Source organism: Paucibacter sp. JuS9, assembly GCF_044043925.2.
Taxonomy (GTDB): Bacteria; Pseudomonadota; Gammaproteobacteria; order Burkholderiales; family Burkholderiaceae_C; genus JAUASW01.
Map to the genome: position 1 here is coordinate 225,182 of NZ_CP194172.1, position 230,686 is coordinate 455,867.

At 64.4% G+C, this 230,686-nt stretch carries 196 protein-coding genes, 4 tRNA genes, 1 other RNA gene, 1 pseudogene and 1 riboswitch (2 of these 203 cut by a window edge); of the genes and pseudogenes, 101 read left to right on the forward strand and 101 right to left on the reverse strand.

What is annotated here, in order from left to right; all coding sequences use genetic code 11:
• From ABT392_RS00950 to ABT392_RS01010, 13 genes are all read right to left on the reverse strand, one after another.
• On the reverse strand, positions 1-1,805 hold the 5' portion of the coding sequence (locus tag ABT392_RS00950) for a DUF6701 domain-containing protein (protein WP_395384351.1). The gene continues 1,765 nt to the left of window position 1, outside the view; only the first 1,805 of its 3,570 coding nucleotides appear in the window; the start codon lies at positions 1,803-1,805; the stop codon falls past the left edge of the window.
• Positions 1,806-1,898: 93 nt separating this feature from the next.
• Positions 1,899-5,354: a DUF6701 domain-containing protein gene (locus tag ABT392_RS00955; protein WP_395384350.1), complete on the reverse strand. Its 3,456-nt coding sequence runs from the start codon at positions 5,352-5,354 to the stop codon at positions 1,899-1,901.
• Between the two features lie 50 nt (positions 5,355-5,404).
• On the reverse strand, positions 5,405-5,809 hold the full coding sequence (locus ABT392_RS00960; protein ID WP_334279157.1) for a type II secretion system protein: 405 nt from the start codon (positions 5,807-5,809) through the stop codon (positions 5,405-5,407).
• 378 nt (positions 5,810-6,187) lie between these two features.
• The gene (locus ABT392_RS00965; RefSeq protein WP_395384348.1) at positions 6,188-7,423 is read right to left on the reverse strand and encodes a type II secretion system F family protein; all 1,236 of its coding nucleotides are present in this window, start codon (positions 7,421-7,423) and stop codon (positions 6,188-6,190) included.
• A gap of 22 nt (positions 7,424-7,445) precedes the next feature.
• The gene (locus ABT392_RS00970) at positions 7,446-9,155 is read right to left on the reverse strand and encodes a GspE/PulE family protein (protein ID WP_395384347.1); all 1,710 of its coding nucleotides are present in this window, start codon (positions 9,153-9,155) and stop codon (positions 7,446-7,448) included.
• A gap of 2 nt (positions 9,156-9,157) precedes the next feature.
• Positions 9,158-10,738, reverse strand: a complete 1,581-nt coding sequence (gene mshL / locus ABT392_RS00975; protein WP_395384346.1) for a pilus (MSHA type) biogenesis protein MshL — start codon at positions 10,736-10,738, stop codon at positions 9,158-9,160.
• Positions 10,735-11,121 carry an MSHA biogenesis protein MshK gene (locus ABT392_RS00980; RefSeq protein ID WP_464970877.1) on the reverse strand — a complete coding sequence of 129 codons (387 nt, stop codon included), beginning with the start codon at positions 11,119-11,121 and terminating at the stop codon, positions 10,735-10,737. Before ABT392_RS00980 ends, mshL begins: the two co-directional genes overlap by 4 nt.
• A complete protein-coding gene (locus ABT392_RS00985; protein ID WP_395384344.1) occupies positions 11,106-11,744 on the reverse strand; it encodes a hypothetical protein in 639 nt (212 codons plus the stop codon). The genes ABT392_RS00980 and ABT392_RS00985 overlap by 16 nt, the downstream gene beginning before the upstream one ends.
• Positions 11,741-12,352, reverse strand: coding sequence for a hypothetical protein (locus ABT392_RS00990; protein ID WP_395384343.1), 612 nt, complete (start codon positions 12,350-12,352; stop codon positions 11,741-11,743). Before ABT392_RS00990 ends, ABT392_RS00985 begins: the two co-directional genes overlap by 4 nt.
• On the reverse strand, positions 12,349-13,284 hold the full coding sequence (locus tag ABT392_RS00995; protein ID WP_395384342.1) for a hypothetical protein: 936 nt from the start codon (positions 13,282-13,284) through the stop codon (positions 12,349-12,351). The genes ABT392_RS00990 and ABT392_RS00995 overlap by 4 nt, the downstream gene beginning before the upstream one ends.
• A 140-nt stretch (positions 13,285-13,424) precedes the next feature.
• Positions 13,425-15,662 (reverse strand): GGDEF/EAL domain-containing response regulator, encoded by a 2,238-nt coding sequence (locus tag ABT392_RS01000; protein WP_334279148.1) that lies wholly within the window; start codon positions 15,660-15,662, stop codon positions 13,425-13,427.
• 226 nt (positions 15,663-15,888) lie between these two features.
• The gene (locus tag ABT392_RS01005; protein WP_334279147.1) at positions 15,889-18,231 is read right to left on the reverse strand and encodes a YgiQ family radical SAM protein; all 2,343 of its coding nucleotides are present in this window, start codon (positions 18,229-18,231) and stop codon (positions 15,889-15,891) included.
• Positions 18,232-18,320: 89 nt separating this feature from the next.
• Positions 18,321-19,031: a TetR family transcriptional regulator gene (locus tag ABT392_RS01010; RefSeq protein WP_334279146.1), complete on the reverse strand. Its 711-nt coding sequence runs from the start codon at positions 19,029-19,031 to the stop codon at positions 18,321-18,323.
• A gap of 161 nt (positions 19,032-19,192) precedes the next feature.
• Between ABT392_RS01010 and ABT392_RS01015 the strand changes: the two genes are divergently transcribed.
• From ABT392_RS01015 to ABT392_RS01025, 3 genes are read left to right on the forward strand one after another with little or no spacing between them, the layout of a single operon-like run.
• Entirely contained in the window at positions 19,193-20,425 is a 1,233-nt protein-coding gene (locus ABT392_RS01015) for an efflux RND transporter periplasmic adaptor subunit (RefSeq protein ID WP_395384341.1), read from the forward strand.
• A gap of 21 nt (positions 20,426-20,446) precedes the next feature.
• Positions 20,447-23,596 carry an efflux RND transporter permease subunit gene (locus tag ABT392_RS01020; RefSeq protein ID WP_395384340.1) on the forward strand — a complete coding sequence of 1,050 codons (3,150 nt, stop codon included), beginning with the start codon at positions 20,447-20,449 and terminating at the stop codon, positions 23,594-23,596.
• A 1-nt stretch (position 23,597) separates the two neighbouring features.
• The gene (locus ABT392_RS01025) at positions 23,598-24,965 is read left to right on the forward strand and encodes an efflux transporter outer membrane subunit (protein ID WP_334279143.1); all 1,368 of its coding nucleotides are present in this window, start codon (positions 23,598-23,600) and stop codon (positions 24,963-24,965) included.
• A 79-nt stretch (positions 24,966-25,044) separates the two neighbouring features.
• Here ABT392_RS01025 and ABT392_RS01030 read toward each other — a convergent pair whose 3' ends face one another.
• The 9 genes from ABT392_RS01030 to ABT392_RS01070 all read right to left on the reverse strand — a co-directional run bounded on the left by ABT392_RS01030 (position 25,045) and on the right by ABT392_RS01070 (position 33,536).
• Positions 25,045-25,260 (reverse strand): hypothetical protein, encoded by a 216-nt coding sequence (locus ABT392_RS01030; RefSeq protein ID WP_464970878.1) that lies wholly within the window; start codon positions 25,258-25,260, stop codon positions 25,045-25,047.
• Between the two features lie 198 nt (positions 25,261-25,458).
• Entirely contained in the window at positions 25,459-25,665 is a 207-nt protein-coding gene (locus tag ABT392_RS01035) for a cold-shock protein (RefSeq protein ID WP_334279340.1), read from the reverse strand.
• A gap of 209 nt (positions 25,666-25,874) precedes the next feature.
• Entirely contained in the window at positions 25,875-28,079 is a 2,205-nt protein-coding gene (locus ABT392_RS01040; RefSeq protein WP_395384339.1) for a molybdopterin-dependent oxidoreductase, read from the reverse strand.
• Between the two features lie 94 nt (positions 28,080-28,173).
• Positions 28,174-28,629: a hypothetical protein gene (locus tag ABT392_RS01045; protein ID WP_395384338.1), complete on the reverse strand. Its 456-nt coding sequence runs from the start codon at positions 28,627-28,629 to the stop codon at positions 28,174-28,176.
• A gap of 204 nt (positions 28,630-28,833) precedes the next feature.
• On the reverse strand, positions 28,834-29,358 hold the full coding sequence (locus ABT392_RS01050; RefSeq protein WP_395384337.1) for a protein tyrosine phosphatase family protein: 525 nt from the start codon (positions 29,356-29,358) through the stop codon (positions 28,834-28,836).
• Positions 29,359-29,371: 13 nt separating this feature from the next.
• Complete coding sequence (locus ABT392_RS01055; RefSeq protein ID WP_395384336.1) at positions 29,372-30,142, reverse strand: LytR/AlgR family response regulator transcription factor; 771 nt, start codon at positions 30,140-30,142, stop codon at positions 29,372-29,374.
• A 14-nt stretch (positions 30,143-30,156) separates the two neighbouring features.
• Positions 30,157-31,233, reverse strand: a complete 1,077-nt coding sequence (locus ABT392_RS01060; protein WP_464970879.1) for a histidine kinase — start codon at positions 31,231-31,233, stop codon at positions 30,157-30,159.
• The gene (locus ABT392_RS01065) at positions 31,230-32,363 is read right to left on the reverse strand and encodes a sensor histidine kinase (protein ID WP_334279136.1); all 1,134 of its coding nucleotides are present in this window, start codon (positions 32,361-32,363) and stop codon (positions 31,230-31,232) included. The genes ABT392_RS01060 and ABT392_RS01065 overlap by 4 nt, the downstream gene beginning before the upstream one ends.
• Positions 32,364-32,495: 132 nt before the next feature.
• Entirely contained in the window at positions 32,496-33,536 is a 1,041-nt protein-coding gene (locus ABT392_RS01070; RefSeq protein WP_395386792.1) for an MBL fold metallo-hydrolase, read from the reverse strand.
• A gap of 141 nt (positions 33,537-33,677) precedes the next feature.
• Here ABT392_RS01070 and ABT392_RS01075 point away from each other — a divergent pair, with 141 nt between their 5' ends.
• Both ABT392_RS01075 and ABT392_RS01080 read left to right on the forward strand, forming a co-directional pair.
• Positions 33,678-34,316 carry a TetR/AcrR family transcriptional regulator gene (locus tag ABT392_RS01075; RefSeq protein ID WP_334279134.1) on the forward strand — a complete coding sequence of 213 codons (639 nt, stop codon included), beginning with the start codon at positions 33,678-33,680 and terminating at the stop codon, positions 34,314-34,316.
• Positions 34,313-34,912: a DUF1134 domain-containing protein gene (locus tag ABT392_RS01080; RefSeq protein ID WP_334279133.1), complete on the forward strand. Its 600-nt coding sequence runs from the start codon at positions 34,313-34,315 to the stop codon at positions 34,910-34,912. Before ABT392_RS01075 ends, ABT392_RS01080 begins: the two co-directional genes overlap by 4 nt.
• On the opposite strand, the gene ABT392_RS01085 is transcribed toward ABT392_RS01080, so the two are convergent.
• Together ABT392_RS01085 and ABT392_RS01090 are read right to left on the reverse strand one after the other, a co-directional pair.
• A complete protein-coding gene (locus tag ABT392_RS01085; RefSeq protein WP_395384333.1) occupies positions 34,909-36,465 on the reverse strand; it encodes a diguanylate cyclase domain-containing protein in 1,557 nt (518 codons plus the stop codon). The two genes, ABT392_RS01080 and ABT392_RS01085, sit on opposite strands and share 4 nt — an antisense overlap.
• 140 nt (positions 36,466-36,605) lie before the next feature.
• On the reverse strand, positions 36,606-37,298 hold the full coding sequence (locus tag ABT392_RS01090; protein ID WP_334279131.1) for a GGDEF domain-containing protein: 693 nt from the start codon (positions 37,296-37,298) through the stop codon (positions 36,606-36,608).
• 95 nt (positions 37,299-37,393) lie between these two features.
• Here ABT392_RS01090 and ABT392_RS01095 point away from each other — a divergent pair, with 95 nt between their 5' ends.
• From ABT392_RS01095 to ABT392_RS01125, 7 genes are all read left to right on the forward strand, one after another.
• Complete coding sequence (locus tag ABT392_RS01095) at positions 37,394-39,976, forward strand: sensor domain-containing diguanylate cyclase (RefSeq protein ID WP_334279130.1); 2,583 nt, start codon at positions 37,394-37,396, stop codon at positions 39,974-39,976.
• Positions 39,977-40,167: 191 nt separating this feature from the next.
• Entirely contained in the window at positions 40,168-43,920 is a 3,753-nt protein-coding gene (locus tag ABT392_RS01100; protein WP_464970880.1) for a GAF domain-containing protein, read from the forward strand.
• Entirely contained in the window at positions 43,910-51,187 is a 7,278-nt protein-coding gene (locus ABT392_RS01105; RefSeq protein WP_464970881.1) for a GAF domain-containing protein, read from the forward strand. The genes ABT392_RS01100 and ABT392_RS01105 overlap by 11 nt, the downstream gene beginning before the upstream one ends.
• A 183-nt stretch (positions 51,188-51,370) precedes the next feature.
• Positions 51,371-51,712, forward strand: a complete 342-nt coding sequence (locus tag ABT392_RS01110) for an Hpt domain-containing protein (RefSeq protein WP_334279127.1) — start codon at positions 51,371-51,373, stop codon at positions 51,710-51,712.
• Entirely contained in the window at positions 51,705-52,742 is a 1,038-nt protein-coding gene (locus tag ABT392_RS01115) for an adenylate/guanylate cyclase domain-containing protein (protein ID WP_395384331.1), read from the forward strand. Before ABT392_RS01110 ends, ABT392_RS01115 begins: the two co-directional genes overlap by 8 nt.
• An 81-nt stretch (positions 52,743-52,823) precedes the next feature.
• Positions 52,824-53,486 (forward strand): Crp/Fnr family transcriptional regulator, encoded by a 663-nt coding sequence (locus ABT392_RS01120; RefSeq protein WP_334279125.1) that lies wholly within the window; start codon positions 52,824-52,826, stop codon positions 53,484-53,486.
• Positions 53,483-54,550 carry a WD40/YVTN/BNR-like repeat-containing protein gene (locus ABT392_RS01125; protein WP_395384330.1) on the forward strand — a complete coding sequence of 356 codons (1,068 nt, stop codon included), beginning with the start codon at positions 53,483-53,485 and terminating at the stop codon, positions 54,548-54,550. Before ABT392_RS01120 ends, ABT392_RS01125 begins: the two co-directional genes overlap by 4 nt.
• 12 nt (positions 54,551-54,562) lie before the next feature.
• On the opposite strand, the gene ABT392_RS01130 is transcribed toward ABT392_RS01125, so the two are convergent.
• Positions 54,563-56,293 (reverse strand): hypothetical protein, encoded by a 1,731-nt coding sequence (locus ABT392_RS01130; RefSeq protein ID WP_395384329.1) that lies wholly within the window; start codon positions 56,291-56,293, stop codon positions 54,563-54,565.
• Between the two features lie 24 nt (positions 56,294-56,317).
• Positions 56,318-58,039 carry a tetratricopeptide repeat protein gene (locus ABT392_RS01135; RefSeq protein ID WP_395384328.1) on the reverse strand — a complete coding sequence of 574 codons (1,722 nt, stop codon included), beginning with the start codon at positions 58,037-58,039 and terminating at the stop codon, positions 56,318-56,320.
• 151 nt (positions 58,040-58,190) lie between these two features.
• Between ABT392_RS01135 and ABT392_RS01140 the strand changes: the two genes are divergently transcribed.
• The 4 genes from ABT392_RS01140 to ABT392_RS01155 all read left to right on the forward strand — a co-directional run bounded on the left by ABT392_RS01140 (position 58,191) and on the right by ABT392_RS01155 (position 62,151).
• Positions 58,191-59,462 carry an MFS transporter gene (locus ABT392_RS01140; protein WP_334279121.1) on the forward strand — a complete coding sequence of 424 codons (1,272 nt, stop codon included), beginning with the start codon at positions 58,191-58,193 and terminating at the stop codon, positions 59,460-59,462.
• A gap of 79 nt (positions 59,463-59,541) precedes the next feature.
• Positions 59,542-60,300: an ABC transporter ATP-binding protein gene (locus ABT392_RS01145; RefSeq protein ID WP_334279120.1), complete on the forward strand. Its 759-nt coding sequence runs from the start codon at positions 59,542-59,544 to the stop codon at positions 60,298-60,300.
• Entirely contained in the window at positions 60,297-61,841 is a 1,545-nt protein-coding gene (locus ABT392_RS01150; RefSeq protein WP_395384327.1) for a hypothetical protein, read from the forward strand. The genes ABT392_RS01145 and ABT392_RS01150 overlap by 4 nt, the downstream gene beginning before the upstream one ends.
• 10 nt (positions 61,842-61,851) lie before the next feature.
• On the forward strand, positions 61,852-62,151 hold the full coding sequence (locus ABT392_RS01155; RefSeq protein ID WP_334279118.1) for a hypothetical protein: 300 nt from the start codon (positions 61,852-61,854) through the stop codon (positions 62,149-62,151).
• Between the two features lie 537 nt (positions 62,152-62,688).
• Here ABT392_RS01155 and ABT392_RS01160 read toward each other — a convergent pair.
• Positions 62,689-63,243 (reverse strand): DUF1415 domain-containing protein, encoded by a 555-nt coding sequence (locus tag ABT392_RS01160; protein ID WP_395384326.1) that lies wholly within the window; start codon positions 63,241-63,243, stop codon positions 62,689-62,691.
• Between the two features lie 140 nt (positions 63,244-63,383).
• Positions 63,384-64,568 (reverse strand): M20 aminoacylase family protein, encoded by a 1,185-nt coding sequence (locus ABT392_RS01165; RefSeq protein ID WP_334279116.1) that lies wholly within the window; start codon positions 64,566-64,568, stop codon positions 63,384-63,386.
• Between the two features lie 195 nt (positions 64,569-64,763).
• On the opposite strand from ABT392_RS01165, the gene ABT392_RS01170 reads away from it, so the two are divergent.
• Genes ABT392_RS01170 through ABT392_RS01180 form a run of 3 tightly spaced genes read left to right on the forward strand, consistent with a single transcriptional unit; the run spans position 64,764 to position 68,182 of the window.
• Positions 64,764-66,800, forward strand: coding sequence for a molybdopterin-containing oxidoreductase family protein (locus tag ABT392_RS01170; RefSeq protein WP_395384325.1), 2,037 nt, complete (start codon positions 64,764-64,766; stop codon positions 66,798-66,800).
• A complete protein-coding gene (locus ABT392_RS01175) occupies positions 66,797-67,837 on the forward strand; it encodes an aminopeptidase (protein ID WP_395384324.1) in 1,041 nt (346 codons plus the stop codon). Before ABT392_RS01170 ends, ABT392_RS01175 begins: the two co-directional genes overlap by 4 nt.
• Positions 67,838-67,858: 21 nt before the next feature.
• Positions 67,859-68,182, forward strand: a complete 324-nt coding sequence (locus ABT392_RS01180; RefSeq protein WP_334279113.1) for a polyhydroxyalkanoic acid system family protein — start codon at positions 67,859-67,861, stop codon at positions 68,180-68,182.
• Positions 68,183-68,212: 30 nt separating this feature from the next.
• Here the strand turns inward: ABT392_RS01180 and ABT392_RS01185 are convergent, their stop codons facing one another.
• Entirely contained in the window at positions 68,213-68,464 is a 252-nt protein-coding gene (locus ABT392_RS01185; protein WP_334279112.1) for an acyl-CoA-binding protein, read from the reverse strand.
• 142 nt (positions 68,465-68,606) lie between these two features.
• Here ABT392_RS01185 and ABT392_RS01190 point away from each other — a divergent pair, with 142 nt between their 5' ends.
• Positions 68,607-70,013, forward strand: a complete 1,407-nt coding sequence (locus tag ABT392_RS01190) for a wax ester/triacylglycerol synthase family O-acyltransferase (RefSeq protein ID WP_334279111.1) — start codon at positions 68,607-68,609, stop codon at positions 70,011-70,013.
• A gap of 84 nt (positions 70,014-70,097) precedes the next feature.
• On the opposite strand, the gene ABT392_RS01195 is transcribed toward ABT392_RS01190, so the two are convergent.
• The 3 genes from ABT392_RS01195 to ABT392_RS01205 all read right to left on the reverse strand — a co-directional run bounded on the left by ABT392_RS01195 (position 70,098) and on the right by ABT392_RS01205 (position 72,064).
• Entirely contained in the window at positions 70,098-70,442 is a 345-nt protein-coding gene (locus ABT392_RS01195) for a hypothetical protein (RefSeq protein ID WP_395384323.1), read from the reverse strand.
• A 172-nt stretch (positions 70,443-70,614) separates the two neighbouring features.
• Entirely contained in the window at positions 70,615-71,388 is a 774-nt protein-coding gene (locus tag ABT392_RS01200; protein ID WP_395384322.1) for a tetratricopeptide repeat protein, read from the reverse strand.
• Positions 71,389-71,407: 19 nt separating this feature from the next.
• Positions 71,408-72,064 carry a TetR/AcrR family transcriptional regulator gene (locus ABT392_RS01205; RefSeq protein ID WP_334279108.1) on the reverse strand — a complete coding sequence of 219 codons (657 nt, stop codon included), beginning with the start codon at positions 72,062-72,064 and terminating at the stop codon, positions 71,408-71,410.
• A gap of 103 nt (positions 72,065-72,167) precedes the next feature.
• Here ABT392_RS01205 and ABT392_RS01210 point away from each other — a divergent pair, with 103 nt between their 5' ends.
• From ABT392_RS01210 to hisD, 5 genes are read left to right on the forward strand one after another with little or no spacing between them, the layout of a single operon-like run.
• Positions 72,168-73,073: an ABC transporter ATP-binding protein gene (locus ABT392_RS01210; RefSeq protein WP_395384321.1), complete on the forward strand. Its 906-nt coding sequence runs from the start codon at positions 72,168-72,170 to the stop codon at positions 73,071-73,073.
• Positions 73,070-73,840: an ABC transporter permease gene (locus tag ABT392_RS01215; protein WP_395384320.1), complete on the forward strand. Its 771-nt coding sequence runs from the start codon at positions 73,070-73,072 to the stop codon at positions 73,838-73,840. The genes ABT392_RS01210 and ABT392_RS01215 overlap by 4 nt, the downstream gene beginning before the upstream one ends.
• A 39-nt stretch (positions 73,841-73,879) precedes the next feature.
• On the forward strand, positions 73,880-74,137 hold the full coding sequence (locus ABT392_RS01220; protein WP_395384319.1) for a BolA family protein: 258 nt from the start codon (positions 73,880-73,882) through the stop codon (positions 74,135-74,137).
• Positions 74,134-74,775, forward strand: coding sequence for an ATP phosphoribosyltransferase (gene hisG, locus ABT392_RS01225; RefSeq protein WP_334279104.1), 642 nt, complete (start codon positions 74,134-74,136; stop codon positions 74,773-74,775). Before ABT392_RS01220 ends, hisG begins: the two co-directional genes overlap by 4 nt.
• Positions 74,772-76,088, forward strand: coding sequence for a histidinol dehydrogenase (gene hisD / locus ABT392_RS01230; RefSeq protein ID WP_395384318.1), 1,317 nt, complete (start codon positions 74,772-74,774; stop codon positions 76,086-76,088). Before hisG ends, hisD begins: the two co-directional genes overlap by 4 nt.
• Positions 76,089-76,146: 58 nt before the next feature.
• Here the strand turns inward: hisD and ABT392_RS01235 are convergent, their stop codons facing one another.
• Positions 76,147-77,703, reverse strand: coding sequence for a methyl-accepting chemotaxis protein (locus ABT392_RS01235; RefSeq protein WP_334279102.1), 1,557 nt, complete (start codon positions 77,701-77,703; stop codon positions 76,147-76,149).
• A gap of 171 nt (positions 77,704-77,874) precedes the next feature.
• On the opposite strand from ABT392_RS01235, the gene ABT392_RS01240 reads away from it, so the two are divergent.
• From ABT392_RS01240 to ABT392_RS01285, 10 genes are all read left to right on the forward strand, one after another.
• Positions 77,875-78,096 carry a CopG family transcriptional regulator gene (locus ABT392_RS01240; protein WP_334279101.1) on the forward strand — a complete coding sequence of 74 codons (222 nt, stop codon included), beginning with the start codon at positions 77,875-77,877 and terminating at the stop codon, positions 78,094-78,096.
• Entirely contained in the window at positions 78,093-78,539 is a 447-nt protein-coding gene (locus ABT392_RS01245; RefSeq protein ID WP_334279100.1) for a PIN domain-containing protein, read from the forward strand. The genes ABT392_RS01240 and ABT392_RS01245 overlap by 4 nt, the downstream gene beginning before the upstream one ends.
• A gap of 1 nt (position 78,540) precedes the next feature.
• The gene (hisC, locus tag ABT392_RS01250; RefSeq protein ID WP_334279099.1) at positions 78,541-79,620 is read left to right on the forward strand and encodes a histidinol-phosphate transaminase; all 1,080 of its coding nucleotides are present in this window, start codon (positions 78,541-78,543) and stop codon (positions 79,618-79,620) included.
• Positions 79,617-80,213, forward strand: coding sequence for an imidazoleglycerol-phosphate dehydratase HisB (gene hisB / locus ABT392_RS01255; RefSeq protein ID WP_395384317.1), 597 nt, complete (start codon positions 79,617-79,619; stop codon positions 80,211-80,213). The genes hisC and hisB overlap by 4 nt, the downstream gene beginning before the upstream one ends.
• Before the next feature lie 110 nt (positions 80,214-80,323).
• Positions 80,324-80,953: an imidazole glycerol phosphate synthase subunit HisH gene (gene hisH, locus ABT392_RS01260; protein WP_334279097.1), complete on the forward strand. Its 630-nt coding sequence runs from the start codon at positions 80,324-80,326 to the stop codon at positions 80,951-80,953.
• Positions 80,954-81,037: 84 nt separating this feature from the next.
• Positions 81,038-81,784, forward strand: coding sequence for a 1-(5-phosphoribosyl)-5-[(5-phosphoribosylamino)methylideneamino]imidazole-4-carboxamide isomerase (gene hisA / locus ABT392_RS01265; RefSeq protein ID WP_334279096.1), 747 nt, complete (start codon positions 81,038-81,040; stop codon positions 81,782-81,784).
• Positions 81,784-82,557, forward strand: a complete 774-nt coding sequence (hisF, locus tag ABT392_RS01270) for an imidazole glycerol phosphate synthase subunit HisF (RefSeq protein ID WP_395384316.1) — start codon at positions 81,784-81,786, stop codon at positions 82,555-82,557. Before hisA ends, hisF begins: the two co-directional genes overlap by 1 nt.
• Positions 82,554-83,159, forward strand: a complete 606-nt coding sequence (gene rsmD, locus ABT392_RS01275) for a 16S rRNA (guanine(966)-N(2))-methyltransferase RsmD (protein WP_334279094.1) — start codon at positions 82,554-82,556, stop codon at positions 83,157-83,159. Before hisF ends, rsmD begins: the two co-directional genes overlap by 4 nt.
• 8 nt (positions 83,160-83,167) lie before the next feature.
• Positions 83,168-83,674 (forward strand): pantetheine-phosphate adenylyltransferase, encoded by a 507-nt coding sequence (coaD, locus tag ABT392_RS01280; RefSeq protein WP_334279093.1) that lies wholly within the window; start codon positions 83,168-83,170, stop codon positions 83,672-83,674.
• Between the two features lie 3 nt (positions 83,675-83,677).
• The gene (locus tag ABT392_RS01285; RefSeq protein WP_334279092.1) at positions 83,678-83,929 is read left to right on the forward strand and encodes a YfhL family 4Fe-4S dicluster ferredoxin; all 252 of its coding nucleotides are present in this window, start codon (positions 83,678-83,680) and stop codon (positions 83,927-83,929) included.
• Here ABT392_RS01285 and ABT392_RS01290 read toward each other — a convergent pair whose 3' ends face one another.
• From ABT392_RS01290 to ABT392_RS01355, 14 genes are all read right to left on the reverse strand, one after another.
• Complete coding sequence (locus ABT392_RS01290; protein WP_334279091.1) at positions 83,930-85,489, reverse strand: DUF3369 domain-containing protein; 1,560 nt, start codon at positions 85,487-85,489, stop codon at positions 83,930-83,932.
• Positions 85,490-85,555: 66 nt separating this feature from the next.
• Positions 85,556-87,013 carry a cobyric acid synthase gene (locus tag ABT392_RS01295; RefSeq protein ID WP_334279090.1) on the reverse strand — a complete coding sequence of 486 codons (1,458 nt, stop codon included), beginning with the start codon at positions 87,011-87,013 and terminating at the stop codon, positions 85,556-85,558.
• A gap of 114 nt (positions 87,014-87,127) precedes the next feature.
• Positions 87,128-87,931 (reverse strand): ABC transporter ATP-binding protein, encoded by an 804-nt coding sequence (locus ABT392_RS01300; protein WP_395384315.1) that lies wholly within the window; start codon positions 87,929-87,931, stop codon positions 87,128-87,130.
• Complete coding sequence (locus ABT392_RS01305; RefSeq protein ID WP_395384314.1) at positions 87,928-88,920, reverse strand: FecCD family ABC transporter permease; 993 nt, start codon at positions 88,918-88,920, stop codon at positions 87,928-87,930. The genes ABT392_RS01300 and ABT392_RS01305 overlap by 4 nt, the downstream gene beginning before the upstream one ends.
• 4 nt (positions 88,921-88,924) lie before the next feature.
• A complete protein-coding gene (locus ABT392_RS01310) occupies positions 88,925-89,818 on the reverse strand; it encodes an ABC transporter substrate-binding protein (RefSeq protein ID WP_395384313.1) in 894 nt (297 codons plus the stop codon).
• A 36-nt stretch (positions 89,819-89,854) separates the two neighbouring features.
• Entirely contained in the window at positions 89,855-91,774 is a 1,920-nt protein-coding gene (locus ABT392_RS01315) for a TonB-dependent receptor domain-containing protein (protein ID WP_395384312.1), read from the reverse strand.
• A gap of 87 nt (positions 91,775-91,861) precedes the next feature.
• Positions 91,862-92,100, reverse strand: a riboswitch (cobalamin riboswitch).
• Positions 92,096-92,557 (reverse strand): hypothetical protein, encoded by a 462-nt coding sequence (locus tag ABT392_RS01320; protein ID WP_395384311.1) that lies wholly within the window; start codon positions 92,555-92,557, stop codon positions 92,096-92,098. Its footprint overlaps the riboswitch before it by 5 nt.
• Entirely contained in the window at positions 92,554-93,204 is a 651-nt protein-coding gene (gene pth / locus ABT392_RS01325) for an aminoacyl-tRNA hydrolase (protein WP_334279084.1), read from the reverse strand. The genes ABT392_RS01320 and pth overlap by 4 nt, the downstream gene beginning before the upstream one ends.
• Positions 93,205-93,290: 86 nt before the next feature.
• Positions 93,291-93,917, reverse strand: a complete 627-nt coding sequence (locus tag ABT392_RS01330) for a 50S ribosomal protein L25/general stress protein Ctc (protein WP_334279083.1) — start codon at positions 93,915-93,917, stop codon at positions 93,291-93,293.
• 109 nt (positions 93,918-94,026) lie between these two features.
• A complete protein-coding gene (locus ABT392_RS01335) occupies positions 94,027-94,989 on the reverse strand; it encodes a ribose-phosphate pyrophosphokinase (protein ID WP_334279082.1) in 963 nt (320 codons plus the stop codon).
• Positions 94,990-95,060: 71 nt separating this feature from the next.
• Positions 95,061-95,137: transfer RNA gene (locus ABT392_RS01340), tRNA-Gln, on the reverse strand.
• Positions 95,138-95,178: 41 nt separating this feature from the next.
• Positions 95,179-96,081 (reverse strand): 4-(cytidine 5'-diphospho)-2-C-methyl-D-erythritol kinase, encoded by a 903-nt coding sequence (ispE, locus tag ABT392_RS01345; protein WP_395384310.1) that lies wholly within the window; start codon positions 96,079-96,081, stop codon positions 95,179-95,181.
• A gap of 4 nt (positions 96,082-96,085) precedes the next feature.
• Entirely contained in the window at positions 96,086-96,631 is a 546-nt protein-coding gene (locus tag ABT392_RS01350; RefSeq protein ID WP_334279080.1) for an outer membrane lipoprotein LolB, read from the reverse strand.
• Positions 96,631-98,361 carry a tetratricopeptide repeat protein gene (locus ABT392_RS01355; protein WP_395384309.1) on the reverse strand — a complete coding sequence of 577 codons (1,731 nt, stop codon included), beginning with the start codon at positions 98,359-98,361 and terminating at the stop codon, positions 96,631-96,633. Before ABT392_RS01355 ends, ABT392_RS01350 begins: the two co-directional genes overlap by 1 nt.
• Before the next feature lie 80 nt (positions 98,362-98,441).
• On the opposite strand from ABT392_RS01355, the gene mutM reads away from it, so the two are divergent.
• Genes mutM through ABT392_RS01370 form a run of 3 tightly spaced genes read left to right on the forward strand, consistent with a single transcriptional unit; the run spans position 98,442 to position 100,618 of the window.
• Complete coding sequence (mutM, locus tag ABT392_RS01360) at positions 98,442-99,257, forward strand: bifunctional DNA-formamidopyrimidine glycosylase/DNA-(apurinic or apyrimidinic site) lyase (protein WP_395384308.1); 816 nt, start codon at positions 98,442-98,444, stop codon at positions 99,255-99,257.
• Positions 99,242-100,294: an A/G-specific adenine glycosylase gene (gene mutY / locus ABT392_RS01365; protein WP_464970882.1), complete on the forward strand. Its 1,053-nt coding sequence runs from the start codon at positions 99,242-99,244 to the stop codon at positions 100,292-100,294. The genes mutM and mutY overlap by 16 nt, the downstream gene beginning before the upstream one ends.
• A 15-nt stretch (positions 100,295-100,309) precedes the next feature.
• Complete coding sequence (locus ABT392_RS01370; RefSeq protein WP_334279076.1) at positions 100,310-100,618, forward strand: hypothetical protein; 309 nt, start codon at positions 100,310-100,312, stop codon at positions 100,616-100,618.
• A 4-nt stretch (positions 100,619-100,622) separates the two neighbouring features.
• Here ABT392_RS01370 and rapZ read toward each other — a convergent pair whose 3' ends face one another.
• Genes rapZ through ABT392_RS01385 form a run of 3 tightly spaced genes read right to left on the reverse strand, consistent with a single transcriptional unit; the run spans position 100,623 to position 104,094 of the window.
• Positions 100,623-101,543: an RNase adapter RapZ gene (gene rapZ / locus ABT392_RS01375; protein ID WP_334279075.1), complete on the reverse strand. Its 921-nt coding sequence runs from the start codon at positions 101,541-101,543 to the stop codon at positions 100,623-100,625.
• Entirely contained in the window at positions 101,540-103,219 is a 1,680-nt protein-coding gene (gene recN, locus ABT392_RS01380) for a DNA repair protein RecN (protein ID WP_395384307.1), read from the reverse strand. The genes rapZ and recN overlap by 4 nt, the downstream gene beginning before the upstream one ends.
• Positions 103,219-104,094, reverse strand: coding sequence for an NAD kinase (locus tag ABT392_RS01385; protein WP_334279339.1), 876 nt, complete (start codon positions 104,092-104,094; stop codon positions 103,219-103,221). The genes recN and ABT392_RS01385 overlap by 1 nt, the downstream gene beginning before the upstream one ends.
• 68 nt (positions 104,095-104,162) lie before the next feature.
• Here ABT392_RS01385 and hrcA point away from each other — a divergent pair, with 68 nt between their 5' ends.
• The 4 genes from hrcA (at position 104,163) to ABT392_RS01405 (ending at position 107,291) form a co-directional block, all read left to right on the forward strand.
• The gene (hrcA, locus tag ABT392_RS01390; protein WP_334279338.1) at positions 104,163-105,182 is read left to right on the forward strand and encodes a heat-inducible transcriptional repressor HrcA; all 1,020 of its coding nucleotides are present in this window, start codon (positions 104,163-104,165) and stop codon (positions 105,180-105,182) included.
• Between the two features lie 37 nt (positions 105,183-105,219).
• A tRNA-Ile gene (locus tag ABT392_RS01395) sits at positions 105,220-105,296 on the forward strand.
• A 376-nt stretch (positions 105,297-105,672) separates the two neighbouring features.
• Positions 105,673-105,954 (forward strand): helix-turn-helix domain-containing protein, encoded by a 282-nt coding sequence (locus tag ABT392_RS01400; protein ID WP_395384306.1) that lies wholly within the window; start codon positions 105,673-105,675, stop codon positions 105,952-105,954.
• A 2-nt stretch (positions 105,955-105,956) separates the two neighbouring features.
• Positions 105,957-107,291 carry a type II toxin-antitoxin system HipA family toxin gene (locus tag ABT392_RS01405; RefSeq protein ID WP_395384305.1) on the forward strand — a complete coding sequence of 445 codons (1,335 nt, stop codon included), beginning with the start codon at positions 105,957-105,959 and terminating at the stop codon, positions 107,289-107,291.
• 375 nt (positions 107,292-107,666) lie between these two features.
• Here ABT392_RS01405 and ABT392_RS01410 read toward each other — a convergent pair whose 3' ends face one another.
• The 4 genes from ABT392_RS01410 to ABT392_RS01425 form a co-directional block, all read right to left on the reverse strand.
• A complete protein-coding gene (locus ABT392_RS01410; RefSeq protein ID WP_395384304.1) occupies positions 107,667-107,822 on the reverse strand; it encodes a hypothetical protein in 156 nt (51 codons plus the stop codon).
• Between the two features lie 227 nt (positions 107,823-108,049).
• On the reverse strand, positions 108,050-109,282 hold the full coding sequence (locus ABT392_RS01415) for a 6-phosphofructokinase (RefSeq protein WP_395384303.1): 1,233 nt from the start codon (positions 109,280-109,282) through the stop codon (positions 108,050-108,052).
• 71 nt (positions 109,283-109,353) lie between these two features.
• Positions 109,354-109,857 (reverse strand): outer membrane lipoprotein, encoded by a 504-nt coding sequence (locus ABT392_RS01420; protein ID WP_334279044.1) that lies wholly within the window; start codon positions 109,855-109,857, stop codon positions 109,354-109,356.
• 101 nt (positions 109,858-109,958) lie between these two features.
• Positions 109,959-110,516: an HNH endonuclease gene (locus ABT392_RS01425; protein WP_395384302.1), complete on the reverse strand. Its 558-nt coding sequence runs from the start codon at positions 110,514-110,516 to the stop codon at positions 109,959-109,961.
• A 278-nt stretch (positions 110,517-110,794) separates the two neighbouring features.
• Between ABT392_RS01425 and ABT392_RS01430 the strand changes: the two genes are divergently transcribed.
• The 9 genes from ABT392_RS01430 to ABT392_RS01470 all read left to right on the forward strand — a co-directional run bounded on the left by ABT392_RS01430 (position 110,795) and on the right by ABT392_RS01470 (position 120,139).
• Complete coding sequence (locus ABT392_RS01430; RefSeq protein ID WP_464970883.1) at positions 110,795-111,511, forward strand: TetR/AcrR family transcriptional regulator; 717 nt, start codon at positions 110,795-110,797, stop codon at positions 111,509-111,511.
• 28 nt (positions 111,512-111,539) lie between these two features.
• Positions 111,540-113,330 (forward strand): acyl-CoA dehydrogenase C-terminal domain-containing protein, encoded by a 1,791-nt coding sequence (locus tag ABT392_RS01435; protein ID WP_464970884.1) that lies wholly within the window; start codon positions 111,540-111,542, stop codon positions 113,328-113,330.
• A gap of 93 nt (positions 113,331-113,423) precedes the next feature.
• Positions 113,424-113,858, forward strand: a complete 435-nt coding sequence (locus tag ABT392_RS01440) for a DUF2147 domain-containing protein (protein ID WP_334279040.1) — start codon at positions 113,424-113,426, stop codon at positions 113,856-113,858.
• Between the two features lie 31 nt (positions 113,859-113,889).
• Positions 113,890-116,286 carry a 3-hydroxyacyl-CoA dehydrogenase/enoyl-CoA hydratase family protein gene (locus ABT392_RS01445; protein ID WP_464970885.1) on the forward strand — a complete coding sequence of 799 codons (2,397 nt, stop codon included), beginning with the start codon at positions 113,890-113,892 and terminating at the stop codon, positions 116,284-116,286.
• Between the two features lie 24 nt (positions 116,287-116,310).
• Positions 116,311-116,811, forward strand: coding sequence for a DUF4442 domain-containing protein (locus ABT392_RS01450; protein WP_334279038.1), 501 nt, complete (start codon positions 116,311-116,313; stop codon positions 116,809-116,811).
• Positions 116,812-116,825: 14 nt separating this feature from the next.
• Positions 116,826-118,040, forward strand: a complete 1,215-nt coding sequence (locus ABT392_RS01455; RefSeq protein WP_395384301.1) for an acetyl-CoA C-acyltransferase — start codon at positions 116,826-116,828, stop codon at positions 118,038-118,040.
• Between the two features lie 21 nt (positions 118,041-118,061).
• On the forward strand, positions 118,062-118,583 hold the full coding sequence (locus ABT392_RS01460; RefSeq protein WP_334279036.1) for a DUF1569 domain-containing protein: 522 nt from the start codon (positions 118,062-118,064) through the stop codon (positions 118,581-118,583).
• Between the two features lie 28 nt (positions 118,584-118,611).
• A complete protein-coding gene (locus ABT392_RS01465; RefSeq protein WP_334279035.1) occupies positions 118,612-119,376 on the forward strand; it encodes an enoyl-CoA hydratase in 765 nt (254 codons plus the stop codon).
• Positions 119,377-119,398: 22 nt separating this feature from the next.
• Positions 119,399-120,139 (forward strand): SGNH/GDSL hydrolase family protein, encoded by a 741-nt coding sequence (locus ABT392_RS01470; protein WP_334279034.1) that lies wholly within the window; start codon positions 119,399-119,401, stop codon positions 120,137-120,139.
• On the opposite strand, the gene ABT392_RS01475 is transcribed toward ABT392_RS01470, so the two are convergent.
• Genes ABT392_RS01475 through ABT392_RS01485 form a run of 3 tightly spaced genes read right to left on the reverse strand, consistent with a single transcriptional unit; the run spans position 120,115 to position 123,664 of the window.
• On the reverse strand, positions 120,115-121,242 hold the full coding sequence (locus ABT392_RS01475; protein ID WP_395384300.1) for an NAD(P)/FAD-dependent oxidoreductase: 1,128 nt from the start codon (positions 121,240-121,242) through the stop codon (positions 120,115-120,117). The two genes, ABT392_RS01470 and ABT392_RS01475, sit on opposite strands and share 25 nt — an antisense overlap.
• Positions 121,235-121,660 carry an acyl-CoA thioesterase gene (locus ABT392_RS01480; protein WP_334279032.1) on the reverse strand — a complete coding sequence of 142 codons (426 nt, stop codon included), beginning with the start codon at positions 121,658-121,660 and terminating at the stop codon, positions 121,235-121,237. The genes ABT392_RS01475 and ABT392_RS01480 overlap by 8 nt, the downstream gene beginning before the upstream one ends.
• 15 nt (positions 121,661-121,675) lie before the next feature.
• Positions 121,676-123,664, reverse strand: coding sequence for an alpha/beta hydrolase family protein (locus ABT392_RS01485; RefSeq protein WP_395384299.1), 1,989 nt, complete (start codon positions 123,662-123,664; stop codon positions 121,676-121,678).
• 98 nt (positions 123,665-123,762) lie between these two features.
• On the opposite strand from ABT392_RS01485, the gene ABT392_RS01490 reads away from it, so the two are divergent.
• Entirely contained in the window at positions 123,763-125,586 is a 1,824-nt protein-coding gene (locus ABT392_RS01490; protein WP_395384298.1) for an ABCB family ABC transporter ATP-binding protein/permease, read from the forward strand.
• Between the two features lie 50 nt (positions 125,587-125,636).
• Here ABT392_RS01490 and ABT392_RS01495 read toward each other — a convergent pair whose 3' ends face one another.
• Positions 125,637-126,311 carry a hypothetical protein gene (locus ABT392_RS01495; protein ID WP_334279029.1) on the reverse strand — a complete coding sequence of 225 codons (675 nt, stop codon included), beginning with the start codon at positions 126,309-126,311 and terminating at the stop codon, positions 125,637-125,639.
• Between the two features lie 151 nt (positions 126,312-126,462).
• On the opposite strand from ABT392_RS01495, the gene ABT392_RS01500 reads away from it, so the two are divergent.
• From ABT392_RS01500 to ABT392_RS01520, 5 genes are all read left to right on the forward strand, one after another.
• Positions 126,463-127,392, forward strand: a complete 930-nt coding sequence (locus ABT392_RS01500; protein WP_334279028.1) for a LysR substrate-binding domain-containing protein — start codon at positions 126,463-126,465, stop codon at positions 127,390-127,392.
• Positions 127,393-127,459: 67 nt separating this feature from the next.
• Positions 127,460-128,314, forward strand: a complete 855-nt coding sequence (locus ABT392_RS01505) for an amino acid ABC transporter substrate-binding protein (RefSeq protein WP_395386789.1) — start codon at positions 127,460-127,462, stop codon at positions 128,312-128,314.
• Positions 128,315-128,395: 81 nt separating this feature from the next.
• Positions 128,396-129,136: an amino acid ABC transporter permease gene (locus ABT392_RS01510; RefSeq protein WP_395384295.1), complete on the forward strand. Its 741-nt coding sequence runs from the start codon at positions 128,396-128,398 to the stop codon at positions 129,134-129,136.
• Entirely contained in the window at positions 129,133-129,801 is a 669-nt protein-coding gene (locus ABT392_RS01515; RefSeq protein ID WP_334279026.1) for an amino acid ABC transporter permease, read from the forward strand. The genes ABT392_RS01510 and ABT392_RS01515 overlap by 4 nt, the downstream gene beginning before the upstream one ends.
• Positions 129,802-129,905: 104 nt before the next feature.
• The gene (locus ABT392_RS01520) at positions 129,906-130,640 is read left to right on the forward strand and encodes an amino acid ABC transporter ATP-binding protein (RefSeq protein ID WP_334279024.1); all 735 of its coding nucleotides are present in this window, start codon (positions 129,906-129,908) and stop codon (positions 130,638-130,640) included.
• 29 nt (positions 130,641-130,669) lie between these two features.
• Here the strand turns inward: ABT392_RS01520 and ABT392_RS01525 are convergent, their stop codons facing one another.
• Both ABT392_RS01525 and ABT392_RS01530 read right to left on the reverse strand, forming a co-directional pair.
• On the reverse strand, positions 130,670-131,005 hold the full coding sequence (locus ABT392_RS01525) for a TM2 domain-containing protein (protein WP_334279023.1): 336 nt from the start codon (positions 131,003-131,005) through the stop codon (positions 130,670-130,672).
• A gap of 87 nt (positions 131,006-131,092) precedes the next feature.
• Positions 131,093-131,986, reverse strand: coding sequence for a DUF4394 domain-containing protein (locus ABT392_RS01530; RefSeq protein WP_395384294.1), 894 nt, complete (start codon positions 131,984-131,986; stop codon positions 131,093-131,095).
• Between the two features lie 91 nt (positions 131,987-132,077).
• On the opposite strand from ABT392_RS01530, the gene pyrC reads away from it, so the two are divergent.
• The 3 genes from pyrC to ABT392_RS01545 are packed head-to-tail and all read left to right on the forward strand — an operon-like array spanning position 132,078 to position 135,516.
• Positions 132,078-133,112 (forward strand): dihydroorotase, encoded by a 1,035-nt coding sequence (gene pyrC / locus ABT392_RS01535; RefSeq protein ID WP_395384293.1) that lies wholly within the window; start codon positions 132,078-132,080, stop codon positions 133,110-133,112.
• Between the two features lie 50 nt (positions 133,113-133,162).
• Positions 133,163-134,545, forward strand: a complete 1,383-nt coding sequence (locus tag ABT392_RS01540; RefSeq protein WP_395384292.1) for a S1 family peptidase — start codon at positions 133,163-133,165, stop codon at positions 134,543-134,545.
• Entirely contained in the window at positions 134,524-135,516 is a 993-nt protein-coding gene (locus ABT392_RS01545) for an FHA domain-containing protein (RefSeq protein ID WP_334279019.1), read from the forward strand. The genes ABT392_RS01540 and ABT392_RS01545 overlap by 22 nt, the downstream gene beginning before the upstream one ends.
• Positions 135,517-135,564: 48 nt before the next feature.
• Here the strand turns inward: ABT392_RS01545 and cysK are convergent, their stop codons facing one another.
• The gene (gene cysK, locus ABT392_RS01550; RefSeq protein WP_395384291.1) at positions 135,565-136,482 is read right to left on the reverse strand and encodes a cysteine synthase A; all 918 of its coding nucleotides are present in this window, start codon (positions 136,480-136,482) and stop codon (positions 135,565-135,567) included.
• A gap of 161 nt (positions 136,483-136,643) precedes the next feature.
• Between cysK and ABT392_RS01555 the strand changes: the two genes are divergently transcribed.
• Positions 136,644-139,712, forward strand: coding sequence for an alpha/beta hydrolase family protein (locus tag ABT392_RS01555; RefSeq protein WP_395384290.1), 3,069 nt, complete (start codon positions 136,644-136,646; stop codon positions 139,710-139,712).
• Between the two features lie 69 nt (positions 139,713-139,781).
• On the opposite strand, the gene argJ is transcribed toward ABT392_RS01555, so the two are convergent.
• Together argJ and secA are read right to left on the reverse strand one after the other, a co-directional pair.
• Positions 139,782-141,011, reverse strand: a complete 1,230-nt coding sequence (gene argJ, locus ABT392_RS01560) for a bifunctional glutamate N-acetyltransferase/amino-acid acetyltransferase ArgJ (protein WP_334279016.1) — start codon at positions 141,009-141,011, stop codon at positions 139,782-139,784.
• A 109-nt stretch (positions 141,012-141,120) separates the two neighbouring features.
• Positions 141,121-143,859: a preprotein translocase subunit SecA gene (gene secA, locus ABT392_RS01565; RefSeq protein ID WP_334279015.1), complete on the reverse strand. Its 2,739-nt coding sequence runs from the start codon at positions 143,857-143,859 to the stop codon at positions 141,121-141,123.
• A 232-nt stretch (positions 143,860-144,091) separates the two neighbouring features.
• Between secA and ABT392_RS01570 the strand changes: the two genes are divergently transcribed.
• Complete coding sequence (locus ABT392_RS01570; RefSeq protein WP_334279014.1) at positions 144,092-144,412, forward strand: hypothetical protein; 321 nt, start codon at positions 144,092-144,094, stop codon at positions 144,410-144,412.
• A 71-nt stretch (positions 144,413-144,483) separates the two neighbouring features.
• Here the strand turns inward: ABT392_RS01570 and ABT392_RS01575 are convergent.
• Positions 144,484-144,557: transfer RNA gene (locus ABT392_RS01575), tRNA-OTHER, on the reverse strand.
• A 61-nt stretch (positions 144,558-144,618) separates the two neighbouring features.
• On the opposite strand from ABT392_RS01575, the gene ABT392_RS01580 reads away from it, so the two are divergent.
• The 9 genes from ABT392_RS01580 (at position 144,619) to ABT392_RS01620 (ending at position 156,943) form a co-directional block, all read left to right on the forward strand.
• Positions 144,619-145,710 (forward strand): tyrosine-type recombinase/integrase, encoded by a 1,092-nt coding sequence (locus ABT392_RS01580; protein ID WP_395384289.1) that lies wholly within the window; start codon positions 144,619-144,621, stop codon positions 145,708-145,710.
• Positions 145,711-146,190: 480 nt separating this feature from the next.
• Positions 146,191-148,986, forward strand: coding sequence for a class I SAM-dependent DNA methyltransferase (locus ABT392_RS01585; RefSeq protein ID WP_395384288.1), 2,796 nt, complete (start codon positions 146,191-146,193; stop codon positions 148,984-148,986).
• Positions 148,983-151,103: a DEAD/DEAH box helicase gene (locus tag ABT392_RS01590; RefSeq protein WP_395384287.1), complete on the forward strand. Its 2,121-nt coding sequence runs from the start codon at positions 148,983-148,985 to the stop codon at positions 151,101-151,103. The genes ABT392_RS01585 and ABT392_RS01590 overlap by 4 nt, the downstream gene beginning before the upstream one ends.
• On the forward strand, positions 151,096-152,292 hold the full coding sequence (locus tag ABT392_RS01595) for a GIY-YIG nuclease family protein (RefSeq protein ID WP_395384286.1): 1,197 nt from the start codon (positions 151,096-151,098) through the stop codon (positions 152,290-152,292). Before ABT392_RS01590 ends, ABT392_RS01595 begins: the two co-directional genes overlap by 8 nt.
• Before the next feature lie 28 nt (positions 152,293-152,320).
• The gene (locus ABT392_RS01600; RefSeq protein WP_395384285.1) at positions 152,321-152,749 is read left to right on the forward strand and encodes a hypothetical protein; all 429 of its coding nucleotides are present in this window, start codon (positions 152,321-152,323) and stop codon (positions 152,747-152,749) included.
• 10 nt (positions 152,750-152,759) lie between these two features.
• Positions 152,760-154,166, forward strand: a complete 1,407-nt coding sequence (locus ABT392_RS01605; protein WP_395384284.1) for an HNH endonuclease — start codon at positions 152,760-152,762, stop codon at positions 154,164-154,166.
• A 44-nt stretch (positions 154,167-154,210) separates the two neighbouring features.
• Positions 154,211-155,011, forward strand: coding sequence for an endonuclease NucS domain-containing protein (locus ABT392_RS01610; protein WP_464970886.1), 801 nt, complete (start codon positions 154,211-154,213; stop codon positions 155,009-155,011).
• 286 nt (positions 155,012-155,297) lie between these two features.
• The gene (locus tag ABT392_RS01615; protein ID WP_395384282.1) at positions 155,298-156,221 is read left to right on the forward strand and encodes a DNA-processing protein DprA; all 924 of its coding nucleotides are present in this window, start codon (positions 155,298-155,300) and stop codon (positions 156,219-156,221) included.
• Positions 156,222-156,274: 53 nt separating this feature from the next.
• Positions 156,275-156,943: a hypothetical protein gene (locus tag ABT392_RS01620; RefSeq protein ID WP_395384281.1), complete on the forward strand. Its 669-nt coding sequence runs from the start codon at positions 156,275-156,277 to the stop codon at positions 156,941-156,943.
• A 42-nt stretch (positions 156,944-156,985) separates the two neighbouring features.
• On the opposite strand, the gene ABT392_RS01625 is transcribed toward ABT392_RS01620, so the two are convergent.
• The gene (locus ABT392_RS01625; protein ID WP_395384280.1) at positions 156,986-157,306 is read right to left on the reverse strand and encodes a zinc-finger-containing protein; all 321 of its coding nucleotides are present in this window, start codon (positions 157,304-157,306) and stop codon (positions 156,986-156,988) included.
• 462 nt (positions 157,307-157,768) lie between these two features.
• On the opposite strand from ABT392_RS01625, the gene ABT392_RS01630 reads away from it, so the two are divergent.
• Positions 157,769-158,740, forward strand: coding sequence for a PIN domain-containing protein (locus ABT392_RS01630; RefSeq protein ID WP_395384279.1), 972 nt, complete (start codon positions 157,769-157,771; stop codon positions 158,738-158,740).
• 2 nt (positions 158,741-158,742) lie between these two features.
• Positions 158,743-161,166 (forward strand): hypothetical protein, encoded by a 2,424-nt coding sequence (locus ABT392_RS01635; protein WP_395384278.1) that lies wholly within the window; start codon positions 158,743-158,745, stop codon positions 161,164-161,166.
• A 211-nt stretch (positions 161,167-161,377) separates the two neighbouring features.
• Here the strand turns inward: ABT392_RS01635 and ABT392_RS01640 are convergent, their stop codons facing one another.
• Positions 161,378-163,501, reverse strand: a complete 2,124-nt coding sequence (locus tag ABT392_RS01640) for a relaxase/mobilization nuclease domain-containing protein (protein WP_395384277.1) — start codon at positions 163,499-163,501, stop codon at positions 161,378-161,380.
• Positions 163,502-163,547: 46 nt separating this feature from the next.
• Positions 163,548-164,021, reverse strand: coding sequence for a hypothetical protein (locus tag ABT392_RS01645; protein ID WP_395384276.1), 474 nt, complete (start codon positions 164,019-164,021; stop codon positions 163,548-163,550).
• A gap of 1,056 nt (positions 164,022-165,077) precedes the next feature.
• On the opposite strand from ABT392_RS01645, the gene ABT392_RS01650 reads away from it, so the two are divergent.
• On the forward strand, positions 165,078-166,022 hold the full coding sequence (locus ABT392_RS01650) for a hypothetical protein (protein WP_395384275.1): 945 nt from the start codon (positions 165,078-165,080) through the stop codon (positions 166,020-166,022).
• A gap of 517 nt (positions 166,023-166,539) precedes the next feature.
• Positions 166,540-167,079: an HAD domain-containing protein gene (locus ABT392_RS01655; protein WP_395384274.1), complete on the forward strand. Its 540-nt coding sequence runs from the start codon at positions 166,540-166,542 to the stop codon at positions 167,077-167,079.
• A gap of 42 nt (positions 167,080-167,121) precedes the next feature.
• Here ABT392_RS01655 and ABT392_RS01660 read toward each other — a convergent pair whose 3' ends face one another.
• The 11 genes and pseudogenes from ABT392_RS01660 to ABT392_RS01710 all read right to left on the reverse strand — a co-directional run.
• Entirely contained in the window at positions 167,122-167,991 is an 870-nt protein-coding gene (locus ABT392_RS01660; RefSeq protein ID WP_464970887.1) for an HAD domain-containing protein, read from the reverse strand.
• A complete protein-coding gene (locus tag ABT392_RS01665; protein WP_395384272.1) occupies positions 167,988-168,242 on the reverse strand; it encodes a hypothetical protein in 255 nt (84 codons plus the stop codon). Before ABT392_RS01665 ends, ABT392_RS01660 begins: the two co-directional genes overlap by 4 nt.
• A 224-nt stretch (positions 168,243-168,466) precedes the next feature.
• Positions 168,467-168,757 (reverse strand): hypothetical protein, encoded by a 291-nt coding sequence (locus ABT392_RS01670; RefSeq protein ID WP_395384271.1) that lies wholly within the window; start codon positions 168,755-168,757, stop codon positions 168,467-168,469.
• Entirely contained in the window at positions 168,754-169,947 is a 1,194-nt protein-coding gene (locus ABT392_RS01675) for an HAD domain-containing protein (RefSeq protein ID WP_395384270.1), read from the reverse strand. Before ABT392_RS01675 ends, ABT392_RS01670 begins: the two co-directional genes overlap by 4 nt.
• Positions 169,944-170,717 carry a metallophosphoesterase gene (locus ABT392_RS01680; RefSeq protein ID WP_395384269.1) on the reverse strand — a complete coding sequence of 258 codons (774 nt, stop codon included), beginning with the start codon at positions 170,715-170,717 and terminating at the stop codon, positions 169,944-169,946. Before ABT392_RS01680 ends, ABT392_RS01675 begins: the two co-directional genes overlap by 4 nt.
• Positions 170,714-171,145, reverse strand: coding sequence for a hypothetical protein (locus ABT392_RS01685; RefSeq protein ID WP_395384268.1), 432 nt, complete (start codon positions 171,143-171,145; stop codon positions 170,714-170,716). The genes ABT392_RS01680 and ABT392_RS01685 overlap by 4 nt, the downstream gene beginning before the upstream one ends.
• Complete coding sequence (locus tag ABT392_RS01690) at positions 171,145-171,891, reverse strand: metallophosphoesterase family protein (protein WP_395384267.1); 747 nt, start codon at positions 171,889-171,891, stop codon at positions 171,145-171,147. The genes ABT392_RS01685 and ABT392_RS01690 overlap by 1 nt, the downstream gene beginning before the upstream one ends.
• 537 nt (positions 171,892-172,428) lie before the next feature.
• Positions 172,429-173,076, reverse strand: coding sequence for a hypothetical protein (locus ABT392_RS01695; RefSeq protein WP_464970888.1), 648 nt, complete (start codon positions 173,074-173,076; stop codon positions 172,429-172,431).
• A complete protein-coding gene (locus ABT392_RS01700; RefSeq protein ID WP_395384265.1) occupies positions 173,073-173,840 on the reverse strand; it encodes a DUF4276 family protein in 768 nt (255 codons plus the stop codon). Before ABT392_RS01700 ends, ABT392_RS01695 begins: the two co-directional genes overlap by 4 nt.
• 275 nt (positions 173,841-174,115) lie before the next feature.
• A complete protein-coding gene (locus ABT392_RS01705; protein ID WP_395384264.1) occupies positions 174,116-175,738 on the reverse strand; it encodes a P-loop ATPase, Sll1717 family in 1,623 nt (540 codons plus the stop codon).
• Positions 175,739-176,069: 331 nt separating this feature from the next.
• Positions 176,070-176,198: pseudogene (locus tag ABT392_RS01710) on the reverse strand (integrase); the annotation flags it as partial.
• Positions 176,199-177,938: 1,740 nt separating this feature from the next.
• On the opposite strand from ABT392_RS01710, the gene ABT392_RS01715 reads away from it, so the two are divergent.
• A complete protein-coding gene (locus ABT392_RS01715; protein WP_395384263.1) occupies positions 177,939-179,108 on the forward strand; it encodes a tetratricopeptide repeat protein in 1,170 nt (389 codons plus the stop codon).
• 284 nt (positions 179,109-179,392) lie between these two features.
• Here ABT392_RS01715 and ABT392_RS01720 read toward each other — a convergent pair whose 3' ends face one another.
• The 10 genes from ABT392_RS01720 to petA all read right to left on the reverse strand — a co-directional run bounded on the left by ABT392_RS01720 (position 179,393) and on the right by petA (position 187,983).
• The gene (locus ABT392_RS01720) at positions 179,393-179,692 is read right to left on the reverse strand and encodes a hypothetical protein (RefSeq protein ID WP_395384262.1); all 300 of its coding nucleotides are present in this window, start codon (positions 179,690-179,692) and stop codon (positions 179,393-179,395) included.
• A complete protein-coding gene (locus ABT392_RS01725) occupies positions 179,689-180,306 on the reverse strand; it encodes an AAA family ATPase (RefSeq protein ID WP_395384261.1) in 618 nt (205 codons plus the stop codon). The genes ABT392_RS01720 and ABT392_RS01725 overlap by 4 nt, the downstream gene beginning before the upstream one ends.
• 462 nt (positions 180,307-180,768) lie before the next feature.
• Positions 180,769-181,605, reverse strand: coding sequence for a replication protein C, IncQ-type (repC, locus tag ABT392_RS01730; protein WP_395384260.1), 837 nt, complete (start codon positions 181,603-181,605; stop codon positions 180,769-180,771).
• A complete protein-coding gene (locus ABT392_RS01735; protein ID WP_395384259.1) occupies positions 181,598-182,575 on the reverse strand; it encodes a helicase RepA family protein in 978 nt (325 codons plus the stop codon). Before ABT392_RS01735 ends, repC begins: the two co-directional genes overlap by 8 nt.
• Positions 182,576-183,666: 1,091 nt before the next feature.
• Positions 183,667-183,742, reverse strand: a tRNA-Thr gene (locus tag ABT392_RS01740).
• 68 nt (positions 183,743-183,810) lie between these two features.
• A complete protein-coding gene (locus ABT392_RS01745) occupies positions 183,811-184,398 on the reverse strand; it encodes a ClpXP protease specificity-enhancing factor (protein WP_334279013.1) in 588 nt (195 codons plus the stop codon).
• Positions 184,399-184,414: 16 nt separating this feature from the next.
• Complete coding sequence (locus ABT392_RS01750; protein ID WP_282828862.1) at positions 184,415-185,032, reverse strand: glutathione S-transferase N-terminal domain-containing protein; 618 nt, start codon at positions 185,030-185,032, stop codon at positions 184,415-184,417.
• Positions 185,033-185,146: 114 nt separating this feature from the next.
• Positions 185,147-185,929, reverse strand: a complete 783-nt coding sequence (locus ABT392_RS01755) for a cytochrome c1 (RefSeq protein ID WP_334279336.1) — start codon at positions 185,927-185,929, stop codon at positions 185,147-185,149.
• 29 nt (positions 185,930-185,958) lie between these two features.
• Positions 185,959-187,368 (reverse strand): cytochrome b, encoded by a 1,410-nt coding sequence (locus ABT392_RS01760; protein WP_334279012.1) that lies wholly within the window; start codon positions 187,366-187,368, stop codon positions 185,959-185,961.
• 18 nt (positions 187,369-187,386) lie between these two features.
• The gene (gene petA, locus ABT392_RS01765; protein ID WP_334279011.1) at positions 187,387-187,983 is read right to left on the reverse strand and encodes a ubiquinol-cytochrome c reductase iron-sulfur subunit; all 597 of its coding nucleotides are present in this window, start codon (positions 187,981-187,983) and stop codon (positions 187,387-187,389) included.
• Positions 187,984-188,142: 159 nt separating this feature from the next.
• Between petA and mscL the strand changes: the two genes are divergently transcribed.
• Positions 188,143-188,589, forward strand: coding sequence for a large conductance mechanosensitive channel protein MscL (gene mscL / locus ABT392_RS01770; RefSeq protein WP_395386788.1), 447 nt, complete (start codon positions 188,143-188,145; stop codon positions 188,587-188,589).
• 172 nt (positions 188,590-188,761) lie between these two features.
• The gene (locus tag ABT392_RS01775) at positions 188,762-191,158 is read left to right on the forward strand and encodes a DUF1631 family protein (protein WP_395384258.1); all 2,397 of its coding nucleotides are present in this window, start codon (positions 188,762-188,764) and stop codon (positions 191,156-191,158) included.
• 343 nt (positions 191,159-191,501) lie between these two features.
• Here the strand turns inward: ABT392_RS01775 and ABT392_RS01780 are convergent, their stop codons facing one another.
• The 3 genes from ABT392_RS01780 to ABT392_RS01790 form a co-directional block, all read right to left on the reverse strand.
• Positions 191,502-192,503, reverse strand: coding sequence for a hypothetical protein (locus tag ABT392_RS01780; RefSeq protein WP_395384257.1), 1,002 nt, complete (start codon positions 192,501-192,503; stop codon positions 191,502-191,504).
• A gap of 162 nt (positions 192,504-192,665) precedes the next feature.
• Positions 192,666-193,667 (reverse strand): 4-hydroxythreonine-4-phosphate dehydrogenase PdxA, encoded by a 1,002-nt coding sequence (gene pdxA / locus ABT392_RS01785; RefSeq protein ID WP_395384256.1) that lies wholly within the window; start codon positions 193,665-193,667, stop codon positions 192,666-192,668.
• Positions 193,664-194,407: a Nif3-like dinuclear metal center hexameric protein gene (locus tag ABT392_RS01790; RefSeq protein ID WP_334279007.1), complete on the reverse strand. Its 744-nt coding sequence runs from the start codon at positions 194,405-194,407 to the stop codon at positions 193,664-193,666. The genes pdxA and ABT392_RS01790 overlap by 4 nt, the downstream gene beginning before the upstream one ends.
• 14 nt (positions 194,408-194,421) lie before the next feature.
• Between ABT392_RS01790 and ABT392_RS01795 the strand changes: the two genes are divergently transcribed.
• A complete protein-coding gene (locus ABT392_RS01795; RefSeq protein WP_334279006.1) occupies positions 194,422-195,594 on the forward strand; it encodes a S1C family serine protease in 1,173 nt (390 codons plus the stop codon).
• A gap of 12 nt (positions 195,595-195,606) precedes the next feature.
• On the opposite strand, the gene tatC is transcribed toward ABT392_RS01795, so the two are convergent.
• From tatC to ABT392_RS01835, 8 genes are all read right to left on the reverse strand, one after another.
• Positions 195,607-196,380 (reverse strand): twin-arginine translocase subunit TatC, encoded by a 774-nt coding sequence (gene tatC, locus ABT392_RS01800; RefSeq protein WP_334279005.1) that lies wholly within the window; start codon positions 196,378-196,380, stop codon positions 195,607-195,609.
• On the reverse strand, positions 196,377-196,856 hold the full coding sequence (gene tatB / locus ABT392_RS01805) for a Sec-independent protein translocase protein TatB (RefSeq protein ID WP_395384255.1): 480 nt from the start codon (positions 196,854-196,856) through the stop codon (positions 196,377-196,379). The genes tatC and tatB overlap by 4 nt, the downstream gene beginning before the upstream one ends.
• Before the next feature lie 18 nt (positions 196,857-196,874).
• Positions 196,875-197,099: a Sec-independent protein translocase subunit TatA gene (tatA, locus tag ABT392_RS01810; protein WP_334279003.1), complete on the reverse strand. Its 225-nt coding sequence runs from the start codon at positions 197,097-197,099 to the stop codon at positions 196,875-196,877.
• A gap of 60 nt (positions 197,100-197,159) precedes the next feature.
• Entirely contained in the window at positions 197,160-197,507 is a 348-nt protein-coding gene (locus tag ABT392_RS01815) for a histidine triad nucleotide-binding protein (RefSeq protein ID WP_334279002.1), read from the reverse strand.
• A 7-nt stretch (positions 197,508-197,514) separates the two neighbouring features.
• Positions 197,515-197,850 carry a phosphoribosyl-ATP diphosphatase gene (locus tag ABT392_RS01820; protein WP_334279001.1) on the reverse strand — a complete coding sequence of 112 codons (336 nt, stop codon included), beginning with the start codon at positions 197,848-197,850 and terminating at the stop codon, positions 197,515-197,517.
• Positions 197,847-198,236 carry a phosphoribosyl-AMP cyclohydrolase gene (gene hisI, locus ABT392_RS01825; RefSeq protein ID WP_334279000.1) on the reverse strand — a complete coding sequence of 130 codons (390 nt, stop codon included), beginning with the start codon at positions 198,234-198,236 and terminating at the stop codon, positions 197,847-197,849. The genes ABT392_RS01820 and hisI overlap by 4 nt, the downstream gene beginning before the upstream one ends.
• Before the next feature lie 95 nt (positions 198,237-198,331).
• Positions 198,332-198,781, reverse strand: coding sequence for an NUDIX domain-containing protein (locus ABT392_RS01830; RefSeq protein WP_334278999.1), 450 nt, complete (start codon positions 198,779-198,781; stop codon positions 198,332-198,334).
• Entirely contained in the window at positions 198,774-199,700 is a 927-nt protein-coding gene (locus tag ABT392_RS01835) for an ATP-binding protein (protein ID WP_395384253.1), read from the reverse strand. Before ABT392_RS01835 ends, ABT392_RS01830 begins: the two co-directional genes overlap by 8 nt.
• A 42-nt stretch (positions 199,701-199,742) precedes the next feature.
• Here ABT392_RS01835 and rnpB point away from each other — a divergent pair.
• The 3 genes from rnpB (at position 199,743) to ABT392_RS01850 (ending at position 202,486) form a co-directional block, all read left to right on the forward strand.
• Positions 199,743-200,129: RNase P RNA component class A (rnpB, locus tag ABT392_RS01840), an RNA gene on the forward strand.
• A 119-nt stretch (positions 200,130-200,248) separates the two neighbouring features.
• A complete protein-coding gene (locus tag ABT392_RS01845) occupies positions 200,249-201,463 on the forward strand; it encodes a multidrug effflux MFS transporter (RefSeq protein WP_334278997.1) in 1,215 nt (404 codons plus the stop codon).
• A 54-nt stretch (positions 201,464-201,517) separates the two neighbouring features.
• Positions 201,518-202,486, forward strand: coding sequence for a carbonic anhydrase (locus ABT392_RS01850; RefSeq protein WP_334278996.1), 969 nt, complete (start codon positions 201,518-201,520; stop codon positions 202,484-202,486).
• 12 nt (positions 202,487-202,498) lie between these two features.
• Here ABT392_RS01850 and ABT392_RS01855 read toward each other — a convergent pair whose 3' ends face one another.
• Entirely contained in the window at positions 202,499-204,781 is a 2,283-nt protein-coding gene (locus ABT392_RS01855) for an ATP-binding protein (protein WP_334278995.1), read from the reverse strand.
• A 144-nt stretch (positions 204,782-204,925) separates the two neighbouring features.
• Here ABT392_RS01855 and ABT392_RS01860 point away from each other — a divergent pair, with 144 nt between their 5' ends.
• Positions 204,926-206,542, forward strand: coding sequence for a response regulator (locus tag ABT392_RS01860; protein ID WP_395384252.1), 1,617 nt, complete (start codon positions 204,926-204,928; stop codon positions 206,540-206,542).
• A 4-nt stretch (positions 206,543-206,546) separates the two neighbouring features.
• Here ABT392_RS01860 and ABT392_RS01865 read toward each other — a convergent pair whose 3' ends face one another.
• The gene (locus tag ABT392_RS01865) at positions 206,547-207,812 is read right to left on the reverse strand and encodes a putative Na+/H+ antiporter (protein WP_334278993.1); all 1,266 of its coding nucleotides are present in this window, start codon (positions 207,810-207,812) and stop codon (positions 206,547-206,549) included.
• Between the two features lie 289 nt (positions 207,813-208,101).
• Between ABT392_RS01865 and mraZ the strand changes: the two genes are divergently transcribed.
• From mraZ to lpxC, 18 genes are all read left to right on the forward strand, one after another.
• Complete coding sequence (gene mraZ, locus ABT392_RS01870; RefSeq protein ID WP_395386787.1) at positions 208,102-208,530, forward strand: division/cell wall cluster transcriptional repressor MraZ; 429 nt, start codon at positions 208,102-208,104, stop codon at positions 208,528-208,530.
• The gene (gene rsmH, locus ABT392_RS01875) at positions 208,530-209,516 is read left to right on the forward strand and encodes a 16S rRNA (cytosine(1402)-N(4))-methyltransferase RsmH (protein ID WP_395384251.1); all 987 of its coding nucleotides are present in this window, start codon (positions 208,530-208,532) and stop codon (positions 209,514-209,516) included. The genes mraZ and rsmH overlap by 1 nt, the downstream gene beginning before the upstream one ends.
• A complete protein-coding gene (ftsL, locus tag ABT392_RS01880) occupies positions 209,513-209,806 on the forward strand; it encodes a cell division protein FtsL (protein WP_334278991.1) in 294 nt (97 codons plus the stop codon). Before rsmH ends, ftsL begins: the two co-directional genes overlap by 4 nt.
• Positions 209,803-211,599, forward strand: coding sequence for a peptidoglycan D,D-transpeptidase FtsI family protein (locus ABT392_RS01885; protein WP_395384250.1), 1,797 nt, complete (start codon positions 209,803-209,805; stop codon positions 211,597-211,599). The genes ftsL and ABT392_RS01885 overlap by 4 nt, the downstream gene beginning before the upstream one ends.
• Positions 211,599-213,353, forward strand: a complete 1,755-nt coding sequence (locus ABT392_RS01890; RefSeq protein WP_395384249.1) for a peptidoglycan D,D-transpeptidase FtsI family protein — start codon at positions 211,599-211,601, stop codon at positions 213,351-213,353. Before ABT392_RS01885 ends, ABT392_RS01890 begins: the two co-directional genes overlap by 1 nt.
• Complete coding sequence (locus ABT392_RS01895; protein WP_395384248.1) at positions 213,353-214,837, forward strand: UDP-N-acetylmuramoyl-L-alanyl-D-glutamate--2,6-diaminopimelate ligase; 1,485 nt, start codon at positions 213,353-213,355, stop codon at positions 214,835-214,837. The genes ABT392_RS01890 and ABT392_RS01895 overlap by 1 nt, the downstream gene beginning before the upstream one ends.
• Positions 214,838-214,866: 29 nt before the next feature.
• Positions 214,867-216,285 (forward strand): UDP-N-acetylmuramoyl-tripeptide--D-alanyl-D-alanine ligase, encoded by a 1,419-nt coding sequence (locus tag ABT392_RS01900; protein ID WP_395386786.1) that lies wholly within the window; start codon positions 214,867-214,869, stop codon positions 216,283-216,285.
• Between the two features lie 6 nt (positions 216,286-216,291).
• A complete protein-coding gene (mraY, locus tag ABT392_RS01905; protein WP_334278987.1) occupies positions 216,292-217,470 on the forward strand; it encodes a phospho-N-acetylmuramoyl-pentapeptide-transferase in 1,179 nt (392 codons plus the stop codon).
• Between the two features lie 11 nt (positions 217,471-217,481).
• Positions 217,482-219,257, forward strand: a complete 1,776-nt coding sequence (gene murD / locus ABT392_RS01910; protein WP_395384247.1) for a UDP-N-acetylmuramoyl-L-alanine--D-glutamate ligase — start codon at positions 217,482-217,484, stop codon at positions 219,255-219,257.
• Entirely contained in the window at positions 219,254-220,513 is a 1,260-nt protein-coding gene (ftsW, locus tag ABT392_RS01915) for a putative lipid II flippase FtsW (protein WP_395384245.1), read from the forward strand. Before murD ends, ftsW begins: the two co-directional genes overlap by 4 nt.
• The gene (murG, locus tag ABT392_RS01920) at positions 220,510-221,583 is read left to right on the forward strand and encodes an undecaprenyldiphospho-muramoylpentapeptide beta-N-acetylglucosaminyltransferase (RefSeq protein WP_395384244.1); all 1,074 of its coding nucleotides are present in this window, start codon (positions 220,510-220,512) and stop codon (positions 221,581-221,583) included. The genes ftsW and murG overlap by 4 nt, the downstream gene beginning before the upstream one ends.
• The gene (locus ABT392_RS01925) at positions 221,580-223,031 is read left to right on the forward strand and encodes a UDP-N-acetylmuramate--L-alanine ligase (protein WP_464970889.1); all 1,452 of its coding nucleotides are present in this window, start codon (positions 221,580-221,582) and stop codon (positions 223,029-223,031) included. Before murG ends, ABT392_RS01925 begins: the two co-directional genes overlap by 4 nt.
• Complete coding sequence (locus ABT392_RS01930; RefSeq protein ID WP_395384243.1) at positions 223,028-224,002, forward strand: D-alanine--D-alanine ligase; 975 nt, start codon at positions 223,028-223,030, stop codon at positions 224,000-224,002. Before ABT392_RS01925 ends, ABT392_RS01930 begins: the two co-directional genes overlap by 4 nt.
• A gap of 15 nt (positions 224,003-224,017) precedes the next feature.
• A complete protein-coding gene (locus ABT392_RS01935; RefSeq protein ID WP_334278983.1) occupies positions 224,018-224,854 on the forward strand; it encodes a cell division protein FtsQ/DivIB in 837 nt (278 codons plus the stop codon).
• 20 nt (positions 224,855-224,874) lie between these two features.
• The gene (ftsA, locus tag ABT392_RS01940) at positions 224,875-226,104 is read left to right on the forward strand and encodes a cell division protein FtsA (protein ID WP_282828897.1); all 1,230 of its coding nucleotides are present in this window, start codon (positions 224,875-224,877) and stop codon (positions 226,102-226,104) included.
• 140 nt (positions 226,105-226,244) lie between these two features.
• Complete coding sequence (ftsZ, locus tag ABT392_RS01945) at positions 226,245-227,486, forward strand: cell division protein FtsZ (RefSeq protein ID WP_334278981.1); 1,242 nt, start codon at positions 226,245-226,247, stop codon at positions 227,484-227,486.
• A 298-nt stretch (positions 227,487-227,784) separates the two neighbouring features.
• A complete protein-coding gene (locus tag ABT392_RS01950) occupies positions 227,785-229,782 on the forward strand; it encodes a sensor histidine kinase (protein WP_334278980.1) in 1,998 nt (665 codons plus the stop codon).
• Positions 229,783-229,800: 18 nt separating this feature from the next.
• A protein-coding gene (gene lpxC, locus ABT392_RS01955) for a UDP-3-O-acyl-N-acetylglucosamine deacetylase (RefSeq protein ID WP_334278979.1) crosses the window boundary here: on the forward strand, positions 229,801-230,686 show its 5' portion. It continues 50 nt past the right edge of the window; 886 of the gene's 936 nt are visible here — the first part of the coding sequence; it begins with the start codon at positions 229,801-229,803; its stop codon lies beyond the right edge, outside the window.

Below are 230,686 nucleotides of genomic sequence, written 5' to 3' on the forward strand. Positions count from 1 at the left end.
GAACCGATCGTGAAGCCGCTGCCCGAAGGCCAGGTCACGGTCGCGCCGCTGCCCGCGCTCAAGGATCCGCTGACACCGTCGGTATAGAGCGTGCTGCAGCTCGCGTCCTGGCAGGCCAGCACGGTGATCGAGGTCGGCGAGCAGGTGATGCCGCTGCCGCTTGCATGTTGAAGCTCCAGGTGATGCAGGCTGGTCGGCGTGGAGCCGCCGCAACTGGATGGGGCTGTCTTCAGCGGCGCTGTGTCGCTGCGCGTCGGATTGCCAGGCACGGTGTAGGCCACGTCGCAGATGCCATTGGCATTCGCGTCCACGCAGGTTTCGGAGTAGCCGGTGCTGCCGCTGGTGCTGCCCCAGAAGTTGCCGACGCCGCTCACCGTGTAGCTCGAATTCTGGTCACGGTTGTACGCGTCGTCGCTGCCGGTGCTGGCGTAGAAGCAGTTGCCCGAGATCAGGGTGCCGGTCCATTCCTGAGCGTCGAGCAGGCGCAGCGCATTGTTGCCATTGCTGCGCGAATGGTTGTTGCTGACAACGCCGCTGCCGCCGCCGGCTTCGATATAGATGCCGTGGCCGCCGGCACTGAGGACCTTGTTGTTCGTGACCTGCCAGGCGCCCCAGGTCTTGCTGGCGCGGATGCCATGGTGGCTGGAGCCCGAACCGGCCGTGATCTCGGTCTTGTCGACCGTGAAGGTGCCGGCATTGCCGGTCAGGAAGATGCCGGTAGCGCCGGCCTGGATCTTGTTCTTGCTGAGCGTGCCGACCTTGATCCTGGCGTTCTGCGAGCCGTTGAGATAGATGCCTTCCTTTTCGGAGGTGATGTCCAGGTCTTCCAGCGTGGGAGCGTCGCCACCATTCACCCGGATCGCGCCGCCATGCGAGGCGCTGATGGAGACCCGCTTGATTTCCCAGGCTCCCCAGACATTGCTCTGCACCTGGATTGCGTTGTCATTGGCACTGTCGGTGCCGCCGGAGAGCGTGGTGTCGTGGACCTTGAAGGTGCCGGTGTCGCCGATGTAGTGCAGGCCATCGTTGCCGGCGCTGATCGTGTTGCGCGCCAGCGTCTGCACCTGCAGCGTGGAGTTCTGCGAGTCTTCCAGGTAGATGCCGTGCGAACCCGCATTGATCACGATGTCGGTGAATACCGGGCTGGACCAGCGCGCCTTCACATGGATGCCATGGGTCTTGGCGCTGGTGACGGTGATGCGGCTGAAGGTAACGGTGTCGCCACTGCCGCTGGCATCAATGCCCATGCCCTTGGCCGAGGTGATGGTGACCTGGCTCAGCATCAGGGCGGGCGAGTAACCGCTGAATTTGATGCCGTCCCCCTGCGCATCGATCTTCAAGTTCTGGCCAGTGAAGTTGCCAGCATCGGTGCCCGATATCGCGACGCAGTTGCCGTTGGGGCCCAGCAGGTCCAGGCCCTTGAGCGTCACATTGTTCTTGCTGACCGTGATCAGCTTGTTGCCGGTGCAGTTGCCCGGCCAGATCTTGACGTCGAGTGCGCCGCTGGCCGACTGCATCGTCAGGCCTGCGTGGCCGGTGCCAGTGATGTCGAGATTGTTCTCGGCATAGGTGCCGGCGCAGATATTGATCGTGTGATTGCTTCCCGAGCCGCCTGCCGCCGCCAGTGCTGCGGAGATGCTGCTGTGCGTAGGGCTTGTGCACGATGCGCTGGCGGTGCCCACCTTGTACGTCGTTGCCCAGGCGGGCATCGCCAATGTCAGCAGCGCCAGCATGCCGATGCGGGCGCGCTGGCGAGGAGGGCGGGCGGCGGAGCTTGCGCTTGCTGCAACCTGTCGGGCTTGCATGGTGCCGATCATGTCAAATCGGCGGCGTTTTGTGCGAGTTGCGAGCATGCCTGGCGCAACTCGCCGGCATTTGTTCTCGCCGCCACGGTGGCTTCAGAACAGTTCGCGCGTGTGCAGGTTCTTGCGGGTTTCGGGCGAGAAGATGCCGAAGCTGGCGCGGGCGCTCGGGTCGCGGTCCCAGGCGCTGCCGCAGCCGCCGGCGCTGCCGTATTGCGAGCGCAGCCAGGGACGGGCGGCGGCAGTACTGGGATTGCGTGAAATGCTGGAGCATGCCTGGTCGGCTGTGGCATTGCCCAAGTTGATGGCCACGTCCAGGCTGCCTGCAGCGGCGGGGCTGGCCGCTGACAGCGTGAGCGTGCCGGCGCCCGCAGCAATCGTGACAGCAGAGGCCGTATTGTTCATCGCGGTACTGACGGTGCCGGTCGGCGTCAGCGGATTGAAGCGCGCAATGGCGGATGCCGGGATGACGGTGCAACTGTCCTGCGCGTTCTTGATCCAGCTCTTGCCGGTCCAGTACTGCGCCTCGACGGCGAGACCCAGGGGGCTGCTCTTTGAACCAAAGCCGTTGGACAAGCGCAGGCGGCCGCTGCGCAGCAGCGTCGTGCCTTCGGTCCCGGCACCGGCCGAACTGACGCCGTCGGTGTCGGTGGCGCGAAGCTTCAATGTGTTGGCGCCGGTCTGCTTGACCGAGTAGCTGTAGGTCGGCGACGTGGTCGTGGCCACGCCCAGCGAGAAACTTCCCTGGGCTATCAGGTTGCCGCTGAAAGTGCCCAGGCCCAGGCTGGGGCTGCCGCCATCACTGAGCGTCACATTGCGCGCGAAAAAGGGCGCCAGCGATACGCCGTCGTAGTTGCTCGTCTGCGCGCCGGCCTTGTTCCGGGCCACCACCTTCACCGTGAAGGGCTGGCCTGAGTAGCTGAAGCTGCCGCTGCAGCCTTGCGTCACCGTCACATCGAAATGATCGGGAATGAAACGCAAGGCCCCGGTGCTGCCGTTGATCGACAGCGTGCTGCCAAGATAGTTGGGCTGGCTGATGGTCCAGCGGCCTTCACCGACCTCGGTCCAGCTCAGGCTGGTCGTGCTGGCACTGCCGTTGCTGAAACTGCCCAGCGTGCCTGTGGCGGTGCCGACGACGGCGCCGGGTCCTGTGGGTGCGGTGTGGGTCCAGCCAAAAGTCGGCAGCGCCGCAGGCGCCTCGGCGCCAAAGCCAGGCGTGGTCATGTTGATGCTGTTGATCGCGGTGATCGTGGCTGGATAGGACTCACCCGCCTTCAGCAGGCTGCTGGCCGGCAGCCCGCTGAACACGAAGCTCGCCGGCGCGGCGACGAAATCGTCGGTGCCGTTCAGCACCAGGCCTGCGTCGCCGGTGGCGGCTGAGCCTGTGTAGCTGGCCGAGAGGCTGAGCTTGCCGGCATCGGCGTATTGCACGATGACCGAAGCCGCGCCGGAACTGTCGAAATCGAGATTGACCGTCTGGCCTGTGCCATCGCAGGCAGCGCTCGCGCTGTTCGATGCATTGAGTGCTTTGCCGCCTACGCGAACCGGCATCGTGCCCGTGCCCGGATTGGCATGCGCACAGGCAAAGCGCACGGCCTTGGTCTTGCTGGCGAGGGCCGTGACGCAGCTGCCGCCGGCGCTGGTCAGCGCAGAGATGCTGACCGTCTGCGGCGTTTCGGACACATGGTCGGGCACATCGAACACGAAGCCCGCATTGGCCACCGTGAAGCGGCAGCTCGGCGATCCGAAATTGCAAGTGGGCGTGCTGGTGGTCGGGCTGGGCGACAGGCCGCCGACGCTGATGTCGACGAAACCGGCGGTGCCGATGCTGAAGCTCTTGCTGACCGAGCTGCTGCCGCTGGGAATTGCAAAACTGGCGCCGCTGCCATTGCCGGTGCTGCCGTCCCAGCTCACTGCGGGCGTGCCGGTAGCGGTCAGCGTGCCGGCAAAGCCGCCGGTGAACAGGCTGGAGCAACTGGCATTGGCGCAGGCGCGCAGGGTCAGGGTGGAGGGCGCGCAGGTCAGGCCGTTGGCGCCGGCGTACTGGATCTCCAGATGGTCCACCACATAGCTGGGGCAGCTGTGCGTGCTGGCCATGGCGACGCTGACCTGGGTGCTGGTCAGCACATAGTTGTAGACCTGCAGCTCGTCGATCAGGCCGTTGGCCGAGTTCACGCTGCCGTTGCTTTCTGCCACGCCCAGCGGGTTGTCGCCGACATGCAGCTGGCCCACGCCGGTGCTGACGGTGCCCGAGGAAGTGAAGGCGCTGGCCGTCGGCGTGGCGCCATTGACGAACACCTGCAGCTTGTCCTGGTTGCTGCCGGCAGCACCGTTGAAGTCCCAGCTGACCGCGACATGCACCCAGGTTCCGGCCGCAAAGGCGTTGGCCCCGGTGGTGACCGAACGGCTGGCGCCGGTGCTGTCCTTGACCGTGAAGACCAGGGCGCCGGAGGCCTTCCTGGTCAGGTAGAACCATTCGCCACCCACACCCGAGGCATCGAGCAGTTGCGCGTCGACGACGCCGCTGCCGCTCCAGGCGGTGCTGGACTTGTACCAGAAGGCAATCGTGCCGGTGCCCTGCAGATTGAGCCCGCCGGTGGAGATGTTGACGCCGGTGCGCACGGCATCCACTTGGCCGGCACTGGTGTTGAGTGGAATGCTGGCGGCGCGGCAGACCTTGCCGCTGGCCGCGGTCTGCGCCAGGCCCAGTGCGGTCCCGGGGTGGCCGCCGGGCGTGCTGGAGTCGGCCACCTGGTTGCTGACTCCTGGAGCCCAGGCCGCCTCGTCGAAGTAGTAGGCGGCGCTAGGCCTGGGCAGGAAGAACTTGATCGCCGTGTTGGGCGCAGGCTCGGTCGCGGCGCCGAAGGCCAGCACCTGGTAATCGGTGGTGCTCAGCTGCCAGCCGATCTGGGCTGTGCCGGTACCGCCGTGGCTGATCGCGCCGTACTGGTAGACGAAGCTGCCGTCCTCATTGAGGATGACTTGCAGGTCGAAGCTGCCGCTGGTGTTGCCGGCGTTGACCCATTCGGGCACGTTCTTCCAGGTCACCACGAACTGGCGCGAGGGCGCCGTCCCGAGCGTGGCCACCGAGACATAGCAGGTCGCGCTGCTGGTGCAGGGCGTCTTGTTGGCCGCCGACGGGTAGTTGGGCTTGTCGACCAGGTTGGTGTGGTCGAGGTCGACGCCGAACACCTTCATGGTGTTGTTGACCGTCGAACTGGGATAGACGTTGGTGTAGGTCTGTGGCGGGCCGATGCTCTGCGTACCCGCGCCGCAGCTGGTGTTCCCGAACTGCAGCCGTCCATTGCTGTTGATGTACAGCGAGGTGTAGTCGGTTGCGCCGAAACGGAAAGTGAAGCCTATCGGTATCAGCGTGCTCAGCGTGTCGTCCAGCACCGGCGGCGTCGAAGTGCAGCCGGTGGTGAACTTGTGAGGCGTGGTGGCGTAGCCGACCTTGCTGTGGCTGCTGGAGTCGATCCAGTTGAAGGTCGCCGAAGCGCTGAAATAGGTCTGCGCGGCGGCGGGCCCCAGGGCTGCGACGCCCAGGAGCAAGGCTGCTGCGACGCGTCGCAGCAGCCCGTGTCGACGCAGGTCCGTCAGGATCAGGTGCCGGCGCCGATGGCGGTGAAGTTGGCGGTGGCCGTGGTGCTGGTCTGCGTCACGGTGCAGACCAGGTTGTCGCCGATATTGGTGATGGGGCCGGCGGCCACGGTGTAGCCGGTCGGCAGGCCGCCTTGCAGCACGGTGCCCACTTCATTGCAGTTGCGGATCTTCACGCACTTGTTGGCGGTCACCACATTGCCCACGACCGCGCAGGAGCCGTAGTTCAAGGACATGGCGCTGTTGGCGGCGCCGGCAACGCCTGCGAGGGCGGCGCTCTTGGCTTCGCTGCCCAGGTCAAAGAACTTGGGCAGGGCGGTGGCCGCCAGCACGCCAAGAATGACGATGACAACGATCAGTTCGATCATCGTGAAACCCTGCTGGGCGGAACGCTTCCGAGTCTTCATGGCTCAACTCCTTGTCTTTTCAACGCGCCGCATGCCGGCGCCTGCTTGGATGCCGACGCCGTGGCGCAGGCTGCTTGCTCAAGCGCCGATGCGGCGCGTTCTTGCGATTGCTTGAACTCCTGACTGGCTTGCCTGCCCTGCGTGCTCAAGTCCCCGAGTCTTGTCAGGGCCACGCTGATCAGTACCGCAGTCACGATGGTGATGATGGCAAATTCCAGCTTCGCTGTGCCACGCTGGCTTGCAAATGCTGGCGCTGCGGCACTTGTTCTCACTCGGCAGGGCAGCAGGCATGGCGCTCGCACAACGCACAAGTCAGTTGTCGGCCGCCCAGGGCTGAGCTTGAACCGCGGGGCGGGAATGTTCAACACCCCCGATGCCTCATCGCTTCATGGCCACACGGCCCAGGTCCCAGATCGGCAGGAACACGCCCAGCGCCAGGATCAGCACCAGCACGCCGAGGAAGACGATGAGGATGGGCTCGATCTGCTGGCCCAGGGTCTTGAGCTCGTACTGCACCTCGTTGCTGTAGAGCGAGCCGACTTCGTCGAGCAGCTCGTCCAGTGCGCCGGTTTCCTCGCCGACCGCAATCATCTGCAGCACCACGGGCGTGAACACGCCGCTGGCCGCCGCCGCGCGCAGGATGGAGTCGCCGCGCTCGACGCTCTCGCGCATCTTCTCGACCTTGCCCTGCATGAACTTGTTGTCCACCGTCTGGGCCACCACGGTCAAGGCCTGCTCCACCGGCACCCCCGCCTTGAGCGACAGGCTCAGGGAGCGCGTCATGCGCGCCAGCATGCCCTTCTTGACGATCTTGCCGGCCAGCGGGAGCTTCAATTTCTTCTCGTCCCACCAGACTCGACCGACCTCGGTCGCGGTCCAGCGCCTCCACAGAAAGAAGGCGACCACGGCTGCGATGCCGATCAGCCAGCCGTACTTGATCGTGAACTCGGACGTGCCCAGCAGCAGGCGAGTGGCCAGCGGCAGCTCGGCATTGAAGCTCTTGAACACGCCGGCAAAGGCCGGGATCACCATGGTGTTGATCACGCCGATGGCGATGGCCATGGCAATGCCGACGAACATCGGATAGCGCAGCGCGGCCTTGACCTGCTGGCTCATGAAGAGCTCGAACTCCAGATGGCTGTACAGGCGCAGCAGCACCTCGTCGAGCTTGCCGGTCATCTCTCCCACACGCACCAGCGCGACATAGAAGCCGCTGAACACGCCGGGATGCTGGGCCAGCGAGGTGGAGAAATCGATGCCGGATTCCAGGCTCTGGCGCAGCGCCAGCAGCGTGGCCTTGAGGCGCAGGTGCGTGGCCGATTCCTGCAGCCCGGCCAACGCGCGCAGTATGGGCACGCCCGAGCGCAGCAAGGTGTGCAGCTGCCGGCTCATCAGCATTAGGTCGACGGTGCCGACCGGCGGAATGGTCCAGCGCTCGAACAGCTTGGCCAGGCTCAGGTCTTCGCTGCTGCTGGGCCTTCCGGTCGGCTTGATGCTGACCGGCATGTGGCCGCGGCCGCGCAGGAGTTCGGCGACCTCGCCCGGATTGGCAGCCTCCAGCACGCCGCTGATCGCGTCAGCGCCGCTGCGTGCGGTGTAGGCGAAGTGCGGCATGGCGACTGCTGTTCCCGTTCAATCAGTCCATCTGGCTGGAGACGCTCATCGCGTCGGCCACCGAGGCGCGACCGGCCAGCGCCAGGGCCAGCGCTTCCTTCGCGAGCGTGCGGCCCTGCATCTGCGCGCGGGCCACGTCGGCCACCAGGTTCGGGTCTTCCTGATTGATGGCCTGGATCATGTCGCGGTCCATCTCCAGGAACTCATAGACGCCCATGCGGCCGGTGTGGCCGGTGTGGTTGCACTTGGCGCAGCCGGGGCTGTGTCGCAGGCCCGAGATGTCGGGCTCGGCCTCGCCGGAGAGCGCGCGCAGCCAGGCCATCTCGTGCGCGTCGGGCCGGTAGGGCGTGGCGCAATGCGGGCACAGCACGCGCACCAGGCGCTGCGCCAGCACCAGTTGCAAGGAGGTGGCCACCATGAAGTGCGGCACGCCCATGTCGATCAGGCGCACCGGCGTCGAAGCCGCATCGTTCGTGTGCAAGGTGGACAGCACCATGTGGCCGGTCATGGCGGCGCGCAGGCCGATCTCGGCCGTTTCAAGGTCGCGCATTTCGCCGACCAGGATGATGTCCGGATCCTGGCGCAGGGCCGCGCGCAGCACGCGGCCAAAGCTCAGGTCGATCTTCTCCATCACCTGCACCTGGTTGATGCCGGGCAGCCGGTACTCGACCGGGTCTTCCACGGTGATGATCTTGCGGCCGGTGCTGTTGAGCTCGTTCAGCGCCGCATACAGCGTGGTGGTCTTGCCGCTGCCGGTGGGGCCGGTGACCAGCACCATGCCGCTGGGCTTGTGGATGGCCCGATGGATGGCCTGCGCCACATGCGGCGGCAGGTTCAGGGCCGGCAGGCTCAAGAGGCCGCCGCTCTGGCTGAGCAGACGCATGACCACCGACTCGCCGTACTGCGTGGGCATGGTCGAAAGGCGCACGTCCACCGCGCCGCTCTTGAGCTTGACGGCGAAGCGGCCGTCCTGCGGCAGGCGGCGCTCGGAGATGTCGAGGCCCGACATCAGCTTGAGCCGCAAGGCCACGGCGCCGGCAATCTTGGGGTCAGACTCGGTCTGCACATGCAGCACGCCGTCGATGCGGTAGCGGATGCGCAGGCTTTTTTCCTGCGGCTCGATGTGGATGTCGGAGGCGCGCACGCGCAGCGCTTCCTCGAACATCGACAGCAGCAGCCGCACAACCGGTGCGTCTTCAGCGCCCGTCGCGTTCAAGCCGAGCAGGTCGCCGAGGTCCACCTCGACGCTGGCCAGCTCGCTGCCGAGCTGCTTGGCCAGGCCGGCAATTTCGCCCGCGCCCTGGTAGGCCGCATCCATGGCGGCAAGCAAGGGCGTTTCGGCCACCACAACGAGGTCGAACTCGCGCTTGATCAGGCGTGTCAGCTCGTCATAGGCATTGATGTCGCTGGGGTCGGCCATGCCGACCATCACCACGCCACCGCTTTCCTGCAGTGGCAGGGCGCGCAGGCGGCGGGCCTGCACCTCGGGAAGCAGGCGCGCGATCTCGGGCCGCACCGTGCGACGGGCCAGGTCGACGAAGGGGATGCGCAACTGCTTGCCCAGCGCCTGCGCGATCTGCTCTTCGGTGACCCAGCCGTTGTCGATGATGACGCGGCCCAGCTTGCGGCCGCTGCTGCGCTGGTCGGCCAGCGCTTCATTCAACTGCTCGGCCGTGATCAGGGCCTGCTGGACCAGCAGGTCGCCGAGGCGGACTCGTTCTGGTCTTGCCATCTTCAGTTGCTCTTCGGGGCTTCGGGCGCGGTCAGGGTGGATTCAGGCCAGCCTTGGCCATCGGCCGAGATGATGGTCGGCTTCATCAGGATCACCAGTTCGCGCTTCTTGTTGACATCGGCACTCTGGCGGAACAGGCCGCCAAGCAGTGGGATCTTGGAGACGAGCGGCAGGCCGGCGCGGTCGGTCGTGGTGACCTGCTGCATCAGGCCGCCGATGGCCACGATCTGGCCATCGCGCACGCGCACGATGGAATCGGTTTCGTTCACCGAGGACGAAGCCAGCGGCAGGCGGAAGGAGCCCAGCGTGCCCAGGTCCAGGTTCTTGGTGCGCTCGGTCACGGTGCTGATGGCCGGATGCACATGCAGCATCACATTGCCGTCTTCATCGATCTGCGGCGTCACGTCCAGTGCGATGCCGCTGAAGAAGGGCGTCAGCGTGAGCGACGGCGAAGGCACGCTGTTGCTGTTGGTGCCGGTCTGCGTCGTCGTCGTGGTCAGGCCGGTGACGAAGAGCTCGTCGGTACCGACCTTGAGCACGGCTTTCTGGTTGTTCAGCGTGGCGATGCGCGGGCTGGACAGCACATGGGCCTTGCCCTGTGACTCGAGGAAGTTCAGCAGCGAGGAGAAGTTCCTGGTCTGCAAGGCCAGGCCATAGAAGCCCTTGCCGATGGCGCTGGTCTGGACCGTGCCGCCGGCCGTCACCTGGTTGCCCGCACCGTCGCTGAAGGCGCCGCTGCTGTTGAGCGTGACGCCCGGCGCGCCAACGCCGATGGTGGCGCGCAGCCGACCGTCGAGCAGGCTGCTGGCGAATGCGTTCCAGTTGACGCCGGCCTGCGCGTCTTCGTTGAGCTCGACCTCGATGATCTTGGCTTCCAGCATCACCTGGCGTTCGATGCTCAGCTGGATCGCCTTCAGGTACTGCTCGACCTGGCGCAGCTCCATCGGCGTGGCGCGCACGACGATCACGCCGGCAGACGGATTCAGGACCACGCTGCGCTTGTCAGCGGTACCGACCAGCGCGTTCAAGGAGTTCTGCACCTCGCGCCAGAAGTCGGCGTCCGACGTCGTCCGCACATGGGCGCTGTCGTCCTGGCGCTGGCCTTGCTGGCCGTTGTTGCCGCCATTGCCGTTCGACTGGTTGTTGCCCTGCTGGCCGTTCTGGCCGTTCTGCCCGGTCTGCGCCACGGTGATGGCGCTGGAGGTCACGCGCAGATCGCTGGCGCCCTGGCGGCGGCCGGGCAGGTAGTTGATCTTGAACAGCCGCGTCTGCACGGTGTTGGGCTGCACAAAGATGCGCTTGCCGGCCACACGGAAGTCGTAGCCATAGAGCTCGCGCAGGCTTTCCAGCGCCTCCAGCACCGTGGTGTCGCGCAGCGTGATCGAGACCTGGCCGCTCAGCTCGGGCGAGATCAGGATGTTGTAGCCGGTGCCGGCGCCCAGTTGCGAGAACACCTGCGCGGCCGGCGCGTTGCTGATGGAGAGGTCGAAGCGGGGCTCCGGGTCTGCCGCGAGCACCTGCGGGCTCGTGACCAGCAGGCTCAGGGCCAGAGCAGCGCTCAGCAGGCTTGTCTTCTTTTTCATTTGTTCTCCTTGGTGGCGCTTGACTTGCGCACACCGGGATTCAGGCGGAGCCATTGATCGGGGCCTCGGCCGACGCGCATCAGCACGCCTTCCTCGCTGATGGCCAGCACGCTGGCTTCGCCGACGCGGTCACCGATGCGGACCAGCTTGTCGTCGATCAGCGCCAGCGGCGGCAGGTCCTTGCCCAGGCGCAGCGCCTGCAGTTCGGGCGCCTTTGGCGCGACAGGCGCCGAAGCCGGCTTGGCATTGGTGGCTGGTGCGCTGGCAGCCAGGGCGGCGGGCGGGCGCGTGGGGTCGGCCAGCAAAGCCTGGGCCTGGGCTTGCCCAAGCGCGCCGAGCAGGATCAGCAGGAGGCTGGCCTTGTTCATCAGAGTTCCAGCCATTGCTTGTCCTGGCTCAGGGTGTAGACGCGCAGTGTCAGCGCCAGGCGCGGATGCTGTTCGGCGTTGAGGCTCATGCCACCCCATAGCAGGCGTTGCGGCAGGGCCTGCAAGGCTTGCATATAGGCGAGCAGTTCGCCATAGCTGCCTTCGACCACCAGCTCGACGCCGTGGCGATAGAGGGGTGTGGCGCCACTGCCGGTGTTGAGCTCGGTACGCGCCAGGTTCTGCATGCTGCGCAGCTTGAGCCCGGCGTTCTGGCGTATCACCGCGTCAAGCACGCCGACCATCTCGTTGGCATGGACCAATTGGCCACCGCGCTCGGCCAGCTTGGCTTCAGCCGTGCGCAGGCGCTGCTGCCAGTCCTGCAGCTCGCGCCGCTGGCCTTGCACCAGCTCTTCAAGCTGGCGCTGGCGCTGGCTCGAGGCCTCGCGCAGCTGGGCCACCGCCGCGGCCGCCAGGCGGTGTTGCTCGGCCTGGGCTTTCCATTCGCGGTAGGCCGGCGTCAGCCAGATCGAGTCGGCCGCCAGAACCAGCACGGCCAGGGCCGCACCCAGCATCAGGAGGCGCTCGCGCTGCGGCCGCGCATCGAAGCGCTCGCGCCAGGCCTTGATCTTCGCGATCATTGTTTCGCTCCCTCGGTGCCGGCGGTGGCCAGCAGGAGGAACTCGCTGAAGGACTCACCGGCCTTGACGCTCAACTGCGCAAAGCTGCGGCCCCGGAACAACGACTCTTCATTCAGGCGGCGCAGGTAGTCGGGCAGGGCGCGGGCGTCGCTCATGCGGCCCTGCAACTCCAGCTGACCATCGGGCAGCACCTTGAAGCCGGTGATCCACAAGGCGTTGCCGCCCTTCGCACCCTGGCGCGACAGGGCCAGCAGATAGTCGGCATAGCCTTCGGTGCGGCCGGCACCGCCGTTGCTCAGCACCTGCTGCAATTGATGCAGCGCGGCCTCTTCCTGGCGCAAGGCATTCAACTGCAGGCCTTGTGCATCGGCCGTGGCTTGCAAGGGCAGCGGTCGTGTCACGTGTGCCTGCATGTCCGGCAGGCTCTGCTGCAAGGCTGCGGCCTCGCGGGCCTGTTCTGCGGCAGCCCAGCGCAGGGCGAAGCCGGCCGCCAGCAGGCCCAGTGAAATCACGGCGATGCCAATCAGTCCCTGGGTGGCCGTGTAGCGCGCCTTGGGCGGCAGCAGGCTCGCATCGAGCAGATTGATGTGCTGAACACTCATGCTCATGCCGGCTCACCCCGCAAGGTGGCGCCGATGGCGACCAGGTACGCAGCCTGGATCAGCGGGTCGGCGGCCAGCTCCGGCGCGGCCGAGAGGTCGAGTGCCTGGTTCAGCTCCAGTGTCTGCACCGGCACATAGAGCAGCTCGCGCACATAGGCCATGAAGTCTTCCAGCGCCTGGCCCGGTGCCACCAGCACGCGCGCCAGGCTGACCTGGGTGAAGCTGCGCTCGAAGCCGTCCAGCGTGCGCTGCAGTTCGAGGCTGGTGCGCTCGAAGGCTTGCTGGCGCAGGTCGGCATCGGCATGCGTGAGGCCGGCGAGGTTGGCATCCATCTGGCGCGACAGCAGCAGCTCGCCGCCGGCCGTCACGACCAGGCTGCTGTGGCTTTCGCCGACATGGAGCAAGGCCTGACCCCGGCCCGGCTCCTCCAGCAGGCCGCTGATATTGCGCAGGGCAGTTTCGGCCACGTCGATGGCTGTCAGTGGTGTGCCGGCCTGCTGGGCTTGCGTGACCATGGGCTGCAGATGCGCACGCGGAGCCGCCACGGCAATCAGCCCCGGCTTGCGGCGCTGGGCGGCGTCGGCAGGAATCTCGAGCACATCGAGCGCCGCCGTATCGACCGGGAAATCCACGCGCTCCTGCAGCAGCCAGCGGGTGGCGTCCTTCCAGTCGGGCCGTGGCACATCGGGCGCATCCATGGTCACGACCTGGTACTGGCTGCGTTCCAGCACGGCTACCACGCGGCGCTGATGCAGCTCGCGCACCGACTTGAGCGCGCGCAGGCCGGCTGCAGGGTCGGCCCAGTCCTGCTCGGCCACCCAGCTCAGTCGAGGCTTCTGGCCAGCCGCGGCTTCAACACAAGCCAGGCGGGCCAGGCCGCGCCCGGGCGCAAGGGCGACCCAGCCGGGGAGTTGTCGTTGACGGCTGAATAGAGGCAAGGCAGGCGTCCGCTCAAATTGAAGAATTGATTGTCAAAGCCCGAAGTTCGTTGCTCGTCCAAGAAACAGGTGGCACGGCATGTCCATTTCGGCCTCGGACAGCACGGCGGCCCCAGTTCCGTGAACTCCGCACGTCGCGTTCAGAGCGGCTCTTTGCGCAGCCAGCGCTCCAGCTGGTCGGCCGGTACTGGGCGGGCAAACAGATAGCCCTGACCTTCCAGGCAGCCCAGGGCCAGCAACTGCTGGCGTTGTTCTTCGGTTTCGATGCCTTCGGCGATCACGCGCAGGCCCAGGCTGCGGCCCAGGTTGATGACCATCTGTGCAATCGTCGAGCCGGCGCTGGAGACCTGGGCCTCGCGCACGAAGGCCCGGTCAATCTTGAGCCGGTCGACCTCGAGCTGGCGCAGCTGGCTCAGCGAGGAGAAGCCGGTACCGAAATCGTCGATGGCCACCGTTGCGCCGGTGCGCTTGATCGAGGCGAGCAGGCCCATCACCAGGTCGGCGTCTTCCATTGCCATGGACTCGGTGATCTCGAGCTCGAGATTGTTCGGATTGACCTCGGTATCGCGCAGCGCCGCGTTCAGCGTCTCGATGAAGCCGGCATGGCGGAACTGCGCCAGCGAGATGTTCACGCACATGCGGAAGTCGGTCCAGCCTTGTTCTTCCAGGCGCTTCAACTGATGGCAGGCGGTGCGCAGCACGAATTCACCGATGCTGACGATCAAGCCGCTCTGTTCAGCCAGCGGAATGAACTGGTCGGGCGGCACAAACTTGCCTTCTTCGGTGCGCCAGCGCAGCAAGGCCTCGGCACCGAGGGCCCGGCCGCTTTCCATGTCGACCTGCGGCTGGTAGACGACGAAAAGCCGGTTGTCTTCGAAGCCGGCGCGCAGGCCCTTGAGCAGCTTGAAGCGCTCGCGCGCGTCCGTGCCCATGGCCGGCGAGAAATACTGCGAGCTGCCGCGGTGCTGCTGCTTCGCCCGCTTCAGCGCAATCTGGGCGTCGAGCAGCAACTCGGAGCCGACCGACGAGGACTCGGACAGCCGCACGAGGCCCGTGGTGGCCGAGAGCTGCAGCCTTTCGCCATCGACCTCGAAGGGCTCGAAGAACACGCCGGTGATCGCATCGCCATTGACGATTTCTTCCGGGCCCATCAGGCCGAAGGCATCGGCGGCCACGCGGGCCATCGAGGTGTTCAGGCCCAGCGACTCCGACAGGCGTGCCACCACGGCCTGCAGCACCTGGTCACCGAAGTGGTGGCCGAAGGCGTCGTTGATGTCGGAGAAGTCGTCGATGTCGATCAGAGCCAGGCAGATGCCCACCGGGTCCTTGAGGTTGCGCTCCATCAGTTCGATGAAGCGGGTGCGGTTGGGCAGGCGCAGCAGCTGGTCGTTGTAGGCCTGGTCCATCAGCTGGCTGTAGAGCAGCACGTTTTCCAGGCCTGTGATGATGTTGGCCGAGAACGCGCGCAAGAGCTGGCGTTCGACCTGGTCGAGCTGGCGGGGCAGTTCGATCAGCGCCACCATGCCGCGGCCGCTGGCGCCGCCGAAGTAGAGGCACAGGCTGTCGCCTTCCAGGGTTTCGCGCTGCTTGACGCACAGCTGCACGCGCTCGCGCACCTCGACGACGGGCACCTCTTTCAAGGCCATGTCGATCATGCTGGCGTACTGGCCGGCCGAGGCCACCACACGCCAGGGCCCGCCAGCGTCTTCATTCATCTGCGCGCAGACCAGGCCGGCCGGCAGCACGCCCAGGACCTGGCAGATCTGGCTCAGCACGCCATCGGCGAAGTGAGACAGCCCGCGCAGGCGGCTCAGCTCGGTGCTGGCCTGCACGATCATCTCCAGGCCGTGGCGCGCCGACTCCAGCGCCTGGATCTGGCGGTACGAGCGGATGGCCGCGGTCAGCACCGTGTAGAGCCGGGTGCGGGTCAGCTCCGACTTGGTCTTGTAGTCATTGATGTCAAAGGCCCGCACCGTCTCGATCTCGGGCGCATAGCCGGGCTGGCCGGTGCGCAGGACGATTCGCACCGCGTGCTGGTCCAGGTCATGGCGAATGCAGCGCACCAGCTGCAGGCCGGCGTCCTCGCTCTCCATCACCACGTCGAGCAGGACGACCGCCAGGTCGCGCTCGCGCGACATCAGGTCGCGCGCCTGGGCGGCCGAACTGGCATGGAGAAATTGCAGCGGGCGGCCTTCGATCTGCAGGCCTTGCATGGCCAGCTCGGTGGCCTTGTGCACGTCGCTGTCGTCATCAACGATCAGTACCCGCCAGGGGTGGGCCGATGCTTCTGCCGCCGCCGCGTCGTCCCCTTCCAGGAACTCGAGCACATCGTCATCGCCAGGACTCTCAGTGATCTCGCTGCTTTGTTGATCGGACATGAGGCTTACCGTTGTCGACCCTGCTCGAGTCGAGACTGCTGTCTGTTCCCGGCCCTGAGGTTTCAGGCCAGGCTATTGGCGATTTCGTGGTTATAGACGATATGCGGGAAGCTGGGCTTGCGGGTTGAGGGCTTGCCCGCATGAAAGTGCAAATCATGCGGCGAAGCCCCGGCTTTGATGGGACAGGTGTAGGCAGGCCGCGACGCTTGGCGCGCGGCGGTCGGAGTCAACGAGACTTTTTGCCGCGTACGGCTGCGGGGCGGCTGGCGCTGCCCGTCTCCCGTGGAGGCAGGCCCGTGTGCGAGGTCAGCATGCGGCCGCGCGGTGGGCGCGAGGGCTGCATGGAGGCTTTGCCCGGAACCTTCGCGACCGTGGGCTTGGCCGATGAGCCAGCCACGGTCGAGTTCTTGCGGCGCGCGCTCTCGTACGCGCCGTCGGTCGTCGGTTGATAGGTCGGAATCAGGTGGTGCTTGCCGTTGCCGATCAGGTCTGACCGGCCCATGGCCTTCAAGGCCTCGCGCAGCAGCGGCCAGTTGTTGGCATCGTGATAGCGCAGGAAGGCCTTGTGCAGACGGCGGCGGCGGTCGCCGCGGACGATGTCCACGGTCTCGCTGTCGCGTGTGACTTTCCTCAAGGGGTTCTTGTTCGAGTGGTACATGGCCGTGGCCGTGGCCATGGGGCTCGGGTAGAAGGTCTGCACCTGGTCGGCGCGGAAGCCGTTGCGCTTGAGCCAGATCGCCAGGTTCATCATGTCCTCGTCCGAGGTGCCTGGGTGTGCGGCGATGAAGTAGGGAATCAGGTACTGCTTCTTGCCCGCGGCCTCGCTGGCCTGCTCGAACAACTGCTTGAACTTGTCGTAGGTGCCGATGCCCGGCTTCATCATCTTCGAGAGTGGGCCGCCCTCGGTGTGCTCGGGCGCAATCTTCAGGTAGCCGCCCACGTGGTGGGTGACCAGCTCCTTGATGTACTCGGGGCTCTTGATCGCCAGGTCGTAGCGCAGGCCCGAGCCGATCAGGATCTTCTTGACGCCCTTCAAGGCCCGCGCGCGGCGGTACATCTTGATCAGCGGATCGTGGTTGGTGTTGAGATTGGGGCAGATGCCCGGATAGACACAGCTCGGCTTGCGGCAGGCGGCCTCGATCTCCGGGCTCTTGCAGCCGATGCGGTACATGTTGGCCGTCGGGCCGCCGAGGTCGGAGACCACGCCGGTGAAGCCCTTGACCTTGTCGCGCATCTCCTCGATCTCGCGGATCACGGAGTCTTCGCTGCGGCTCTGGATGATGCGGCCTTCATGCTCGGTGATCGAGCAGAAGGTGCAGCCGCCAAAGCAGCCGCGCATGATGTTCACGCTGAAGCGGATCATTTCCCAGGCCGGGATCTTGGTCGCGCCTTCATGGCTGCCGGCTTCGTCCGCATAGCTCGGGTGTGGCGAGCGGGCGTAGGGCAGGTCGAAGACGTGGTCCATCTCGTCGGTCGAGAGCGGGATCGGCGGCGGGTTGATCCAGAGGTCGCGGTCGCCATGCTTCTGTACCAGCGCGCGGGCGTTGCCGGGGTTGGTCTCGAGATGCAGCACGCGGTTGGCGTGGGCGTAGAGCACCGGGTCGCTCTTGACCTGCTCGTACGCGGGCAGGCGGATCACGGTCTTTTCGCGCGGCGGCAGGGCGATCTTGCCGGTGCGGTGGATGGTGATCGGCTTGGAGCCGTCAGGCAGGGTGCCGGTGTTGTCGCCAGCCTCGTTCTTCGAGCAGGAAGCGCCCTGGTCGGCTGCCGTCTCTTCGATGGTCTGGTAGGGGCTGATCAGGTCGTCGATGCGGCCCGGGGTGTCCACCGTCGTCGAGTCGAGCTGGAACCATTCATGCGAGGTCGCGTCGTCGGTGCGGCGCATGAAGGCGGTGCCGCGAACATCGGTGATGCTCTCGATGGGCTTGCGGGCAGCCAGGCGGTGCGCGATCTCGATGATGGCGCGCTCGGCATTGCCGTAGACCAGCAGGTCGGCCTTGGCGTCCACGAGGATGGAGCGGCGGACCTTGTCCTGCCAGTAGTCGTAATGCGCGATGCGGCGCAGTGAGGCTTCGATGCCGCCGATGACGATGGGCACGGAAGCGTAAGCTTCCTTGCAGCGCTGCGTGTAGACCAGCGTCGCCCGATCCGGCCGCTTGCCGCCTTCGCCGCCGGGCGTGTAGGCGTCGTCGCTGCGGATCTTGCGGTCCGCCGTGTAGCGGTTGATCATCGAATCCATATTGCCGGCGGCGACACCGAAGAACAGATTCGGCTTGCCCAGCGCCTTGAAGGGCTCGGCGCTCTGCCAGTCGGGCTGGGCAATGATGCCGACGCGGAAACCCTGGGCCTCCAGCGTGCGGCCGATCACGGCCATGCCGAAGCTCGGATGGTCCACATAGGCATCGCCGGTGACGATGATGATGTCGCAGCTGTCCCAGCCGAGTTGCTCCATTTCTGCCCGGCTCATGGGCAGGAACGGCGCCGGCCCGAAGCGCTTGGCCCAGAAGGGGCGGTAGGCGGTCAGGGCTTTCGAGGGCTTGGGCGGTTGGATGGCGGGATGTGCGGACACGGCGTGCTTCTTTCGCGTAACCCGCTATTGTCCTTGACCTCGGGCAAACCCGGGCAAGGATCTGTCAATGCCGTCCGGACAGCCAGTGATTAATTCGACGCGACGCTGCGCCGGCACAGGCCCTGCTGGCCCAGGCGGGCGGTCTCTTCCGCTGTCAAGGGAGGCAGCAACGGGCCGCTTCGCTTGGCCAGGCTGGTCAGGAAACCCTCGACCGACGCCTGGCCCACGGCCACCAGGTCGAAGGCGCCGGGCTCCAGAATCCATTGATGCAGCAGGCCGTCGACCAGGGCAACCAGGGCAATGGCCGCGACATCGCTGTTGGTGCCCGCTGGCAATTGCCCCGCCGCGATGGCCTGCTCGAAGGCGCTGCGATTCTGGGCGCGCCAGTCGCGGTGGGCGCTGAGCTTGCGTTCCTGCAAGGCCTGCATCTCGCCGCTGTACTCGACCTTGGTCATGGCGATCTCGAACACCCGGCGCGTGCGCTCGTTGTGCATCGCCGAGAAGAACACATTGACCAGGCCCCAGCGCAGCTCGGCGAGGCTCAACACGGCTTCTCCCGGAAAGGCGAGCGAGGGCTGCATGCCTTCTTCCAGCGGCATGGTGGCGCGGTCCATCATGGCTTCGAAGAGCTCGGCCTTGTCCTTGAAGTGCCAGTAGATGGCGCCACGGGTGACCTGGGCCTCTTCGGCAATGTGCTGCAAGGAGGTGCTGGCCACGCCGCGGGCATGGAACAAGCGCTCCGCCGCATCGAGGATGCTGGCGCGCGTTTCCTGCGCTTCCTGTTTGGTCTTCCGTGCCATGGGCCTGCATTCTAAAGGGGTTTACATACATACGCGAATGTATGTATATACTCCGGGCCAACCCTAGACCCGAATCAAGACCTTGTCGAAACTGGCGAGGCCTGCCCGTCGTCATCGTGACCGTCATCAAGAAGCCCCTAGCTCAGGACAGCAAGAACATCATGCAAGCCAGAAGCGTTCCCCAACAAGCCCTCAGCCTGCGCGCGCAGGCCCTCTATCTCCTGCCCCTGGTCGTCGCGGTTGCCGCGGCCCTGACCGGCTGCGGTGGCGGCAATGCCCAGGCGCAGGGTGGTCCGGGCGGCATGCCGCCGCCGGCGGTTGGTGTTGTCACCACCGCCCTGCAGCCCGTGGCGCTGCAGACCGAGCTTCCCGGCCGGGTCGAGGCGATCCGTACCGCCCAGGTCCGTGCCCGCGTCAATGGCGTGGTCCTGAAGCGCCTGTTCACCGAAGGTGCCGAGGTCAAGGCCGGCCAGGCCCTGTTCCAGATTGATGCCGCTCCCTATCAGGCCGCGCTTGAGAGCGCTCAAGCAAATCTGGCCAAGGCGCAAGCCAATCTGAACCAGGCAGCGGCGCAAGCGGATCGCAACAAGCCCCTGGTCGAGGCGCGTGCCATCAGCCAGCAGGAATATGTGGTGAGCGTGGCCGCTGCCAAGGCTGCCGAAGCTGACGTCGCGGCCGCCAAGGCCGCCGTGACCAGCGCCCGGCTGAACGTGGACTACGCCCACGTCACCGCACCGATCTCCGGCCGCATCGGCCGCGCGCTGGTGAGCGAAGGCCAGTTGGTCAGCGCTGCCGAAGCCACGCAGCTGGCCCTGATCCAGCAGACCTCGGCCGTCTATGTGAACTTCACCCAGTCCGCGAATGAAGTGCAGCAACTGCGCCGCGCCATGGCCAAGGGCTCGGTGCGCGGTGCCGGCGCCACCGCGACGCAAGTGCGCGTGGTGCTGGACGACGGCACCGAGATGGCCAAGCCCGGCAAGCTCCTGTTCACCGACCTGAGCGTCGATGCCAGCTCCGGCCAGGTGCAACTGCGCGCCGAAGTGCCGAACGCCGACGGCAGCCTCCTGCCCGGCCAGTATGTGCGCGTGCGCCTCTCACAAGCCGAAGTGCCGGCCGGCATCCTCTTGCCACAGCAGGCCGTGACCCGCGCCGCCAGCGGCGACACCGTGCTGGTGGTGGGTGCCGACAGCAAGCCCACGCCGCGCCAGGTCAAGATCAGCGCCGCCCAGGGCAACCAATGGCTGGTGGTCGATGGCCTGAAGCCGGGCGAGCAAGTGATTGCCGACGGCTTCCAGAAGATGTTCGTGCCCGGCGCACCGGTCAAGCCGGTGCCTTGGTCGCCTGCCGGCTCCGCGCCTGCTGCACCCGCCGCACCTGCTGCTGCCAGCCGCTAAGCCGCGAAGGATCGAATCGTCATGGCACGTTTCTTCATCGACCGCCCAGTCTTTGCCTGGGTGCTGGCCCTGTTCATCCTGGTGTTCGGCGCCGTCGCCATCACCAAGTTGCCGGTGGCCCAATATCCGACAGTGGCGCCGCCTTCGCTGGTGATCTCCACCGTCTATCCCGGCGCCTCGGCCAAGACCCTGGACGAAAGCGTCATCTCCGTCATCGAGCAGGAGCTCAATGGCGCGCCCGGCCTGGCCTATCTCGAGGCGGTCAGCCAGGCCAACGGTACCGGTGCGATCACCGTGACCTTCGAGCCGGGCACCAACATCGACCTGGCCCAGGTCGAGATCCAGAACCGCCTCGGCCGCGCCACGCCGCGCCTGCCGGCAGCGGTGACTCAGCAGGGTGTCCGCGTCGACAAGGCGCGCAACAACTTCCTGCTCTTCGTGACGCTCTCCAGCGCCGACGGCAAGCTCGACCCGGTGGCCCTGGGCGACTACGCCTCGCGCAACATCATTCCGGAAATCCAGCGCCTGCCCGGCATCGGCCAGGCCCAGCTTTTCGGTACCGAGCGCGCCATGCGCATCTGGCTGGATCCGGCCAAGATGCTCAGCTTCAACATGAGCCCGGCCGAGGTCAATGCCGCGATCCGCGCGCAGAACGCGCTGGTGCCGGCGGGTGCCATCGGCGACCTGCCCAATATCAGCAGCCAGACGATGTCGGCCACCGTCGTCATCAAGGGCCAGCTCGAGAACGCCGACCAGTTCGCCAACATCGTCGTGCGCGCCAATGCCGACGGTTCGACCGTCCGCCTGAAGGACGTCGCCCGCATCGAGCTGGGCGGCCAGGGCTATGGCAGCTACTCGCGCCTGAACGGCAAGCCGGCCACCGGCATCGGCATCCAATTGGCGCCCACGGGCAACGCGCTGGCAGCGGCCACGGCCGTGAAGGAGCGCATGGCCGAGCTCAAGCGCTACTTCCCGGAAGGCGTGGTCTACGCCGTGCCCTACGACTCGTCCAAGTTCGTCAATGTCTCGATCGCGCAAGTGGTCGAGACCCTGATCGAGGCCATCATCCTGGTGTTCCTGGTGATGTTCCTGTTCCTGCAGAACTGGCGCTACACCCTGATTCCGACCCTGGTCGTGCCGATCGCCTTGCTGGGCACCTTTGCACTGATGCTGGCTGCCGGCTTCTCGATCAACGTGCTGACCTTGTTCGGCATGGTGCTGGTGATCGGTATCGTGGTGGACGATGCCATCGTGGTGGTGGAGAACGTCGAGCGCATCATGAGCGAGGAGGGACTCTCCCCCCGCGACGCCACGGTCAAGGCCATGGGCCAGATCTCGGGCGCCATCATCGGCATCACCGTGGTGCTGGTCTCGGTGTTCGTGCCGATGGCCTTCTTCGCCGGCTCGGTGGGCAATATCTACCGCCAGTTCTCGATGGCAATGGTCTCGGCCATCCTCTTGTCCGCGCTGATGGCGCTGACGCTGACGCCGGCGCTGTGCGCCACGCTCCTGAAGCAAGTCGAGGCCGGCCACGCGCATGCCAAGACCGGTTTCTTCGGCTGGTTCAACCGGGGCTTCTCGCGCACGGCCAAGAGCTACGAAGGCTGGGTCGCCAAGCTGCTGAAGAAGAGCGGCCGCATGATGATCATCTACGCTGCCATCTGCGCTGGCGTGGGCTTCCTCTACATGCGCATGCCCACGTCCTTCCTGCCGAACGAAGACCAGGGCTACCTGATCGTCAACGTGCAACTGCCCCCGGGCGCGACGACCAACCGCACCGAGGCCGCCGTCAAGGCCGTCGAAGACTTCATGCTCAAGCAGCCTGAGGTGGAGAACGTCATCGGCGTGATCGGCTTCTCGTTCTCGGGCCAGGGCCAGAACGCCGCCCTGGTGTTCGTGCCCCTGAAGCCCTGGGAGGAGCGCCATGGCCCCGAGCACAGCGCCAGCGCGCTGGCCGGCCGCGCCTTCGGTGCCTTCATGCAGGTGCGCGATGCCTTCATCTATCCGCTGTCGCCCCCGCCGATTCCTGAACTGGGCACGGCCACCGGCTTTGCGCTGCGCCTGCAGGACCGAGCCGGCCTCGGTCACGAAGCCTTGCTGAACGCACGCAACCAGCTGATGGGCATGGCTTCGCAGAGCAAGCTGATCACCGGCATGCGCCCTGACGGCCTGGAGGACGCGCCGCAACTGCAGATCGACATCGACCGCGAGAAGGCCTTCGCCCTGGGCGTGAGCTACGACAACATCGGCGCGGTCATCTCGACGCAGCTCGGTTCGTCGTACGTGAACGACTTTCCGAATGCCGGCCGTCTGCAGCGCGTGGTGGTTCAGGCCGATGCGGCCGCCCGCATGCAGCCGCAGGACCTCTTGAAGCTCAACGTGACCAACAACCAGGGCAAGAGCGTGCCGCTCTCAAGCTTCGCCAGCACGCGCTGGATCAGCGGTCAGATGCAGGCCGTGCGCTACAACGGCTACCCGGCGATGCGCCTGGCCGGCGATGCGGCCCACGGTGCCTCGACCGGCGCGGCCATGGCCGAAATTGAAGCCATGGTGGCCAAGCTGCCGGCTGGCATCGGTTTCGAATGGACCGGCCTGTCGCGTGAAGAAAAGCTGTCGGGTTCGCAGGCCATGGTGCTGCTCCTGTTCTCGCTGCTGGCCGTGTTCTTGTGCCTGGCCGCGCTCTACGAGAGCTGGGCGATCCCGCTGTCGGTGATGCTGGTGGTGCCGCTGGGCCTGCTCGGCGCGCTGGCTGGCGTGACGCTGCGCGACATGCCCAACGACGTCTACCTGAAGGTCGGCCTGATCACCATCATCGGCTTGTCGTCCAAGAACGCGATCCTGATCATCGAGTTCGCCAAGGACCTGCAGGCCCAGGGCAAGAGCCTGATCGAAGCAACGCTGGAGGCTTGCCACCTGCGCTTCCGCCCGATCGTGATGACCTCGGTCGCCTTCATCCTTGGCGTGACGCCGCTGTTCTTCGCCACAGGCGCCGGCTCGGCGAGCCAGCGTGCGATCGGCACCGGCGTACTGTCCGGCATGATCGCCGCGACGGTGCTGGCCGTGATCTTCGTGCCGGTCTTCTTCCTGGTGGTGCGCCGCATCTTCAAGGGCAGTGAACGCCAACGCCATCTGTATGCGCATGACCTCGACGCCAAGCCGGGAGAGCACTGAAATGACAACAAGAAAGATCCTGACCCTGGTCGCGGCCCTGGCCCTGGCCGGCTGCGTGAACCTGGCGCCTGATCACCAGCGCCCGGCTGCTCCGGTGGGCGAGAGCTGGCCGCTGCCTGCCGCCAGCAGCGGCACTGCCGCGCAAGCGCTGGCCTGGCAGACCTACTACTCGGCCGACGCTCGCATGGCCGCGCTGATCGAGCTGGCACTGAAGAACAACCGCGACTTGCGCGTGGCGCTGCTCAATGTCGAGCAGGCGCGCGCGCTGGCCCGGGTGTCGGATGCCAACCGCTGGCCGACGATCTCGGCCGGCTTCGTCAACAGCCGCACGCCGGGCAAGGACGACACGATCACTGGCGCCTACCAGGCCGGCCTGCAGATCAATGCCTATGAGCTCGATCTGTTCGGCAAGGTGAAGAACCAAAGCGATGCCGCCTCGGCGCGCTACCTGGCTTCAGCTGAAGGTGCTCGCGCTGCGCAGATCGCGCTGATTGCCGCTGTGGCGTCGACGCACCTGGCCCTGCAGGCCGACGATGAGCAACTGATGCTGGCCCGCAGCACGGCGGCCACGCGCGCCGACAGCCTGCGCCTGATGCGCCAGAAGTACGACGCGGGTGCCGCTTCGGCTCTTGAGTTGGCAGGGTCCGAGTCGGCCTTGGCCGCAGCCCAGGTGGCTCTGGCGGCTGCCGAGCGTCAGCGCCTGCAGGACGAGAATGCGCTGGTGCTGCTGGTCGGTCAGCCTTTGCCGGCTGCGCTGCCGGCGATGGGCGAGCTCAAGGGCCTGTCTCCGCTGCCAGCTGGCGTGCCTTCCGAGGTGCTGGCCTTGCGTCCGGATGTCTTGCAGGCTGAAGCACAACTGCGCGCGGCAGAAGCCAATATCGGTGCGGCTCGCGCTGCCTTCTTCCCGAGCATCGCGTTGACCACCAGCCTCGGCACGGCCAGCAGCCAGCTGTCTGACTTGTTCAGCAACACCGCCTGGAGCTTTGTCGGCCAGGTGCTGATGCCGATCTTCGATGCCGGCCGGAACCAGGCCAATCTGGCATCGGCCCGGGCGGCGCAAGGCATTGCCGTGGCCCAGTACGAGAAGGCCGTGCAGGTCGCCTTCCGCGAGGTGGCCGATGCCCTGGCGGGCAGCATGACCCTGGACGCCCAGCTGCAAGCGCAAACCCAGCAGACCGAAGCTGAGCAGCAGCGCCTGAAGCTGGTGGAGCTGCGCTTTGCCAATGGCGCGTCGAGCAGCTTCGAGTTGCTCGATGCCCAGCGCGCCAGCTTCGCGGCTCGCCAGGCGCTGGTGCAGGTGCGACTGGCACGAGCGCTCAACAGCGTGCAGCTATACAAGGCACTGGGTGGCGGGGCGGGCAAGCCCTGACCTCGCAAACACACGCCCAAAAGCAAAAAGCGCCTCTTAGCAGGCGCTTTATTTTTATGGAGAGAAAGATCCGTCGTGATCAGTGGGCCAGGGCCCAGGCCTGGCCTTCGCGCACTGCGTATCGCAGGGCGGCGCGAGGGCTTTCGAAGCGCGGCACGAAACGCATGACGCGGTCGTGGCTGGCTTGGCCGTTGCCGGATCGGATCGACACCGCGGCGGTGAAACCACCATCGGTGAGAGGCTTGGTCATCGGTGAGACAAGGTAACGCCCCACCTCAATGCTCTTGTTGTGCATTGTTTTTCCTTGAGGTGTGCGCCTTGAGAAGGAACTGGATATCCGTCTTGGCGCGGTATTGCTATTTGTAGATCTGCGTTTTCAGATTCGCAGTAAACCCGGCAAAAGAGGAGAGCCGGGTGGGGCAGCGTCACCAGGACGCTGCCGATTTTTTTCGCCCGTGAAGGCAGGTGGCGCTCCCGCGCCACCCAGGCCTATTTACAGGCCCTTGATGTTCGCAGCTTGCAGACCCTTGGGGCCTTGCTTGACTTCGAACTCGACTTGCTGGTTTTCAGCCAGGGTGCGGAAGCCGCCACCGTTCTTGATTTCGCTGTGGTGAGCGAACAAGTCCTTGCCGCCATCAGCGGGGGTGATGAAGCCGAAGCCCTTGCCGTCGTCAAACCATTTCACGGTGCCAGTTTGGATCGTCATGATGTGTTCCTTGAAACAAATGTAGATAAACACTCCGCGGCCACAACGGCGTACGGAGACAGAAACACTCAAGAGCAGTCAAACGGGGAGTTGAAACTGAAGCGAGCCGCTCGCGTAAAACATGCGGGGCTGCAGTGTGAAGACCTTGAAGAAACGGTCTCGTGTGGTTCTATGGACTCGAATGTACCACAGCCGCAATGCCCCTAGATGGCACAGACCTCCACCGGCACGCCAGAAAGTACCGCATTGCCCGACAGCGGGTCGCGCAGGCCTTCGGCCAGAAGCGCGTTCATGTTGGCGCCGGGTCGCTGTGCGGCCAATTGCAGGCGGGCGCCGGGCAGGTCATGGCCCCAGCCGTGCGGCAGGCTGACCACGCCCGGCCCCATGTCGGTGCAGAGGCTCACCGGCACGACGATGCTGCCGGTGGCGGTCGTGAGCCTGGCCATCGTGCCGTCAGTGAGATGCCGCTTGGCGGCTTCGTCCGGATGAATCAGCAAGGTGCAGCGCTGCGGCCCTTTGGCAAGCACCGGCAGGTTGTGCATCCAGCTGTTGCCCGAGCGCATGTCGCGCCGGCCTATCAAGAGCAGGCCATTGCTGGCTTCAGGCATGGTGAGCTGTGCCAGCTCGTCGAGCAGCAATGGCGGCGCGAGCTCGATCCGGCCTGATGGCGTGCGCAAAAGTTCGGGGATGCGCGGCTGCAAGGCACCGAGATCGATGCCGCCTGGCGCTGCCTTGATCTTGGCGAGGCTGATGCCTTCCGGCTTGAGACCGAAGCGGTCGCCGTAGGGGCCACTGCGCAGCGCGAGGTCGATCAGCCGTTCCGGACCGCGTTGCTCGCCGAGCGCGCGCATCACGCCATCTGCCTGATCGCCAGCGAAGCGTTTGACGTCAGCAGCGATGGCTGCGTCGTCCAGCGCCTTCACATCGACATTCACGCCGCGGCCCTCGACCAAGGCAGCCAGGCGCAGCAGCGTTTCCCATTCCTCGGGCTGGCCTTCAGGGCGTTCGAACACGGGCTCCGAGAAGCGCGCATGGTTGCGGAAGGACAGCTGCGGGAAGGCCATGTCGTAGTGCATGTCCTCCAGCGGTGACAGGCCCGGCAGTATCACGTCGGCATGCCGGCTGGTCTCGTTCAGGTAGATGTCCAGGCTCAGCATGAAGTCGAGCTGGTCGAGCGCCCTCGAGAGCCGCGCGCCGTTCGGCGCCGACAGCACAGGGTTGGCGGCGAGGCTGATCAAGGCCCGCACCTGGCCTTCTCCGGTGCTTTCGATTTCTTCGGCCAGCAAGGTGATCGGCAACTCGCCAAACACCTCGGGCGCACCCGAGACACGGCTGTGGCGCCGGCCCGTGCTCACGCCCTTGCCGCTGCCGGGCTTGCCGGCGGTGTTGGCCGCAAAGGCCGCGGCCTTCGGAAACATCATGCCGCCAGGCGCATCGAGGTGGCCACTCAGGACATTGAGCACGTCGACCAGCCAGCTGTTGAGCGTGCCATGGCGCTGTGTGCAGGTGCCGATGCGTCCATAGACCGCGCCGGCCTTGGCCGCCGCCAGTTCGCGGGCAAGGCGTCGCTGAATGTCCGCGGCGATGCCGCAGCCAGATGCCATCTTCTCGGGCGTGAAGCCCTGAACTGCGGCGCGCAGTGCTTCCAGCCCGTTCAGATGCTCGGCCAGGCGGCCCGGCCTGACAAGGCCTTCGGAGAAAAGCGTGTTCACCATGCCCAGCAGCAGGAACACATCGCCACCCGGCTTGATGAACACATGCTCGTCGGCCGCGGCTGCCGTTTCATTGCGGCGCGGGTCGATCACCGTGATGCGCCCGCCCCGCGCGCGCATGGCCTTGGCCTTGCCGCGGTAGTCGGGCACGGTCCAGAGGCTGCCGTTGGACACCATGGGATTGGCACCGAGTATCAGGAGCCAGTCGCAGCGCTCGATGTCGGGCACCGGGATGGAGAGCCAATGGCCGAACATCAGGCCCGAGCTCAGCTGCTTGGGCATCTGGTCCAGCGTCGAGGCGCTGAAGATATTGCGCGTGCCCAGCGCCTTCACCAGCCTGGGGAAATAGGCGAGCAGGCTGATCTTGTGGGCACTCGGGTTGCCGGCAACGGCGGCGACCGAGTCGGGCCCATGCTCGCGCAACACAGGCAGCAGGCGGCGTTCGATCTCGGCAAAGGCCTCATCCCAGGTCGCCTCGACGAACTGCCCGTCGCGCTTGATCAGCGGCGTGCGCAGCCGGTCGGGGTCTTCGTGCAGGTCTTTCAGCGAAGCGCCCTTGGGGCAGATGAAGCCGCGGCTGAAGACGTCGTGCTCGGCGCCGCGGATGCTCACGACCTGCGGCCCTTCGGTGCGGATCTCGAGCCCGCAACAGGCTTCACACAGGGAGCAGATACGGTAGTGGGTGCGGCTGGACATCGGCGGGCTCCTCGCTGGCTTGTCGCCGGCTCGGGCCCATTGTGAGCCGCAAGCTGTCGCGCCGCTGGTCACCGGTGCGACAGCTGCCGGCGCCTCATTGGATCTGCAGCAGGGCCACCGTCTGGCGGCCGGATGAGCGCTGGCCGGCAGGCTCATCGCGGAACACGATCTGGAACGCGAAGCGCTGCGGCTCGGCCGCTGCCGTGGCGCAATTGAGGCCGCGCACCGCGCGGCGCACAGAGGGGTGATAGTCGCGCGGGCCACCCCGCGTGCTGAGCACCTGCACCTCGTCGCCGCGCAGCTCGAACTGCACGTCGACCACGCCGGTGGCCGGGCCGTATTTCCAGACATTGGCGAGCGCCAGCGGCAAGGCGGCGTCGATGCCGGGGCAATTGGCGCGTACATCCAGGCGTGGCGCCGCCGCAGCCTTTTGCGCATTGATCTCGACCCGTTGCAGGTCGGCCGCTCCTTGTGCGAGAGCGCCGGTGGCCAGGCCTGCGAGGGCGATGGCGATTGCAAGCCGGGCGCGCCGGCTGATGTCCAAAGTCATGGTGAGCTCCTGTTCTTCGTCCTGAGTGCTTGTCGATGAATAACAGCAGTAGTGGCCGGCCATGCACGGCGCTCTGCCACACGCCGGCAGGACAAATCTAGGAGCCTGCCCTGCGCAAGAACAGCGCAGGCCGATGAAGCGCCGGCTTTGTGGCTTGAACTGCGGCGCTGCCGCGCCGACCGGCGTTCGTCGCCGTGTGAAGCATCAGAAAGGATCGAAGCTGACGCCGCTCTTGCGCAGCCGCTCGAGCATCAAGGCCTTCCAGGGATCTTGCGGCGTCCATACTTTCGACACGGCATCCCAGGCCAATTGAGGATCGGCCTTCTCGGCCAGCACGCGGTAGATGAAGGTGAGCGTCGAGGCGCGCATATTGACCTGGCAATGCACCAGCACCTTCTTGTTCCGCAGGCCCTTGAGCAAGGCGGCGAAGGCTTCGTAGTCGGCGTCGGCGGGGCGGTCGAAGCGGATCGGCACATTGGCCCAGATCAGTCCTTGCTTGCCGACGATCAGCGGCTCCTCGCGCACCGCATCGCCGACCGTGGGCGGCGCCAGATAGATCACGGCCTCGAAGCCTTGCTGCGCGAGCGTGGCCAGCCAGGCGGCCGAAGGCTGGCCGGAGGTGACCAGCTTGGTGTCGATGGCAATCAGATTGGGCGGCGGCTCTGGTTCGGCGGCGGCCAGGCCGCTGACCAAGGTCAGCGTCAGCAAGGCCCTGCTGGCATGCTTCATCGCGCGCGCTCCCTCACATCTGCTTGAACAAGTGCACGTAGCTCTCGGCCACCAGCAGCGCTTCGTCGCGGTGCTTGAGCTTGACCTGCATGCGGCCGCGGAAATCGCGCGTCACCGCCGCCACGGCCATGGCGTTGACCAGGGTCGAGCGGTGGATCTGCCAGAACTGCTGCGCGTCCAGCTCGTCCACCAGCTCCTTCAAGGGCTTGCGGATCAGTGCCTCGCCTTCGCGGGTGACGACGCGGGTGTACTTGTTGTCCGACTGGAAGTACAGCACCTCGTCCACGGTGATCAGCTTCAGTGCCTGGCCGACTGTGGCATTGATCCAGCGCAGCGGCGCGCGCGGGCTGCCGCCGGACCGGCTGCCCAGCTGCTCGAGCACGCTGCCCAGCTCGGCCGGTGCCTGGCCCTGCTGCAGTCGCTGCTTGAGCCGGCTGATGGCGGTGAACAGGCGCGCCGGCACCAGAGGCTTGAGCAGGTAGTCGACGGCGCCTTGATCGAAAGCGGCCACGGCGTACTGGTCGTAGGCGGTCACGAAGACCACATGGCTGCGGCCCGCGACCTGGCGGGCCACGTCGAGGCCGGTGGCACCGGGCATCTCGATGTCGAGGAAGAGCAGGTCGGGCTGGTACTCGTCCAGCATGCGCAAGGCCTGCACGCCGTCGGCCGCCTCGGCGACGATGGTCAGCTCGGGCCAGAGCTTGCCGAGCTGTTCGATCAGCTCATGGCGCAGCGTTTCTTCGTCTTCGGCGACGACGGCGGTGGGGTGGCTCAGGCTTCGCATGGTGCTTGTTCCGGTCAGGGCAGTACCAGCGTGAACAGCGTGCTGGCAGTGTCGCTGCGGCAAAGCATGCGAGCCTGCGTGCCCGCCAGCAGCGTCAGACGCTGGTTCAGTTCGGCCAGCTCGTTCACGTCGCCGCACAGGCCTGGGCCATCCAGCTCCAGTGTGATGACCAGACCTGTGTCGCGGCGCTGTGCGCTGATCTTGCAAGTGCTGGGTGCATGCTTGCCTGCGCGCAGCAATGCCCGCTGCAGGAGCGGCAGGAGCAGCATCGGCGGCAGCGCGTGCAGGCCCAGGCCATCAGGCCACAGGCGCACGAGCTGCGGCGCACGGGGCTGCAGGTCGCGCATCACGTCCAGATAGCTGTCCAGCAGATCAGCCTCGGCTTCGAGCGTGGTGCCGGTCTCGCGCAGGCGCGGCAGTGCCACGCGCAGGTAGCGGATCAGCCGTTCCATGCGCAGTGCGGCATCGGCTTGTTGCCGGTCATAGGCCTGTTCGATGTCGACCAGCGCGTCGAACAGCAGCTGAGGCTCGACCTGGGCCTGCAACGCGGCCAGGCGGGAGGCCATGGCACGGCGGCGCAATTGCACCTGCTCGGCCAGCACCTGCTGCAGGTCATCTGTGGCGCGGCGCTGGCGGCGCAACATCTCGCTTGCGGCCACCACCAGCGACGCGGGCAGGAACACCTGCAGAGTGAACGAGATCAGCAGCATCGCGTCCATTGTGGGCATGGGCTTCTTCCCCTTGGCGACGACCAGATGGGTGAGCGAGGGCCAGGGCAGATGCAAGGTCAGCTCCCAGATCGTCAGCGCTGCCAGTACCGACCCCAGGAGGGTGGCCAACGCCAAGCGCCAGGGGCGTTGCGGCGAGTGCTGGCTTGAGCGGTCGGCCGGCAGCCAGCACAGCATGATCACGGCGGCGGCCGCCAGCGAGGTGACCAGGTGGTGCGTGACCACGTCCCAGAAATGATGGCCGGCGTCGTAGCGAAGCAGGTCGCTGAGGTCGATGGCGCTGAACATCAGACTCAGACCCAGGATCAGCAGCGCTTCGGTACTGCTCAGCGAGCGCCAGGCATTGAGCAGCTGCCGCATCATGCCGCGCCCCCCTGCATCGGCATGCGCAGCCGGGCGACGACGCCACGCGGCTCGGCGGCCTCGAGCTCCAGTACTGCTTCATCGCCGAACAGCGCGGCCAGTCGGGCCCGCGTGTTGGCCAGGCCGACGCCGCTGCCGCCGGTGCCACTGAAGCCCTGGCCGTTGTCGCGCACTTCGACGATCAGGCGGTCTTCGCCTTCGTGCCGGGCCTGGATCTCGATCCGGCCGCCCTCGGGCAGCGGCGCCAGGCCATGCTTGATCGCGTTTTCCACCAACGTGGGCAGCACCATGGGCGGCAGCCTTGCGTCGCTCAGGTCGGCATCGCTGGCGATGCCGAAGGACAGGCGTTCGCCCATGCGCATCTGCAGGATGGTCAGGTAGTTGCCCACCAGGTCGAGCTCCTGGCCCAGCGTCGAATCGGGCCGGCGCATATTGGGCAGGGCTGCGCGCAGGTAGGCGATCAGGCTGCGCAGCATGTCGCGGCCGCGCTCAGGGCTGGTCTCGAACAGGCGCTTCACATTGGCCAGGGTGTTGAAGAGAAAGTGCGGCTCGATCTGGGCATTCAGCGCCGAGACCTGGGCCTCGAGCTGCTGGGCCTGCAATTGCTCGTGGTCGCGCTGCACGCGTTGCAGCTCGGCCCGGGTGTCTCGCTCGCGCTGCTGAAGCAGCAGCAAGGCATAGCCGATGCAGCCCAGCACAAACCACAGACCCGAGGCCGAGACGAACCAGCTGAACACCAGCTCCTGCATCGGCTCGCCCTTGCCCCAGGTATACACAAGCATGCGAACCCAGGTGCCGCCCAGAGCGCCCGCAGCGACCGCCACGCCTTGCAGCAGGAGCCGGGCCACTCCGCGCAGGCGCCATTTCGCCAGCAGCGCCTCGGCAACGGCAATCAGCAGCAGCACCGTGAAGCCCGCCAGCAGGGACTGGCGTGTCAGCACGGTCAGGCTGGCCAGCCAACTCCACAGGGCGCTGTACTCGTTGATGCTCATCGAGAACATCCGGGACAGCGCATGCACGAAGCAGATCGCCAGCACGGTCAGGCTGCTGCGCAGGTTCACCACGTCCCGGAACGCTGCGGCCGGGCTGGGCGGCGCGCTCAAGCGGAGCGAGGCGGTGGAAGCAGTCATGGGCGCATTGTGTCGTGCCCCAAGAGGGGGCAGTCTGTCATGCGACGAAGCCGGCTGCAGGGCGACGAAGCCGGTCTGGCCCTGGGGCTCGCTGCGGGAAAGCCCGCATGAAGCGCCGTTTCAATACCGATTTCAGCCCCGGTTTGAGCGCCACCACGCCGGGCCGGCCGCCGGTGCCTGGATGTCGATGCGCTGGCCGATCTGCGGCGTGCTCAAGGCCACGCCGCGGTCCGCAGCCAACTTGGAGATCCGCTCGAAGGGCTCGGTCCAGCCGTGCAGCGACAGGTCGAAAGTGCCGTTGTGGATGGGAAGCATGTGCCGGCCGCGCAGGTCGATATGTGCCTGCAGGCTCTGCTCCGGCATCATGTGGATGTCGGCCCAGTCCTCGTTGTAGGCGCCGGTTTCCACCAGGGTCAGGTCAAACGGCCCGAAGCGCTCGCCGATGGCCTTGAAGCCGCTGAAGTAGCCGGTGTCGCCGGTGAAGAAAACGCGGCTCTCGCGGCCCAGCATCACCCAGGACGCCCACAGCGTGCGGTTGCCGTCGTTCAAGCCTCGGCCCGAGAAATGCTGGGCCGGCGCGGCGATGAAGCGGGTCTGGCCAACCCTGATTTCCTGCCACCAGTCCAGCTGGCGCACCTGGGCCTTGTCCACGCCCCAATGGATCAGCCGGTCGCCCACACCCAGGGGCGCGAGGAACAGCCCGGTCTTGCCGGCCAGGGCCAGCACGGCGGCCTTGTCCAGATGGTCGTAGTGGTCGTGCGAGAGGATCACGGCCTTGATCGGGGGCAGTTCCTCGATGCTGATCGGCGGCGCATGAAAGCGCTTGGGACCCATGAACTGAACTGGCGAGGCGCGTTCGGCAAACACCGGGTCGGTCAGCCAGAACTCGCCGTCCAGCTTCAAGAGCAGGGTCGAGTGGCCCAGGCGCCAGAGGCTGCTGTCCGGCGCGGCGAGCAGGTCGGCGCGGGTCAGCGCCTGCACCGGCACCGGCGTATCGGGGCGGGTGCCGGCGGGCTTGTTGACCATGAATTTCCAGAACACCGAGAGCGTCTTGCGCCAGCCCATGGCCTGGCGCGGCGCGGCGTTGCGAAAGCGCCCCTCGACCTGCTGCGGCGAGCCGCTGTGGTCGGCGAACGAGGGAGCGGTGGCTTGGCAGACGGTCAGCAAGGTCATGGCGATCACCAGGAGGGTCAGGAGGGCGACGAGAAGGCGGCGCTTCATGGGTACATCTAAAAAGTACACTGCACAGTGTAGTGTTAAATCCAAAAAAGTAAACCCCGCGGTGTAGTATTGGACGAATTCCGAGGATTCCCCATGAACGCAGCGAACGAGGACGAACCCCAGCGCCTGACCGACCGCAAACGCGAAGCCATCGTGACCGCGGCCGTGGCCCAGTTCCGCCAGCACGGCTTCCAGCGCGCCAGCATGGACGCCATTGCCGCAGCGGCCGAGGTCTCCAAGCGCACCGTCTACAACCATTTCCCCAGCAAGGACGAGCTGTTCGCCGAGATCCTGCTCCTGCTGTTCCAGCGCAGCACCGCCCTGGCAGAGCGCGCCTATTCGTCCGAACGGCCCTTGAGGGAGCAATTGCGCGAGCTGCTGGCCGCCAAGCTGCATTTACTGAGCGATACAAGCTTCCTGGACCTGGTGCGGGTCGCGGTGGCCGAGATGATGCACAGTCCGGAGAGGGCGCGGCACATGGTCGAGCGCCTGGGCGAGAAGGAGCGGGGCCTGGCCGATTGGCTGAGCGCCGCGCAGGCAGATGGACGTTTGCTGCCGGTCGATCCGCAATACGGCTCGGCCTTGCTGCAGGGGCTGCTCAAGTCGCTGGCCTTCTGGCCGCAGCTGACCATGGGCCAGCCACCGCTGGCCGGCCCCGATGGCGAGCGCCTGCTGGACGACTGCGTTGACATGTTTTTGAGCCGCTATGCGGCAGGGGACGACAAACCATGATTGCTGACACCCGAAGTTCAAACACCCACCCGACCCGGCGCGAAGCCCTGCAATTGCTGGCCGCCGTGCCCGCGCTCGCAGTGACACCGGCCTGGTCCGCGGACGACGAATCTTCGACCTATGACCAGGACTCGGTGCTCGCCGCCGCGCTGGAGTTCTTTGGCACCGGTGCCGCCGGCATCGCCAAGGTGATCGAGAAGGCTTTCAAGGAGCAGGGCCGTCCGAATGGCTACATCAAGGGCGAGGAAGCCAGCGCCGCGCTGACCATCGGCCTGCGCTATGGCGACGGCACGCTGCAGATGAAGAATGGCGCCACCGCCAAGGTCTTCTGGGCCGGGCCCTCCATCGGCCTGGACGCTGGCGTCAATGCGGCCAAGGTCTTCACGCTGGTCTACAAGCTGCCGAACGTGGCGGCGATCTATCGCCGCTATCCGGGCGTTGAAGGCAGCCTCTATTACGTGGGTGGCGCCGGCATCAACTACCAGCGGTCCAAGGGCGTGACTCTGGCGCCCATCCGCCTTGGCGTTGGCCTGCGCACTGGCGCCAGCGTCGGCTACCTGCACTACCGGCGCGAGAAGTCGATCAATCCGCTTTAAAAACTCCAGCGGTTCTTGCCGGCCTTCTTGGCCTTGAACATCGCGCCGTCTGCGTCTGCCAGCAAGGCCTCGATCTCGAAGGGCGGATGCTCGGCCACCGCGATGCCGATGCTGCAGCCCAGGCCGTCCGGCAACTGGCCGACGCGGCTGACCAGCCGTGAGCTCACCGCCATCGCTATATGGCGCAAGGCCGAGGCCGGCGCACTCAGGAAGACGCCGAATTCGTCCCCGCCCAGGCGGCCGGCGCAGTCATCGCCGCGGATGCAGTCCTTGATCAGGGCAGCCACCCGCACCAGGGCCGCATCGCCTGCCGCGTGGCCGCGGCTGTCGTTCAGGGCCTTGAAGCCGTCCAGGTCGATATATAGCGCTGCCATGCAATGGCGGCGGCGCAGCGCTTCGGCGGCAATGCGCTGGCCGCTGCTGATGAAGAGCGGCCGCCGCGCCAGGCCGGTCAGGCCGTCAAGCTGGGCGCGGGCGGCCTGGTCGCTGGCGGCGCGTTCGTTCTCGGCGGCATTGACCAGCGCATGCGCCACCACATGCAGCTCGCGCACATTGAAGTTGGCCGATTCACTGGCCAGATCGGCCGGGCTGGTGCTGTGAAAGGCAGCCACCTTGCGCATCTGCCGGCCGAGGTACAGCCCCAGCGCCAGCGAGAAGGCGATGCTCAGGGCAATGCAGACGGCGCCCAGCAGTGCCAGCTGCAGCAGGGTGCGGCGCTCGGCCTCCTGCAGTTGCGAGCGGGGCACGCCGGACACCACATGCCACGGCGCGCCCGCCACGGCCACATGGGACATGCGCATCTCGCGGCCCTGCATGTCCAAGGTATCCGCCACGCTGCCGTTGGGGCGCTTGAGCAGGGCCTGCACACTCTCGGATGCCTGCCGGCCGACCAGGCGCTGCGCGTCGCTGCTGCGTGCCAGCAGCAGGCCATTGCCATCCATCAAGGCCGTGCCCAGTTCGCCGCTGAGGGCGGTGTGCGCCAGGTGCGCCGACAGTGTCTGGCTGCGTATCGCCAGCCTGAGTTCGTGCATGCCCAAGGTACCCAACTGCACCGGCACCGACAGCGCAACCTCATGCTGCTTGTGCCTCTCATTGAGATAGAGCGACGAGACCACCATCTCGCCTTTTTGCAGCCGCTCGAGGGCATCCGCGGATTGCGGGTGCAGGGGCAGCTCGCCGCCCAGGGCCTGCTCGGTGCTGAACAAGACCTGGCCCTGGGTGTTGATCAGGCAGATGTCGGCCGCGTCAGGATGCAGTGGCCGGGCGGCGACAGCCAGCTCATGCAGGCCGGCGACATCGCCTTGCTGGGCCGGCTTGGAGACGGTCAGCACGCGCAGCATGGCCTGTGCCTTCTGCAGCACCATCTGGGTTTCGGCAGCCCGGTCTTGCGCGACCGAGAGCAGATAGCGGTCGCGCTCGGCGCTGCGCTCGCCGATCATGCGCTGGCCGGCATAGATCGCAAAGCCGAGGAAGGGCAGCAGCGTGAGCAGCGAGATCACGAGCATCCACTGGCTCAGGCTCAGCCGGAAGCCTCTTGTTCTGAGCGACAGCATGGCCATCTCGCGCGGAGCGACCTCCCGTTGGAATCTTCACGCCATGGTAGGCAGGGCGCGACAGCGCGACCATGGCGGCAACCCTTGCTTCGCCACCGCCCTGCCTGGACGGGTTCATCCACCGAGGGGGAGGGTGGACCCTAGTCGGCGAGCAGGCCGGCACGCACGCAGTTGCGGCCCTCGCGGCGCGCCGCCTGCAGGCCCGCTTCGGCACGGGCGAGCAGCTTGTCCAGGGCTTCGCCACCACGCAAGGCGGTCAGGCCGATGCTGACGCTCAGGCCGCCCGCCGTGGCGCTCAAGCCTGACCAGTCATGCGCCTTGACGGCCCGGCGCACGCGTTCACAGGCGTTGCGGGCGGCGGCCAGCTCGATGTCCAGCAGCACCAGCAGCAGCCTGTCCGGTCCGTGCCTGAGCGTCAGATCGTGAGCGCGGCACTGGGCACGCTGCAATTGCACCATCTGCATCAGCGCCGGCTCCAGCGTCTCGCTATTCAGGGCCTGGTCGGCCTCCAGCAGTGCGACGCAGAGCGGCTTGCCAGCGCTCGCCAGTGCGGGCCAGCGGGCCTCGAGAGCTGCGCGATCACTGAGACCGCCGACGCCGGCCTCGTCGCGCCCGAGGCGATGGAAGGCCTGGTAGAAGCGCAGGGCCAGCTCGAAGTCGCCACAGCGTTCCGCCAGGGCGCTGAGCCGTTCGGCCAGCGGCGCGGCGCCGGCTCCAGACAACTGCGGCAGCAGCGCCCGGGCCTGGGCGAGCGACCCGGCCCGGTCCCCCTGCGAGGCCAGTGCCTCGGCTGTCATTGCCACCTGCAGCAGGGGCTTGTTGCGATCGTCCATCGCGCAAGAATAGCCCGGTGTCCAGCCGCCAACCAGCGGCGAGGCGCCCGTACACTCAGCGACCCCCAGCCCCGCCCCTCGGACCTACCGCCCTCATGCCCTTCCACGTCGACCTTGCTTCCTGGCGCAAGCGGCTCAATTCGTCACTGGGTCGCATCACCATCGCAGTGGGCCTGCTGCTGGTGCTGGTCGCGCTGAACGTGCAATTGCTGCTGCGACTGGAATACCAGGCCGACGTCGAGCAGATCCACACCGATGCCGAGCGCAGCGCGCAGAAGCTGGCTGCCCATACCAGCGCGGTGCTGGACCGCGCTTCGCAGAGCCTGGCTCTCCTGACCCGGCTGCACGAAGCGACTGGCACGGGCCGCCCGCTGCCGCAGGCCGCTGAACTCTTGGGCACCGAGGGACTGGAAGCCTGGCTGGTGGCCGACGCCAATGGCCTGGTGATCGAGTCGGGCGGCAAGGTCCCGGCTTCGGTCAAGTCCACCGCGTTTTTCCGGCGTGCCGGCAAGCTGGAGCCCGGCGCTGTCGACCTGGGCGAAACCGAAGTGCTCAGCGGCGCGGGCAAGCAGCCCCTGCTGCCACTGACCCGCCGGTTGAACGGGCCCAGCGGTGAGTTCCTGGGCTGCGTCACGGCCCTGATCGCCCTGCCGCAACTGATCTCGCCCGAAGTCCGCCATGAAGCCAGCGGCACGGCGCTGAGCCTCCTGGGCCGGGATGGACGGATCCGGGCGCGCTTTCTTGAAGACAAGTTCAGCCACGGCGAACTGGTCGATCTGGTCAAGATGCGCGAGCGACTGGCCACTTCTCGCGAGCAACTGGAGCCGCTGGCAAGCCGGCTGGACGGCCAGCGCCGATTCATCGCCACTGCCGACTTGCCGCGCTATCCGGCGGTGGCCCTGGTTGGCCTGCGCGCCGAATCCGTACTGGCCAACTACCAGCGACATCGCCAGCGCGTGCTGCTGACCGCGCTGGTCGTGACCGCCCTGCTGCTGGGCGCGGCGGTGCTGCTGTTCATGCAGTCGCGCCGGCTCGAGGCCAGCCGCCACCGCCTGCGCGCCGCCGAAGCACGCTTGCGGGCGACGCTGGACGGCAGCCTCGATGCCGTGCTGGTGATGCGCGCGCAGCACGATGCGCGCGGCCAGCTCACTGATCTGCTGGTGATCGATGCCAATGCCCGTGCCACGGCGTTGCTGAACGTGCGCGAACCCATCGGCCAGCAGTTCAGCGCGCTGCTGCCGGCGGCGCGCGAGAGCGGCATCCTGCAGGAGTTCGAGCTGGCCATGGCCAGCGGCCAGACCATGGTCAGCGAGCGGCTGGGCCATTCGCCTCATCTGGTCGACCGCTGGCTGCAGCACCAGATCGTGCCGCTGGACGATGGCGTGGCCCTGTTCAGCCGCGACATCAGCGAGCGCTACCACACGGAGCGTGCCCAGGCCGAGCAGCGGCGCTTCCTGCAGAACCTGCTGGACGTGTTGCCGCTGGCCGTCTACGCCAAGAGCACAAGGCCGGCCACGATGGGCCGCTACATGTTCTGGAACCGAGCGGCCGAGCGCTGCTTCGGCATGACCGCCGAGCAGGTGGTGGGCCACACGGGGCAAGAGCTCTTCGACCCGGCCGACGCAGCTCGCTTTGACGCCCAAGTCGCGTTGGTGCTGGCCGAGCGCCGGCCGCGTCGCTTCTCGGACCAATTGGCCGTGAGTTCGGGTGGCCGACAGTACCTGGACATCCTCAAGGTGCCGGTGATGGGCGACGACGGCCAGGTCGACCACCTCCTGGTCGTGGCTGAAGACGTGACCGAGAAGCGGGGCAGCGCCGAGCGGCTGCGCCTGGGCTCGCGCGTGCTCGCCGAGACGGCAGACGCGGTACTGATTTGCGACGCGCAAGACCAGATCATCGATTGCAACCCGGCATTCGGGCATCTGACCGGCCATCACATTGGCGCCTTGGTGGGCCGCCCGGTCAGTGCTGCGGGCCTGCCGCTGTTTGACGGCGGGCCGGACGGCGATGCGGTGCGCTGGGTCGGCGAATCGCGCCTGGTCTGCTCGGACGGCCGCGTGCTGGACATCTGGCTCAGCGTCAACCGCATCCACGACGGCGAGGGTCAGCTCACCCACCATGCCCGCGTGTTCAGCGACATCTCGGCGCTCAAGCGCCACCAGGCCGAGCTCGATGAAATGGCGCGCCTGGACAGCCTGACCGGCCTGCCCAACCGCCGCAGTTTCGATGAGCGGCTGCCCGAAGCCCTGGCCCGGGCGGGCCGCAGCAAGCATCTGCTGGCCTTGCTGTTCATCGACCTGGACGGCTTCAAGAAGGTCAACGACACGATGGGGCACGCCGCCGGCGACCAGCTGCTGTGCGCCGTGGCCGAGCGGCTGAAGGCCTGCGTGCGCACCGTCGATGCGGTCTTCCGCCTGGGTGGCGACGAGTTCACCGTCATCGTCGAAGACGCGGGCAGCCAGGCCGACGTGGGCCGGCTGTGCGAGCGCATCCTCGAATTCCTGAGCCAGCCGCATCTGCTGGCAGCCGGCCGGCCTGTGGTGACGCCCAGCGTCGGCGTGGCGCTGGCCACGCCGGGCGAGGCGCCGGACAGCCTGCTGCGCCGGGCCGACGATGCCATGTACGCTGCCAAGCGGGCCGGCAAGGCACGCTATTGCGTGGCACGCCCCCTCGACTGAAGGCCGAGCACCCTTGGGGAGGCGGGGCCCCGGTGCGCCACGGCCACTGACGCCTCGCCGCCATCCCCAGAAGTGCTAGGGGTCTACGCCAAGTGGGCAAGCGCCGGAGCGAGGCATAGACTCGCTCGGTTCCTGTGCAGCCAAACGCTGGACAGGCCCGTTGGCTGCGACCGAACCCAGTTGTCTAGTCCATGCCGGGATCGAACACGAACGCCGTTTCCGACGATCCAGCCTCGACCACGCAGGTGGCCGGGCTTGAGGCACAGCTGCAGGCTGTGCAGGCACGGTCGGCGCGCATGGCCGCCGAACTGGCGGTGATCAACAGCATCCAGCAGGGCATCGCCGAGCAACTGAGCTTTCTCGCCATCGTCGACCAGGTCGGCGACAAGCTGCGCGAGCTCCTGCAGACCGGCGAGATCGGCATCCGCTGGTACGACCCGCGCCAGAACCTTACCCACTACCTCTACGAGTACGAACACGGCAGGCGCCTGCATGTACCGCCGGAGCCGCCGCACCCGGGCGGCAGCTTCGAGACGATGAAGCGCACGCGCCAGCCCCTGGTCTGCAACAGCCTGGCCGAGATCGTGGCCGCCGGCCTGCAGGCAATACCTGGCACCGACCAGAGCCTGTCCTTTGTCTGCGTGCCCATCATCGGCCGCAACGGCGTGCTCGGTTCCATCCTGATGGACAACTACGAGCGTGAGAATGCCTTCGGCGAAACCGAGGTGCGCCTGCTCTCCAACGTGGCGGCCACCATGGGCCTGGCGCTGGAGAACGCGCAGCTGTTCGATGAATCCCAGCGCCTCCTGCGCGAGACCGAGCAGCGCAATGCCGAGCTCGCCATCATCAACAGCGTGCAGGCCGGTCTCGTGGCCAAGATGGACATGCAGGCCATCTACGATCTGGTGGGCGACAGGATCCGCGACATCTTCGATGCCCAGGTGGTCGACATCGGCCTGCTCAATGCGGCCGACGGCCTGCTGCACTTCCGCTACATCATCGAACGCGGCCAGCGCTTCCCGGACGAGCCCATGGTGGTCAGCGGCTTCCGTCGGCATGTGATGCAGACGCGCGAGCCGCTGCTGATCAACGAGAACATGATCGAGGTCGCCACCCGCTATGGCAACGCCTTGGCGATCCAGGGCGAGGCTCCCAAGGCCAGCCTGTTCGTGCCCATGGTTGTGGGCAACGAGGCCAAGGGCGTGATCTCGCTGCAGAACCTGGACCGCGAGCATGCCTTCAGCGAGGCCGATGTGCGGCTCCTGCAGACCCTGGCCAACAGCATGAGTGTGGCGCTGGAGAACGCGCGCCTGTTCGACGAAACCCAGCGCCTGCTGAAGGAGACCGAGCAACGGGCCGCCGAGCTGGCCGTCATCGCCGACGTGCAGCAGGGCCTGGGCGACAAGCTCGATGCGCGCGCCATCTTCGAGCTGGTGGGCGAGAAGCTGCGTCAGCTCTTCGACAGCCAGGCCATCAGCATCGCCGTGGTCGATGCCGAGGCCGGTACTCGGCACTTCGCCTACATGCAGGAGCGCGGCCAGCGCCTCGAGGTGCCTGACGACGAGATCTCGCCCCTGCTCTGGCATGTGCTGCGCAACCCGCAGCCTCTGCTGATCAACGAGAAGCTGAGTGAAACGCTGGCGGCGCTGGGTATACAGCGCACCATCATCCCCGGTACCGAGGTCAGCCTGAGCCTCTTGCGCATGCCGGTGCTGCAGGGCGGGCGCGTGGTCGCCATCATCGGCCTGGACAATGTGGACCGCGAGAACGCCTTCAGCAACAGCGACCTGCGCCTGCTTTCCACGTTGGCCGGCAGCTTGAGCGTGGCGCTGGAAGGCGCGCGCCTGTTCCAGCAGACCCGGCAGCGTGCCAACGAGCTGGCCACGGTCAACGCGCTGGGCAAGGCGCTGTCGAGCAAGATCGACCTGGGCGAGTTGATCCAGACCGTGGGTGAGCAGATGCGCGCGACTTTTGGCGCCGACATCGTCTACGTGGCCCTGATGGACGAGGCGGCCGGCCTGATCCGCTTCCCGTATGCGTATGGCGACGAGCTCTCGCCGCTGCGGCCCGGCGAGGGCCTGACCGGCAAGATCATCGAGACCGGCCAGGCGCTCCTGCTCAACGAAGACGTGGACGAGGCGGTCGACGCCATAGGCGCCACGCAGGTGGGCGCGCAGACGGCCTCATACCTTGGCGTGCCGGTCTTCGTCGACGGCCGCGCCATCGGCGTGATCAGCGTGCAGAGCACCACGCAGAAGGGCCGCTTCACCGCCGCCGACCAGAGCCTGCTGGCCACGCTGGCGGCCGGTGTCAGCGTGGCCATACGCAACGCCCAGCTGTTCGCCGAGGCGCGCGAGGCGCGGGCCGCGGCTGAGGGCGCGAACGAGGCCAAGAGTGCCTTCCTCGCGACCATGAGCCACGAGATCCGCACGCCGATGAATGCGGTCATCGGCATGAGCGGCCTGCTGCTGGACACGGCCTTGAGCGAGGAGCAGCGCGACTACGCCGCCACCATCCGGGACAGCGGCGACTCGCTGCTCACCATCATCAATGACATCCTGGACTTCTCGAAGATCGAAGCCGGCCGCATGGACATCGAGGCCCAGCCCTTCGACCTGCGCGACTGCGTGGAGTCGGCGCTGGACCTGGTCAGCAGCCGCGCGGCCGAGAAACAGCTGGACCTGGCCTATGTGTTCGAAGGTGAGCTGCCGGCGACGCTCAGCGGCGATGTGACACGGCTTCGCCAGATCCTCCTGAACCTGCTGTCCAACGCAGTCAAGTTCACCGAGGCCGGCGAGGTGGTGCTGGGCATCAGCGCCACGTTGGAGGGCAGGGCGGCCACGCTCTCCTTTGCCGTGCGCGACACGGGTATCGGGCTGAGCCCAGAGGCGATGGGCCGCTTGTTCCAGAAGTTCAGCCAGGCCGACACCTCCACCACGCGCAAGTACGGCGGCACCGGCCTCGGCCTGGCGATCAGCAAGCGGCTGGCCGAATTGATGGGCGGCACCATGTGGGTGGAAAGCGCGGGGGCTGGCCGGGGCTCGGTGTTCCGCTTCACCATCACGGCGCCGGTGGCCGAGCGGCCGGCCGAGGCGCGGCGCGAGTTCCTGGGCCAGCAGCCGGGGCTGATGGACCACCGGCTCCTGATCGTCGACGACAACGGCACCAACCGCCGCATCCTCAGCCTGCAGACCGAACGCTGGGGCATGCAGCCGCGCGCCACGGCCCTGCCCGAGGAGGCGCTGGCGTGGGTGGCTGGGGGCGAGAACTTCGACCTCGCCATCGTCGACATGCACATGCCCGGCATGGACGGCCTCATGCTGGCGCGGCGCCTGCGCCAGCACTCACCCAAGCTGCCCCTGGTGCTGTTCAGCTCGCTCGGGCGGCGCGAGGCGGGCGATACCGAGGGCCTGTTCATCGCCTACCTGGCCAAGCCCTTGCGCCAGAGCCAGCTGCACGACACCTTGGTCAACCTGCTGACGCTGGACCGCCTGCCGGCGCGCACCGACAAGCCGCGGCCCGCGGCCGTTGATGCGCAGCTGGCCACGCGCCATCCGCTGCGCATCCTGCTGGCCGAGGACAACGCCGTGAACCAGAAGCTGGCACTGCGCCTGCTCTCGCAGATGGGCTACCGGGCCGACGTGGCCGGCAATGGCCTGGAGGCGGTGGAGAGCGTCGAGCGCCAGGCCTACGACCTGATCCTGATGGACGTGCAGATGCCCGAAATGGACGGCCTGGAAGCCAGTCGGCGCATCACCACGCGCTGGCACAACGGCGAGCGGCCGCGCATCGTGGCCATGACGGCCAATGCGATGCAGGGCGACCGCGAGGAATGCCTGGCCGCCGGCATGGACGACTACATCACCAAGCCGATCCGGGTCGAGGCCCTGGTGCAGGCGCTGGAGCAGACCCGCTGGCGGGGGGAGATGCGCGATGGCAACTGAACAGGAATTGCTGCAGGCCCTTTTGAACCTGTACCGGGCTGGCTCGCCAGCAGAACTGCCGGGCCTGATCGACGAGGCCATGCAGGGCCTGCTGGCGCCGCGCCGCAGCCTGGTGCTGTTGATGGGCGACGACGGCCTGCAGCTGGCGGCCGGTCGCGCGCCGCGCGGCGAGCGCACGACGGCGCTGCAGCAGGCCATCAGCGCCTGGATCGACGAGGGGCTGCGCACCAAGAAGCCCCGGCTGCGCCACGGGCCCGAGGGCGTCTCGCCGCGCGAGCAGCGCAGCTGTCTGCTGGTACCCATGCAGCAGGGCAGTGAACTGATCGGCCTGCTGTATGCCGACCTCGAGGGCCGCATCGGCCGCTATGAGAAGGACGACCTGGCCTTGCTGACGCGTTTTGCCGAAGGCGCCAGCGAGGCCTTGCTGCGGGCCCGAGTCACCGAGCAGGCGCAGACCGAGTCCGGCCAGCGAGCGGCCGAGCTGGCGGTGATCGGCAGCGTGCAACAGGCGCTGGCGGCCGAACTGAGCATCGATCAGATTTACGAGCTGGTGGGCGACACGGTGCACAAGATCTTCGACGCCCAGGTGGTCAGCTTCGCCTTGATCGAGCCGACCACCGGCCTGCTGGCCAGCAAATACCTGCGCGAGCGCGGCCGGCGGCTGACGCCATCGGCGCCGCGTCCACCCTACGGCTTTCGCAAGCATGTGCTGGAAACGGGCCAGCCCTTGCTGATAAACCGGGACGCGCTGGCGGCTGCCAAACGCTTCGGCAATCCGGTCCTGGTCGGCGAGATGCCGCGCTCGGTGCTGTTCGTGCCGATGACCGTGGGCAACCAGCGCATCGGCGTGCTCTCGCTGCAGAACCTGGATCGCGAGGACGCATTCAGCGAGGCCGACCTGCACGTGCTGCAGACCCTGGCCAACAGCATGGGCGCGGCCCTTCACAACGCCGGCCTGATGGCCGAGACCCAGCGCCTCTACCACGAGAGCGAGCAGCGTGCGGCCGAGCTGGCCGTGGTCAACAGCGTGCAGCAGGCGCTGGCCGCCGAGCTGAGCATGCAGGGCATCTACGATGCGGTGGGCGACAAGGTGCGCGAGATCTTCTCGGGCCGCGACGTCAACATCCGCATCATCAACCCGGCCACCGGCAAGGTCGAGTTCCCCTACCTGGTCGAGAAGGGCGAGCGCGTGCGCATCGAGCCGCAGCCGCTGCATGGCATCACGGCCCATGTGGTCAACACCGGCCAGCCGCTCCTGATCAACGAGAACTTCGACGAGGCCTGCCGCCGGCTCGGCGCGCCGGCGCTGCCCGGCACCAGCTCGGACGAGAAGTCGGCCGTCTGGGTGCCCTTGCAATGGGGCGGCCAGGCACGTGGTCTCCTGAGCCTGTTCGACTGCGAACGCGAGCATGCCTTTTCGCAGGCCGATGTGCGCCTCTTGCAGACCATGGCCGGTGCCATGGGTGCGGCGCTGCAGAACGCGCGGCTGTTCGACGAAACCCAGCGCCTGTTTCGCGAAAGCGAGCAGCGCGCCGCCGAGCTGGCCGTGGTCAACAGCGTGCAGCAGGCCCTGGCCGCCAAGCTGGACATGCAGGGCATCTACGACGCTGTTGGCGACAAGCTGCGCGAGATTTTCCAGCATGCCGACGTGGCGATCCGCATCGTCGACCGCCAGGCCGGGCTGATGCACTACCCCTTTCTCTACGAGCATGGCCAGCGCATTCCGATGGCGGCGCGGCCGCTGCGCGACAGCGGCATCAATGCCCATGTGATTCGCACCCGTCAGGCCGTGGTGATCAACAGGGATTCGGCCGCCGCGATCCGGGCCTATGGCAGCGCCCTGCTGCCGGGCACGCAGATGGAGAAGTCGGGCGTCTACATGCCCTTGCAGTCCGGCAGTGAGGTACTGGGCCTGATCGTGCTGGTCGACATGCAGCGCGAGAACGCCTTCAGCGATTCCGATGTGCGGCTCCTGCAGACCGTGGCCGGCGCGATGAGCGCGGCGCTGCAGAGCGCCCGATTGTTCGACCAGACCCAGCACCTGCTGGCCGAGACCGAGCAGCGCAATTCCGAGCTGGCCATCATCAACAGCGTGCAGGCGGGCCTCGCGGCCAAGCTGGACATCGAGGGCATCTACGAGCTGATCGGCGAAAAGATCCGCGACATCTTCGATGCCCAGATCGTCAGCATTGCCACGGTGGACACGATAGAGCGCCAGGTCCAGCACCGCTACCTGATCGAACGTGGCGAACGCCAGCACCTTCCGCCCACGCCGCTGGTCGGCTTTCGCAAGCATGTGGTGGAGTCCGGCCGAAGCCTGGTGATCCTGGAGAACTCGCTGGAGGCGGCACGTCGCTTCGGCAACCCGGTGCGGCTGGCCGGCGAGATGCCCAAGTCCGCCGTGTTCGTTCCCATGTCAGCCGGCGCCCGCGTGATCGGCGTGATCTCGCTGCAGAACGTGGACCGCGAGCATGCTTTCGGCGATGCCGACGTGCGCCTGCTGGAAACGCTGTCCAACAGCATGGGCGTGGCGCTCGAGAACGCGCGGCTGTTCGACCAGAGCCAGCGCCTGCTGGCCGAGACCGAGCAGCGCAACTCGGAGCTCGCCATCATCAACAGCGTGCAGGCCGGCCTCGTGGCCAAGCTGGACATGCAGGGCATCTACGAACTGGTGGGCGACAAGATCCGCGACATCTTCGATGCCCAAGCGGTCAACATCACCTTGCTGGACCCGAGCGGCGAGTCGCTGCACATCGTCTATTCCATCGAGCGGGGTGAGCGCCAGGTGGTCGCTGACATCCCCGTGATCGGCTTCCGCCGCCACGTGCTGGCCACAGGCCGCAGCCTGCTCCTCAAGGAGGACATGGCCTCGGCCTTCGAGAAATACGACGCCCCGAAGGCCATCATCGGCGACGTGCCCAAGTCCACGCTGTGGGTGCCCATGATGCAGGGCGGCCGCGCGGTCGGCGTGATCTCGCTGCAGAACATGGACCGCGAGCATGCCTTCACGGAGTCGGACCAGCGACTGCTGGAGACCTTCTCCAACAGCATGAGCGTGGCGCTGGAGAACGCACGCCTGTTCGACCAGAGCCAGCGCCTGCTGGCCGAGACCGAGCAGCGCAACTCCGAGCTGGCCATCATCAACAGCGTGCAGTCGGGCCTGGTGGCCAAGATGGACATGCAGGGCATCCACGATCTGGTGGGCGACAAGATCCGCGAGATCTTTGACGCCAAGGTGGTGGTGATCTCGCTGCTGGACCCGCAGACGGGTGGCCTGCACCACCCCTATGCGATCGAGCGTGGCAAGCGGCTCAAGCTGGCGCCATTCCCCGAGATCGTGGGCTTCCGCCGCCACGTGATGGAGACCTGCGAATGCCTGCTGGTCAACGAGGACATGGTGGGCGCCTGCGAGCGCTACGGCAACCCGATGGTGCTGGCCGGCGAAAGCCCGAAGTCGGCCGTCTATGCGCCGATGATCCAGTCGGGCAAGGCCCTCGGCGTGATCTCGCTGCAGAACCTGGACCGCGAGCATGCCTTCAGCGAGGCCGATGTGCGGCTCCTGCAGACGCTGTCCAACAGCATGAGCGTGGCGCTGGAGAACGCCCGCCTGTTCGACCAGACTCAGCGCCTGTTGGCCGAGACCGAGCAGCGCAACTCCGAGCTGGCCATCCTCAACAGCGTGCAGTCGGGCCTGGTGGCCAAACTGGACATGCAGGGCATCTATGACCTGATCGGCGACAAGATCCGCGAGATCTTCGATGCGCAGGTCGTGGACATCGCGCTGTACGAGGAGCAGGAGCAGTTGCTGCACCACGCCTACGTGATCGAGCGCGGCCAGCGCTTCGAGGTCGAGCCGACGCCGCTGATCGGGTTCCGGCGCTACGTGATCGCGGCGGGCGAGCCGCTCCTGATTCCGGCCCATGCCGACGCCATCGACCTGCAGTACGGCAACCCCAAGGCGATTGCGGGCGAAGAGCCGCGCTCGTCGCTGTGGGTGCCCATGCTCAAAGCCGGCCAGGCCATCGGCGTGATCTCCTTGCAAAACCTGGACCGCGAGAACGCCTTCGGCGATGGCGACCTGCGCCTCTTGCAGACCCTGGCCAACAGCATGAGCCTGGCGCTGGAGAGCGCGCGACTGTTCGCCGAGACCCAGCGCCTGCTGAGCGAGACCGAACAGCGCAACAGTGAGCTGGCCATCATCAACAGCGTGCAGGCCGGCCTCGTGGCCAAGATGGACGTGCAGGGCATCCACGACCTGATAGGGGACAAGATCCGCGAGATCTTCGATGCCCAGGTGGTGGTGATCTCGCTGATGGATTCGCAGACCGGCGAGTTGCACCATCCCTACATGATCGAGCGCGGCCAGCGCATGGTGGTGCCCGCTTCGCTGGGCGTCGTCGGCTTCCGCAAGCATGTGCTGGACACGGGCCAGACGCTGGTGATCAACACCGGAATGACCAAGGCCCTGAAGGCCTACGGCCAGCCGGCTTCCATCGTCGGCGAGGCGCCGAAGTCCTCGCTGTGGGTGCCGATGATCCAGGGCGGCCGCGTGATCGGCGTGATCTCGCTGCAGAACCTGGACCGAGAGAACGCATTCTCGGAAGCCGAGGTTCGGCTGCTGCAGACGCTGTCGACCAGCATGAGCCTGGCCCTGGAGACGGCGCGGCTGTTCGCCGACAACCAGCGCCGCACGCGCGAGAGCGCCGCCCTGGCCGAGGTGGGGCGCGACATTTCTTCGACACTGGACCTGGCCGTGCTGATGGACCGCATCTCGCGCCACGCAAGAGAGCTTCTGGGTGGCGACTACAGCGCTGTCTTCCTGCCAGAGGACGACGGCGAAACCGCCCGCTACCGTGCCATTGCCGCCCAGGGCGAGGTGGCGGAACAGATCCTGGAGATGCGGGTCGAGCCGGGCGTGGGCATCATCGGCAGCGTGATCGAGCGCGGCCAGGCCGAGTTCGTCAACGATGCCAATGCCGATGCACGCGCGGTGCAGATCGCCGGCACCGACAGGGAAGAGAACGAGCGGCTGATGGTCGCGCCGCTGCTGGCCGGCGAGGCGGTGCGCGGCGCGATGGTGGTCTGGCGCAATGGCGGCCAGCCCTTCCGCGCCCATGAGCTGGAGTTCCTGGCCGGGCTGTCGATGGCAGCCTCGGTGGCCATGAAAAACGCCCAGCTGTTCGCCGAGAGCCAGCAACGGGCGGCCGAGCTGGACACGGTCAATGCCGTCTCGCAGCAGCTTGCCGGCAAGCTGGACCTCGCGGCCCTGATCGAGCTGGTGGGCGAGCAGAGCCGCCAGCTCTTCAAGGCCGACCTGGCCTATGTGGCCCTGCTGGACCGCAACACCGGCATGATCAACTTCCCCTACCAGTACGGCGACGTGATCCAGTCGCGGCCGCTGGGCGAGGGACTGACCAGCCGCATCATCGAAAACGGCGAGGCGCTGATCATCAACTCCGACATCGACCGCCAGACCGAAGCGCTGGGCACCGTGCGCATGGGCCGGCAGACGCGCAGCTACCTCGGTGTGCCGGTGATGGTGGAAGGCCATGCCGAGGGCGTGATCAGCGTGCAAAACACCGAGCGCGAGGGTGTGTTCGACCAGGCCGATCAGCGCCTGCTCTCGACCATCGCTGCCAACGTGGGCGTGGCCCTGCGCAATGCCCGGCTTTTTGCCGATGCGCAGGAGGCACGCGCCGCTGCCGAAGGTGCGAACGAGGCCAAGAGTGCTTTCCTGGCCACGATGAGCCACGAGATCCGCACGCCGATGAATGCTGTCATCGGCATGAGCGGCCTCTTGCTCGACACGCCGCTGAACGAAGAGCAGCGCGACTTTGCCGCCACCATCCGCGATTCGGGCGATGCGCTCCTGAGCATCATCAACGACATCCTCGACTTCTCGAAGATCGAGGCCGGCCGCATGGACATCGAGGCCCAGGCCTTCGACCTGCGCGACTGTGTGGAGTCGGCGCTGGATCTCGTCAGCAGCCGTGTGGCCGAGAAGCACATCGACCTGGCCTATCAGTTCGAGGGCGAGGTGCCGCCGGCCGTCTCGGGCGACGTGACGCGCCTGCGCCAGATCCTGCTGAACCTGCTGTCCAACGCGGTCAAGTTCACCGAGGCGGGCGAGGTGGTGCTGACGCTGTCGGCCGAGCTGCAAGGCGCTGGCGTGCAGCTGACCTTCAGCGTGCGCGACACCGGCATCGGCCTGAGCAAGGAGGCCATGGGCCGCCTGTTCCAGAAGTTCAGTCAGGCGGATGCCTCCACCACGCGCAAGTACGGTGGCACGGGCCTGGGCCTGGCGATCAGCAAGCGACTCGCCGAGCTGATGGGCGGCACGATGTGGGTGGAAAGCGCAGGCGCCGGCCAGGGCTCGACCTTCTGCTTCACGATCCAGGCGCCGCTGGCCGAGCTGCCGCGTGAAGGCCGGCGCGACTTCATCGGCGCCCAGCCCGACCTGCTGGGCCATCGCATGCTGGTGGTCGACGACAACGCCACCAACCGCCGCATCCTCAGTTTGCAGGCGCAGCGCTGGGGCATGGTGGTGCGCGACACCGAGTTGCCCGAGACCGCGCTCGACTGGGTGCGCGGTGGCGAGCAGTTCGAGCTCGCCGTGCTCGACATGCACATGCCGCAGATGGATGGGCTGGAGCTGGCGCGGCGCCTGCGCGCGCTCGCGCCGCATCTGCCACTGGTGCTGTTCAGCTCACTGGGCCGGCGCGAGGCCGGAGACACCGAAGGCCTGTTCGGTGCCTACCTGGCCAAGCCCTTGCGCCAGAGCCAGTTGCACGACACCCTGGTGACGATGCTGGCCCTGGACCGGGCCACGCCCAAGCCGTCGGCCAACGTTGCCAAGTCGCAGATCGATTCGCAGCTGGGTGAGCGCCACCCGCTGCGCATCCTGCTGGCCGAGGACAACGCGGTGAACCAGAAGCTCGCCTTGCGACTGCTCTCGCAGATGGGCTATCGCGCCGACGTGGCGAGCAATGGCCTGGAAGCCATCGAATGCGTGGCGCGCCAGCCCTACGACCTGGTGCTGATGGACGTGCAGATGCCCGAGATGGACGGCCTGGAAGCCAGCCGGCGCATCAACGACCGCTGGCGCAACGGCGAGCGGCCGCGCATCGTGGCGATGACGGCCAATGCGATGCAGGGCGACCGCGAGATGTGCCTGGCCGCCGGCATGGACGACTATGTGATCAAGCCGATCCGCGTCGAGGCCCTGGTTTCTGCCTTGATGCGCACCGAGATGCGCGGGGAGTCCTGAAATGAATTGTGAGCCCCTCGCCCAAGCACGCCACGCTGAACGCGGTCGCGCCTGGTCGACCCCCCGAGGGGGCGCCGGTACCGTCGGCATCGAGCCGCCGGCACCGCATGTGGGCCGGCTCGGGGGCGGCCCGGCGCTCGGCCCGGAATACCTGGTTTCATGTGGCGCGGTGGAGCAACTGAAATGACGAACAGCAAGATCATCGACACCGAGGTGTTCACTGAGTTGCAGGGCAACACGGGCGCCGACTTCGTCATCGAACTGGTCGATACCTTTCTGGACGAGGCGCCGCAGTTGCTGGCCCAGATGCGCAGTGCGCGCGCGGCGGGTGAGGCAGACAACTTTCGCCGCGCCGCGCATTCCCTGAAGTCCAACGGCAGCACCTTCGGCGCGCTGGCTTTTGCGGCGCAGGCGCGCAGTCTTGAGCTGTCCCAGCTGGCGCAGGTGGAGGAGGGCGCGTTGGCGGCGCTGGAACAGCAGTTCCAGCAGGCGGCTGCGCGCCTGCGGGAGCTCTGCCATGGCTGATACCGGCGCCCACCCGGCGCAGATCCTGCTGGTCGAGGACAACCGGGTCAACCGCCTGCTGCTGGCCCGCCTGGTGGAGCAGCTGGGCCACAGCGTGAACACGGCCGAAGATGGCCTGCAGGCACTTGCTGCGCTGCGCGGCAAGCGCTTCGATCTCCTGCTGCTGGACATCGAGATGCCGGGCATGAACGGCTTTCAGGTGCTGGAGCAACTCACGGCCGACCCCGATCTGCGCGAGCTGCCGGTGATCGTCACCTCGGGCCTGGACGGCCTGGCCAATGTGGTGCGCTGCATCGAGCTCGGTGCCGAGGACTATCTGCACAAGCCGGTCAACCCGGTGCTCTTGCGCGCCCGCATTGCTGCCAGCTTCGAGAAGAAGCGGCTGCGCGACCAGCAACGCGAGCTGATGCGCCGCTTCGCCACCAGTGCCGTGGCACAGGACGTGCAGCGCTCGGGCTTTGCGCTGGGCGGTCATCTGGTCTCGGCCTCGGTGCTGTTCTGCGACATCCGCGGCTTCACCACGCTGAGCGAATCGCTGCCGCCGCAGGAGGTGATCGAGCTGCTGAACACCTATTACACGCTGATGTTCGACGCCATCGGCGCGCAGGGTGGCGTGGTCAACCAGATCATCGGCGATGGGCTGATGGCCATCTTCGGCGCACCGCAGCCACTGGAGGGCCATGCCAAATGCGCGGTGCGGGCGGCGCTCGAGATGGTGGAGATGGCCGTGCAGTTCAGCGCCGACCAATGCGCGGCCGGCGGGCCCGAGATACGCATCGGCGTGGGCGTGTCCAGCGGCGAGGTGGTCGCCGGCTATACCGGCACGCTGGACCGCGCCACCTACACCTGCGTCGGCGACACGGTGAACCGGGCCGCGCGGCTGGAGGCCTGCACCAAGGAGGCACAGCGCTCGGTGCTCATCGATGGTGCAACGCGCGAACAGCTCGGTGCGGGCTTCGAGATCGAGTCGCTCGGACCCATGCATCTGAAGGGCAAGACGCAGGCGGTCGAGGTGTTCGCCGTCGCCTGAACAGGTGGTCTTCAGGGTTCGCACGCTGGCTTTGTCACGCGGCTTCTCTACAGTCGGCGCAGGATTTGCTTGACGGAAACCATGAGCACAACCCTGCAGATCGCCTACGTATTCGGCTTCATCGGCGCGGCGCTGATGGTGACCAGCTACCTGATGAAGAGCATGCTGCCGCTGCGTGTCGTCGCGCTGGTGGCCTGCCTCTGCCTGGTGTTCTACGGCTTCCTGAGCGCTGCGATACCGACGCTGATCCTGTACGCGGCGTTGATACCGATCAACATCAGGAAGACGTTGCAGATCCAGCGCCTGGTGCGTTCGATCAAGAACGCCAGGGAAGACACGCCGGTCTCCGAATGGCTGCTGCCGCACATGAGCCGGCGCACCGCCAAGGCCGGCGAGCAGCTGTGGAGCCAGGGCGACCACGCCGAGGAGATGCTGTACCTGGAGAGCGGCCGCCTGCGGCTCCTCGAGATCGACGAGCCGCTGGAGCCCGGCGCGCTGGTCGGTGAGATCGGCCTGTTCACGGTGGACCACAAGCGCACCCTGAGCCTGCGCTGTGAAACCGACTGCGTGCTCTACAGCCTCTCCAGCGAAGGCATGGCCAAGCTTTACTACCAGAACCCCAAGCTCGGCTTCCATGTGATGCGCCTGGTGGTGGCGCGGCTGATGCGCGATGTGGAGCGCAGCAAGGCCAGGGCAGCGGCTGCACCCACAATGGCGCCATCCACTGCCGACGCCAATCAATGAAACGCCCGCTCCTGTTCCCAACCCTCCTGTTCACTTTTGCGGCACTCGCCGGCACCGCGACCACCACAGTCGAATGGACCCGCCAGACGAGCGGCGTCGGCGCGCGGCTGCGCGGCGTCAGCGCCGTGAACGAGAGCGTGGCCTGGGCCAGCGGTGCCGAGAACACGATCCTGCGAACCTCGGACGGCGGCGCGAGCTGGCAGAAGCTCAAGGCGCCGGGCGATGCCGCGAGCGACAAGCTGGACTTCCGCGACATCGATGCCATCGATGCCCGCACCGCCTACGCCTTGAGCATCGGCCCCGGCGCAGCCTCGCGGATCTACAAGACCCTCGATGCCGGCGCCACCTGGACGCTGCAGCACACGAACCAGGATCCCAAGGGCTTCCTGGACGCGATGAGCTTCTGGGACGCCGAGCATGGCCTGGTGATCGGAGACTCCGTCGACGGCAAGTTCCAGATCCTCAAGACCGAGAACGGCGGCAAGACCTGGCAGCCGGTGCCGGACTCGGCCTTGCCGCCGGCGCTGCCGGGCGAGGGCGCCTTCTCGGCGAGCGGTTCCAATATCGCTGTAACCGGCACGAGCGAAGCCTGGATCGTGACCAACTCGGCGACCCGAAGCCGCGTGCTGCACACGGCCGACGGTGGCAAGAGCTGGGAGGTGGCGGACACGCCGCTGGCGGCTGGCCCGTCAGCCGGCATCTTCTCGGTTGCCTTCCGCGACCCACTGCATGGCGTGATCGTCGGTGGCGACTACAAGCTGGAGCGGGCGGCGGTAGACAACGTGGCCATCACCAGCGACGGCGGCAAGAGCTGGACTCTGGTCAAGAGCCAAGGCCTCTCGGGTTTCCGCTCAGCGGTGAAGTACCTGCCCGGCACTGAGCATTCGCTGATCGCCGTGGGTCCGCAGGGCGCGGATCGTTCAGACGACGATGGCAAGACCTGGCACCCGCTGCCGCTGCCGGCCGGCATGCCAGGCTTTGATGCCCTGAGCTTCGCGCCGGGCCAGCAGAAGGCCTGGGCCAGCGGCGCTGCCGGCGCGCTGGGGCGCCTGCAGTTCAGGTGAGCTGAACGCCGCTCAATACCGCCAGCTCTGCAAATCCGCACCGGCCGGTGCCGTCATCAGCATGCGCTCCACCGTCCAGGGCAGGACCATCTGCGCATAGCGCAGCCGCGAATAGGCGTTGGGCCGCATGTGGTCGCCGTTCCAGCAATGCTCGGCGCGGTCGCCGTAGTCCACGACCGCGTCAGAGGGCGGATTGGCCTGGCGCAGGAACTTCTCGACGCCGTAGACCGCGTTGTTCAGGTAGTAGTTGTCCATGTCGCCGACATAGATGCGCAGCTTGCCGCGCAGCTTCGGGCCGAGCTTTGCCCAGTCGCGCTTGAGGATGTGGGCGAGGTCGTAGTTCTCTTTCCAGTACGCCACCGTTACCGGGTCGATCTCGCCGGTCAGGCGGTCCCAGACGCGGCGCGGATAGCCGTCCGGACCGACGGGTGAATACACGCTTTCCCACACGTCGAGCTGGTCGCCCGAGCGGCCCTTGGTGCCCAGCGTCAGCTCCCACAGTCCGGTGTCCTCCATCGTGGTGTCCACATGGCCCAGCCAGTTGCGGTGCGCCGGGCGCGGCGTGCGCTTGAACCGGTTGGGCTGGAAGTAGGCGTTCCTGTCCTTGTAGAGGTCCACCGTCATGTAGTGGCTGAAATCGATCGGGTCGGGGCAGGCCGCCCAGGCGCCGTTGTACTCGTCCGGATAGAACATCTGCACCGCCATGGCCTCCCAGCCGCCGGTGCTGCCGCCGAACATGAAGCGCGCCCAGCCCTGGCCGAGGCCGCGGAAGCGTTTCTCGATCTCGGGCAGCAGCTCGTACTGGATGGCGTCGCCATAGGGGCCGTTGTTGGCCGAGTTCACCGCATACGAGTCGTCGTAGAACGGCGTCGGATGCTGGATCTCGACCATCAGCACGCGCGGGAAGCCTGGGCTTGTCCAGGCCTGGAAGTTCTCCCAGGCGAGCTGCTGCTCGATGCGGTTGTAGCCCTCCAGATTGAAACGCTTGCTGTAGACCGGCAACAAGCCCGGGTCCGGCGGCGTTTCACGCCAGGCGCTTGGGGCGCTGGGAAAGTGACCATGGTTGATGACCAGCGGATAGCGGGCATCCGGATGCTCATTGAAGCCCCAGGGCAGCGTGACGAAGGCGCCAAGGAAGACGTCGCGGCCCCAGAACTTCGAGAGCCGCTCGCTGCGGATGCTGATGCGCTTGACGTAGGGCGTGTCGACAAAGGGCGCGATCTCGGGGATTTGCTCGGTCAAGGCGATCTGCACCGTGCCGCCGGGCGCGGCGTTGATGTCCAGCAGCTGCGGCTTGGAGTACAGATTGCCGGGCTTGGACTGCCAATGCTGGCCTTCGCCACGGTCGGGCGCGAGCTTGAGCACGCGGCCATCGCCCATCCGATAGGTCTCATAGCGGTTCAGGAGCGCCTGCACCCGGTACTTGCCGGCTGGCAGCGCTGCCAGCGAGCGCACCGGGAAGCCGAAGGCTCTGGCATCGAACTTCTGCACCTGGCCGGGCTTCCAGCCGTTCACGTCGATGCCGAAGAATGGAATGGCGTCTCCATCCCAGTTCACCATGTCGCGTGGCTCCCGACCGGGTGCCTGCTCGGCCGGCGCGAGTATCAGCAGCAGGCGGCCATCCTGCGCGCCGCCGCTGTAGCTGGCGGGCAGGGTGACGTTGAAGTCCGGTGCGGCCATGGCCGCAGCGCCGGAGAGCGTCAGCGCGAGGGCCAGCGAACGATGAAGGAGCTGTCTGAGCATCGTGTCTTTCCTGGAGACTGGTCTTCAGCGGCTGGTCTTCAGCGCCGCATCGGCCAGCGCCCAGCTCTTCTGCAATTCGGCCTGCACGCCATCGACCGGCTTGCCTTGCGCCTTCAGCGCCTGCACGAGGCCTTGCAGCGCCCAGCCACTCTTGGGATGCTCGACCAGGTCGGCGCGGAAGCTCTGCTCGGCCTCGGCAAAGCGTTGCAGCTTGAGTTGCATCTGACCCAGCGACAGGCGCGTCCCGGCAGCGAGCATCGGCGGCTCGGTGCCGTCGGCGTCGAAGGCGGCCTTGACGGCCTCGGTCTGCCTGGCGAGGGCCTCGTCCGGCCGCTTGTCGGCCAATGCCAGCTCGGCGCGCAGCTGCGCCCGGGCGGTGCCGGCGATGCTGCGGATCATCTTGGGGATGTAGTCGCTGCCGGTGTGCTTCTTGGTCAGCGCTTCGGCACTGGCGTCGAGCCTGGCGAGCGCTGCCTTGGCTTCATCGCTGCGGCCGCTGCGGGCCAGGGCGATGCCATGCGCCATCTCGCCCAGCACGCTGGCCATGCCACGGCCGCCGGTGGGCATCGGCTCCTTGATCAGCTCGTCCCAGCGTTGCAGGCGCATGAGCGTCAGCGAAGGCATGCTGCGCAGGTATTCGGCGTATTCATGGTCGCCCTTGGCCAGCTCGGCAGCCTTGCGGGCCGTGCCCAGTGCCAGCTCGCTGCGGCCTTCCATCAGCGCGCCGTACCACTGGAAATGGCCGTTGTGGCCGCGCCAGTCCTTGCTGACGCTGAAGCCCTGCGCCTTCAGGTTCGCCATCATGGTTTCGTCCGCTGCCAGCGCCTGCTGGTTGACGCGGGTGGCATCCGCATAGCGGCCGAGCTGCACATAGGTGTGGGCCGGCATGTGCAGGAGATGCGGAGACTTTGGGGCGAGCGCGCCCAGCCGGTCGGCCGCTGCTTCGGCCCGCGAGGCCACCTGCAAGGCGTCGACCGAATGGATCATGTAATGGTTGAGGCCGGTGTGCTTGGGATGCTTGACGAGCGCGGCCTCCAGCTTGTCGGCCACCTCGCCCATGCGGCCGCCCGGCTTGCCGGTCTGGCGGTCCCACCAGTCGTCGTGCGTGGCGATCATCTCGGCCTCGGCATAGAAGCTCATCAGGTCCGGGTCGTCCGGGAAGCGCGCCGCCAGGTCACGCATGCGTTCCGCGTAGGCGACGTCCAGCGGGTGGGCCTTCTCACCGCCCTGGCCGCCCTTGCTGCCGGTGCCACAGATCTCGGCCTGGATCGGTGCGATGTTCTTCGCTTCGCTGCCGTGGGCATAGCGCAGCGCTAGCGATTCGATCAAGGCGCGGTCGTGCGGCGTGGAGGTGCTGCTGTTCTTGAGCGCGTAGTCCACGTAGTTCAGCGCTTCGCGCAGGTCGCCGCGCTGGCTGTTGTTGATGTTCGGGCCCAGCTGCCAGGCCACGCCCCAGGCGCACATCGCGCATGCCGGGTCCAGCGCCAGCGCGGCCTTGAAGGCGCGCACCGCTTCCGCCTCATTGAAGCCATAGGCCTGGGCCATGCCCTGGGCGAACAGCTCATGTGCCGCAGGCACGCTGCTGCCCGATTTCATCGCGATGGTGCCGAAGCCGTCGAGCCTGGGTGCCTTGGCGTTGCGGTCCAGCATGAAGGACGAACTCGCGCAGGCGCCGAGCACGACGATGGCCGAGGCCAGCAGAGAAAGGCGCAGCGCGCGGCGTGGGGTGCTGAGGTGCTGGTACACGGTGTCTCCTGTTTCTTGTGAGCTTCTTGCCGGCGATTCTCTGTGATTCGGCTGCCTGCAGGTTGGGCCAAACCCGATGCCGGGCGATCTGCAGGGCCAGGACAATCGGCCGCTTCTGAAGCCCGGCTGCCTGCAGCCCAAGGACCCCGACATGACCGACAACAATTCCGGCCGCGCCACCGCCTGGCTGGTGTGCCTGCTGGTGGCCGCCGCGCTCTACGGCAACTACTACGTCTATGACTCGGTCGGCCCGGTGGCCGACCTGCTGCAGCAGCAGCGCGGCTTCAGCGACACGCAGATCGGGATGCTGAACGCGATCTACAACCTGCCCAATATCGTGCTGATCCTGGTGGGCGGCGTGCTGGTGGACCGCTTCGGTGCGGCCCGCATGACGCTCTGGACCGCCGCCCTGTGCCTGGCTGGTGCGCTGCTCACTGCCTTCGGGCCGGACTTCGCGAGCATGGCCGCCGGGCGCCTGCTGTTCGGCATCGGCGCCGAGACCTTCAGCATCGCCACGGTGGTGGCGGTGGCCGACTACTTCGGCAAGCGTGACCTCGCCTTCGCCATCGGCGTGACCTTGTCCGTCGGCCGCCTCGGTTCCTTCTCGGCCGACATGTCGCCGACCTGGTTTGCCAGCTCCTATGCCGCGGGTTGGCAGCCGCCACTGATGATCGCGGCGGCCTTTGCGGCGAGCTCGTTCGCCGTGGCCCTGGTCTATTGGTGGATCGACCGCGCGCCAGCGCGCGAGCGGGCCGCGCAGGGCATCGTCGCGGCCAAGGCAAACGAGGGCTTTGCCTGGCGCGACATGCTGCATTTCGGCAAGGCCTACTGGTACCTGCTGGGCCTGTGCGTGCTCTGGTACTCGGTGATGATGGCTTTCCGCAGTACCTTCTCGATCAAGTATTTCCAGCATGCCCATGGCCTGGACCTGGCCACCGCGGGCGAGATGAACAGCTATGTCTTCCTGGCCGCGGTGTTTGCCACGCCGGCCTTTGGCTGGCTGTGCGACCGCGTGGGCCGCTACGCACCCTTCCTGGCCTTCGGCGCGCTGCTGCTGCCGATAGCGATGGCCGTGATGGCGCTGACGCAGTGGAGCCTGTGGTGGTCCACCCTCCTGATCGGCGTCAGCTTCTCGTTGGTGCCGGCCGTGATGTGGCCGCTGTGCAGCAAGCTGGTCAGGCCCAACCGTTTCGGCACGGCCATCGGCCTGATGTGGGTGGTGCAGAACGCCGGCATTGGCGGCGCCAATATGCTGGCCGGCTGGCTGAACAGTCGCGCTGGCGCCAGCGCACAGAATCCGGCGGGCTATGACTCCATGATGCTGTTCTTCGGCATCTGCAGCGTGCTGGGCGTTGTCTGCGCACTGCTGCTGTGGCTGACGGCAGGGCGCCGCGATCAGGAAGCCGCCACGCACAAGGCCTGAGGAGACTCTTCAATCAGCGGGCCGCGTACTCGCCGATATAGTGCCGCGCAGCTTGATGATCCCTTCGGAAGCACATCAGATGAACACAACCAGCACCGCCGCCCTCGAAATCACCGGCCTTGTGAAGTTCTTCGGCGGCAAGCCCGCAGTCGACAGCCTGGACCTGAGCATCCCGCGCGGTGAGTTCCACGCCTTGCTGGGCCCGAACGGCGCTGGCAAGACCACCACGCTGCGCATGGTGGCCGGCCTTCTGAAGCCCGATGGCGGCACGGCCCGCATCCTCGGCCATGACGTCACGCAAGACCCGGTGGCGGCCAAGCGCGTGCTGGCCTTCCTGCCGGACGATCCGCTGCTCTACGGCAAGCTGCGTCCGCTCGAATACCTGGAGTTCGTTGGCGGCTTGTGGGGTGTAGCCCCCGCCATCGGCGCGCCGCGTGCCGAAGAGCTCTTGCGCTGGCTCGACCTCTGGAACCACACCGGCGAGCTGGTCGAGGGCTTCTCGCGCGGCATGCGGCAGAAGCTGGCGCTGGCCGGCGCCTTGATCCATGACCCGCAGTTGCTGATCCTCGATGAGCCGCTGACAGGGCTGGATGCCGGCGCCGCGCGGCAAGTGAAAGACCTGCTGCTGGAGCGCGTGGCCCAGGGCAAGACGGTCGTGCTCACCACCCACATCCTCGAGATCGCCGAGCGCCTGGCGCAGCGCATCAGCATCATCCAGCGCGGCCGCATCATTGCGCAGGGCACGCTCGATGAGTTGCGTGCGCATGCAGCGGCCACCGGCGGGCCTGGAGCATCGCTGGAAGAAGTGTTCCTGCAATTGACGGCGCGTGCGGCATGACGGTCCGGGCTTTGCTGGCCGGGCGTCCGGGCTCGACCTGGTGGCTGATCCGGCACGAGCTGCGCCTGGCCTGGCGCGGCGTGGGCGGCAAGGGCATCAAGCTGCTGCTCGTGCTGCTGCTGATACTCGGTGTGGCCCTGCATGCGGGCGTCTACGGCCTGCTCGCGAAATTGCCCGAGGGCGACATGCCGCCCTGGGCGCTGTTTGCCTTGGGCGGCGCTGCCTATGTGGTCATCAGCCTGATGCTCTCGCAGGCCATCCTGCAATCGGTGTCGGCCTTGTTCGACCGCGGTGATCTGGACCTGCTGCTGGCCTCGCCACTGCCCACGCGCAGCGTCTTCATGGCGCGCGGCCTGGGCATTGCGATCAGCGTGGTGGGGCTCTACCTCTTCATGCTCGCGCCGCTGGCCCATGTCGGCCTGTTCACCGGGCATGCGAACCTGCTGGCGATCTATCCGACGCTGCTCTCGCTGGCCCTGGGCGTGACGGCGCTGGGCATCTGGCTGACCCTCCTGTTGGTGCGCTGGCTTGGCGCCCGGCGTGCGCGCACAGTGGCTCAGGTGCTGGGCAGCCTGGTGGGTGCCGCGCTGTTCCTGGCTTCGCAGGCGCAGAACATGCTGGGTGAGGCGCAGCGCAAGCAGTTGACCGTTTTGGTGATGCGTTGGCTGGCGCCCGGCGGGCCTTTGTCGGAAGACAGCCCGCTGTGGCTGCCGGCCCGTGCGCTGCGTGGTGAACTGCTGCCCTTGCTGGCGATCATGGCCCTGGGTGTGGGCGCTTTCTGGGCCGTGATCGGCCTGGCGCACCAGCACTTTCTGGCGGGCACGCAGGAGTCGGTCAGCGGCAGCGTCAAACGGGGCGTGGCGGCACCCAGCGCCGGCAGCGTGCGCTTTCGCGCCGGCCTCGCGCGCAATGTGCTGGTCAAGGAATGGCGCTTGATCCTGCGCGACCCGCAACTGATCACGCAGACGCTGCTGCAACTGCTCTACCTGACGCCGATGCTCTTCATCGCCCTGCGTGGCGATGGCCGTGCGGCGGTGATGCTGATGCCGGCCGTCGTCTGGCTGGCCACGTCCCTGGCGGGCAGCCTGGCCTGGATCACCGTGGCGGCCGAGGATGCGCCGGAGCTGCTGGGCGGCGCACCGGCGTCGCTGGCGCGGCTGCGCTGGCTCAAGCTCCTGGCGGCGCTGCTGCCGGTCTGGGTTCTGGTGTCGCCCTTGGTGGTCGTCCTGCCAGGGCACGATTGGAAGCAGGGGCTGATCTTCATCGTCTGCCTGGTCGGCGGCACGCTGTCGGTCGGCATGGGCCTGATCTGGTATCCGCGCCAGGGCAAGCGTGCCGACATGAAGACGCGCATGAAAGGCCATGGCGTGGTGGGCATGCTGGAAGCCTTGCTGACCTTTGGTTGGGCGGGCCTGGCCTATTGCCTGGGCTCGCCGCCGGCCTTCAACTATTGGCCGCTGGCCCTGCTTGCTGTGCTTCTTGTCATGGGCGTGACCTGGTTGCTTGGCCGCTCGCGGCGCGAGGACGGCTCGCTGGTCTGAGGCGATGGCCATGCAATATCTGATCTTCGAGCTCAGCGATGGTGACGACGGCGTCGCCACGCTGGAGGCCATGGCCTCGACGCGGGCCGACAGCCACGCGGCCGTGATGGTCGAGGTTCAAGGTGTGCTGGACTGGGCCTGGCGGGAGTTCCCGGGGCAGCATGGCCCCATCGAAGACGGCATGGCCTGGGACCACGAGCTGCTGGTGCAAGAGGAGGCTGGAGATTGGCGCACGGTCACCCTGACCTTGACAGGTGCCCCGCATTTCGTCGACGCGTTTCTGGCGGAGTTTGGCGGCGAGGAAGACTGAAGCACACCGGCAGCCTGTTTGCGGCGCCACCGTGTTCCACACGGAAGAGGGCTTCAACGGCAAATGAGGGGCAGTTGCCGGCTGGACTGAAGGTCTACGACATGTAGCCCCTCTTTTCTGCTGAATCGCCGAATTCCTGGGATGTCCCTTGACGGCACATTGCTGCCATTCGTTTTCTTGTTCCTCGGTTGGTCGAAGATCAGGCCACCAGCGGGTTCCCCTGCGCTCGTGTCCCCCGGCCCTGGCTGCGCCAGGTCCTCCTCCTTTACCTCGCTTCGGGAAACCCACTGCCGACCTGATCCGCACCACTGTGGCCTTCGCCTGGTGGCATGCGCAGGTTCGGCCGAGGGTGTCGGGTGAGGGTTTGGGCGAGGTAAAGGAGGAGGATCGGGCGAAGCCCGGTCCGGGGGACAGGAGCACAAGCCCTCACCCGATGGCCTCGGCAGCGCGAACGAGCTTCAACGCGAACGGCTGCAATGTGCCGTCAAGAGACGCTTCCGCACATCGGAGATGAACCTCGAATGTGGCTGTTGATTTTCAGGCCCGCAGCCCCAACGCCATCCATCCTGCAAGCCCCAGCTTCTCCAGCGTCGCCACATTCGCCTCGAAGATCGAGTCGGTGTCGGCCATCGTCTCGGTGGCGCGCTCGATGCTCGACTCGCGCAGCAGATGCAGGATGGGGTAGGGCGAGCGGTTCGTGTAGTTGGTGATGTCGTCGGGCTCGGTGCCGTCGAACTGGAACTGCGGATGGAAGCTCGCGATCTGCAACTGGCCATCGAGCTCCAGGTCTTCAACCAATGCATCGGCCGCGCCGATGAAGTCGTTGAAGTCCAGGAAGTCCTGCAAGACCTTGGGATGGATCAAGAGCGTGGTCTCGATCTCGTCCGGGTCGGCACGGTTCAAGGCCAGCAGCTCATGCGCCAGTTCCTGCAGCAGCGCCTCGGGCGTGTCTGAATCGCTGACCAGATACTTGATCCGCTTGTTGACATGCACGCTCTTGGCAAACGGGCAGAGGTTCAGACCGATCACGGCCTTTTCGAGCCAGGCGATGGTGTCGGCCTGGACTTGGGTTTTGTCGATGGTCATGGGCATGCCACGCAAGTTGAGGTTTTCGGGTCGAGCGCTGGGCCGCTCCCAAGCCGGCCCGGTTCGGCGATGTGCTTGACGGTCGAACAGTCAAGCATCGCCGTCCCCCTGGGGGACCGGCCAAGGTACTCCTTGGACGAGGGGCGTCATTTCAACCAGGCTTCGGCGAGGCGGACCCACATGGAGCCGCCCAGCGGAATCAGGTCGTCATTGAAGTCGTAACTCGGGTTGTGCAGGGTGCAGGGGCCGAGGCCATGGCCGCCGTGACGGTGGGTGCCGTCACCATTGCCGATCAGGAAGTAGCAGCCGGGCTTTTCGAGCAGGAAGTAGCTGAAGTCTTCCGCACCCATGGTGGGCTCGAACTCCTGCACCTGCTCGGCCCCGACCATCTCGCTCAGGACGCGGCGGACAAACTCGGTTTCGGCCGGGTGGTTGATCGTGGGCGGATAGTTGCGCTTGAACGCGAATTCCACCGTGCATTCGAACGCGGCAGCGGTGGCTTCACTCATTGTCTTCATGCGCTGCTCGATCATGTCCAGCAGCTCCAGCGTGAAGGTGCGCACCGTGCCTTGCAGCTCGCAGCTGTCCGGCACCACATTGGTCGCCTCGCCGGCATGGATCATGGTCACCGAGATCACGCCCGCGTCCAGCGGCTTCTTGTTGCGGCTGATGATGGTCTGGAAGCCTTGCACCAATTGGCAGGCCACGGGCACCGGGTCGATGCCCAGGTGAGGCATCGCGCCGTGCGCCCCCTTGCCGCGCAGGGTGATCTTGAATTCGTTGCTGGAGGCAAACACGGGGCCGCTCTTCAGGGCGAAGGCGCCGGCCGGCATGCCGGGCCAGTTGTGGGCGCCGAACATGGCTTCCATCGGGAATAGCTTGAACAGGCCGTCCTTGATCATCTCGCGCGCGCCACCGCCGCCTTCTTCGGCGGGCTGGAACACGAGGTAGACCGTACCGTCGAAATTGCGATTCGTGGCCAGGTGCTTGGCGGCCGAGAGCAGCATGGCCGTGTGGCCGTCATGGCCGCAGGCGTGCATCTTTCCGGGGAAGGTGCTGGCATGCGGGAACTTGTTGTGCTCGGTCATCGGCAGGGCGTCGATGTCGGCCCGCAGGCCGACGGCGCGATCCGACGTGCCGTTCTTGATGATGCCCACGACGCCGGTGGTGCCGAGGCCCCGGTGCACCGGAATGCCCCAGCCTTCCAGCGTCCTGGCGATCAGCTCGGAGGTGCGCTCCTCCTTGAAGCACAGCTCGGGGTGGGCATGGATGTCGCGGCGCAGCGCCTGGATTTCGGGCGCGGTCGCAACGATGGAATCGATCAGCTTCATTTCGTCCTGCGGGATAGCCGAGGGGAGCGGGCAAGTTTAGTTCCGACTCACATCCCTGCGGGATATGAGTCTCCTCTGAAGCGAGGGCGCTTTAGTTCCGACTCACATCCCGAGGGGCGATGAGTCTTCTCTGAAGTGCAAGCACTTATTCCCTGTGCCATTGGTGACTTCCTTCGGTATGCAATAGTTCGTCCCATGCAAGCCGAGAGCCCCGCCATCCGTATCGTCAAGGGCGCCTGCCCGCATGACTGCCCCGACACCTGCGCGCTGAAAATCACCGTCGAGAACGGCCGGGCCATCAAGGTCCAGGGCGCCGCCGACCATGCCAGCACCCATGGGGCGCTTTGCACCAAGGTGTCGCGCTACCCGGAGCGCACCTACCACCCGGAGCGGCTCCTGCGCCCGATGAGGCGAGTCAGCCGCAAGGACGAGGCGCCGCGCTTCGAGCCGGTGAGCTGGGACGAGGCGATGAGCGACATCGCCGCACGGCTCAAGCCCATCGCCGCCCGCGACCCCGAAGCCATCCTGCCCTACAGCTATGCCGGCACCATGGGCATGGTCCAGGGCGAGGGCATGGCAGCCCGCTTCTTCAACAAGCTGGGCGCCTCGCGCCTGGACCGCACCATCTGTGCCTCGGCCGGTGGCGCCGCGATGAACGCCACTTACGGCCACCGCCTGGGCATGCACCTGCGCTTCTATGCGGAGTCCAGGCTCATCCTGATCTGGGGCAGCAACTCGATCGCCTCCAATCTGCATTTCTGGACCTACGCCAACCAGGCCAAGCGCAACGGCGCAAAGCTCATCTGCATCGACCCTCGCAAGACGGAGACGGCGGACAAATGCCATCAACACATCGCCCTCCTGCCCGGCAGCGACGGTGCGCTGGCCCTCGGCCTGATGCATGAGCTGATCAGGAACGGCTGGCTGGACCAGGACTACATCGACAACTACGTCGACGGCTGGGACGAGCTGCGCGAGCGTGCCCTGCAATGGCCACCGGAGCGGGTGGCGGAGGTCTGTGGCATCAGTCCGGAAGAAGTGCGCGGCCTGGCCCGCGACTACGGGACGACCAGCCCCGCGGCCATCCGCCTGAACTACGGCATGCAGCGCGTGCGCGGTGGCGGCAACGCGGTGCGGCTGATCGCCCTCCTGCCTTGCCTGACCGGCGCCTGGCGTCACCGGGCCGGCGGCATGCTGCTCACGGCCTCGGGCTGGGTGGCGCCGTTCAAGAATGTCGATGGCCTGGAGAAGCCCGAGCTGCTGGCCGGCCGCACGCCGCGCATGATCAATATGTCGACCATTGGCGACGACCTGCTGCGCGAGAGCTCGGCCGGGTTCGGCCCCAAGATCGAGGCCGTGATCGTCTACAACAGCAACCCCGTGGCGGTGGCGCCCGAGTCGCCCAAGGTGGTGAAAGGCTTCCAGCGAGAGGACCTTTTCACCGTGGTGCTGGAGCATTTCATGACCGACACGGCCGACCTGGCCGATTACGTCTTGCCGGCCACCACGCAACTGGAGCATCTGGACGTGCATGCCAGCTATGGTCACACCTCGGTGCTGATCAATGAGGTGGCGATCGAGCCGGTCGGTGAGGCCAGGCCGAACACCGAGTTCTTCCGGCTGCTGGCCGCCCGGATGGGGTTCGACGACGCCTGTTTTGCCGAGACCGACGAGCAGCTCGCTCGCCAGGCGTTCACTTCCGAGATCGATTTCGAGGCCTTGCGCGAGCAGGGATGGCAAGACCTGCCCCTGGCTGATGCGCCCTTTGCCAACGGCGGTTTCCGCACGCCCAGCGGCAAGGCACTGGCTGGCGGAGCGGACTTCGTGCCCAACTACGAAAGCCGCGCCTCGACACCCGAGTTGGCCGCACGCTATCCGCTGGCCATGATCTCGCCCCCGGCGCGCAACTTTTTGAACTCGAGCTTCGTCAATGTGAAGAGCCTGCGGGATATCGAGGGTGAGCCCATCCTTGAGATCCACGCGACAGACGCGGTCTCGCGTGGCATTGCGGACGGCAGCATGGTGCGAGCCTTCAATGACCGCGGCAGCTATCTCTGCAAGGCCAGCATCAGCCCGCGGGCACGGCCTGGCGTGGTCAATGGCCTGGGTGTCTGGTGGCGCAAGCTTGGTGCTGCGGGCAGCAATGTGAACGAAGTGACGCACCAGCGCCTGACCGACCTGGGCCGGGCGCCGAGCTTCTACGACTGCCTGGTCGAGGTGGCGCCGGCGTGAGGTTCTGGCCGCTGCTTTTCAGCCTGCTGCTGCTCGGCGGCTGTGGCCAGCTCGGCTATCTGAGCCAGTCCCTGGGCGGCCACTTGCGCCTGGTGGGTGCGGCCAAGCCGGTGGACGAGGTGCTGCGGCAGCAAGACCTGACCCCGACGCTGCGCGAGCGCTTGCTGCTCAGCCAGCGCATGCGCGACTTCGCGGTTGCCGAGCTGAAGCTGCCCGACAACAACAGCTACCGTCGCTATGCCGACCTGCATCGGCGCGCGGCCGTCTGGAACGTGGTGGCAACGCCGGCCTTGTCGCTCGAGCTCAAGACCTGGTGCTTCCCCGTCATGGGTTGCGTCGGCTACCGCGGCTATTTCAACGAGGCCGATGCCAAGGCCTTGAGCGAGGAGCTGAAGGCCGAAGGCATGGAGGTGATGGTCTATGGCGTGCCGGCCTATTCGACGCTGGGCTGGAGCCGCATGCTGGGCGGCGACCCGCTCCTGAACACCTTCATCGGCTATCCGGAAGGCGAGCTGGCGCGCATGATCTTCCATGAGCTGTCGCACCAGGTGGCCTATTCGAACGACGACACCGGCTTCAACGAAGCCTATGCAACGGCCGTCGAGCGCCTGGGCGGCGCGCAATGGCTGCGCAAGCATGCCAGTGCCGAGGAGCAGCAGCGCGATGCCTTGACGCAGGTCCAGCGCAGCCAGTTCCGCACCTTGACCCAGCGCTATCGCGAGCAACTGCAGGCGCTCTATGCGGGAGCCGCCGCCAACAAGGCTGAACGCAAGTTGGCCCTCTTTGGTGCCTTGCGTGCAGACTACCAGCGGATGAAGCTCGAACAATGGGCTGGCGACGCCCGCTATGACCGCTGGTTCGCCGAGGCCAACAACGCGAGCTTTGCCTTGATGTCGGCCTATGACGACCTGGTGCCGGCCTTCGAGGCCCTGTTCCATCGCCTGGGCGACGATTGGCCGCGCTTCCACGCCGAGGTCAAGCGCCTCGCGGCCCTGCCCAGGCCCGAGCGCCGGGCGGCGCTGGCGGCCCCACAATAGCCCCGGACAAGGAGACAAGACATGGCCGACATCCACATTCACCGTGACCACAGCCTGGGCCTGGCCAAGGCTCGCGAAATCGCCTGGGCCTGGGCCGAGCAGGTCGAGGAGAAATTCGACATGGAATGCACGGTGCTGGAAGGCGAGACCAGCGACACCGTCGAATTCACGCGCTCCGGCGTCAAGGGCGAGTTGATCGTCGCGCCCGACCACTTCGAGCTGACGGCCAAGCTGGGCTTTCTGCTCGGCGCCTTCAAGTCCACCATCGAAGGCGAGGTCCAGAAGGAGCTGGACAAGCTGCTGGCAAGCGCGGGCAAGTCGAGCCCAAAAAAGAAACCCGCCTGAGGCGGGTTCCTGTGTCGGCCTGCGGCCGGCTTATTTCAGTTCTTCGATCAGGTCGATGTACTGCTGCATCGCCTCATCCTTGCTGGTGCCCTTGAGGCCGTCCCAGGCATCGAACTTGGCGCGGCCCACCATGTCGGTGAAGCCGGGCCGCTTGCCTTCGCAATCGCCTTCGCTGGCCTGCTTGAAGAGCGCATAGATCTTCAGCAAGGTCATGTTGTCGGGACGCTCGGGCAGTTGCTTGGATGCTGCAACAGCGGCGTCGAATTGGTCTTTGAGGCTCATCTCGTCTCCTGCAATACGTGGACTGGTGACAATCGGGATGGACGGCAGCGATGTTAACCAGCATCGTCTGGTGAAGCGACTCTAGAACCGCAGATCAAGCACCAAAGATCAGGAGACAGTCTTGGCCCCAGCGATTGAACGGATGTCAAAGGTCGACACGGCCTGGCTGCGCATGGACACCGAGTCCAACCTGATGATGATCGTCGGGGTCTGGACCATCCGCCCGGCCATCAGCCTCGAAGCGCTGCGCGACAGAGTCGAGCAAAGGCTCTTGCAGTACGGGCGCTTTCGCCAGAAGGTGGTCGAAGACACGCTGGGTGCGCAATGGGTCGAAGACGACGACTTCGATATCTCTCGTCATGTGGTCGAAGAGGTGCTCCTTCCCCTGCGGGGCCAGAGCCGCAAGGACGCGCTGCGCGAGCGCGTCGGCGAGCTGGCCGCGCGGCCTCTGGACCCGCGCTACCCGCTCTGGCAATTCCAGCTGATCAACGATGAGGAAAGCGGCGACAGCATGCTGATCGCCCGCATCCACCACTGCATTGCCGACGGCATCGCCCTGATCTCGGTGATGCTGACCATCACCGACGGCGGCAAGGCGCCACCCAAGCGCCAGCAGCAGCCGCGAGACGACCAGGACTGGCTGACCGACACGCTCCTGAAGCCGCTCTCCGACATGACGGTCAAGGCCATAGGCCTGGCCGGGGCGGGTGCCGGCAAGTCGATAGAGAAGGTGATCAACCCGCCGCATCCGCTGGACAGCTCGGTCGAGATGGCGCGCATGGGCTACCAGGCGATCAGCGACGTGGCGGCGTTTGCCTTGATGCCAGACGATTCGCCCACACGGCTCAAGGGCAAGCCTGGCACGAGCAAGCGCGTGGCCTGGGACGAAGGCCTGCCGCTGGAGCAGGTGAAGGTCGTCGGCAAGGCGCTCAACGCCTCGATCAACGATGTGCTTTTGAGCTGCGTGGCCGGCGCCATTGGTGCCTATCTGCGCGACAAGGGCGACGATCCGGACGGCCAGGAAATCCGCGCCATGGTGCCGGTCAATCTGCGGCCGATGGAGAAGGCCTATCAGCTCGGCAACCGCTTCGGCCTGGTGCCACTGGTGCTGCCCATCGGCATTGCCAATCCGGTCGAGCGGCTCTATGCGGTGCGCACGCGCATGCAGGAGTTGAAGGGCAGCTTCCAGCCCATCATGGCCTTCGGGCTCCTGTCGGTAGCGGGCCTGCTGATCAAGCCGGTGCAGCACGCGATGCTGAACATCTTCGCCAAGAAGGCCACGGCGGTGATGACCAATGTGCCCGGCCCGGCGCAGGCACTGAAGTTCTGCGGCTCGACCGTGGAGCGAGTGATGTTCTGGGTGCCGCAGTCGGGCGACATCGGCATGGGCGTCAGCATCCTGACCTATGCCGGCCGCGTGCAGTTCGGCCTGATCACCGACAGCACCTTGTGCCCGGACCCTGAAGCCATCATCGACAAGTTCGCGCCCGAGTTCGAGAAGCTGCTGTGGCTGTCGCTGATGCTGCCCTGGGGCGACGAGGCGGCCTGAGCCCGCTCAGCTCGCTCGGCTCGATCAGGCAGACGCAAAAAAGCCGACCCTCGGGTCGGCTCTTTGTTTGCGAAGCAGCGCAGCTTACTTGGCAGGCTTGGCGTCGGCCTTCTTGACGGTCGGGCGGCCAGCGGCGGTCGGATAGGCACCCATCACGCGGACCGGGTCGGCCTTGTCCAGGTAAGCAGCGTATTGCTGCTCGGTGCAGGCCAGCATCTTGCCGGGCTGGGCTTCACCCTTGTACTTGCCGTTCGAGTAGACGAACTGGTATTCATTCGAGGCAGCGGGCGTGCCCTTGCTGTAGGCGGCGCTGTACTGGGCGGCGCATTCACCCTTCAGGGCGGCGATTTCGGCGCTGGGGGCGGTACCGGCTTGGGCCAGGGACACGGCGCCCACGGCGGCCAGGGCGATGAACAGATTGCGCTTCATGGTGAAACCTTTCGCTTGATCGAATCAAATCGGGTGTGACTGCGGACGCTGGGTCGCATGCTTTTCCTGCAGCATGCTGACCTTGTGGAAACGAAGCTTAAGCCCGTTTGGGGCGTATTTCCAACCGTGACTGAGGGGGGCAATGACCCGAGTTCGCCCCTCAAAGTGTGACTTATTCCTCGAGTTCTTCCCGGGCCAGCTCCACGTCGAGGCATTCCATTGCGTCCATCGGCTCGCAGGCGGCGGCGTCTGTGTAAAGCGCCTCGGCCTGCTTCATCCGCTTGTCGCCCTCCAGCATCACCAGGCCGTTCGCCTGCTCGATCATCGCGATCGCGCTGCTCGGGTTGAGCTTGCGGGCCTGCTCGAACATCTTGAGGCCGGTGGCGGTGTCGGCACCCTGCGTCTTGCCGAGCAGCTTGCCGACCTTGTCGATCACTTCCGCATGGAAGGCGCCCAGTGCGATATGCGCATCGGCATGCTTGGGCGCAAGCGCAATGGTCTTTTCCAGCGAGCCCTTGACCTTGCCCCCGAGGCCTTGCGCCAGCGCCTTGGCCACGCTGATGCCCTGGCCGTAGCGGCCGATGGCATAGGCCTGCCAGTAGTAGGCATTGGCGTTCTTCGGTTCCTCGGCCTGCTGGCCTTCCGCGCGCTCGGCCACTTCCAGGAACATCTCGAGCTTCACTTTCTCCTTCTTCTCGAGATAGTTGGCATAGATGGCCTGGGCCTTGTTGGCCACGGTGATGCCGGCGCCGCCGGCCGCAAGGCCCGCTTCATAGGCGGCCTGGAACTCACCCGCATGGAAATGGATCCAGGCCTGGACCACGTCGGCGTCTTTGGGGAAGGGCTCGGCGTCGCCGGCATGCAGGCGGGCCCAGTTCTTCTTCAGCGAGGCAGCGTCGTACTGAAACGCATCGTTGTCATAGGGAAAAGCGGTCCACTTGGCCATGCTCAGCACTCCTTGCTCGTCACGATTGTTTATACGATTCCGCCAGCGAAAACAGGTGCTCGCGTGATGCGCCTTCCAGATAGGGCAGCAACAGGCTCAGCACATGGAAAGCCCCGCGCATCAAGGCTGCCCCGGCCCTTTCGGGCTCCAGAGCATGGCGCGGATCCCGAACATACTCGAAGCTGAGCCAGTAGCTCAACAGGACGACCATGGATGAAGCGACAGGCGCAGCCTCGCGCGGGTCCATCTTCAGGGCGCCGCCCTGCTGCAGGCCGGCCAGGATCTGGCGCATCGCCAGGGCCTTGTTTTCCAGCACGGTCTGGAAATGTGTTTCCAGCCGGCGGTTCTTGCTCAGGAGGTCGTTCAGGTCGCGATAGAGAAAGCGCTGCTTCCAGATCAGCTCGAACAGCATGTGGAAGAACAGCCAGGCGTCCTCGACATTGCGCACACCGTCGGCGGCGGCCAGCAGCTCGGCGAGCTGCTGCTCGTAGCGGCCGAACAGCGAGTTGATCAGCTCGTCCTTGGCCGGGTAGTGGTAGTAGAGATTGCCCGGGCTGATGCCCAGCTCGGCCGAGATCAGGGTCGTCGAGACATTGGGTTCACCGAAGCGGTTGAACAGGTCCAGCGTGACTTCGAGGATGCGCTCCGCAGTGCGGCGCGGCTTTTTTGTGGCCATGGACAAAGACTCGCAAAGACTCCTGGCGGGCATTCTGGCACCGGGAAGGCAAGGAATGGCCCCATCCAGCGCAATTGGAGCCAGCTTCCTACAATCGTCGCCCATGCAGCCTGCCATCTCCTTCCAGAACGTCAGCAAGACCTACAAGGGAGGGCGGGTACCCGCCCTCGACGGTGTCTCCTTCGATATCCAGCCGGGCGAATTCTTCGGCCTGCTCGGCCCCAACGGCGCCGGCAAGACCAGCCTGATCAGCATCCTCGCCGGCCTGTCCAAGGCCAGCGGCGGCGCCATCAAGGTGATGGGTCACGACGTGGTGGACGACTACGCCGCCGCCCGCAAGGCCCTGGGCATCGTGCCGCAGGAGCTGGTGTTCGACCCCTTCTTCAGCGTGCGCGAGGCACTCGAAATCCAGAGTGGCTACTTCGGCGTTCGCAACAACGGCGCCTGGATCACCGAGCTGCTTGAGAACCTGGGCCTGGCCGACAAGGCCAAGTCGAACATGCGGCAACTCTCCGGTGGCATGAAGCGCCGGGTGCTGGTGGCGCAAGCCCTGGTGCACCGCCCGCCGGTGATCGTCTTGGACGAGCCCACGGCCGGTGTCGATGTTGAACTTCGTCAAACGCTCTGGCAGTTCATTGCCAGGCTGAACCGGGAAGGCCACACGGTCCTCCTGACCACGCACTACCTGGAAGAAGCCGAGGCCTTGTGCCAGCGCATAGCCATGCTGAAGCTCGGCCGCATCGTGGCGCTGGACACGACCAGCAGCCTGCTGTCGGGCACCGCCTCGACGATGCTGCGCTTCAAGACTGATAAGGCGCTGCCGGGCACGCTGGCCGAGAAGGCCCGCGTGACGGGCCGCATCGCCCAGATCAAGGCTCATGACGCAGCCGAGGTCGAAACCATCCTCGCCAGCTTGCGCGCCGCGCAAGTGCCGGTGGAAGACCTGGAAATCGGCCGCGCCGACCTGGAAGACGTGTTCCTTGAAATCATGAACGGAGCTGCCCAATGAGCGCGATTCAATTGGCTGGCGCCCGCACGCTGTTCTACAAGGAAGTTCTTCGCTTCTGGAAGGTCAGCTTCCAGACCGTGGCTGCCCCTGTGCTGACGGCAGTCTTGTATCTGCTGATCTTCGGCCATGTGCTCGAGAACCATGTGAAGGTCTACGGCACGGTCGGCTACACCAGCTTCCTGATCCCGGGCCTGGTGATGATGAGCGTCCTGCAGAACGCTTTTGCCAACTCCTCCTCCAGCCTGATCCAGAGCAAGATCACCGGCAACCTGGTGTTCCTGCTGGTCACACCGCTTTCGCACTGGGCCTGGTTCCTGGCCTATGTCGGCGCCTCCATCGTGCGCGGACTGGCCGTGGGCACGGGTGTTTTCGTGGTGACCTGCTGGTTTGCCTGGCCGGGCCTGGCCGCACCTCTGTGGATCATTGTTTTCGCCGCACTGGGCGCCGGCATGATGGGCGCGCTCGGCTTGATCGCAGGGCTGTGGGCGGAGAAGTTCGACCAGATGGCGGCCTTCCAGAACTTCATCATCATGCCGATGACGTTCTTGTCTGGTGTCTTCTATTCGGTGCATTCGCTGCCGGCGGTCTGGCAGGCGGTCAGCCATCTGAACCCGTTCTTCTACATGATCGACGGCTTCCGGCATGGCTTCTTCGGCGTCAGCGACGTCTCGCCGTGGCTGAGCCTCTCCATCGTGGCGGCGGGCTTGGTGGTGGTGTCGGGCATTGCGCTGGAGCTGCTGCGCCGAGGCTACAAGATCCGCGGCTGAACCTCGGGAAATCCCGGTCCCCATAGAATGACGGCCACCATGGCCGATCCCACTCCCGTCGAAGTCCAGTCTTTCATCGCCGCCGGCCTGCAATGCGAAACGCTGCAGGTCGAGGGCGATGGACGCCACTTTTTTGCCACCATCGTCTCGAGAGAGTTCGAGGGCCTGAACCGCGTGAAGCGGCATCAGCGCGTCTACCAGGCGCTCGGTGACCGCATGCGCGAGCAGATCCATGCGCTGTCGATGAAGACCTTGACACCGACCGAATACGCAGCCGCACCGCAGGACGCGACATGACGATCACGCTGGCGCTCTCCAAGGGCCGCATCTTCGAAGAGACGCTGCCGCTCTTGCGCGCGGCCGGCATCGAGGTGCTGGAAGATCCCGAAACCTCGCGCAAGCTCATCCTCACCACCAACCAGCCCGAGGTGCGCGTGGTGCTGGTGCGTGCGAGCGACGTGCCGACCTATGTGCAGTACGGTGGCGCCGACCTTGGCGTGGCGGGCCGCGACGTGCTGCTGGAGCATGACGGCGAAGGTCTCTACCAGCCACTGGACCTGAACATCGCCCGCTGCCGCATGAGCGTGGCGGTGCGCGACGACTTCGACTACGCCGCTGCAGTGAAGCAGGGCTCGCGTCTTCGCGTGGCTACCAAGTACACCTCGATTGCCCGCGACCACTTTGCGGACAAGGGCGTGCACGTGGACCTGATCAAGCTCTATGGCTCGATGGAGCTGGCGCCGTTGACAGGCCTCGCTGACGCCATCGTCGACCTGGTTTCGACCGGCAGCACCTTGAAGGCGAACCGCCTGGTCGAGGTCGAACGGATCATGGACATCTCCTCGCGCCTGGTGGTCAACCAGGCCGCCCTGAAGCTCAAGCGCGAGCCCCTGCGCCGCTTGATCGACGCCTTCGCTTCTGCATCCCCGAAATGAATTTGCGCCAGCTCAGCACCACCGCTCCCGACTTCGAAGCCGAGTTCCAGCGTGTGCTGCACTGGTCGGCCGAGACCGATGGCGCCATCGAGAGCCGCGTGGCCGACATCCTGGCTGATGTGAAGGTGCGTGGCGATGCTGCGGTGCTGGAGTACACGGCTCGTTTCGACCGGCTCGATGCCAGGAGCGTCGCTGCCTTGGAGCTCACCCGTGAAGAATTGAAGGCTGCCTTCGAGCAGATCACACCCGCGCAACGCGATGCATTGCAGGCCGCGGCTGCGCGAGTCCGCAGCTATCACGAGCGCCAGCTCGAAGCCTGCGGCCGCAGCTGGAGCTACCGCGATGAAGACGGCACGCTGCTGGGCCAGAAGGTCACGCCGCTGGATCGCGTGGGCATCTATGTGCCCGGCGGCAAGGCGGCCTATCCGAGCAGCGTCCTGATGAACGCCATCCCCGCCCATGTGGCTGGTGTGCCCGAGATCATCATGGTCGTGCCCACGCCGGGTGGTGAAAAGAATCCGCTGGTGCTGGCTGCGGCCTATGTGGCCGGCGTCAGCCGCGCTTTCACCGTCGGTGGCGCACAGGCTGTTGCCGCCCTGGCCTACGGCACGGCGACGGTGCCCAAGGTCGACAAGATCACCGGCCCGGGCAATGCCTATGTGGCCAGCGCCAAGAAGCATGTATTCGGCCAGGTGGGCATCGACATGATTGCCGGCCCCAGCGAAATCCTGGTGCTCGCTGACGGCACAACCGACCCGGACTGGGTGGCGATGGACCTGTTCAGCCAGGCCGAGCATGACGAGATGGCGCAGAGCATCTTGCTGAGCCCCGATGCCGACTACATCGCCAAGGTGCGCGCCTCCATCGAGAAACTCTTGCCCGAGATGCCGCGCAAGGATGTGATCAAGGCTTCGCTGGAAGGCCGTGGCGCCCTGATCCTCACACGCTCGATGGAGGAGGCCTGTGAGATCAGCAACCGCATCGCGCCCGAGCATCTGGAAGTGAGCAGCAGTGATCCCCAGCGCTGGGAGCCGCTCTTGCGCCATGCCGGTGCCATCTTCCTCGGTGCCTACACGAGTGAGTCGCTTGGCGACTACTGCGCCGGCCCCAACCACGTGCTGCCCACCTCGGGCACGGCGCGTTTCTCGTCGCCGCTGGGTGTCTACGATTTCCAGAAGCGCTCCAGCCTGATCGAGGTCAGCGAATCCGGGGCGCAGAAGCTGGGGCCCATTGCGGCCGAGCTGGCCTATGGCGAGGGTTTGCAAGGCCACGCCCGCGCCGCCGAAATGCGCCTGCGCCCCGAGAAGGGCTGAGCCATGCGCTGCCGCTGCTGCCCCGCGCCCTCCCAGCCGTACCAGCCGGCCTGAGACTTCAGGCCAGGCGGAAGGCACCCAGCGCCGCATCCACCCGCGCCGCCTGCTGACGCAGGCTTTCGGCGGCGGCGGCAGTCTGCTCCACCAGGGCGGCATTCTGCTGCGTGCCTTCGTCGATCTCGCTGAGCGTCTGGCCCATGCTGCTGACCGCTGTGCTCTGTGCGCGGATCGAAGCATCGGTCTGGCCCATCAGCTCGCTGACCTTCTGCACCTGCTGCACCACCTCGGCGATGGTCGAGCGCGCCTCGGCCACCGAGCGGGCGCCGGCCTCGACCTTGTTGACGCTGTCCAGTATCAGTTGCCTGATCTCGCGTGCCGCGGAGGCACTGCGCTGGGCCAGGGAGCGCACCTCGGCAGCCACGACCGCAAAGCCACGGCCCTGCTCGCCGGCGCGCGCTGCTTCCACTGCCGCGTTGAGCGCGAGGATATTGGTCTGGAAGGCGATGCCGTCGATCACGCCGATGATGTCGGCGATCTTGCGCGAGCTGCCATTGATCTCGTCCATCGTGGCCACGACCTGGCCGACGGCCTCGCCGCCGCGCACCGCCACCTGCGAAGCGTCGCGGGCCAGATGGTCGGCCTCGCGGGTGTTGTCGGCGCTGAGGCCGACGGTCTCGGCCATCGCGGTCATCGCCTGCGCGGCCTGCTGGAGCCGGGCCGCCTGATGCTCGGTACGGCTGGAAAGATCGCCGTTGCCGGCAGCGATCTCGGCCGAGGCGCCGGCAATCATCGAGCTGCCTTCGCGCACCTCGGAGATCACGCGGCGCAGCTCGATCACCATGCGGTCGAGCTCGTTTTGCAGTTGGCCGATTTCGTCCTTGCTATGCGCGGCACCGTCTTCATGGCTGCGCAAGTCACCTTCGGCGACCGCCCGCGTGGCCAGCATCGCTTCCGATAGCGGCTTGCGCAGGCTGCGCAACAACCACAGGCAGCTGATCACGAGCACGACGGCCAGCAAGACAGCCACCAGTGGCATCACCCACAGGCCGCTGCGCCGCGTGGCATCGAAGCTGGCCATGGCGGATTCCGCAAAAGCATTGCCTGCCTGCACCGTGGCGTCCACGGCCGTGCGGTGCTTCTCGTAAATGGCGTGGGCTGACTTCAAACCCTCGCGCGCCGCCACGGCATCGCCGCGCCTGAGCGGCTCCATCACCTGGCTGCGCGCCGCCTTCAGCAGTGCCTCGGCCTGTTCATGCTGTGCGCCCAGCAACTGCTTCTCGAGTCCGAATGGCGGGTTCTGCTGCCAGTAGGCCACGCGGGCCTGGTACTCGCTGGCCAGTCGATCAATCGTGGCGGCCGCGGCATCGGGGCTCAGGGTGCCCTCGACCGCCGCCGACAAGGTCAGCCTCAGTTCGATCAGGTACATCGGTGGCGGCAGGATGTCGGCCACCACGTCCTTGGCCACAAAGGCCTGCTCGGCATGGGCGCGGAGCTTGGAATAGCTCCACAGCGATTGGGCCAGCAGCGCGGTGGCTGCGGTCAGCGAGACGAGGGCAAGCAGGACGATCCGTGTCCGCAGCGTGGCGCTGCGCGAAGGGGCGGTGTTCTTGGCCATGACGGCTCCCCAGCGTGGGCGGCAGCCGCGTGTCTGGGTGGCGGTCGGCCGGACTCCCTGGCGCTGAGTGTGCGTCCGTGCCCGGCTCGAGGTAAAGCCCGAATGCCCTGTTTGGGTGGGATTGGTGACACGAAATTCGTGCAACACGAACTTCGTGTTAAATTGGCGGCCATGAAAAACGTGACCGTCAGCATGGACGACAGCGTGGCCGACTGGGCCCGGCTGGAGGCCGCGCGACGCAATACCAGCGTCTCGCGCCTGCTGGGTGAGCTGCTGGCGGACAAGATGCGCCACGACGACGCCTACGAGCGCGCCCTGCAGGACTGGTTGCATCGCGAGCGCAGCTGGGCGTCCGACGGCCAGCCCTATCCGACTCGGGGGCAGGGCCTGTGAGCGCCAGGCTGGTCTTCGTCGATACCTCGGTCTTGATACTGAGCGAGGATGGCGCCGATGCCGCTCAGCGTGAGCGTGCGCTCGCTTGGCTGCGTGAACTGTGGCAGCGCCGCTCGGGCCGCGTTTCCACCCAGGTCTTGAATGACTTTTACCGCTGGGTCACCACGCGCATCGAGCCGGCCATGCCCAATGGCGACGCTCGGGCCGAGGTGCGCCGCTACCAGCACTGGCAGCCCTGGGCGATCGACCATGCAACGGTGGAAAGCGCCTGGTCCATCGAGAGTCGCTTCGGGCTCGCCTATGTCGATGCCCTGATCGTGGCAGCGGCCAAGGCCCAGGCTTGCGAGTTGCTTCTGAGCCTTGAGCTGGCGCACGGGCTGCAGCTGGACAGCGTGCAGGTCATCAACCCCTTGCAGGCCGAACCGGCCTTGTTGGATTCTTGAGATGGACGAGTTGAAAAAGGGCATTGACGTGATCCGTGACGACCTCCGTTCGGTCAAGGCCTACGCGGTGCAGCCCAGTGCCGGCCTGATCAAGCTGGACACGATGGAGAACCCTTTCCGCCTGCCCGAGGCCCTGCAGCAGGCGCTGGGCCAGCGCCTGGGCCACGTGGCGATCAACCGCTATCCGGCCGAGCGCACCGTCGAGCTGGCCGCCGCACTGGCCAAGGCCGCAGGCATGCCGGCGGGCTGCGCGATCACGCTGGGCAATGGCTCCGACGAGCTGATCACCATGCTCTCCATGGCCATCAGCAAGCCCGGTGCCTGCGTGATGGCGCCGCTGCCGGGCTTCGTGATGTACGAGATCTCGGCCCGCTATCAGGGGCTGAAGTTTGTCGGCGTGGACCTGCGGCCCGACTTCGAGCTGGACGAGCCGGCCATGCTGGCCGCGATTGCCGAGCACCAGCCGGCGCTGATCTATCTGTCCTATCCGAACAACCCGACCGCCAACCTCTGGGATGCCGAGGTCATCGAGCGCATCGTCGCGGCGGCGCCGGGCCTGGTGGTGATGGACGAGGCCTACCAGCCCTTTGCCGAGCGCGACTCGATGGACTTGCTGCGCCGCCACTCGAATGTGCTGGTGATGCGCACGATGAGCAAGTTCGGTCTGGCCGGCGTGCGCATCGGCTATCTGATCGGCCGTGCGGAGCTGATCGGCGAGATCGACAAGCTGCGCCCGCCCTTCAATATCGGCGTGCTCAATGCCGAAGCCGGTCTGTTCGCGCTCGAGCATGCCGATGTGTATGCCCGGCAGGCGCAAGTGCTGCGCGCCGAGCGCGACCAGCTGATTGCCGACCTGGACGAAATCGAGGAGGTGCAGGCCTTCCCCAGTCAGGGCAATATGGTGCTTGTCCGCGTGCCCGATGCCGCCGCGATGTTCGATGGCATCAAGCGCCGGGGTGTGTTGGTCAAGAATGTCTCGGCCCTGCATCCGCTCCTGCACAACTGCCTGCGCCTGACCGTGGGCACGCCTGAAGAAAACATGGTCCTGCTGACCGCATTCACCGAAAGTCTTCCGACATGAGCACTGATCGCATCGCCGAAGTCTCGCGCAACACCAAGGAAACCCAGATCCGCGTGCGCGTGAACCTGGATGGCAGCGGTGAAGCCAAGCTGAACACCGGCATCGGTTTCTTCGACCACATGCTGGACCAGATCGCCCGCCACGGGCTGATCGATCTGGAGGTCGAGGCCAAGGGCGACCTGCACATCGACGGCCACCACACGGTGGAAGACGTGGGCATCACCCTGGGCCTGGCCGTGGCGCAGGCGGTGGGCGACAAGAAGGGTCTGACCCGCTACGGCCACAGCTATGTGCCGCTGGACGAGGCGCTGTCGCGCGTGGTGATCGATTTTTCCGGCCGACCTGGCCTGGAGATGGACGTGAAGTTCACCTCAGGCGCGATCGGCGCTTTCGACACGCAACTGGCCTTCGAGTTCTTCCAGGGCTTCAGCAATCACGCGCTGGTGAGCCTGCACATCGACAACCTGAAGGGCCACAACGCCCATCACCAGTGCGAAACCATCTTCAAGGCCTTCGGCCGCGCGCTGCGGATGGCGATGACGCTGGACCCGCGATCGGCAGGCGTGATCCCGTCGACGAAAGGCAGCTTGTGAGTTCAAGTGGTAGTGGGCCGAGCGCCGGGCCGCCCCAAGCCGGCCCGCATCCCCTCGGGGGATCGACGAACGTACTCGTTCGGCGAGGGGCTCACGTCCGCACAGTTGCCGTGGTCGACTACGGCATGGGCAATCTGCGCTCAGTGTCGCAGGCGGTGCTGCATGTGGCGGCTGATACCGGGCTGGATGTCGTCATCACCTCCAAGCCCGAAGAGGTCCTTGCCGCAGAGCGCATCGTCTTGCCCGGGCAGGGCGCCATGCGCGATTGCATGCGCGAGCTGGCCGACTCAGGCCTCAAGGAAGCCGTTCTGGATGCTGCAGCGCGCAAACCGCTGATGGGTGTCTGCGTCGGCATGCAGATGCTGCTGGATCACAGCGAAGAGCAGGACACGCCGGGCCTCGGCCTGATTCCGGGCCGGGTCAAGCGTTTCCAGCTCGAAGGCCGGCTGCAGGAGGATGGCAGCCGCTTCAAGGTGCCGCAGATGGGCTGGAACCGCGTGCACCAGCGCGGCGCGCACCCAGTCTGGGCTGGCGTGCCCGACCAGAGCTGGTACTACTTCGTCCACAGCTATTACGCCGAGCCGTCGGATGCGAGCCACAGCGCCGGCGAGACCGATTACGGCGCGCGCTTTACCTGCGCGGTGGCCCGAGATAATATTTTTGCCACCCAATTCCATCCCGAGAAAAGTGCTGCGCTGGGGCTTGCCCTCTACCGTAACTTCCTGCTTTGGAAGCCCTGACGAGAAAACCTCACTCGTTCTAACCGCGCTTTTCCACGCCTCCCGCTTCCCGTTCCCCCCAACTCACCTAACCGTACTTCGGCCATGCTGCTGATACCCGCGATTGACCTCAAGGATGGACGCTGCGTGCGTCTGCAACAAGGTGACATGAATGTGTCCACCACCTTTGGCGAGGACCCCGCTGCCATGGCCCGACGATGGGTCGACGCCGGCGCGCGGCGCCTGCATCTGGTGGACCTGAACGGCGCCTTTGCCGGCAAGCCGATCAACGAGGGCGCGATCAAGGCCATCCTGCGCGAAGTGGGCGACGAAATTCCGGTGCAACTGGGCGGCGGCATCCGCGATCTCGACACTATCGAGCGCTACCTGGACGACGGCATTTCCTACATCATCATCGGCACCGCGGCCGTCAAGAGCCCGGGCTTCCTGAAGGACGCCTGCTCGGCCTTCGGCGGCCACATCATCGTGGGCCTGGATGCCAAGGACGGCAAGGTCGCCACCGATGGCTGGAGCAAGCTGACCGGGCATGAAGTGATCGATCTGGCCAAGAAGTTCGAGGACTACGGCATCGAGGGCGTGATCTACACCGACATCGGCCGAGACGGCATGCTGACCGGCATCAACATTGAAGCCACGGTCAAGCTGGCACAGGCCTTGAGCATCCCGGTGATCGCCTCTGGCGGTCTTTCCAACATCAAGGACATCGAAGCACTTTGCGCTGTCGAGCACGAAGGCGTCGAAGGCGTGATCTGCGGCCGCTCGATCTACACCGGCGACCTCGATTTCACCGCCGGCCAGGCGCGCGCCGACGAGCTGGAAGCGCAAGACTGATGCTGGCCAAGCGCATCATTCCCTGCATGGACGTCACCGGTGGCCGTGTGGTCAAGGGCGTCAACTTCCTCGAGTTGCGCGATGCCGGCGACCCGGTCGAGATCGCTGCCCGCTACAACGAGCAGGGCGCAGACGAGCTGACCTTCCTCGACATCACCGCCACCAGCGACGGCCGTGACCTGATCCTGCACATCATCGAAGACGTGGCTTCACAGGTCTTCATCCCCTTGACCGTGGGCGGCGGCGTGCGCGAGGTGGCCGATGTGCGGCGCTTGCTCAACGCCGGTGCAGACAAGGTGAGTTTCAACTCTGCGGCGGTTGCCCGCCCCGAGCTGATCCGCGAGGCGTCAGAAAAATACGGCGCGCAATGCATCGTCGTGGCGATTGACGCCAAGCGCAGGGCTCACGATGACCCGAGAGGCTCGGGCTGGGATGTCTACACCCACGGTGGCCGCAAGAATGTGGGCCTGGACGCGGTGCAATGGGCGCGCCAGATGACCGAGTACGGCGCTGGTGAAATCCTGCTCACCAGCATGGACCGCGATGGCACGCGCAGCGGGTTCGATCTAGCGCTGACCCGTGCGGTCAGCGATGCCGTGAGCGTGCCCGTGATCGCCTCGGGTGGCGTGGGTTCGCTGGACGATCTGGCCGACGGCATTCAGCAAGGCGGCGCCGATGCGGTGCTCGCCGCCAGCATCTTTCACTATGGCCAACACACGGTAGGCGAGGCCAAGGCCCTGATGGCAGCACGCGGCATCGCGGTTCGCCAATGAGGCCCGACCCCGAGGCGAAGCCTTTCAAGAAGCGTCAGCTGGCTCCGGCAGGTGCGCCGCGCGAGGTTCGCATCGTTGGTGGGCAATGGAAGCGCTCCAAGTTGCCGGTGGCCGACAGGCCCGGGCTGCGTCCGACGCCCGACCGCGTGCGCGAGACCCTGTTCAACTGGCTGGGCCAGGACCTTGACGGCTGGCGCGTGCTTGATGCGTTTGCTGGCAGCGGCGCGCTTGGCTTCGAGGCCGCATCGCGCGGTGCTTCTGAAGTGTTGCTGCTTGAGCGTGACGGCGAGCTGGTGCGCAGCCTGCAGGCCAGCAAGGTGCGGCTGAAGGCCGCCAATCTGCGCGTGGAGCCGGCCGATGCCATCACCTGGATGGCGCGTTCGGCGCCGGGCCGCTTTGAGCTGGTGATGCTGGATCCGCCCTTTGACGCCGGCCTGTTTGAGCCGGCCATCAAGGCCGCGGCTGCCCTGCTGGTGCCGGGCGGGTTCCTTTATGTCGAGTCGCCCGAGGTCGTGGCGCCAGCGGCCGATCTGGGCCTCGACCCTTATCGCAATGGTCGGGCCGGCGCCGTGCATTACGCGCTTTTCCGCCGCAACGGATAATCCTGCCCATGACCTCAGTGACCGTTCTCACCGCCGTCTATCCCGGCACCTTCGATCCCATGACCCTCGGTCATGAGGACTTGATGCGCCGGGCCAGCCGCTTGTTCGAGCGGCTGATCATTGCCGTGGCCGCCGGCCATCACAAGCGCACGATGTTCTCCATCGAGGAGCGCCTGGAAATCGCCACCGAACTGGCCTCCAGGTACCCCAATGTCGAAGTGATCCCCTTTCGCGGCCTCTTGCGCGACTTTGTCGTCCAGCATGACGGCAAGGTCGTTGTGCGGGGCCTGCGCGCGGTCAGCGACTTCGAATATGAATTCCAGATGGCGGGCATGAACCGCAAGCTGATGCCCGAGGTGGAGACCGTGTTTCTGACGCCGTCCGACCAGTTCCAGTTCATCTCGGGCACTTTTGTGCGCGAGATTGCCACTCTGGGTGGTGATGTCTCGCAGTTCGTGTCACCGTCGGTGCGCGAGCGGCTTGCTGAGCGGATCAGCAAGGGCCGTGCGGAGTAAGCCATGGCCTTGATGATTACTGACGAGTGCATCAACTGCGATGTCTGCGAGCCGGAATGCCCGAACGAGGCCATCTCGATGGGCGAGGAGTTCTACCAGATCGAACACAGCAAGTGCACCGAATGCGTGGGCCATTTCGATGAGCCGCAATGCGTGCAGCTGTGCCCCGTGGCCTGCATACCGGTGAACCCGGCCCATGTGGAGAGCCGCGAAATGCTGATGCAGAAATACCTGAGGCTGACCGCAGCTGCCTGATCAGGCCTCCAGGTCCGGGAAGCGCTCGTAGATGCTCTTCACGGCATCCATGCGCTCGAACAGCAATCGCACCAGGTTCGGGTCGAACTGCAGGCCGGCCTGCTCTCGCACATAGCTGAGGGCGGTTTCGAACTGCCAGGGATCCTTGTAGCAGCGGCGACTCACCAGCGCATCCAGCACGTCGGCCAATGCAACGATGCGGCCGGCGATGTGGATCTGCTCGCCAGCAAGTGCGCGCGGATAGCCGCCGCCGTCCCAGCGCTCGTGGTGTTCATGCGCGATGATGGCGCCCAGCTGCAGGATGCGCTTGTCTGACTTGTTCAGCAGCTCGTAGCCGATGCGCGCATGGGTCTTCATCACTTCCCATTCCTCGGCATCGAGCTTGGCGGGCTTGTTCAGCACCCGGTCGGGAATGCCAATCTTGCCGACGTCGTGCAAGGGCGCGGCCTGTCGCACGAACTCCACGTCATTGCTGCGCAGGCCTGCGGCCTCGGCCAGCAAGGCCGAGAGCTCGCCCACGCGACGCACATGCGCACCGGTTTCCTTGCTGCGCTTCTCGACCGCCTCGCCAATGATGTAGACGGTGGAGCGTTGCGTTTCCTGGATCTCCTCGCGCAGCAGCAGGCTTTCGTAGGTGATGGCCACGTTGGCGCAGAAGATCTCCAGCAACTCTCGTGCACTGGCATCCACAGGCTCGGAGAACACCATGTACAGCAGGCTTTCATTGCCGCTGCTGCTGCGGTAGTAGCCGACGCAGCGGTGGGGCTCGAAGAAGCTTTGCTGCTCCCGCAGTGCCCGCTCCAACGCTTCACGCACGTCCTCGGGCAGGGTGTTGAGTTCCTCGTCGACCAGCAGCCGTGAATACTCGGCCGTGGCAGCCAGCACCTTCAGGTGGCCTTCCATGTGCGAGGCTGCATAGGCGGAGACGCGGCTGGCACAAAGTCCTTGCGCCTCGTAGCCCAGCAGATGCGCCACCTGCTCAAGCACGGCAGATGCGAAGCGGCGCAGATTGTGCGAGTCGTAGACCTTGGTGATCGCGTCTATCGAGCGGCGCAGCGCCAACCGCGACTGCTCGATGATCATGATGTCGCGGTAGCTGCGCAGCGCGGTGTAGAAGACCGTGATCAGCTTGCGCTTGGTCAGCTCGGTCTTTTCCTTGTAGTCATTGATGTCATAGCTCTTGATGACATGCTCTTCCGGCGCCTGACCCGGCTGGCCGGTGCGCAGGACGATGCGCACATGGTGGTTGTCCAGGTCGCCGCGAATGTAACGCGCCAGATCCAGGCCAGCATGTTCGGTTTCCATCACCACGTCGAGCAGGATCAGGGCGATGTCCTGGCGCGTGCCCAGCAGCTCGCGCGCTTCGGCAGCGCTGTAGGCGTCGAGGAACTGCAGCCGCCGGCCGGAGAACTCGAAGTCCGACATGACCAGCTGGGTTACCTGGTGCACGGCCGGGTCATCGTCAACAATCATGACCACCCAGGGGTCCAGCACCTTGGTTGCGGTCGCACTGCCAGCGGATGTCTCGGGCGCCTCGTCGGCAAACACCATGTCGGTCATCGGATCCCCCATCGCGGTAGGGTGATTATTACCATAGCCAAGGGTGCCGAGGCGAAAGAGCTTGCGCTAGCTCAAAAGGCGCATAAGGCTGCCCGATTGGAAATGCTGCGCCACATAGTCGGCCAGGCCTTCGAACACCAGGTCCAGGTCCGGCGAGTCCTGGCCGAACAGGGCCTGCATCACCGCAGGCTGCTCGAAAAGACCGTGCGCGTAGCAGCCCAGCACCGGTCCTTGCTGCCAGCCTATGGTCTCGCCTTCGCGGGTCATCAGGGCCGGCATTGCAGTCGGCAGGTCGGGGTGCTGCTGCGTGCGGCCCTGCCGTATTTCGTAGCCCCTGGCCGAAAGCCCGGCCAGAGACTGCCAGGGGGTGGCCAGCTGGGCGGCAAAGCGCAGCTCGGCGGGGCGCAACAGCTTCTCGCGCTCGTATTGCGTGACCAGCGGCAGCAGGCCCAGGCCCGGCGCATTGCCGTCCAGGCCATGGGGGTCCAGCAAGGCTTCGCCCAGCATCTGCAGGCCGCCGCAGATCCCCAGCACCGGCTTGCCTGCGGCAGCATGGCCATTGATCACGGCGTCGAGCTTCTGGGCGCGCAGCCAGGCCAGGTCGGCCGCCACCGATTTGGAGCCGGGCAGGATGATCCAGTCGGCACCCTGCAGCTGCCGCGGCTCGCGGGCCCAGATGAGTTGCACGCCCGGCGCATTGCGCAGCGGCTGGAACTCGTCGAGGTTGGAGATGCGGGGGTAGGCGACCACGGCAATGGTCAAGCCGTCGGCAGCGCTGCTGCGATCATCGAATAAACCGTCTTCCTCGGGCAGGCCGTGACCCCGCCACATGGGCAGCACGGCCAGTGTGGGCACGCCGGTCAATGTCTGCAATTGCTCCGGGCCGGGGGCGAGCAGGTTGGCGTCCCCTCGAAAGCGGTTCAAGACGAAACCGCGCAGCAGCGCCCGCTCGTTGGCAGGCATCAATTGGTGGGTACCGTACAGATGGGCGAAGGCGCCGCCACGGTCGATGTCCGTCACCAGCAGGCAGGCGGCATTCACTTCCAGCGCGGTGCGCATGTTGACGAAGTCCGACGCATGCAGGTTGATCTCGGCCGGCGAGCCGGCGCCTTCGATCACCACCACGTCGTTCTCCTGCATCAGTTCATGCAGGGGCGGCCGCGCCGCGCGCCACAGATGCTCGCTGCGCTCGCGCCAGGGCATGCGGCTCAGGGCCTCGTCCACCTCTCCGAGCAGCACGACCTGTGACGAGGTTTCGGCCTCGGGCTTCAGGAGCACCGGGTTGTGCCGCACCTCGGGTGTGCAGCGCGCCGCCAGGGCCTGGAAGTACTGGGCACTGCCTATCTCGCCAGCGCGACCCTCGCGCCCCTGCACCACGCGGGCGTTGTTGCTCATGTTCTGTGCCTTGAAGGGCGCGACCTTGAGCCCCTGGCGTGCATAGAAGCGGCACAGGGCCGTGGCCAGCCAGCTCTTGCCGGCGCCGCTGGTCGTGCCCAGCACCATCACGGCCTTGGCGCGGTTCATCGCCCACCCCCTGCAAAGAACGCGGCTACCGCTGCGTGGTTGGACGGGAAGTAGTGATGCAGATAGCCTGCCCGAAGGCTTCCGCACTGGAAGAGCGCCGGAACCCGCCGCTGCTCAGTCATGGCGGCGCCCATGCAGCGGCAGCACATTGCTGATGCGAGCCGGCGCTGCCGCCGGCAGCACGAGCCATTGGCCATTGAGCTCAATCATCTGCAGGCGATGCTGGAACACTTGCTGCAGCGCATCGCGGGTTGCGGCATCCTCGGGCGAGCCCAGGTGCACGGTGCGGCCGACGTCCATCACCAGGAGCCTGTCGGCCTGCAGGGCGATATTGAGCTCATGCAGGACCGAGATCACCGTCGCGCCAGCGGCAGCGCGCTCGCGCACCAGCGTCAGCCAGTCGGCCTGGTGCGGCGGGTCCAGATGGGCGAGCGGCTCGTCCATCAAGAGCAAAGCGGATTCGGTGGCCAGCGCGCGGGCCAACAGCACACGCTGGCGTTCGCCCCCGGACAGCTGATTCACGGGCCGCGCTCGCCATTCCCAGCATTGCGTCTGCCGCATCGCCCGCTCGACGGCGGCGACGTCCGCAGCGCTTGGCGGCGCGAGCCAGGCACGATGCGGCAAGCGGCCCAGCATCACCACTTCTTCTGCCAGCAGCTCGTCGGTGCTGGCCTCGTTCTGGCCCAGCCAGGCCAAGGCTCGAGCGCGCTCGCGGCCCGACCATTTGCTCAGTTCGCGCCCTTGCAGCTCCACCTTGCCTTCTAACGGCAGGAGGCCGGCCAACGCCTTCAGCAGCGTGGATTTTCCGGCACCGTTCGGGCCGACGATGGCCGTCCATCCGCCGCTGAGCTGCAGCTTGCAGTCGCCGAGGATGGTCTTGCCACCCAGGGCCAGATGGCGGATATCAGCGCTGATCATGCGCGCTGCTCCGCAAAGCTCTTGCGCCGCATCAGCTTCAGGAGATAGGCGCCGCCCAGCAGCGACGTGACGATGCCCACCGGCAATTCCTGTGGCGCAACCACCCAGCGGGCAACGATGTCGGCCGAGAGCAGCAAGAGGCCGCCCATGCATGCCGCCAGCGCCAGCAGCCAGCCATGGCTGCAGTGCAAGCGGCTGCGCACCAGGTGTGGCGCGACCAGGCCGACGAAGGCGATCAGGCCGGCTTGCGCGACGGCGGCGCCGGTGCACAGGGTCAGCGTCGCAATCAGGATCAATCGAACCATGGCCAGGCGCACGCCCAGGCTTTGGGCCGTGTCAGCGCCCAGGCTCAAGGCATCCAGCGCGCGGGCGGCACCGAGGCCGACAAGCAGAGCCACCAGCAACACTGGCGCCATCACGCCCACGCTTTGCCAGCTGAGGAAACCTGTGCTGCCGAGCATGAAGGCCTGCATCGAACGCAAGACATCGGCAGCGGTCAGGGTCAGCATCGACGTGATCGCGCCGAGAACCACGCCAACGATGACACCGGCCAGCAGCAGGCGCATCGTCTGTTCCAGGCCCTTGGCGAGAATCATGGTCAGCGCGACCGCGAAGACAGCGCCGGCAAAGGCGGCCGTGGTCATGCCGATCTTGTAGCCCAGGGCCGCCGCTGTTGGCGACCAACCCAGCGCGACCAAGAGCAAGGCCACACCCAGCGAAGCACCACTCGAGGCGCCGAGCAGATAGGGGTCGGCCAGCGGATTGCGAAACAGCCCCTGCGCCACCGCACCCGCGAGGCCCAAGAGCGCACCGGTCAACCAGGCGCCGATGGAACGCGGCAGTCGGATCTGCCAGAGGATCTGTCGGCCCACAGCGTCGTCCGCCGCTGGCAGCGCGAGGCCTTCGCTGCCAACGCCAATGCCGAGCAGCAGCAGCGCGGCACTGAGCAGCAGCAAGATGGCGAGCACGGTGACGGCCTTGCGGTTCATGGCTTCACTTCTTCACCGCAGCGAGCTCCTGGAGGCAGCGCAGTACAGCCTGCGCTCCTTCACCCATGCGGGGGCCAGGTCTTGCCATCAGGTCGCCTTCGGCCGAGCTGAAGCGGCAGATGCGTTGATCACGCATGGCAGCGATGCGTTCCCATCCGGGGCGATCGGTCAGCTTCTGGGCATTGCGTTGCGACACCAGTATCAATTGCGGATCGGCGCGCACGACGAACTCGGGGTTCAGCTTGGGGAAAGGACCCAGCGCGGCCGGCACGATATTGCGCAGGCCCAGGCGAGCCAGGATCTCGCCGCTGAAGGAGGGCTCGCCAGCGGCATAGGGCGCGCTGTCGACCTCGTAGTAGACGCGCAAGCCCTTCATCGATTCGGGCACTTGCGCGGCTGCAGCGGCGAGTTGCCGCTCGATGGTCTCTTTCAGCTGCGGGCCGGACTTGCTTTCGAGCAGGCGGGAGAGCGAGTCGATATGGCGGCGCACATCGGCGAGATTCAGGGTGTCGAGCACCAGCGTCTTGACGCCCAGCGCACCGAGGCGGTCATGCAGGCGCGAGGCCGGGCTCAGCATCACCAGATCGGGCCGCAAGGCCACGATGGCCTCGACCGAGGCATCGTCCATGGCGCCGAGCTTGGGCAGCTTGGCAATGCTGGCCGGGAAATTGGCATAGCGGTCCACGCCCACCAGGCGCTCGCAGGCGTCCAGTGCGCAGACCAGCTCGGTCAGGGAGGGCAGGAGGGAGACGATGCGCCGTGGCGGCTCGCTCCACTGCTGCTTGCGACCGAGATCATCGGTGAGGCTGATGTCGGCGGCCCGCGAAGGGCCGCCGCTCAGGGACAGGCCGCAAAGCAGGACCAGGAGAAAGGAAGTCCTCTTGATTCTCTGCGTCACGGGCTGTCGTCCTCTGCTTCAGTGCTTAAACCAGGTTCAGAGCGCAGGCGTCCAGCGCAGGCCGATGAGGGCCTGGCGAGGGCCGGTGGCATAGCCGTTGGCGTACTGGTAGGCGCGGTCGAAGACATTGTCCAGCTTCAATTGCAGGCGCAGTTCCTTCGTGAAGCTGTATTGCGCATCGAGCGTCACCACGCTGTAGCCAGGCAGGCGGACCGTGTTGGCCGCGTTGTCATAGCGATGGCCACTGCTCAGCAGCTGTGCGCCGAACTCCCAGCCTGCAACGCTGTAGTCGGCACGCAGCTTGGCTTGACGCTCCGAGCGACGTGCCAGCAGCTTGCCGGAGTTGGCAGTGGCCGCGCCGCCGCCGGTGCTCGCGTCTCGTGGCGCTTGCAGGTCCAAGGAGCCAGACAGGCGCAACGAGCCGAAGCTGCTGGCTGCATTCAGGCTGATGCCTTGCAGTCGCGCCTGGCTGACGTTTTCGTAGCAGCCGAACTGGTTCGGGCACTTCTTGATGTCAGCGGCGCCGAAGATGATCAGGTCGTTGATCAGGTTGCGGTAGGCGGTCACGCCAAAGCTCGTGCCGGCGTTCTCGTACTGCAGCGCGATTTCGCTGTTCTTGCCATGCTCGGCCTGCAGATGCTGGTTGCCGTAGGGGCTGAAGCGCTGGTAGAGCGTCGGCGCACGGAAGGCAGTGCCCACGGAGCCCTGGACGCGCCACTGCGGCGTCAGGCGGTAACCTGCAGCCAGGCTGCCCGTAGTGCTGCCGCCGAATTCGCTGTCGCGGTCATGGCGGGCGTGGGCTTGCACCGACAGCGGGCCCGAGCCCCAGACATAGCCGGCGCCAATCGCATTCTGATGGCGGTCGGCGGCGCCCGGCGTTGCGCTTTGTGGCAGGCTGGTGTTCAGGAGCTTGTCTTCACGACGCTCGACCAAGGCATTCAGCTGGCCGGAGCCCAGGCGCATGCTCGCATTGAAGGCATAGGCGCGGATGCGGGTTTCGGTCAGGTAAATGCTGGGCGCTGTCTCGTAGCGGTCCATCGATTCGCCGACCGAGAACTCGCTTGACAGGTCCTTGCTCCACTGGGCCGACCAGGCAGCGCGCAGCGCACGCATGTCGTTGCGGGTGCGGTCGTCGGTCTTGGGCTTGGCCGAGGCGTCGTACTGCGCATCCATCTTGTTCTTCAGGCCCAGCAGCTCGACGCGGTGTTGCTTGTTCAGCTGCAGGCCCAGGCGTGCGCTGCCGCTGGTGGACTTGTAGCCATCGTTGTCGGGCGTGAAGGTCGCGTCTGTCGTGGGGCGCGAGTTGAAACCGTCGCTGCGCTCGGTGGACAGCGTGATGGCGTAGTCCAGCATGCCGCTGGCGCCAAAGATGCTGCCGTCAAGCTTGCGCAGGCCCAGGCTACCGGCGCCAACGCCCAGCTCGACCTGCGGCTTGCCGTCGCCCTTGCGGGTGAAGACTTGCACCACGCCGCCGACGGCGTCCGAGCCGTACACGGCAGCGGCAGGGCCGCGGATGATTTCCACGCGTTCGATCTGGGCCAGCGGAATCGCGTTCCAGCTGGCGCCGCTGCTGGCTTGCGAATCGAAGCGCACGCCGTCGATCAGCACCGTGGTGTGGCGCGTCTCGGCGCCGCGCACAAACATCGAGGTCTGGGCGCCGGGGCCGCCGGTGCGGACCATCTCGAAGCAGGCCTGGTTGCGCAGCAGGTCAGCCAGCGTGCCGAGGGCCTGGCGCTCGATGTCGGCGCGGGTCAGCACGGTCACATCGGCCAGCACATCGGCGAGGCGCTGCGGGCTGCGGGTGGCGGTGACAACCACCGAGTCCAGCTTGTTGGCGTTGTTCTGGGCGGTTGCGGGCATGCAGGCAATGGTGCAGGCAGCGGCCAGGGCGAGGGGAGTGGCACGCAGCGAAGCGGCCAGCAGGCGACGCTCTTGGCGTCGAGTCGTGGAGGTCATGAGAGAACGGGATCCGAAATACAACCAGTGGCCAGCTTCCCCGCAGGCCCCTGTGAATCGATGCTGTGCCGCCCAATTTCTTGGGCGAGCGCGCACCACCTGTTGGCCGGTATCCGGGCTGGTGGCACGCATCCCTGAATCCTTCCCAGCGCTCATGCGCCAGTGGATGTGTCGTTCAGGAACTGGAAGCCGGGCGGCTTCGTCCACTTACCGTTGCGGGGACAGCTCAGGTTGGCTTTGCTCCGCTGGAGCTTGGCTTCCTGATTCCCGTTTAACTGCCCCGGCATGTTTGCCTAAGGGCGAGCACCAACGGACGGGATTCTAGCGGGGCGCCGAGGAAGCGCCGGCCGGCACGGAAGACTTGTTGCGCTGCGGCAAGAACTTGGGTTTCTTGGGCTGTGGCTTGGCATGGGGGCTCGAGGCCGCTGCGCCCGGGGTGGCCGCAGGTGAGGCCAGGCCATCGATTCGGCCTGGAGCTGCCTGATTCTTGCGCTGCGTGGCCTCGGCCTGCAGCCGTTCCTGCTCCATTCGATCCGCCTGCTTGCGCTCGGCGGCAGCGCGCTCGCGCGCCTCGCGCTGCTGAGTGGCGGAGGGCTGATCAAACGCAACGGACTGAGCCGTGCCAGTGGGCTTGTCGCTGCAAGGGCTGTCCTGCAACTGGCGGCCTTCGGGGCCGCAACGGTAGATCTGGGCCTCGCGCCGTTGTGTCTGCGCCGGTGCGCTGCTGCTGAGGACTGCGAGGAGCAGGAGGTACAGCAGAGCGACAACCGGCGTCTTGGTCATGGCGTGGTTTCTGGTGTTGAAGGAGGAGGAGAAGCCGGTGCCGGCGGCTTGGGAGGCTTGGGGCGTGGCGGCTTGGCGTGGATCTTCATCATGGCCTTTTCCATGTCGCCGGCCAGCATCAGCGTCAGCGATTCATAGGATTTGGCGATGCAATCCTCAACCGCCTGGCGCTCCTCCAGCGGCGGCTTGCGCAGCACATAGTTCGCCACCTCGGCCTTGTGACCGGGATGGCCAATGCCCAGACGCAGACGCCAGAAGTTGGCGCTGGCTAGCTGGGCCTGCATGTCTTTCAAGCCGTTGTGCCCGCCGTTGCCGCCGCCCTGCTTGAACTTCATCTGTCCAGCCGGCAGGTCGAGCTCGTCGTGGACTGCGAGGATCTCTTCAGGCGCGATCTTGAAGAAGCGCGCGAGCGCTGCGACCGACTTGCCCGAGAGGTTCATGTAGGTCATCGGCTCGAGCAGCCAGATCGGGCCCGGCGCGCCTGGTGCATTGTTCACGCGGGCCACGAGGCCGTGATAGTTGCGGTCCAGCTGCAGCGAGGTGCCCAGGCCGCGTGCCACGCCATCAATCCACCAGAAGCCGGCGTTGTGGCGGGTGTCAACGTATTCGGAACCTGGGTTGCCCAGGCCAACAAGCAAGCGAATCATGGGCGTGGATTATCGGGGTGGCGAACAAGAAAAAAGGCCCTGCGGTGCAGGGCCTTCCTCTGTAGAGCTGAAGCTCGACGCAAGAATTACTTCTTGCCCTTCTTCTTGCCCTTGCCGTCGTCTGCCGGAGCAGCTGCGACAACGATCACTTCTTCCGACACCGGCTCGACCGGGGTTGCGATCACCGGGTTCGGCTTGCCGTGCGTCACGACCTTGATGCCTTCCGGCAGCTTGATGTCGTTGACGTGCAGCGAGTGACCCTTGGTCAGGCCGCTCAAGTCCACTTCGATGAACTCAGGCAGTTGCTGCGCCAGGCAGGTGATGGCCAGTTCGGTCACGACGTGGTTGACCGTGCACTTGTCGGTCTTCACTGCCACCGAGTTCTCTTCACCGATGAAGTGCAGGGGCACCTTCTTCGTGATCTTGGTCGTGCTGTCGACGCGCTGGAAGTCGATGTGCAGCACTTGCGGCTTGTACGGGTGCATCTGGAAATCACGCAGCAGCACCTTCGAAACGGCGCCGTTGAGTTCCATGTCGAGGATGGAGCTGTGGAAAGCTTCCTTCTTCAGGGCGTGGAACAGTGCGTTGTGATCGAGTTCGATCATGGCGGGTTCGCCGGCACCAAAAACAATACCGGGGACCTTGCCCGCGATACGCAGGCGGCGGCTCGCTCCGGTCCCCTGCAGCTTGCGCTCAAAAGCGACAAAGTTCATAACAGACTCCAAACAATGGATGGGCACCCGCGACCAGGTTTGCCCGTGAATTGCAGCGTTGCCGCTGCGGCTTTACGGCCGCCCCGGCTTGAACCGAGGCGGCAGATTCTTAGAAATTGTTGTTCTGCTCGCTAAACAGGGAAGTGACCGACTCACCGTCAGAGATGCGGCGGATCGTCTCGGCGAACAGGAAGGCCACCGACAGCTGGCGGATCTTGCCGCAGGCCTTGGCCGCGTCGTTCAGCGGAATGGTGTTGGTGATCACCACTTCATCGAGCTGGGACTTCGAGATGCGCTCGATCGCCGGGCCAGACAGGATGGGGTGGGTGCAATAAGCAAACACGCTCTTGGCGCCGCGGTCCTTCAGGACCTCGGCCGCCTTCACCAGCGTGCCGGCGGTGTCGATCATGTCGTCCATGATCACGCAATTGCGGCCGTCGATCTCGCCGATCACGTGCATCACTTCGGAGACGTTGGCGGCCGGACGGCGCTTGTCGATGATGGCCAGGTCGCAACCGAGCTGCTTGGCCAATGCGCGGGCGCGCACCACGCCACCGACGTCGGGGCTCACGACCACCAGGTCGGAATAGTTGCGGGCCTTCAGGTCTGACAGCAGCACCGGCGAGGCGTAGATGTTGTCGACCGGGATGTCGAAGAAGCCTTGAATCTGGTCCGCGTGGAGGTCCATCGTCAGGACGCGCTCGACGCCGACGGTTTCCAGCAGGTTGGCCACAACCTTGGCCGAGATCGGCACGCGGGTGGAACGCGGGCGGCGGTCCTGGCGGGCATAACCGAAGTAGGGGATCACAGCGGTGATGCGGCGAGCGCTGGCGCGCTTCAGGGCATCGACCATGATCAGCAACTCCATCAGATTTTCGTTGGTCGGCGCGCAGGTGGGCTGAATAACGAAGACGTCGCGGGCGCGGACGTTCTGCTGGATCTCGACCGTCACCTCGCCATCGGAGAAGCGACCGACCACGGCCTTGCCGAGTTCGAGCCCCAGATGAGTGGCGATTTCTTGGGAGAGGACCGGGTTGGCATTACCCGTGAAGAGGACGGTGTTGAGCAGCACGACGGGCCATCCTTTGAATCAATGGCCCCGCGGCCAGCCCTGCGGGTCCCGGAGGTGAATAAACAGAAATTTGGCAGGGGCGGAAGGATTCGAACCTGCGCATGTCGGAATCAAAATCCGATGCCTTAACCAGCTTGGCGACGCCCCTACACAGGACACTGCAGAGGCTGCAGCACCCTATAACTTTGCTCAGTTGTCAGCCCAACCGCGTAACGGATGAACTTCCAGACTGCGGCACATTCTAGCAACCCATCCAGAGGGAAGCCCCTCTGCGAACGTCATGGACTGACAGTTTGCGCCTTCTTTCCCATCCACTCTGGCAAACACCGTGCTGCCCGAACCGGTCATCCGGCTGTTGCCGAATTTGCTCTGCAAAATCTGCAGGGCCTGACCAACTTCGGGGCTGAGAGCCTCGGCTGCTGGTTGCAAATCATTGCGACCAAAACCCGGGTCAAACCCCTGTTGGGTTTCGCCTGAAAGCTCGCTGCCGTTGTGTGCAGGAAAGCCCGCTACTATAGCCACAGAATTCGATCTTGCCAAGTGGGGGCTCGAAAAAATGTCCTTGGTGGCGATGCTTTGCTGAGGCTTCACGACGGCAAAACATTGCTCGGGCAAGGAGATCGGGTGCAGGACATCACCGATGCCTTCGACGAATGCATGCGTGCCGCCAAGGAAGAAGGGAACGTCGGCGCCCAGGCTCAGCCCCAGCGGCAAGAGCTTGCTCAAAGGCCAGTTCAAGCCCCACAAGCGGTTCAAGGCCAGCAGCGTGGACGCGGCATCCGACGAGCCACCGCCCATGCCGGCGCCGGCTGGCAGGCGCTTCTCGATGTGGATGTCAGCCCCAAGGCCGCAGCCGCTCTGGGACTGCAAGGCGCGGGCTGCGCGCAGGCAGAGGTCATCGGGAGGCAGGGCATCGCCGCTGTCGTGGCGATGCAAGGCGCCGTCGTCGCGGCGCTCGAAATGCAGGGTGTCGGCCCAGTCGATCAGGGCGAAGATTGACTGCAGCAGGTGATAGCCGTCGGGCCGCTTGCCGACCACATGCAGGAACAGGTTCAGCTTGGCCGGGGCCGGAACTTCGTAGAGCGCGCGCATCGCCTCATTGTCCCGCGACAGGAGACTCGAGGCGGGCTCGCAGCACCACTTCGTTGGGCTCGCTGCGCCGGGCGACTATCAAGCTCTTCTCTGCAAAGCCGCTGAGATCCACGGTCCAGCCGAGCTGCTTGAAGCCCTTGGTCTCGCCCTCTAGCGTCTGGCTGGGTGCATCAGGCCAGGGGCGGCCGCGCAGCCAGTCGAACAGGGCTGCAACTGGAATGGCTTCGCCCAGCAGGTCCTGCGTCAGGGTGTCGAGGTCTGGGTAGCGACGCTGCTCCTTTGGCGTCTGCATGAGCACAGATTCGCCGTCCCAGCGCGTGCGGGCGATCAATTGGCCCAGCGGTGTGCTGAGTTCCAGCAGGCCGGCTCGCGGCGTGCCTTGCAGATCAAAGCTGCCGCTACCGCCCTGGTCGCTGCCAGTGACCTTGACGCTCAGCTTGCCGCTGAACTGCATCGCGTCGGCCTGCACAGGCAGGGGCTGCGACTTGTCGCTGATGCTGGCGCAGGCCGTCAATGCCGCGGCAAGCGCGGCCACGAGCAAGCGTCGCATCAAGGCTTGGCCTTGAGCCGCTGCTGCGTGTCGCGCAGGGCTTCGTTGCTCGGGTCGCGCTTGGCGCCCTCGGCCCAGACACGTCGTGCCTCGTCCTGCTGCTGGGTCACCCACAGCAGTTCGCCCAGGTGGGCTGCGATCTCGGCGTCAGGGCGCGACTGGTAGGCCTGGCGCAGCAGCTTCAAGGCTGCGTCATGGTTGCCCAGGCGGTACTCGACCCAGCCCATGCTGTCGACGATGAAAGGCTCGTTGGGTGCGTACTGCAAGGCCTTGGCGATCAGCTCGCGGGCCTCGGGCAGGCGCTCGCGCCGATCGGCCAGCGAATAGCCCAGTGCGTTGTAGGCGTGATAGTGCTCGGGCTTGAGCTCGATGACGCGACGCAGCAGCGTTTCCATCTGGTCCACGCGGCCGAGCTTCTCTGCTGCCATCGACTGCTCGTAGATCAGGTCCACATCGCCCTCGAAGCGCTTGTTGGCCTGTTCGAGAACTTCGTAAGCCAGCTTCCACTGCTGCGATTCGCGCAGCAACTGGGCTTCGGCGATCAACTTGGCGCGGCCTTCGGCGTCGCTGGTTTCGGGCAGGGCCTGGATGAGCTTGCGGGCCTGTTCGATCTTGCCCTGGCGGGCCAGCAGCGAGGCGCGGCGGAACTGGGTTTCGGTGGCGCGCTGCGGGTTGTCGACCTTGGCCAGCCAGCTCTCTGCCGCCTTGTAGTCGCGCCGCATTTCCGCGGCTTGCGCCAGTTGCAGCCAGGCTTGCTGGAGCGCTTCCTTGGCGTCGAAGTCCTTGCTCGGAGGCATCTGCTCGATGCGTTTGACGAACTCGTTCAGCGCCAGTTCCGCGGCTTCCGGATGGTGGAGATCCAGCTCGAGCGCGCCGAGCGCATACCAGGCCGAGGGCAACTCGGGCGAGCGTTGGGTCACGAGACGGAACTCGCGCGCAGCATCGGCGCTGCGCTGCGAGCGGGCCAGTGCGCGGCCGTAGGCCTGGCGCAGGGAATGGCTGTCGGGGTGGGCGGCGAGGTGGTCGGCGACGACGGACTCTGCCTCCTTGCTGGACTGCATCAGTTCAAGCGCCAGCAATGGGGGCTCATCTGCGTCTGGCGCCGTCTGGGCTGCCAGGCGCACCAGCTCCAGAGCGCGAGCCGGCTCGGCGGCCATCGAGGCCAGGCGGCCATTGACCAGCAAGGCCATCAGCTTGGTGGACGGCAGGCGAGCCTGCTCCTGCAGTACCGGTTCCACGGCGGCCAGCACCTTCTTCGGCTCGGGCGAGCGCTGGAACAGCCGGGGCAGCGAGGCCAGTACGGCAATCCGCTGGTCTTCAGGCGTCAAGGCCAGCAGTGAACGCAGCGGTGCGGTGGCGTCCGCTGGGCGGTTCAGGAGGGTCACGAGCTGCAGCGTCATCTGCTGCGCTTCGATCGACTCCGGCACCGCATCGCGCCAGGCTCGTGCGGCGCTCAGTGCTTCGTCGCCGGCCCGAGCCTGCAATGCGATGTCTACGACACGCCGGAAAAGTGCCTCGTCGCCGGTGCGGCGTGCGGCATCAAGCAGCACCTGAAAGGCCACGCCGGGCTGGCCCGAGCGCAGCTCCATTTCGCCCACCAGCAACTGGTAGAACAGCGGCGCATCCATGTCGGAATTCGGCGGCGGCACCGGGTTGGCGCGTGCCGTCAGGCTGCTTGCGAGCAGGGCGGTGCACAGGGCGAGCTTGTGCAGGGCGGGGGTCTTGCGCATTGCTGAATGCTCCTGGTGGAGGCTCTAGTTGCGGGCCATTCTAGGGACGCTCTGTAAAGCTGCCACTTATCATGCCGGCCATGCCGGAATTGCCTGAGGTCGAAGTCACCCGCCGCTCGTTTGCCGACGCCATCGAGGGAGCGCGGGTCGAGGCTGTACGCCTGGGCAAGCCCTTGCGTTGGCCACTGGGCATCGAGCCGGGAGCGCTCAAGGGTCAGCGCGTCGGCCAGGCCCTGAGAAGAGGTAAATATTTGTGGCTGCCGCTGGAAAAGGGTGGCCTTCTGATGCATCTGGGCATGTCGGGCTCGCTGAATTTCTCGGCCGCCTCGTCGGCACCTGGTTTTCATGATCATTTCGACCTGCAGACCGACCGTGGCCTCTTGCGCCTGACTGATCCGCGCCGCTTTGGCGCTGTCGTCTGGTCGCCATCGTTGGAAGATGATCCGGCGGCCAAGCTGCTTTCCACACTCGGCCTGGAGCCCTTCGACCCTCGCTTTGACGGCGCCCATCTGCATGCCGGCCTGTCGGGCCGACGCGTCGCAGTGAAGCTGGCCTTGCTGGCGGGCGACATCGTGGTCGGTGCCGGCAATATCTACGCTTGCGAAGCGCTGTTTCGCGCCGGTATCGACCCGCGCGTGCCGGCGCATAAGGTCAGTCGTCCGCGCGCTGCCAAGTTGGCGGCAGCGGTGCGCGGCGTACTGGCCCAGGCGCTTGAGGCGGGCGGGACAACCCTGCGGGATTTCAAGGACGCGCACGGCGTGGCCGGCAGCTTCCAGATGCAGGCCGAGGTCTATGGCCGCGAAGGGTTGCCCTGCCTGCACTGCGGCACCAAGATCAAGCGCATCGTGCAGGGCGCGCGGTCAACATTCTTCTGCCCCTCATGCCAGAAGCGCTGAAGGCAGTGAGCACCTTGAGCGCGATGAAGCTGCCCATGGAATTCGGCCCCTTGCTGGTGGCCTGGCAACGCAAGCATGGCCGGCATGAGCTGCCTTGGCAGAACACGCAGGACCCGTACCGTGTCTGGCTCAGCGAAATCATGCTGCAGCAGACCCAGGTGACGACCGTGCTGGCCTACTACCAGCGCTTCCTGCAGCGCTTTCCGACTGTTGCAGATCTCGCGGCGGCATCGCTCGATGAGGTCCTGGCCATGTGGCAAGGGTTGGGCTACTACAGCCGGGCCCGCAATCTGCACCGTTGCGCCGTTGCCGTGGCGGCGCTGCCGGACGGTGCTTTCCCGCGCACAGCGGTCGAGCTGGCGGAGCTGCCCGGCATTGGCCGCTCGACGGCAGCGGCCATTGCGGCCTTCTGTTTCGGTGAGCGCGTGGCCATCCTCGACGGCAATGTGAAGCGGGTCTTGACGCGCCTGCTGGCTTTCGAGGGCGACATGGCCAGCAGCGCGCAGGAGAAATTGCTCTGGAAACATGCCGAAGCGCTGCTGCCGGACGAGGGCATCACGGCCTATACGCAGGGCCTGATGGACCTGGGCTCCAGCATCTGCTCGACCCGCTCGCCGCAATGCTTGCTATGCCCGGTGTCCGAGCTGTGTTCAGCGCGCGCGGCCGGGGAGACCGAGCGCTACCCGGTCAAGACGCGCAAGCTCAAGCGCGGCCGGCGCGAGAACTGGTGGCTGTGGCTGGAGAATCCGGCGGGCGAGGTGCTCTTGCAGCAGCGACCGGAGACGGGCGTCTGGGCGGGCCTCTGGACCCTGCCGCTGTTTGATGACGAGGCCGCGCTGCTATTGGCTGCCGAAGGCCTGGAGCCCGAAGTCCTCCCCCGCATTGAACATGCCCTGACGCATTTCGACTGGATCCTGCATCCACGCCGGGCCGTTCTGACCAATGGCTATCAGGCGGCCGGCGTTGGACAATGGGTAGCTCGCGAGAAACTGGCCAGCTATGCGCTGCCCGCGCCGCTGAAGAAATTGCTTGGTTGAGGAGACAAGCGAACCATGAATGCTGCAGTGAAGAATGCCATCGAGTCCGCCCTGATCGCCATGCTGGTCGGTGCCGTGTGCCTGGGGCTCCTGATCATGGGCAATAACGGCGAAGAAGAGATTTCAGCCCTGCGAGCCAGCATGCTGAGCCTGGGTATTGCCGGCGCCATGGTGGCCCATTGGGTTTTCATGGCCCAGGCCTTGAAGCTGAGCGGCCGCTCGCTGCTGCCCTGGCTGATCGCACTCATCGTCTTCGTGCCCATCGCCTCGGTGGTCTTGCTCGCGCTGCTGATATCGGGCAACAAGACCAGCCAGGCCGGCTGAGGCTTCAGCGGTAGTCCAGCTCGCGGTGCCGCTTGAGCACCTGGCCGTGATAGGCGAACTGGCGCGTCAGCGTCTCCACCAGATAGACCGAGCGATGCTGGCCGCCGGTGCAGCCGATGGCAATCGTCAGGTAGCTGCGCTGGTCGGCAGCAAAGCTGGGCAGCCACTGGCCGATGAAGGAGCCGATCTGCGCCAGCATCAGGCGCACCTCGGGCTGGTCTTCCAGGTAGGCCGCGACCGGCTTGTCTCGCCCGTTCAGCGGGCGCAGCTCGCGGTCGTAATAGGGGTTGGGCAGCACCCGCACGTCGAAGACGAAATCGGCGTCGCTCGGCACGCCATGCTTGAAGGCGAATGACTCGAACACCAGGGTCAGCGATTCGCCCTTGACCGCCACCAGGTCGCGCACCCAGGCGCGCAGTTGCGCGGGGCGCAAGAGGCTGGTGTCAATCACGGTCGATTCGACCCGCAGCGCGGCCAGCAGCTCTCGTTCCAGCTGGATTGCATCGAGCAGCGCGCGATGCGCGTCGTCGCCCGAGGTGTCGTCTTGACGCAGCGGGTGAGGACGGCGCGTTTCCGAGAATCGGCGCATCAGCGCCTCGGTATTGGCATCCAGGAAGATCGAGCGAACGGCCGTGCCCTCGCTGCGCAATTGCTTGATCAGCGGCAGCAGATGCGGCAAGGAGCCCGCGCTGCGCACATCAACTGCGATGGCCACGCGACGCTTGCCGCGGCGTTCTTCCAGCATCAGGAACTGCGGCAGCAATTCGGGCGGCAGGTTGTCCACGCAGAAGAAACCGGCGTCCTCCAGCGCATGCATGGCGACCGACTTGCCGCCGCCCGACATGCCCGTCAGGAGCACCAGATCGGCGGCGCCGGTGGGGCTGACGCCGATATCAATCAAGGGGGCGGGGCTGGTGCTGATCATGATTTGGCTGCCTTGGCCGGCTTCGCGGAGAGCGTCAGCATCTCCTGCGCATGGGCCAGGCTGGTGGAAGAGAGACGTTCGCCGCCCAGCATGCGGGCGATTTCGGCCACGCGTGCCTCGCCGGACACCGGCTGCACATCGCTGCAGGTGACGCCCTGGTGCAAGGCCTTGGAGACGACGTAATGCTGGTCCGCGCAAGCGGCAACCTGGGGCAGGTGGGTGACAGCCAGCACCTGTGACGACCGCCCCAGTTGCTTCATCAGCCGGCCCACGGTTTCGGCCACGGCACCGCCAACGCCGGCGTCGATCTCGTCAAAGATCAGGGTGCCGGCCGATTGACCTTCCAGCTGGCAGGTCGTGACCGCAATCGCCAGCGCGATGCGCGAAAGCTCGCCGCCAGACGCGACCTTGGCCAGCGGACGCGGCGTGCTGCCGGCATGGCCAGCCACCAGGAACTCAGCCGACTCCAGGCCGAAGCTCTGCGGCTGCTCTTGCGGCAGCAAGGAAATTTCGAATCGCCCACCTGCCATGCCCAGCTGCTGCATCGCCTGGCTCACGGCTGCAGACAAATGCGGCGCGGCCTTGCCGCGCGCCGTGCTGACCCGCTTGGCCTCCAGCTCGAAGGCCTTGCGCGCTGCGGCCTGTGCCTGTTCCAGCGCGGCCAGGTCAGTTGCAGCTTCGAGCTGTTGCAGCTCGGCCTTCCATTCATTCAGGAGACCCGGCAACTCGGCGGGCTGGCGGCGATAGCGGCGCGCCATCTGCATCCAGGCCGAGAGGCGCTCATCCAGTTGCTGCAGACGTTCCGGCTCCTGCTCCGCGCCATGCAGATAGGAACTCAGGGTGTGAACGGCGTCCTGCATCTGCGCTTGCGCACCAAGCAGCGCCTCGACTGCGGGTTGCAAGCGCGGGTCGTAATCGAGCACCGCTTGGAGGCCGTCCAGCGCGCGCTCGGTCAGGCGCTCGGCACTGGGCTCGGATTCGCTCAGCGCATCCAGGGCGCCGCGCGCGGCATCCATCAAGGAGGCGGCATGCGAGAGGCGCTGGTGCTCGGCATTGAGCTCTTCCCATTCCTGCTCGCCAGGCGACAGGCGGTCCAGCTCGCCGATCTGCCAGGCCAGGCGTTCGTGCTCGCGAGCCAACTCGGCGGACCGGCTACGGGCGCTCTCCAGCGTCTCGCTCGCAGCGCGCCAGTCGCCGTAGGACTTGGCAAGGGCGGCAGTATTCAGGCCTGCATAGGCATCGAGCAAGGCGCGTACCGCGGGCGCGCGGGTCAGGCCTTGCCAGGCGTGCTGGCCGTGGATGTCTACGAGGTGATCGGCCAGCTCGCGCAATTGGGCGACCGTGGCCGCACTGCCATTGATCCAGGCGCGACTCTTGCCTTGCGCGTCGATCACGCGGCGCAGGAGCAGGCTCTCGGAATCGGCGTCGAAGCCGGCCTCATCCAGCCACGTTGAGAGGCTCGTCGGGCGGTCGAATTCTGCGGTGATCTCGGCCTTGGCCGCGCCTTCGCGCACCACGCCAGCGTCGCCGCGGCTGCCCAGTGCGAGCTGCAGTGCGTCTATCAAGATCGACTTGCCGGCGCCGGTTTCACCGGTGAGGGCGGCGAAGCCGGCGCTGAAATCCAGCTCCAGCGAGGGGACTATTACGAAATCGCGAAGCGAAAGGCGGCGCAGCATCAGGCCACCCCTTCGTACCAACGCAGCTTGCGCCGCAGCGTCGCGTAGTAGCTCCAGCCCTTGGGATGCAGGAAGCAAACCTGGTGCTCCGAGCGGCGCACGCTGATGCGGTCGCCGTGCAGAAGGCTCGCCAGGCTCTGCATATCGAAATTCACACTCGCGTCGCGGCCGGCCACGATCTCCAGCAGCACGCCGCCCTGGTCGGGCAGCACGATGGGGCGGTTGGACAGCGCATGCGAAGCAATCGGCACGAGCACCCAGCCGGCAATGCTGGGGTGCAGGATCGGGCCGCCGGCTGAGAGTGAGTAGGCCGTCGAGCCCGTGGGCGAAGCGACGATCACGCCGTCGGCCCGCATATTGGCGACGAACTCTTCGCCCACCTGAACGCGCAGCTCCACCATGCCCGACGTGGCGCCGCGGCTCACGACCACGTCGTTCAGCGCCAGGCCCTCGAAAATGCACTCGCCATCCCGCCAGACAGCCCCCTCAAGCACGGCGCGCTTTTCCATCTCATAGTCGCCCACAAGAATGGGCTCGAGCGCTTCGCGGAAGCGCTCGATCGAGATATCGGTGATGAAGCCGAGCCGCCCCTGGTTGATGCCCACCAGCGGAATGGCGTGCCTTGCCATCTGGCGGGCGAAACCGAGCATCGTGCCGTCGCCACCGACCACGATGGCCAGGTCACAGTTCGCCCCGAGCTGGTCGGGACTCAATGCCTCGTAGGCGGTAATTCCGGTGTTTTGGGCAGTCTCGAGTTCGAGCGAGACGTCGAGGCCGAGGCCTGTGACGAACTCGGCAATCTCCTCCAGCAGCGGTCTGATGCCCCGCGCCTGATGTTTGCCCACGATTGCCGCATGTCGAAAACGCTTGGCCATGGAGGGAATTACACCACAGGGGCTTGTCCCGAACAGGCGAGGATGCGGGTGTCCGTACAATGAAAACCATGCTGGACGAGCGCTCCAAATCATTGCTGAAAACCCTGGTCGAACGCTATATCGCTGACGGCCAGCCTGTGGGCTCGCGCACGCTGTCCAAGGCATCTGGCCTTGAACTGTCGCCGGCCACCATCCGCAATGTGATGGCCGACCTGGAAGAGCTGGGCCTGATAGCGAGCCCGCACACGTCGGCCGGCCGCATACCCACGCCACGCGGCTACCGGCTGTTTGTCGACACGATGTTGACGGCCCAGCCCCATCTGATGGAGCCCAAGCCCCTGGAACAGCAGTTGCAGCCCGACCAGCCGCAGCGCGTGATCACCAGCGCGGCCAACCTGCTTTCCAATCTCTCGAGCTTTGTCGGCGTGGTCACGGCGCCGCGCAAGGCCAGCGTGTTCCATCACATCGAGTTCCTGCGCCTGGGCGACCGCCGGGTGCTGGTGATCATGGTCTCGCCCGACGGCGACGTGCAGAACCGCGTCATCTTCACCGCGCAAGACCTGAGCCAGAGCGAACTGGCCGAGGCCAGCAACCGGCTCAACGCGCACTACGCCGGCTTGACGCTGGAGTCGGTGCGCGAGCGGCTGAAGAGCGAGGTGGACGAACTGCGCGGCGAAATCGCCGGCCTGATGCAAGCCGCCGTCCAGGCCGGCACTGACGCGCTGGGCACCGGCGAAGAGCATCTGATCATCTCCGGCGAGCGCAACCTGCTCACCGTACAGGATTTCAGCAACGACCTCGGCAGCCTGCGCCGCCTGTTTGGTCTGTTCGAAGAGAAAACGCAATTGATGCGTCTGCTGGACGTGTCCAGCCGCGCCGAGGGCGTGCGCATCTACATCGGCGGCGAGAGCCAGGTCGTGCCCTACGAAGAGCTCTCGGTCGTCTCCGCCCCCTACGAGATCGACGGCAAGGTCGTCGGTACCCTGGGCGTGATCGGCCCCACCCGCATGGCCTACGACCGCATGATCCAGATCGTGGACATCACCTCCCGCATGGTCAGCCAGGCGCTGTCGGCGCACGGCAAGTAGGCTGAAGCAGCCCTATACAATCGCGCGCTTCCCCCGGGGGCCGTTAGCTCAGTTGGTTAGAGCAGAGGACTCATAATCCTTTGGTCGCAGGTTCAAGTCCTGCACGGCCTACCAATCACATCAATGACTTAGACGCTTGCTTGCGTTTTGAGTCATCGTGAATCGTGACAAAAGCGTGCTCTAGCGGGGCACGCTCTGCTGCCGCGCAGACTCGATTCTTGAGGCTGCGGCCATCAGGTTCTCGGTTGCGAACTTGGCGTAGCGGTCAACCATCACACGCGACTTCCAGCCGCTCAGGTCTTTCAGCTCGTCGCAGGTTGTGCCCGCCTGACGATGCCATGAGGCCCAGGTATGCCGTAGATCGCGAAACTGTATCGCTTTTGGCGATATTTCCAATTTATCGCCAAAAGCGATTTCTTGTGTTTATCGTCAATGGCGATATAGTGCAAATATCGGCAATGACGATAGCCCTGCTTCGCCGCCTCGACCTATGAACCAACTCATCTCCGTTCCCAGCCAGGTCGGCCTCGTCCTTCGAGCCGTGCGCAAAAGCGCCAAGCTGAGCCAGAAGCAGCTGGCCGCAAAACTCGGCATGAGCCAAAACCGCTTGTCCGAGCTGGAGACCGACCCGGGCTCCATGCGCGTGGACCAGCTCTTAGCTGTCCTGTCCGCGCTGGGCCTTGAATTGCAAGTGCAGACTCGAGGCGGGCTGCCAGTTGCCAGCAGTGAAGGCGGCGTGGGCTTGCCCACTGTTAGCAAAGTGGAGTGGTAGGCATGGGGCGTGCAACGAGCGCTCGCGCCCTCTCCGTCTGGGCCAACGGCGAGCGAGTGGGCACCTGGACCATCCCTGCCCGTGGCGACATGGAGTTCGTCTACGACCCGGACTGGATTGCCTCAGAGGCAGGTCGCCCGCTGTCGCTGTCCATGCCATTCACGGGCGCACAGGCCTTGCGCGGCGCCCCAGTCAACAACTACTTCGAGAACCTGCTACCTGACAGCGAGGCCATCCGAAAGCGCGTGGCCACCCGATTCAAGACCGATACCCTGGAGGCGTTTGACCTGCTCGAGGCCATCGGGCGTGATTGCGTGGGCGCCATCCAACTGCTCGGCGCTGATGAGTCGCCGGTCAACGTCACAAGCATTGAGGGCACGCCGCTCAACGAAGGTGAGGTGGAGGAACTGCTGCAGTTGGCTGCTGGCTCAGGCGCGCACCCGGGCGTGGAAGACGACGACAACTTCCGAATCTCGCTTGCCGGCGCCCAAGAGAAGACGGCGCTCTTGTGGCATGACGGCCAGTGGAAGCGTCCTCACGGCTCCACCCCCACCTCGCACATCCTGAAGCTGCCCATCGGACTTGTGGGTGCGCGCAAGGCCGACTTTGGCACATCGGTGGAAAACGAGTGGCTCTGCATGGAGCTGATGCGCGAGCTCGGGCTACCGACGGCCAAGACAGAGATTCTCCAGTTCGGGAGCCAAAAGGTTCTTTCCGTAGAGCGATTCGACCGGCAGATGCACTCTTCAGGCACTTGGTTGCTGCGCCTTCCGCAGGAAGATTTCTGCCAAGTGTGTGGCACTGCGCCCCACCGCAAGTACGAAGCCGATGGCGGGCCTGGCATCGCGGACATCGCCCGTGTTCTCACTGGCTCCATGAACGCGCAAGCCGACCTCAAGAACTTTCTCAAGACGCAGCTGCTTTTCTGGATGATGGCTGCCCCCGACGGTCACGCCAAGAACTTCAGTCTGCGCATCTTGCCGCGCGGCCGTTACGCGCTCACGCCGCTCTACGATGTGATGTCCATCTGGCCCGTTGAAGGAAACGGCGCAAGCCAGTTCTCATGGCACAAGGCCAAGCTCGCCATGGCGCTGCATGGCAAGAATCGGCACTACAACTTCAAGGACATCCAGCGTCGCCACTTCAACGCGACGGCTGCAAAGTATTTCCAGCGCGGAAGTGCAGAGGATGTCATCGAAGAGGTGCTGGAGGACCTTGAGCGAGCCATCTCAGCTCTATCTGTCCGACTGCCCGCCGGCTACCCGGAGAGGGTAGCGACAGCCGTCTTCGCGGGCCTGCGGCGCACGGCCGAACTCCTTGCCAACTCGCCACCCTGAATCGTGGAAGCCCGGAAGCTCATCAACAGTACAAGCCACCGACTAGCTGACACCCCCCGCTTAACGCGACAGGGCTCTCGGACATGAGGTACTCAACGCCATCCCCGTGAGGCTGGATTCCAAGTGGCCGTTGCCTGACTGCCAGCGGCGGCGACCTCCGTTGGCGACCACAGCAGGTCGTCCAGCAGCGTCACGGTGTCACCCAGGCTGGCGGCTTCAATGCGGTTCTTGTTTAGGAAGGCTTGCCACTGGCGCAGCTTTGCGGTGCCGGGCCAGTTCTAGGATGTGGTCAGATTGGTGCATGAGGGATGAGTTTTATATCCGCATTACTTTGGTTCAAGTGATGCGAAATTCAATCAGCCCCTTGCCGTGGTTTCACACCTCGCCGGTTCTGCCCATGGCCGCCGCGGCTTCTTCAATGGCGTTGCGAACCGGTGCGACGATCAAACGGGCGTAGACCTTGGTGGCTTCCGGGGTCTTGTGCTTCAGAACCTTGCCGATGATTGGCAGACTGGCGCCGCTGCTGGCCAACCATGACCCGCGCGTGCGGCGGGACTTCTATCTGGACGCGCAGTGGCGTTCTTCAGGCCCCGACTTCAGGTGCGCCTGTTACTACGCTTGGCGCATTGGATTGAAGCGAGAACGGCCTTGATCCGCAATGGGATTGAGCTCGGGTATGGCGATTCGATCCTTCAGATTGAGGAGGGATCGGCGCGCATTCTGGTGCGCGCATCCTGAAAGTCAGGAGCCCGAATTGCCTACTTGCCCAGCACCTTGGCCACCGGCGCCGGCCGCAGCCTGAAGGCCTCGGGCATGCCCGAGCCCAGGAGCGGGCGCAGGTACATGCGGAAGGCGTCGGTCACGTCGGTGCCGCTTTCGCTGATGAAGGCGTCTTCCATCGTGCGGGTCTTGCCGGCCACCGCGTCCAGCGGCAGCAGCTCGTAGTCAACCGAATAGAAGCCGGTGCGCTTGATGGCGACCGAGCCGGAGGTGCGGCCGCTGGCATCGCCCCACATCGCGTACTGCACGGCCTTCTCGCCCACTTCGCGGGCTTCGCGTTGATCAACGTCGGACACGCAGCCGACGAAGCTGCGCTGCACATAGCCGAAGGTGTCGCCACGCACGCGCTTGATCTTGAGCTTGGTCTTGATCTCTTCGCACAAGAGGTCGGCCAGCGCGCCGGAGCCGGAGAGCTGCACATTGCCATGGGCGTCGCGCTCCAGGTCCTTGGCGAGCTGCGCGGCAATCGGCTCGCCGGATGCGTCGTGGATGCCTTCCGAGACAGCGATCACGCAGCGGCCATAGCGCTCGTAGGTGGCCTTCACGTCGGCCAGGAACTTGTCGAGCGAGAAGACGCGCTCGGGCAGATAGATCAGGTGCGGGCCGTCGTCAGGGAACTTCTTTCCCAGCGCCGAAGCGGCGGTGAGGAAGCCGGCGTGCCGGCCCATCACTACCGCGAGATAGATGCCCGGCAGGGAGGCGTTGTCGAGGTTGGCGCCGGCAAAGGCCTGGGCCACGAAGCGCGCGGCCGATGGGAAGCCGGGGGTGTGGTCGTTGCCGACCAGGTCGTTGTCAATCGTCTTCGGGATGTGCACGCAGCGCAGCGGATAGTTGGCCGCCTGGGCCTGTTCGCTCACGATGCGCACGGTGTCGGAGGAATCATTGCCGCCGATGTAGAAGAAGTAGCCGATATCGTGCGCCTGCAGGACCTTGAAGATCTGCTGGCAATAGGCGATGTCGGGTTTGTCTCGCGTGGAGCCCAGTGCGGAGGAGGGTGTGCCGGCGATCAGCTCGAGGTTGTGGCTGGTTTCGGCGGTGAGGTCGACGAAGTCTTCGTTGATGATGCCGCGCACGCCGTGGCGCGCACCATAGACGCGCTCGATGCCGAGGTGGCGCCTCGCTTCAAGCACCAGGCCGGCCAGCGACTGGTTGATCACCGCCGTCGGGCCGCCGCCTTGTGCGACCAGTACCTTGTTTGCGCCTGCTGCCATGATGAAAGCCGCTCCGTCTAGCTTGAGGGAGCGGCCATTGAACCATGAGGCGCCGAGGCGGCGCGACCCGGTTATTGCCCGGGGGTGGGCGCCGGGCGTGCGGCGCTTTGCTGCACCACGGGAGCGCGGGTCACGCGGGTCTTGCCACCGGTGGTGGTGAGGATCACCGCTTCGCCGGCAGCAAAATTCTCTTCGCCCTTGGCTTGCACCACCGAGCGGCGCTCGCCGTTGCGCATCTGCAGGAGGATTTCGATGGCTTCCTCGCGGGTGGCGTTGCGCTCGATGGCATTGCCGACCACGGCGCCAACCACGGCTCCGATCACGCCGACCACCTGGCCTTCTCGGCGGCCACCGACCGAGGAGCCGGCAATGGCGCCGGTGACGGCGCCGGCCGCGCCGCCGATGCCGCTTTGCGTGCCATCAACCACGACGGGGCGGACCGACAACACGGTGGCGTCTTGCACCAGCGCAAGGCGCTGGGCGTCGCCGCGCTGGACCACATCGGGGTTGGTCGTCGAGCAGGCAGAGAGGGTGGCCATCGCCGCGATTGCCAGCGTGGAAACAAGAAATTTCATGATTGGGCTCCGAGGGGTCATGGGACCCCCAACGGCAGCTATTTTGCGTCCGTTGACCTGATTACAAGTCTTTACGGACTTCTTTGTGCAGGCCCATGACTTCAGGCATAGAGCCGGCTGGAGCGCGGCACGCTGGCGAGCAGGAACTCCATCTGGTCGGCCAGGATGCGGCGGCCGCGCAGGATCATGTCTTCATGCAGGCTGGGCACGTAGGGCAGGTAGAGCAGGCTCATGTTGGCTTCTTCCGGCAGCCGGCTGCCTTTTCGACCATTGCAGCAGCGGCAGGCGGTGATGCAGTTCATCCAGCTGTCGGCGCCGCCGCGGGAGGTGGGGATGATGTGCTCGCGGGTCAGATCTTCGCTGTGGTGGCGATGGCCGCAGTAGGCACAGACCTGGCGGTCGCGCGTGAAGAGCTTGGGGTTGGTCAGCGCCGGCGTTTGGCGCCAGGCCCGGCTGGGCACGGCGCCGCGCACGGCGATGATGGGATGCACTTCGATGCGGGACTGCATGCCGGTGCGGCGCTGCAGGCCGCCACGCATCACTTGGCAGGGGTCGCCAAGCGTCCAGGCCACGCCATCACTGGCGTAGATCACGGCGGCTTCCTTGGTTGTGATCCAGGCCTGGGGGCGACCCGAAACATCCAGTTGCAGAACATCCACAGCGCAGACCTCCTGGGCGCAGAGTACTGCAAGAGTGCGTACTGACTCAATAGCAGCGGCCATCAGTGGACGGCTTGTCGCGTGATCGCCATGTCAGGGCAATGGCCGTCCAACCGTCATCAAGTGGTCAAGAGCCGAGCGCTTGAATCGGGCCGGCTAGGCGGCATCCCCTAAAAAATGCACGGATTCAGTGAGGCAGTCGAGCCAGCTTTCTGCAAAATAGAACGACCGTTCGTTTTATTATGCGATCCGTCGCTTCCTTTCCGGATCCTGCCACCGTGTCAGTTCTGCCGTCCAATCCGCCCAAAGCCGCCGTTGCGCCGCGCCGCGTGGCCCGCTCGCTGCAGAAGGGCCAGCAGACCCGTGCCGCCATCCTGGAAGCGGCGCTGGGACTGGCTTCGCACATGGGGCTGGAAGGCCTGTCCATCGGCGCGCTGGCGGACATGATCAAGATGAGCAAGTCCGGCGTGTTCGCCCATTTCGGCTCGCGCGAGGAATTGCAGATCGCCGTGGTGCGCGAGTATCACGCCAAGTTCGAGGAAGAAGTCTTCTTCCCGGCGATTCGCGAAGTCCGCGGCCTGCCGCGCTTGCGCGGTCTGTATGAGCGCTGGGTGCGCCGCGTCTCGGTCGAAATCGATTCGGGCTGCATCTATATCAGCGGTGCGGTCGAGTTCGACGACCGGCCCGGCCCGGTGCGCGATGCCCTGGTCACCATGGTGCAAGCCTGGCACGGCGCGCTGTTCAAGGCCATCGTGCTGGCCAAGGAGGTCGGCCATCTGCAGGAGGCGGCCGACGTCGAGCAGATCCTCTTCGAATTGCACGGCCTGATCCTTTCCCTCCATCACGATGCGCGCTTCATGCGCAGCCCCGGCGCCTTGCAGCGCGCGGGCGTTGGCTTTGAGCGCATCGTCCAGTTCTACGCGACGCAGTCGGGCCTCAAGGCCGACGCGGCAGCGAAAAAGCCCGAACCGGCCGCCGGCAACAAGCGGTCCTGACCCCCCAGATTCAAACCGAGGAGCCACCATGCCCCAGTACAACCCGCCCCTGCGCGACATGCAGTTCGTGATGCACGAAGTGCTGAACGTCGTCGACGAGCTGAAGCTGCTGCCGGCTCATGCCGACATGGATGTCGACACCATCAACGCCATCCTGGAAGAAGGTGGCAAGTTCGCGTCCGAAGTGATCCAGCCCTTGAACCTGTCGGGTGATGCCGAAGGTTGCAAGCTGGACAAGACCACGCATGAAGTGACGTCCCCGAAGGGCTTCAAGGAAGCCTACGCCAAGTACGTGGAAGGCGGCTGGCCTGCGCTGGGCTGCGACCCCGAGTACGGCGGCCAGGGCCTGCCTGTCATCGTGAACCAGGCCTTCTACGAGATGCTGAACTCGGGCAACCAAGCCTGGACGATGTACCCGGGCCTGAGCCACGGCGCCTATGAAGCCCTGCATGCCCATGGCACGCCCGAGCAGAAGGCCACCTACCTGCCAAAGCTGACCAGCGGCGAGTGGACCGGCACCATGTGCCTGACCGAGCCGCATTGCGGCACTGACCTCGGCATGCTGCGCAGCAAGGCCGAGCCGCAGGCTGACGGCACCTACAAGATCACCGGCGCCAAGATCTTCATCTCGGCCGGCGAGCACGACATGGCCGCCAACATCATCCACCTGGTGCTGGCCCGCCTGCCGGACGCACCGGCCGGCTCCAAGGGCATCTCGCTCTTCGTCGTGCCCAAGTTCAATGTGAATGCCGACGGCTCGCTGGGCGAGCGCAATGGCATCTATTGCGGCGGCCTCGAGCACAAGATGGGCATCCACGCCAACTCGACCTGCCAGATGGTGCTGGACGGCGCCGTCGGCACGATGGTTGGCCAGCCCAACAAGGGCCTGGCAGCGATGTTCGTGATGATGAATGCCGCCCGCCTGGGCGTGGGCAACCAGTCGCTGGGCCTGACCGAAGCGGCGTACCAGAACGCCGTGGCCTACGCCAAGGACCGCATCCAGATGCGTTCGCTCTCGGGCCCGAAGGCGCCCGACAAGGCGGCCGACCCGATCATCGTGCACCCCGACGTGCGCAAGATGCTGCTCACCGCCCGTGCCTACGCCGAAGGCGGCCGTGCGCTGAACACCTATGTCGGCCTGCAGCTCGACAAGGCGCTGAGCTCGCACGACGAAGACGAGCGCAAGGAATGCGAAGCCGAAGTCGCGCTGCTGACGCCCATCATCAAGGCTTTCATCACCGACAACGGCTGGATCGCCACCTCGCATTGCATGCAGGTCTTTGGCGGCCACGGCTACATCCACGAGTGGGGCATGGAGCAGTTCGTCCGCGACGCCCGCATCAACATGATCTACGAGGGCACCAACACGATCCAGTCGCTGGACCTGCTGGGCCGCAAGATTCTCGGCAACAACGGCGCCACGCTGAAGAAGTTCGGCAAGAAGATTGCCACGTTCGTGGAAGACGAGGGTACCGATGAAGCCATGCAGGAATTCATCAACCCGCTGGCGGAGCTGGGCGACAAGGTCACCAAGCTGACCACCGAGATCGGCATGAAGGCCTTCGGCAACCCGGATGAAGTGGGTGCTGCCGCAGTGGACTATCTGCGCGTGGTCGGCCACCTGACATTCGCCTACTTCTTTGCCCGCATGGCCAAGGTGGCCCTGCAAAAGAAGGACAGCGGCGACCCGTTCTACACCGCCAAGCTCTCGACGGCGCGCTTCTATTTTGCGAAGCTGCTGCCGGAGACGGCATCGCTGATCCGCACTTGCCGCGCGGGCTTGAGCCCGCTGATGGAAATGGACGAAGCGCTGTTCTGATCCACAAATCTGCGTCCTTGCCTCATTGATCCCAGGCCCGCTGACAAGACAAACGTCAGCGGCGGGCCATCACAACACCAGGAGACACCACCGATGAAAGCACTGATCACCGCCGCCACCCTGAGCCTCTTGAGCAGCCTCGCTGCCGCGCAGGCCACGCCTGTGGGCCTGTGGAAGACGATCGACGACGACGGCAAGACCGAAAAGTCGCTGGTGCGCATCACCGAGAACGGTGGCGTGTTCACCGGCACCATCGAGAAGATCTTCGACGCGAGCAAGGCCGATGGCAAATGCGATCAGTGCAAGGACGACCGCAAGGACAAGCCCGTGGTGGGCCTGCAGATCATCCGCAGCGTCAAGCAGGATGCAGACGACAAGACCTTGTGGGGCGGTGGCGAGATCCTCGACCCCAACAATGGCAAGACTTACAAGACCCGGCTGAAGCCGGTTGATGGTGGCAAGCGCATGGAGATGCGCGGCTATATCGGTTTCTTCTACCGCACCCAGGTCTGGGTGCGCGTCGAGTAAAGAAGCCTTTCAGAATTTCAGGAGAACTTCCGTGAGTCGATTCCAAGTCCGCAAAGTCGCCGTGCTCGGCGCTGGCGTGATGGGCGCGCAGATCGCCGCCCATCTGGTCAATGTCAAGGTGCCGGTCATCCTGTTCGACCTGCCGGCGAAAGAGGGCCCCAAGAACGGCATCGTCACCAAGGCGGTCGAGGGCTTGAAGAAGCTCAAGCCCGCGCCGCTGGGCGTGGCCGAGAACGCCGCGCTGATCCAGCAGGCCAACTACGAAGAGCACCTGGAGCTCCTGAAAGACTGCGATCTGATCATCGAGGCCATTGCCGAGCGCATGGACTGGAAGCTCGATCTGTACACCAAGATCGCTCCGTTCATCGCCCCGCATGCCATCGTCGCCTCGAACACCTCGGGCCTGTCGATCACCAAGCTCAGCGAAGTGCTGCCCGAAGAAATCAAGCCGCGCTTCTGCGGCATCCATTTCTTCAACCCGCCGCGCTACATGTACCTGGTGGAGCTGATCAACACGCCGACCACGCGTCCGGAAGTGATCGACCAGCTGGAGAGCTTCGTGACCACGGCCGTGGGCAAGGGCGTTGTGCGGGCGAACGACACGCCCAACTTCGTCGCCAACCGCGTCGGCATCGCCGGCATGATGGCCACGATGATCGAGGCCGAGAAGTTCGGCCTTTCCGTTGACGTCGTTGACGACCTGACCGGCAAGAAGCTGGGCCGCGCATCGAGCGGCACGTTCCGCACGGCAGACGTGGTGGGCCTGGACACGATGGCTCACGTCGTCAAGACTATGCAGGACAACCTGAAGGACGACCCCTTCTACAGCACCTACGCCACGCCCAAGGTGCTGGCCGGTCTGATCGAGAAGGGTGCCCTCGGCCAGAAGAGCGGCGGCGGCTTCTACAAGAAGGTCGGCAAGGACATCCAGCGCCTGGATTTCGCCACCGGTGAGTACGTGGCCGGCGGCAAGAAGGCAGACGAGATCGTGGCCCGCATGCTAAAAAAGCCTGCGCCTGATCGCATCAAGCTGCTGCGTGAATCGACCAACCCGCAGGCCCAGTTCCTGTGGTCCATCCTGCGCGACAGCTTCCACTACGCCGCCGTGCACCTGAATACCGTGGCCGACACCGCCCGCGAAATCGACTTCGCGATGCGCTGGGGCTTCGGCACAGCCCAAGGCCCGTTCGAGCTGTGGCAAGCTGCTGGCTGGAAGCAGGTCGCTGAATGGATCTCGGCCGACATCGCTGATGGCAAGACGCTCGCGAGCGCCCCGCTGCCCGCCTGGGTGACCGAAGGCCCGGTGGCCGAGAACGGTGGCGTGCATTCCAAGCAAGGCTCGTGGAGCGCCGCGGAAGGCAAGTTCAAGCCGCGCGCCAAGCTGCCGGTCTATCAGCGTCAGGCATTCCCTGAATCGCTGGTGGGTGAGGGCGCTGTCGAGCCGCTGAAGGCCGGCACCGAAGAGTTCAAGAACGAGGAAGTGCGCGTCTGGACGCTGGACGGCGAAGTACTGATCGCATCGATCACCGCCAAGCTGCACCTGATCAGCCCGACCGTGACCGAAGGCATCCTGAAGGCCGTCGAGATCGCCGAGGCCAAGTACAAGGGTCTGGTGATCTGGTCGCCGGACGATGTGTTCTCGGCCGGCGCTAACCTCGAAGCGCTGATGCCGGTCTTCATGAGCAAGGGCTCCAAGGGCATCGCTCCGGAAGAAAAGAAGCTGCAGGACGCGATGCTGCGCATCCGCTACGCCAACGTGCCTGTGGTCGCCGCCATGCGCGGCCTGGCTCTCGGCGGTGGCTGCGAGCTGGCCGTGCATTGCGCCCGCCGTGTCGCGCACATGGAAAGCTATGTCGGCCTCGTGGAAGTCGGCGTGGGCCTGATCCCGGGTGCCGGCGGCCTGACCTACATTGCCCGCCGCGCCGCAGAGATGGCCAAGGCTGGCAATGCCGATGCCGACATCTTCGCCTTCCTGAAGGATGGTTTCACCACGGCCGCCACGGCCAAGGTCGCCACCTCCGCGCTCGAAGCCAAGAAGAACGGCTTCCTGCTGGACAGCGACATCATCGTGGCCAACAAGGACGAGCTGCTGCACATCGCCACGGCGCAAGCCAAGGCCTTGTTCGAGACCGGCTACCGCGCGCCGGCCAAGGCCCTGTTCCCGGTGGCCGGTCGTTCGGGCATCGCCACGATCAAGGGCCAGCTGGCCAACATGCGTGACGGCGGCTTCATCAGCGCGCACGACTTCCATCTCGCAGCACTGATCGCCGATGTGGTCTGCGGCGGCGAAGTGGAGGCCGGTTCGCTGGTCGACGAGGAGTACCTGATGTCGCTGGAGCGCAAGCACTTCTGCTCGCTGCTGGACCACCCGAAGACCCAGGAACGCATCATGGGCATGCTGCAAACCGGCAAGCCGGTGCGCAACTGATCCACGGTTGCTTCATCCACCGTCATGAACGCCACTCCGAACCGTCTCGCCCGCACCTTGCAGCGCGTTGAAGCGCTGCCGGCACTGCTGCGCGGGCCGGCGCGCAACCTGGCCCTGCGCCGCGCCGTGCCCTTCACGGGCACGGCCGGCCTGGACTTTGTTGCGCTGACCCCTGCGATGACGGAAATCGCCATTGCCAACAAGCGGCCGGTGCAGAACCACATCCAGGGCGTTCACGCCGCTGCGATGGCACTGCTGGCCGAGACGGCCACCGGCATGGTGGTCGGCATGAATGTGCGCGACGACTGCCTGCCGCTTTGCAAGTCCATGCATGTGGATTTCAAGAAGCGCGCCACCGGCGCGATGCGCGCGACGGCGCGTTTGTCCGAAGCACAGCGGGCCAGCATGGCGGCTGATGCCAAGGGCGAGGTCACGGTGTCGGTGGTGGTGACGGATGAGGCCGGCGTGAACCCGGTGGAATGTGAATTTGTCTGGGCCTGGATACCCAAGGCCCCCAAGAACTGAAAGGCTGAACAATCATGGCTAAGCAAGTGCAAGAGGCGTATATCTGCGCCGCCACCCGTCTGCCCATCGGCAAGTCGGGCCGTGGTTACTACAAGAACACCCGTCCGGACGAGATGCTGGCGCGCGCCATCCAGGCGGCGCTGGCCCAGGTGCCAGGTCTTGACCCCAGCGCCATCGAAGACGCCATCATTGGCTGCTCCTTCCCTGAAGGCGAGCAGGGCATGAACATCGCCCGCGTGGCGGCTGTGCTGTCGGGCCTGCCGAACACGGTCGGCGGCGTCACCGTCAACCGCTACTGCGCTTCGGGCATCACCGCGCTGCAGATGGCCGCCGACCGCATCCGCATCGGCGAGGCCGAAGTGATGATTGCCGGTGGTGTGGAGTCGATGTCGATGGTGCCGATGGGCGGCAACAAGCCGTCGCTGCCGCCTGCCATCTTCGAGCGCGACGAGAACATCGGCCTGGCTTACGGCATGGGCCTGACGGCCGAGAAGGTCGCCGAGAAATGGAAGATCAGCCGCGAAGCGCAAGACGAGTTCGCGCTCGAATCGCACCGCCGCGCGCTGGCCGCCATCGAAGCGGGCCACTTCACCGCTGAAATGACGCCGTTCGAGATCCTCGAGCGCAGCCCCAACCTGGCCGACGGTTCGATCAACGTGAAGAAGCGCATCGTCGACACCGACGAAGGCCCGCGCAAGGACACGTCCGCTGAAGGCCTGGCCAAGCTCAAGCCCGTGTTCGCAGCCCGTGGGTCGGTCACCGCCGGCAACAGCTCGCAGACGTCCGACGGCGCTGGCGCCCTGATCGTCGCCTCTGAAGCCGCCGTCAAGCGCTTCGGCCTGACGCCGCTGGCCCGTTTCGTCTCCTTCGCCGTGCGTGGCGTGCCGCCCGAGATCATGGGCATCGGCCCGATCGAGGCCATCCCTGCGGCCCTGAAGCTGGCCGGCATCACCGCCGCCGACCTGGGCTGGATCGAGCTGAACGAAGCCTTCGCCGCGCAGTCGTTGGCTGTGCTCAATGATCTGGACAGCAAGGGCATCGTGCTGGACCGAAGCAAGGTGAACCCGAATGGCGGCGCGATTGCGCTGGGCCATCCGCTGGGTGCCACCGGCGCGATCCGTGCTGCTTCGGTGATCCACGGCCTGCGTCGCACCGGTGCCAAGTACGGCATGGTCACGATGTGCGTCGGCGCCGGTCAAGGCGCAGCTGGCATCATTGAGCGTCTGTAATCAAGCAAGAAGGAGGGCGCGATGAAACGTCGGCAGCTGCTCAAGACCGGGGCGCTGCTGACGGCGCCCGCCCTGCTCACGGGCTGCCAGGGCGACCTGGTGGCCCCGTTCACCAAGTGGACCGAGGCGCAGAAGGCTGTGCTGGAGCTGCGCTTTCGCGAGCCCAGGCCGCAAGGCACCAGCTGGGCGCTGACGCAGATCCTGCAGCACCTGGCGCAGAGCATCGAGTATTCGATGAGCGGCTTCCCCGAGCCGAAGTCGCGCTTCTTCCAGGTCACGGCCGGCAACACAGCTTTCGCCTTCTTTGACGCGCGCGGCAAGATGAGCCATTCGCTGGAAGACCCGATCCCTGGCGCACCCGCGCTCGACGCGAATCACAGCGTCAAGGGTTCGATCCAGCGCCTGCTGGACGCGATGAATGCCTTCGCTGCCTTCAAGGGTGAACTCAAGCCCCATTTCGCCTACGGCCCGCTCACGCGCGAGCAGTACGAGCGCGCCCACCTGATGCATCTGGCCAATCACTGGCAGCAGCTCAAGGGCTGACAATCTGCCTATCGAATCAGGAGACAAGATGAGCATCAAGACCGCTACCGTCAACGGCGTGGCCACCATTGAGATCGCCCGCCCCGAGAAGAAGAACGCGCTGACCCGGGCGATGTATCAGGCCATGGCCGACGCGCTGGTTGCCGTCAACAGCGACAAGGCCGTGCGCGCCGTGCTGATCCAGGGCCAGCCCTCGATCTTCACCTCGGGCAATGACATCGAAGACTTCATGGGCAGCCCGCCGCGCGACACGGACGCGCCGGTCTTCCAGTTCATGCGTGCCTTGCTTGGCTGCGAAAAGCCAGTGGTCGCCGCCGTGAACGGTGCTGCCATCGGCATCGGCACGACGCTGCTGCTGCATTGCGACTTCGTCTATGTGGCCGATGACTCGCGACTGGCCATGCCCTTCGTCAGCCTGGGCCTGGTGCCCGAATTTGCCTCCAGCCTGGTGGTGCCAAGCCTGATGGGCAATCGCCGCGCCGCCGAGAAGCTCTTGCTGGGCGACCCGTTCACCGGCGAGCAGGCGGTGGAATGCGGCATTGCCAACGCCGTGCTGCCGGCAGCCGAAGTGGTGGCCCATGCACGCCGCGTGGCCGAGCGCTTCAACAACCTGGCACCGAGCGCTGTGCGCGAGAGCAAGCGCCTGATGCGTGCCGGCACGGCCGAGCAGGTCTGGGCCACGGTCGAGAAGGAAGCCGAGATCTTCAGCGCCCGCCTGCGCAGCCCCGAAGCGACCGAGGCCTTCCAGGCCTTTTTCCAGAAGCGCGCACCGGACTTCTCCAAGTTCGAATGAGGACGATGCGGGCCGCACGCTGATGCTGGTGCTCGCCAAGGTCGCGCTCGCGCCGCTGCTCCTGTGGCAAGGCGCGCGAGTGCGCCGCACGGCCTTGCAGCTGCCTGAAGCCGCGGGCCCGAGCGCCGGTGTTGCCGGCAGCGGCGGGCTGAAGCTGCGGTTGTTGATCGTTGGTGATTCGTCAGGCGCAGGCGTCGGCGCAGCCACGCAGAGCGAGGCTTTGGCGGGGCGCCTATCGGCCGCGCTCGCCGAGCGATTGGGCGGCAGCGTGCATTGGCAACTGCTGGCCCGCACGGGCAACCGCACGGCGGACAGCCTCCGGCAGTTGCGCGATGCGAGTTCGCTGGAGCCGGCCGATGTGATGGTCACGGCCTTGGGTGTCAACGACGCCGTGGGGCAGGTGAGTGCGAGTCTGTGGACCCGCCAGTTGGCCGAGCTGCATCAGTTGGCCGTGGCGCGCCTTGGCGTCCGCTACAGCCTGCACAGTGCTGTGCCGCCGATGCATGCCTTCCCTCTGCTGCCCCAGCCGCTGCGCTGGCTGCTGGGCGCGCAAGCGATGCGCTTGAATCGCGCCCTGGTTCGTGACCTGGCTGACAGCAAGGACCGTGGCGTACAGGCCGCGCCGGCGAATCTGCATCAGCCCGGCGGCGCTGCCGCCCTGATGGCGCCCGATGGGTTCCATCCGAACCCGGCCGGCTACAAGCTCTGGGCCGACGCGCTGGCCGAGCGCATCGCTGCTCAGATCACATTGAGTTCGCGGTAAGGCTTGTCGGCGGCAATTCGGTCGGGCGATAGCGGGCTCAGGTCGAGGCTTTGATAGCTGCCATCGCAGATCAGCTCGGCGAGGCCCCGACCGACACCTGGCGCATGTTGCAAGCCATGGCCTGAGAAGCCACAAGCCAGGTGCAGGTTCGGGCATTCGCGCATCGGACCGACGAGGCCGTTTGCGTCGAACGCATTCATCTCGTAGTAGCCGGCCCAGGCGCGCTCCAGGCGAAGTGATTCGAAGCCCGGCACCCGTTCGGCCAATGCCGGCCAGAGCCGCTCTTCAAAAAGATTCGCTTCGGGGTCCAGGGGCAGGTCGGAGCGGCTATCCAGCGGCTCGCCGCCGCAGATGAATTGCCCATCGCCCTCGGGCCTGAACCAGAGGCCGGACGGGTCGATGACCAGCGGACTGCGCGGCGCATGCTCCGGGCTGCGAAAGACATACACGCTGCGCCGCTTGGCCTCGACCGGCACGTGCAGGCCAGCCGTTGCCGCCAGCCTGCCGGACCAGGCGCCGCAGGCCAGCAGATAGAGATCGGCCTGTTCGATGCCGACGTCAGTGCGCACGCCGCCGATGCAGCCCCTCGTATCGCGCAGCAGTTCCAGCGCTTCGCCACGAAGGTACTCGGCGCCCGCCGCCAAGGCTTGCCGGCGCAGGGCCATCAGCAAGGCGCAGCCGTCGAACCAGCCTTCGCCGCTGCGGCCAAAGGCGCCGAGGGCCAGGTCTTGCGTCGCCAGCCAGGGCCAGCGCTGCTTCAATGCGTCGGGACTCAGCAGTTCGATGTCTGCGCCGCAGCGGGCCTGCAATGTATGCAGTTCGCGCAGCCGCTCCGGCTCAGCGGTCAGGTAGAGGTAGCCGCGCTCATTGAACTGGGCCTCAGCGCCCATGCCGCGCAGGTATTCCAGTCCGTACTGCGACAGCGCAATGTTCAAGGGGCTGGAAAACTGCTGGCGTATCGAGGCTGCAGACAGGGCCGACGAGGCCTGCGCATAGCTCGGGTCGCGCTCCAGCACCCGCACCCGCCAGCCCTTGTACCCACTCAGCTTGGCGGCGACGGCCGAGCCCAGGGCTCCGCCGCCCAACACCAGCAGATCAGGCATGCTGTTCGATGACGCGCGGCTTGCCTTCGCGATCAATGGCCACGAAGGTCAGGTTGGCCTCGGTGACCTTGACCACCTGCGGGTTGGCCGGGTTGCGCTCGGCGATCACCTCGACGTGGACGGTGATCGAGGTGCGGCCAACGCGCACGATGGAGGCATAGAAGGACAGCAGGTCGCCGATGGACACCGGCTGCTTGAACACGAACTCGTTCACCGCCACGGTTGCGACACGGCCGCGCGAGATGCGGGCCGGCAGTACCGATCCAGCGATGTCGACCTGGGCCATGATCCAGCCACCGAACACGTCGCCGTTGTGATTGGCGTCGGCCGGCATGGGCATGACGCGCAACACCAGCTCGCGCTGCGAGCCGGTGCCGCCGATGTCGTGGGGGAGGGGAGGAATGGCGGGCTGAGTCATGCCCGCCATTCTCCGTCACTGCTTCAGGTTCTTGTCGAGAAAGGTCTCGACCTTGGTCCAGAAGTCGACGCTGTTCTTCGGCCGTGCCCAGCCGTGGCCCTCGTCTTCGTAGACGATCCACTCCGGCTTGTTGCCGGCAGCGATGAGAGCGTCGCGCATCTTCTCGCCATGGACGATGGGCACGCGGCGGTCGTGATAGCCGTAGGCCAGCAGCACCGGTGCCTTGATCTGCCTGGCGAGCATGATGGGGGCGTTGGCGGCCAGCATCTTCTCGTCCGCGACCGGGTCGCCGATGGTTTCCGGCATCGAATACTTCTTGCTGTCGCGGTCGATGTCGGACCAGTGCACGTCGAACATCAGGCGCGGGTCGGTCACGCCGACCCAGGACACGGCGCAGCGGAACAGATCGCCTTGCTTGGCCACGCCCATCAGCGCCGCATAGCCGCCGTAGCTGGCGCCGGCGATGCAAGCACGCTTGGGGTCGGCCCAGCCTTTGCTGACCGCGAACTTCAAGGCGTCGGCCAGGTCATCCTGCATGGCCATGCCCCACTGCTTGTAGCCGGCCCGCATCAGCTTGTCGCCGAAGCCGCTGCTGCCGCGGAACTCGGGCTCGATCACCAGATAGCCACGCGAGGCCAGGAACTGGGCGTCGTCCTTGAAGCCCCAGCTGCGGCCGCGGGCCCAGGGCCCTCCGTGAACCAGCACGACGGTGGGCAGCGCGGTGTCAGGCTTGCTGCCCGCCGGGCGCGTGACCCAGATCGGGAATTCCAGGCCATCGCGGGCCTTGATGCGCAGCAGGTCGGTCTGCCCCATGCGGCGCTCGTCGATGCCGGCCTTGAGGTTGCCCAGGCGCTGCCAGGACTTGGTCTTGCCGCTGTAGATCAGGTATTCGCCGGGATGACGGTCCGAATAGGAGAGGACCAGCACCGTTTCGGTGGTGTCGCAGCCGCGGCAGCTGAGCAGGTTGACGCGGCCGGGCAGCAGCTTGTCGACCTGCTGCTGGAAGGCCTTCATGGCCGGGTTGATCCACAGCGTCTCGCTGTCATCGAGCCGTACGCGGTAGCCGACCGTCTTGTCGACGCCGCGGTCTTTCAGGCGCGTCACGCGCGTGTCGTAGCCAGGGGTGGTGAACTGCGGCTCGGCCTTGGGCGCGCCCGTTGCGAAATCGAACTGGTGCAGCTGCGTGTAGTTGCCTTGGCTGTCGAGCTTGTAGACGAAGAAGCGGTCCTCGCCATCGAAGAAGGCCGGCGTGAACTCCTGGTTCAGGAAGGGGAAGCGGCCGATCTCGCGCCAGTCGCCGCCTTGCGCAGCGCGGTAGTAGTAGATGACCTTTCCGGCCTCGGTGGCGCTGGCCAGTCGGGGGCGGCCCTGCGGATCGAACCACCAGCGGCCGACTTCCTTGTGCGGCGGGCTGTCCGTCATCACCAGGCGCTTGGCGCGCGTGGTGACGTTGTAGTAGTAAGGCGTGACGTATCCGTGGTCGATGCTGGTGTACTTGTATTCACCGACGATGATTTCGCCGCTGCCTTCAGCGCCGTAGGAGAGCAGGCCGAAGTTGGGCTCGAGGGGCTTGGCGCCACGGGCGGAGAAGTCGCGGTCCCGTTCGCGGCGGATCAGGAGCCGCTGCTCCTTGCCATCACGACGGATGCTGAACATGCTCGGCTGCTTGCGCAGGCTGTCGGCGTCTTCGATGTCTTGCGTCTCGAAGACCAGCGTGTCGTCGGTCATCCATTCAACGTCGATCACGTCCACCGTGTCGAACAGCGCAATGATCTGGGGCGCAGACGGGTTCTGCGTATCCAGCATGATCAGCTTCTTGCGCTCGCCGGCCTTGGCGCCGATGGCGGCCAGCCAGCGGCCCGATGGCGACAGCTGTGCGCCAGACAGATCGAGCGGTTCAAAGAACGCCGCTACCGGAACCGGTGCGTCCGCGGCTGTTGACGCGAGCGGCATTGCCGCCGCGAATGCAAGTGCCAATGCACGGGCGAGTTGGGGCATGTCCATGTTTTCCTCCCTGTAATGCTAGGACGGGCGCGATTATTGGCAGGGCCATGCAGGAGCGGTATCGGTAGGTTTACCGTGTCGGACCGACAATCGCTTTCATGCAGCGATCACAAGCAGTTCCCGGTGTCGGCACCGCCGCCCCAGCCACGGCCCCGAAATCCGACTGGTCTACCATTGGCAAGCTCCTGCCCTATCTGTGGCAATACCGCTGGCGAGTCGGCCTGGCCCTGAGCTTCATGGTGGCGGCCAAGCTTGCCAACGTGGGGGTGCCGCTGCTGTTGAAGCAGCTGATCGACAGCCTCTCGATCAAGCCTGGCTCGACCGAGGCTATGCTCGTGCTGCCGCTGGGCTTGCTGCTGGCCTACGGCGGCCTGCGCCTGTCGACCTCGCTGTTCACCGAACTGCGCGAGCTGATCTTTGCCAAGGCCACCGAAGGCACGTCGCGCAGCATCTCGCTGCAGGTGTTCCGCCATCTGCATGACCTGAGCCTGCGCTTCCACCTCGAGCGCCAGACCGGTGGCATGACGCGCGACATCGAGCGCGGCACGCGGGCAGTGCATTCGCTGATCTCGTATTCGCTCTACAGCATCTTCCCGACGCTGGTCGAGGTGGCGCTGGTGCTGGGCCTCCTGTCCACGCAGTTCGACTTGTGGTTCGCCGGCATCACGGTGGCGGCGTTGGTGCTCTACATCGCCTTCACGGTGACGGTGACGGAGTGGCGCACGAAGTTCCGCAAGACCATGAACGAGCTCGACTCGGTGGCGCACAGCCGGGCCATCGATTCACTGCTGAACTACGAGACGGTCAAGTACTTCAACAACGAGGACTTCGAGGCCCGCCGCTATGACGAGAGCCTGGAGAAGCTGCGCCGCGCGCAGCTGAAATCGCAGAGCACGCTGTCCATGCTCAACACCGGCCAGCAATTGATCATCGCCACGGCGCTGGTGCTGATGCTGTGGCGTGCGACCGAGGGCGTGGTGCAAGGTCGGCTGAGCCTGGGTGACCTGGTGATGATCAACGCCTTCATGATCCAGCTCTACATCCCCTTGAACTTCCTCGGCGTGATCTATCGCGAGATCAAGCAGGGGCTGGCCGACCTTGAGAAGATGTTCGTGCTGCTGGAGCGCGAGCGCGAGGTGGCTGACAAGCCCGACGCCCAGCCCCTGCAGCTGCGCGATGTTGCGGTTCGCTTCGAGCAGGTGGACTTCGCCTACGAGCCCGCGCGGACCATCCTGCATGACGTGTCGTTCCAGATTCCGGCCGGCAAGAAGGTGGCGGTGGTGGGCCCGAGTGGCTCGGGCAAGAGCACGCTGGCGCGCCTGCTGTATCGCTTCTATGACGTCGGTGCCGGTCGCATCACCATCGATGGCCAGGAGATTTCCGCCGTGACCCAGGCTTCGCTGCGTCAGGCCATCGGCATCGTGCCGCAAGACACGGTGCTGTTCAATGACACCATCGCCTACAACATCGCCTATGGCCGGCCCGGCGCCAGCCGTGAGGAAGTCGAGGCGGCTGCGCGGGCTGCGCACATCCATGACTTCATCCTGAGCCTGCCCAAGGGCTACGACACCGCGGTGGGCGAGCGCGGGCTGAAGCTTTCCGGCGGTGAGAAGCAGCGGGTGGCGATTGCGCGCACGCTCCTGAAGAACCCGCCCATCCTCATCTTCGACGAGGCCACGTCGGCGCTTGACTCGCGCAACGAGCGTGCGATCCAGGCCGAGCTCGAGGCGGCGGCTCAGAACAAGACGGTGCTGGTGGTGGCACACCGGCTCTCCACCGTCGTCGATGCGCACGAGATCCTGGTGCTGGAGGGCGGCCGCATCATCGAGCGCGGCAACCATGCGGCGCTGCTGGCGCTGCAAGGACGCTATGCCCAGATGTGGCGGCTGCAGCAGCAGGGCGGCGGCAGCGCCGATCAGTAAACAAAAAGCCCGCCGGAGGCGGGCTTTGCATGATCAGGCGCGGAGGCCGATCAGCTGCGGCGGCGGCGTGTGAATGCCAGGGCGCCCAGGGCGGTCAGGGCCAGCGCGGCACCGGTGGGCTCGGGTACGGTGCCGGGATCGGTGGTGCCGGAGGGCAGGTCACCGAACACGATGTTGTCGAAGTAGAAGACATTGTCCGGCGAGGTGATCACGACCGAATGCGCGACGTTGTCGTCGAGGTCGATGTCCAGCAGGCCCCAGTTGCACGCCAGGGGGGCTGTGCAGCCGGCCTGGTCCACCAGGGGGAAGGGGCCGGTGGAGCCCAGCAAGGTGCCCTTGCCATCCGCCTCGCTGAAGATTTGCACATTGGTGCCGGGCCAGCTGTCGTACGTGGTGTAAAGCATCTGGAACAGGGTGCTGAAGCCCGCAGCCACATTGATCGTCAGCGAAGAGCTGAAGCCAGTGCCAATGGCCGGATCATTCACGAACATGGCCACGTTGTTCGTGAGGTGGCTGGCGTCTACCTGGCCAACGAAATTGCCGGTACCGCCTGCAAGCGTCGAGCCACGGGTGAAGGGGCTGCCACTGAAGGTGATGCCTGCGTAGGGGTTGCCGACGGCGCCAGTAACGACCCCCCGATCCTCGAAGGTCAACTCAACGCTGGCACTTGCGCTCAGCGCCACCGCCATCAGCGAACAGCAAGCCAGAATTTTTTTGAGCCGCATGGTTAGCTCCAAGGGTTTGTTGTTGGTCCGGTGGACTGCATGTATCCGGTCGTAAGCTGACTGTACTGAAGCTAGGGGGGAATCGGCGGCTCCGCCCCCCTCCATCTGCGGGGGGGAATGCCCCGAATGTGGGGCCGGCTACACTGACCCGGTGGAAACCAAATGGCTTGAGGATTTCGTCAGTCTTGCCGAGACGCGGAGCTTTTCGCGCTCGGCCCAGCTGCGCCATGTGACGCAGCCTGCCTTCTCGCGGCGCATCCAGGCGCTGGAGGCCTGGGCGGGCGTGGACCTGGTGGATCGCTCCTCTTACCCGACCCGCCTGACCGGTGCCGGCGAGACCCTGCTCGCTCAGGCGGTCGAGATCCTCGGCAACCTGCAGGCCACCCGCAACATGCTGCGCAGCCACCAGTCGGCTGGGCAGGACATGCTGGAGTTCGCGGTGCCGCACTCGCTCGCGTTCAGCTTCTTCCCGCACTGGCTGATGGACCTGCGCCAGCGCTTTGGTGCGATCAAGAGCCGCTTGAATGCGCTGAACGTGCATGACGCGATGCTGCAGCTCAGCGAAGGCAATTGCGACCTCTTGATCGTTTATCACCACGCCAGCCAGCCCCTGCAGCTCGATCCCGAGCGCTACCAGATGGCCTCGCTGGGCCATGAAACCCTGGCCGCCTACGCCAAGGCCGATGCCAACGGCCAGCCGATGTTCCGCCTGCCCGGCCACCCCGGGCACAAGATTCCCTTCCTCAGCTATGCCTCGGGCGCCTATCTCGGCCGCCTCGTGGAGCTGATCGCCAAGGCCTCGCCCGAGCCGCTGAACCTGGATGCCATCTACGAGACCGATATGGCCGAAGGCCTGAAGGCCATGGCGCTGGAGGGCCACGGCCTGGCCTTCCTGCCTGCCAGCTCGGTTGCGAAGGAAATCAAGTCGGGCCGCCTGGTGCAGGCAGCCCAGGCCGGCCAGTACGAGCTGAGCATGGAGCTGCGCATCTACCGTGAGCGGCCGGAGGTGGCTCGCCGGACCAAGCCGGCAGCGCTCGCGCTGTGGGATTTCCTGACCGGCAGCGTGGTCGTGGCGGCCTGATATCTCCATCGATCAACACCCTTTCTCCCATAGACGGAGCACTCAATCCATGTCGAGCAAGAAGCTGATGAACAAGACCCTCCTGGCCCTGTCGCTGTTGACCTTGGCCCTGGGCGCGCAGGCCGAAGACACGCTGAAGAAGATCAAGGCCAGCGGCGTCGTCAACATGGGCGTGCGCGAATCCTCGGGTGCGCTGTCCATCACCACCGGTGAAAACAAGTACGAAGGCTTCCATGTCGATCTCTGCCGCCACGTGCTGGCCGATATCAAGAAGCAGCTCGCCCTGCCCAAGCTCGACATCAACTACCAGGCGGTGACCTCGCAGAACCGCGTGCCCCTGATGCAGGGCGGCAATATCGACATCGAGTGCGGCTCGACCACCAACAACACGCAGCGCGCCAAGGACGTGGCCTTTGCCGTGACGACCTACGTCACCGAAGTCCGCATGGCCGTCAAGGCCTCGTCGGGCATCAACTCCATCGCCCAGCTGAACGGCCGCAGCGTCGTCACCACCACCGGCACCACCTCGGTACAGACGCTGCGCCGCCAGGAGCGAGCCAGCAATCTGGACTTCAAGGAAGTCGTCGGCAAGGACCACGCCGACAGCTTCCTGCTGCTGGAATCCGGCCGCGCCGATGCCTTCGTGATGGACGACTACATCCTGGCCGGCAATATCGCCCGGGCCAAGAAACCGGCCGATTTCAAGATCGTGGGCGAAGTGCTCGCCGTGGAGCCCATCGCCATCATGTTCCGCAAGGACGACCCGGCCTTCAAGAAGGCCGTGGACGACAGCCTGAAGGCGCTGATGAAGAGCGGCGAGATCGAGAAGATGCTGGCCAAGTACGGCGTCACGCCAAGCGCCGTGACGAAAGCCGCCTGGGCCACGCCGAACGACAATCCGGCCGAGAGCTACAAGAAGTAAGGCTCAGGCCCGGCGCCGCAAGCGCCGCTTCGAGGCCGCCAACGGCGGCCTCTCGCATTTGATGGAGAAGGGAAGCTAGCGATGGGCTGGGACTGGCAGGTCTTCTGCAAGGACAACCTCGAACAAACCGTGGTCGCCGGCTGCCTGGGCAGCGGCGGCGCAGTGACCTACCTGGACATGTTCCTGGGCGCCTGGAAATGGACGCTGGCCGTCTCGGCCGCGGGCCTTCTGGTGGCGCTGGTGGTGGGCACGGTGATAGGCATCATGCGCACGCTGCCCGGTAGAGGCTGGCGATATGCCGGCGAAGCCTGGACCGAGCTGTTCCGCAATGTGCCGTTGCTGGTGCAGATCTTTCTCTGGTACTTCGTCGTCCCGGTGCTGATCCCGCCGATGGCGGCCTTGCCGCCTTTCTGGCTGGTCGTGATGGGCCTGGGATTCTTCACCTCGGCGCGCGTGGCCGAGCAGGTCAAGGCCGGCATCGAAAGCCTGCCGAGCGGCCAGCGCAATGCCGGCCTGGCGCTGGGCATGAGCCTCTCGCAGACCTACCGCTACGTGCTGCTGCCGATGGCGTTCCGCATCGTCATACCGCCGCTCACCAGCGAGTCGATGAACATCGTCAAGAACTCCTCGGTGGCCTTTGCCGTGTCGATCTCCGAGCTGACCCAGTTCGCCATGCAGGCTCAGGAGGAAACCTCGCGCGGCATCGAGGTCTACCTGGCCGTGACGGGCGGCTACTTTGTCTCGGCCTTTGTGGTGGCGCGCTGCGCGACCCTGCTTGAACGCTGGCTGCGCGTGCCCGGCACGCTGGGAGCCAAGCGATGAACAGCCTGGACTTCAGCTTCGTCACGGCAGATTTTGTGCGTGACTTCATCCTGCAAGGCCTGTGGTTCACGCTGCGCCTGACTGCCATCTCTGCCGTGCTGGGCGTGATGCTGGGCACGGTGCTGGCCCTGATGCGACTGTCCAGCAGCCGCGTGCTGAGCATGGTGTCGGCGGCCTATGTGGACACGCTGCGCTCGGTACCGCTGGTGATGGTGATCCTGTGGTTCTACCTCTTGATCCCGGTGCTGACCGGCCAGACCATCGGCAAGGAGACCTCGGCGCTGATCACCTTCACGCTGTTCGAGGCGGCCTACTTTGCCGAGATCATGCGCGCTGGCATCCTGAGCGTACCCAGCGGCCAGCAGGCTGCGGGCCTGGCCATGGGCATGAGCTATGCGCAGACGATGCAACTGATCGTGCTGCCACAGGCCTTGCGAAATATGCTGCCGGTGCTGATGACGCAGATCATCGTGATGCTGCAGGACACTTCGCTGGTCTATGCCATCGGTGCCTACGACCTGCTCAAGGGCTTCCAGCTTGCGGGCCAGAACCTGGGCCGACCCATCGAGGGCTATCTGCTCGCCGCCGTCGTGTATTTCGTGATCTGCTTCGGCTTGTCCGCAGCGGTGCGCCGCCTCCAGAAACGCATTGCAATCATCCGCTAGAAATGTGAGCCCCCGGTCGCTGAGTACAGCGACCGCCCCCCGAGGGGGACCGGCCGGCTTGGGGCGGCCCGGCGCTCGGCCGGCACGGCCTGTTAGGAGTGAATGTGATTGATATTCGAAACGTCTCCAAGTGGTACGGCGCCTTCCAGGTGCTGACCGACTGCACCACCTCGATCGCCAAGGGCGAGGTCGTCGTCGTCTGTGGCCCTTCGGGCTCGGGCAAGTCCACGCTGATCAAGACCGTCAATGCGCTGGAGCCGGTGCAACAAGGCGAGATCATCGTGGACGGTGTGACCATCACCGACCCCAAGACCAATCTGCCCAAGCTGCGTTCGCGCGTGGGCATGGTGTTCCAGCATTTCGAGCTGTTCCCGCATCTCTCGGTGACTGAGAACCTGACGCTGGCGCAGATCAAGGTGCTGGGCCGCGGCGCCGATGAAGCCAAGGAGCGCGGCCTCAAGATGCTGGACCGCGTGGGCTTGAGCGCTCACAAGGACAAGTTCCCTGGCCAACTCTCAGGCGGCCAGCAGCAGCGCGTGGCGATTGCGCGTGCCCTGTCGATGGACCCGGTGGTGATGCTGTTTGACGAGCCTACCTCGGCACTCGACCCGGAAATGGTGGGCGAGGTGCTGGACGTGATGGTTCAGCTGGCCCAGGACGGCATGACCATGATGTGTGTCACGCACGAGATGGGCTTTGCCCGCAAGGTCAGCCACCGCGTGATCTTCATGGACGGCGGGCGCATCGTCGAAGACTGCGCCAAGGAAGAATTCTTCGGCCATCCCGACCGCCGCGCGCCGCGCACGCAGGAATTCCTCTCGAAGATCCTGCACGGATGAATTTGTGCCGCCGCAAGGCGGCACAAATTTCAAGTCCAGAGTGTGAGCTGATTGCCTTCTTTGTCGGTGAACGAGCCGACGAGCAGCATGATCAGGTCGATCAGGTACCAGAGGCCCAGGCCGCCCAGGGTGATGATGAACAGGATGGCTGTGCCCACCTTGCCGACATAGAAGCGGTGAGCGCCCAGCCAGCCCACGAAGATCAGCAGCAGCACCGCCGGCAGGATGCGGCGCGTGGTATTGCCGCGGGGGCCGCTGGGCACAGCGCCGCAGTTGGGGCAGGCCGTGGCGCTGACATGCATCTGCTTGCCACAGGCGTGGCAATAGACCATCTGGTTGTGTTGTGTGGCGACGGTGGCTTCCATCTCGAACTCCCTCCAAAGAAAACTATGGCCGCGATCATCGTTGATCGCGGCCCGGGTCAAGCAGGCTGAGCGACGAACTGCACGGATTCAGGGTTCGATGGCAGTACCGACGACCAGCTCGTTCTCGCCGATGCTGCCCATCAGCTGTGCCTTGCCCGTTTTCAGGTCGATGCGGTACCAGCGGCTGCTCGCGCGCCCCGAGGCGTCGGCCGCAGGCGTGATCGCTGCATAGGCGGTGTTGGAGATGTCCGAGATATCGAGCGTGGCGCGGTCGAACGGCGGCAGGCCCAGCGAGCCCACGGTATAGAGCTTGCCGGTGTTGGGCGAGACAACGGGCGTCACACCTTCCTTCGTGCCCATGTGGGCCAGGATGCCCTGGCTGCGCTCGATCACATAGTTGGTGGTCTGCTTCTCGTCTGTCTTGTTGTAGGTGTAGCCGGCGGCCACCACGGCCGGCTTCTTGCCGGCGTTCGCGTCCTTGGCGTCGAAGGCCAGCATGCCGTCGAGCTGCAGGCCCGGCCGGCCGGGATCGCTGTCGACCATGGCGCCAGTGTCAGGATGCATGCGCAGGTTCAGGCCGGTGTCGCTGATCACGCGGATGCGGTCCACCGTCGGGTTGAAGTCGAAGCCGTACTCGCGGCCTTCGCCAGTCAGCACTGCCTGCGATCCGATCGTCGCGGCCATGCCCGTGGCGGTATCGATGCGATAGAGCTGCCCACTCGCGCCGAGGCCGTAGAGCTGGCCGCGGGCTACACGGTAGTCGATGCCCAGCAGCCGGTCCTGCGCGAGCAGGCCGGAGAGCGGCTTGCGGCTGAGGATCTTCTGCGGCTGGCCGGCGTTGAAATGGATCAACTGGTTGTTGACGGTCACCGCATGGACCATCTCCTTGGTCGGAGGATGGGTGGGCTCGGTGGTTCCGCAGGCGCTCAAGGCAAAGGCCAGGGCAAGAGGGGCGCGGGCGGCGGTCGGGAACAGGCGCATGCTGCAGGACTCCTGGGGTTGTTCATTGCATGCTAGCCCTCATCGCGCAGGGCGTACTCAGGTCCATCACGGGTTTTGGGACAATGTGCACATGCAAGACAGCCTCACCCTGACACGCCCCGACGATTGGCATGTGCATCTGCGCGATGGCGCGGCCCTGCAAAGCGTCGTTCCCTATACCGCCCGCCAGTTCGCCCGTGCGATCGCGATGCCGAACCTGCGCCCGCCGATCACCACCGCGGCACAGGCCCAGGCCTACCGGGAACGCATCCTCGCTGCGGTGCCCGAGGGCGTCGATTTCGAGCCCTTGATGACGCTCTACCTCACCGACGTGACCACGCCGGACGAAATCCGGCGTGCGAAGGATGCAGGCGTCGTGGCCTTGAAGCTCTACCCGGCCGGCGCCACGACCAACAGCGATGCCGGCGTGACCGACATACGCAAGACCTACCGGACGCTGGAAGCCATGCAGCGCGAGGGTTTGCTGCTGCTGGTGCACGGGGAGGTGACCGACCCGGCCGTTGACGTGTTCGACCGCGAGGCTGTCTTCATCGACCAGGTGATGCGCCCGCTGCGCGCCGACATGCCCGAGCTGAAGGTGGTGTTCGAACACATCACCACGGCCGAAGCGGCGCAGTATGTGGCAGCGGCAGACCAATACACGGCGGCCACGCTCACGCCGCAGCACCTGCTTTACAACCGCAATGCCATCTTCATGGGCGGCCTGCGGCCTCACTACTACTGCCTGCCGGTGTTGAAGCGCGAGACGCACCGGCTCGAACTCCTGAAGGCAGCCACCTCGGGCTCGCCCAAGTTCTTCCTCGGCACGGACAGCGCGCCGCATGCCTCAGTGATGAAGGAGAACTCGGTCTGCGGTGCCGGCTGCTTCACTGCGCTGTCGGCCCTGGAGCTCTATGCCGAGGCCTTCGATTCGGTCGGCGCGCTCGACAAGCTCGAAGCCTTTGCCAGCTTCAATGGCCCCGACTTCTACAGCCTGCCACGCAACACTGCGCAGGTGACGCTGCAGCGCAAGCGCTGGACCCTGCCCGAAGCCGTGCCCTTCGGCGAGGCCGCGCAGCTCAAGCCGCTGCGCGGTGGCGAGGAAATGGGTTGGCAACTGGGCTGAGGCGGGAACAAACCGGTAGCATCGGCCCCCAATCCCTATCGGAGGACGGTTTGCTTTCAATCGCCTTGCCATGGCGCGCTGCAGTTGCGCTGGCACTGACCCTGGCGGCCTTGCCCTTGCACGCACAGCAGCCAGCGCCACAAGCGCAGCGGGGCGCCAGCCCGCCGCCGCCAGTGGCGCAAGCGGCCTCGGCCGTTGCCCCCGCCCCGGTCTCGGCCACCGCCCGCCGTGTCTATGAGCGGGCGCGCTCGCACCTGCTGCAGATCCGCACGCTGCTGAAGAACCAGGACAGTCAGGCCTCGGTCGGGTCCGGGTTCCTGGTCAGCAGCGAAGGCCACATCGTCACCAACTACCACGTGATCAGTCAGGTCGCGCTGGAGCCCGAGCGCTATCGCCTGCAGTTTGAAACCACGGAAGGCCTGCAGGGCACGCTGGAGCTGCTCGACTTTGATGTGCGCCGCGACCTGGCCTTGCTGCGGGCCGATCCGGCTGCGCTCAAGGCCATTGGCGCGCTGAGCTTCCGGCCCAAGGACCAGCCGCTGTCCAAGGGCGACCGCATCTATTCCATGGGCAATCCGCATGACGTGGCCTTTGCCGTGGTCGAAGGCACCTACAACGGCCTGGTGGAGCGCAGCTTCGATCCGCTGATCTACTACTCGGGCAGCATCAACTCGGGCATGAGCGGTGGCCCGGTGGTGGATGAGGAAGGGCGCGTGGTCGGCGTGAACGTCTCGGCCATGTTCTTTGCGCAGCAGATGAGCTTCCTGGTGCCAGGACAGTTTGCCCAGGCCTTGTTCGAACGCAGCCGCAGCCTCAAGCCGCTGAAGGTGGCTGCGTGGCCTCGCCTGCGCGAGCAGATGCTCGCCTATCAGGATGAGCTGGTACAGCGCTTCATGGCCCAGCCCTGGCGCGTGGCCGGTCATCCGCGCTATCAGTTGCCGGTGCCGCAGGAGCAGTTCATGCGCTGCTGGGGCCGCGGCACGCCGTCCGACACCAAGGGCCTGGAATTCCAGCGCTCGCAATGCCGCATGGAGCATGCGGTGTTCATCAATGGCGGCATGCAGACCGGCTACCTGGACATGTCGCACGAGGCCTATGACGGCCGCAACCTCGGTTCGATCCGTTTCTCGCGCCAGTACTCGGCGAGCTTCCGCAACGAGCGCTTGGGCCGCGACGACCGCGACCGCACGGCACCGTTCTGCAAGGAGGATTTTGTGGAGCGCGACGGGCTGCCGCTGCGTGCCGTCGTCTGCATGCGGGCCTATCGCAAGCTCGACGGTCTGCATGACCTGAGCATCCTGATCACCACGGTGGACGCCAAGACCGAGGGTGCGCTCGGGCGCTTCGACGCCAAGGGTGTCAGTTTCGACAACGCGCTCAAACTGACATCGCATTACCTGGGAGGCTTCGCATGGGCAGCCAAGGCGCGCTGATCGAGATCCTGGACCGCGAGGGCCAGGTCCGCGCCCTGCACAAGATTGCCCAGTGGCCGCTCAGCATTGGCCGCTCACCCGACTGCGACCTGGTGTTGCCGGACGTGCATGTGGCCGGCCAGCATGCGCTGCTGGACTGGGGCGAGGAGGGGGCCGAGCTGGCCTTGCTGCCCAGCCTCAACGGCGGCTGGGTGGCTGAGCGCCGGCTGCAAGGCGGCGAGCGCGTGGCGCTGGGCGTGGGTGGCGTCTTCCGGCTGGGCAGCACCGAGCTGCGGCTGCGCACCTCGGCACAGGCCCTGCCGGCCGAACAGCCGCTCGGGCACGAGCATGAAGTGCGTGGCTGGCGTGGCAACGCCTGGCTGCCCATCCTGCTCGTGTTCTGGATGGGCTTGCTCTGGTTCGACCAATGGTCGGCCGTGAACCCCGGAACGCCGTGGATCGACTACAGCTCGGCAGTCTTGACGCCGCTCGGTGTGCTCCTGGTATGGGCGGCCCTGTGGTCGCTGGTCAACCAGTTGTTCCAGCGCCGCTTCCCCTTCGTGCTGCACCTGAAGCGGGCGTTGCTGGCGCTGACCGGCCTGCATCTGATCGGGGCGCTGCTGCCGCTGGTGGCTTATTCGCTGTCACTGCCACGCCTGCTGGTGCTCGATGCGGTGAGCTTCCCGCTTGGCCTGGCGGCCATGCTGTGGTGGCATGCCAGCCTCGTGTGGCCACGTGCCAAGCGCTGGCTGGCGGCAATCCTGGCCGCCTTGCTGCTTCTGGGCCTGGTGATGACGGTGGCCAAGCGCCAGGAGCAGCAGTACTGGCTGGGCCCCGCCTACCTGAGCTCGCTGCCGCCGCCGGCATTCCGCCTGGTGGCCCCGAAGTCGCCCGAGGCGATGATCGAGTCGCTGAAGCCCCTGCAAGCGCAGTTGAAGAAGCAAGCCAATCGCGACAACGATCAGCCCAGCCTCGACGGCGCCGATGAGTGAAAAATAGAGCAGCCGGGAAACGGTAGGCCGTTCACCGGGCGCCCCATCTCAGCTCGGCAGAAAGCCTTCGACGGAGAGATAGCGCTCGCCGGTGTCGTAGTTGAAACCCAGCACCCGGCTGCCAGCAGGCAGCTCGGGCAGCTTCCTGGCGATGGCCGCCAGGGTGGCTCCGCTGGAGATGCCGACCAACAGGCCTTCTTCGCGGGCGCTGCGGCGCGCGAACTCGCGGGCTTCTTCGGCCTCGACCTGGATCACGCCGTCCAGCAGGTCGGTTTGCAGATTGGCTGGAATGAAACCGGCGCCAATGCCCTGGATCGGATGCGGACTCGGTGCGCCGCCGCTGATGACGGGCGACGCGCTGGGCTCCACCGCGTAGACCTTCAGGTTCGGCCAGGCCTTTTTCAGCACCTGCGCCGTGCCGCTGATATGGCCGCCAGTGCCGACGCCGGTGATCAGCGCGTCCAGGCCTTCGGGGAAGTCGGCCAGGATTTCCTGCGCCGTCGTGGCCACATGCACTGCGATATTGGCCGGGTTCTCGAACTGCTGCGGAATCCAGGCGCCGGGTGTTTCAGCGGCGAGTTCCTGGGCGCGGGCGATGGCGCCCTTCATGCCTTTTTCGCGCGGCGTCAGGTCGAAGCTGGCGCCGTAGGCCAGCATCAGGCGGCGTCGCTCGATCGACATGCTGTCGGGCATCACCAGCACCAGCTTGTAGCCCTTGACCGCGGCCACCATGGCCAGGCCCACGCCGGTGTTGCCGGAGGTGGGCTCGATGATGGTGCCGCCGGGCTGGAGGCGGCCGTCCGCCTCGGCCGCTTCGACCATGGCCAGCGCGATGCGGTCCTTGATCGAGCCGCCCGGATTGCTGCGCTCGGACTTGATCCAGACCTCGCTGTTGTCGCCAAACAGGCGGTTGATGCGGATGTGCGGCGTGTTGCCGATGGTGGCGAGGACGTTGTTGGCTTTCATGGCCGGCGATGCTAGCTGCTCGGCGTGCGTGGCGACAAAGAACCATCCGTCATGAGGTCATGAAAAATGCTGCTGATCGCCCCGGAGCAATGGTTCTTTGCACAGTGCTTGCTATAAAGGTCGCTTCGCCCGTCTTGCGAGCCTTGAGCTCCCCACCAGACATGAACAAACATTTCCGCCCCGGCCTGCTATTGGCCGCAGTGCTGCTTGTAGCAGGCACTGCCTGGGCTGCCACCGAACCCACGCCGCTCTCGGCCAAGAAGCCGATCACGCATGATGTCTATGCCGGTTGGCGCAGCGTGCAGGGCACGGCCCTGACAGCAGATGGCCGCTTCGCTGCCTATGCACTCGTGGGCCAGGAAAGCGATGGCGAGGTCGTCGTCCGTCAGCTGTCTGACGGCCGCGAATGGCGTTCGACGCGCGGCTCCAGCGGCGCCAGCGCGCCCCCGGCATTTGGCGAAGCCCCGGCTCGTGCCAACCTGCCGCTGTTGGCGTTCAGCGCCGATGGCCGCTATCTGGCCTTCACCATCCATCCGAGCCGTGCCGAGCAGGACAAGGCCAAGAAGGAGAAGAAGCGCGGCGACGACGCTCCCAGGCCATCGCTTGGCATCATGGACGTGGCGACCGGCAAGGTCGAGGTCATTGAGCGCGTCAAGCGCTTCGCCTGGCCGGAAGAGGGCGGCGCCTACCTGGCCGTGCAGCTCGAGGCACCTGTCGCCAAGAAGGATGGCGCCGCGGCTGCTGCGGCTGCAAAGTCCGACTTCGACTTCAGCTACGGCGCAGACGACCAGGCCGCACCTGGTGCGGCTGCCGCTGGTGCTGCACGCAAGAAGGACGCTGGTACCGAGCTGCTGCTGATCGATGTGGCTGCGGCCAAGCGCACCAGCTACAAGGACGTGGCCGATTTCGCCTGGCCGCGCAGCGGCAGCTTGCTGGCCTACACGGTCTCGGTCAAGGATGCTGCACCCGCAGCGGGTGCCCGTGCGGCGAGTGCTGCCAGCGGCGCCAGTGCGCCGGCCGAAGCGGCCAAGGCAGCTGAAGCTTTGCGCGAAGGCGTCTATGTGGTGAACCCGGCCGAGCCGGTGGCGAACGCGCTGATCACCGGCGCCGGCAGCTACAAGCAATTGCAGTTCGACCGCGCGGGCACGCAGCTCGCCTTCATCAGCAACCGCGATGCCTTGGCCGAGCAGGCTGCAGCGAAGAAGGCGGCAAAGAAGGATGACAAGACGCCTGAAGTGCCGGCCGCCTATCAAGTGTTCTTCTGGCGCGCCAAGGACGCAGCCGCGCAAGTGCTGGTCAATGCCAGCACCACCGGCATGCCGGCAGGCTGGGGCCCCAGCGAGCATGCATCCTTGAGCTTCAGCAAGGACGGCCAACGTCTGTTCCTCGGCACTGCCGAGCTGCCCAAGGCTGAGCCCAAGGACGCGCCCGAGCCGATGAAGGTCGACCTCTGGCACTACAAGGACCCCGAGCTGCAATCGGTCCAGAAGGTCCGGGCCGAGCGCGACAAGAACCGCAACTATCGCGCGGTGGTGCATCTGGGCGCCGCCACACCGAAGTTCGTGCAACTGGGCGGCGTTGAGCTGCCCAATGTGATGGTCAACGACAACGGCCGCTGGGCCCTGGGCACCAGCGAGCTGCAGTACCGCATGCTGCAGAGCTGGGACGCGCTCTATTTCGACGCTTACGCCATCGACCTTCAGACCGGCGACAAGCGCCAGTTCGCCACCAAGCTGCGCAATCAGCCGCGCCTCTCGCCGGGCGGTGACTACGCGCTGAGCTTCTCGCCCGCGCAGAAGACCTGGTTTGCCTACCGCATGGCCGACGGCAAGCAGCTCAACCTGACCGGCAAGATCAAGAGCCGCTTCGAGAACATCGAGCGCGATGTGGTCGAACCGGCCGATGCCTATGGCTTTGCAGGCTGGACCGAGAACGACGCGACCGTCGTCCTGTACGACCAGTTCGACCTGTGGGAAGTGACGCTGGCAAGCCAAGCGGCCCGCAACATCACCAACGGCTTCGGCCGCAAGCACCAGCTGCAATTGCGCTATGTGCCGCTGGAAACCGAAGACCTGGAAAGCCGCCGCCTGCCGACGGACGGCCTGATGCTGTCGGCCGCGCATGAAGTGAACCGCTCGACCGGCTTCTACAAGCTGCCGGCCGCTGGTGGTGAGCCGGCCAAGCTGATCCACAGTGACAAGCTGATGAGCGGCCTGATCAAGGCCAAGAAGGCCGATGCCGTGCTGTTCACACAGCAGAGCTTTGTCGAGTTCCCGGACCTGTGGTCGGCCAAGCTGGACCTGGCTTCGCCGGTCAAGATCAGCAACGCGAACCCGCAGCAGTCGCAGTACATCTGGGGCACGCAGGAGCTGATCGAGTTCACTGCGGCTGACGGCAAGAAGCTGCGCGCGCTGGTTGCGAAGCCGGAAAACTTCGACCCCAAGAAGAAGTACCCGATGATGGTCTACATCTACGAAAAGATGACGGACAACCTGAACCGCTACGTGCCGCCGGCACCGGCTCAGAACATCAACGTGAGCCGCTATGTCAGCAATGGCTACATCGTGCTGCGTCCGGACATCGTCTACACCATCGGCTACCCAGGCCGCAGCGCTGCCAACTCGGTGCTGCCGGCGGTGAAGCACATGGTCAAGGCCGGCTATGTGGATGAGAAGCGCGTTGGCATCCAGGGTCACAGCTGGGGCGCTTACCAGATCAGCTACCTGATCACGCGCAGCAATGCCTTTGCCGCGGCTGAGGCCGGCGCCTCGATGGCCAATATGGTCAGCGGCTACGGCGGCATCCGCTGGGGCGCTGGAGTGAGCCGTGCGTTCCAGTACGAGCAGCAGCAGAGCCGCATCGGTGGCGCGCCGTGGAACGCGACCGACAAGTACATCGAGAACTCGCCGATCTTCAAGATCGACAAGGTGCAGACGCCGTTCCTGACGATCCATAACGACGACGACGACGCCGTGCCCTGGTACCAGGCCATCGAGTTCTTTACCGCGCTGCGCCGCCTGGGCAAGGAAGCCTACTGGTTCAACTACAACGGCGAAAAGCACGGCCTGCGCGAGCGCGACAACATGAAGCACTTCACCGTGCACATGGGCGAGTTCTTCGACCACTACCTCAAGGGCGCGCCGCGTCCGGAGTGGATGGACAAGCCGGTGCCGTATCTCGAGAGGGGCAAGCGGGATGTGATGCCGCTGTTCAAGCCGGCGGCACGTTGATCGGGCAGGCCCCATGAGAAAGGCCGGTGCTGCAAAGCACCGGCCTTTTGTCTATTTGGGGTCAGGAAATCAGGACCGGTAGTCCGCGTTGATCGTCACGTACTCGTGGCTCAGGTCGCAGGTCCAGACGGTGGCCTGCGCCGGGCCGCGATGCAGGCCCACGCGGATCGTGATCTCGCTTTGCTTCATCACGCGCTGGCCGTCTTCCTCGCGGTAGTCGGGGTGGCGGCCACCGGCGCGCACCACGTGCACGTCGTCGAGGTAGAGCTCGATCAGCGTCTGGTCCAGGTCGGCGATGCCGGCATAGCCTACGGCGGCCAGGATACGGCCGAGGTTCGGGTCGCTGGCGAAGAACGCCGTCTTCACGAGGGGTGAGTGGGCGATGGCATACGCTGCCAATTGGCATTCGGCCTCGTCACGGCCACCCTCGATCTGGATCGTGATGAACTTGGTCGCGCCTTCGCCATCGCGCACGATGGCTTGCGCCAGCTGCTGCGAAACAGCGATCACCGCATCACGCAAGACCTGGCCCTCGGGCGAGCTCAGGGACTCGATGCGCGGATGCTTGGCCTTGTTGGTGGCGATCAAGAGGAATGAATCGTTGGTCGACGTGTCGCCGTCGATCGTGATGCGGTTGAACGAGGCATCTGCCGCGTCGCGCACCAGGCCTTGCAGCAGGTCGGGATTGATGTTCGCGTCGGTCGCGACGAAGCCGAGCATCGTCGCCATGTTCGGGCGGATCATGCCGGCGCCCTTGCTGATGCCGGTGATGCTGACCGTCTGGCCGCCGATCTGCACCTGGCGCGAGGCAGCCTTGGGCAGCGTGTCTGTTGTCATGATGCCGGCGGCAGCTTCGTCCCAGGCGTCGGGGCGCAGCGCGGCCAGGGCGGCCGGGATGCCAGCGACGATGCGGTCCACCGGCAGCGTTTCCATGATCACGCCGGTGGAGAAGGGCAGGATCTGCTGCGGCTGCACGCCCATGGCCTCAGCCAGTGCGGTGCAGGTGAGGCGGGCGCGAGCCAGGCCGTCGGCGCCGGTGCCGGCATTGGCGTTGCCGGTGTTGATCAGTACGGCGCGGATGCCGGTGCCGGCGTCCAGGTGCTCGCGGCAGACCTGCACCGGCGCAGCGCAGAAGCGGTTCTTGGTGAACACACCGGCCACGGCCGAACCCGCGTCCAGCGCGATTACCGAGAGGTCGCGGCGATTGGCCTTGCGCACGCCGGCCATGGTGATGCCCAGGCGGACGCCGGGAACAGGATGCAGGCTGGCGGGATCGGGAGCGCTGAGATTGACGGGCATGACGTTCGCACATGAGTGCGCATGAGAGGGTGTGGCGCGAATTGTAGGCAGGCCACAAGACAAAGGGGCTTCCGATGGAAGCCCCTTTTGGGTCTTGCTATTCAGTCGCTCAGGACAGCTTGCCGTGGCAAGCCTTGAACTTCTTGCCGCTGCCGCAAGGGCAGGGATCGTTGCGACCCACGCCCATCATCTGCTCAGGCGCAAGTTCCTTGTCTTCCGACACCGAGCCATCTTCATTCGGATGCGTGTAGGTGACGTTGCTGACATTCTCGGCCTGCTGCTCCAGCGCGGCGGCGGCCAGGGCGGCTTCGTCCTTGCTCTGGATGCGCACATTCATCAGCGTGCGCGTCACTTCCAGCTTCACCACGTCCAGCATCTGCGAGAACAGCTCGAAGGCTTCACGCTTGTATTCCTGCTTCGGGTTCTTCTGCGCATAGCCGCGCAGATGGATGCCCTGGCGCAGGTAGTCGAGCGAGGCCAGGTGCTCGCGCCAGTGCTGGTCGATGTTTTGCAGCAGCACCATGCGCATGAAGGGCGTGAACTGCTCGGCGCCGACCTGGTCGAGCTTGACCTGGAAGGCAGCGTCGGCAGCCTTCACCACCAGCTCGAGGATCTCGTCATCGGTGATGGAGTCACTCTTCTCGACGGCGGCCAGCAGGCCCACGTCCAGCTGCCATTCGTCGTGCAGCACACGCTCCAGCGCGGGCAGGTCCCACTGCTCTTCCAGGCTCTCGGCCGGCACGAAGGTACGCACCACGTCTTCCAGCGCGCTGGCGCGCAGGTTGGCGATCTGGGCAATCAGGGTCTGCGCCTCGAGGATGTCGTTGCGCTGCTGATAGATGACCTTGCGCTGGTCGTTCGAGACGTCGTCGTACTCGAGCAGCTGCTTGCGGACGTCGAAGTTGCGGGCCTCGACCTTGCGCTGGGCGCTCTCGATCGAGCGGGTCACGATGCCGGCCTCGATGGCTTCGCCCTCGGGCATCTTCAGGCGGTCCATGATGGCTCGCACGCGGTCACCCGCGAAGATGCGCATCAGCTGGTCGTCCAGCGACAGATAGAAGCGCGAGGAGCCCGGGTCGCCCTGGCGGCCCGAACGGCCGCGCAGCTGGTTGTCGATGCGGCGGCTTTCATGGCGCTCGGTGGCGATGATGCGCAGGCCACCCTCGGCCTTGACCTTGTCGTGCAGGCCCTGCCATTCGTCCTTCAGCTGCTGGATGCGTGCGGCCTTGTCGGCCTCGGCAATCGCTTCGTCGGCCTCGATGAACTGCACCTGCTTCTCGACATTGCCACCCAGCACGATGTCGGTACCGCGACCGGCCATGTTGGTCGCAATGGTGATCACGCCGGGGCGGCCGGCCTGGGCCACGATCTCTGCTTCCTTGGCGTGCTGCTTGGCGTTCAGCACTGCATGCGGCAGCTTGGCTTGCTGCAGCAGGGCCGAGATCAGCTCGGAGTTCTCGATCGAGGTGGTGCCGACCAGCACCGGCTGGCCGCGCTCATGGCAGTCACGGATGTCGGCAATGACCGCCTGGAACTTTTCCTGCGAAGTCTTGTAGACCAGATCCAGCTCGTCCTTGCGGATGGTGGGGCGGTTCGGCGGGATGACCACGGTCTCCAGGCCGTAAATTTCCTGGAACTCATAAGCCTCGGTGTCGGCCGTGCCGGTCATGCCCGAGAGCTTGCCGTACATGCGGAAGTAGTTCTGGAAAGTGATCGAGGCCAGGGTCTGGTTCTCGCTCTGGATCTGCACGCCTTCCTTGGCCTCGACGGCCTGGTGCAGGCCATCGCTCCAGCGCCGGCCCGTCATCAGGCGGCCGGTGAATTCGTCGACGATCACGACCTCGTCGTTCTGCACCACGTAGTGCTGGTCCTTGTGGAACACGTGGTGGGCGCGCAGCGATGCATACAGGTGATGCATCAGCGTGATGTTGGCAGCGTCGTAGAGCGACGCGCCCTCGGCCAGCAGGCCGGCCTGGCTGAGGAACTTCTCGGCGTTCTCGTGGCCGTCTTCGGTCAGGTAGATCTGGTGCGACTTCTCGTCCACCGTGAAGTCGCCAGGGACCTCGACGCCTTCGCCGGTGCGCAGGTCGAGTTCGCCGATCTGCTTTTTCAGCAGCGGTGCCACCTGGTTGATCGCGAGGTAGACGTCCGTCTGGTCTTCGGCCTGGCCGGAGATGATCAGCGGCGTGCGGGCTTCGTCGATCAGGATCGAGTCCACTTCGTCGACGATCGCGTAGTTCAGCTTGCGCTGCACCCGGTCCGCCACCTCGTAGACCATGTTGTCGCGCAGGTAGTCGAAGCCGTATTCGTTGTTGGTGCCATAGGTCACGTCGGCGGCGTAGGCGGCCTGCTTTTCTTCGCGCGGCATCTGCGGCAGGTTGATACCCACCGTCAGTCCGAGGAAGTTGTAGAGCTTGGCCATCCACTCGGCGTCGCGGCGAGCCAGGTAGTCGTTGACGGTCACCACATGCACGCCCTTGCCGGCCAGTGCATTCAGGTAGACCGGCAGCGTGGCCATCAGCGTCTTGCCTTCGCCGGTGCGCATTTCGGCGACCTTGCCACTGTTCAGCACCATGCCGCCGATCAGCTGCACGTCGAAGTGGCGCATCTTCAGAGCGCGCTTGGAGCCTTCGCGGCAGACCGCAAAAGCCTCCGGCAGGATGGCGTCCAGCGTTTCGCCGGCGGCCACACGCTGCTTGAACTCTTCGGTCTTGGCCTTCAGTGCCGCGTCGTCGAGCTTTTCGAACTGGGGCTCCAGCGCATTGATCTGCTGGACGATGCGGCGGTAGCCTTTGAGCAGTCGCTCATTGCGGCTACCGAAAATCTGGGTAAGAAGCTTGGGCAACATGCGGCTTGAACAATGACTTGTTGGTCTGTGGCGCGGGCTTTTGACCTGCGTGCTGGGCGCCCGGGTCTGGCCGCGTGGCGAACGATGTAATTTTTGGGAGACGGCCTAGCTGGGGGCGGCGCGCGGCAACGCAAGAGTGCGTCGGCCGCCGGCCAGAGTCAGGCTGCAGAAAAACCCGCCGAGTTTAGCATCGCGCCCGACTACCCCTTGAGCCGCCCACTACACTGCGCGCATGGCCCAGCCCCGTTCCCCAGTCACGCCCGCGCCGCTGGGCATCCAGCAGGCGCTGGAGCAGCACAGCGGCCTGGCCAGGCTGGGTCTGCTCCTGCAGGAATCGAACCGCCGCATGGCCATCGTCAAGCCGGCCTTGCCCGGCGCCCTGACCCGTTTCGTGCAGCCCGGACCGGTCGACGAGGAAGGCTGGACGCTCCTGGCCGCCAATGCAGCCGTGGCCGCCAAGCTGCGCCATCTGCAGCCGAGGCTGGAGGAACTGATCCGCGAGCAGGGCCTGCGGCCGGCGCTGGTGCGCATCAAGGTGCTGCAGCAGCGCTGAATCATGAAGGGCTCTGGCGAAGAGGCAAAAAAATCGCCCCGCGTCTGTGGGACGGGGGCGATTTGCATTCTTGGTGCCGGCTATCGGATTCGAACTGATGACCTACCGCTTACAAGGCCGTCAATAGTTGGCCTGCAAGCCGCGCAAACATTAGCTGCGCGGAAGGTGACAGCATTATTTGGTGCAGCATTGGTACAGTTTGGGTCATGGCAGTCATTGAAAACCGCGGCCCACTTCAGTGGCGGGCACTAATTAGGAGGAAGGGCTTCCCGTCCTTCTCCCGCACCTTCGAACGGCAGCGCGATGCTCAAGGGTGGGCGACGGATGTCGAAGCCGCTATTGGCCGACGCGACCTGGCTGAGCTCCGCCGTCTGACTAATATTGGAGAGGCCGACTTAAGCACTGTCGCAGACCTTGTCGACAAGTTCCTGACGGACATAGTCACTCAGCCGGGCCGGCGGGCTGGTCAGGTCGCCTCCGAGAAGCCCCGCCTTGCTCGCATTCGTGCGGCGCTCGGGAAACTGACTCTGGAGATGCTCTCGCAGCAGGACGTGGCCGGTTGGCGCGACAAGCGCCTGAAAGAGGCTGAACCCCAAACCGTTCGACACGACATGAACCAGTTGTCCGTTGTGTTGAACACCGCGATCAGCGAGTGGGGCGTCCAGACTGTCAATGTCGTCCGAGATGTAAAGAAGCCGACCTTGCCAACGGGTCGGGACCGAAGGACCTCTCAAGCAGAGATTGACTTGCTTCTTGCCGAAGCTGACTACATCCCTCCAGAGGGCGGTCGCCCAACAAACCGCGGGATGAAGCCCATCATCCTGCTGGCTGTCGAGACGTCCATGAGGCTTGGCGAACTCTTGGGCTTGGAGTGGCGGCACATCGACCTTGAGCGGCAGACAGCGCATCTTCCGAAGACGAAAAATGGAGAGTCCAGAACTGTCGCGCTCAGCAGCACGGCAGTGGAAGCACTCAAGACCATGCAGTCAGAGCCGCGTGCTGACGGTCGGGTCTTCGATTGGGCCCGCGCAGACAGCTTCACCGGGCGGTTTAGTGGCCTGGTCAGTCGGGCCCGTACTAAATATGAGGCCAAGTGCAAGGCCAGCGGTAAAACACCCAATGCCCGGTTCTTGGTCGACATCCGATTCCACGACCTTCGACACGAAGCAACGTCAAGGCTCTTTGAGAAGGGCCTCAATGTCATGGAGGTTGCATCTATGACCGGACACAAGTCCATGCAGATGTTAAAGCGGTACACCCACGTCGAGGCCGAAAAGGTCGCCGCAAAGCTGGGATAGGTTCCGCCCGAATTGCCGATCCCGACCAGGTTTCAAGCCGCCAGGAATGGCCTGGAGAGGTCGCTTGAAGCGACCAACCAAAGCGCCGTCAGTCCGACGTGTAATGAGTTCATTGCATTTCGCACTGAAGTCATTACCGGCTCATTGGGGCGCTACCGTGTTGGATCGACCGAATGCATCCTGATTCGGAGGGTGGCAACGAGAGCCTGGCACAAATGGCCATGGGCCTGCCCAGGGCAGCGCGCACGTCTGCGTTACATTGAACTCGCCAACATTTTGGACGGGTCTATGGATAGGAAGACGGAGACTCTTAACCTGCGAGTGAGCCCTGAGCTGTAGGAGTTGGTGCGAGCCGCTGCTGCTCAAGACCATCGAACCATCGCCAACTTGATCGAAGTGCTCGTTCGCGAGCATTGCAGTCGCGTTGGGATAGTGGCTAAACATCACGCAGCAAAGCGGCCGACGAGCCGCTAATCACACATGAACGCAGTAGAAATCGAACAGGCCATCTCGGACCTGGCCGTTCAGCCCTTTAACGCGGCTGAGTTCCCATATTCATTCCTCGCCGCCTTTGGCCATAAGGACACGGCGCTCAAGCGTCTGCGGACCGGCAACAACAACGCTTCGGACCTTCCCGGTGGTGTGCTGCTGCGCAACAACATCCACATCGCCACTTGCGAAGCAGGGAACGTAAGCGAAACCTTTACGGCGCTACTGGCAAGCCCGGCGACGCTGAAGGGAAAGGCCAAGTTCGTTCTCGCCACTGATGGCCAGACCTTGGAGTCTCAGGAATTAGTCAGCGGTGAAACTGTTACCTGCAGCTACGAGGACTTCCCGAATCACTTCGGTTTCCTGCTGCCCTTGGCCGGCATCTCAACCGTCAAGGAGATCAAGGACAACCCCATCGACGTCCGCGCTACTGGGCGGCTGAACAAGCTTTACGTCGAACTGCTCCGCGAGAACCCTGCTTGGGCCAAAGAAGACCGACGCAGTGACATGAACCACTTCATGGCGCGACTTGTGTTCTGCTTCTTTGCCGAGGACACCGACATCTTCTACGGCGACGGGCTGTTTACCCAGACTGTGGATCAGATGAGCGAGAAGGACGGCAGCAACACCCACGAAGTGCTGGGCGAGATCTTTCGAGCCATGAACATCAAGGTGGCCGACCGAGCAGCGGCGCTGCCGCGCATGCCAAGCTGGGCTAACGGCTTCCCTTACGTCAACGGGGGCCTCTTCTCTGGCAGTACCGATGTGCCGCGGTTTACTCGTATGGCCCGTACGTATTTGCTGCATGCAGGCAGCCTGCATTGGCGAGAAATCAATCCCGATATTTTCGGGAGCATGATCCAGGCCGTAGCTGACGATGAGGAGCGCGGCGCTCTTGGCATGCACTACACGAGCGTGCCAAACATCCTGAAGGTCTTAAACCCGCTATTCCTGGACGATCTGCGCTCGGCACTAGCCGATGCTGGCGACAACGAGCGAAAGCTCTTGAACCTGCGCAAGCGCATGGCGCGTATCCGCGTGTTCGACCCAGCATGTGGCTCGGGCAACTTCTTAGTCATCGCCTACAAGCAGATGCGAGAGATTGAAGCCGAGATCAACCGCCGCAGGGGTGAGCAGCATTTAGGTAGTGAGATTCCGCTGACAAATTTCCGCGGCATCGAGCTGCGTGACTTTCCAGCCGAAATCGCGCGGCTTGCGCTAATCATTGCCGAGTTTCAGTGCGACGTTTTGTACCGAGGGCAGAAGGATGCACTGGCGGAGTTTCTTCCGCTGGACACCCAAAACTGGATAGTGTGCGGAAACGCTTTGCGACTGGACTGGATGAGCATCTGTCCCCCGACGGGAACCAGCGTGAGAGTCGTCGGTGACGATCTGTTTGCCACACCACTTGACCAGGCGCAGATCGATTTCGAGAATGAAGGTGGGGAAACCTACATTTGCGGGAACCCGCCTTACGTCGGTGCTCGAGGTCAGGACAAAGGCCAGAAGGCCGACTTGGCTGCAGCAGCATCGGACTGCATTGACGGCTATCGCGCGCTCGATTTTGTTGCGGGATGGCTGGTCATGGCAGGGAAATATCTCGGCCACGTGAGCGCCGACTTTGCTTTCGTCACCACTAACTCAATTTGCCAAGGGCAGCAGGTCGAACTGCTATGGCCCTGGCTGCTTGGGAGAGGACTACGAATCAAGTTCGCCTGGACGAGCTTCAAGTGGGCGAATCTTGCTGCGCACAATGCGGGCGTGACAGTCGTCGTCGTTGGCATCACGTCCGGAAGCTCAGGTGCTGCGAAAGTCTTCGAATCCATTGGCGAGTCAGAGACCGCGCGCGATGTCCAGAACATCAACGCCTACCTCGTGCCCGGCAAGGACGTCATCGTCTCCGCACGGTCCCGGGGTCTTTGTGTCGAATGGGCCATGGATAGGGGAAGCGCGCCGACCGACGATGGTGCATATCTTTTCGATTCCGCTGTGCGACATCGAGCCGTGAGCGAGGAGCCTCTTCTCGACGGCGCGATCTATCGGGCGTACGGTGCTAACGAGTTCACAAAGGGAATTGTCCGCTGGGCCCTCAAGCCGGATGAATTGCCGCAAAACCAGCAGGATTTCAGTCCATTCGTTTCAAGCAAGTTGGCTGCGGTTCGGGCATCCAGGTCACAGAGCCCGAAGGAGGCAACTAGGAACGCGGCCCATTCGCCTGGGAGATACACGGAAGACCGATTCATGAGGGATCGAGTCATCTTCGTCCCCCAGCTGATTTCCGAGACAAGGGCGTATTACACACCGGGCTTACTGCCGGAATTGAGCTTGGTCCTAGCTCCTCATTTCCAGTTGAGCGCAGACAGCCTGGTCCCGCTCGCACTGCTGGCTTCCAGGATGCATCTGATCTGGATCGCCACCGTCTGTGGGAAATTGGAAACTCGCTATCGCTACTCCAACACGCTCGGTTGGAACACCTTCCCGGTGCCGTTGCTTACTGCGCAGAACAAGGCCGACCTGACTCGCTGCGCCGAAGACATTCTCCTAGCCAGAGAAGCGCATTTTCCCGCCACCATCGCCGACCTCTATGACCCGGAAGACATGCCGGACAACCTGCGCCATGCACACGAACGCAACGACGAAGTGCTGGAGCGCATCTATGTCGGTCGCCGTTTCAAAAACGATACCGAACGTTTGGAAAAGCTATTTGATCTGTACACCAAAATGACAGCCGCAGACAAGGCCAAACCTGCCGGAAAGGCAGCCAAAGGGAGGAAGGCAGCAGCATGAACAATCAAGCTTCAAACCCGACCAACGCCTACACGGTGCCGTCGGTGTCTATTGCCACTGCGCGAACCGGCGTGTCCAGCAGGGCCAACGAACTGGGCATGCGTGTCATGCAGGAGCGTGCCTACGCCAAGCGGGGCGAGCAGTACCTGCTCATCAAATCGCCTCCGGCATCGGGCAAGTCACGCGCACTCATGTTCATTGCGCTCGACAAGCTGCACAACCAGGGTCTCAAGCAGTCCATCGTTGTTGTGCCCGAGCGATCAATTGGCAGCAGCTTTGCCGACGAAGCGTTGACTCGGTTCGGCTTCTACTGGGATTGGCAGGTGGCGCCTCAATGGAACCTGTGCAACGCACCTGGGGCCGACGAGCCACGAGTGGCCAAGTCCAAAGTCGATGCGGTGCGCCAGTTCCTGGCCAGCACTGACAAGGTACTGGTTTGCACTCACGCTACCTTTCGCTTCGCGGTGGAGGAACTTGGTATCCAGGCCTTCGACGACCGGCTGATCGCCATCGATGAATTCCACCACGTCTCCAGCAATCCTGACAACGTGTTGGGAAGCCAGTTGGGAGCGTTCATCGCCCGCGACAAGGTGCACCTGGTGGCAATGACGGGCTCGTACTTCCGTGGCGATAGTGAAGCCGTACTTGGCCCTGCAGACGAATCGAAGTTCGAAACCGTCACCTACACGTACTACGAGCAACTGAACGGCTACCAGTGGCTTAAGTCCCTGGACATTGGGTACTTCTTCTACACAGGCGCCTACGTCGACGCCGTCACCAAAGTGTTGGACCCGGCGCTGAAGACCATTGTTCACATTCCCAACGTGAACGCGCGAGAAAGCTTGAAAGACAAGCAGCGCGAGGTCGATGAAATCATGCACGGCCTTGGCGAATGGAAGGGCATTGACTCGACCACCGGATTTCATTTGGTGGAAGCGAAGGACGGCCGCACTTTGAAAGTTGCCGACTTGGTGGATGACAGCGATCAAGGCCAGCGCTCTCGCGTTTTGACTGCCCTGAAGGACCCTACACACAAGGACGACCGTGACCATATCGACGTCATCATCGCCTTGGGCATGGCAAAAGAAGGTTTCGATTGGATTTGGTGCGAGCACGCACTGACGATTGGCTATCGAAGCAGCCTGACCGAAATTGTTCAGATCATTGGCCGTGCCACGCGCGACGCAAAGGGCAAAGAACGCTCGCGGTTCACCAACCTGATCGCCGAGCCCACAGCGGACCAATCGGCTGTCGCTGAGGCGGTGAACGACATGCTGAAGGCAATTTCAGCCAGTCTGTTGATGGAGCAGGTGCTTGCACCGAGATACGAGTTCACGCCAAAGAACGCCGGCCCGCAGGATGGATTCAACTATGGCGAGGATGGCTACAAGGTAGATGGCCCGAACATTGGGGTCAACAAAGATACCGGCCAAATCCATCTGGAAATCAACGGCTTGACGAAGCCAGAAACTCCCGAAGCCAACCGCATCTGCAGGGAAGATCTGAATGAAGTGGTGACTAGTTTCTTGCAGGACAAGACGGCGCTAGAGCGAGGCCTCTTCGACAAGGAGAACACTCTTCCCGAAGAGTTGACTCAGCTGCGCATGGGCAAGATCGTCCGTGAGCGCTATCCAGATCTAAGCGATGTCGACCAGGAGGCCATTCGCCAGCACGCCATTGCTGCCATGAATGTTACGCAGCAGGCCAAACTTGCATTGGCTGAAGCAGACGCCGCAGACGACAGCCATGCACAGGGCAACACGGCACTGCTGGATGGCGTGCGCAAGTTCGTCAATGTGAGAGATCTGGACATCGACCTCATTGACCGAATCAATCCCTTCGACGCCGCCTACGCGGTGCTGGCAAAGGCAATGGACGAAAAGTCACTGCGCCAAGTGCAGATTGCTATCGCTGCAAAAAAGATTGCTATCCCAGAAGACGAGGCCCGCGAACTTTCCAAGCGCGCGCTGCACTTTAAGAACGAGCGGGGTCGCCTTCCAGACATTAACTCTGCGGACGCATGGGAGAAGCGAATGGCCGAGGGCGTAGCTGCATTCGCTAGGTACAGAGCCCGGGCAAAAGCAGCGCAAGGTCAGGAGGAGTCCGAGAATGGCTGATCTGGACGATGATGAACTACTGGATGCACTTGGTGTCGAAATCACACCGATCAAAGCTTCCAGTCGCACACCGCGGGACGAGCGCATCATCGCCGGCTTCGAAGACATCCTGCGCTTCCATCAAACACATGCTCGAGCGCCGCAGCACGGCGAAAGCCGCGACATCTTCGAGCGCTTGTATGCGGTCAGGCTGGATCAGCTGAGAAGGTTGCCAGAGGCACAGAGCCTATTGGCTGAGATGGACAAGCCTGGCCTGCTTAGTGGCTCGACTGGGCGAGCGACCAGTGTCGATGAATTGGACGAGGATGCATTGCTCGCCGAGCTCGGGGTCAATGAATCGTCAACGGCAGAAGATGACATCACAGTCCTGAAGCACGTTCGGTCGAGCGTAGAGAAGCGAGCGGCCGAGGAGATCGCGAACAGAACGCGGTGCGAGGATTTTGAACGGTTTAGTCATCTCTTCGCAGCAGTGCAGACGGATCTCAAGTCCGGTATTCGTCAAGCGCGCAGCTTCCAGGCGAAAGAGAAGGCGCTTGATGACATCGTCCAGGGTGCCTACTTCATCATTGGCGGCCAGATCGCTTTCATCGCTGATGTAGGTGACGAGTTCACAACTGAATACGGCCGCCGCGACAGCCGTCTTCGAGTGGTGTTCGACAACGGCACCGAGGCCAGCGTGCTGATGAGGTCGCTGCAGCGTTCGTTGCACCGAGATGACGCCGCTAGGGCGATCACTGATCCAGATGCTGGACCGCTCTTCAGCGCTCAAGCTGTAGAGGGCGATATCGAGAGCGGCACGATCTACGTGCTGCGCAGCAAGTCCATGCATCCGTATGTGGTCGAGCACAGAGACCTGATCCACAAGATAGGAGTGACTGGCGGGAGGGTCGAAGTGCGTATCGCTGGCGCCGACAAGGATGCGACCTATCTGTTGGCGGAGGTCGAGGTCGTTGCCACCTACAAGCTTCACAACTTGAACCGCATCAAGATGGAAGGCATCTTTCACAAGCTGTTTGGCTCGGCGCAGTTGGACCTGACAATCGAAGATCGATTTGGTCATCCTGTTAGACCGCGCGAATGGTTCTTGGTACCTCTGCAAGTCATCAATGAGGCTGTCCAGCGAATCGTGGATGGGTCCATCACAGACTATCAATACGAGCCCGACTTGGCTCGGTTGGTAAGACTGTAGAAGCAGGCTTGTGACTCGCAAACACACCATGCCGCCATTTCTCGAGGGCGTCTCAACGCCCGAGATATACGAGCGCTGGTTGAACCGCAAAGCTCTCGCACACGTCAAGCGAGATCGCGGCCGCGGCCATTCCAGCGAGACCGCGACCAGGGCGCTGTACAAGGAAGCAATCCATGCCGCGGTCGTCCTTTCAGGCGGTCGAGACGCGTACACCGGCGAGCTGCTGGATTGGCATCTCATTAGCACGTACGACAACGACGAGTCGAAGGCTGGTCGCCACCACTACAAGGCCCGATTTGCCATGCTGCCGTCGGTCGATCACATCGATGCCGGTTCGACAGAGGCGAGCTTCCGCATCTGCGCCTGGCGGACCAATGACTCCAAGAACGATCTCGGCATTGACGCCTTCGTGACGCTCTGCAGGCTTGTGGTCGCGCATGCGGAATTGAAGACATAGGAGACATGCATTGTCAGAAAAACAGTACTCGTTGGCATCCGACAAAGCGTATGCGGAGAAGCTGAAGGTGCTGAAGGCTGGTCAGCGCTGGTTTTCGTTCGATGTGCCGATGGCCGACGCGCGCAAAGGCGTTGCTTCGAGGTTCGGCATGACCTTGTGGAACTTCCATTGCATTGACGGCACGCGCGATTTCGAAAAGTGGGGAATCACCAAGGATCCGGTCACGGGAAGCTTTTGGTACCGAGTTCCGAAGTCGAGAAACGGAGTGACTTCCAACAACAGGAAGTCGCTTTGGGATGCCTTGCAGATTGCGGCAACGATGCCGCAGCCATTCCAGATGCAAGGCATCCTGAAGGACGGCAAAACGCATCTCTGCTCGCCAGACCATGTCTTCGATATAGCCGAGGTGCATATGCAGGCGGATGGCTCAAGACTATGGCTGAAGCTGAACCTGCATGGTCAAGAGGTTGGGACCGGTTTCAATGAAGAGCTGCTCCCGCCAATGCATGACATCCAAGGATCAGGATCGGCGACACCAACGAGGTCCAACGTCCTCCCAGATGAGCACTACATAGCGATACGCGATGCCGCGGTTCGTGTGTACCTCGAGGGAGGTGTCCGTGTAGACGAACTCCAAGCTCTGCACCACGACTATGGAATTAATACAGGGACGGCCAGTGCCATCTTCAACAATTTCAGATGCCTGATTGAGGGGGAAGGGTTCAAGACCCCGATGCGTTCGTTTGGGCTGCAACTCTTCGTGGATGCAATCGTTGCCATGCTTGGCGACGATGTAGTTCCAAAGGTGATTAAAGCCATCGAGGCCTACATCGGCTATGCAGAGACGAAGCTAAAGCAGGGCGCGCCAGGCTTTTATGAAATCCTCAGCGGACTCAAACAGGAGTTGGTGCAAGCGACACTGCTGAAGAAGATGACATTGGTTGCCGAGTCTGTGCCACATTCCAGTAGTGCCAATTCGACAGACTCGACCGAGCCACAACCGTCGGCAGCCGCTTCCGAAATACTGCGTGAAGTATGGGTTCGCGGGCCACAGCATGCCGCGTTTCGGCGAGCGCTCTTGCGCCGCTGGTCGGACAAGTGTTCAGTTCATGGCGTCGCATGCAACGATCAGCTGCGCGCTTCACATATCGTGGCCTGGAGTCTTGATGAGGCCATCCGTGGCGACGTAAACAACGGTCTACTACTGTCGGTGCCCTTGGACAACTTGTTCGACCGCGGACTGATCTCCTTCGACGACGACGGCGCAATTATTTGCTCACCACGACTGACTGCTGAGACTTGCACGCATTTCGGTGTGCGACCAAACTTGCGCCTTGCTTGGGACCATCTATCTAAGCGCGAGAAAGTGGCTCTTCGTGCAACCCTTTCCAGGCACCGAGAACGGCATGGGTTCTGAGCGGCAGTGCACCTGCATTCATTGTCAGCGATGACTAGAAATCTATGGCTCGAACAATCTACGACCGCCCAACCCGGGCCCTCCTGAAGGACATGATTGCTGACTTCGGTCTCCAGCCAGGCCAGGTCTTCACCACGACCCGTGCCATTCAGTGGTTCCAGGACAAGTACCCAAAGCTCAAGCCCGGCAGCATTCGCGCTCACCTGGTGCAGGCCGCTACTAACGACAAAAGTCGTGTGCACCATCCAGCGACGAACGAAACAGATGATCTGCTGTTCAAAGTTGCCTCTGGTCAGTTTCGACTCTACGAGGCTGGCAAAGACCCAGCACCGATTCGTGAGTTGATTGCAGGTGATGTTGCTCGCCAGGAGCAGACCGGAGCAGAAGAAGAGGACGACGCAAGCGAAGGCCCAGCTGAAGCGCAACCCGGTTCAACGCAGTTTGCGCTGGAACAGGACCTGCAGCGGTATCTGGCCGACAACCTGCACATCATCGAGCCCGGCCTGTCCCTGTTCGAAGACGAGGAAATTAAAGGGCTCGAGTACCCAGCCGGAGGTGGCCGACGGATCGACATTCTGGCTACCGATAAGGATGGCGGCTTTGTGGTTCTTGAGCTCAAGGTCGAGAAGGGCTACGACCGTGTGGTTGGCCAACTGCTGAGGTACATGAACTGGGTTCGTAAAGAGCTCGCTGACCCGGGTCAGCGAGTGCGGGGAATAATTGTGTGCAGGACGATGTCGGAGGATCTCCGTCTTGCGTGCGCAAGCATTCCGGATGTTGAACTTCTTGAGTACAGGCTGTCTGTCACCGTGGCTAAGGTTCCCACGCTTGAACTCAAGAGATAGTTGCGTAGTCAGGACAGCCGGCCTCGCAACCCCTCGCGATACAACAGGCTCCCGATGTCAATCCGGACGGTCAAATCGTCCTCCGCTAGTCGATCCTTGGCAAGGTCAATTCACGCCGCGACGCGGAATCGATCAACTGCAATCGAGGGGAGGGACCTCCTTCGGTGAGAAGCGTAGTCGTCGAGGTACTGACGATCGGTCATTCGCACAATTGAGCCGTGATGCTTGTTCGCAGAGAGAATCCGGCGATGTTTGTGTCATGCTTAGTTTTTCGGGAACACGACGCATGGGTGAGATGAAGGATCTGGAGTTGACTGTTGCCATCCTGGCGCTGATTCGCGCCGGGAAGGCAAGTCCTGCGGTGGCTGTCGACTTCCTTCGCAAGTTCTCCGAGAACGGTGCAGGCGAGTCGGGAGTGGACGCAGTACTTGCGGCCTTTGGGACATCTCAGCCGTCGGTCAATGCGTCACTTTCTTCTAGCCGACGCGACCTCGAAGGCGGGCTGGAAAAGGGTGTCATGCCGATTCCGCTCTGCTCCGACAGGTACCCGGCTTCGTTACGCCTAATTTCCGACCCGCCTCCGATTCTTTACGTGCGGGGCAAAGAGGATGCGCTCTCGCGGCTGCCGGGCGTAGCGGTTGTCGGCACGAGAAACGCTTCTCAGCATGGACTCACCATCGCGCAGCGCATCGCGAAGTATTTGTCTGACAACGATTGGGTTGTCGTGAGCGGCCTTGCGTTAGGCGTAGACGCGTCTGCGCATGAGGGCGCGCTGTTGGGTCGAACGCCTACGATTGCAGTGCTTGCACATGGACTTGAGCGAGCCAGTCCGCGGGCCAATGAACCACTTGCCATGCGCATTTTGGAGGCCGGCGGCCTCTGGGTTTCTGAGCATGCAGTCGGAGTCTCGGCGCGCCCCGAATACTTTGTCCATCGGAATCGCATTCAGGTAGGCCTGTCATCGGCCTCCGTAATAGTCGAAGGCGAATTGAAGAGCGGCTCCGCGACTCAGGCCGAGTACTGCATGCGATACAGGCGTGAGTTGTTCGCGGTGCTACCCGATTCTTCATCGCCAGTCAGTACGCAAAGCCAGTTGCCACGAATGTTGGTCAAGCAGCGCGGAGCGCATGCCATCGTGTCTCGCGAGTCTTATCCCGAGCTCTTGGACGCCGCCGCCAGGAAGCGATCGGAATTGCTCGGTACGCAATGACCGACAGTTGAGACGAGCTGTACGACTACCAGCCAGGTTGGAACTCGCCAAAGATGACCCTGATTGTTCATTCGCAGTGTGCCTATGCCTCCTATTCGCGTGACGACATACCGTGGCGGCAAGACGATTACAACGCCAACAAGCTTGTCAAATCGCTGAAGGGTGAAGCGATAAACGGATACGCCCAGATTCGGGATCACCGAGGCAACTGGCATCGAATTGTGATGGGCAACCGACAACCAGCATTAAGTTGCTTTGCGGTCTGGGCACTACGAACGCTCACGGTCCATGCGGCGCCTCCAATCACACTGGTCCCTGTTCCCTCGTCGCGATGTACGGAATTCAATGCCGCATGCGCGCCCAATGATATGGCAGAGGCGGTACGCAGCTTGGCTCCAGAACAGGTTCGCATTGCTCGACTACTAAGATTTGTGCAGATCCTGCCTCGATCCCACGATGGAGGTACTCGGAATGCCGAAGTCCTGCGAGCGAATCTGACGGTCGACGATCCCCGTCTCGTCACCCCAAACTCTAGAGTCGTGCTGGTCGACGACGTCAATACAACTGGGGGTCACTTGCGAGCGTGCGCGGCAGCATTGCGAAGTGTCGGGGTACGGGTTGACATGTCGCTGGTTGCCGGCAGGACGGTTTGGGCGCAGGAGCCTGACGCGTTCAACCTTCAGCCAGTGGATCTGGAGGCGCCAATCGCCTTTGGCTTCTGAGATGGGAAAGAGCTGAAGTTCGAACGCCCGAGTCAGGGACCATTAGCCTGAAATAACTCCAAACCGCTCCCAGACGATCTGTCCGACCCGCCTGCAGTCCTCGAGTTCCATGAGACCGATATGGCAGCGATGGCGTGAGATGCCAAGTTCCTGCGCTAGCCTCAGATAAGCATCCGGACGGGGCAGAAGGTCTTGTTGCCAGACAGGGTCGAAACCTGCCGCGGCGTCAGACGCAAATCCACAAGCATGAATACAAGTTCGACTCCAAGGCCCGAGGAGATCGCAGCCGTTCGAAGCGGCCGCTTCTCGAATGCCGCACTGGCTGGCGGCCCCCTGCGGAACGGCCAGGTCATCAGCAGTCATTCGCTACTCCTCGAGGTCGACCTCCGACTCGCCTACTGCGCCGGAGCCTGGCTGTCGGTCATCGTGCTCGCCTGCTCTGCTGTCGAAGCACAAGCTCGCCAGGTCACTTCTAACGACTATTCGGCCTCAGCGCAGCAGCTATTCGCTGATGACGCTGACCTTCAATGGCTTCGCTCCTTGCGGAACGAACTGGTTCACGCCAGCGAACCGGGGACGGTCTCTCAGGTCTGGAGAGTTGGAGGAGGAGACATCGGCGCCAACCAGGCTGCGCTTGAAGTTGACGCAACGAGGGCGGTCGAAGTCATGTTTCGTGCGATTTATGGATCTACAGGGACAAGGACACGCCGCTAGCCGTCGAGTTGCGATGACCAGCGCGCGGCAACGTGGCGGCCGCGGTGCTTCACCCTAAAATCCTTGCTGACCTGATGGGCGCTGGCGCGCCGCGAGGCGCTGCATATGCCCATGCCTATCTTCCACGTCATCCTTGACACGAGCGTCCTGAGACCGGCGCAGTTTCCGTCCAGCCTCTTCGACAGGCTGCTCAGGCGCGTGAATCAGGGCACGATGAAGCTCTACATCCCTGAAGTGGTGCTAGAAGAGCGGCGCACGCAAATGCTTTACGAGTTCAACGCGCATGCCGAGCAGGCGCGCGGTGCGCTGTTGAAGATGGCGGAATCACCGCTGAGCATGCTGCTGCAGGGCATCCCCATCCCGACGAGCGTGGATCTGCCGACGCGCGAAGACGTTGATCGCAACTCACGGGCGGTTTTTCGGAAGTACCTGGAAGACAGGAAAGTGGAGATCCTGCCATTCACGCCCGAACACGCACGGCAGGCCTTTGAACGGTACATGCATGGCATGCCGCCGTTCAGGCCGGCCTCGGACCGTGAGCCTGAGCGCAAGCACATCCCGGATTCCTGGATCTTTGAGGCCGCCCTGGACCTAAAGGTCAGGCCGGGGCGCCACTGCGTTCTGGTCAAGGATGCTCGATTCGAGCAGGCGCTGCAGGATGCGGGCTTCGAAGTGTTCAAGCGGATCGATCTGTTGGACCAGGCGATCGAGGAAGCAACCGCCGTCGTGCCGATCCGCCCGGCCGGTCCCGCAGTCGATCCAGGAACAGCGTCTCCGACAGAAGGCGAGTTGGAGCCTGCACTGTCGACACTGGACAGGCTGCGTGCCGATTCCTTCAAGAACTTCGACGTTGTCCTGATCGGCATGAACGAGGCTTTGAACAACCCCGACAAGGAAAAGCTGTTCTCGACGCTTGAGAGCCTGGAGGTCGACAGGGCGAAGGCGGAACTGATGGCCAACACGCTGGTGGCATGGGGCGTGTTCAGGGAGGTTGGCAATCGGCTTCTGCCGACAAACGTCCAGTTGGCTCAGAGCATGGCGGCCGAACCCGCGGTGCGCGCGCTGCTGATGAGGTTGATCTGACTATGGACTTCGATCTCCGCCTTGCAGCTCTCGCCAACCTTGTGACTGACCCATCGCCGGCGGTCGAAGGAAAGCTGCTGACCGAAATGGACCGGGTTGAAGGGGTTCTAAACACCAGCACCGAGTACGACGACCTCACCGCAGCATTAAAGATTCTGGCCGTCCTGGCCACTCGTTTCAGCTACCGCGTCCTTCCCATGCTGACCGCCTTCGTTCGCTCGGTGCAGCAGCGGGAGCTGACATGGGGTGGCGAGCCGGTAGCCGCCAGCCATCGAAGGTACCGCTCAGCCGAGCAACTGATCCGCGAAGCGGTCGACGTTCCGCATGCCGTTCGCTACATCCACATTGATGCGCTGATGGACTTCCTGTTGGAGATCGCGCGCTCCAAGGACTCTGACACTCGCAACAAGGCGGAGCGCGCGCTGGAATCGCTGGCCACTTTCGACCTGAACCTGTTCTACGGCACTCCGCCATTGGGCGCGCGGCCGCAGCAGGAGATCGTCGAGTACTTCGCTAGGATGGAGGATGGACCGCTCCTCGCCAACGGGGGCATCGCGCTAAGCATGCTCCGGAACGTACTGTCGCCCGCGATCGAAGGCCACACTTGGACCTACAACGCGGTGAACATCAGCCGTGGTGGCGTGCCGGCAGGAGGAGGCGTCGCCGAGATGCGAGACGCCGCCATCGCTCTGCTCAAGCGGATGTTCCTGCTGAGCGAGGATGTGCCACACCGCAAGCGCGTGTTGCAGACATTTGGGTCAGCAACACGCCGCGAGCGTCCAAGCAGCGATGTCCGGACCTCTGAGATGTTTGAGCGCAATGCCGTCGAGGTCCTGAACTTCCTTCGGGACCAAGTCGCATCGCAGGAACTGCAGTTGGTCCAGTCCATTGAGCACGATGCCTATTGGAATTTCTATCACGCGGCTTCGCAGCCGATTGCGGCGGCGGCTCTAGAGATTCGAGACGCGATCTCCCAGCTCAGCGAATACACGATTTACAAGGACCTGATCGGCTTCGAAGGCATCCATGGCGTCTGGGAGGAACTCAAGAGTTCCCAGACCGACTGGGAGAACAGTGACAAGACTAGGCGCGCCGCTTCCGAGCGGTACTTGCAAGAGATCACACCGGAAACATACCCAAAGTGGCGAGCGCGCATTCTGGAGTTCGCCAAGACTCGGTCCGACGACCTAGCTATGTTTCCGTTCTTCTACGATTTCCTGAGGTCACTGGCGCGGCGGATGCCAGCCATGGCGCTGGACCTGCTGCAGAACGATGAAGGCCGGATGCAGCCCTTTGAGATTGCATTGCTGCGTGGCCTGTGGGAGAGCGACCGCGCGCTAGACGCACTGACTCTAGTGAAAGGTTGGATGGCCGTCGACCGGTCCAAGCTTTCTACGATTGCCAAATCCTTGAATGTCGATGAGCGCCCACGCTTAGAGCTGTTGGCCGAGATCATGGATGAGGCCGCGAAAGCAGATGACTCGGAAGGTACGGCCGCTATCGTTGAGTCGATGGGCATTGCCGCTCGCCAATTCAGCCTCGGCCAAGCAGAAGCCAAGGGCATCTTCCAGAAGGGGATGCGGTTGGTGACAGCTCGCAACGATCCGCGCTGGGTCAACGTGGTCTGGTTCAGCCGGGATATCAGCAAGCTGGTCGAGGCCATGGATGCTGAAGAGCGCGCCGAGGTGCTGGCCAGTATCGTATCGGTCAGGAAGATCGGATATGAGACTGAGGAAGTGCTGTCCGCCATCGGCAAGACCGATCCCAAGGCGGTGCTGAACTTCATGATGACCCGCGTGCGCACAGAGCGGGAGCTCGAGGATGATCCGAGCCTCACCGACGGCGACGAGGCCCGCTTCGAGGCCATTCCATACAACTTGCACAGGGTGGACAAGCTGCTGTCGACGCTGCCCGGCGAGTTGCTGCGCGCCGTTAGGGCGGAGTTCACGTCTGACGACGCAGGCATGTTCCCGTACTACGGCGGCGCGCGCCTCATCAAGGCGGTGTTTCCTGACTTCAACGCGGCCTTGCAGGCCGAGCTGCTGTCCTTCAGCAAGACGGGGCATCCGACGGACATTGATTTCGTGATCGGTGTTGTGCGCACCTACGCCGGCGACGTGCCGGTCCTCGACATCTGCAAGGAGATCATCAAGGTGGTCCCGGAGCGGTCCTCAGCCTGGGGCGAGGTGGCTGCAGCGATAGAAAGCACCGGTGTCGTGCGGGGCGAGTTCGGCATGCTCGAGGCCTATCAGGCCAAACGCGCCGAAATTGCTGCCTGGAAGAACGACGAGAGCCCACGCGTACAGGCCTTCGCCGTCTGGCTCATCGACAGCCTTGACCAGATGATCCTCAGCGAACGCCAGCGGGCTGAAGCTGGCATCGAGCTACGCAAGCACCGCTACGGCGTCGGGTCGGATCCGACGTAGTGCAACCAGGCATGTTTATGTGCATAGCTCGCGGCACGGGCGCCACTCAGGGAGGAACGACGCACACTGTCTTGGGACGATGAACAAACGCATTGAAGCCCATTCTGTTTGCCGGCCTCGCCGCGTCGTTCCGAGGTAGCACTCAGCGCCGTGCAAGCCGATGGTTTGCAGCTTGCAGGCGCTGGCCCGGTGGTGCGGGTCATCCACGACGCTACCTCCGGTTCCGCTTGCTACGCTGCGCCTCGGTGGAGGCATCGCGCGCACTTCGTCGCTTCTCCATGATGTCGCGGCCGTAGGCTTCGATCACCACTTCCATCTCCATACCTGCTGTCGCTTCCGCTGCCACTTGTTTCTGCATTGCGGCCGGGCTCCGCAAGGCGGCCGGCGACAGCCGCGAGAGCGCCTCACCAGCCCGGTCCGGCAAGTGCGCCAGTGCCATCGCGTTCGATCCTGCGGTCCTGTCGAATTCGCGCCATGCCACCAGATCGGGCTCGCGGCCCTCGGCGCGCTCGCGCTGTAAGAACGCAGCCGCGGCCTGCAGGTACACCACATCTCCGCCGCCTGAAGTCACGCGCTCGCGCAACGAGGCCAAGATCTTGCCCAGTCGGCGTTGGAACTCAGCCTGGTGCATCAGCGTGGCTTGGTTCAACGTGCTCGCCATGGCGAGTTCCTCCGCGGACCCGACCTTCTGCAACGGCTTTGGCGGATCCGACGGCGTCTGAGACTTGAGCACTCCGGGCATTGGCGCATTCATCACAGCATCTGCCGGTACGCTGGCTCCACGGCTGAGCAACCCAGGTTTCAGGCTTGGGACTCTTTCGACAGCTCCAGTGCCAGCCGGAGCTCGTCGCAGTCCGTCAGCTGATGCTCGCTGCTTGGCGACCAGGTCAGGAGCTGCATCGCGCGGCAATAGGCCTGCACCTTGCTGCGATCCTCGACTTGTGTCGAGTACCAAAGCGCCAGAGGGCAACGTACGCAGACTGTCAAGGGTTGCTTGTCCGGTGATAGTGCGGCCACCAGCGGCCGCAATGGTAGTGAGAGAAGAGCTTCCACTGGCGTGAACACGGGCGTAGGCTGAGAGCTGTTGTGGGTGCTTGACATAGTTGGGGGCGCCGACGGCGCTAGTAGTGGTTGAGAGAGTCTTAGCGGCGCGTTGACGCTGGTTCGTCATCCACCTAAGGAGTTCCTCTGCAGCCCTCCTGGCGAAAGTCGCATCAGATGCTCTCTTGGCTGGTGCCTGTGGAGCTAGATCCATGACCGATGCAAGGCCAAGCGCTTCGGCAATGGTTTGGGTCTTCAGTGGAGCGAGGACGACGACTTCAACGTCGACTACCTTGATCTCGAGCGCTGACTCCACCAACACCGGATGGATAGGCGCCACCGGATGTGATTTCGGCACCGAGGCCACAGCGGCAGTGGCGTCCTTGACGCGGTCGCGGTCGCGGTCGCTGCGCTTCTTCAGCAGGTGGAGATCCTCTGGCTGGTAGCCAATGTCTTTGGACAGCCGCGGCCAGCTGTAAATACGGCCGATGTCCGAGGCCGCGAAACGGCTGCCGTCGGGTGTCGAGAAGGACAGACCTTGCACTCTGTCCCTGTCCTGGCCGGCAATGCTGGCGTGGACGATGATGCCAGCGTCCTCGACAACCTTGAGGAACGCGCCGAGGCCGCCAAGCTCTCCCTTTGAGCGGGCAAGAGCCAATACCTTCTGCAACTCGCCGCGTGGGTCGATAGGATCCAGACCGGCTTTGGCGAGCTTGTTGTTGATACGCTCGATGCGCTGACGCTCCTTGGTGCTGGCCTTACGGGTCCGCGGCTCGCTATCGGCAAGTTTGTAGGTGACTTCGCCGTCTGGACCCACTACTGCAATGAATGACGGGCTTCTTGAGATCGACAAACCGTACTCGATCTCCATGTCCGCGACAATTTTGGTCGTATTGAAGTTCGCATTCCGTCCATACCAGAGCTGTCCATCTAGGGCGACTCGGCTCGCGACAATGTGGAGGTGAAGGCCTTCTGGTTCATCGTGAATGACGGCCGTCCATTGCATTAGCCCATCGCGAAAGCCCATGCGCTGCAGGTAGTCGCGTGCAAAGGCCTCGAGCCGCTCGTCGCTCATGTACTCGCCAGCAGGCAGCCGAAGGGCCTGGTGCCAAACTGGGGTCTTGCAGTCCGGTCGCAGAACGTAGGCGGCATCGAACTCCCGAACCATTTCCCTCTGATTGCGAGCGCCAAAGGCATCGCTGTTGCACAAGTGCCGTGCATTCTTGTTCTTGAAAACGTAGCGGACGACTCCGCGAAAATCATTGCCCCGACGAACGTTTTGCATGGCTTTCATTGGCGGGCCTCAGACTCGCAGTGATCGGTTGAGCGTCGAGTCCACATCACTTGAACATCGAGGCGAAGTCGTCAAGATCGAGAAGCGGCATCTCCTCCATGTCCGGCTGGGCGGGTGCCTCCAATGGTCGAATTCCCAACACGGCAGCTCGAGCCTGCGCTATGTCGCCGATGATGCCGTCCAGAACTTCTCGGTGGTCTGGATTCAAGCTGCCTGAGTTGATTGACTTGGTGGTCTGATTCACGTTGCTTGCTAGGCGACCGAGCACGGCCAATGCCTCCCGATTGACCGACGGAACCGAGAGCTTCACCTTGCGGCCGAATGACATGGTTCGCATGTATTCGGAGGCTCGCTTCTCGCCCTTTCTCGCGTTGGCGCCTCCCTGCGTGACAAGGTCGACGAGGTCCGGCTGACCCAGGCGGTCCGCAAGATCCTTGAGCTCGACTGCATTCAGCCAGACGCCAATTCGATGCTTTCGCTGACGGTGCGGTGGTAGCGGCTTAGGTCCTCGTTTTCCCATCAAAAATCTCCGATATCAGTTTGCGCAGTGGCCGGAGGCCGCGAGCAGGGTCCAGGGTGCAACCCTGGCAAGACGGCCGCAGGCCGAAACTTCACGCAGTGGAGTTGGCTCTTGCTCCGTGTTCCCCGGCCCCTTCCATCCTTGAGATATCACATGCTTTTTTTTCGTCAAGGAATCAGCAAAAGAATTTGAAATTGCCCAAGCTGATGGTGACGAACGCATCACAACGAGGCATGCATCTGGAGAACTAGACGCGCTGAGGTTTCGAACTTGAGCGCGTGAGATTCATGCCCTCCCGGGCTGGAACTGGCAGGCTGGCAGAAAAGTTCTAAGGCTCGTCAGCAAGCCAGCGCTGACCGCCAGATGTTGTCCAGTTAGACATCAACTGAGCATCAGTTGAGCATCAATTGATGTCTAGCTGGATCTTGGGCACGCCTACACACCAAGATGTCGAGCGGCGATGTCCAGTTGATGTCCAACTGAACACCAACTGGACATCAATTGATGCTCAACTGATGTTCAACTGGGCGAAATCCGATCAAGCATGTTGTCAGATGATCGCCAGAGTGGGGCGTTCCGCCGTGCTGAGGTGGCGCACGGTGAGTAGATGCGGCGCACTGAATGGCCATCGAGTTCGATGTCCTTTCTCTATCGAATTCCATGCACGAATGGCGGGCCCGGGCATAGACGCGTAATGTGTCCGCAAGACATTGCGACTGCAGCCGACCTGGTCGAACGACGAAAGTCTTAAGGCCTGCCTCAGCACCGGTGTCGGATAGGGTCGGGCTGAGCCCTCGTGCAGAAGGAATCCTCCTTCACTGGTCGCAGCCATTTGATGGCGGAAGAGGGCAGGTCAGGTCATGTCAACAATATTGATGATGCCACTGCACCTGGGCGCCGACATGCTCTGCCAAGTTGCGGCACCTATGTCCGCCGGGCATCGAGGGGTCGAATCGCGAGCTCAACGATGCCACCTCAGTTGATCGCGGTTGCATCTGAAAGGTGACCATGGCTAGTCCAATTGAGTGCTCTGCTGCGCTCCGCCCGCAGGTCGAAATGCTGACAGTCGACGAAGAGTACAAGCTATCTTTCCTCGAACTCGTCAACGAGTCGAACTACGAGGTCAAGAAGCAGCAGGCCAGCGCGACAGTTCCCGACTACTTCACCGGCAACTGGGATGAATTCAAAGAGATGCGTCGCGCTCGATTCGAGCTGATGCATCGCGAGATCAATGTGTCACGCTCGTCAGCCTACTACCGCTCGTTTGTCAGCACAGCCCAGCTCGCTGCATTCTTGGAATGCTGCCGGACGAACGAAGTTGGCATTGCCTGCTGTGTCGAGAACCAAACCGAGTTCGGCTGCCAGATCAGGGTCACCTACTTCCCTGAGGGAGGGAACGGCCAGATGTCGGATCCGACGCTCGTTGTGCCTGCAGAGCACCTGGTCAGCATCGGCGCGTTCGCGGCGAATCCATTTTCCGGCGAGGCCATCATTCAGCTGAGGCGGACATCTGGCAATCAGGTGATATCTGGGAACGTCTTTGGACGAGTCGCCGGCGGTGGCATGGTGAGCGACGAGTTCCTGGTGCCTGTGTATCGCCCACCAATCATCATCCAGCCGCCCCCTCCAAAGCCCGCACCAGACGTCAATGAGACCATTTGGCCAGGCGGCACCAATGAACTGTCCTTGACGATGCCGGCCAAACCATACCGCCGAGAAGTGCGGTTGATCGCATCGCAAACAAGCACTATCGAGGCTGGTGGGCCTAGGTTCAGGTTGGATGTGTATCAGGATGGGGCCCCCATGAATCCGCGCAACATTACGAATGACGTGATCCTTGCGACAGAATTTGGCGCCCCCAACAACGTATCGACCCTGGGCTATGAGGCGAAGCCATTCATCCTCGAAGCGGGGAAGACGACAACCTTCCGGGCTGTCGCCACAAATTGGGCAATGGTCTTGAGCGGGATGCAGCTCAAGGCGACAGGGACGCCCCTCTGAAGGGTCCTTTAAAGAGCGTATGCGGCGCCCCCCTAAATGTGATGGCATACAACAAGGCCGCCTGGGTCAATGTGATGAGCTACAGGACGGCGGCCTGGCAATGTGAGAACGAAGGCGGCGGCGACATCCGTATCGCGTCCTAGCCGACCAAGAAGCGGCACTTGAGGCCTGTTTGGGCCCAAATCGCTGCACACCAGATATTTGATTCACTGAGCGCCGCCGCTAGGAAGTGGCGGACGAGCTCGAAGCGGATGAACTACAGGAAGCCGCCTGCTCAAAAATGCGGCAAAGCGGATGAGTTGCAGGAAGCCAGCGCCCCAAAAACGCATGCTTTTTGGCCATAAGCATGCGATTTACCACCAAGGGCCAAATTTCCAACCGCAAATTGGAGAGATATCCAAAACACCATCGATGCCGGCTAGGCCTGATCGGGGCGCCGTTGGGCCGTCGAATTTGATGCCTTCCGACTATCGAGTTTTTCCTTGGCGGCCTGGCGTCGGCGTGCTATCCATCGTGGATGCACTTCTACATATTCCTGGACTTCGATGGCGTGCTGCATCCAGCAATTACTAGACCGGAGCACCGCTGGGCCAGCATGTATGTGCTGGCCGAGGTCCTCCAACGACGGCCACATGCACGGGTCGTCGTGTCCTCTTCATTCCGTGAATTCACGTGTGTGGAAGCGATGCAGGCGATCTTCCCTACTGATCTGCAGGACCGGGTAGTTGGCGCGACACCGATGATTCCCATCGGCGCCGGTGACGTCCGACTGCCAGGCCATCATCGTGAGGTGCTTGCCTGGCTTGCTGGTAACGGAGCATCGGACTCATCATGGCTTGCGCTCGACGACGACCCGGACCGCTATGCCGATGGCTGCCGCCAGCTGTATCTGGTCGACCCAAACACTGGCTTGACCTGGGCTGATGTGGTCGAGATTTGCGGCCGAATACCCAACCTCCTCGATCCGACGTTCGAGTCGACCGACGAGCAGCTGAATGATCTTGCTGAGCGCGCCTGGGCTGCAGTTGCGCGGACGGACAACACGGGCCCAGGCTAAGCGAGCTCGATTCTTGGCTGGGGTCATGGAAATCCATCACGACTAGCAGACCCCGCCAAATTTGATCGCGACCAGCATATCGATCACTCGCTGCTTGCCAGCGGCAGTTGCCGCGACCTCGAGAGGTGCCTGGCCATCCAGCAGTGGATGAGGCCGACGAAGCCAGGCCTCGGCCTCGTCAACAGTTTCGAACACGTTGGAGGCTAATTCGTGCAGGTCACCGCTGCGTACGACTTGAAACATGGTTGGAAATGCGACGCGCCATTTGTCCTCGGCCGCCTGGCAGCGAGCGGCAACCGCTGGATCGCTCAGGTCCTCGGCCACTTGATCCGGTCCGTCTAGTGAGTCGAACATGTCGATGATCGCGTCCGGCTCATGGTCTCGAATCGGATTCACCATGTTCGACATCCGTCGCAGCAGCTCGTTTTGCGTCGCGGGAGCCGAAATCCCTACTCGGCCATCGCACAACAGCAGATGGACGCGGTGTTCGTCAGGCCAGCCAATGCCGTCATCGTCGAGCGCCAGCCAACCTCGCGGCCGCCGGCGGGCAACGTCGCGGGCGATCTGAACGCCTCGAGGCAGCGATGCGAACTCCAGCTCTGCGCCCTGATCGGCGCCGTGGACAGAGCGATGGAAGGTGCCACCAACAAACCTCGCACGCAATTCCGACGGCAGCAGCTTGAGCGTGCGTGCGTAGCCAGGCCGGCGGCACCAGCTGCTGCTGAGCACCAACCCGATGCTGGGGTATGGTCGCAAGAGCTCGACTAGGAGATCGGCCCACTCAAATAGGCGCCGACCAGGCGCCTCCGTGGGACTCATGTAGATGCCCCGGCGTCGGTCCTGGTACACCGCATGGTGGTGCACGACGCCATCCAGGTCGAGGTAGAGCACCAGTTCCCCGCGTCCCTTCACCGCTCGAACTCCGCGGCCTTGATTGCAGGCTCAGCCAGTGCGCGCTGAAACTTGGCGAGGCAGCGCTGCGGAGCACCAGGCTCGTCGTCAGCTGTCCACATCAACATGGCTGGGTTCGCCGAATAGCCTTTCAGGCTGCCATCTGCCTCGTAGTGCACCTCGTGGACTGCGCTCCACGTGTCCTCGCCCGATCCGAACTCGATGACGCGTAAGTTCCAGTACGCGTGGCGCCGGCTGTATGCCTGATTCATCGGATGCGATCCCTGAGCAGCGACCGCAAGCCGCGGCGTACTCGGCTGCTGTGGCGGCGAGCACCCCTGGGCCCTTCGGCCTCGCCGTGATCTCAATGCCACCGTTCACTACCTGAAACCAAATCCTCTGGCCAAGACGCCACTGTGAAAGGCCTTCTGGCACCACGACCTCCTGGGTGCCGTCCTGCCGGCGTTTCAACCTGGTCGTGATCGACAGCTTCTGGCTACGTTTCAATTTGTGGCTCCGGGATGTCGACTCGAGCAACTGCAAAGATCTTTCCGCCTCGAACGAAGTCCTCGCACGTAAGTGCATTCCAGGCCTCATGCGAAAGCAAAAATTCAGATACCTCCGACCAGCTGAGACCGCTCACCACCGCTTGGGCCTGCAGTCCAACCAGCTTGGTGAATTCCTTCGGCGCAATTTCCTCAAGCTCGAAGCGCCCGATCAGAAGTCCACGACGGCGTATGCCGGCCTCAACGATGTCGGTTGTGACCGTCCACGTTGGCAAGCTCATGCCGGCCTCCCGAGTGCCACGAAGATTTCGCCGACGTGGTCCATGGTCAGCCCGACGCCAGGCTGGCAAAGCACCACGCGGCCGTAAAGCACCTCGCCCAGGACGAAGTGACGATGAAACCTTAGAGGTCCACCACTGTGCTTGTCATCGAGAACGACGAATGGCTCCCCGCAATGAAAGTGCTCGAGCCATGACTCGATGTCCATTTGTCTGTCGCCGGTGAAAGCGGCCTGGTAGCACCTCCAAGCCGGGCCCGGGTGAAGGCCATCTGCCACAAAGTCAAAGCCGGTCTTTCGCAGGACCAACTCGATCTGCGCGCGCGTGAAATGCTCGCGCCAGCTGCTGCTGATTACGTAGCGAACGCGGCCATGGAATTGATCGTGGACATTCTCGAGTGCCTCCCGCGCCGCCCGCGAGAAGAGTGCATCGAAAAATTCAGGCTCTGGCACCAGGCCATCGGCAAAGGCCTTGTGCAGCGAGGAGGCAGCAAACGGCTGGTCAACGCACAGGACCTCGTCGATGTCGAGGAACACCGTCGCCGCCCACCTCTGATCGGCCGGTAGCGCCCGCCACTGCTCTCGCCTCGCAGCTGCAGCGGCGACGGCATCTCCGGCCGCCGCCGCCTCGGCTTGCCGAGCTCGATCAATCGTCGCGACGATCTCGGCCTCTTCCTCGACGCTGATCTCGTGGATCGGTGGATTGGCCGACCGGTATCTCCGGCGTTGCGATGGCTGCGACCGTTCTCTCTGCTGGCGTCGCAGTTTCTGCCAGGCAAGAGAAAGCCGCGCTCGATCAAGACCGGTCGCTTGATCGCACAGCACCAGGTGGTCCCTTCTCACCGCCTGGTCAAACAGGTCCTGGTCGTCATCGAGCGCGATCCAGGCCGACTGTTCGTGGCCGTTGTCCATCAGCCAGGCCTTGCACTCGGAAGACCGTTCCGCGTCGACGCCAGAGCCCATTGACATCGGAGTCACGCCGATCACCCGCGCCTTGAGGTTGGGCTCGAAGTGAAACAACATTTCTCTGAGTTCGTCGAGTCCGTGGGTCTCTCGCCAGCTGCTCGAGATGACCAGCTGAATGCAAGGCTGCTCGCGCAGCCATGAGGCCAGCAACTTGTCGTGCTCAAAAAAACGGTCAACGCTGGCGCCAACTGGGTGCAGCACGCCGTCAATGTCCAAAAATACGATCATCGATTTTCGATTTCCAAGACCAAGGCAGGATCGAACTTCTGGTTTTCTTGACCGTGATACGAATGCCAATAGCCGGCAGGGTTCGCAACAACTCGGCAGCCAGCAACCTTGTAGTCAAAGCTGTCGTGCACATGTCCATGCACCCATAGGTCAGCCTGCCTCAGCAGCTCAGTCAAGTCGCTAGCGAAGGCGCCGTTGATGCGACTGCTGGTGTACCGCGGATGGATGCTCATCCGATGAGGTGCATGGTGCGAGACGACCACCGTCTTGCCTGCCCATGGCTTTGCAAGTTCATCCTCGAGCCAAGTGCGTGATGCCAGGTGATCGATCAGGGTGTCCGCAGTGCTGAGCAGCTGTCGATCTCTTGTCCGAATCTGAAAGTAGTCATTCAAGCTGACACCGACTTCCCGCATCGAGTCCGCTTGGGATCGACCAGGAACCTTGAAATCGGTCCACAGTGTGGCGCCAAGAAATCGCACGCCGCCAAACTCGACTTGGTCGTTGTCGAGGAAGGTGATGTTGGTTCCGGCGGCGGCTTCGCGCAACTCGGCGCGAGTGCGCTCCCAGTTGTGGCCATAAAACTCATGGTTTCCGGCGATATAGACCACCGGAACCGGCCAATCGGCAAACGCTTCGATGGCTTTGGTGCCTTGGCCGATGTCGCCGGCCAAGACGAGGAGGTCGGCACCTGGTGATGGCTCGATGATGCGAGCTGGCGTTCTCGGCCGCTGAAATTCCAGATGCAAATCGGACGCGAGCTGGATTTTCATTTCGACGTCCGCTGTGCGAAGTGCTCGTCGCACAACGTCAAGTACCACCCGCCGTGCTGCCGCAGCTCGGCCAGAGCACCACAGTCCTGGCAGGTCTTGTCAGCAACGTGCTGGGCTGCGTCGATCAGCTCGCGGACAGTGGACCAGGTGGGGGAGTCGTAGCTGCCGCGGTACTCGAGGTGGATCCGCAGCGTCCCAAATTTCTCCTTGAGCTGCGTAAATTGGAGCTTTCGAAGCTCACTAGGCGGCAACGTCGTCTCGATCTGATCGCAGAGCTGATCGACGACCTGGTACCAACCTGCAGCGAGGTCGCTCCAAATCTTTGGAGGCTTGTTTCGGAATAGCAGCGGGTGCGCCTCAGCCAGGCGCTTGATGGATGGGTCCCAGGGGCCAAAATATGGACTGACAAACGGATCCGGCTTGTCCATCACATTGATCTCCCTGCGCGTGCCTGGTCGAGCTCGCCAGGTCGGACGATGGACCAGGTCCAGTCCGTTGTGTCCAGCATTGACAAGCCACGCAGGCCCACGCCGAAGGACTTGAATCCCTGCGCCTGCCAGCGAGCCGAGCTGTTGAGTGCGTCGTGATGGTGGCCATGGACGGTGACCATTACTCCCAGCTGCTGGGCGAGGGTGTCGAGGATCGAGAAGCCGTTCGGGTGGTAGCCGCCGGCCTCGTGCGTGACCAGGATGTCTGCTCGCAGATCGGCCAGGTGGTCGACCTCGCTCGGGTAAATCGTGCCCCAGTGCCGGCGGTGCGGACCGCCGCCCCAGCGGTCCTGGCGCGGCGTCGCCTTGGCATGTGCCTCGCGGCTTCGGAAGGCCGGCTCGCCGCCTCGAGCGGCAGCCGGATCCGGGTACCAAACAGCCTCACGGAAGACGCCACCTAGACCGGCCAAGCGCGTGCCATCGGCCAGCTCAATGACGCGGCCGTGAATGTTCTGCTCGGCGAGCTCGCTACCCCACACCCGCATCCAGAGCTCATCGCTATCAGCGTCGTGGTTGCCGTGGATGAACCAGACAGGCACCTTGCGCTCGAGCAGTGGCGCCAATTCCTCGTGCAACGGCCTGGTGGGCTCCATGTCACCTAGTAGGACGACGGCATCGGCCTGGTGGGCGGAATCAATGATGTGCCGGAATTGAGCGTGTGGATCGCCAGCAAATAGGAGTCGCATCCTCCGTAGATATCACCTCAGTGGCCAGATGCCAATGCCGCCAGTGGTGCAATGGTTTTTCGGATATTCGATACGCGAGTGCGCGTTGCGAGGCTGAGACAGGGATGCTGCTTCTGGCCAAGTTTGAATGAAGTAGCGCTTCTTAGGTGGCGGTGGGAGCGGCCTGCTGCGCAGGCATTTTGGGCAAGCTGGCAGAAGGACGGTTAGGGCTTCTGGTGGGCGCCGCGCGGTTTGCTCTGACCAGGTTGCAGGCCATGACCTCAATCGAACGACGGCGGTGCAGCGGTAGCTGGCAATGGCCGCCGCCATTTATACGGACGCTGTATGGCATCAAGCAGTCATTGGGACTGGCTAAAGGTCGATAGCACGGATGGCCGCTCGTTGGGGTGCAGCAGTCGTAGAGCGCTTACGAGACAGCACTCGCGTCGGCATTGACCGCCTATATGTTCGTGCTTTTCTGGTGACAGAGAGGGACGCAGCGCAACCGGGAACTACCTTTAAGCGTCGGCGAGCGCCACTTGCCGCGGAAGCCTAGGATTAGAGTTCTATAAACGGGGGGGGCGCCATTGGGTGCCTAGACGGATTTGGCTGATGAGCCAACCAAACCGAAAGACGGGACCAGATTTGATTGCAGCATGAATAGATTGAGAAAGAATCGAAATCATGTTGCGCGCCCATTTGATCTAACGCTGCCAGTGCCGCTTCGCATAAGCCTTGAATATGCAGCAATAATGCGGCAACGCTTGCCTCATCCTCGCATGCCGCAAATGCGGTTTTAATTGCGGCGAATATTCCAGCAAAGATTGGGGTATACATGGGTCGATCATCGGGCGCAGTGATTGGGCAGTCATAACCCCACCAGATACCACCAGCCTGAGCAACGACATGGCCTAATCTGGCACCAGTATTGCATGCCCACGCGAAGACTTTACAAGTCCCCAACAGCTCCGCATCATTCGCTTGTAGCGCACCCATACGCACGTCATCAAGTAGCGCGTCTCTACTTCCATGAGACATGCAGAACAACGACTGGGGACCTATGGCCGAGGCAAGTGTCTGAAGCAGGTTTGCGCGCGTGGCATTCGCTCCAAATATATTAATATCGCCGGGCGAGGCGATCAATTGCGCGATCGCTAAATTGGCCGCAGTCTGCGTATCGTGTGCTGTGACAAAGACAATTGTCATGAGCGAGCTTTACGTCCAATCATGTCGCGAGCAATCCGAAGAAGCTCTGTGATGTATTGTTTCCCCAGGTCGCTACCCTCCACGACCTCTCTTGCCAAGCGGGCTGCATCGATAGTTGAGCCGTCCACAGTCTTCCAAACAACGGTTGAACTTGGAAGCTCTCGCAAGAGAGTTGCGAACACGTCACGATTGACAGAGCCTGTTAGTTGCTGGGCTTCGTCAGTCGCAGGGCGGCCAAGAATCTCAAACACTCCGGCAAGAAAGCTACGGAGCGAAGACGAGCGAGCGATGGCCTTCGGAACATCTATGCCCTGCAGAAATGAATATGCTTGGCCCGGAGGGGCTTTCTTAAAAACATGGCCCGCCAACACCTTTGGGTATGGAATACTTTCTGGCAACGGCGCTCGATCAAGAATTTTAGTTGCTTGCGCGCTTCGGGCTCCATCTCGAGCCTTGTCAATATCGGCAAAAAGCCAAGCCTCAATCGTTGGGATTGCACAATATACGGGAATGTGTGGATGCTTGAGTTTTGATAGCGCCAACTCGCGCGAATCGGCTGTACTCATCTCATCAGCGTCAATGAGGGCCAAGAATTTATCAGCGCCGCGGTTGTCTAAGCCCTTAATCGCCTCTCTAACTGCTTGAACTCCAAGGTGCGCTTGAATAGCAACTGACTCGGATACACCTGCGGCATCGAGGATATACCGCACGATAATCTTGTCTGTTGGACCCTCGACGAATATAGTCAGCTTTGCTTTTTTCATCGAATTTTACCTGGAGTGGCACTGAGCTATTGGCTTGAGGCTGGAAGAGAGTTCAGGTTGGCGCAGCTTCGCTGTAGCTTCGCGGCTGTATCGGTCCATGATGTTAAGCCGACGCAGGTCTAACGCACTTGGCCGGCAAGACTCGACCCGGAGCGGACTACCACCCTATCAAGTTCGAGGCAGGTGAGCGGATGTTCCTGGTCAATGGCGCCATCCAAGGTAACTTCCCAACCCGTGACGTGTTTGCCGCTCAACTGTAGGAAAGACGATCAACGCTACTTTGTAACCCGCGGTGGAATGGAAACCTCGAGTGCACGCCATAGCATCTTATGGATCGCAATCGTTGAGCTGTTCTTATATTGCCCCTCCGTGATACCGCGATCACCTAGATGGACCCAGCTTACCTTGTCCGTGGATTGAGGTTTGATGCCGACTGCGGATACTTCATACAAAATCTTGAAAATTTGCATAAGGCAATTGGAAGGCGTGCGCGTGTTATTTACATAGTCAGTGATCGTCCGCCTCAATAAGTCCTCCCCTGCAAGATCATTGAATATCGCTTCCATGAACTTGCTGAGATCCTGATCTGTTATTTCAGAGTACTTGAATGAGCCTGGTCGGCCGCGGATTATTTCAAATGCAAGCTGCAGATTGGGATAGTGGCTTCGCCATTCATCAATGAGAGAGCGAAGCCGACCCAGAGAGTACGCCTTTTCGGCGTCCTGAATGGCTGACGGTGAGATATACTCCTTGCCCTCGCTGATATCCAGACAACAATTGATATAAGAAATGATGTCACGAGGGCGATGAAGGCTTCGGTCAACAAGATAGTCCAGGGCGTTTTCTCTACGTACTTCCGTCTTGAAAACATCATTGAACATCACCTGCTTGCTCGTGTACTGCTCACGGATCAGTCGATTCAAACGAAGCTCAACTAGTTCCTGGAGCTGGTGCTTTTTCCATCTGAGTCGCAGGAACAGAGATTCGTATTTCTCCTCCTGAAAGCCAGCATCTCGAGTCGAGTCGAAAACTATACGCAGCAAGTCCTCGCGGATGGCTATGACGATTTTTACCGAGCGAACACGCTGGAAGGAACGGCAGGTTTCAATAAGCGCTCGGATCAATTTGTATCGGACAGCGTCATCAACCCAGGCCTCGTCAAGACGGTCAATCAAGAGATAGTATCGATTCATTGGATCGACGAAGATCTCATCCGCCAGCAGAGAAACAATCTCTCCAAGCTCTCTGACTTGATTCGCATTGACGATCGACTGAGCCTTGTGGACCACCTCCGCCCGCGTTTCCTCGGAAAGACTCTCGGCTCCTTTTGCGCTTAGCGAGATGCCGAACGCCTTTGCGTCAATTGCCCCTGAGAGTTGCTCTTCCAATTTCGCAGTAAATTCCTTAACGCGAAGCTCGGTGTCCTGCCAGAACTTGTCGCCCCACTGCTCGATGTAGCGCAGTGCGCGCTCTTTCGCTGGATCCTTCGAGAAGACGTCAACCAGGCTCTTCCAGTGAGACTTGGAATCCTTCTCGGTCACCTTGTAGCGGCGTCGGAGTAGTTCAACAACGAACACATGTTTCCACAGCAGCTGATAGAAGATGTCGAGCTTCACCCCAGCCTTCTCGAAGAACTGAATGATGTCCGAGTTGGCGATGTGATTGAGAGATAGGTCCTCGGCTTTGACCTCGAAGGCGTTCGAGGTGCCCAATTTCATGCGCTGTATCAAAGCGCTTTTGCCAGCGCCGACTCGGCCGACGACGATGCGCCTCGGCTCCTCGCAGTCCAAGAGTGTGTTGAGGTCGCCGGTGTCGTAGAAGCACTCGGACAAATACTTCTCGTCCGACTCGGCATCCATCGCGCCGATGGAGCTATTTCGCTTGAACGTGTATTTCATTGCCCTCCCAATCTTGTATTTCTGTAGAGGCAATTGTGCGAGCTTCCTTGCTGTACGACACCCGGGAAAGACCGCATCGGACCGCGTGGTCGTGGCTCACCGAAGGATGCATCCGCGCGCGATCATCGCCGATGGATCAAACCGCGAAGCCCTCTGCGCGGCGCTTTGCAGACAAGCGCGCGTAGCTGGGGCACCCGTAAGCGGACGCTAGCGAGCTTCCGCTCCTGGCCGGATCTTCCAGTTCGGGCTACTTTCCGATACTGGCCGATCGCCTCGCCAGCGCATCCGCCAAGTCGCTTGCCCGGCGGATGCGTCGCTCCTGCAATCTTGATCAGATTTCGGTCAGCTCGGAAATCTCACGGGCATCATCCACCACGATGCCGACGTACCGCACGGTCGACTCCAGTTTGGAATGCCCGAGGAGCAGTTGCACGGCGCGCAGGTTCTTGGTCCGCCGATACTATCGCTGTGAGTGATGGCGGCCACTTGCTCCAGCATGCTGCTTGCATTGCGGTCGAGCGGCTGGTTCCCGGGGCGAAGCAGCCTGTCGGAGCCGGCGGCGCTCAGTGACCGGTTTTCGTGGACGCTGCCGGGCAGGCCCTGGTTCGCGAATGTCTCTCATCAGCCTAAAACAGTCGTCTGGGCAATGGTCAGCCCAAACCAGCGCACTGCCAAGTCGGCAATCCTTGGCCGGCATAGACGGGCAACATTGTTGGAGTCTGCGGTGACGTGGCTGCAATTGGCATCTGAAAGTCGCTTGAGCATCAGGCGATCATCAAGAAGCCGCTGGCTGATATTGGCAAAGGCGCGCCAGCCATAGCCAACCCGCACGCGCTTGACAAGGTCGTGAACAGGTAATAACTCAGTGCACGGCTACCACCCAAACGATGGCCGAGCACCAAGTTCAACAGAAAGCGATCAACAACCGATGGAAACAAAGTCAACCCTCTCAATGGCAGCCTCAATTTTTGGCCGTGCCGCCGAGTGTGAAGATGAGGACGCTGCAGAGCGACTCGCCTTGCATGCGTACAAACTTCTAGGTGAACTGGACTCGCACTGCGATGCCCAGACACCTCGATGGATCAAGCTGGCGATTGGCCATCAGCCCGTCCACGACGTGGTTGGCTACGAAGCCGCCGGCCGCTTGTGCGGAGTCCTAAGAGACGCGCTCTGACACATTTGAAACGGTTTCCTATGGCTGAATTGGTACGTCTGCTTTGCACCAACTCAACAACGCCAGATCTTTTCAAGGGGCGCGTCGCGACGAGAGATGGGACGGCGGGCTTCCGCCTCTAACCTCGATAGAACGTCTGCCTGCCATTGCTGGGGAAATGCCGCGCTTCTAGGCAGCGGTTCAGGCGAGCTGGCAACGAGCGGCTGAGTAACGGCGCAACAGTCTGGTTTGGCAGTGAGGTGGGCGTTCCTAGCCTCGTCCCAAGGCGTTTTGGCCATCAGATTAACGTAATAATCTGATGGCAAAAAATTTCTGCCAAAACGGAGTCCTCAGACTGGCGGCGGAAGTTTTCTCTACGGATCAGCCACTTACGTGCACATTCCGACCGTATTGACCACACGTACTGGCAGCCATTGACCAATTCGTCTGTGTCCGCAGGCTATGAGGCCTCAGTCCGGTGAAGGCTGGCTGCTGCCGCTCGTTTTCAGTGGCTCAAAGTTCGTTGCTGTCGACACCGCCCATTGAGCAGTTCCCGGTCCGGGTGTCCGCTGTACTGCCTGAAGCAGCCGTTAAGCAACTTTGGCACGGGGTTGCCACTTGCTGTGGTCGGCACTCAGGTCCAGCGACAGCTTTCACAAGCTGCGCTCTCGCACTGCAGGCTCGTTGTCGAAATCGGCGCGGCATGCGCAGCCGGCAGCAATGTGCCCAAAGCCGAAGTTCGCTGGCTTTCCAAACAGCACTTGGATGCAAAGTTAAGCCCGTCAGAATCAACGTCTGACAGCCAAGGGCCTGGGCGGACTTCCCGTCTACCTTCAAGCAATCGCCACGGTTAGCGGCTCAATAGGAACGTACCCACACCCACGCTTCCGGGTGCTTTCATGTGCGCTCAGGATGAGCAGCAGGCAAGAGATATTCCCGGTGGCCGCGGGCCGGTTTGCAGGCAACGGTTGCGCTCTAATCACGTTGGCCTCTCTGTTCAGCAATGCTGGTGCATGGCTGTAAGAACAGTAGTTCAGTGAATCGAACATGAAGACCCCATCCGTCACGATGCCAACTCTTAAACCGCCGCAAGCTTCGCTGCTTGTGGGTCTGCTCATGGGCGTTGGGCTGCTGTGCGCGTCCCTGCCCAGTGATGCGCAAGCCCCATCCACCAACGACTTGCGCAAGCAGCTCTCAACTCCGTGGGATGCCGAAGACTGGCCCGCCGCCGAGGCCATGGCGCGGCAGATTGCCGAGCGAAGTGACAGCAGCATTGAGGACTGGCGCAACTGGTTGAAGGTGCTGCGCCTGCAGAAAAAGGACGAGGCCGCACTCGCCGTGGCGCACGACTTGGTGAAACGCCCCGGCGCCAACAGTGCCGACCACAACTCGATTTGCTGGCATTGGATTGCACGCAACAAGCCCATAGAGGCCCGGCCGGCCTGCCAGAAAGCGGTGGAACTGGACAAGGCCAACTTCGAGGCGCTGGTGAACCTGGGACACAGCTACTTGCTGGCGGGCGACAAAGACACGGCGCAAGCCTGGTACCGTAAAACCCTGGCGCAAATCAGGAAGGAAGAAGACCTGCTGAACGGCCTACTGGATGACTTCCGGCTCTTCGTTCAGAACCGCTGGTATGCGGCCGAAGCCCAGGCCGCCGCGACGTGGTTTCAGCAAGCCTGGCCGCAGTTGGTCACTCTGCGCCAGCAGCGCAGTGGCGCGCGCCAAGTGGCCCAGAGCGGCAAGCCGCTCGAAGCCCTGGCGCAGTTGCAGGCAGTGGCCACGCAAGCGCAGGGCTTGCTGGGTGAAAGTGAGTTCGTCAGACTCACCTGGATCACTTGGCGGCGGCTGGTAATGGATCAGGTGAAGGATCCTATTGCGTCTAAGCAGGAGTATTCGCAAGCCGTCGCGCTGGCCGAGCAGGCGATGCGCGCGGCCGGTAGCAGCCTGCCGGATGAAGTGCGACTGGATCTGCTCAGCGAACTGGGCGCTGTTAAAGAAGAAGCCGAGCTGGATAAACAAATTGCCGATAAAAGAGGACATCTTGCTGATCGAGCAGGTCTCGTAATCGAAATCTTTTCAGGCCTCATAAGAGACGGCAAATTTACCCAAAAGGAAGCAGACATCCTGACTCGGATATACAACAGCCCAGTCCATTCGCCAGAGACAAAGAAACTCATAAAAGAACGGTTTCCGGATTTGTTTCCGCTCAAGTAGATACCTGTAGCCCCAGCACATACATTGCCGTGTCTTTTCCACGGGATGGCGTCGGATCGCGCCATTGCGCACGGCACGGACGGCAGCAATTTGGCGGCCAGCGAACTCCCGCAATGGGCACATTGCTGCCGCGTCCACGTCGGCCGTGAATGACGGCACCCTCTGCAAAGCGGCAGCTGCCGATTTCGGTCATCAGCAGTGCCACGGTCGGTGCCACCCGGCATGACGGTCAACGCTGACCAGCACCTGCACTTACGGCGCCAGCGAGGCCCTGCGTAGGCACCTCATTGGTGATGAGCCAGCGTGTTGGATCCAGCCCCGCCTGCAGGACTTTCGCGTCGTTCGAGCCAAAGATCAAGCGCCTGAACAAGGATTTGCTGCGAGCTTAAGTCGAGGTCCAGGCCAGCAGTCTTGAGGGCTCGGTATCTCTGCTCGTCCAGTTTGACGGTCATAGCCTTGTACGTAACTGCGGTCTTGGCCAATTGCGTGGCTGCGGATTTGGCTAGTGATGGATCTACAGATGTTGGCGCCGCGGAGCCCTTCGAGATCAGACCAGAGCTCAGCGGGGTGGCAGGTTTGTTCATTGCTTATCGCTCTTCAATCGGTTCTTGATATGGGTCCACAGTTGGTCCATTTCTGAGGCGCACTTGCTACGTGCATCGAGTTCTTGCGCTGTGCGGCCGTCGACCATTGCTGCCGCGAAGTCGGTCCGCTGGTGCACGATGATCGGCGCCACGGCACCGTGCTCGCTGAGGGCAATGGCGGCCTGAGCAGTCAGGCGAGCCCGAGCTGCCGCACCGTTTATCAAGAACATGGGCCGCCCTGTACAGAGCGCAACGGTTCGGCCGACCGCCCGAAGGTCGTGGGGGCTCGGTCTCGTCGGTATGACCACCAAGTCGGCCGCAGCAACGACCGTTGCAATGGTCGCCGTGACAGCCGGCGGTGTGTCGATGATCGCCAGGGTGTATCCCTGACTTCCCAGCTCATGGAGCTGTGACGACAGGTCACCAAGCCTCGCCGTAGCAAACGAGATGTCCTCGGCCACTCTGACATTCCACCAGTCGCTCAAGCTGCCCTGCGGATCTGTATCCATCAACACAACCATCTCTCCTGCGCTGGTAGCAGCAACCGCGACATGGCCAGCGAGCGTCGTCTTTCCGACGCCTCCCTTTTGATTGGCAAACACCAGGGTCAACATTTGCGAAGTTCCTTCGATGCTGAATTACGTAGTTGCGTACCTATGAGGAGCCAGAAATGCATCTCAACCCCTCCCTTCGCCAGCTTGCTTAACAACATGGGTGAGCCAGCCGCACCGGCGGCTGGCGAGGGGCAACTGGGGCGATGCCCCAGCCCCTGGGTGGGCGTGTGCCGTAGGCGCATACCTGTGCCCGCCGGGGCGGGCCTATTTCGACGGGTCAGGGTGGGGCCCCGCAGGGGCGACCTAGGGGTAAAGCCCATGGGTCGGCTCCAAGAGGTCTTGTAGAGACCTAATAGAGGCCCGGCCTGGAAACCCGCATGAATGCTGGAGTCGAGTTTTCGAATCCCCGGAATAACGCTCACAAACCACCGGAATAACGCTCACGCTTGACCGGAATAACGCTCACGGCACTCCATGGGGCGTCCTGCGTCACCGCATTCCACCAGTCGACCGGAATAACGCTCACAGCGTCGGTCTCTCAATCGAATACGCAGTGCCGACTGGTCGAACATCCCAGCTTAGTTCTACGAGCTCCTTCAGGGCTCCCCTCACTGTGGAGCGGCGCTGACGGATGGTGGCGGCAGCCACGCCCTTCAGCTCGCCATAGACATGACCAACGAGTGTGTCGACACCAATGGCCGTGAGGTGGCGCTTGCCTGGGTTGATGTACCCACAAAGCCGCTGATGGAGAACACGCGCAGGGTCCGACTTGAGCGCTCGTACTTCATCCATGCAAATGTGTGTGTACCCGCCGCCTGCAACTGCAGCGCTCAGACGGGCATTGATGGCAATTGACAGCCCGCCGGTATCCATATCCACGTCGTACGACAAGACACGCATCGAACGCTCTCGCGAGCCTTCAATGCAAAAAATGGTGACTGCTGCCAGTCTTCGGAGCGATTCCCTCATCGACTCGCGCTGTGACCTGCAATCGCTCTTGTAGCCAGCTTCTGCAATTAGTGCGCCCAAAGTGGTCGAGACGACTCGCAGTTCAGTGTCGGCGTCCTGGCCGAGGAAAGCCAGGCGTTGTGCCAAGCGTTCGCCAAGGTCTCCGGCTGGAGCGGCAACTTTCAGGTTCCTTGTGGAGGGGCCGGCGCTGGCAACAATTGCCTGCAGCACCCTCAGCTCTGTACCACCGAGGGGCTCGGGCCCCCGGAAGCGCAACTCGGTCTTCCCGTAGACGTATGTGACGTCCAGCTTCAGCCGCTTGTAGTCACCCTTCTTGAGAGGTCGGAACAATCCTGGCGCGTTGCAATGTGCAGCGTCGTGGCGCGCGAAAACAGTACGGCGCTTAGACATAGCTGACCCTGGGGCTGCGTTGGGTGTTCCGAACCTTTCTGGGCGCGCGCGTAGTCCCATTCGAGCGATTCACCGCCACGTCAGCGCCACTTCCTTCAGTAGCGCCCTCCAAGGGCTGCAACGCACCCCCTTCACACCGCATGTACCAGCGATTCCCCATCGGGGCGGCGTAATTCTGCTTTGTGACGCCGAAACGGACGTGCCTTCGGCGGTCCTCATCCGTGAGGTGTAGGTGTGCCCAAGCATCAGCCTTCGCCTCCTCAGCGGTCATGCCTGCGACGAAAGCCAACCATCTCGCGTTGTCAACGAAGACAGACGATCCCCGCGCCGCCTGCTGCAGGTCAGCCATCCCATTCATCGCGGAGGATTTGCTCACGTGGTGCAGGTACAGCACGGCACTGCCAGTGATCTTGGCCAGGCGTTCCAGTGCCGCCATGACCGCCTTGGCGTCCGCGGCATCGTTTTCGTCCAATGAATGAAACCGAGTCAGCGTGTCGATCACTACCAAGCGCGCACCGGCGCTTACTCGGGAGATCTCCTCAAACCAGGCTGGATCCATGATGTCGACGCCGTAGCCGACGCAGGGCACGATGGTCAGCCCCTGCGACAGCGCAGTGCGCGCCTCGGGAGCTAGCCAGGTGGCCACGCTTCGAATTCGATGGTGTAGCGCTACGTCTGGATCCTCGCCAGCAAAAATGACGACACGGCCATGCTTCTCGATGCCAAGCCCGAGAAGATCGGCCCCAGTTACGTCGATGGCAATATCCATCGCTGCCTGCAGCGCGAGCGTCGACTTGCCGACGCCGCCGGCTGCAACCAGGCCGCCGACTGTGCCGGCAAGGAAGCCGGGAAGCACGAAGTCAAGTTCGGGCGGATCAGTTTCGATACATCTCAGAATGTCGAGGCTCGCTGGAAGTCGCTTGACCTCGTTGGGGGGTTCTCTGAGTCGTTGATTGGGGCCCTTTGTCATGACGCGCTCACTTTCGCGAGTTGGTCGGCCTCGTCCAATTCACGGGCACGGCGCTTGAGTTCCAGCGCTTCAACGTTGAACAAATTGGCAACGTGTTCAGCGGTAGCGCAGTGTTTAAGCAAGCTATTCGGCCACGCTCGAGACGGCGTGCGAATGCGACCGCAGCATAGTTGCCGCTCAGATTCGTCTGGATGCCAGCGGCTGCCTGTGTCCCACCTTCCGCTCGGCCGCCGCCCTCGGTCGCGTCTGGCGCGGTACTCATGCGCCGCTGTGTCAACAGGAATGCTGATGCAGGAGGGCTTCTTCATTGGGAAACCTCCTGAGCCCGGCGCTTGGCCAGTTCAAGCTTGGTCGGCCGGCCGCGGCCTCGCTTGGCTTGTCCAAGCGGAAGGTCAGCGGGGGAACGAGCGCCAGCTCTCTTCGCGTCAAACCAAGCCTGAACGTCGCGGGCATCAAACAAGACACGATCAGCAATTCGTGTGACGCGAGGCACGCGATCCGGCGAATGTCGCGCCCACTCGTAGACAGTGATCTCGTGTCGCTGGATCAGCGCAGCAAGTTCGTAGACGGTGAGGTAACGCGGCAGCAAGCGCTGCGATTGCATTTCTGCGCGCGCCGCAGCGCGCTTTACGGGTGATAGGGCCAATTGGCTACTCCAACGAGTCCTCGCGCCACATGACGCAAGGAAGTTGGAGCGCAGCAGCTAGGCACCCCAGGGCTTGGCCGCAGTTCACGGCATTGATTGCTAAACGGACCCCAGGCGTCTAACAAGATGTGACGCTCGCCATGGCATCGAGTTCAGTGGTGGCAAACGCATTCCTAAGCATTTGCACTCAGCCCGTCCCGGGCGCGCCACTTTCAATACCTTGGGTCTTTACGACACAACAGACTGAACTCTAGCGAACTCAGGCTGTGCTGTCAATGAACGTCACTTCACTGCACCAAACGGTTTAGCCGCTTCTACCAATTGTTCCCAGGAGAAATAGGCGTTTTGGTGCAGTGGCGGTACATCGAGTGCACCAAAATTGGCTTCACTCGGCTAAATCAAACTTAACGAATTTACGTCAAGCCACTGATTTAGAAAGAAAAAATGGTGCCGGCTATCGGATTCGAACTGATGACCTACCGCTTACAAGGCGGTTGCTCTACCAACTGAGCTAAGCCGGCTGTTCCCTTTGACGGGAGCCGCATTGTAGGGGCTGTGCGCCACCTCAAATGCGACTTGGGCCAATTTCTTACTTGATGCGCTTGAGCGCCGGGCGACCGCCGCCTGCCGGGCCGGAGGGCTCATCGCCGCCGCCTTCGGGCTTGCTGGCATCTTCAGGCTGCTTGGCCTGAGGAGCAGGTACCGCTGCAGGTGGCGGCGGTGCTTCAGCTTCAGGCGTGCTTGCCAGGCGCAGGCTGCGCAGGGAGGTCACGCTGCCGCGGGCCGGTGAGGCACCCGCAGCTGCCGGAGCCCCGGCTTCGGGCGTGCCTTCCACATTCGGTGCTGGGAAGGCCATGCCCTGGCCGTTCTCGCGGGCATAGATGGCCACCACGTGGTCCACGGGCACGAGGATCTCGCGCGCAACGCCGCCGAAGCGGGCCTTGAACTGGATGAAGTCATTGCCCAGTTCCAGACCCGAAGTGGCGTCGAAGCCGACGTTCAGCACGATCTCGTTGTTGCTCACGTACTCCATCGGCACCTGCACCATGCGGTCGACATGGACCGCGATGTAGGGCGTGAAGCCGTTGTCGGTGCACCAGTCGTGCAGGGCCCGGATCAGGTAGGGCCTTGTCGACGTGCTGGGGCTGCCGGCGCCTTTGTCGCTCGTGGAATCCATGTGGAAACTGCCGCGCTTACTTGCGCATCACCTTCTCGGACGGGGTCAGCGCCTCGATATAGGCCGGACGCGAGAAGATGCGCTCGGCATACTTCAGCAGCGGCAGGGCGTTCTTGGACATGTCGATGCCGTAGTAGTCCAGGCGCCACAGCAGCGGAGCGATGGCCACGTCGAGCATCGAGAAGTCGTCGCCCAGCATGTACTTGTTCTTCAGGAAGATCGGCGCGAGCTGGGTCAGGCGGTCGCGGATCTGCGAGCGGGCCTTCTCGAGCTGCTTGTCGGTCGCCTTGACCGTCGTGCCACGGCCTTCCAGCACGTTCACGTGAGCGAACAGCTCCTTCTCGAAATTGAGCAGGAACAGGCGCACGCGGGCGCGGGCCACCGGGTCTCCGGGCATCAGCTGCGGATGCGGGAAACGCTCGTCTATGTACTCGTTGATGATGTGCGACTCGTACAGGATCAGGTCGCGTTCGACCAGGATCGGCACTTCGTTGTACGGGTTCATCAGGGCGATGTCTTCGGGCTTGGCAAACAAGTCCACATCGCGGATTTCAAAGTCCATGCCCTTTTCGAACAGCACGAAGCGGCAACGGTGCGAGTAAGGGCAGGTGGTTCCAGAGTAAAGCACCATCATGACGGCGGCTCCCGAAGTTCAAAAGGTCAAAAAACAAACGCAGTGGGTGGCCGGCAGACCGGCCCCACTGCGTGACGGGGCCCAGGACCAAACCCTGAGCCCGCAGCTTACTTCTTACTTGACGTCTTTCCAGAACGCGGCGTTCAGGCGCCAGGCGATCACGGTAAAGACAGACAGGAACAACAGCACGATCACGCCGAGGCGGAAGCGCTGGCCCTGGGCAGGCTCGCCCATCCACTGCAGATAGGCCACCAGGTCGCCAACGGCGCTGTTGAACTCCTGCTCGTTGAGCTTGCCCGGCGTCACTTGCTCGAAGCCGCGGAACACATGCGTGGTCTTGCTGTGGTCATGCGGGTCAGCCACTTCCTCGAACTTGGCAGCGCGCTGGCCTTGCAGCTCCCACAGCGCATGCGGCATCGCCACGCTCGGGAAAGCCAGGTTGTTCCAGCCGGTGGCCTTGGTGTCGTCGCGGTAGTAGGTGCGCAGGTAGGTGTAGAGATAGTCTGCACCCGAACCCTTGGAACCATCAGCGCGCGAGCGAGCCACCACGGTCAGGTCAGGCGGCACGGCGCCGAACCATTCCTTGGCCTGCTTGGCGTCCAGCGAGACCTTCATCAGCTCGCCGACCTTGTCGGAGGCGAACATCAGGTTCGACTTGATCTGCAGCTCCGTCAGGCCGAGGTCCTGCAGGCGGTTGTAGCGCATGAAGGCTGCCGAGTGGCAGTTCAGGCAGTAGTTGACGAACAACTTGGCGCCGTTTTGCAGCGACGCCATGTCGGTCATCTTTTCCTTCGGGAACTTGTCCCATTCGATGCCGCCGCCGGCAGCCTTGGCTCCGGACACCAGACCGGCGCCAAGCGCCAGCGAGGTCAGCAACGTAGCAATGAACTTTTTCATCATTCTTGGAACTCCGGTGCTGTGGCTTGTCAGTGGGCGTGGAAGGTAATGCGGTCGGGCACTTGCTTGAAGGTCCCGAGCTTGCTCCACCAGGGCATCAGCAGGAAGAAGCCGAAATAGAACAGCGTGCCGATCTGTGCCACCAGGGTGCCTATGTCGGTCGGCGGCTGGATGCCGAGGTAACCCAGCACCAGGAAGAACAGCACGAACACCGTGTAGACATAGGTGTGCCAGGTCGGGCGATAGCGGATCGACTTGACCGGGCTGTGGTCCAGCCAGGGCAGGAAGAACAGGATCACGACCGCGCCGCCCATCACCACCACGCCCCAGAACTTGGCGTCGAAGGTCTTGAGCAGGCCGATGCCGACGAGCGCGGCCACCAGCACGGCGAGCTTGCCCTTGCCGGCGAAGTTGCCCTTCAGCACAGCCAGCACGGCACCCAGGCCGATGAGGCCGCACAGCACATTGACCATGGTGTCGGTCGTGGCGCGCAGCATCGAGTAGAACGGCGTGAAGTACCAGACAGGCGCGATGTGCGCAGGCGTCTTCAGCGGGTCGGCCGGGATGAAGTTGTTGTACTCGAGGAAGTACCCACCCAGCTCAGGCGCGAAGAAGATGATGGCGCAGAAGGCGATCAGGAACAGGCTGACACCGAAGATGTCGTGCACCGTGTAGTACGGATGGAAGGGAATGCCGTCCAGCGGATGGCCGGCGGCGTCCTTCGGAGCCTTCGGGCCCTTGATCTCGACGCCGTCCGGGTTGTTGGAGCCCACTTCATGCAGCGCAATGATGTGTGCAACCACCAGGCCCAGCAGGATCAGCGGCACCGCGATCACGTGGAAGCTGAAGAAGCGGTTCAGGGTGGCATCGCTCACCACGAAGTCGCCGCGGATCAGCAGCGCCAGGTCCGGGCCCACGAAGGGCACGGCGGCGAACAGGTTCACGATCACCTGGGCGCCCCAGTACGACATCTGGCCCCAGGGCAGCAGATAGCCCATGAAGGCTTCGCCCATCAGGCACAGGAAGATGCCGCAACCGAAGATCCAGACCAGCTCGCGCGGCTTGCGGTACGAACCATAGAGCAGGCCACGGAACATGTGCAGGTACACGACGACGAAGAACGCCGAGGCGCCCGTCGAGTGCATGTAGCGGATCAGCCAGCCCCAGGGCACATCGCGCATGATGTACTCGACCGAGGCGAACGCCAGGTTGGCATCCGGCTTGTAGTGCATCACCAGGAAGATGCCGGTGACGATCTGGATCACCAGCACCAGCATGGCCAGCGAGCCGAAGATGTACCACCAGTTGAAGTTCTTCGGAGCGTAGTACTCCGACATGTGCTCCTTGTACATCTTGCTGGCCGGGAAGCGGTTGTCCACCCAGGTCATCAGCTGCGTGGCGATGGAGGCGCCAGCGGGAGCTTCTTTGAATTCAGCCATTTTTTACCTCTGTCCTGTTCAGGCTTTTTTGTCTTCACCAATCAAGATCTTGGTGTCGGACAGGTAAATGTGAGGTGGCACTTCGAGGTTGTCGGGTGCCGGCTTGTTCTTGAACACGCGGCCGGCCAGGTCGAAGGTCGAGCCGTGGCAGGGGCACAGGAAGCCGCCATGCCAGTCGTCCGGCAGCGAAGGCTGCGGGCCGGTCTGGAACTTGTCGCTGGGCGAGCAGCCCAGGTGCGAGCAGATGCCCACGGCGACGAAGAACTCGGGCTTGATCGAGCGGGCTTCGTTCTTGGCGTACTCGGGCGTCGGGTAGGCCGTACGTTCCGACTTCGGGTCGGCCAGTTGGCCATCGATGCCTTTCAGCCCCGCGAGCTGCTCGGGCGTTCGGCGCACGATCCACACGGGCTTGCCGCGCCATTCGACGGTCTTCTTCTCGCCGGGCTTGATGTCGCTGATATCGACTTCCACGGCGGCACCGGCGGCTTTCGCGCGCTCGGAAGGCGTGAAGGTACTGACGAAGGGTACGGCTGTTGCAACGCCGCCGACGGCGCCGGCACAACCGGTGGCGATGAGCCAGGTGCGCTTGCCTTGGTCCACTTGCTGGTCACTCATGAGGGTCCTCGAACGAGACTTCTGATCTGGGGCAGCCGGGGATTCTAAGGGATGCTGTCAAGCCCTCGGTCCTCAGCCAGCCACAAACCTCTGGTTTGGCCCGATTCGCCTGCTCCTGTGGCATGCACAATGCCAAAGATCAACTTTCCTGGAGGCCTCATGGGCGTGATGTCGGAGTTCCGCGAGTTTGCGGTCAAGGGCAATGTGGTCGACCTGGCGGTCGGTGTGATCATCGGCGGCGCCTTCGGCAAGATCGTCGACTCGATGGTCAACCACCTGATCATGCCCTTGGTGGGGCGAGTGGTCGGCGGCCTGGATTTCAGCAACTACTTCATCATGCTGGCCAGCCCGCCGGCGGACTTCAAGGGCCCGATGACCTTTGACGCCCTCAGCAAGGCCGGGGTGCCGCTGTTTGCCTATGGCAGCTTCCTGACCGTGCTGCTGAACTTCATCATCCTGGCCTTCATCATTTTCATGATGGTCAAGCAGATCAACCGCCTGAAGCGCGACAGCGCCCCGGCCCCGGCCCCGGCCCCGGCCGAGCCGCCAGCTACGCCGGAAGACATCCAGCTTCTGCGCGAGATCCGCGACTCGCTCAAGCGCTGAACCCCTGATCCCGCCTCGGGGTGGCGGTAAGTGAAAGTTACCGCTGCCTGGAGTGTTAGCTTTTTGGCGACGCCGGGCGCATAGCGTCCCTGGCTTGGACTGTGAGTCCTCTTGAATCGGGTGATACTTGCGTTCACGTGGCTTGTACGCCACAAGGCCCAGCCGGACCCCAATGAACCCGCCCGACCTCAGACTCAACCCTCATCTGGAGGCCGCCCTCCAGCGTATTCGCACCGCTGCCGAGCAGGCCGCCGAGCGTGGCGCCGAGGGCATGGGCTTGTCGGCACTGTCGGCCAGCCAGACCAAGCGCCGTGACGAACTGCTGGCGGCGCAGTTTCTGTTCCGCAAGCAGCAGGTCGTGTTCGGCCAGCACTTCTATCAAAGCCTGCGTCGGCAGCTGGCTGCCCAGCGCAGCCCCGAAATGGCGGCCGCACCGGCGCCCAAGAAAAAAGACTGGACCGAGCTGTCGCTGATGGGCGACGAGCAGCTCGAGTCCATGGTCCAGGCCGACCGCATCGGCATGGCCATCGGCCATCAGAGCGAATGGGAGCTGCGCGAAGTCGACTCCTACATTGCCAATCTGTCTGGCAATGAGCGCAACCCCTTGCGCCCCGAGGTGATTGCCCAGGGCCTGCTCGACGGGGTCAATTCGGTCACCGAAGACCCGGCGGTCCGCCAGGTGCTCACCGATGAATTGACGCGTGCGCTCTCGCAGGAGATGCGCGCCTGCTATGCCGACATCGCCGAGCTGTTCCGCAGCCGTGGCCTGCGGCCGCAAGACTTGCGGGTGCGCGCGGGCGTCGATCCGCTGGGTCATTCGACCCGGGGCAGCGGCCACAGTGAGCAAAGCGGCCTGGATGGCCCGGATGCCGGGCCGTCGGGCCGTGGCAATTGGGGTGGCGGCCAGCGGGGCGGTGGCGGATTCGGCAACAGCATGCACGGCGGGCTGGGCGGCATGCCGGGCGGTGGCCGGCGTGGTGGCGGCGGTGTTGGCGGGGGTGGATTTGGCACCGTCGATGCACAGATGATGGACCTGCTGCGGCGCCTCTCCCATATGCCCAGTGGCCACGGCGGCCTGGCTGGCGGCGGTGGAGACTACAACAGCGGCTGGGCCGAGGACTACGGCGACGGGCAATGGAATGGCGGCGGCGGCATGGCCGTGAGCCTGCCGCCCAATCTGATCGTCCAGCACCGCGAAGAGCTGCGCCAGGCTTCGACCGGCAACCTCGACCACATGGTCATCGACGTGGTTGGCAGCCTGTTCGACCAGATCCTGTCCGACCCCAAGGTGCCGCCGCAGATGGCGCGCCTGATCGCCCGGCTGCAGCTGCCCGTGCTGCGTGTGGCGCTGGGCGACAACAGCTTCTTCTCCACGCGCAAACATCCGGTGCGCCGCTTCGTCAATCGCATCGCCTCGCTGGCCTGCGCCTTCGACGACTTCAGCGAAGACCCGGGCAAGGCCTTCCTGAGCCATGTGCGCGACCTGGTGCAGGACGTGGCCAATGGCGACTTCGATCGCATGGACGTCTATGAGTCCAAGCTCGATGCGCTGGAGCAGTTCATCGGTCAGCAGGCTTCGGCCTCGCTGCAAGCCCAGGGCGATGCCACGCTGCTGGTGGCCCGCAAGGAAACCGATCTGCGCCTGCAGCAGCGCTACATGCAGCAGCTGCAGCAGCAATTGGCGCCGGTGCCGATGCACAGCTTCCTGCGCGATTTCCTGGCGCAAGTCTGGAGCCAGGCCATCGTGCTGGCCGCGCGCGACGAAAAGCAACCCGAGCGCGCGCAGCGCCTGCGCCAGCTGGGCCGCCAGCTGGTGATGAGCGTGCAGCCCAAGGCGGGCAGCGATGCGCGCAAGACCTTCCTGGCCGAGCTGCCCATCCTGATGCGCACGCTCAACGAGGGCCTGGACCTGATCCAGTGGCCCGAGGCCGCGCGCAAGCCCTTCTTTGGCCAGTTGCTGCCGGCCCATGCAGAGTCCCTGAAAGTCGCAGCGCTGACGGCGCTGGACTACAACCTGCTGGCCAAGCAGCTGGACCAGGTGTTCGGCGTCGCGCCGCCGGAAGAGAAGGACCTGCCGGCCGCCACATCGCCGGTTGATCTGCCGGAAGACACCGATCTTGGCAGCCGCCTCAGCGCCGCCGAGGCGCAGCGCATCGGCCTGATGGATGAGACCAAGGTCGACTGGAGCGGCAAGGTCGATATCGATCTTGCAGCCGAGGCACCCCTGCAGGCGGTGGACATCAGCATCGATGGCCTGCCGGCGGTCGAGGATGAGCCGGACCCGAATGCCGGCGTGCTGCTGATCGACCATCTGCAGCTGGGCTTCGCCTACAACATGCTGACCGGCGACGACTGGCACAAGGTGCGCCTGGCCCACATCAGCGCCGGGCGCAGCTTCTTCATCTTTACCGAAGGCAGCAAGCACCAGCAGACGGTTACCATGACCGCGCGCATGCTCAAGCGTCTGTGCGAATCGGGCCGTCTGCGCGCCTTCGAGAACGCCTATCTGCTGGAACGCGCCACGGCGCGTGCCCGCAAGCAGCTGGCGGCGCTGGGCGCCAAGGCCTGAAGCCCCAGTGTGCCCAAAGTACTCATGGCCGAAGTAGAGGTCTCCTGGTGCGAGACCTCCAGCTTCAGCATGTTGCTAGTGGAGGATAACCACAGTCGCGCTGGCCACGGCTATCAAATCTACGGTCAGGGCAAGCCACCGCAGGCGCTTTTCGGGATACAGCTGCTCTAGCCCAGCGCCTCTTTTTTCAGCCAAGAAGAAGAGCAGGGAAAGTACACAGCAGAGTATCGCGACTGCAGGCCTGAGGGCGCTCATTGAGGGCTGCAACATCGCTATCCAGGCAACCGCGCCTAGCATCAGGGGGCCCCATCTGGCGCCCAGCATGATCAGGCGTGTGGACATGCTATTTGCACCCAGTGTCCATCTTGTCCGCCCAGGGGCTACTGACGTTGAAGTCGCCGCCATTGCGGTAGAAAACTATTCCTGACCCAAGGTCGCCAAAAGCGCCGGAGTTGAACAACTGCAACTGAGATGCGCCAATCTGCAGGCGGATAGAGAAAGAAACATTGTCAAGCGAGAACCCATTCATCAGTGATGAGACGCGGCTTGTGAACGCGTCAACTGACCGACCCAGCAAATCGGATGACGCGGCGTAGGAATCTGGGGCATATGTCGACCACAAGAAGTTGATCCCAGTGCCCACTGTGTATGCAGTACCAAATGTTCCAGCGAGTCGCGTGGCCGCAAAACTGGCGGTTTCGTATAGAGCTGCTTTCACAGACAACGATCCGACGGGCGCTGTTCGGAAATCCAAGTAGATTTGCCTGAGTGTCATATCAATCGTTGGTGCCGGCCTAGCGTCATTGCCGACTGAACTCTTTGCATGCCTGACGGTGACAGGGGATGTAACGCTCATCGCGTTAGGGGACAGTGCCAGGGGAAATTCGGACGCCTTAAGCGGAGCAACCTTGAGGGTGGCGGCGTAGGTATCTGCGAAGCCAAAAAACAGCCCCACTCTTGCCAGGTTTTGCAGATCCGCTCGAGCAGCGATTTCTTCCAGCAATAGTGGCGCTTTCGGGCTGTTCAGAGTAGCTAGTCGATAGAAGTACGAAAGGTCGTTCAGTTCTGCGTTGCTCATTGTGGAGAGCAACCTTCGAAGCTCGTCATCGGGCAAATGACGAATGTTGGACTCGATGTTCTCCTGGAAGGCCCGGGCCACCGCTGCGGATACTTCCCATTGGTTATTTGCTCCTGGTGCAATACTTCGGGTTACCGCCACCGCTTTGGCAGTCTGGGTGTTGCTAAGTGGTGTTAGCTTCGAGCCGCTGCACTCGTCCTTTGCCAACCCGGTGCTGGCGACAAGCATGCCGGCAGAACCGGCTAAAAAGGTGCGTCTATCCGTCATGGTTCCCTCCCTGGGCGTGAACAAATGGCCTGCTTCCTGCGTATCGCTTGAGAATTTTTGTTCTCTTCAGCGTTGCCATTTAGATGCCAGTAAAGGCCATAATTGGTGCAACTTCAAGGAGTTATTTTTGCGAACGCAAATTCTCTCCACATGTTTGCCGACTCAGATGCGGCTGAGGCGACTTGCCAAGGCCAGCGCTGCACGCAGGCTTGACTCGTCAGCAAGGCCCCTTCCGGCAATATCGAATGCCGTTCCATGGTCTGGGCTCGTGCGCACGAAGGGCAGGCCCAGTGTCACGTTGACGCCTTGCTCCACGCCCAGGTACTTCACCGGGATCAGGCCATGGTCGTGGACCATCGCGACCACCGCATCGAACTCGCCCCGGCGGGCACGCATGAAGACGGTGTCCGGCGCGAAGGGGCCGCTGGCGGCCATGCCCTCGCTCTTTGCCTGCTGAATGGCCGGCGCGATGAATTGAATTTCCTCGTCACCGAACAAGCCGCCTTCGCCGGCATGCGGGTTGAGGCCTGCCACAGCAATCCTCGGCTTCTCGATGCCGAAGAGGCGCAGTGCTGCATCGGTGATGCGCAGGGTCTGCAGGACGGAATCGAGAGTGATTGCCTCGATCGCCTTGCGCAGCGACATGTGGATGGTCACCAGGACCGTGCGTAGCTCTTCATTGGCCAGCATCATGCGCACCGGTGGCAGTGCCTCGCCGGGCTTCGCGGCGAGCGCCTGCAGCATCTCGGTGTGGCCGGGGTAGGGCACGCCGGCTGCGTGCAAGGCTTCCTTGTGGATGGGTGCAGTGACGATGGCCCGGCCCTGGCCAGCCTGCACGGCGCGCACGGCCGCCTCGATGCAGTGTGCGGCGGCGGCGCCAGCGCGGGCATCGACGTTGCCCAGCGGGCAATCTGCAAGGTCAAGCGGCAGGCCAGCGGGCTGCCAGAGCGGCAGGCTGCGCGGCGGTGCCGGTTCATCGGGGCGGTCCAGCAAAGCCACGGGCAACGTCATGCCCAATTGCCTGATGGCTCGGCGCATCACATCGGCGTCACCGATGACGCAGACATCCTCGGGCGGGTGCGCCGAGGCCCAGAGCTTGGCAATGATCTCCGGGCCTATGCCAGCGGCATCGCCCATCGTTATCAGGATTGGCTTCCTGCTCATGCCGGATTGGGCAGGTCGATGAACTGCTGCTCCAGCCCGAACTGGCCGGCCAGGTGCTCGCCCAGCGCCTTGATGCCGTAGCGCTCGGTTGCGTGGTGGCCCGCGGCCACGAAGGCCACGCCGGTTTCGGCTGCCAGGTGCGCCTGCGGCTCGGAAATCTCGCCGGTCACGAAGACGTCGGCCCCGGCGGCGATCGCGGCTTCGAAGTAGCCTTGCGCGCCGCCTGTGCACCAGGCGATGCGGCGCAGCGGGCGGCCGTCCCCCGCCGCGACGGTGGGTTCGCGGCCCAGCACCAATTGCAGTTGTTGCTGAAGTTCGGTCAATGTCTGTTCGGCCAACGGGCCGACAAATCCCAGGTCCTGTTCGCCGAAGCGGCCATCGGCCTGCCAGCCGAAGCGCCCGCCGAGCTGCGCGTTGTTGCCCAGCGATGCATGCGCATCGAGTGGCAGGTGGAAGGCGAACAGATTGACCTCGGCCGACAACAGCTTCTGCAGCCGTTGCTTCATCCAGCCGGTGACGCGGCCGTCCTGGCCGCGCCAGAACAGGCCATGGTGAACGAGCAGGGCGTCTGCGCCGGCGTCAATCGCCGCCTCGATCAGTGCGAGGCTTGCCGTGACGCCGCAAACCAGCTTGTGGACCTCGCTGCGGCCCTCGACCTGCAAACCGTTCGGCCCATAATCCTTGAAGCGTCCGACCTCGAGCAGCGTGCCGAGGTAGCGGTCGAGTTCGGTGCGTTGCATGGTGGGAGCTCTTGGTGCGCAGACTTTGGCTGATTTTCGCCCAGGCCACGACGGTGGCATTGGCGGTGTTGTTTGTGATCGCGACGCTCAAGCCCGACTGGCTGCGCCGTCCCGAGCTCAAACCGCTGCGCCAGAGTCTAGGCGCATCGGCACCTCTGAAGCTCACCAGCAATCCGCCGCGTGAAGCGAGTGCTTCCCGCGAAGACGGCCACGGCCTGCGTGCTGCCGCCCGCAATGCGGCACCGGCGGTGGTCACCATCATGGCCAGCAAGGCACCGGCGCGTGACAAGCAGGACCCCTGGTTCCGTTTTCATGAAGGCCTGCGCGGCGAGGTGCAGCGCTCGCCGCAGGTGGGCCTGGGTTCGGGCGTGATCGTCACGGCGGACGGCTACCTGCTCACCAACAACCATGTCGTCGAGGGCGCGTCCGACATCGAGGTGCGGCTGAACGACGGTCGCCAGGCCAAGGCCGAACTGGTGGGTACCGACCCTGAAACGGATCTTGCCGTGCTTCGGGTCGGCTTGCGCGATTTGCCGGTGATCGAGTTCGGTCGCATCGAGGAGCTGGCGGTGGGCGATACGGTGCTGGCCATCGGCAACCCGTTCAATGTCGGCCAGACGGTGACGTCGGGCATCGTCAGCGCCATGGGCCGCAAGGAACTCGGCATCAACATCTTCGAGAACTTCATCCAGACCGATGCGGCGATCAACCCCGGCAACTCTGGCGGCGCGCTGGTCGATGCCGATGGCGCGCTGGTGGGCATCAGCACGGCGATCTATTCGCGTTCTGGTGGCAGTCTCGGCATCGGCTTCGCGATCCCGGTCAGCACGGCACGCCAGGTGATGGAGTCGCTGGTGCGTGATGGCCAGGTCGCGCGCGGCTGGATTGGTGTGCAGACCCGCGAGCTGAACGAGGAGTTCATCGAGGCCTTCAAGCTGAAGGTGCGCGAGGGCGTGCTGGTCAGCGGCGTGCTGCTCAATGCGCCCGCAGAGAAGGCCGGCATCAAGCCGGGCGACGTGGTCACCCGCGTGGCCGGCACGCCGGTACGCAGCCCTGGTGAATTGCTCACCGCAGTGGCTGCTCTTGCGCCCAAGTCGAAGGCGCAAATTTCAGTGCAACGGGGCGACAAGGCCCTGCAGATCGAGCTGCTGGTGCAGCAGCGACCGCGGCCGCCGGCCAAGGAGTGAAGGGCCGGGGCCTCAGGCCTCGGTTTCCGCCTCGACCCGCTTGGGCTTGATGAAGAGCTTGGTCGCCATGATGCCAATCTCGTAGAGCAGGCACATCGGAATCGCCAGCGCCAGCATCGAGACGACGTCGGGTGGCGTGATCAGCGCCGAGACCACGAAGGCCACGACGATGAAATAGCTGCGGAAGGTCACCAGCTGTTCCACCGTCACCATGCCCACCTTGACCAGCAGTACCACCACGATGGGCACCTGAAAGGCCAGGCTGAAGGCGATGTAGAGCCCGAGGATGGCCTCCACATAGGAGGCGATGTCCGGCGTGGCCGCGACCGAGGCCGGTGTCATGGCCTGGATGAAGGCGAACATCCGGTCCAGCACGAAGAGCTGGACGAAGGCGATGCCGGCATAGGCCAGCAGGCTGCCGAAGAAGATCAGGGGCAGGGCGAAGCGCTTCTCATGGCTGTACAGCCCTGGCGCCACGAAAGCCCAGGCCTGATAAAGCAGCCAGGGCAGCGCCAGCAGCATCGCCGCCATCAGGAGCACCTTCAGCGGAATGAAGAAGGGCGAGAACACGCCGACAGCGATCAGCTTGGCGTCCACCGGCATGTGGGCGCGGATCGGCTGTGCCAGGAAGTCGATCAGACCGCTGGCGCCCGGCCAGATGGCCAGCGCTGCCACCGCCACCGCCAGGCCGTAGACGGCCTTGAGCAGGCGGTCGCGCAGCTCGATCAAATGGGAGACGAAGGGCTGCTCGGTGCCCGCCAGTTCGTCTTCTTTCTCAACTGTCATGTCGATTTCCGTGGCCGAAAGCGAGCCACGCGAGCGGCACCGGACTGGACGTTGCGGCGCACGCCCTCGCGCTGCTTGTACCACTGGGGCGTGGCGCCGCGTTTGAGTCGCCAGTTCTTCTTGGGCGATGAATAGCGGGGCGGCGCAATGCTGTGGCCCAGATAGTCAGGGTCGCTGCCGCTGCCATCTTCGAGCCCGGACCAACTGGACTCGAACACCTGGCCGGCGCTCGCCACCTCCTGGCGTACCGACTGTTCCATGTCCTGGGCAGCGGTTTCCATCTGGGTCTTCATCTTCTTGAGCTCGTCGAGCTCGATGGAGCGATTGACCTCGGCCTTGACGTCGGCCACATAGCGTTGGGCCTTGCCCAGCAGGTGGCCCACGGTGCGGGCCACGCGCGGCAGTTTTTCCGGCCCGATGACGATGAGCGCCACCGCGCCGATCAGCGCCAGTTTGTCGAAACCGAAATCAAGCATGCAGCGGCGCGGACCTGATCAACCCTTGGTCTTGGCTTCGACGTCGACGGTGTTGGCGTCGTTCGTCTTGTTGGCCGTGACTTGCTGTGGCGGCGTGTCGGCAGCGCCGTCCTTCATGCCGTCCTTGAAACCCTTGACGGCAGAGCCGAGGTCGGAGCCGACATTCTTCAGCTTCTTGGTGCCAAAGATCAGCACGACGACGACCAGCACGATCAGCCAGTGCCAAATGCTGAGTGAACCCATGGTGTTTCTCCAGAAAACGTTTGAGAGATTCTAGTTGGCCTGTGTGACAGGCCCCGATTGCTAGCCTTTGAGCCAGGGGCGAGGGCCGCCCATGACGTGCATGTGGAGGTGATAGACCTCCTGGCCGCCGTCAGGCCCGGTGTTGATCACGGTGCGGAAACCGTTGCCGACACCCAGCTCCTTCATCAGCCTGGGCGCCAGCAAGAGCATGCGGCCAGCCAGCTCGGCATGTTCGGTGCCGAGCTCCGCGTGCGTGGCGATGTGCTGCTTCGGGATGATCAGCACATGGACGGGCGCCCACGGATGGATGTCGTGAAAGGCGAGCAGGTGCTCGTCTTCATAGGCCTTCTTCGAAGGAATCTGGCCCGCGACAATTTTGCAGAAGATGCAGTTCGGATCGTGCGACATGGCTGTTTCAGTTGTGAGGACGTTGTGCAAATTCCTGCAAACCGGACAGGCCTTCGCGGCGGGCCAGCTCGGCCAGCACATCGGCCGGCTTCAGGTCGAAGGCGGCCAGGGCAATCATCGAATGGAACCACAGGTCGGCCACTTCGTAGGTCAGCTTCCGGGCGTCGCCGTCCTTGGCTGCCATGACCAGCTCGGTGGCTTCTTCGCCGACCTTCTTCAGGATCGCGTCCAGCCCCTTGTCGAACAGCTTGGCCACATAGCTGCCCGCGGGGTCGCCGCCATTGGCCGGCTTGCGCGATTCGATCACCTCGGCCACGCGGGCCAGCACTTGCTGCTCGTTCATTTGTAGATGCTCTCGGGGTCTTTCAGCACCGGCTCCACGGCCTGCCAATTGCCCTTCTCCAGGCGCTGAAAGAAGCAACTGTGGCGGCCGGTGTGGCAGGCAATGCCGGGTTCATGGCCCTGCTGCGTGATCTTCAGCAGCACGACGTCGTTGTCGCAGTCCAGGCGCATCTCATGCACCACCTGCTTGTGGCCGGATTCCTCACCCTTGTGCCACAGCTTCCTGCGCGAACGGCTCCAGTAGACGGCTTCGCCGAGCTCGGCGGTGCGCGCCAGTGCCTCGCGGTTCATCCAGGCGAACATCATCACGTCGCCGCTTGAATGCTCCTGTGCGATGACGGGCACCAGGCCGTCGGCGTCCCACTTGATTTGATCGAGCCAGTTCATCGCGGAAGTGTACTCAGCAGGCGCCGGGCCGCCCCAAGCCTGCTGAGCGCCCTCCTGGAGGGCTGCGGCCTCAGGCCGCTGGGGTGTCAACATGTTCAGCCGACATGCGTGATGCCGCTGTGCGCCCTCTCGGCCGCGAACCATTGCAGCACCGGAATCGTGCCCGGCAGCACCGGCTGCAACTGCACCGGCAGCGTCTGCCAGGCCATGGCCTGCTGCTCGCGCATTTCGAACTCGCCCTGCCACTCGTAGACCTTGCAGAAATGCAGGCGCACGCGGGCATGGGGGTAGTCCATCATCTCGACCTTCCACGGGTGCGCGGCGCCGATGGTGATGCCGAGCTCCTCATGCAGCTCGCGCCGCAGCGCCTGCTCCACCGTCTCGCCGGCCTCCAGCTTGCCGCCCGGAAACTCCCAGTAGCCGGCGTAGACCTTGCCTTCGGGGCGCGAGGTCAGGAGGAACTGACCTTCGGCGCCAGCGGCATCGCGCTGCACCAGCACGCCCACGGCCACGTCCACCGGGACGCGTTCTTCTTGTTCAGACATGGTCCAGACCTTCCGGCGGAATGCTCTTGTTGTTGCCTGAGGCTGCCGCAGGTTCGGTGCCGCCGCGCCCCGCCAGGTCGCGGGCGAACTGATAGGCCACGCGGCCCGAGCGAGAACCGCGCTCCAGCGCCCAGATCAGCGCCCCCTGGCGGGCGGCCGCGATCGCTGCTTCATCGAGGCCGAAGAAGCGCAACCATTGCCCGGCGATTGCCAGGTACTCGTCCTGGCTGAAGGGATAGAAGCTGATCCAGAGGCCGAAGCGTTCGGACAGCGAGATCTTCTCTTCCACTGCCTCGCCGGGATGTACTTCACCGTCTTCAGTGTGCTTGTAGCCGAGGTTGTCGCGCATCTGCTCCGGCAGCAGGTGGCGGCGGTTGCTGGTGGCGTAGATCAGCACGTTGTCGCCGGCCTCGGCCACCGAGCCGTCCAGCATCGATTTCAAGGCCTTGTAGCCCGGCTCGCCCTCGTCGAAGCTGAGGTCGTCGCAATAGACGATGAAGCGCTCCGGCCGGCCTGAGACCAGGTCCACCAGGTCGGGCAGATTGACCAGATCGGCCTTGTCCACTTCGATCAGGCGCAGGCCCTGGCCGGCAAATTCATTCAGGCAGGCCTTGATCAGCGAACTTTTCCCCGTGCCCCGGGCGCCGGTCAGGAGCACATTGTTGGCAGGCTTGCCAGCCACGAACTGGGCGGTGTTGCGCAGCAGCTTGTCCTTCTGCGGCTCGACCTCTTTCAGGTCCGCCAGGCGGATTCGCGCCACATGCCGCACTGGCTCCAGCAGCGCGTGGCTGCCTCGCTTGCGGTAACGGAAGGCGCTGGAAGCGGCCCAATCGGGCGCTGTCAGCGGCTGCGGAAGGATGCCTTCCAGGCGTGCAAGCAGGGCTTCGGCCCGGGTGATGAGGGAGTCGACGGCGAACATGAAGCGAGTGTAGTGACAGCCCCAGGCGATAATGTTCGCCGTGAAGCAAGCCAGACCGCCGCTGGGGCAAGCGTGGAAACACGGCCCTGGAGGAAGGTCCGGACTGCAAAGAGCGGCGTAGCAGCTAACGGCTGCCCGGCGAAAGCCGAGGATCAGAGCAACAGAGACGAGTCAGACCGGGTCCGATTCGGGTGGTCTGTGACCGAAAGGTCACAGCACCCAGATCGGGCAAAGCCCGATCTGGGTGAAACGGGCAATCTCTACGCGCAGCAACACCAAGTAGGCCAGCGTTGATGCGGCTCGCAGAGCTGGCGGGTAGGTGGCACCGAGCTGGGCAGTGATGTCCGGCCCAGAGGAATGGCGGTCACAGGGCTGGATGCGCAAGCATCCGGGCCTGCACAGAATCCGGCCTATCGGCTTGCTTCACACTTTTTCCATTGCGCTGCATCGGCCCGCGCCTCGGCAGCGCACGGCCGCCGGACGCCCGCCAAATGGCGGCCGCTACACTGCTTGCGCACCCCCATCCCACCCTCCGCTGATCGCCGCCGATGAATCCTGAAGCCAGCCAACTCTGGCGCGCACCGCGCTGGGCCCTGGCCGTTCTGCTGGCCTGCCTGGGCATGGTGGGGCCGTTCTCGATCGACACCTACCTGCCCGCCTTCGCCGGCATCGCCCGCGCACTGGATGCCACGCCGGTGCAGATGCAGCAGACGCTGTCGAGCTATCTGTTCGGCTTCGCGGTGATGAACCTGTTCCACGGCGCGCTGTCGGACAGCTTCGGGCGGCGCCCGGTGGTGCTCTGGGGCATGGTGGTCTTCACCGCCGCATCGCTCGGTTGCGCCTTGTCCACGAGCATCGGCCAGCTGGTGTTCTGGCGCACGGTGCAGGGCATGTCGGCGGGCGCAGGCATCGTGGTCTCGCGCGCCATCATCCGCGACATGTTTCCGCCTTCGGAAGCGCAGCGGGTGATGTCGCAGGTCACGCTGTTCTTCGGCGTGGCCCCGGCCATTGCGCCCATGGTGGGCGGTTTCCTTTTCGTCCATGCCGACTGGCATTCGATCTTCTGGCTGCTCGTGGTCCTGGGCGTGGCCCTGGTTGTTGCCAACTGGCGCCTGCTGCCCGAGACCCTGCACATCACGCAGCGCCAGCGCTTCCACGTCGGCGACCTGATGCGCAACTACTGGCGGCTCACGACCAGCCGGCGCTTCATGCTGCTGGCGCTGGCCAGCGGCATCCCGTTCAACGGCATGTTTCTCTACGTGCTGGCGGCGCCGGTGTTCCTCGGTGAGCACCTGGGGCTGGAGCCGCAGCAGTTCTTCTGGTTCTTCTGCTTCTCCATTGGCGGCATCATGGGTGGCGCCTGGTTCAGCGGCCGGCTGGCCGGCAAGATCCGGCCACGCCGCCAGATCCGCCATGGCTTTGTGATCATGTTCCTGGTCTCGCTCGTCAATATCGGCCTGAACCTGGCCTTCCCGGCCAAGGCCTGGTGGGCGCTGCCGGTGGTGGGTGCCTTTGCCTTTGGCTGGGCGCTGATGGTGCCGGTGGTGACGCTCCTGGTGCTGGACCAGGCGCCCGACCGCCGCGGCATGGCCAGCTCGCTGCAATCCTGCATCGCCAGCCTGGCCAACGGCGTGGTGGCCGGCGTGCTGGTGCCCTTGGTGATGCATTCGACCATCGCCCTGGCCTTTGCCTCGGCCGGGATGATGATGATCGGCCTTGTCGCCTGGCATGTGGTCAAGCGCGAGGTGGCTCAAGACCGCTAGGAAAACAGCCGATGTAGAGGCCAGCAGGCCTCGTTTCGAGGCCAGGAGTGCTGCATGTCGAAATCACCGCGGGCCCTGGGCTTCGCTTTGTCCTTGGGATTGGCGCTGGCGCCGGTCTGGGCTGCCGGCCCGAAGGGGGCCAAGACTGGCGCGCCCGAAAAGGCTGAAAAGGCCGAGGCCGCAGCCAGCGCCCCGGCCAGCGAGGAGCCGCTGGACGTGCTGCGTGAGCGCCTGGCCGAGCGGCTCAAGACCGCGCCCAGGGGCGATGCGGCCAAGGTGTCTGGCCGGGGTGGTCGGGCGGATGCGAAGACGGCTGAACCCAAAGGCAAGGCCAAGGCTGAGGTGCATTGGGGCTATGCCGGCGATATCGGGCCAGAGCGTTGGGCCGAGCTGACGCCGGAGTACCGCCAATGTGCGATCGGCACCCGCCAAAGCCCGATCGACATCCGTGACGGCATCAAGGTCGACCTGACGCCGATCACGTTCAACTACAAGCCTAGCTCCTTCTCGGTGCTGGACAACGGCCATACCGTGCAGGTGAACATGGCTGCGGGAAACAGCCTGGAGGTGATGGGCAAGCGCTATGCCTTGCAGCAGTTCCACTTCCATCGTCCGGCAGAGGAGCGCATCAATGGCCGCAGCTTCGAGATGGTGGCGCACCTGGTGCACAAGGATTCTGAGGGCAAGCTGGCCGTGCTGGCGGTGCTTTTCGAGCAGGGGTCGGATGAATCCAAGCAGCCGGTGGTGCAGACGGTCTGGGCCAATCTGCCGCTGGAGAAGCACGAGGTGCTGGCCGGCCCGGGCCAGATGGACCTGAGTGAGCTGCTGCCTGCCGACAAGGCCTACTACACCTTCATGGGCTCGCTGACGACGCCGCCCTGCAGCGAAGGCGTGCTCTGGCTGGTGATGCGCCAGCCGGTGGCCTTGAGTGCGGCCCAGCTCAATGTCTTTGCCCGGCTCTACCCGATGAACGCGCGGCCGGTCCAGGCCGGCTCGGGGCGGCTGATCAAGGAGAGTCAGTAGGGGCCGAGGCCCTCAGCGCTTGCTCAGCCACAGCTTGAGCGTTGCGAACAGCTGCTCGGCCACCACGGGCTTGGCCACGTGGTCGTTCATGCCGGCGTCGAGGCAGCGCTGCCGTTCTTCGTCAAAGGCGTTCGCCGTCATGGCCAGGATGGGCACCGGGTTGCCGCTTGCGCGGATCGCGCGCGTGGCATCCAGGCCATCCATCTGCGGCATCTGCACATCCATCAAGACCAGGGCATAGGCGCCGGTGGCAGCCATGGCCACGGCCTGCACCCCGTCCTCGGCCACATCGACGGACAGACCTGCGCTGCCCAGCAGGGCCACGGCAACCTCCTGGTTCACGAGGTTGTCTTCGGCGAGCAGCAACCGGGTACCGGCGAACTTGTTGGCGAGCTCCTGCGCGGCCTGGCTGCGGCTCAAGCGCGCCTGCTGCGGCGCCGGGTTGGTCGCCTTGTCCAGCGTCAGACGGAACCAGAATCGACTGCCGCTGCCGGGCTGGCTCTCGACGCCGACCTCGCCGCCCATCAGATCGGCCAGGCGGCGGCAGATCGCCAGACCCAGGCCCGTGCCGCCATAGCGCCGGGTGGTGGAACTGTCGGCCTGCTCGAAGTCCTGGAACAGCCGGCCCTGCGCTTCTTCGGCGATGCCGATGCCGCTGTCTTCGACCTCGATCAGCAGCTGCAGCGCCGTGCCCAGGTCGCGCTCGACCTGCACTCTGATGCCGACGAAGCCGTTGTCGGTGAACTTGACCGCATTGCCGGCGAAATTGAGCAGGATCTCGGAGATGCGCTGCGCATCGCCCTGCAACTGCTGCTGCTCCAGCATCGGGTCGAGCTCTACGTGGACTTCCAGCTTCTTCTCGGCCGCGCGTTGGGCGAGCATGCCGGTGACGGTGTCCAGCACCTGGCTCAGCGAGAACTCGGCGATCTCGAGCTCGAACTTGCCGGCCTCGATCTTGGAGAAGTCCAGCACGTTGTTGATGATGGACAGCAGGTGCTCGGCGGCATCCGCCACCTTTTTCAGGCGCGCCTGCTGCTCGGCCTCGCGGCTGTCCCGACGCACCAGATAGGTCAGGCCGATGATGGCGTTCATCGGCGTGCGGATCTCGTGGCTCATGTTCGCCAGGAATGCGCTCTTGGCCAGGTTGGCTGCCTCGGCTGCCTCGGTGGCGGAAGCGAGCTGGCGGGTGCGGGCCTCGACCAGGTCTTCCAGGTGGTTGCGGTGCTCTTCCAGCTCCAGCGCGTCGCGGCGCTGGCGTGAGATGTCGGTCAGGAAACCATGCCAGAGCACGGCGCCGTCGTCTTCGGCGCGCGCAATTGCATTGCCGAACAACCAGCGTTCCGTGCCGTCGGCGTTGTGGGTGCGGAACTCCTGCTGCCAGGGCGCCAATTGCTGGGCCGAGCTCAGGAGCGAGCTCATCACCGCGCTGCGATCATCAGAATGCACCTGCTGGAACCACTGCGTCGCATCCGTGGCCAGCTCGGCGGCTGACAGGTGGAAGTAGTCGCGCACCGCCTCGCTGACGTAGCCGAACTCGAAGTGTCCATCGCCGTGGCGCCGCAGCTGGAACACCACGCCCGGCACGGTCTCGGCCATGCCCCGCAGGCGCTCGATCAGCGTCTGCTGCGCATTGAACTGCTGCTGCAGCGCGTTGCGCATGTCGCCCAGGTGCTGGCCCAGCAAGCCGATCTCATCCTGGCGCCCGGTCTGCAGCTCGGCCGAGAAGCGGCCTTGCGCCAAGTCGTTGGCGAAACCGCCCAACTGACGCAACGGTTTCATCACGCGCGAGTCCAGCAGCAGGAGCACGAACGCCAGCGAGATCGCCAGCTGCAGCCCCACGGTTGCACCGTACAGCCAGCGCTGACGGCTGAGTGCTTCAGCGGAGAGGTGGTCGTCGATCTCGATGCGGATATGGCCAATGCGCGTGCTGCCGCGATAGACGTCGCGCGCGCTGGTCAGGGTGTTGCCGCGGCTGCGTTCGGGCGCGCGCACGTCGATGAAGGGCTTGCCCTGGGAGTTGTCGGCCACGCTGATATGGACAACGTCGGGTGCCTTCATCACCGCCGCCACCACTTCGCGCGCAGCCACCTGGTCGAGGTTCCACAGCAGCTCAGGCAGGCTGCTGGCCAGCACGTCGAGCTTGGTTTCCAGGTCGCGTTCCAGCGCGGCCTGCGCCACTTGTGGCTCGCGCAGTCCTATCCACAAGCCGCCGATGATCAGGGCGGGCAGAAGCAGGCCGATGACGGCACCCGTCGCGATCGCGATAAAAAGCGAGCTGGAGGCTTTGCGACTCAAGATGGACTCATGCGGTGCGAGCTCCGGACGGCGGCTGGCCGGCAAGGGACTGGCGCGGGGCCAGACGAGGCATTATCGTGACTCAGAACAGGCTCGGCCGTGGCCTGATGGCAGGGAGTGTTTGTGACAAACCAACACCTATTGGTGTCTGCGAGGGCTGCCGTTGCCGATGCGGGACGGCTGCGCGCGCTGGTCATTGACGAGAGCGACCTCACGCGCTCGGTGCTGGCTGGCATCCTGCGCCAGCTCGGCTTGCCCATGGTGGCCAGCGCCCGCCGCCCGGAAGAGGCGCGCCGGATGATACGCAGTGCGCCGCAGCCCTATGACCTGATCGTCAGCGATTTCCATTTTCGCCAGCAAGGTGGCGACGCCATGACCGGCCAGGACCTGCTGGACGAGCTGCGCCAGGCCCGTGGCCTGCCGATGCAGACCGCTTTCATCATGGTGACCGACGAGGCTCGCTACCAACATGTGGCCGATGCGCTGGAGGGCGCACTGGACGACTACCTGCTCAAGCCCATCACCGCAGGCCAGTTCGAGGATCGCTTTTGGCTGGTGATGGAGCGCAAGGCGGCCTTCCGCGAGGTGTTTCGGGCCATCGAGGCTGGTGAGTACGAGAAGGCGGCTCAGCAGTGTGAGGCGATGTTTGCCGAGGGACAGAAGTTCCGCATCTACGCGGCCCGGATTGGTTCCGAGCTGTATCTGCGCCTGAACCAGCTGGATGCGGCCAAGCGCATGTTCGAGGCCCTGCTGGCCCACAAGGCCGTGCCCTGGGCGCGTCTGGGCCTGGCCCGCATCGAGCTCAGCACCGCCGACTCGGCCACAGCCTGTCGCACACTGGAGACCTTGCTGGTCGAGAACCCCGGCTATGCCGATGCCTATGACGTCTACGGCCGGGCGCTGCTCGAAGAGATGAAGCTGGAGGCGGCGGTTGAGGTGTTTGCCAAGGCGGTGCAGATCACGCCGGGCAACATCACGCGCCTGCAGAAGCTGGGTTCGCTGGAGCTGTTCCTGGGCCGGCCGGAAGCGGCCGTTCAGCATCTCGGTGCGGCGTTGACGCTGGGCGGGCAGTCACGCACGCTGGACTACCAGGGCGTGGTGGCGCTGGCCATCGCCTGCGTGGACCGCGAGGCCCTGGAGACTTGCGAGCGGGCCGGCCGCTTTCTGGAAGAGGCAGCCGGGCGCCATCCCGACAGCCAGCGGGTGCGCCGCCTGCGCCTGTCCAGCGAAGTGGCCCTGGCGCTGGCCCGGCGGCGCTTTGATGCGGCGCGCGCCGGCCTGGTGGCCATGGCTGCAGAGTTGAATGAGCCCGAGTTCAGCTTCGAGATGGCGGGCAATCTCTTGCAACTGCTGGTGCGCTGCGCGCCGCACTGCCCCTTGCCGGACTGCAATATCTGGGTGCGTCGGGTGGCCGAGCGCTTCTGCATTTCGCGCCCGCGCACCCGCTTGCTTGAACTGGCAGCGGCGCCGATGCCGCCGATTGAAGACATGCTGCGCGAGGCCGCCGGCAAGATCAACGAGGCCTCGCGCGAGGCCATGACCCACCTGGTCAGCAAGCAGCATGGCCGCACCTTGCAGGCGCTGGTTGAGTTGGCCGAGCGCAGCCTGAACGCCCGCATCATCAACTTGGCGCGGGCGACCCTGGAGCACCATGGCCACCATCTGGCGGCCGAAGACGCCTCGCGCCTGGGCCGGCGCATCGAGGCGCTGCATGAGGTCTATACGGACGCCGGGAGGCGTCTGGTGGAGCGCCGGTCCTGAGCCCTCAAAGCAGGCGGAAAGCCAGCACGGCCACCAGCGTCGGGCCGAGTGCGGCGGCGAGCAGGTAGAGCGGGTTGATCGTCTGGTCTTCGAATTTGCCGCGCAGGATGGCCACGCCCGCCGGGTTGGGCGCATTGGCCACGACGGTCAGGCCGCCGCCGGTCACGGCGCCCGCCACCAGTGCAATCTTGAACTCGGGCGACAGGCCTGGCACCAGCGAGCCCAGGTAGGTGAGGGCGGCGTTGTCGGTCACGGCGGTCAGCGCGGTGGCGCCGTAGAACACCGCGTCCGGGCTCATGCTCAGCAAGAGTGGTTGCAGCCACCACTGCTGCAGCCCGCCGAGCACGACGAGGCCCGCGAGGAAGAAGGCCACGAGCAACGCCTCCTTCAGGATCAGCGGGGTCTGGTGGCGCTGGTAGGCGCTGGTGAAACCGAGGAAGAACAGGAACAGGCCCATGAAGATCGCCGGATGGTGGGCGAACACCACCACGCCGGCCAGGAAGAGCAGGTGCACCGCGACCACGGTCAGCGGCACCGGTTCTTCGGTGCGGCCCTGCGATTGCGCCAGGGTCGCCAGTTCGCGGCGGAACAGCAGCGCCAACATGGCGGCATTGATGCCCACGGCCACCGCTGCCTTCCAGCCAAAGTTGCTCAGCATGAAGCTCATGTCCCATTGCCAGACGCCGGCCACCATCAGCACCGGCGGTGCGGCAAATGGCGTCAGCGTGCCGCCGATCGAAATGTTGACGAAGAGCGCGCCCACCGTGGCATAGCGCAGGCGCGCCGACGTCGGCTGGGCGAACAGGCTGTCACGCAGCATCAGGGCCGCCAGCGTCATCGCTGCTGGTTCGGTGATGAACGAGCCGAACAAGGGCACCAGGCCCAGCAGCAGGATATAGAGTGCGATGCCCGAAGGCAGGGGCAGCGCCCGGGCGATGCCGCGCACCAGGTCTCCGGCGATTTGCAGCACCGGCCGGCTGGCGGCCACCACCATGATGGCGAACACGAACAGCGGCTCGGTGTAGTTGCGCGTGTCCACATAGTGCGTGGCGGCCGTCGAGCCCTCCAGTGCAAACAGGCCCACGATCAGCACCATGGCCCAGAAGCCGAACACCACCTCCACCTCGCCCAGCAGGTGGAACAGGCCGGCATGCCTGGGCCGGGTGTGGGCCAGGCGCTCGAAGAACTTGGTCGAGAAGGTGTGGATCAGCGCCAATGCGAAAAGCACGGCAGCCAGGATCTGAACTGTGGTCGGGGAGGCGCTTGTCATCGCGGCGATTCTGTCAGAGCAGGCCGGCCTCCTGGCAGCGCGTGGCCCGCTTTCGACGACCAGACGCGTTCGGCAAGGGGCGGATGCAGACCTTCAGCAATCTCATCCAGCACTTGCAATGCCCCCCGCAAGTCCTTAATTTTGAACGACTTTTATCTCGCCGCTGTCGCAAGAATCGGTTCTAAGTACTTGATTTCATTGAATAAATTTGTGATTTCGCTTGACCGTGTGCAGGTCGATGATTAAAGTGGTGAAAAGTGCAATTTAGTGGATCGCCGTGGCGAATTTTGTGTTTCAGGGGGCAAGTGCCTTGGCGATGGACGCCAAGGGGCGTCTGGCCGTCCCGACACGCCACCGCGAGGTCCTGCAGGCGCTCTGCGCCGGCCAGTTGACGGTCACCAAGCACCCGGAAGGCTGCCTGATGGTCTTCCCCCGCCCGGCCTGGGAAACCTTTCGTGATCGCATCGCTGCGCTGCCCATGTCAGCCGCCGGCTGGAAGCGGGTGTTCCTTGGCAATGCACAGGACGTCGAGATCGACGCCGCCGCCCGCGTCTTGATCGCGCCTGAGTTGCGCACTGCAGCCGGCCTGTCCAAGGACGTGATGCTGCTCGGCATGGGCAGCCACTTCGAGCTGTGGGATGCGGCCACGTACGCCGCCCACGAAGCCCAGGTCATGGAAAGCGACCTGCCCGATGCATTGAAGGACTTCAGCTTCTGATGTCCACACCCGCCTTCACCCATACCACCGTGCTGCTCGACGAAACCGTCGATGCGGTGCTTACCGATCCGGCCGGCCTCTATTTGGACGGCACCTTCGGCCGCGGCGGGCATTCGCGTCTGCTGCTCTCCAGGCTTGCTGCGGAGGGGCGTCTGATCGCCATCGACCGCGACCCGGAAGCTGTCGCCGCAGCGACCACCGGTGAAACGCGGGTCACGGACCCGCGTTTTTCCATCTGCCACGCCCCCTTTGCCGAGATGCGCGAGCAGCTGGCTGCGCTGGGCATAGCTCAGGTGCAGGGCGTGATGCTGGACCTGGGCGTCTCGAGCCCGCAGATCGACAACCCCGAGCGCGGGTTCAGCTTCCGCTTCAGCGGACCGCTGGACATGCGCATGGACACGACCCGAGGCGAAAGCGCCGCGGACTTCCTGGCCCGCGCTGATGAGCGCCAGATTGCGGAGGTGATAAAAAACTATGGGGAAGAACGGTTTGCTGTTCAGATTGCAAAGGCGCTTGTTGCTCGCCGCGACGCGGGGCAGCCCGTACGAAGCACCGATGAGCTTTCCAAAGTCGTGGCTGGCGCGGTCAAGACCCGCGAGCCGGGCCAGGACCCTGCAACGCGCACATTTCAAGCTCTTCGGATTCAAGTCAACGGTGAGCTCGAGGAACTCGAGCAGGGCCTGAAGTCGGCGCTGGCGCTCTTGGCGCCGGGCGGCCGGCTGGCGGTGATCAGCTTCCATTCGCTGGAAGACCGCATCGTCAAGAACTTCATTGCCGAGCACAGCAAGGAAGTGTTCGACCGCCGCGCGCCCTTTGCCGAGCCCAAGCCGCTGGCGCTGAAGGCGCTGGAGCGCATCAAGCCCAGCGCCGCCGAGATCAAGGCCAACGGGCGCTCGCGGTCAGCCGTGCTGCGCGTGGCTGAGCGTACCGATGCGCCACTGCCGGCCGAACCGCAGGGCCGCTATGGCAAGGGAAGCAAGCGGTGAGCCGGATCAACTTCGTGCTGCTGCTGGCTGTCCTCGGCTCGGGCATCCTGATGGTGCGCAGCGCCTATGACGCGCGCCGCCTGTTCACCGAGATCGACCGTGCCCAGGCCGAGGCACGCCGGCTCGATGCCGACCTGCAGCGCCTGCAGGCCGAGCGCCAGGCGCAGGCCACCAATCTGCGCGTCGAGAAGGTCGCGCGCGAACGCCTGAACATGCGTGCGATCTCGCCGGCGATCAGCCAGCAAGCTTCGCTGCACATGGACGGCAGCGCGAGCGGAGTGGCGCGATGATAGTCCGCAAGAAGAACAAGGACGGCGGCGGCTCTCGTGCCGTCAATACGCGAAGCGTGAGCTACAGCTCGAGCCCGCTGCTGGCTTCGAAGACGCCGCCCTGGCGCTCGCGCTTCCTGGTCGCGCTCGTCGGTCTGTCCTTCGCCGGCCTCCTGGGGCGCGCACTCTATGTGCAGGTGATCGGCACCGAGTTCTTCCAGAAGCAGGGCGAGGCCCGGTATGCCCACACGCTGGAGCTGCCGGCCAGCCGCGGCCGCATCAACGACCGCAGTGGCCAGGTGCTGGCTGCCAGCGTGGCCGTGCCTTCGTTCTGGGCAATTCCGAAAGATGTCGAGGCCGATCCGGCCAAGCGCCGCGCGCTGGCCAAGATTCTCGGCATCAGCCGCGACGAGCTGGAGCGCAAGCTCGACCCGAGCAGCCGCTTCGTCTGGCTGCGCCGCCAGGCTGACGACGACACCGCCGCACAGATCAAGAACCTGGCGCTGAAGGGCGTGTTCCAGGACCGCGAATACAAGCGCAAGTATCCGGAAGGTGAGGCGGCGGCCCATGTGGTCGGCTTCACCAATATCGAAGAACGTGGCCAGGAAGGCATCGAACTCGCGTTCCAGAAGGAGCTTCAGGGACGCGATGGCTCGCGCGCCGTGGTGCGCGACCGCCTGGGCCGCGTGGTCGAAGACATCGGCGACCGCGTGCCTGCGGTGAATGGCCGCGACATCGACCTCAGCATCGACTCCAAGATCCAGTTCTTCGCCTACCAGCGCGTGCGCGATGCCGTGGCCGAGCACAAGGCCAAGGCCGGCTCGGTGGTGGTCCTCGATGCGCAGACCGGCGAGGTGCTGGCCCTGGCCAACTACCCGAGCTTCAATCCCGGCGACCGCCAGAACCTCAGCGGCGCGCAGCTGCGCAACCGCGCGCTGACCGATGTGTTCGAGCCCGGCTCCACGATGAAGCCCTTCATTGCCAGCCTGGCAATGGAAACCGGCCGTGTGCGCCCGGAGACCATCATCAATACGGCGCCGCGCAGCCTGGTGATTGCCGGCTGGTCGCCGACCGACGCCCATCCGCATGGCGACCTGAGCGTCGCCGAGGTGATCCAGAAGTCCAGCAACATCGGCGCCGCCAAGCTGGCCATGCAGATGCAGCCGCGCGAGATGCACGAGATGTTCACGGCCATCGGCCTGGGCCAGCGCCTGCAGATCAATTTCCCCGGGGCCATCACCGGCAAGCTGCGGCCGTACAAGAGCTGGCGCCCGATCGAGCAGGCGACGATGAGCTACGGCTACGGCCTCTCGGCCTCGCTCTTGCAGCTCGCTCGCGCCTACACCGTGTTCGCCCGCGATGGCGAAGTGATCCCGATCACCATGACGCGTTCGCAGAGCGGTGATCCGGTGCATGGCATCCGCGTGTTCTCGCCCAAGGTCGCTCATGACATGCGCGGCATGCTTCAGTTGGCGGCCGGCCCTGGCGGCACGGCGCCGATGGCGCAGGCGCCGGGCTACAGCGTGGGCGGCAAGTCCGGCACCGCGCACAAGCAGGAAGGCAAGGCTTACGCCGGCAACAAGTACCGCAGCTGGTTCGTGGGCCTGGCGCCGATCAACAACCCGCGCATCATCGTCGCGGTGATGGTGGACGAGCCGAGCAACGGCGTCTACTTCGGAGGCGCCGTGGCCGGCCCGGTGTTCAGCCAGGTGGTCTCGCAAAGCCTGCGGCTGATGAATGTGCCGCCCGACCTCGAGGTCAAGCCGCAGATCGTCGCCAGCCAGAAGATGCAAGCGGTGGAGGAGAGCTTCTGATGCTCAAGCCGCGCCGCTCTCTCCATCATGCGCAAAGCCCCTTGCTCGCCGCAGCAGCACCGCTGTGGCGTTCGCGCCTGCTGGTACTGGCCGTGGGCTGTGCCTTTGCCGGCCTGCTCGGCCGCGCGCTGTATGTGCAGGGCATCGGCACCGAGTTCTTCCAGCAACAGGGCGCCGCGCGCTACAGCCACAAGCTCGAGCTGCCCGCCAGCCGCGGCCGAATCAGCGACCGCAGCGGCCAGTTGCTCGCCACCAGTGTGGCCGTGCCTTCGTTCTGGGCGATTCCCGGCGATGTGGACGCCGACCCGGCCAAGCGCGCCGAGCTGGCACGCATCCTGGGCCTGACGCAGGCGGAGCTGGCCGAGAAGCTGCTGCCCGGCGGCCGCTTCGCCTGGTTGCGCCGCCAGGGTGACGACACCATGGCCGCTCAGATCAAGGCGCTCGGCATCAGGGGCGTGTTCCAGGACCGCGAGTACCAGCGCCGCTATCCAGAAGGCGAGGCCTCGGCCCACGTGGTGGGCTTCACCAACCTCGAGGAGCATGGCCAGGAAGGCATGGAGCTGGCACTGCAATCCAAGCTGCAGGGGCGCGACGGCTCGCGCGCCGTGGTGCGTGACCGTCTGGGCCAGGTGGTCGAGGACATTGGCGAACGTGTCGCTCCGAAGGACGGGCAAGACGTGACCCTGTCGATCGACTCGCGCATCCAGCACCAGGCCTACCAGCGTGTGCGCGAAGCCGTGACGGCACACCAGGCCAAGGCCGGCAGTGCGGTGGTGCTGGATGCCCTGACCGGCGAGGTGCTGGCCCTGGCCAACTACCCGAGCTTCGACCCCGCCAACCGCAAGAAACTGAGCGGCGAACAATTGCGCAACCGCGCCATGACCGACCAGTTCGAGCCGGGCTCGACGATGAAGCCCTTCACCGTGAGCCTGGCGCTCGAGGCCGGCCGCGTGACGCCGCAGACCATGATCGACGTCGGCGGCGGCCAGTGGAATTTCTTCGGCTCCGTCATTACCGACGCGCATCCGGCCGGCGTGCTGAACGTGACCGAGGTGATCCAGAAGTCCAGCAATATCGCGGCAGCCAAGCTGGGCCTGCAGGCGCAGCCCCGCGAGCTGCACGAGATGTTCACGGCCATCGGCCTGGGTCAGCGCCCGGAGCTGCCATTCCCGGGTGCCGCCATTGGCAGCTTGCGCCCCTACGCGAAATGGAAGCCGATCGAGCGGGTCACGATGAGCTATGGCTACGGCCTGTCGGCCTCGCTGGTGCAAATCGCTCATGCCTACACGGTGTTCGCGCGCGACGGCGAGCTGATTCCCCTGACCCTGGACAAGCAAGCCGAAGGCCGGGCCGTGCATGGCCGCCGCGTGTTCTCCGCCAAGACGGCGCAAACGATGCGCGCGATGCTGCAGACCGTCACCGAAGCAGGCGGCACCTCGCCGCAGGCGCAGGTGGCTGGTTACAGCGTGGGTGGCAAGTCCGGCACGGCCTACAAGCAAGTGGGCAAGGGCTATGACAAGAGCAAGTACCGCGCCTGGTTTGTGGGCCTGGCGCCGATCAGCAATCCGCGCATCGTGGTCGCGGTGATGGTGGACGAACCCAGCAAGGGCGCCCATGACGGCGGCCGGGTGGCCGGCCCGGTGTTCAGCGACGTGACCGGCGGCAGCCTGCGCCTCTTGAAGGTGAAGCCCGACCTGGCCGTGAAGCCGCAAATCGTGGCCGGCATTGCGCCGGCCCAGGACAAGAAACTCTGATGCTGACCCGACTCAAATCTCCGGAAGCTGCGGCCCGCTGGCTGCAGGAATGGACCACCGGTGCGCTGCAGACCGACAGCCGTCAGGTGCGCCCCGGTGATGCCTTCATCGCCTGGCCGGGCTATGCACGCGATGGCCGCGAATACGTGGCTGCTGCCTTGGCGGCCGGTGCTGCCACCTGCCTGGTCGAAGCTGAAGGCGTGGACGCCTACAACTTCGTCGATGCCCGCGTGGCCTCGCTGCCCGGGCTGAAGTCCAAGACCGGCCTGATCGCTTCGGCCTGTTATGGCGCGCCCAGCCAGGCACTGTCGGTCGTGGCCGTCACCGGCACGAACGGCAAGACATCGTCGGCCTGGTGGGTGGCGCAGACGCTCTCGCTGCTGGGCCAGCGCTGCGGTGTGGTTGGGACCCTGGGTGTTGGCGAGCCGCCGCTGGCGGGCAAGCCGGCAGCCATCGAGTACACCGGCCTGACGACGCCTGATCCGGTCCTGCTGCAACAGGCGTTCAAGCGCATGGCCGACGAGGGCTTCGCAGCCTGCGCCATCGAGGCCTCGTCCATCGGTGTCAGGGAGCATCGCCTGGCTGGCACGCGAGTCTTGGTGGCCTTGTTCACCAACTTCACGCAGGACCACCTGGACTATCACGGCAGCATGGAGTCCTACTGGGCCGCCAAGCGCGAGCTGTTCGACTGGGCTGGCCTGCAGGCAGCCGTGCTGAACGTCGATGACCCAAAGGGCGCAGAGCTTGCCGTGGAATTGGCAGCCAAGCTAGATGTCTGGACCTGTGCGCTGAACGGTGAAGCCCGCCTCTCGGCGCATGACATGCACTACGGCGCGGGCGGAATCGCCTTCACCTTGCGTGAAGGCGCTGACGCCATTCAGGTGCAGACCGGCCTGATCGGCGAGTACAACATCGCCAACCTGCTGGGCGTGATCGGCGCCTTGCGTGCGCGCGGCCATTCGCTCGCCGATGCAGCAGGCGTTGCCGCGCAAGTCACGCCAGTGCCGGGCCGTATGCAACGCGTTGGCAATGGCCGCGAGTTGCCCGAAGTGGTGGTGGACTATGCCCATACGCCCGATGCCCTGGACAAAGCGCTGCAGGCGCTGCGCCCGCTGGCAGCGGCCCGCGGCGGCCAACTCGTCTGCGTCTTCGGCTGCGGCGGAGATCGTGATCGCACGAAGCGCCCGTTGATGGGCGCCATTGCCGCTCGCATGGCCGACCGCGTGATCGCCACCAGCGACAACCCGCGCACCGAATCGCCCGAGGCCATCCTGGCCGACATTGCGGCCGGCGCACCGGGCTCCTTGCAGATCGTTGACCGCCAGCAGGCCATCGAACGCGCGGTGCTGGAAGCCGGCGCTCGCGACGTGGTCTTGGTGGCGGGCAAGGGCCACGAAGACTATCAAGAAATCATGGGCGAGCGCCGCGCCTTCTCGGATGTCGAGCAAGCACGTGCGGCCTTGATCCGGAGGGCTGGTCTGTGAACACCGCAAGCCTCAATTCAACGCCGCTGATGACGCTGGCCCAGGCTCACCACCTGTTGCTGCAGAGCGTTCCCACGGCGCGCCTGGTCGGCGACGGCCAGACCGAGATCGAGCGCGTGCACAGCGATACCCGCACGCTGCAGGCTGGCGACCTGTTTGTCGCGCTTCGCGGTGATCGCTTCGATGCCAACGACTTCCTGGCCGACGCCAAGGCCAGCGGCGCCGTCGCTGCCCTGGCTGAGCGCGGCCTGGAGGCGGCCGGCCTGGCCGGCATCGAAGTGCCGGATACCAAGGCAGCACTGGGGGCATTGGCCACGGCCTGGCGCCGCCACTGCCATCTGCCGGTGATTGCGGTGACCGGTAGCAATGGCAAGACCACGGTCACGCAGATGATCGCCAGCATTCTGCGCGCCTGGCTGGGCAATGCCTCGCTGGCCACCGAAGGCAACTACAACAACGACATCGGCGTGCCATTGACGCTGCTGCGCCTGCGTCAGGACGACGCGCACTGGCACCGCGCCGCCGTGATCGAGCTGGGCATGAACCATCCCGGCGAAATCGCACCACTGGCCGCAATGGCGCAGCCCACCGTCGCGCTGGTCAACAACGCACAGCGCGAGCACCAGGAATTCCTGCAGACGGTCGAGGCCGCGGCGCGCGAGAACGGCGCCGTGATCGAAGCCCTGGGCGCGGCCGGTGTTGCCGTGTTCCCGGCCGAAGATGCCTGCGCACCGATCTGGCACAGACTGGCTGGCCATCGCGGCGAGCTGAGTTTTGCCTTGCAAGGCCAGGCCGATGTGACCGGCCGCGCGCAGTGGATCGGCGCTGGCGAAGAAGTCTTTGCAAGCGGCGGCAATGGGCATTGGGCACTCGAGCTGCACACGCCCGCTGGCGATGCGCCGGTGAGCCTCGCTGTTGCCGGTCAACACAATGTGCGCAATGCCCTGGCGGCCGCGACCTGTGCGCTGGCCGCTGGCGCGCCGCTGGCCGCCATCGTTCGCGGCCTGGAGAACTTTCGCCCGGTCAAGGGGCGCTCGCAACTGGGCAGCGTGATGCTGGCCGGCCGCCGCGTTACGCTGATCGACGACAGCTACAACGCCAACCCCGACAGCGTGCGTGCCGCCATCGATGTGCTGGCCGAGCTGCCCGGTGCGGCCTGGCTGCTGCTGGGCGACATGGGGGAGGTGGGCATGCAAGGGCCGGAGTTCCACCGCGAGGTGGGTGCCTATGCGGCCGAACGCGGTGTTGCCCATCTCTGGACCGCCGGCATGGCAGCCAAGGATGCAGCCAAGGCCTATGGCAACAACGGCCGCGCTTTTGAAACCGTGGCCGACCTGCTGGCCGCACTGGCCGAAGCCCCGCGAGTCTCGACCGTCTTGGTCAAGGGCTCGCGCTTCATGCGCATGGAACAAGTGATTGCGGCCCTCTCGGCCGCCGAAGGGAAGTAAACCGCCATGCTGCTGAGCCTCTCGCAATGGTTGCTGGGCCTCTACCCCGAATGGGGCTTCCTGCGCCTGTTCAACTACATCACGTTCCGCGCCGTGATGGCCGCCATGACGGCGCTGCTGATCGGCCTGGCCTTCGGCCCCTGGGTGATCCGCCGCCTGACCGAGATGAAGATCGGCCAGCCGATCCGCGAGTACGGCGTGCAGCAGCATCTGGTGAAGAGCGGCACGCCGACGATGGGCGGCGTGCTGATCCTGATCGGCATCGGCGTGTCGACCTTGCTGTGGTTCGACTGGAGCAACCGCTTTGTCTGGGTGGTGATGCTGGTGACGCTGGGCTTTGGTGCCGTGGGCTGGGTGGATGACTGGCGCAAGGTCGTCGACAAGAATCCCGAAGGCATGCGCAGCCGCGAGAAGTTCTTCTGGCAGGCGCTGATCGGCATCATTGCCTCGATATACCTGGCCTTCAGCGTGTCCGAGACCTCTGCACTGCGCGTGTTCGAGCTCTTCTTCCGCTGGGTGCAAAGCGGCTTCTCGACAGAGTTGCCGCCGCGCGCCGACCTGCTCGTGCCCTTCTTCAAGTCGGTCAGCTATCCGCTCGGGGTGTTCGGCTTCATGGGCCTGTCGTTCTTCGTCATCGTCGGCACCAGCAATGCAGTGAACTTCACCGACGGGCTTGACGGCCTGGCCATCATGCCGGTGGTGCTGGTGGGCTCGGCGCTGGGCGTGTTTGCCTACCTGACGGGCTCCTCGGTGTTCTCCAAATACCTCCTGCTGCCCTACATCCCGGGTGCTGGCGAGTTGCTCATCTTTTGCGCTGCGATGGCGGGGGCAGGTCTTGCCTTCCTGTGGTTCAACGCTCACCCGGCCCAGGTCTTCATGGGCGACGTCGGCGCGCTCGCGCTGGGCGGAGGCCTGGGCACGCTGGCCGTGATCACGCGGCAGGAAATCGTGCTGGGCATCATGGGCGGCGTCTTTGTGGCCGAAGTGCTGTCGGTGATGATCCAGGTCAGCTGGTTCAAGTACACCAAGAAGAAGTTCGGCACGGGCCGGCGCATCTTCAAGATGGCGCCGCTGCACCACCACTTCGAGAAGTCGGGCTGGAACGAGACGCAGGTCGTCATCCGCTTCTGGATCATCACCATGCTGCTGTGCCTCATCGGCCTGGCCAGCCTGAAGCTGCGCTGAGGGCGAAGCACGTGGAACTGAACGGCGCTCACCTCCTGATCCTGGGCCTGGGAGACACCGGCCTGGCCATGGCGGCCTGGGCCAGGCGCCAGGGCGCGGCTGCGATCCGCGTCTGGGACTCGCGCGAGGCGCCGCCGCAACTGGCCGCCCTGAATGAGCAGGTGCCCGACGCGACGTTCTTCAGCGGCGAGTTGCAAGCTGCCGATGCTGAAGGGCTGCGTGCCGTCCTGAAGAGCCCGGGCCTGTCGCCGCTGGACGCGCGCCTGCAGCCGCTGCTCTCGCGTGCCCGCGAGCTGGGCCTGCCGCTGCTCGGTGAACTCGATTTGTTCGCCCAGGCACTGAACGCCTTGAAGGCCGAGCGACGTTATGCGCCCATCGTGCTGGCCATCACCGGCACCAATGGCAAGACCACCACCACCAGCCTGACCGGCCAGCTCGTCGAGCGCTGTGGCAGGCGCGTGGCCGTGGCCGGCAATATCGGCCCGAGCATGCTGACAACGCTGGCAGCAGCACTGGAGCTCGAGCCAATGCCGGTTGCTGAAGCGCCCGTCGTAGCAGCGGCGATTGAAGCGATTGAAGCCGCTGAAGTCGCTGAAGCTCCTGCGTCCACCGGAGAAATTGCCGAACAGGCCGAACAGGCCGAACCTGTCGAAGCCGCAACAGCGCCCGCCGAACCGGAGCTGACCACGCTACAGGAAGTCGAAGCCCTGCTCGACGAAGCCCCGCTGCCGATCAAGCCGCCGCCGCCCAAGGGTCCCGTGTTCGAGCACTTGCCCCAGGCCTGGGTGCTGGAGCTGTCGAGCTTCCAGCTGGAAGGTGTCGAAGGTTTTGAGCCCACGGCCGCCACGGTGCTGAACATCACGCAAGACCATCTCGACTGGCACGGCGACATGGCCGCCTACTCGCGCGCCAAGGGCCGCGTCTTCGGCGCCGAAGCCATCATGGTGATCAACCGTGACGATGCCGCCGTCGAGGCATTGGTGCCGACCCCGGTGATGGTGAGCCCGGGTCGTGGCCGTCGCAAGATCGAACAAGGCCGCAGGGTTGTGCGTTTCGGCCTCGATGCGCCCAAGCGTCCCGGTGACTATGGCCTCGTGAACGAAGGCGGCATGGCCTGGCTGGTCCGCGCACTCGAGAGCGACCCGACGATCAAGCGCAAGGCGGATGACGACGAGGAAGAGATCGTCGTGCAACGCCTGATGCCAGCGGACGCGCTGCGCATCCGCGGCCGCCACAACGCCGCCAACGCACTGGCTGCGCTGGCGCTGTGCACCGCCGCCGAGCTGCCACTGGCGCCAATGCTGCATGGCCTGCGCGAGTACCGCGGCGAGCCGCATCGCGTGCAGCACATCGGTTCGCTTGACGGCGTTGACTTCTACGACGATTCCAAGGGCACCAATGTCGGCGCCACTGTGGCGGCGTTGAGCGGCCTGGGTGCTGATCGTGCGCCGTCCAGACTGGTCGTGATCCTCGGTGGCGACGGCAAGGGCCAGGACTTCTCGCCGCTGCGCCTGCCGCTGATCCAGAACGCCCGTGCCGTGGCCCTGATCGGCCGCGATGCTTCCGCGATTGAAAGCGTGTTGACGGACAGTGGCCTCAACGTCCAACGTCACGAAACGCTTGAAGCCGCGACCCAGTGGTGCTTCGCTCAGGCGCATGCCGGCGACAGCGTCTTGCTCAGCCCGGCCTGCGCCTCGCTCGACATGTTCCGCAACTATGCGCACCGCGCCGAGGTCTTCGTGGCCGCGGCCGAGGCATTGGCGGCAGAGAAGGGGGCAACGCTTTGAACGCCGCCACCTTGAGCAACTTCTTTCAGAACCTTCGCCAGCGCTTCGGCAAGGGCGCTGATGGCGAAGGCCCGACCGCTGTGCCGGTGCGCGACTGGGTGGCCGCCGGCCAGCCAACCAAGCTCGCGGGCTTCGACGTGACGCTGGTCTGGGTCGTGATCGCCTTGATGGGCCTGGGCCTGCTGATGGTCTATTCGGCCTCCATCGCGCTGCCGGACAACCCGAAGTTCAGCAAGTACCAACCGATGCACTTCTTCATCCGGCAGTCGCTCTACATCGCGGCCGGCCTGATCGCGGCGCTGATCACGGTGCAGGTGCCGATCAGCAGCTGGGAGCGCTGGGCGCCCTGGTTGTTCGTGGCGAGCCTCGTGCTGCTGGTGGCAGTCTTGATTCCGGGTGTGGGCAAGGTGGTGAACGGCGCGCGCCGCTGGGTGCCGCTGGGCCTGATGAACTTCCAGCCTTCCGAGCTGGCCAAGCTGGCCATCGCGATGTACGCGGCCAGCTACATGGTGCGCAAGATGGACGTAAAGGAGAACTTCGTCCAGGCTGTCTGGCCGATGATTGTCTCTCTCGGCGTGATCGGCGTGCTCCTGCTGGCCGAGCCCGACATGGGCGCCTTCATGGTGATCGCGGCCATCGCCATGGGCATCCTGTTCCTGGGCGGTGTCAACGGCCGCATGTTCTTCCTGGTGGTGGCGGTGCTGGTCGGTGCGTTCGTGCTAATGATCACCTTCAGCGAATTCCGTCGCGAGCGCATCTTTGCCTACCTGAACCCCTGGGACGAAAAGTACGCGCAGGGCAAGGCCTACCAGCTGACGCATTCGCTGATTGCCTTCGGCCGTGGCGAATGGTTCGGCCAGGGTTTGGGCTCCAGCGTCGAGAAGCTGCACTACTTGCCCGAGGCCCACACCGACTTCCTGCTGGCCGTGATCGGCGAGGAGCTGGGCTTTGTCGGCGTGGCCGTGGTGATCCTGGCCTTCTTCTGGCTGTCGCGCCGGCTCTTCCACATCGGCCGCCAGGCGGTGGCGCTGGACCGCGTATTTGCCGGTCTCTATGCGCAAGGCATCGGCATCTGGATGGCGGGGCAGGGCTTCATCAACATGGGCGTGAACCTGGGGGCGCTGCCGACCAAGGGCTTGACGTTGCCGCTGCTGTCGTTTGGTGGTTCGGCGATCTTGATGAACTGCGTGGCGCTGGCGATCGTGGTGCGCATCGATCTTGAGAATCGCCAACTCATGCGCGGAGGTCGCGCATGACCAAGCATTTGGTGGTCATGGCGGCCGGCACCGGCGGTCACATCATCCCGGGCCTCGCTGTCGCCGAGGAAATGAAGCGCCGCGGCTGGAGCGTGTCCTGGATGGGCACCGAGCAGGGCATGGAAAACAAGCTCGTGCCGCCCACCAGCATCCCGCTAGATCGCCTGGCCTTTGCCGGCCTGCGCGGCAAGGGGCTGAAGCATTCGATCACCGGCCTGTTCAAGCTGGTGCAGGCCTTTGTGCAGAGCCGCCAGGTCTTCGTGACGCGCAGTGCCGATGCGGTGCTGGGCATGGGCGGCTATGTCTGCCTGCCTGGCGGGCTGATGGCCTGGTTGATGCGCAAGCCCTTGCTGCTCGTGAATGCCGATGCATCGCTGTTGCTGTCGAACAAGGGCCTGAAGCCGTTTGCCTCGCGCATCGCCTTCGGTTTCGACGGCAAGGCGGCGGCCGACACGAAGAATGCCATCGTCACCGGCAACCCGGTGCGTGCCGAGATCGAAGCGATTGCGCCGCCGGATGTCCGGTTTGCCAAGCGCACCGGCCCGCTGCGTCTGCTCGTCGTTGGTGGCTCGCTCGGTGCGAAAGCGATCAACGCTGCGCTGCCGTCAGCGCTGGCGCTGTGGCCGGCCGATGAGCGCCCCATCGTCACGCATCAGACCGGTCAGGCCAATCTGGTCGAGGTGCAGCAGGCCTATCGTGCCGCCGGTGTCGAGGCCGAGGTGCTGCCCTTCATCGACAACATGGCCGAGCGTCTGGCTGCCGCCGACCTGGCGATCTGCCGGGCGGGTGCCGTCACGGTCAGCGAGCTCTGCGCGGCTGGCTTGCCTTCCATCCTTGTGCCGCTGGTCGTTTCCACCACAGCGCATCAACGCGACAACGCGCAATTCATGACCCAACACGGCGCGGCCATTCATCTGCCGCAGCAGGAGCTGACGGCCGCAGGCCTGCACGAAATGATTCAGGGCCTGGACCGCGCACGCCTGCTCGAGATGGCCAGCAAGGCCCGCAATCTGTCTCGCCCGCGCGCAGCCGCCCGCGTGGCCGATGAACTCGAGGGCCTTGTCCTGTGAAACACGCCGTCAAGCACATCCATTTCGTCGGCATCGGTGGTGCCGGCATGAGCGGCATCGCCGAGATCCTGCACAACCTGGGCTATCTGGTCTCGGGCTCGGACCAGAGCGACAGCCCGACCTTGCAGCGGCTGGCAACGCTCGGCCTGCGCACGCATGTCGGCCACGCCGCCGGCAATATTGCTGGCGCGCAAGCTGTCGTGGTCTCCACCGCGATCCGCGCAGACAACCCCGAGTTGCTCGCCGCCCGTGCCGCTGCCATCCCCATGGTGCAGCGGGCCGTGATGCTGGCCGAGCTGATGCGCCTGCGCAAAGGCATAGCGATTGCGGGCACGCATGGCAAGACAACGACCACCTCGCTGGTGACCAGCGTGCTGGCCGAAGCCGGCGTGGACCCCACCTTCGTGATCGGCGGCAAGCTGATGTTTGCCCCCTCGCCGTCGCAAGCGACGTCGGCCCCCCAAGGGGGCGCGCAAGTCTTGGGGCGGCCCGGCGACTTGCCCGCCGCCGGCGCCAATTCGCGTCTGGGTCAGGGCGAGTACATCGTGGTCGAGGCGGACGAGAGCGATGCCTCCTTCCTGAACCTGCTGCCGATGTTGTCGGTCGTCACCAATATCGACGCTGACCACATGGAGACCTATGGGCACGACTTCGAGCGCCTGAAGCAGGCCTTCGTCGACTTCCTGCACAAGATGCCCTTCTACGGCGCGGCCGTGGTCTGCGGCGACGATGCCGGCGTGCAGGCCATCCTGCCGATGCTGCAGCGCCCGGTGATCACTTACGGTTTCGGCGAACACAATGAAGTGCGCGCGGTCGATGTGCACGCGCTGCCCGGCGGTCAGATGAGCTTCACGGCGCAGCGTGCCGGCCAGGCCGATCTGAAGATCACCCTGAACCTGGCCGGTCGCCACAACGTCCTGAATGCACTCGCTGCAATTGCAGTGGCCAGCGAGATCGAATTGCCTGACGGCCCGATAGTTGCCGCACTGGAGAAGTTCGGTGGCGTAGGCCGCCGCTTCCAGCGTTATGGCGAATTGCGTGCAGCCGACGGTGGCCGCTTCACGCTGATCGACGATTACGGCCATCACCCAGTCGAGATGGCCGCTGTCCTGGCCGCGGCGCGCGGCGCGTTCCCGGGCCAGCGCCTGCTGCTGGCGTTCCAGCCGCACCGCTTCACCCGCACGCGCGACTGCTTCGAAGATTTTGTGCGCGTGCTGAAGCAGGCCGATGGTGTGCTGCTGGCTGATGTGTATTCGGCCGGCGAGGCAGCCATTGCCGGGGCCGATGCCGCGTCGCTCGCCGCGGCAAGTGATGCAACCCTGGTGGGCCAGGTGACCGCAATGCCGGCGGCCATTGCCGCCACGGCACGCGACGGTGATGTGGTGATCGTGATGGGCGCCGGATCCATCGGCGCCGTTCCTTCGCAGACGGTGGAGCTGCTGAAATGAAATTGAATCTGAACATTGACCCGAAGGCACTGGGCAAGACGGCCGTGCTGATGGGCGGCTCCTCGGCCGAACGCGAGGTCTCGCTGACCATGTCGGGCCCTGGCGTACTGGCAGCCTTGCGCAGCCAGGGCGTGGACGCCCATGGATTCGACCCGTCCGAGCGCGGCCTGCATGAACTGAAGAGCGAAGGCTTCGCCCGCTGCTTTGTTGCGCTGCATGGCCGGCATGGCGAAGACGGCACGGTGCAGGGCGCGCTGGAGCTGCTGGGCATTCCCTACACCGGCTCCGGCGTGATGGCCTCCAGCATTGCCATGGACAAGATCATGACTAAGCGGCTGTGGCATGCCGATGGCCTGTCCACGCCTCGCTGGCTGAGTCTCAAGAAGACCGAGCTGCAGCGCGAGCGCGTGATCAAGGTGCCCGACGAACTGGGCCTGCCGCTCTTCGTCAAGCCGCCGCACGAGGGCTCGAGCATCGGCATCAGCAAGGTCAATGGCTATTCGGAGATGCAGGCGGCCGTCGAGGCAGCCGCCAAGTACGACGACGAGGTGCTCTGCGAGGAATTCATCGCAGGCCCCGAGCTGACCTGCCCGGTGCTGGGGGAGGGCGCTTCGGCCTTCGCGCTGCCGGTGATCCAGATCGAAGCCGATCAGGGCAACTACGACTACCAGAACAAGTACTTCACGAACTCGACGCGCTACCTGATGGGCCATCTGGACGCTGCGCTGGAGCGCGAGATCCAGGCCCTGACGGTGGCCGCCTACCGCAGCCTGGGCTGCCGCGGCTGGGGTCGCGCCGACCTGATGCTGCGCAAGAGCGACGGCAAGCCCTTCCTGCTGGAGATGAACACTTCGCCCGGCATGACCTCGCATTCGCTGGTGCCCAAGTCGGCCGGCCATGCGGGCATCACCTACGAGCAGCTGTGTCTGTGGCTGCTGTCCCAGGCTCGACTCGACGCAGGCAAGGCCTGACCCTCTAGCAAAGCCATGGCCGCCAACTCCGCCACCCTTCAACAGCAGTTGCCGCCGGACGTCCGCGTGATGAACGGCGTGGCGGCGCTGTTGCTGGTCGGCCTGGCGTTGACAATCCTTGCCTACGGCGCGAACTGGCTGGCCCGCCGGCCGGTGTTTGCGATCCGTGCGGTGCAGGTCGAGGGCGACGTGGATCGCAACAGCACCGCCACGCTGCGGGCGAATGCGCTGCCGCGCTTGAGTGGCACCTTTCTCACGATGAATCTGCAGCAGGCACGCCAGGCATTTGAAGGGGTGCCCTGGGTACGCAAGGCGACGGTGCAGCGCGTCTGGCCGGCCAGGCTCAAGGTGAAGCTGGAAGAGCATCAGCCTTCCGCGTATTGGGAGCTGAAGGCCGAAGGCGCCGACGCGCAGAGCGATGCGGCGGTCGAGCGCCAGCTGGTCAACAGCTTCGGCGAAGTCTTCCAGGCCAATCTGGGCGATGTGGAAGACGAGAACCTGCCGACGCTCTCTGGTCCGGCGGGCAGCGCGGGTCACATGCTGATGTTGTGGAAGCAATTGCAGCCTTTGACTCAGACGCTGTCGGACAGCGCCGAGCGCCTGGACCTCTCGGGTCGCGGCTCCTGGCGCTTGAAGCTTGAGAAGGGCGCCGAGATCGAACTCGGCCGTGGCAGCGATGCCGAAGTGCTGGCCCGCTACCAGCAGTTCGTGCTGACGCTGACACAAATGACTTCGCGCTACCAGTCTGAGCTGCTGGCAGCCGACCTGCGCCACCGCGATGGCTATGCCTTGCGGCTGCGCGGCGTTTCGACGACGACGACTCCGGCCACCGGCCGGGGCAAGAACAAGTAAAGACCACAAGGAAAGAAGAGATGGCCAAGGAATACAAGGATCTCGTCGTGGGTCTGGACATCGGCACCGCCAAGATCATGGCGGTGGTGGCCGAGGTGATGGGCAATGGCGAGCTGCGCATTGCCGGTCTCGGCGTGGCGCCTTCGCATGGGCTCAAGCGTGGCGTGGTGGTGAACATCGACGCAACGGTGCAGTCGATCCAGCAGGCCTTGAAGGAGGCCGAGATGATGGCCGACTGCAAGATCAGCCGGGTCTTCACCGGCATCACCGGCAGCCACATCCGCGGCCAGAACTCCACCGGCATGGTGATCGTGCGCGACAAGGAAGTGACGCCGGTGGACGTGGCCCGCGTGGTCGAGACGGCCAAGGCGATCAACATCCCGAACGACCAGCGGCTGCTGCTGGTCGAGCCGCAGGAATTCGTGATCGACGGTCATGAAGTGAAAGAGCCGATCGGCATGAGCGGCGGCCGCCTCGAGGTCAAGGTCCACATCGTGACAGGCGCCCAAAGCGCGGCCGAGAACATCGTCAAGTGCGTGCGCCGCTGCGGGCTGGAAGTGGACCAGCTGGTGCTGAACCCCAGCGCCTCGAGCGCCGCCGCGCTGACCGCCGACGAGCGTGACCTGGGCGTGGCCTTGGTGGATATCGGCGCGGGCACGACCGACGTGGCGATCTTCACCGGCGGCTCGATCCGCCATACCGCGGTAATCCCGATTGCCGGGGATTTGATCACCAGCGATATCGCCATGGCCCTGCGCACCCCGACCAAGGATGCCGAGGAAATCAAGGTCGAACACGGGGTTGCCAAACAACTCCTGGCCGACCCGGCCGACCAGGTTGAGGTACCCGGATTGGGCGATCGGGCGCCGCGCATGCTTTCAAAACAAGCACTTGCCGGTGTTATCGAACCCAGAGTCGAGGAAATATTCTCGTTGGTGCACCAGGTGATTCGCGAGAGCGGGTATGAGGAATTGCTGTCCTCGGGGATTGTCCTGAGCGGCGGTTCGGCCGTCATGCCGGGCATGGTGGAACTCGCCGAGGACATTTTCCTGAAACCCGTTCGGCGCGGAAACCCGACCTACGACGGCGCGCTGTTCGACATGGTTGCCAACCCAAGGTCGGCCACTGTGATGGGTTTGCTGGAAGAAGCGCGCGTTTCGCGTACACGGGGTTTGAAGGCGGCGCAGCAGGCGGGGTCGATGAAAACCCTGTTCGGACGCGCCAAGGATTGGTTTTTGGGGAATTTCTGAGTACTGGGTAGCACCGGGCACGGGAATCTTTTTCTTGCCACCAAAGCGTATGTCGGGCCACAACGACAAGGGCAATAAAAGGGTTCTTCCCGGTATTTTTTTACGCATGGCAACTGCATAATTGCTGAAGGAGGTTTCTTATGGCGATCGAAATGATCGAAGAGTTTGACCAGGGCACCCAAATCAAGGTGATTGGTGTAGGTGGCGGCGGCGGCAACGCGGTTGAGCACATGATTGCCCAGGGCGTTCAGGGCGTGGAATTCATCTGCGCCAATACTGATGCCCAAGCACTGAATCGTTCCAAGGCCGACCAGCTCCTGCAGCTGGGCCAATCGGGCCTGGGCGCCGGTGCCAAACCCGAAATCGGCCGTCAGGCCGCCGAAGAGGCCGAGGCCCGCATCCGCGAGTCCATCCAGGGCGCCAACATGCTGTTCATCACCGCCGGCATGGGCGGTGGTACCGGCACCGGTGCGGCCCCTGTGATCGCTCGCGTGGCCAAGGAGATGGGCATCCTCACCGTCGGTGTGGTGACCAAGCCCTTCGACTTCGAAGGCACGCGCCGCACCAAGGCCGCCGACTCCGGCCTCGCCGAGCTCGAAGCCAATGTCGACTCGCTGATCGTCGTGCTGAATGACAAGCTGCTCGACGTGCTGGGCGACGACGTGACGCAAGACCAGGCCTTCGCGCATGCCAATGACGTGCTGAAGAACGCTGTTGGCGGCATCTCAGACATCATTCACATCCCGGGCCTGGTGAACGTCGACTTCGAGGACGTCAAGACCGTGATGAGCGAGCCGGGCAAGGCCATGATGGGCACGGCTCAGGCTGGCGGCCCGGACCGCGCTGCCAAGGCTGCCGAAGCTGCTGTCGCCTGCCCGCTGCTCGAAGGCATCGATCTGTCCGGCGCGCGTGGCGTGCTGGTGCTGATCGCCGCCAGCCGCAGCAACTTCAAGCTGGCCGAGTCGCGCAATGCGATGAACACCATCCGTCGCTATGCGGCTGAAGACGCGCATGTCATCTACGGCACCGCTTATGACGAAACGCTGGGCGACCAGTTGCGCGTCACGGTGATCGCCACCGGCCTCAACCAGGGCAAGGCCAAGCAGCAGCAGCAACCGCCGCTGCAAGTGGTGCAGCCTGAAGTGATGCGCCGCACCGGTACCGACAACATGCCCGTGCTCACGCAGCCGGTGAACATGTCGGCCACGCTGGGTGCGCAGGGCGGCACGACGATGGGCGCTGGCGGCGATTTCTCCGGCATGACCGTGCCGAGCGTCTGGCGCCATGGCCGCACGGCCGCCGCGACCAAGGTCGAAGCCCTGTCCAGCAACGGCATGGACGAGATCGAGATCCCGGCCTTCCTGCGCAAGCAGGCTGACTGAGGCAGGACCGAGGACAGGACCTGCGTCCTGTCCGACGCCTGCCGAAGGCCAGGCCGCATGCAAGCTGTCTGGCTGAGGACCGAGCGAGGTCCACTGCGGACCTCGCGACGCCTCAAGAGGGACTGGACGCGTCTGGCGCGGCCAGGCTGACTGAGCTTCTTCGCTCCGAGCAAGACCCGGCACCCGCCGGGTCTTTTCATTTGGTACGACGCCACGCTCGGCATCACGGTGCTAGGCAGGCTGGGCATCTGAGGGCAGACTCCGGCTTCCGTTCTGCCATTCGCCCAGATCCGATTCGATGCGCGCCCTGTTCCTTGCCCTGATGTTCCTGTGCTGTTTGCCGGCATCGGCGCAGCGCATGCCGATTCCGGAATCGGTGCCGACCCATTCGGGTGAACGCGCGAGTACGGCGCAATTGGCCGTCTCGAGCTGGACCCGCGAGGAGCTGAAGGAGTGGTGGGCTGCCCTGCGTTCGCTGGATGGCACGCCAGGCCAGTTGCCCGCCCGCCTGCAGCCGCCCGCCGATCCTGCCGCGTGGCATCTGGTCACGCTGCCCGATGTACGCACCCGAAGCCCGGCGGCCGCCATGGCAGACACGGGCCCGCATTTCCAGATGCGCTGGTACCGCCTGCGCTATGCCGCGCCGCAAGGCCGCTGGCCCACCAGCGTGGCGCTCTACATGCCGCGCCTGGTGACATTGGCCGCAGCGGTGCTTGTGCGAACCGATGAAGGCTGGCGACCGGTGTTCGACAACCAGTCGGGCGCGCGCGAGCAATGGGTGCGGCCGCTATGGGCCGTGGTGCCGGCGGCGCTGACCGAGCACAGGCAGGACCAGATGATCGAGATGGTCGTCGCGGTGCCGGTACTGCGCGACAGCTTCTACTCCGTCTCCAGCGTCTGGCTCGGCGCGCGTGAAGACCTCGAGCCCCGCTACGAGGCGCGCTGGGCCTTGCAGATCGGCGTGCCGCAAGCCACCGGACTGACCCTCGTGGTCCTGGGCCTGTTTGCCATCTCGCTGTGGGTGCGCCGTCGCGAGGAGCCGGCCTATCTGCTGTTTGCCCTGGCCACGGTGGCCTGGCTGGTGCGCAACCTGCATTACCACCTCGACCTGCCGCGTACCCATGTCGGGCTCGAATGGTTCTGGTGGGCCACCCATGCCTCGATGTCTTGGGTGATGCTGCTGACCTTCCTGTTCGCACTTCGCTTTGCCAAGCAGCAATACCCGAAGTTCGAACGTACCGTGGGCGGCTTCGTGCTCGTCTCCAGCTTGCTGACCATGCCGTTCCTGTCGCTGTTCAGCGACCCGGTGGTGCTGCAACACATCGTCAACGCGGTGGTGGGCGGCCTGGGCACGCTCTTCGTTGGCGGCGTGGCCATGAAAGGCGGCAGCCGCGAATTGCGGCTGATCGCGCTCACCCTGCTGCTCGGCCTGATCCTCGGGCTGCATGACCTGGCCTTGCTGGCCGGCTGGGCCTGGCCCGAGCACATCTATCTGATGCCCTTTGCCACGCTGATCATCGTGGTCTGCTTCCTCTATGCAGTGCAGCGTCGCTACGTCAGCGCCTTGATGAAGGTCGAAGAGGTCAATGCCCAGTTGGGCCAGCGCCTGGCCGACCAAGGCGCCGAGCTGCAAGCCCAACATGGCCGTCTGCGCGAGGCGGAGCGTCAACAGGCCTTGCTGGTCGAGCGCCAGCGCCTGATGCAGGACATGCACGATGGCCTGGGTTCGTCGCTGCTCTCGGCCATGGTGGCGGTGGAGCAGGGCAGCATGGACCAGGACAAGGTGGTCGAGGTGCTGCGCGAATGCGTGGACGACCTGCGCCTGGTGATCGATTCGCTGGAGCCGGTGGGGCACGACCTGGTCTCGCTGCTGGCCACGATGCGCTATCGCCTGGGCAAGCGCCTGCAGGCCGGCGGCCTGGTGATGGAATGGGACGTGCAGGACCTGCCTCCGCTCGAATGGCTGGAGCCGCCCGACGCGCTGCATGTGCTGCGCCTGATGCAGGAATCGCTGGCCAATGTGCTCAAGCATGCGCGGGCCACGCGGGTGCGCATCTCCACCCGCCACCTGGGCCATTCGGTCGAGATCCGCGTCGAGGACGACGGCGAAGGTTTCGATATCGAAACCGCCCGCCGCGGCCGCGGCCTGAAGAGCCAGCAGCGCCGCGCGCAGCGCCTGGGCGGCCGGGTCACTTTCGAGAGCAGCCTGGGCCACGGCACCCGCATGTGCCTGCGCCTGCCGGTGCAGCGCGTGGAGCCGGGCCCGAATCTCAACAACACGCAGGGTCAAGGCTGATCGCCGACAATGGCGACCATGCTGAAGCAACGCACCCTGAAGTCGCTGACCCGTGCCGTCGGCGTGGGCATCCACAGCGGCCAGAAGGTCGAAATGACATTGCGCCCGGCGGCGCCGGACACCGGCATCGTGTTCCGCCGCGTGGACCTGAGCCAGCCAGTCGACATCCCGGTCCGCTCTGACACCGTCTGCGACACCCGCATGGCCACCACGATCAGCCCCAACGGCGACCCGAACGGCCCCAAGGTCCAGACCATCGAGCACCTGCTGTCGGCTTGCGCGGGCCTGGGCCTGGACAACCTGTATGTGGACATCAATGCTGACGAAGTGCCAGTGCTCGACGGTTCGGCGGCCAGCTTCGTCTTTCTCTTGCAGAGTGCCGGCATCGAGCTGCAGAACGCGCCCAAGAAGTTCCTGAAGGTCAAGAAGCCGGTGGAAGTGCGGCAGGGCGAGGGCAAGCGCCTGATGTGGGCCAGGCTCGAGCCGCACCATGGCTACACCCTGAACTTCCAGATCGAGTTCGACAACCCGGCCGTCTCGGCCACGGGCCAGCAGTACACCTTCGACATGGGCTCGGGCCAGTACAAGCGCGAAATCGCGCGGGCGCGCACCTTCGGCATGACCAGCGACATCGAAGTGATGCGCAGCCGCGGCCTGACCCTGGGCGGCGCAATGGACAACGCCATCGTCGTGGACGACTACCGGGTGCTGAACACGGATGGCCTGCGCTATGACGACGAATTCGTCAAACACAAGATCCTCGACGCCATCGGCGACATGCAGGTGGCCGGCTATCCGCTGCTGGCCGCCTACACCTCGTTCAAGGGCGGTCACGCCCTGAACAACAAGTTGTTGCGCGCCTTGCTCGCCGACCAGGAAGCCTGGGAGTTGGTGAGCTTCGAGG

Coding starts and splice junctions, on each gene's coding strand:
- ABT392_RS01180 (WP_334279113.1), top strand. CDS start 67,859: ATGGCCGACATCCACATTCACCGTGACCACAGCCTGGGCCTGGCCAAG.
- ABT392_RS01620 (WP_395384281.1), top strand. CDS start 156,275: ATGACCCTGATTGTTCATTCGCAGTGTGCCTATGCCTCCTATTCGCGT.
- ABT392_RS00960 (WP_334279157.1), bottom strand. CDS start 5,809: ATGAAGACTCGGAAGCGTTCCGCCCAGCAGGGTTTCACGATGATCGAA.
- ABT392_RS01530 (WP_395384294.1), bottom strand. CDS start 131,986: ATGCGCCTGTTCCCGACCGCCGCCCGCGCCCCTCTTGCCCTGGCCTTT.
- petA (WP_334279011.1), bottom strand. CDS start 187,983: ATGAGTGACCAGCAAGTGGACCAAGGCAAGCGCACCTGGCTCATCGCC.
- ABT392_RS01885 (WP_395384250.1), top strand. CDS start 209,803: ATGATAGTCCGCAAGAAGAACAAGGACGGCGGCGGCTCTCGTGCCGTC.
- ABT392_RS01655 (WP_395384274.1), top strand. CDS start 166,540: ATGCACTTCTACATATTCCTGGACTTCGATGGCGTGCTGCATCCAGCA.
- rsmH (WP_395384251.1), top strand. CDS start 208,530: ATGTCCACACCCGCCTTCACCCATACCACCGTGCTGCTCGACGAAACC.
- tatA (WP_334279003.1), bottom strand. CDS start 197,099: ATGGGTTCACTCAGCATTTGGCACTGGCTGATCGTGCTGGTCGTCGTC.
- ABT392_RS01490 (WP_395384298.1), top strand. CDS start 123,763: ATGCAGCGATCACAAGCAGTTCCCGGTGTCGGCACCGCCGCCCCAGCC.
- ABT392_RS01290 (WP_334279091.1), bottom strand. CDS start 85,489: ATGACCGACATGGTGTTTGCCGACGAGGCGCCCGAGACATCCGCTGGC.
- ispE (WP_395384310.1), bottom strand. CDS start 96,081: ATGCGCGCGCTCTACGAAGTTCCGGCCCCGGCCAAGCTGAACCTGTTC.
- hisI (WP_334279000.1), bottom strand. CDS start 198,236: ATGAACTGGCTCGATCAAATCAAGTGGGACGCCGACGGCCTGGTGCCC.
- argJ (WP_334279016.1), bottom strand. CDS start 141,011: ATGCCCGTCAATCTCAGCGCTCCCGATCCCGCCAGCCTGCATCCTGTT.
- ABT392_RS01865 (WP_334278993.1), bottom strand. CDS start 207,812: ATGACAAGCGCCTCCCCGACCACAGTTCAGATCCTGGCTGCCGTGCTT.
- ABT392_RS01235 (WP_334279102.1), bottom strand. CDS start 77,703: ATGGCCAAGAACACCGCCCCTTCGCGCAGCGCCACGCTGCGGACACGG.
- ABT392_RS01685 (WP_395384268.1), bottom strand. CDS start 171,145: ATGGACAAGCCGGATCCGTTTGTCAGTCCATATTTTGGCCCCTGGGAC.
- ABT392_RS01525 (WP_334279023.1), bottom strand. CDS start 131,005: ATGGAAGCCACCGTCGCCACACAACACAACCAGATGGTCTATTGCCAC.
- ABT392_RS01950 (WP_334278980.1), top strand. CDS start 227,785: ATGCGCGCCCTGTTCCTTGCCCTGATGTTCCTGTGCTGTTTGCCGGCA.
- mraY (WP_334278987.1), top strand. CDS start 216,292: ATGCTGCTGAGCCTCTCGCAATGGTTGCTGGGCCTCTACCCCGAATGG.
- ABT392_RS01215 (WP_395384320.1), top strand. CDS start 73,070: ATGAGCGCGATTCAATTGGCTGGCGCCCGCACGCTGTTCTACAAGGAA.
- ABT392_RS01830 (WP_334278999.1), bottom strand. CDS start 198,781: ATGTCTGAACAAGAAGAACGCGTCCCGGTGGACGTGGCCGTGGGCGTG.
- ABT392_RS01935 (WP_334278983.1), top strand. CDS start 224,018: ATGGCCGCCAACTCCGCCACCCTTCAACAGCAGTTGCCGCCGGACGTC.
- ABT392_RS01050 (WP_395384337.1), bottom strand. CDS start 29,358: ATGAAGCATGCCAGCAGGGCCTTGCTGACGCTGACCTTGGTCAGCGGC.
- ABT392_RS01595 (WP_395384286.1), top strand. CDS start 151,096: ATGGCTGATCTGGACGATGATGAACTACTGGATGCACTTGGTGTCGAA.
- ABT392_RS00980 (WP_464970877.1), bottom strand. CDS start 11,121: ATGGCTGGAACTCTGATGAACAAGGCCAGCCTCCTGCTGATCCTGCTC.
- ABT392_RS01205 (WP_334279108.1), bottom strand. CDS start 72,064: ATGGCCACAAAAAAGCCGCGCCGCACTGCGGAGCGCATCCTCGAAGTC.
- ABT392_RS01460 (WP_334279036.1), top strand. CDS start 118,062: ATGAAACGTCGGCAGCTGCTCAAGACCGGGGCGCTGCTGACGGCGCCC.
- ABT392_RS01640 (WP_395384277.1), bottom strand. CDS start 163,501: ATGAAAGCCATGCAAAACGTTCGTCGGGGCAATGATTTTCGCGGAGTC.
- ABT392_RS01025 (WP_334279143.1), top strand. CDS start 23,598: ATGACAACAAGAAAGATCCTGACCCTGGTCGCGGCCCTGGCCCTGGCC.
- ABT392_RS01780 (WP_395384257.1), bottom strand. CDS start 192,503: ATGACGGATAGACGCACCTTTTTAGCCGGTTCTGCCGGCATGCTTGTC.
- ABT392_RS00965 (WP_395384348.1), bottom strand. CDS start 7,423: ATGCCGCACTTCGCCTACACCGCACGCAGCGGCGCTGACGCGATCAGC.
- ABT392_RS01475 (WP_395384300.1), bottom strand. CDS start 121,242: ATGCCTGATCTGCTGGTGTTGGGCGGCGGAGCCCTGGGCTCGGCCGTC.
- murG (WP_395384244.1), top strand. CDS start 220,510: ATGACCAAGCATTTGGTGGTCATGGCGGCCGGCACCGGCGGTCACATC.
- ABT392_RS01455 (WP_395384301.1), top strand. CDS start 116,826: ATGGCTAAGCAAGTGCAAGAGGCGTATATCTGCGCCGCCACCCGTCTG.
- ABT392_RS01210 (WP_395384321.1), top strand. CDS start 72,168: ATGCAGCCTGCCATCTCCTTCCAGAACGTCAGCAAGACCTACAAGGGA.
- ABT392_RS01030 (WP_464970878.1), bottom strand. CDS start 25,260: ATGCACAACAAGAGCATTGAGGTGGGGCGTTACCTTGTCTCACCGATG.
- rapZ (WP_334279075.1), bottom strand. CDS start 101,543: ATGATCAGCACCAGCCCCGCCCCCTTGATTGATATCGGCGTCAGCCCC.
- ABT392_RS01665 (WP_395384272.1), bottom strand. CDS start 168,242: ATGAATCAGGCATACAGCCGGCGCCACGCGTACTGGAACTTACGCGTC.
- ABT392_RS01315 (WP_395384312.1), bottom strand. CDS start 91,774: ATGACCTCCACGACTCGACGCCAAGAGCGTCGCCTGCTGGCCGCTTCG.
- ABT392_RS01645 (WP_395384276.1), bottom strand. CDS start 164,021: ATGGGAAAACGAGGACCTAAGCCGCTACCACCGCACCGTCAGCGAAAG.
- ABT392_RS01680 (WP_395384269.1), bottom strand. CDS start 170,717: ATGAAAATCCAGCTCGCGTCCGATTTGCATCTGGAATTTCAGCGGCCG.
- ABT392_RS01440 (WP_334279040.1), top strand. CDS start 113,424: ATGAAAGCACTGATCACCGCCGCCACCCTGAGCCTCTTGAGCAGCCTC.
- ABT392_RS01370 (WP_334279076.1), top strand. CDS start 100,310: ATGAATGCTGCAGTGAAGAATGCCATCGAGTCCGCCCTGATCGCCATG.
- ABT392_RS01470 (WP_334279034.1), top strand. CDS start 119,399: ATGCTGGTGCTCGCCAAGGTCGCGCTCGCGCCGCTGCTCCTGTGGCAA.
- ABT392_RS01485 (WP_395384299.1), bottom strand. CDS start 123,664: ATGGACATGCCCCAACTCGCCCGTGCATTGGCACTTGCATTCGCGGCG.
- ABT392_RS01120 (WP_334279125.1), top strand. CDS start 52,824: ATGAGCACAACCCTGCAGATCGCCTACGTATTCGGCTTCATCGGCGCG.
- ABT392_RS01165 (WP_334279116.1), bottom strand. CDS start 64,568: ATGAAGCTGATCGATTCCATCGTTGCGACCGCGCCCGAAATCCAGGCG.
- ABT392_RS01100 (WP_464970880.1), top strand. CDS start 40,168: ATGCCGGGATCGAACACGAACGCCGTTTCCGACGATCCAGCCTCGACC.
- ABT392_RS01580 (WP_395384289.1), top strand. CDS start 144,619: ATGGCAGTCATTGAAAACCGCGGCCCACTTCAGTGGCGGGCACTAATT.
- ABT392_RS01020 (WP_395384340.1), top strand. CDS start 20,447: ATGGCACGTTTCTTCATCGACCGCCCAGTCTTTGCCTGGGTGCTGGCC.
- ABT392_RS01385 (WP_334279339.1), bottom strand. CDS start 104,094: ATGGCCAAGCGTTTTCGACATGCGGCAATCGTGGGCAAACATCAGGCG.
- ABT392_RS01635 (WP_395384278.1), top strand. CDS start 158,743: ATGGACTTCGATCTCCGCCTTGCAGCTCTCGCCAACCTTGTGACTGAC.
- ABT392_RS01200 (WP_395384322.1), bottom strand. CDS start 71,388: ATGGCCAAGTGGACCGCTTTTCCCTATGACAACGATGCGTTTCAGTAC.
- ABT392_RS01115 (WP_395384331.1), top strand. CDS start 51,705: ATGGCTGATACCGGCGCCCACCCGGCGCAGATCCTGCTGGTCGAGGAC.
- ABT392_RS01850 (WP_334278996.1), top strand. CDS start 201,518: ATGTCGAAATCACCGCGGGCCCTGGGCTTCGCTTTGTCCTTGGGATTG.
- ABT392_RS01930 (WP_395384243.1), top strand. CDS start 223,028: ATGAAATTGAATCTGAACATTGACCCGAAGGCACTGGGCAAGACGGCC.
- ABT392_RS01040 (WP_395384339.1), bottom strand. CDS start 28,079: ATGTCCAGCCGCACCCACTACCGTATCTGCTCCCTGTGTGAAGCCTGT.
- hisG (WP_334279104.1), top strand. CDS start 74,134: ATGACGATCACGCTGGCGCTCTCCAAGGGCCGCATCTTCGAAGAGACG.
- ABT392_RS01130 (WP_395384329.1), bottom strand. CDS start 56,293: ATGCTCAGACAGCTCCTTCATCGTTCGCTGGCCCTCGCGCTGACGCTC.
- cysK (WP_395384291.1), bottom strand. CDS start 136,482: ATGAAAGCCAACAACGTCCTCGCCACCATCGGCAACACGCCGCACATC.
- ABT392_RS01145 (WP_334279120.1), top strand. CDS start 59,542: ATGAACACAACCAGCACCGCCGCCCTCGAAATCACCGGCCTTGTGAAG.
- secA (WP_334279015.1), bottom strand. CDS start 143,859: ATGTTGCCCAAGCTTCTTACCCAGATTTTCGGTAGCCGCAATGAGCGA.
- ftsZ (WP_334278981.1), top strand. CDS start 226,245: ATGGCGATCGAAATGATCGAAGAGTTTGACCAGGGCACCCAAATCAAG.
- ABT392_RS01745 (WP_334279013.1), bottom strand. CDS start 184,398: ATGGATTCCACGAGCGACAAAGGCGCCGGCAGCCCCAGCACGTCGACA.
- ABT392_RS01615 (WP_395384282.1), top strand. CDS start 155,298: ATGGGTGAGATGAAGGATCTGGAGTTGACTGTTGCCATCCTGGCGCTG.
- ABT392_RS01625 (WP_395384280.1), bottom strand. CDS start 157,306: ATGACTGCTGATGACCTGGCCGTTCCGCAGGGGGCCGCCAGCCAGTGC.
- ABT392_RS01075 (WP_334279134.1), top strand. CDS start 33,678: ATGAACGCAGCGAACGAGGACGAACCCCAGCGCCTGACCGACCGCAAA.
- ABT392_RS01140 (WP_334279121.1), top strand. CDS start 58,191: ATGACCGACAACAATTCCGGCCGCGCCACCGCCTGGCTGGTGTGCCTG.
- pyrC (WP_395384293.1), top strand. CDS start 132,078: ATGCAAGACAGCCTCACCCTGACACGCCCCGACGATTGGCATGTGCAT.
- ABT392_RS01015 (WP_395384341.1), top strand. CDS start 19,193: ATGCAAGCCAGAAGCGTTCCCCAACAAGCCCTCAGCCTGCGCGCGCAG.
- ABT392_RS01170 (WP_395384325.1), top strand. CDS start 64,764: ATGCAAGCCGAGAGCCCCGCCATCCGTATCGTCAAGGGCGCCTGCCCG.
- ABT392_RS01585 (WP_395384288.1), top strand. CDS start 146,191: ATGAACGCAGTAGAAATCGAACAGGCCATCTCGGACCTGGCCGTTCAG.
- ABT392_RS01060 (WP_464970879.1), bottom strand. CDS start 31,233: ATGATGCGGCAGCTGCTCAATGCCTGGCGCTCGCTGAGCAGTACCGAA.
- ABT392_RS01450 (WP_334279038.1), top strand. CDS start 116,311: ATGAACGCCACTCCGAACCGTCTCGCCCGCACCTTGCAGCGCGTTGAA.
- ftsA (WP_282828897.1), top strand. CDS start 224,875: ATGGCCAAGGAATACAAGGATCTCGTCGTGGGTCTGGACATCGGCACC.
- ABT392_RS01065 (WP_334279136.1), bottom strand. CDS start 32,363: ATGACTGCTTCCACCGCCTCGCTCCGCTTGAGCGCGCCGCCCAGCCCG.
- hisF (WP_395384316.1), top strand. CDS start 81,784: ATGCTGGCCAAGCGCATCATTCCCTGCATGGACGTCACCGGTGGCCGT.
- ABT392_RS01845 (WP_334278997.1), top strand. CDS start 200,249: ATGAATCCTGAAGCCAGCCAACTCTGGCGCGCACCGCGCTGGGCCCTG.
- ABT392_RS01305 (WP_395384314.1), bottom strand. CDS start 88,920: ATGAACCGCAAGGCCGTCACCGTGCTCGCCATCTTGCTGCTGCTCAGT.
- ABT392_RS01080 (WP_334279133.1), top strand. CDS start 34,313: ATGATTGCTGACACCCGAAGTTCAAACACCCACCCGACCCGGCGCGAA.
- ABT392_RS01295 (WP_334279090.1), bottom strand. CDS start 87,013: ATGAACCGCGCCAAGGCCGTGATGGTGCTGGGCACGACCAGCGGCGCC.
- mutY (WP_464970882.1), top strand. CDS start 99,242: ATGCCAGAAGCGCTGAAGGCAGTGAGCACCTTGAGCGCGATGAAGCTG.
- ABT392_RS01695 (WP_464970888.1), bottom strand. CDS start 173,076: ATGACAATTGTCTTTGTCACAGCACACGATACGCAGACTGCGGCCAAT.
- ABT392_RS01675 (WP_395384270.1), bottom strand. CDS start 169,947: ATGATCGTATTTTTGGACATTGACGGCGTGCTGCACCCAGTTGGCGCC.
- ABT392_RS01555 (WP_395384290.1), top strand. CDS start 136,644: ATGAACAAACATTTCCGCCCCGGCCTGCTATTGGCCGCAGTGCTGCTT.
- ABT392_RS01815 (WP_334279002.1), bottom strand. CDS start 197,507: ATGTCGCACGATCCGAACTGCATCTTCTGCAAAATTGTCGCGGGCCAG.
- ABT392_RS01545 (WP_334279019.1), top strand. CDS start 134,524: ATGGGCAGCCAAGGCGCGCTGATCGAGATCCTGGACCGCGAGGGCCAG.
- ABT392_RS01330 (WP_334279083.1), bottom strand. CDS start 93,917: ATGAACTTTGTCGCTTTTGAGCGCAAGCTGCAGGGGACCGGAGCGAGC.
- tatB (WP_395384255.1), bottom strand. CDS start 196,856: ATGCTTGATTTCGGTTTCGACAAACTGGCGCTGATCGGCGCGGTGGCG.
- ABT392_RS01790 (WP_334279007.1), bottom strand. CDS start 194,407: ATGCAACGCACCGAACTCGACCGCTACCTCGGCACGCTGCTCGAGGTC.
- ABT392_RS01090 (WP_334279131.1), bottom strand. CDS start 37,298: ATGGACGATCGCAACAAGCCCCTGCTGCAGGTGGCAATGACAGCCGAG.
- ABT392_RS01650 (WP_395384275.1), top strand. CDS start 165,078: ATGCTGACAGTCGACGAAGAGTACAAGCTATCTTTCCTCGAACTCGTC.
- hisB (WP_395384317.1), top strand. CDS start 79,617: ATGAGCACTGATCGCATCGCCGAAGTCTCGCGCAACACCAAGGAAACC.
- ABT392_RS01480 (WP_334279032.1), bottom strand. CDS start 121,660: ATGACTCAGCCCGCCATTCCTCCCCTCCCCCACGACATCGGCGGCACC.
- ABT392_RS01505 (WP_395386789.1), top strand. CDS start 127,460: ATGAACAAGACCCTCCTGGCCCTGTCGCTGTTGACCTTGGCCCTGGGC.
- ABT392_RS00970 (WP_395384347.1), bottom strand. CDS start 9,155: ATGGCAAGACCAGAACGAGTCCGCCTCGGCGACCTGCTGGTCCAGCAG.
- hisA (WP_334279096.1), top strand. CDS start 81,038: ATGCTGCTGATACCCGCGATTGACCTCAAGGATGGACGCTGCGTGCGT.
- ABT392_RS01045 (WP_395384338.1), bottom strand. CDS start 28,629: ATGACTTTGGACATCAGCCGGCGCGCCCGGCTTGCAATCGCCATCGCC.
- ABT392_RS01415 (WP_395384303.1), bottom strand. CDS start 109,282: ATGGCAGCAGGCGCAAACAAGGTACTGGTCGCACAAGGCGGCGGCCCG.
- ABT392_RS01720 (WP_395384262.1), bottom strand. CDS start 179,692: ATGAACAAACCTGCCACCCCGCTGAGCTCTGGTCTGATCTCGAAGGGC.
- ABT392_RS01735 (WP_395384259.1), bottom strand. CDS start 182,575: ATGACAAAGGGCCCCAATCAACGACTCAGAGAACCCCCCAACGAGGTC.
- ABT392_RS00990 (WP_395384343.1), bottom strand. CDS start 12,352: ATGAGCATGAGTGTTCAGCACATCAATCTGCTCGATGCGAGCCTGCTG.
- mscL (WP_395386788.1), top strand. CDS start 188,143: ATGGGCGTGATGTCGGAGTTCCGCGAGTTTGCGGTCAAGGGCAATGTG.
- ABT392_RS01515 (WP_334279026.1), top strand. CDS start 129,133: ATGAACAGCCTGGACTTCAGCTTCGTCACGGCAGATTTTGTGCGTGAC.
- rsmD (WP_334279094.1), top strand. CDS start 82,554: ATGAGGCCCGACCCCGAGGCGAAGCCTTTCAAGAAGCGTCAGCTGGCT.
- ABT392_RS01760 (WP_334279012.1), bottom strand. CDS start 187,368: ATGGCTGAATTCAAAGAAGCTCCCGCTGGCGCCTCCATCGCCACGCAG.
- ABT392_RS01300 (WP_395384315.1), bottom strand. CDS start 87,931: ATGATCAGCGCTGATATCCGCCATCTGGCCCTGGGTGGCAAGACCATC.
- ABT392_RS01495 (WP_334279029.1), bottom strand. CDS start 126,311: ATGCGGCTCAAAAAAATTCTGGCTTGCTGTTCGCTGATGGCGGTGGCG.
- ABT392_RS01220 (WP_395384319.1), top strand. CDS start 73,880: ATGGCCGATCCCACTCCCGTCGAAGTCCAGTCTTTCATCGCCGCCGGC.
- ABT392_RS01420 (WP_334279044.1), bottom strand. CDS start 109,857: ATGAAATTTCTTGTTTCCACGCTGGCAATCGCGGCGATGGCCACCCTC.
- ABT392_RS01600 (WP_395384285.1), top strand. CDS start 152,321: ATGCCGCCATTTCTCGAGGGCGTCTCAACGCCCGAGATATACGAGCGC.
- ABT392_RS01700 (WP_395384265.1), bottom strand. CDS start 173,840: ATGAAAAAAGCAAAGCTGACTATATTCGTCGAGGGTCCAACAGACAAG.
- ABT392_RS01510 (WP_395384295.1), top strand. CDS start 128,396: ATGGGCTGGGACTGGCAGGTCTTCTGCAAGGACAACCTCGAACAAACC.
- repC (WP_395384260.1), bottom strand. CDS start 181,605: ATGTCTAAGCGCCGTACTGTTTTCGCGCGCCACGACGCTGCACATTGC.
- ABT392_RS01590 (WP_395384287.1), top strand. CDS start 148,983: ATGAACAATCAAGCTTCAAACCCGACCAACGCCTACACGGTGCCGTCG.
- ABT392_RS01405 (WP_395384305.1), top strand. CDS start 105,957: ATGGGGCGTGCAACGAGCGCTCGCGCCCTCTCCGTCTGGGCCAACGGC.
- ABT392_RS01820 (WP_334279001.1), bottom strand. CDS start 197,850: ATGAACGAGCAGCAAGTGCTGGCCCGCGTGGCCGAGGTGATCGAATCG.
- ABT392_RS01240 (WP_334279101.1), top strand. CDS start 77,875: ATGAAAAACGTGACCGTCAGCATGGACGACAGCGTGGCCGACTGGGCC.
- hrcA (WP_334279338.1), top strand. CDS start 104,163: ATGCTGGACGAGCGCTCCAAATCATTGCTGAAAACCCTGGTCGAACGC.
- recN (WP_395384307.1), bottom strand. CDS start 103,219: ATGCTGCGCCGCCTTTCGCTTCGCGATTTCGTAATAGTCCCCTCGCTG.
- ABT392_RS01285 (WP_334279092.1), top strand. CDS start 83,678: ATGGCCTTGATGATTACTGACGAGTGCATCAACTGCGATGTCTGCGAG.
- ABT392_RS01610 (WP_464970886.1), top strand. CDS start 154,211: ATGGCTCGAACAATCTACGACCGCCCAACCCGGGCCCTCCTGAAGGAC.
- ABT392_RS01095 (WP_334279130.1), top strand. CDS start 37,394: ATGCCCTTCCACGTCGACCTTGCTTCCTGGCGCAAGCGGCTCAATTCG.
- tatC (WP_334279005.1), bottom strand. CDS start 196,380: ATGACAGTTGAGAAAGAAGACGAACTGGCGGGCACCGAGCAGCCCTTC.
- ABT392_RS01435 (WP_464970884.1), top strand. CDS start 111,540: ATGCCCCAGTACAACCCGCCCCTGCGCGACATGCAGTTCGTGATGCAC.
- ABT392_RS01355 (WP_395384309.1), bottom strand. CDS start 98,361: ATGCGCAAGACCCCCGCCCTGCACAAGCTCGCCCTGTGCACCGCCCTG.
- ABT392_RS01725 (WP_395384261.1), bottom strand. CDS start 180,306: ATGTTGACCCTGGTGTTTGCCAATCAAAAGGGAGGCGTCGGAAAGACG.
- ABT392_RS01715 (WP_395384263.1), top strand. CDS start 177,939: ATGAAGACCCCATCCGTCACGATGCCAACTCTTAAACCGCCGCAAGCT.
- mshL (WP_395384346.1), bottom strand. CDS start 10,738: ATGAAAAAGAAGACAAGCCTGCTGAGCGCTGCTCTGGCCCTGAGCCTG.
- ABT392_RS01150 (WP_395384327.1), top strand. CDS start 60,297: ATGACGGTCCGGGCTTTGCTGGCCGGGCGTCCGGGCTCGACCTGGTGG.
- ABT392_RS01105 (WP_464970881.1), top strand. CDS start 43,910: ATGGCAACTGAACAGGAATTGCTGCAGGCCCTTTTGAACCTGTACCGG.
- ABT392_RS01775 (WP_395384258.1), top strand. CDS start 188,762: ATGAACCCGCCCGACCTCAGACTCAACCCTCATCTGGAGGCCGCCCTC.
- ABT392_RS01465 (WP_334279035.1), top strand. CDS start 118,612: ATGAGCATCAAGACCGCTACCGTCAACGGCGTGGCCACCATTGAGATC.
- ABT392_RS01185 (WP_334279112.1), bottom strand. CDS start 68,464: ATGAGCCTCAAAGACCAATTCGACGCCGCTGTTGCAGCATCCAAGCAA.
- coaD (WP_334279093.1), top strand. CDS start 83,168: ATGACCTCAGTGACCGTTCTCACCGCCGTCTATCCCGGCACCTTCGAT.
- ABT392_RS01190 (WP_334279111.1), top strand. CDS start 68,607: ATGTCAAAGGTCGACACGGCCTGGCTGCGCATGGACACCGAGTCCAAC.
- mutM (WP_395384308.1), top strand. CDS start 98,442: ATGCCGGAATTGCCTGAGGTCGAAGTCACCCGCCGCTCGTTTGCCGAC.
- ABT392_RS01835 (WP_395384253.1), bottom strand. CDS start 199,700: ATGTTCGCCGTCGACTCCCTCATCACCCGGGCCGAAGCCCTGCTTGCA.
- ABT392_RS01890 (WP_395384249.1), top strand. CDS start 211,599: ATGCTCAAGCCGCGCCGCTCTCTCCATCATGCGCAAAGCCCCTTGCTC.
- ABT392_RS01010 (WP_334279146.1), bottom strand. CDS start 19,031: ATGGCACGGAAGACCAAACAGGAAGCGCAGGAAACGCGCGCCAGCATC.
- hisD (WP_395384318.1), top strand. CDS start 74,772: ATGAATTTGCGCCAGCTCAGCACCACCGCTCCCGACTTCGAAGCCGAG.
- ABT392_RS01320 (WP_395384311.1), bottom strand. CDS start 92,557: ATGACCAAGACGCCGGTTGTCGCTCTGCTGTACCTCCTGCTCCTCGCA.
- hisC (WP_334279099.1), top strand. CDS start 78,541: ATGGACGAGTTGAAAAAGGGCATTGACGTGATCCGTGACGACCTCCGT.
- ABT392_RS01195 (WP_395384323.1), bottom strand. CDS start 70,442: ATGAAGCGCAATCTGTTCATCGCCCTGGCCGCCGTGGGCGCCGTGTCC.
- pdxA (WP_395384256.1), bottom strand. CDS start 193,667: ATGAGCAGGAAGCCAATCCTGATAACGATGGGCGATGCCGCTGGCATA.
- ABT392_RS01690 (WP_395384267.1), bottom strand. CDS start 171,891: ATGCGACTCCTATTTGCTGGCGATCCACACGCTCAATTCCGGCACATC.
- ABT392_RS01630 (WP_395384279.1), top strand. CDS start 157,769: ATGCCTATCTTCCACGTCATCCTTGACACGAGCGTCCTGAGACCGGCG.
- ABT392_RS01055 (WP_395384336.1), bottom strand. CDS start 30,142: ATGCGAAGCCTGAGCCACCCCACCGCCGTCGTCGCCGAAGACGAAGAA.
- ABT392_RS01070 (WP_395386792.1), bottom strand. CDS start 33,536: ATGACCTTGCTGACCGTCTGCCAAGCCACCGCTCCCTCGTTCGCCGAC.
- ABT392_RS01570 (WP_334279014.1), top strand. CDS start 144,092: ATGGCCCAGCCCCGTTCCCCAGTCACGCCCGCGCCGCTGGGCATCCAG.
- pth (WP_334279084.1), bottom strand. CDS start 93,204: ATGATTCGCTTGCTTGTTGGCCTGGGCAACCCAGGTTCCGAATACGTT.
- ABT392_RS01400 (WP_395384306.1), top strand. CDS start 105,673: ATGAACCAACTCATCTCCGTTCCCAGCCAGGTCGGCCTCGTCCTTCGA.
- ABT392_RS01085 (WP_395384333.1), bottom strand. CDS start 36,465: ATGCTGTCGCTCAGAACAAGAGGCTTCCGGCTGAGCCTGAGCCAGTGG.
- ABT392_RS01160 (WP_395384326.1), bottom strand. CDS start 63,243: ATGCCCATGACCATCGACAAAACCCAAGTCCAGGCCGACACCATCGCC.
- ABT392_RS01705 (WP_395384264.1), bottom strand. CDS start 175,738: ATGAAATACACGTTCAAGCGAAATAGCTCCATCGGCGCGATGGATGCC.
- ABT392_RS01155 (WP_334279118.1), top strand. CDS start 61,852: ATGCAATATCTGATCTTCGAGCTCAGCGATGGTGACGACGGCGTCGCC.
- ABT392_RS01900 (WP_395386786.1), top strand. CDS start 214,867: ATGACGCTGGCCCAGGCTCACCACCTGTTGCTGCAGAGCGTTCCCACG.
- ABT392_RS01125 (WP_395384330.1), top strand. CDS start 53,483: ATGAAACGCCCGCTCCTGTTCCCAACCCTCCTGTTCACTTTTGCGGCA.
- ABT392_RS01000 (WP_334279148.1), bottom strand. CDS start 15,662: ATGTCCGATCAACAAAGCAGCGAGATCACTGAGAGTCCTGGCGATGAC.
- ABT392_RS01895 (WP_395384248.1), top strand. CDS start 213,353: ATGCTGACCCGACTCAAATCTCCGGAAGCTGCGGCCCGCTGGCTGCAG.
- ABT392_RS00985 (WP_395384344.1), bottom strand. CDS start 11,744: ATGATCGCGAAGATCAAGGCCTGGCGCGAGCGCTTCGATGCGCGGCCG.
- ABT392_RS01350 (WP_334279080.1), bottom strand. CDS start 96,631: ATGCGACGCTTGCTCGTGGCCGCGCTTGCCGCGGCATTGACGGCCTGC.
- ABT392_RS01110 (WP_334279127.1), top strand. CDS start 51,371: ATGACGAACAGCAAGATCATCGACACCGAGGTGTTCACTGAGTTGCAG.
- ABT392_RS01750 (WP_282828862.1), bottom strand. CDS start 185,032: ATGATGGTGCTTTACTCTGGAACCACCTGCCCTTACTCGCACCGTTGC.
- ABT392_RS01670 (WP_395384271.1), bottom strand. CDS start 168,757: ATGAGCTTGCCAACGTGGACGGTCACAACCGACATCGTTGAGGCCGGC.
- ABT392_RS01755 (WP_334279336.1), bottom strand. CDS start 185,929: ATGAAAAAGTTCATTGCTACGTTGCTGACCTCGCTGGCGCTTGGCGCC.